Source organism: Aeromonas rivuli, assembly GCF_020149575.1.
In the GTDB taxonomy this organism is placed as follows: Bacteria; Pseudomonadota; Gammaproteobacteria; order Enterobacterales; family Aeromonadaceae; genus Aeromonas; species Aeromonas rivuli.
Window position 1 is genome coordinate 1,432,432 of the sequence record NZ_CP079742.1, and the last position, 227,479, is coordinate 1,659,910.

A 227,479-nucleotide genomic window follows, 5' to 3' on the forward strand; every position below is an offset into this window, starting at 1 on the left:
CCGGCCGCGCTGCTGCGCATGATGGCGTTGGAGGGCGACAGGTGATCCGTGGTGATGTTGTCCGGCAACACCGCCAGCGGCCTCATGCCCTTGAGGGTTCGTTCCCCCGCCAGCGCCCCTTCCCCCTCTTTGTCCCAATAAGGCGGGCGACGGATATAGGTGCTCATGGGACGCCAGTCATACAGGGGCGCCACCTTGGGGCCATGCTCTTCCTCTATGGTGAACATGGGGATATAGACCTGACGGAACTGCTCCGGCTTCACCGAGGCCCTGACCACGGCATCTATCTCTTCATCGCTTGGCCAGATGTCTTTCAGGCGAATTTCCTTACCGTTCACCACTCCCAGCACATCCTTCTCTATGTCGAAGCGGATGGTGCCCGCGATGGCGTAGGCCACCACCAGCGGCGGCGAGGCGAGGAAGGCCTGCTTGGCGTAGGGGTGGATGCGACCGTCGAAGTTGCGGTTGCCCGACAGCACGGCGGTGGCATAGAGATCGCGATCGATGATCTCCTGCTGGATGGCGGGATCCAGCGCACCTGACATGCCGTTGCAGGTGGTGCAGGCGAAGGCCACTATGCCAAAGCCCAGCCGCTCCAGCTCGCTGCCCAGCCCCGCCTCTTTCAAGTAAAGCGCGACTGTCTTGGAGCCCGGCGCCAGGGACGACTTGACCCAGGGTTTGCGGGTCAGGCCGAGCTGGTTGGCGTTGCGCGCCAAGAGTCCCGCCGCAATCACGTTGCGCGGGTTGCTGGTGTTGGTGCAGCTGGTGATGGCGGCGATGATGACGGCCCCATCCGGCAGCAGGCCGTCGGCCTCCTGGGCGCGGGCCTTGTCCAGATCCACCGCTATGCCGCGGGCGGCGAGATCGGCCACCGGCAGGCGGCGGTGGGGGTTGGAGGGGCCCGCCAGGGTGCGCACCACGGTCGATAAATCAAAGTGCAGCACGCGCTCGTACTGGGCACTCGCCAGGCAGTCGGCCCAGAGACCCGCCTCCTTGGCATAGGTCTCCACCAGCTTGACCTGCTCACTATCACGGCCGGTGAGGCGCAGGTAGTCGAGGGTCTGCTGGTCGATGAAGAACATGGCCGCGGTGGCGCCGTATTCCGGTGCCATGTTGGAGATGGTGGCGCGATCGCCGAGGGTCAGGGCGCCAGCACCCTCACCACGGAACTCCAGGTAGGCGCCGACCACTTTCTCCTTGCGCAGGAACTCGGTCAGGGAGAGCACCAGGTCGGTGGCGGTGATACCGGGTTGCGGCTTGCCACTGAGCTCGACGCCGACGATCGAAGGCAGGCGCATCCAGGAGGCGCGCCCCAGCATCACGTTCTCGGCTTCCAGGCCGCCCACCCCCACCGCGATCACCCCGAGGGCGTCGACGTGGGGGGTGTGGCTGTCGGTGCCGACACAGGTGTCCGGGTAGGCGAGGCCCCTGTCGTTGTGAATGACAGGCGACATCTTCTCCAGGTTGATCTGGTGCATGATGCCGTTGCCCGGCTGGATCACCTCTATGTTCTTGAACGCCTGCTTGGTCCAGTTGATGAAGTGGAAGCGATCCTCGTTGCGGCGATCCTCGATGGCGCGGTTCTTGGCAAAGGCATCCGGATCGAAGCCGCCGCACTCCACGGCCAGGGAGTGATCGACGATGAGCTGCACCGGCACCACAGGGTTGACCTGGGCAGGATCTCCCCCCTGATCGGCGATGGCATCGCGCAGACCGGCCAAGTCCACCAGGGCGGTCTGGCCCAGGATGTCGTGGCACACCACCCGGGCCGGGAACCAGGGGAAGTCGCGATCGCGTTTATTCAAGGCGATCTGGCCGAGGCACTCGCCGAGGATGGCCGGATCGCACTTGCGCACCAGATTCTCGGCGTGGACGCGGGCGGTATAAGAGAGTTTGTCCCAGGCGCCGGGCTGGATGGCTTCGACCGCCGCACGGGCGTCGAAGTAGTCCAGCGCCGTGCCGGGCAGGGGCTTGCGATATTGAGTGTTAATCATCACTTGCGCTCCTGATTCTGCTCGGCATGGACGCGGGCTGTGTAGGAGAGCCTGTCCCTGGCGCCGGGGGCGATGGCGTTCACCGCTTCCCGGGCGTCGAAGTAATCCAGTGCCGTACCGGGCAGCGGCTTGCGGTATTGTGCGTTGGTCATCACTTGCGCTCCTTGAGCGGCACGAAGGTCAGATCCTCCGGGCCCGTGTAGTTGGCGCTCGGGCGGATGATCTTGCCGTCGATGCGCTGCTCGATGACATGAGCCGACCAGCCGGAGGTGCGGGCGATCACGAACAGCGGGGTGAACATGGCGGTGGGCACCCCCACCATGTGGTAGCTGACGGCGCTGAACCAGTCGAGGTTCGGGAACATCTTCTTGGCCTCCCACATGGTGGACTCCAGCCGCTCGGCGATGTCGAACATCTTGCTGTTGTGCTGCTCCAGGCTGAGCTCGCGAGCCACCTCTTTAATCACCTTGTTGCGGGGATCCGAGACGGTATAGACCGGGTGGCCGAAGCCGATCACCACTTCTTTTTTCTCGACCCGGGCGCGGATGTCAGCCTCGGCCTCATCCGGATTCTCATAGCGCTTCTGGATCTCGAAGGCCACCTCGTTGGCGCCGCCGTGCTTGGGCCCGCGCAGGGCGCCGATGGCACCGGTGATGCAGGAGTACATGTCGGAGCCGGTGCCCGCGATCACCCGGCCTGCGAAGGTGGAGGCGTTGAACTCATGCTCTGCGTAGAGGATCAGCGAGGTGTGCATGGCGCGCACCCAGGAGGCACGTGGCTTCTCCCCGTGCAGCAGGTGCAGGAAGTGGCCGCCGATGGAGTCATCATCGGTCTCGACTTCGATGCGCTTGCCGTTGTGGCTGAAGTGGTACCAGTAGAGCAGCACCGAGCCTAAGCAGGCCATCAGCTTGTCGGCGATGTCCCGGGCGCCCGGGTGGTTGTGGTCGTCCTTCTCCGGCGACACGCAGCCCAGCACCGAGACGGCGCTGCGCATCACGTCCATGGGGTGGGCGGAGGGGGGCAGCTGCTCCAGGGCGGTCTTGACGCCGGAGGGCAGGCCACGCAGGGCCTTGAGCTTGGCCTTGTAGGCGGCCAGCTCGGCGATGTTGGGCAGATGGCCATGCACCAGCAGGTGGGCAATCTCCTCGAATTCACAGCTGGTGGCGACATCGAGGATGTCATAGCCACGGTAGTGCAGGTCGTTGCCGGAGAGGCCGACGGTGCACAGGGCGGTATTGCCGGCGGCGGTGCCGGAGAGGGCGACGGATTTCTTCGGTTTGAAGCCGGGGGTGGTCTCCACAAGTGCGCTCATCACAGGTTTCCTCATTCAGTCCGTTGAAGCGCCGGCCGCCAGCATGAGGCGGCCGGTCGGCGTGTTATTCCTTGGTAGACAGATCCTTGGTGAACAGCCTGTCCAGGGTCTGCTCGTAGTGGTGGTAGCCGAGGAAGTCATAGAGCGCTTCCCGGGTCTGCATGGTGTCGACCACGGCGCGCTGGTGACCATCCTGGCGAAGCTGCTGATAGACATTGAGGGCGGCCTGGTTGGCGGCGCGGGCGGCGCTCAGGGGGTAGAGCACCATGTCAACGCCATGGGCAGCGAGGGCCTCCTTGTCAAACAGCTCGGTCTGGCCGAATTCGGTCATGTTGGCGAGGATGGGGACGCCAGCCGCCTGCTTGAAGCGGTCGTACTGATCCAGCTCGGTGACCGCCTCGGCGAAGATCATGTCGGCCCCGGCGGCGGCGTAGGCCGCGGCGCGCTCCAGGGCCGAACCCAGCCCTTCCACCGCCAGGGCGTCGGTGCGGGCCATGATGACGAAGTGCTCATCGGTGCGGGCGTCGACCGCCGCCTTGATCCTGTCCACCATCTCGGCGATGGAGACCACGGCCTTGTTGGGTCTGTGACCGCAGCGCTTCTGGGCAACCTGATCCTCCATGTGGACGGCGGCGACACCACCGCGTTCGAAGGCGCGGACGGTGCGGGCGATGTTGAAGGCGCCGCCCCAGCCGGTGTCGATGTCGACCAGCAGTGGCACTTGAGTCGCGGCGGTGATGCGCTCGGCATCGATGAGCACGTCGTTCATGGAGGTCATGCCGAGATCCGGCAGGCCATAGGAGGCGTTGGCCACCCCGGCACCGGACAGATAAAGCGCCTTGAAACCGCTGCGCTCGGCCATCAGCGCCATGTAGGCGTTGATGGTACCGACGATCTGCAGGGGTTTTTCATTGGCCAGCGCGCTGCGAAAGCGGGCTCCGGCCGACGGGGACAAGGTAGACATACAGACTCCTTTCATGCTGTTCATGGTTTTCCGTGAATAGAACTATCTCACACTACGTTGACGTCAACGTCAACATTACTTAAGTCCAAGGGGCATCGCATCGGCGCGCCAGCCACCGGGTCTGGATGACGCCATATCCTCCAGTCAGATGGCGCTCATCCCATGGTGTAAGCGGCTTTTGGCGTGTTGCCGCCAGGCTGGACAGGACAGCTTCTGTCGTCTTCCCCGAGGGTAGGCAACGCATTCTAAGGGGGTCATGAGATGAAAAGTGGCTGTCGCCCGATGAGAAGGGTCATTCACCCAACCCCCTGGATTCAATCCGGACGATGCATTTCATTCACGAACGGATTGGAGGAGTGAGATGGCCAACGCCATAGGCTTTTATGAAACCGGGGCCCGGACGTGCGGCGCGACGAAGAGGTGGCGGTGGGGGTCTGCGTCGGCACCGCTTCCGGCCCCATCGAGGGCTTCAACCTGCGGCTGCTGGCCATGAAGGGCTCCCTCTATCTGGCCCGTCCGGCGCTCGCCGACTACATCGCCGATCCCGCCGAGAAGGAGGCCCTGGCGACGAGCTGTTCGGTCACGGGGCCAGCGGGCGGATCAAGAGAGAGCAACCAGGGTTACGCGTTGCAGGACGCAGCGCAGGTTCACCGCTCTCTCGAGTCGCGCCAGATCCGGGTCGTGCAAGGGATCCCGAAGACCTGCGTCGGCAAGGTCAACGAGACGCTGATCCGGGAGCAAGAAATGGGCGCCATGAGCAAATCCTGAGCACAGTGGCGCTCACCCGGCAGGCGCTTTGCCTTGCTCAGTGGGTGAGGGGTCAGGGGAAAAGGCACGGCCCTGGTTATCATCCCCCGGGGCGCAGTGCGGGCGGGGTGGGCATGGTCTCGCGCCCGGTGGCATCGCTGCCGCCCAGGGCGAGATAGAGACTGGCCATGGTGTTGAGCTGAGTCTGCTGCTGGCTGAGCAGGGCCAGCTCGGCATCCCAGCGTCGATTCTGTTCATCGAGCCAATCTTGCACCGGACTGCTACCCGCCTCGACGCGCACCCGGGCGAGCCGGTCCGCGTCGATGGCATAGTCTTGCTGTTCGGCGAGGCTGGCCAGCTGCTGCTCGCCAAAGCGGCGGGCGGCGAGGGCGTTTTCCACCTCGAACAGCGCATCGAACAGCTGCTGGCGAAACTCGGCCTGGGCTATCTGGTAGTCGTTCTGGCTGCCGGCGACGGCGAGTCGATTGCTGTTGTACTCGAGGAAGGGCAGGGTCAAGGCGGCCCCCAGGCTGCCCACCGGATTTTCCAGCACCTGCGCCAGGGTATCCGATGCGGTGCTGGCCCCCCCGGTCAGGGTGAGCGCCGGGTAGAAGCTGGTGCGCACCTCGTCACTGCGCGCCAGCGTCTTGCGCAGGCGCAGCTCGGCGGCTCTCACATCCGGGCGTCTGGCCAGCAGATCGGCCGGCAGGCCGGCGGCGATGTCAGGGATGGGGCTTTGGGTGAGGCTCTGCGGCTCGAAGGGGAGAGGTCCTCGACTGCGGCCGAGCAGTTGCAGCAGCGCATTGCTCGCCGCGACCCTCTGATTGCGCAGGTTAGCCTGGGCGGCACGCTTGCCGGCGAGCTGCCCGCTGGCTTGCACCAGATCGAGGCGAGGAATGGCCCCTGCCTCATATTTGACTCGGGTCAGGCTCTGGATCTCGCTGAGGTTGGCCAGTTGGCGCTCCCCCAGGGTGATGGCGCTGTTGAGATAGCCGAGTTGCCAATATTGCTGCAGGGTCTGGCTGATCAGGCTCTGGCGGGTGGCGGCGAGATCCTCGGCGCTGGCGGCGGCCTCCCAGCTTGCCTGATCCCGCACCGCCGCCAGTTTGCCCCACAGATCCACTTCATAACTGATGGCGAGGGTCGGTCCCAGACTGTGGGTGCTGGCGCCACTCTTGATGTCCTTGGTGCCGCTGGCCCCCAGGCTGGCATTGACCCCTGGGGTCAGGTTGGTGTCGGCCTGATCCGCTGCGATCCTCGCGCTCTTGAGCCGGAGTCCGGCCACATAAAGATTGGTATTGGCGGCGAGTACCGCCTCGACCAGGGCGTCGAGTCGGGGGTCATGAAAGCCCTGCCACCAGGAGCCGGTTTGCACGGACAGAGCAGGCACATCCCCCTCTTGCCACTGGTCTGGCAGCGCCAGGTCGGCTCTGTGATAACTGCTCTGTTGGGAGCAGGCGCCGAGGGCGAGGCAGAGCCCCAGCCAGGATATCTTCATGGGTTTCATCTTCACTCTCTGGCCAGCGCGACCACAGGGTCGAGCCGGGCGGCATTGCGGGCGGGCAGATAACCAAACAGCACCCCGATCAGGGTGGAACAGGCAAACGCCATCAGGATGGAGAAGAGGGAGAACTGCATCTGCATCGCATCGACCAGGGAGGAGAACAGCAGGCCGATCAGCAAGGCGATGCCGACCCCGAGTACGCCCCCGAGCAGGCTGACCATCACGGCTTCAATCAGGAACTGTTGCAAGATGTCGGACTGACGAGCGCCCACCGCGATGCGAATGCCAATCTCCCGGGTGCGCTCCACCACGGAGACCAGCATGATGTTCATGACGCCAACGCCGCCGACGATCAGCGAAATCACCGCGATAGCCGAGACCAGCAGGGTCAGGGTTGCTGTAGTTTTCTCGACGGATTTCAATATCTTGTCGCTACTGAAGGTGAAGAAATCCTTGCTGCCATGGCGTTGGCGCAGCAGGGCAATGACCTCTCGCTCTGCCAGGGCGGGCTGGATGCCATCCCTGACCCTCAGGGTTATCTGATTGAAATGGTTCTGGGAGATGAGGCGACTCATCACGGCGCGATAGGGCAACCAGACGCTCACCGACTGGCTCGGTTGGCGAAAGCCGGTCTCCTCCTTGATGAGACCGATGATCCGCACCGGCAGGGTACCGATGAGCAGCACCTTGCCGATGGGGTCTTCATCGCCGAGCAAGCCCTTGATGGTGTCGGCATCGACCACGGCCAGGGGCGCCCTGTCCAGGCTGTCGCGCTCGCTGAACAGGCGGCCACTGACGAGTGTCATGCCCTTGACCCGGAAGAAGTCGCTGCTGACGCCGTTGACGGTGCCGCTCTTGGTCTGATTGCGATAGCGCAGCTGCACCGAGGTGGAGAGCTGGGGGCTGGCCCCCTCCAGATAGGGTTGTCCCTGCAGTGCGCGCAAGTCGCCCTCGTTGAGGGTGCGTATGCTGGCAGCCTGCTCATCTCCCCAATCCTTGCCGGGGAAGACGTCTATGGTGTTGGTGCCCATGGCGTTGATCTCGCCTATCACCTTGGCGCGGGCGCCCTGACCCAGGGCCACCACGCTCACCACGGCGGCGATGCCGATGATGATGCCGAGCATGGTGAGAAAGGTGCGCATTCGGTGAGCCATCATGGCATGCAGGGCCATGCGGGCGGCTTCGCGGTAACGATCCAGCCCCTGATTGCCCAAGGACTGGGGCATGGTCTTCAGGGCAGAGGCCGTCTGCTGCGGGCTGCCGCTGTCGCTCTGCACCTGGCCATCCTTGAGGGTGATGATGCGATCCGCATGGTCCGCCACCGCCATGTCATGGGTCACCAGTATGATGGTGTGACCCAGGGCATGGAGCTCCTTGAGGATGGCCATCACCTCCTTGCCGCTCTGGCTGTCCAGTGCACCGGTCGGTTCGTCGGCCAGGATCACCTCGCCGCCATTGGCCAGGGCGCGGGCGATACTGACCCGCTGCTGCTGTCCGCCGGAGAGTTGGCCCGGAGTGTGATGGCTGCGATCGGCCAGCCCCAGCCGGGTGAGCAGCGCCTTGGAGCGAGCATGGCGATCCCCCTTGGCCATGCCGGCATAGACGGCGGGGATCTCGACGTTGGCGGCGGCGTCCAGATGTGGCAGCAGGTGATAGCGCTGGAAGATGAAGCCGAAGTGATGGCAGCGCAGCCGGGCCAGGGCCAGGGCGTCCAAGTCCGCGGTCTCCTGACCGCGAAACAGATAGCGCCCCTCGCTGGGTCTGTCGAGGCAGCCGAGCAGGTTCATCAGGGTGGATTTTCCCGACCCCGAGGCGCCGACAATGGCCACCATCTCCCCGGCGTGGATGGACAAGTCCAGCGGGTGCAGCACTGTCACCTCCTGCTCCCCGCTCAGGTAGCGGCGACTGACGCCTCGCAGTTCAATAAGCGGAGCGTCGCCGGGGGCCTCATTGCGGGAGGCCATCATGACATCTCATCCTCTTCCTCATGGCCCTCATCCCCGGTTGCCTTGGGGGCCTCGCCAATCACCACCTTGTCATGCTCGGCGAGTCCCTCCAGTACCTCGACCTTGATATCATCCTTGAGTCCGGTCTTGATGGTACGGGGCTCGGGGGTGTCACCGCTTAACAGCTGTACTTGATACTCGCCCGGCGCCAACTGTTTGCCGAGGGCGGTTCTGGGAATGGTCAACACGCCCTTGCGCTCGCCAAGCACTATGGTGACCTGGGTGGTCATGGCGACCCGCAGGGCATGGTCGGGGTTGGGCACATCGAACAGGGCATAGTAGTAGACGGCAACATTGGTGCTGCTGGTGCTGGTCGTTGCATCGTTGACATTGGTTGGTGCCAGTTCAACGGTGCGCAGCTTGGCCCGGTAGCGGGTATCGGGATCGCCAATCAGGGTGAAGTAGACCGGCATGCCGGCGCGCACCTTGCTGACATCGGCCTCGGAGATCTGCGCCTTGACCGTCATGATATCCAGATTGGCGAGCTTGAGCAGGGTGGGCACCGTCTGGGTGGCCGCCAGGGTCTGGCCCTGACGGGTGACGATGGAGACGACGGTGCCATCCATGGGGGCCTGGATCCGGGTATAGCCGAGCTGGGTGCGGGAGCGCTCGACCTTGATGGCGGCACTGTCGATGTTGGCCTGGGCGTTTTGCAGCTCGGCCCGGGTCACGGCGAGCTGGGCCTCGGCGTTTTCGAGGTCGGCCTTTGAACTCGCCTGCTGGCCAAACATCTGCTGCTGGCGGTGATAGGCGAGCTCGTACTGCTTGAGCTGTGCCTGCTTGATCCTGAGCTGCGCCTGGCTACTGGCGAGCTCGGCCTGGGCCGTCTTGAGATCGTTCTGGGCGATCAGCGGGTCTATCTCGGCCAACAGATCCCCCTGTTTGACCTGCTGACCATTCTCGACCAGCAGCCGGGTGACCTGACCCGAGACCTGGGCACCCACATCGACCTGTTCCACCGCCTCCAGGGCGCCACTGGCGAGCACGGCATCTTCGATGTCCTGGCGGGTGACCGATGCACTCAACAAGGGTTCGGCAGCCTTGCCCGGCCATAGCAGCCAGATGGAGAGAGCGACCAGCAGGGCGGCCATCAGCCAGCGCAGCGGGGGAGTGAGGGGCATCTTCATCGTGAATCTGGCATCCATGAACGCGGGGGGAGACAAAAGGAGACATCCTGCCGCAAAAGGCGGACAAAAGACAACTGGGATCCTGTAACAAAGCTTGTCAACTCAGGACGCAGGAGGAGAAGCCTCCCGCAGGGAGGCGCTCTGCATGGGGCAGGGATGGCGAAGCGCGCCAGCCTGATATGGCTGACCCGCTGGGTGCGGGCCAGCGCCGGGTAGCAGGGCACTTCGCCTGAAGAGTGGGGGCGTCAGCCGGGTTGGCTGAGGCTGGTCAATCAGCCTTGGCTGAGTTGGGCGGTGAGCCAGGGGAGCCCTTGCTTCTTGCGGCTCACCACCCCTGGCAGAGTCACGGTGTGTTGCGGCAGCTGCGGCAATGCCCTTTGCGGGTGAGGACAGGCGCTGATCCGGCTCGCCCCTTCGCCGAGATCCGTCACCATCAGCACATAGGCATCCAGGTCATCGGTGGTCACTCGTTGCGCCATCTCGGCCTCGAGCTCCGCCATCAGGGGGGTTATCTGGGCCTGGCTGCCGACCTCTATCTGGCTCATCACCAGATTGACCCCTGCCACCTGATAACCCTTCTCGTCCTGACGCAGCAACTGGGCGGCGCTGAGTCCGCTGAGATCCGTCTTGGCCACCAGCAACTGCTGACCAAACTCGGCCAGGCTCAACCCGGCAAGGGGAGCCAGTCGCTGACAGGCTGCCTCATCCTGAGGGGTGGTCGTCGGGGAGGTGAGGCAGAGGGTGTCGCTCATGATGGCACCAAGCAAGAGACGGGCCTGGGGGCGGGTCACCTGGTCGAGCAGGCTCAACACTATGGTGGCCGAGCAGCCTACGGCGCGGATCCAGGCATCGAAGGGGGCCTCGGTGCGCAGGGAGCCGAGTCTGTGGTGATCCACCAGACCGATGATGTTGGCGCGGGCCAGGCTCTCGGGCCCCTGCTCGAAGTCGCTGAAATCCACCAGCCAGACATCCAGACCGTCCAGCTCCTGGGTCAGCAGGGCAGGGCTCTTTATGCCGGCGCACTCCAGAATGAAGCGGGTCTCGGTGCGCAAGGAGCCCAGGCGCCAGGGAGTGGCGGGACGCCCCTGGCCGTTGAGCCAGTCTGCCAGTACCAGGGCACTGCAGATGCTGTCACTGTCGGGATTGCGATGGCCGAATACATGGATCATGAAAACCTCGGGCTGGATGCGCTTAAACAAGATAGGCCATCAGCATATCATCCCGGCGCTGTGAGGGGGATGGATCCTGATGCGGGATGATGCGCGCAGGAGGGGAGTCCGCTTGGAGACCTGGACTTTCCCTTGCAAAGAGGCAGCAGAGGATCCCGCGTCGCGCTGGCCATCAAAGGAGTTGGCTATCGAAGGGACCAGCAATCAAAGGAGCCAGCTGTCGAAGGAGAAAGAGGCATTGCGTTGCTTGCCGGAATGGCTGGCGCTGAACGCCAGCACGGAAAAGGGTGGGGCTGGCCTGATCCACCCCAGGGTGAAACAGGCCAGGCCATGGAGAGGTCCACTCTGCTTTCATCTTGGAGGGATAGATGGCTAGCCCCAGGCTAGCCGGTTGGCAGGTTGGCAGGTTGGCAGGTTGGCAGGTTGCAGGATCAGGCCTGCAGCAGCTCGCGGGCGTTGGCCAGGGTGTTGTCGGTGATCTGATCCCCCCCAAGCAGGCGGGCCAGTTCGTTGAGGCGGGCCTTGTTGTCGAGGGCGCTCATCCTGGTCTCAGTGGTTTTGCCGTCGGTGTGCTTGCTCACCACCATGTGCTGATGGCCATTGCCTGCCACCTGGGGCAAGTGAGTGACCACCATCACCTGGGTAGATTCGCCAAGCTGGCGCAGCAGGCGACCCACCACGGCGGCGGTAGGGCCGCTTATCCCCACGTCCACCTCATCAAAGATCAGGGTAGGGGTGGCGACCTTGCGGGCACTGATCACCACAATGGCGAGGCTGATGCGCGACAGTTCTCCCCCCGATGCGACCTTGCCGAGCGGCTGCATAGGCTGGCCCGGGTTGGTACTCACCACGAACTCGACCCTGTCTATCCCCAAGGGGGAGAGGCTGGCGTTGGCATCGGGCTTGATCTCGATGGCGAAACGGCCATCGGTCATGGAGAGCTCCTGCATGCTGGCCGTGACCTGGGTGGCCAGCTCGGCACCATAGCGCTGGCGGCTCTGGCTCAGGGCATCGGCAGCTTGCAAGAAGGCGAGGCGGGCCTCGGCCAGTTCAGCCTCCATCCCCTCGAGGCGCTGTTCATCCGAGTTGAGCCGTGCCAGATCACTGGCCAACTCCTGATGGTAATGGGCCAGCTCGGCGGGTTTGACATGATGTTTGCGGGCCAGATTGATCGCCTTGGAGAGGCGCGCTTCCAGTTCATTGAAGCGCTCGGGATCCAGCTCCAGCTTGTCCAGATAACCACGCAGCTCGCTATGACTCTCCTGTACGCCGATGAGCGCCTCATTGAGCATGCCGAGCACAGGGGCGAGTCGGGCATCCATGTTGACCAGACCCTCTGCTCTGTCTACCGCGATCTGCAGCAGGCCGGCGATGGTGGTCTCCTCGTTGTCATAGAGCAGATCCAGACAGAAGCCGCACTCCTGCATCAGCTCGGTGCCGTTGGCGAGGCGCTGGTGCTCCTCCTCGATCGCCTCGAACTCTCCGGATTGCAGGGCGAACTCGTCGAGCTCCTGCACCTGATACTCGATGAGCTGGCGACGAGCCTCCCGCTGTTGTTGCTCGGCCTTGAGGCGATTGAGCTCGTTTTGCAGTTGACGCCAATGCTGGTAGTGGTGGCGAACGTCCGCCAGCAGCAGATGGTGACCGGCATAGCCGTCGAGCAGGGCGAGCTGGTAGTCGGGTTTGACCAGCAACTGATGAGCATGCTGGCCGTGTACGTTGACCAACAGTTGCCCCAGGCTGCGCAGCTGGGTCAGGGGCACGGGCACACCATTGACATAGCTGCGTGAACGCCCCTCGGCCGAGACCACCCGTCGCACTATGCACTCACCCTCGCTCTCCAGCTCATTGCCAGCCAGCCAGGCACGGGCCTGGGGGTTACCCTCCAGCAGGAAGCGGGCGCTGACTTCGGTCTTGTCATTGCCGGGGCGCACCATGGCCGCCTCGGCACGCTCGCCGAGACAGAGCCCCAGGGCATCGATGGCGATGGATTTGCCCGCCCCCGTCTCCCCCGTGATGCAGGTCATGCCGGGTTGCAGATCGAGCTCGAGAAACTTGACGATGGCGAAGTTGTTGACGGTCAGTTGGGTCAGCATGGTCTCATCCTGTCTGGGCCAAGATTACTGTGTATGCATCCAGTATATACTGGTCTTATATACAGTAAAGAGGGGTGGCGGATTTTTCGTCCCCAGGGCTAATCCAGGCGGTGAGGCTGTCATGCCAAGAGGGGGGGATCGCCTCCTTTCCTCCATCCTTCATCACTTCTTGAAAAAGGCGCTTGTCGCGCCGGGGTCGCTCGGACACACTCATTGACATGCTTGGTCCCTGTGGGGGCTGGGGCGCCAGGACTGCTGACCAAGGATGGGCAGCGATCCTCATCAAGGATGACTCATGACAATCCACACCCCGACGCTACTGATCATCTCTCTGGCAATCAACCTGATGGCCGCTCTGCTCATGCTGTTCATCCATCGACTCAAGCCGGGGCGGGGCAACTTCCTGCTCTGGTCCCTGTCGGCGTTTCTGTTCTCCTTTTCGATACTGCTGCTCTGCCTGGGAAGCATGACGGGTTATGTGGCACTGGGGCTGTTCTGGGGCGGCTTTACGTCTCTGATCTGTGTGCTGCTGTTGCTTGCAGGCTTCTACGCCCTGTATGACAAACCCTTGGATACGAGGAGCGTCCGGGGTTTTGTTGCCCTCTTCCTGTTCAGTTATCTGGTGCTGGCGAGCCAGTTTGATGTGCGCCTGGTGCTGGCTCTTATCGAATCCGTGATCTATCTGTGGTGCGCCTGTCTCATCTTCTCCCTGAGTCAGACCCAGAAGCGGGTGCTGCATACCGTTTCCTTCATCTATTTGATCCATTTCGTGATCCTGTTGAGCCAGGGGATAGCCCTGCTCGCTCAGGCATTCGGCCCGGATCAGCACGCCAAACAGTGGCTGCTCGACACCATCTTCTTCATGCACATGGTCTTGACCATAGGGTCTGTGCTGCTGTTGCCCCTGGTGGCCTACGTCCAGACCGAACAGGAGCTGCTGGCACTCTCCGAACGGGACCCCCTGACCGGTGTGCTGAATCGACGGGGTCTGTTCAAGCTGGGAGAGCGCCATTGTGCGAGTCAGCCGGATGGGGTGCTCTGCGTGGCGGTGCTCGATATCGATCACTTCAAGCAGGTCAACGACAAGTTCGGCCATGGCTGTGGCGATCATGTGATCCGCTTCGTGGCTCAGACATTGATGGCCGAGATGCGCAAGGATGATCTGGTGGGGCGGATTGGCGGCGAGGAGTTTGCCATCATAATGCGGGGAGTGAACGGTCGAGACGCCTTTTCCATCTGCGATCGCATTCGTAGTCAGATAGCGCTTGGCGCCAGTCAGGGGCGCTGTCTGCCTTGCGACGCAGTGACCGTGAGCCTGGGCGGGGTATGCGCCCATGGTGAGGTGGATTTGGCGCAGTTATTGGACCGGGCCGATGAGGCCATGTACAGGGTCAAGCTGGCGGGACGCAATGGCGTATTTTTTCAGCCGGAGACAGAGCCGCTCAGGCTGGTCGAGTCTGGCGAGGGATAGTGCGGCTCAGGGCCATGGGGCCTTGAGCCAGCTTTCTCTCTAGAACAGCTTGCTGCCCCAGCCGAGTTTGTTGCGCAGCACGTGGAAATAGCTGTAATCCAGCGGATGGACCAGATGCAGCTTGTGGCTGCTCTTCTTGATGAGGATCTCGTCCCCCGGTTGCACCGCCAGGGTCACCTGGCCATCGCAGCTCACCTGCATGGCATCGTCCTGGTTGTCGGGGGAGACCAGCAGCCGTACCTCACTGTCCGCATCCAGCACTATGGGGCGGCTGCTCAGGGTATGGGGGAACATGGGGACGAGCGTGATGGCGTTGATCTTGGGAGTGAGAATAGGGCCCCCTGCCGAGAGGGAGTAAGCGGTGGAGCCGGTCGGGGTCGCGACTATGATGCCATCGGCGCGTTGGCTGTACATAAAGCTGCCATCGATATAGACCTCGAACTCTATCATGTGGGCTATCTTGCCCGGGTGCAGTACGGCCTCGTTGACCGCCAGATTGGCAGACTTGCGCTCCCCATGGCGATAGACGGCGGCTTCCAGCAAGAAGCGGTGCTCGCTCTTGAAGTGGCCCGAGAGTACCTGCTCCAGCGGCACCAGATAGTCCTGAGGCGAGAGATCGGTGAGAAAGCCGAGATTGCCCCGATTGACCCCAATCACCGCCACGTCGAAGCGCGACAATACCCGGGCCGCCCCCAGCATGTTGCCATCTCCGCCCACGACGATGGCGAGATCCGCCTGCTCGCCGAGCTGCACCAGATCCATGACGCTGTCATCCACTATGCCGAGGGTCTGGGCCACCCGGCTCTCTATCAGCACTCGAAAGCCGCGCATGCTGAGATACTGGTGCAGGCCGCTCAGGGTCTGGTTGGCGCCTTCGTGATGAGGCTTGCCGATGAGGGCGATGGTGTTGAAGGGGGAGTCCATCATAGGGTCGGGTGCTGAGTGGATTTGGCTGCAGTATACCTTGATTTGCTTCCCTTTTGTCTGCCCGCACGCAAGATGCCCCCGGCTCGTCATGGCCAAGCCAGTGGCCAGACAGCCGGTCAATAGCCCGTCTGTGGGCAGAGAGTCGCCCTGTTTGCCCGGGTCAAGTCCGGCTGGGGGCCATGCCGCCGGGCCTGGGAGCGAACCTGTCTCGCGCGCTTGCCGTATGGGCACCCTGCCAGAAAGAGGGATGATGCGCGCTGCCCGGTTCGGTCGATTTCGGCCACAGACAGGGTCTGTAAAGGTCAGATGATCGCGTTTACCCCTTGAAAGCGGGGGATGCATCCCCATAATAAGCGGCAATGAACGAAGTAACCCTTAATTGGAGATGTCATGAACCACGAAGAACAAAAGGTTGAAGCGATGGAGCAAGTCGACACCCAGCCAGTCGAGCCGACCGATGTAGACAGTGAAGTGACAGCCGAGCAGGTGCGTATCGCCGAGCTGGAGGCCCGACTGGCCACCCTCGAAGCGGCCGCAACCGACGAGCGTGAGCGCGCCATTCGTGCCGTTGCCGAGATGGAAAACCTGCGTCGCCGTGCCGCCCTGGACGTCGAGAAGGCCCACAAGTTTGCCCTGGAGAAATTCGCCACCGAGCTGCTGCCGGTGCTCGACAACCTGGAGCGTGCCATCGATCTTGCCGACAAAGAGAACGAGGCGCTGGCGCCGATGATCGAAGGGGTCGACCTGACCCTGAAGTCCATGCAGAGCTCGGTGGCCAAATTCGGCCTGGTGGCACTGGATCCCACCAACCAGCCGTTCGACCCCAATGCCCATCAGGCGATGAGCATGATCGAGAATGCCGAGCTGGCGCCAAACACAGTGATGGCCGTGATGCAGAAAGGCTACGAGCTCAATGGTCGCGTCATTCGTCCGGCCATGGTGATGGTCTCCAAGGCCCCTGCCTGATCCCCGCGCCATTGCCGAGCCCGCCGCGAGGCGGGCTTTTTGTTGGCTGGCTGCCAGCCAAGGGGGTCGGTTGCATGAGAAAAGCCGCTGGTTTTTTACATTCAGCCCTTGAAGCTGAACGACCAGACCCCATATAGGTGACAAGGTACGGCGGTAGCAAGAATTTGCTACCGGGAGCTTGAAAGCACATTGCTTAGCCCCCACCTAGCCGTTAACGCATTAAGGCGAGCGCTTCGCCTGTTTAATCTAAGTATTTGGAGATTCGTCAAATGGGTAAAATCATCGGTATTGACCTGGGTACTACCAACTCCTGCGTCGCCATTCTGGATGGCGACACTGCTCGCGTGATCGAGAACGCAGAGGGCGATCGTACTACTCCGTCCATCATTGCCTATGCCGATGATGGCGAGATCCTGGTTGGTCAGCCGGCCAAGCGTCAGGCCATCACCAACCCGAAGAACACCCTGTTCGCCATCAAGCGTCTGATCGGTCGCCGTTTCGAAGATGAAGAAGTGCAGCGTGACCTGAAGATCATGCCGTACGCCATCGCCAAGGCTGACAACGGTGACGCCTGGGTAGAAGTGAAAGGCAAGAAAATGGCACCGCCGCAGATCTCTGCCGAAGTGCTGAAGAAAATGAAGAAAACTGCCGAGGATTACCTGGGCGAGCCAGTGACCGAAGCCGTTATCACAGTACCGGCCTACTTCAACGACGCCCAGCGTCAGGCTACCAAGGATGCCGGTCGCATCGCCGGTCTGGACGTCAAGCGCATCATCAACGAGCCGACCGCTGCGGCCTTCGCCTACGGCGTGAACAAGGTCAAGGGTGAGCGCAAGGTTGCCGTCTATGACTTAGGGGGCGGTACCTTCGATATCTCCATCATCGAGATCGACGAAGTCGAAGGGGAAACCACCTTCGAAGTGCTGGCGACCAACGGTAACACCCACCTGGGTGGTGAAGATTTCGACAACCGTGTCATCAACTATCTGGTTGACGAGTTCAAGCGTGAGCAGGGCATCGACCTGCGCAACGACCAGCTGGCCCTGCAGCGTCTGAAAGATGCCGCCGAGAAAGCCAAGATTGAGCTCTCTTCCGCCCAGCAGACCGACGTGAATCTGCCGTACATCACCGCAGATGCCACAGGTCCGAAACACATGAACATCAAGGTGACCCGCGCCAAGCTGGAATCCCTGGTGGAAGACATGGTGAAAGACTCCCTGGAGCCGGTTCGCACCGCCCTGAAAGACTCCGGTCTGGCGGTTGGCGAGATCGACGACGTCATCCTGGTGGGTGGTCAGACTCGTATGCCTATGGTGCAGAAGACTGTGGCTGACTTCTTCGGCAAAGAGCCGCGCAAAGACGTCAACCCGGACGAAGCCGTGGCCATGGGTGCTGCCATTCAGGGCGCGGTACTGTCCGGTGAGAAGACCGACGTGCTGCTGCTGGACGTCACCCCGCTCTCTCTGGGTATCGAGACCATGGGTAGCGTGATGACGGCGCTGATCGAGAAGAACACCACCATTCCGACCAAGAAGTCCCAGGTGTTCTCCACTGCCGAAGACAATCAGTCTGCCGTGACCATTCACGTGCTGCAGGGTGAGCGCAAGCGCGCCAGCGACAACAAGTCTCTGGGCCAGTTCAACCTGGAAGGCATCCGTCCGGCGCAGCGCGGTCTGCCGCAGATCGAAGTGACCTTCGACATCGATGCCAACGGTATCCTGCACGTCTCTGCCAAGGACAAAGAGACCAACAAGGAGCAGAAGATCACCATCCAGGCTTCTTCCGGTCTGTCCGACGAAGAGATCGAACGCATGGTACGCGAGGCGGAAGCCAACGCGGCAGAAGACAAGAAGTTTGAAGAGCTGGTGCAGACTCGCAACCAGGCTGACGGTCTGGTCCACTCGGTCCGCAAGCAGGTCACCGAAGCCGGTGAGGCTCTGCCCGCCGACGACAAGACCAAGATCGAAACTGCACTCTCCGAACTGGAAGCCGTCATCAAGGGTGACGACAAAGCGGAAATCGAAGCCAAGCAACAGGCTCTGATGGAAGCCTCCCAGAAGCTGATGGAGATTGCCCAGCAGCAGGCTCAGGCGCAAGGCGCCGGTGCCGATGCCGGTCACTCCGCCTCTTCTGCCAAGGCCGACGACGACGTGGTCGATGCCGAGTTCGAAGAAGTGAAAGACGACAAGAAATAAGCCACACCCAGATGGGCAGAGCCCGCTCTGCCCATCGGCTTAATCATTGAATTTACGGGCGTTGGGTGACCAACGCCCGTCTGCATAACTGCTGACAACGCAATAGGATGAGTATGTCAAAGCGCGATTTCTATGAAGTGCTCGGGGTGGCCAAGGGTGCCGACGAGCGCGAGATCAAGAAGGCGTACAAGCGTCTGGCGATGAAGTTTCACCCGGATCGCAACCAGGGTGATGCCGCATCCGAAGAGAAGTTCAAAGAGGTCAAGGAAGCCTATGAGATCCTGACCGACGAAAATCTGCGGGCCCGCTATGACCAGTACGGTCATGCCGGTGTGGATCAGAGCCAGGGTGGCGGTGGCCACGGCGGCTTTGGCGGCGGTGCCGATTTCGGTGATGCTTTCGGCGATATCTTTGGCGACATCTTCGGTGGTCGCAGTGGCGGTGGCCGTCGTGGCCCGGCCCGGGGTTCTGACTTGCGTTACACCATGGAGCTGACCCTGGAAGAGGCGGTGCGTGGCGTCTCCAAGGAGATCAAGGTGCCGACTCAGGTGCACTGCGAGGTCTGTAACGGATCCGGTGCCCACACCGGCAGCCATGCCCAGACCTGTCCGACCTGTCACGGTGCAGGCCAGGTGCAGATGCGCCAGGGCTTCTTCGCGGTACAACAAGCCTGTCCGCACTGTCATGGCCGCGGCAAGATCATCAAGGATCCGTGCCGCAAGTGCCATGGGGAAGGGCGCTATCAGAAGACCAAGACCCTGTCGGTCAAGATCCCGGCTGGGGTCGATACCGGTGACCGCATCCGTCTCTCCGGCGAAGGGGAAGCGGGAGAGTCCGGCGCACCGGCCGGGGATCTCTACGTGCAGGTGCATGTCAAAGAGCACGGCATCTTCGTGCGCGATGGCAACGACCTCTACTGCGAAGTGCCCATCAGCTTCACCGCCGCCGCCCTGGGGGGTGAAATTGAAGTGCCGACCCTGGATGGCCGAGTCAAGCTGAAGGTGACCTCAGAGACCCAGACCGGCAAGATGTTCCGGCTGCGCGGCAAGGGCGTCAAGTCCGTGCGCTCCGGTCAGGTCGGCGATCTGATGTGCAAGGTGGTGGTCGAGACCCCGGTCAAGCTGACCGAGTCTCAGAAAGAGCTGCTGCGTCAGCTGGACGAGTCGTTCAGCGGCGCCGCCGCCAAGACCCACAAGCCGAGATCGGAAGGCTTCTTCGAAGGGGTGAAACGCTTCTTCGACGACCTGACCCGCTGAGTTCAGCCCCGTTGACAAAAAGAGCCGGCCCTTGTGCCGGCTCTTTTTTTGCCCGCGTTTCGCCTCGGATCCGCCCTATTGAGTGGATCCCGATGAGGGATCCTCCTCACAACTCCCGGCGGTTTTCCCTGTGCAAACGTTACTCTGATCACAAGTGGCTGAAACGGTTTAGCTGGCATATTGAGTTAGCTAAAGCGGTTTAGCTATGCTCTGCTCGTCCATAACAACAGCGCCCGGACGGGCGGCAGATGACAGGTGAGGAAGATGACGATGTTCAAGAGCAAGTTGGCGCTGGCGGTGGCGCTGGGATTGGGGATGAGCAGCCCGCTGTGGGCGGCCGAGGGCGGTATCGAGGCGCGTCTGGCGGCGCTGGAGGCACGGGTGCAGGCGGCTGAATCCCGCGCCGCCGCCGCCGAAGCGCGGGCCGACCAGGCCGAAAGCAAGGCGAGCGAAGCCCGGGAGACAGCCGTGGTGGCCAAGGCCCAGAGCGAGAAGGTGGACAAGCAGACCGCCGGTGCCCAGGGCTTCGAGTTTCACGGCTATGCCCGCTCGGGCCTCCTGGTCAACAGCAACGGCAACGGCGGGCGCGGCGGCCCTTATGTGACGCCGGCCGGCTCTGTGGGGGGGGCCGTGGGCCGGCTTGGCAACGAAGACGACACCTACATGGAAGCGAATCTGCTCAAGACCCAGACCTTTGATGACGGCAGCTGGGCCCGCTACAAGCTGATGCTGGCAGATGGCGTGGAGACCAGCAACGACTGGACCGCCAGCGATTCCAGCCTCAATACCCGCCAGGTATTTGCCGAAATAGGCAATCTGGCGAGCTTCGATGGCGCTTTCAAGAATGCGGTGCTGTGGGCGGGCAAGCGCTTCGATCGGGACAACTTCGACATCCACTGGCTCGACTCGGACGTGGTCTTCCTGGCCGGGACAGGGGGCGGCGTCTACGACGTGCAGCTGACCGATAGCTGGAAGGCGAACTTCTCCCTCTACGGCCGCGACTACGGCGACATCAGCGCCAGCGATCTCTCGGACATAGAGAGCTACATCCTCACCATGAACAACCGCGTCGGCAACTGGCAGTGGATGCTCAGCGGTCTCTCGGCCAATGACAACGAGGCGCGCATCAACGACGGTGGCAAGGGAAGCGAGGCGGCAGACAAGGGGGCTCACACCCTGGTGGCCTACCATGGCGACAGCTTCTTTGGCATCAATCCCGGCTTCTCCAAGGCCGCCGTGCTCTACGGCCATGGCCTGGGAGCCGAGCTCAAGGGACTGGGCTCCGACAGCGAGCTGCTGCCCGATGCCGACGCGGTGCGGGTCGCCCTGTTTGGTGCCACGGATCTCAACCCGAGCTGGCGGTTGGCCCCGGCCCTGCTGGCGGAGCAGAGCCAGGATCGCTACGTGAAGGGGGACGAGTATCAGTGGCTGACCCTCAATACCCGGGTGGCCCAGGTGCTGAGCCAGAACGTCGAGCTGGTCTACGAGGCCGCCTGGCAGTACATGGATCTCGATCCCAAGGGCTACAAGGGTCGTCAGGCGGTGAGTGGCGACTTCACCAAGCTCACCTTCGCCCCCACCTTCAAGGCCCAGACCGTCGGCTTCTTCGAGCGGCCCGAGCTGCGGGTATTCGCCACCTGGATGGACTGGTCCTCCGAGCTCGACAACTACGCCAGTGACGATGCCATGGGCCAGAGCGACTTCACCGCCGGTGGTGAGTGGAACTTCGGCATACAGATGGAAACCTGGTTCTAGTTCGTTATCCCGATCACAAAAATGGCAGACGGTGCCGGGATCTGTTGGTTAGCTAAAACGGTTTAGCTGATAATGCCGACCAAGAGAACAGAGCCCGGCTCTGGCAGTGGATCCGATGCAGCAGTGGAGTAGCAAGGTGGGGAATCGTGTGTGGGTAATGGGGGATGCGGTGGTGGATCTTATCCCGGAAGGGGAGCTGCACTACCTCAAGTGTCCGGGCGGTGCCCCCGCCAACGTGGCGGTGGGGGTGGCGCGGCTCGGCGGTGAATCGGCCTTTATCGGCCGGGTCGGCGCCGATCCCTTCGGCCGCTTTATGGCCGATACCCTGGTGGCCGAGGGCGTCGATATCCGTCATCTGACCCAGGATCCGGCCCACCGAACCTCCACGGTGCTGGTGGCGCTCGATGAAGAGGGGGAGCGCAGCTTCACCTTCATGGTGCGCCCCAGTGCCGACCAGTTCCTCGAACCGGCTGACTTGCCCCGCTTCGAGGCCGGTCAGTGGCTGCTCACCTGCTCCATCGCCCTCGCCAACGAGCCGGTGCGCAGCAGTTGCCTGCAGGCCATGGCGGCCATCAAGGCGGCGGGAGGACGGGTCTGCTTCGACCCCAACCTGCGCCCCGAGGTGTGGGGCAACCCGGCCGAGATGCTACCGCAGGTTAGCGCGGCTATGGCCCTGGCGGACGTGGTCAAGCTCTCGGTGGAGGAGCTGCAACTGCTGAGCGGCGAGGATGATCTGGCCGCGGGACTCGCCACCCTCTCGGGCCCGGCCCTGGTGCTGGTGACCCGGGGGGCGGCCGGTGTGGTGGCCCGCATAGGTGGCGATCTGCTGGAGTGGGTGGGGCAGAAAGTGACCCCGCTCGACACCACGGGGGCGGGAGATGCCTTCGTCGCGGGTCTCTTGGCCGCGCTGGCAGAGGGGGATCGGTTGCCTGCCTTGAGCGAGCTGCCCGCCATCCTGGCTCAGGCTCACGGCTGCGGGGCGCTCGCCACCACCGCCAAGGGGGCCATGACGGCGCTACCCACCCGCACCCAGCTAGATGAATTTTTGCGATCGAGCGCAAGCGGCCGTTGATCTGCGGCTAGAAGCCCGGCTCAACAGCCCCTACTCTCATGTGACAAGGGCCCGCCAGACGGTGGGTCATAAGAGGAAGATTATGAATATCAGTGCGATAGCCAAGGATCTGGTGCCCCTGCTCGGGGGCAAGGAGAACATCGTCAGCGCCGCTCACTGCGCCACCCGGCTGCGGCTGGTGCTGGCGGACGACAGCAAGGTCAACAAGGCCGCCATCGACAAGCTGGACGGGGTCAAGGGGTGCTTCAGCAACGCGGGTCAAATTCAGGTGATCTTCGGTACCGGTCTGGTCAACAAGGTCTACGCCGAGTTTGTCACCCTGACTGGGACCGGCACCGCCAGCAAGGCGGAGCTGACCGACCTGGCGACGGCCAAGCTCAATGTGGCCCAACGGCTGGCGCGGACCCTCTCCAACATCTTCGTGCCGATCATTCCGGCCATCGTCGCCTCCGGCCTGCTGATGGGGCTGCTCGGCATGGTGCGCACCTACGGCTGGGTCAATGCCGACAGCGCCCTGTTCGTCATGCTGGACATGTTCAGCTCGGCAGCCTTCATCATACTGCCGATCCTGATCGGCTTTACCGCGGCGCGCGAATTTGGCGGCAACCCCTATCTGGGGGCGACTCTTGGCGGCATCCTCACCCACCCGGCACTGACCAACGCCTGGGGCGTGGCGGGGGGCTTCAAGACCATGGACTTCTTCGGGCTGGATGTGGCCATGATCGGCTACCAGGGCACCGTCTTCCCGGTGCTGTTGGCGGTCTGGTTCATGTCGCACCTGGAGAAACAGCTGCGCAAGCGCATCCCGGATGCGCTGGATCTCATCCTCACCCCGTTTCTCACCGTCATCATCACAGGTTTCGTGGCGCTGCTCTTTATCGGCCCGGCGGGGCGGGTGCTGGGGGATGGCATCTCCTTTGGTCTGAGCGCCCTCTATGAGCAGGCTGGCTGGCTGGCGGGTCTGGTATTCGGCGGGACTTATTCCCTTATCGTCATCACCGGCATCCATCACAGCTTCCACGCCATCGAGGCGGGGCTGCTCACCAACCCGGCCATAGGCGTCAACTTCCTGCTGCCCATCTGGGCCATGGCCAACGTGGCCCAGGGCGGCGCTTGCCTCGCGGTCTACTTCAAGACCCGGGATGTGAAGATCAAGGCCATTGCCGTGCCGGCCGCCATGTCCTGCCTGCTCGGCATCACCGAGGCGGCCATCTTCGGCGTCAACCTGCGCTACATCAAACCCTTCCTGGCCGGTCTGTTCGGCGGTGCCTGCGGCGGCGCCTACGTGGTGGCGGCCAAGGTGGGGATGACGGCGGTGGGCCTGACCGGCATTCCGGGCATGGCAATCGTCCAGCCCATGAGCCTCATCCACTACATCATCGGACTGGTGATCGCCTTCGGTGCCGCCTTCGCCGCCTCCTACCTGCTCAAGTACAAGGTGGAGTGATGAAGGACGCTTATCTCCTCAACCAGATTGTCCGGTCCCTGCTGGCCGGACAGCTCAAGGCGGCGGCCGATCCCCATAGGCCCCGCTGGCATCTGGCAGCCCCGGTGGGGCTGCTCAATGACCCCAACGGTTTCATCGAGCACGACGGGCGCTACCACCTCTTCTACCAGTGGAATCCGCTCGGCTGCGAGCACAGCAACAAGGGCTGGGGTTACGTCACCTCGACCGATCTGCTGCACTGGCAGCACGAGCCGGTGGCGCTCCTGCCCACCGAGGCCTATGAGAGCCACGGCTGTTATTCCGGCTCGGCGGTGAGCGACGAGCAGGGGCGCCTGACCCTCGTCTACACCGGCAACGTCAAATACCCGGATGGCAGCCGCACCGCCTTCCAGTGTCTGGCCCGCGCCGACGGTGAGGGCGGTTTTGCCAAGCTGGGCCCCGTGCTCGATCTGCCCCAAGGCTACAGCGGCCATGTGCGCGACCCCAAGGTGTGGCACGACGGCCAGCAGTGGCTCATGGTGCTGGGGGCCCGCACCCTGGACGACAAGGGTGAGGTGCTGCTCTATCGCGGCGACGCACTTGATGCCTGGACGCTGGTGGGCCCCATCGCCGGCAGCGGGCGCGGTGGTCTCGGGGACTTTGGCTATATGTGGGAGTGCCCGGATCTCTTCCCCCTGGGGGATCGCCATCTGCTGATCTGCTGCCCTCAGGGCATAGCCCCGCAAGGGGAGTATTACCGCAACCTCTATCAGTGCGGCTGGCTGGCGGGGGATTTCGACGGCGAGCAGTTCGAGCACGGGGCCTTCCACGAGCTGGACAGGGGCTTCGAGTTTTATGCCCCTCAGACAACACTGGATAGCCAGGGCCGGCGCCTGCTGTTCGGCTGGCTGGGGCTGCCGGAGGAGAACGAGATGAGCCAGCCCACCATCCCCTATGGTTGGATCCATCAGATGAGCTGCCCACGGGAGCTGTTCTGGCAGGATGAATGGCTCTGCCAGCGGCCGGTAGGAGAGCTCGCGGCATTGAAGGGAGAGCAGACCCGCTTCGAGGGGACGCTTGGCGAATTTCCGGGGCTGGCCATCGACACGGCCTGGCTCGATCTGGCGCTTGGCGGTGAGGGCAGCCTCTGGTTCGGCGCCGTGGCCGAGCTGGTGTGGCAGCCGGGGCGCATCACCCTGCGGCGCCAGAACTGGCAGAGCGGGGTCTGGGAAGAGAGGGCCGCCCCCTGGCTTGGAGGCAAGATCACCGTGCTGTGCGACAGCTCCAGTCTGGAGTGCTTCGTGGATCAGGGGCGCCAGAGCCTGTCGGCGCGCTACTTCCCCGGTGAAAAGCCGCAGCTATCGGCAGGGAATGCGGGCGGGGGCTGCAAAATTTGCCTCGATCACTGGCCGCTGGCGGCTTGCCTAGTACAATAGCCCGGTGCGAGTCAGCCGGGAGGCCAGGTGGAGAAGAAGAAACGGATCACGATTGCCCAGATAGCCGAACTGGCGGGGGTCTCCAAGGCGACCGCCAGTCTGGTGCTCAACGGGAAGAGTGCGGAGTACAGGATTGCCGACGATACCCGCAAGCGGATCCAGGCGGTGGCGGATGAGTGTCACTACCAGCCGAGCTTTCATGCCCGCTCCCTGCGCGAGACCCGCAGCTACACCTGGGGGCTGGTGATCCCCGATCTCACCAACTTCGGATTCGCCAGCATAGCGCGTGCCCTCGAGGCCCACTGCCGGGAGGCGGGGATCCAGCTGCTCATTGCCTGCTCCGAGGATGATCCCACCCTGGAGCAGCGGGTGGTGGACAACCTCATCAGCCGTCAGGTGGATGGCCTCATCGTCGCCTCCAGCGGCCACAGCGACGACATCTATGCCCGCATTCACGACCGCCTGCCGGTGGTGCAGCTCGACCGCCATATCGGCCAGTCGCGTCTGCCCATGGTCATTTCGGACGCCTGCAAGGCGACCGCCGAGCTGGTGCAGGACATGGCCCGCGAATGCGGGGAGGAGATCTACTACTTCGGCGGCCTGCTGGATCTCTCCCCCAGCCGCCACCGGCTGGCGGGCTATGAGCTGGGCCTGCACCGCGCCGGGCTGGAGGCGCCACAGAGCCAGGTGCGCCATCGCGACTATCAGCCGCGCTCCGGTTATCAGCTGATGGCCGAGCTGGTGGCCGAGCTGGGGGCGCCCCCCCGCGGGCTCTTTACCGCCTCTTTTACTCTGCTGGAAGGGGTGCTGCGCTACCTCAACGAGGCAGGGCTGATGGAGACGGGGATGCGGCTCTGTACCTTCGACGATCACGATCTGCTCGACTGCATTCCCATGCGCATCGACTCCGTGGCCCAGGATTGTCCAGCCCTGGCCCGGGCCGCCTTCGAGCTGATGCAGCAGCTGATCGCGGGCAATCCCCCCCCACAGACCGCCCAGGTGATCCCCCCCAGAGTGCGCTGGCGCAGCCGCCGATAACACGTCCTGGGTTTCAAGCCTGATGGTTCTCAACGTCCCCTGCGCTGCCGTGCAGGGGACGTTCTATTTTGAGCATCCTCCCTTCAGTGCCAATTGATCTCGTATGAGACTTTTCAGCCTGTCCGGCATGGATGGGCCGCCTCCCTGGCTCCGTCATGCGTGGATCTTCTCCTTTGCACATCAACCAAATGCGCCATTAAATCAGGTATTGCTAATTTAATGGCTGACGCTAAAATGCCTTTAACATTAGTGAATTCTAATTTAACGACCAAGCATTGCATGCAGGATGAGCGCGGCAAGGCGTTAATTGAGGCGAGCAAGATTCATTGGGTTGTGTGGCCACGCTAGACAGTGGGGCCGTGAGGAGAGAGCAGGCCGGTGGACGCTATGCTTCGCGTCATCGGTTCAGGATGAGGAGTTGAAATGATGGCAAACCCGTGGTGGTTATCCCTGGCCGGAGGCATGCTGATTGGCCTCTCCGCTCTGCTGTTGCTGCTGTTCAATGGCCGTATCGCGGGGATCAGCGGCATCTTCGCCACCGCCCTGCAGAGCCGGCAAGCCTGGCGCTGGCTGTTCTTGCTGGGGCTCATGCTGGGAGGGCCTCTCGCCACCATGTTGGGGCTGGCCCGCTTGCCCGATTTTGCCGCCTTGCCAGCCTGGCCTCTGGTGCTGTTGGCGGGTCTGCTGGTGGGGGTGGGCACCCGGCTCGGCAATGGCTGCACCAGCGGTCATGGGATCTGCGGTCTGGGGCGGTTATCGATGCGCTCCCTGGTCGCGACCCTCACCTTCATGGCGAGCGGCATTGCTACCCTGTTCGTCACCCTGCATCTGTTGTGAGGAGTCGATGAGATGAGCAATCTGATCAGTCTGTTATCCGGTCTGCTGTTTGGGCTGGGGCTCGTTGTCTCCGGCATGGTGGATCCGGCCAGGGTCATGGGTTTCCTCGACCTGTTCGGTCAGTGGGATCCCAGCCTTGCCTTCGTGATGGGGGGCGCCTTGCTGGTGTTTGCGCCCGGTTATGCCTGGCTTGTCAAACCCCGCCGCCAGAGCCTCTCTGGCACGCCATTGCCCGCGCCTCCCACGGGACGAGTCGATGCCCGCCTGGTTGGAGGGGCGGCGTTGTTCGGGGTTGGCTGGGGTCTGCTCGGCATCTGTCCAGGCCCCGGCCTTGCCTTGCTCGGCGTGACAATGCTGGGCACGGAACAGCCACTCATCGCCCTGTTCGTGCTGGCCATGGCCGTGGGCTTGCTCGGCGTCGATCGTCTCCTGGCTGCTGGTGCCTGATCCCTGTCGCAACCAGCTCCTTCATCACTTGCTGAGCCCGGTCGCCCCAGACGGCACCGGGCTGTTATCATGACTCCTCGACTGACAGAGAGGATACCCTCATGCCCCTTCGCTTGCTTATTTCTGACTCTTTCGATCCCTGGTTCAACCTCGCGGTGGAGGAGTGCATCTTTCGCCAGATGGATGCGGGCCAGCGGGTGCTCTTCCTGTGGCGCAACCAGGATACCGTGGTGATCGGCCGTGGCCAGAATCCCTGGAAGGAGTGCAACACCCGCCACATGGCGCGAGACGGCATCAAGCTGGCCAGGCGCAGCAGCGGAGGCGGTGCCGTCTTCCATGATCTTGGCAACAGCTGTTTCACCTTCATGGCGGGCAAGCCCGAGTACGATAAGAGCATCTCCACCGCCATCGTGCTGGCGGGGTTGGCGTCTCTGGGCATAGAGGCATTCGCCTCGGGGCGCAATGACCTGCTGGTCTCGACCCCGGAGGGAGATCGCAAGATATCGGGCTCGGCCTACAGAGAGACTCAGGATCGCGGCTTTCACCACGGCACTGTGCTGCGCAGCGCCGATCTGGGCCGCCTTGCCGACTACCTCAACCCCGACCCCAAGAAGCTGGCTGCCAAGGGGATAAGCTCGGTGCGAGGCCGGGTTGCCAACCTGAGTGAACTCGGCGCAGAGATCACTCATGAGCAGTTGGTGGAGGCGCTGAGCGAGGCCTTTTTTGACCACTATGGCACTCGGGTGTTGCCGGAATTTATCTCCCCGACCCAGCTGCCGGATCTGCCCGGTTTCCCGTCGCAATTTGCCCATCAGGGGAGCTGGGAGTGGAATTTTGGCAAGGCGCCAGCCTTCAGCCATACCCTGAGCGAGCGCTTTGTCTGGGGCGGGGTCGAGTTGCATTTCGATGTGGCGCAGGGGCAGATCAGCGGAGTGCAACTGTTCAGCGACAGCCTGGATCTGGCGCCTCTGGAAGCCCTGGCGCAGGGCCTGCAAGGGAGCGCTTATCGGCCAGAGGCCTTGGATCTTCTCGGGCAGAGGCTAGTGGCCGAGTATCCTCATGCAGAGCCGATGCTCAGGGAGCTGATGGCCTGGCTGGTGCAACAAGTCCGTTAATCTGGTAGATACGAGCGACGCACCGGTTTTACTCGATGGCCTAGCAGGCCTGCCAAGGCCTGTCCGGCAGGATAAACCGGCAAGTTTAGCGAAACCCGCTGGGCACTAGCCCCGGTTGATGAAACAAGACGGCGGGCACATGGCCCGCCGTCTTGGTCTCTGTTCGCCGGTTTATTGTTTGCGTAGCCGAGTCAGGATCAGTTTGCCCCCTTGTTGTTCTGCGTGAAAGCTGACCGCATCGCCGACGGTGAGCCCCTGGAGCTGTGCGGGATCGGCCAGGGTAAACACCATGGTCATGGGCGGCATCTTGAGGTTGGTGATGGCCTCATGTTTGATCCCCACCTTGTGATTGGCCGCATCGATGCGGCTGATGACCCCCTTGGTCATCACCCTCTCCGTCATCTCGTTCATGTCCTGCATGTCGCTCATCTGGCTCATGTCATGACCCTCATGGCTCATCATCTCTTCGGCTTGCAGACCGGTGTGGGTGGCAAGGCCGAGCAGCAATGTCAGGGTCAGCGTCTGGTAGTTCATGATCTTGTCCTCGTCGTTTATTCGCGAAAGTCTGAATTGATCGGTGCGGAGGGTGGCAGCCGGTCAAGGCTGTGGCTGCGCCACAGGTAATAGGCGGCGGGCAGTACCAGCAGGGTCAGCACCAGTGCGCTCACCATGCCGCCTATCATGGGGGCGGCGATGCGCTGCATCACCTCCGAGCCGGTACCCTGGCTCCACATGATGGGCAGGAGGCCGGCGATGATGGTGACCACCGTCATCATCTTGGGACGCAGGCGCAGGGCCGCGCCCTGGATGACGGCCCTGTGCAGCCCGGCTCTGTCCGGCTTGCCTTGGGCAACCAGCTCATCCCAGGCGTGGTTGAGGTAGACCAGCATCAGCACCCCGGTCTCCACCGCCACCCCGGCCAGGGCAATAAAGCCCACCCCCACCGCCACCGAGAGGTTGAAGTCGAGCAGCCAGAGGGTCCAGATACCGCCGACCACGGCGAGTGGCAGGGTGATGAGAATGAGCAACACCTCCTGGATGCGGCGAAATGCCAGATAGAGCAGCAGCACTATGATGGCGACCGTGAGCGGCACCACATAGGCGAGGCGTGCCTTGGCCCGCTCCATGTACTCATATTGCCCGGACCAGTTGAGGGAGTAGCCGGGGGGTAACACCAGTGCCTCGGCGACTTGCGCCTTGGCATCGGCCACGAAGGAGCCGATGTCCCGGTTTCTGATGTCGATATAGACCCAGCCACCGAGTCGCGCGTTTTCGCTTCTGAGCATCGGGGCCTCGTCACTGATGTAGATCCGGGCCAGGTCCGCCAGGGCGATGCGCTCCCCCTTGGGGGTCACCAGGGGCAGCAGCGACAGACTGGCCACCGAATCGCGATAGCTCTGGGGATAGCGCAGGTTGATGGGGTAGCGCTCGCGCCCCTCAATGGTTTCACCCACCTCCATGCCGCCGACCGCGGTGGCGAGCACCCCCTGCACCTCGGCGATACTGAGGCCATAACGAGCGGCCTTCTGCCGGTCGATGTCGACCTTGACGTAGCGGCCCCCCGCCACCCGCTCGGCGTAGACGGAGGCGGCCCCTTCTACCTTGCCGACTATCTGCTCAAGCTGCTGGCCGAGTCGCTGGATCACCTTGAGATCGGGCCCGGCTATCTTGATGCCGACCGGGGTCTTGATACCGGTGGCCAGCATGTCGATGCGAGTCTTGATGGGCGGTACCCAGGCGTTGGTGAGACCGGGGAAGCGGATCAGCGCGTCGAGCTCCTCTTTCAGCTTTTCCGGGGTCATGCCGGGGCGCCACTGATCCCGGGGCTTGAGCTGGACGCTGGTCTCCATCATCACCAGATCGGCGGGATCGGTGGCGGTGTCGGCGCGTCCCGCTTTGCCAAACACATTCTGTACTTCGGGCACGGTGCGAATGAGCTTGTCGGTCTGCTGCAAAATCTCCCGCGCCTTGCCCACCGAGATATTGGCCGCGGTGGTGGGCATATACATGATGTCCCCCTCATCCAGGGGCGGTATGAATTCCGAGCCGAGATAGTTGAGCGGCCAGAAGCCCGCCACCGTCACCGCTGCCGCTACCATCAGGGTGGTTTTCGGGCGCGCCAGCACGGCACCCAGCAGCGGAATATAGCCCCGGGTCAGGGCGCGGTTGAGGGGGTTGGCCTGCTCCGGCAGCACCTTGCCGCGAATGAAGTAACCCATCATCACGGGAACGAGGGTGATGGCCAGCGCCGCCGCCGCCGCCATGGCATAGGTCTTGGTGTAGGCCAGCGGATGGAACATGCGCCCTTCCTGGGCCTCCAGGGCAAACACCGGCAAGAAGCTCATGGTGATGATCAGCAGGGAGAAGAAGATGGCTGGCCCCACCTCTATGCTCGCCTGGGCTATCACCTGCCAGCGGTTCTGGTCGGTGAGCCGGGTCTTCTCCAGGTGCTTGTGGACGTTCTCTATCATGACGATGGCGCCATCCACCATGGCGCCGATGGCGATGGCGATGCCCCCGAGCGACATGATATTGGCGTTGATCCCCTGCAGGTGCATGATGATGAAGGCCACCAGTATGGCGATGGGCAGGGTGATCACCACCACCAGCGAGGATCTCAGGTGGAACAGGAAAGCGAGACAGACCAGCACCACCACGGCAAACTCTTCCAGCAGCTTGCCGGAGAGGTTGTCGATGGCCCGCGCGATAAGATCGGATCTGTCATAGACGGTGACCACTTCCACCCCGGCGGGCAGGCTCTTCTTCAGCTCGGCGAGCCTCGCCTTGACCCCGTCGATGGTGTGCTGGGCATTCTCGCCGTAGCGCATCACCACTATGCCCCCCACCACTTCTCCTTCGCCATTGAGTTCGGCAATGCCGCGTCGCATCTGCGGACCGATGACCACATCCGCCACGTCCCCCAGCAGCAGCGGGGCGCCACGCACCAGGGTGCCGAGCGGGATCTGCTTGAGATCGGCCACGCCCTGGATGTAACCACTGGCGCGCACCATGTATTCGGCCTCGGCCATCTCGATGACGGAGGCCCCCGTCTCCTGGTTGCCCTGCTCGATGGCGGTCTTGATGAGGGAGAGGGGAATGCCGTAGGCCCGCAGCTTGTCCGGGTCGACCCGCACCTGATACTGGCGCACCATGCCGCCGACCGTGGCTATCTCGGCGACGCCGGGCACGGTTTGCAACTCGTACTTGAGAAACCAGTTCTGCAAGGAGGTGAGCTGGGCCAGGTCATGCTGGCCGCTCTTGTCTTGCAGGGCGTACTGATAGACCCAACCCACCCCGGTGGCATCCGGGCCTAGCTGTGGTTTGGCCGAGGGGGGCAGCGTGGCCGTCACCTGACTCAAATACTCCAGTACCCGGGCGCGGGCCCAGTAGAGATCCGTCTTGTCATCGAACAGCACATAGACAAAGGAGTCGCCGAAGAAGGAGTAGCCGCGCACCGTGGTGGCCCCCGGTACCGAGAGCAGGGCCGTGGTGAGCGGATAGGTGACCTGATCCTCCACCACCTGGGGCGCCTGACCCGGGTAGGGGGTCTTGATGATCACCTGGACGTCGGAGAGATCCGGCAAGGCATCGACCGGGGTCTGCTTGACCGACCAAAGCCCCCAGGCGGTGAGCATGGCGGTGAGCAGCAGCACCAGGAAGCGGTTGCCGATGGACCAGCGAATAATGGAAGGGATCATGGCCTGGCTCCTCCCTCTTGGCGTGGCGTGAACGGCAGGGCATGGTGGCTAGTAAAGCGGCAAGGGATCGACGGGATCATGGCTTGGCCCCCATATCATGCTGGCTGTGATCCATCCCTTCCATCCCATCCTTGGGGGCACTGCTGACCTTTGGCGCTGGCTGGTCGGTCGAGGGTGCTGTGGTGGATTTCTCCGGATCTATGGTGGTGATGCGGTACTGGTCCCCCTCCTGCTCCACTTGCAGATGCAGGGTCTGACCCTGGCCAAGCTGGCTGATGTCGACCCCCTCCGCCACGGCGAAATCCATCTCCATGGCGGGCCACTGCCACTCGGGGATAGGCTGGTGGGCGACCCCCAGGGTGCGGTTGGCAAGATCGATGCTCTGCACCTCACCCTGAGTCCAGACCTGGCTGGGACGCAGCGCCGTCATGCGCTGGAAGTCCGAATCTATGCTCGATTCCGAGTCGAGCAGGAACTGCGCCGAGCGGACTATGCTGTCCCCGGCCTCGACCCCGTCGATGATGGCCAACTGGTCGCCAAACTGGGCCCCCAGGGTGACCGCCACCGACTTGAAGCGCCCTTCGCCCAGCGCCAGGACCAGTCGGTCCTGGCTGCCGGTGCGGATCACCGCTTCGCTTGGCACCAATAGACGGGGCCGACCATGGCCGCTGCGAATGCTCACCTTGGCAAACATGTTCGGTTTCAAGAACTCGTCTTTATTGTCAAAGCGCAGTCGCGCCTTGAGGGTGCGGCTGCCCGCGTCCAGGGTGGGGTAGAGGTAATCCACCCGGCCCTGCCAGCGGCGGCCCGGGGCGTAATCCAGGCTCATGGTGACGGGATCGCCCACCTTGAGCTGGCCCGCCTGACGCTCGAACACCTCGGCACTGACCCAGACCTGGCTCAGGGTACCGAGGCTGAACAGGGCGGCGGCGGGCTCCACGTATTGACCCTCGCGCACCTTGAGATCCGAGACATAACCGCTGCTCGGGGCATAGATGCGGATGGTCTCGCTCACCTTGCGGCTGCGCCTGAGCTGCTCAATCTGCTCGAGGGGGACCTGCAGGGCCTTGAGTTTGCCGGTGGCGGCGCGCAGCAGCAGAGGGTTGTTGCTGCCCATGGCCAGCAGGTACTCATGCTGGGCATTGACCAGATCCGGGGCATAGATCTCGTAGAGCAGACTGCCCTTGGCCACTTTCTGCCCCTCGCTCTTGATGGTCAGGGTGCGGATCCAGCCTGCCATGCGGGCGTTGATGGCCTCTAGCTTCTCCTCGTCATATCCCACATAGCCCACGGTCTCTATCTGCTGATAGGCGGGGGCCAACTCGACCTTGGCCAGCCTGACCCCCAGATTTTGCTGGATCTCCGGGCTGATGGTGAGGGTGCCGGGAGAGCCATCTTGGCGCTCCTCATAGACCGGCAGGAAGTCCATGCCCATGTTGTCCTTGGCGGGGCCATCGCGCTTGTCACGGGGATCCATGGGATTGACCCAGTAGAGCGGTGCCTTCTCTTTGGCCCCACTGTCCGTGCTCTGTTTGGCGGCCCAGTAACCCCCACCGGCGCCGAGGGCGAGCAGCAGCAGGGATAGCGGCAGTGTCTTGGTCATGACAAGCCTCCGGCACAGGAGGCGGGGGCGCAGGGACGCAGGGCAATATTGGTTGCTGACATGATACTTCTTCTCTCTGGTCAAGCCGCGCGGCCAAGGCGCATCCGGGTCGGCAACCCCCAGGGCGGGTTGCTTGTGTCAGGAGTGCAGCGATAGCGTTGGGCGGCAAAGGGGCGTCAGAGACCGGGGTCCTTGACGCACAGCACGTCGTGCAAGGTCGGCCGAGGGCACCTCTTGCACAAAACAGGCAGGGAGAAAGTGTGGCTAGTGGCGCAGCACCGACAGCATCAGGTGGCGGCGAGGCCAGGAGGGAGGGTGGCAGCGTTGTTCCCAGAGGAAGGGATTGCGCAGCCAGAGACCGAGGCGCTGGGGCAGCGCTCGTTGGCCAAACCAGAGCAGCAAGGGCAGGGCCAGCAGGGGCAACAGAGCCAGCAACAGCGAGAGGGTGGCACCCACCACGGACTGCAACTGGCACTCATCATGGGGGCTCTGATCGCCGCTGACGGCATGGCAGCCGAGGGGGGGAGCAGGGTGGTCGGCATCGGCCATCAGGGTACTTGAATGGGGAGGGGCGCCATGGTCGGCCCCCGTAAATCCATGGTTCATGGCGTCATGGCTCATCTGAAGTGCGACCGGCTGCGCGATGGGGGCTGCGTGCCAGCTGATGCAGAGAGTCAGATTGCAGACGAGCAAGAGCCCCAGCAACAGCCGGGCAATGCGCTCTGTGGGCAATCTCGATGACAGCATGGGACTTTCCTGACGAGGGATGGCTTCACTATAAAGCTTGCCGTCAGAGTAAGGTCAAGGCGAAGCCTGGGGTTTGATGACAAGCATCAACAATGCAAGCAAGAGGGGCAGGGCACAGGCGGGGGAGGCATGAGCCCCAGGTCGAACCTGGGGCCAGGCAAGAGGCCGGGAAGGGGTCTCCTTATCAGGCGAAGCAGGCCCAGATGGGGGCGTGATCGGAGGGCTTCTCGATGCCGCGCAGCTCGTAGTCGATACCGGTCTCGGTCACTGTGTCCTTGAGGGCATTGGACGCCATGATGAGGTCGATGCGCAGACCGCGGTTTTCGTCAAAGCCCTTGGAGCGGTAGTCAAACCAGGAGAAGCGTTCGCACTCGGTGGGGTTGGCGGCGCGGAAGGTGTCGGTCAGGCCGAAGCCTTTGAGGCGTTCCATCCACTCGCGCTCCACCGGCAGGAAGGAGCACTTGCCGTCCCGCAGCCAGCGCTTGCGATTGGCCTCGCCGATGCCGATGTCGAGATCCGTGGGGGAGATGTTCACATCGCCGATCAGCACCAGCTGATCATCCGGGCTGTGGTGGGTCTCCAGGTAGTGTTGCAAGTCCTCGTAGAACTTCTGCTTGGCCGGGAACTTGGTCTCGTGATCCTGGCTCTCGCCCTGGGGGAAGTAGCCGTTCATGACGGTGATGATGGAGCCGTCTTCGCGCTGGAAGTTCGCCATGATCATCCTGCGCTGGGCATCTTCGGCGTCGGTCGGAAAGCCCTTTTGCACGGAGAGAGGCTTCTGCTTGCTCATCATGGCCACCCCGTAGTGGCCCTTCTGGCCATGGAATGCCACGTGATAGCCCATGGCTTCCACGTCGGCCACCGGGAAGGCGTCGTCGTGGACCTTGATCTCCTGCAGGCCGATCACGTCCGGCTGGTGCTTGTCGATGATGGCTTGCAACTGATGAAGACGGGCGCGAAGGCCATTGATATTGAAAGAGATGATCTTCATGTCGATGTGCTCATGTCGTTTTTATAGGTGACTATTGGACTAGGAATCCCGGGCCGATGCAAGCCCGAAGCCTGGCCCCTCATTGGCTCTGGCTGAACTCCTGACGCAGCTTGCGGAATCTCTCCTGCTGGGCGGGATTGAGGGGGATGCCATCCAGCATGGCCAGGGTCTCCTTGCATTCGCTCGGAAATTCAGGGCTCTTGCGGTGCTTCTCGATGAGCTTGAGCAGCACCTGTATCTTGTTGAGCGCGGCCCCGGTATTGGCGGGAGCGCGGCGCAGCGCCTCACGAAAGTGGGTCAGGGCCTGCTCGAACTCTCCCCCTTGATAGGCCTTGATGCCGAGCTCATTGAGCTGTTGGTAACGTTGACGCCGCTCCTGCACCGTCTTGTCATTGCGAGTGGCCTGGATGCAGATGGTGAGCAGCCGGTCCTCGTCTTCGGCCAGGAGCTCTTGCAGGCTCTCGGCGTACTCGAACTCGCCGAGTTGATAGAGTGCAAGCACCGTCTCGCCGAGCAGGGCGACCGGCATGCTGGCCGGTTGATCCAGCCAATGCTGGTTGGCGCGATAGAGCATCTTCTTGCCCTTGATGAGCTGGCCGAGGGCCACCTGCACCCGGGCCTGGCAGATCTGCTCGAACACCGGGTAGTTGAATTCGCTCACCATCAGGGAGTCGCGGATGCGTGACAGCGCCGAGTTGACCTGCTTTTGCAGATTGGCGATGTGATAGCCGTCATTGCTGTTGAGGGCATAGAGGGTCAGGCACTGGATGTAGGCCCCCAGATAGTGAGGGGTTCTGTGGATGGAGTTGCGGGACAGGTCGATGAGGGTGAGCAGCACATCCCGGGCCTGGGCGTAGTCGTGACGCTGCAGGCAGATTTCGGCCAGGCGGCGCGACAGCAGCACGGAGTGGGGGGATATCTCCACCGCCCGCTTGAGCTCGCGCTGGGCACTCTCCTCCTCCCCCAGAGCAAGCTGCGCCTCGGCCAGCCAGCGATAGGCTTCCACCATCAGGGGATGGTGTTTGAGGGTCGCCTGCAGATGGCTCACCGCCTCCTCATTGAGCCCCAGGGTATGGCATGCCTTGCCGAGGGTGAGCCGGGCCCAGCCATTCTCCTGACCCGCCAGCAGTTGGCGCATCAGGCTGCGCGCCTCCTTGGCCTGGCCAAGCCTGAGCTGGGTATCGGCCTGCAGACAGCGGCAGAAGTTGGCAAATCGTGGGAGGGCATCGGCCCGCTCGGCGCAGGCTCGGATCAACTGTTCGGGTTTGTCCTCGGCCAGCGCCCGGAACACGCTCTCCAGTGCCTGACGGCGCGCCAGTGCCCGGCGCAGCCGAAACTTGAACTGCTCCTGGGAGAAGGGTTTCATCAGGTAGTCATCGGGCTCGACCTCGAGGGCGCTCAGCACCATGGCCCTGGAGTTGTCGCTGCTGACCATGATCACCACGCTCTGGGGCGGGATCAGCCCCTTGTCGCGCAGACTCTCCAGCAGCTGGCGGCCATTCTCCCCACCCCCGAGATCGTAATCGAACAGATAGACATCGAAGCTCTCTTTCTGGCAGCGGCGCCGCGCCTCCTCGGCACTGTTGGCAAAGTTGATGCGATTGATGCCGATGTTCTGCAGCATGGCCTTCATCATCACCTGGAAGGCGCGCTGATCGTCGACCAACAGCAGCCGCAGGGGCTTGACGGGGGCAGGCTTGGGCGGCGCATCGCCAGCGGAGAGGTCGGGGTCCTGGGTCGGCATGGCTCTGGGTCTTGAGGCTGGGATAGGTCAGTGTGCCACCAAAGTTCGGGATCAGGCAATTGGCAAAGGTGGGGGAGTTGCCAGGCCCGTGACGGGCCCGGCATCTTGCTTGGTCGGCAGGGCTACTTGACCAGATAGGGCGCAAACTGCGGGCTGTAATCGGCCTTGAAGCCCTCATCCGTCTTGATGATGAGATAGACCGCCAGCTGGTGCGTCTTGGCAAAGGCCATGGCTTGCTCCGGGCCCATCACCACCAGGGCGGTATCCAGGGCGTCCGCCTCGAGGGCATCTTGGGTGATGACGCTGGCCGACACCAATCGATGGGTCACGGGGCGGCCGGTGGCGGGATCGATGATGTGGGAGTAGCGCACGCCGTCTTGCTCGTAGTAGTTGCGATAGCTGCCTGCCGTACTCACCGCCATCCCCTGGGGCATGACGATGTCAGAGAAGGCCCCTGGCTTGTCCGAGGGCTCGACGATGGCTATGCGCCAGGGTTGGCCCTTGTCATTGACCCCCTTGCTGCGCACCGCGCCCGCCACCTCGATGAGATAATCCTCGATGCCCTTGTCATCGAACAGCCGGGCGATGGCATCGGCGGCGGCCCCTTCTCCCAGGGTGGAGAGATCCAGATAGAGATCCGGGATCGACTTGCGAAGCAGGTACTTCTCCCCTTGCCGGGTCAGGCTCAGCTTGTCGATACCGACCCGCTGGCGGGCGGCGGCAATCTGGGCCTCGCTCGGCGTCTTGACTGGTCGCTTGTCCGGGCCAAAGCCCCACAGATTGACCAGGGGCCCTATGGTGACATCCAGTTTGCCCTGGGTGAGCTGGCCTGCGTCTATGCCTTGCTGGACGATGCGCGCCATCTCGGCCGGTATCTCAGTGGCAGGTTCCACCGGCCCTCGATTGAAACGGGAGATGAGGGCGTCCGGATCGTAGGTGGAGATCTCCTTGTTCATGCGGCCCAGCAGGGTTTCGATATCCTGCTTGAGGGCGGGATCGCCGCCTGGGTAGCCTCCGGGCAGCGTCAGGCCGTAGTAGGTCCCCATGGTTTGGCCTTGCAGGCGGGTTGCCGTTGGGGGCTTGGGCTGGCAAGCGGTCAGCAGCATACCGAGTAACGAGACCAATAGCAGGCCGAAACCGGGCCGCAAGGCAGGAACTAGCATCAACACCTCTCTCATCCGGGGCCCGGCAGAGGAGCCGGGGCATGAAGGGGCAGAGCTTAAGGCAAGGCAAGGGGGGATGCGAGCCCGGCACCTGGTTCGGGGGCAGTAAAATTAAGCATTGCTGAGCTTGGGGGAAAAGGGCGAGGCGTCAGGCGGTGATCTGGCCCGCAGCTTTGGGACTAAACCCTGGTTGATTGGAACCCAATGAGTACAATAAGGTCGATTCAGACAGCATCTTTGTCTGCCAAGGCCCGAGCTAGCCAGGCAATACTGTGGCTATCGTCTGCCAACCAAAGGAGAGGATGATGAAAAAGGTAATTCCCCTGTTGTTGCTGAGTGCCCTGGCGGCGCCCGCTTTTGCCGATGAGTGTACCCTGGCGGTGGAAGCCAACGACGCCATGCAGTTCAACGCCAAGGCCTTGAGCGTACCGGCAACCTGTAAAGAGGTGACCATCAACCTGACGCACACCGGCAAGCTGCCGATCACGGCCATGGGACACAACTGGGCGCTGACCACCACGGCGGACTTCCAGGACGTGGCGACCGCCGGCATGAGCGCGGGCCCGGACAATCACTACCTGCCCAAGGATGATGCCCGTGTGCTGGCGCACACCAAGCTGATTGGTGGCGGTGAAACCACCAGCGTCACCTTCCCGACCGAGGGGATGGCGGGCAAGGATCTCACCTTCTTCTGCTCCTTCCCCGGCCACTGGGCCATGATGAAAGGCAGTTTCAAGGTCGGTTGATTGCGAGGCTCAAGATGAGAGAAGCCGGGCTTGCCCGGCTTTTTTATGCTGCTGATGTTGCAAGCGAACGGATTGCATAAACGGCCCTGTATCGTGACCCCGCGAGCAGTTCCCGCCGCACTGGCGGGATAGAATAAGTGGCAAACGGGGCCATGTCCCCAGTGGCGAGACAGGTAAATAGCGGTAATGAGAGCAGTAAAATGGGTGATCAGCGGTTGTCTGATGTTGCTATGCACCATAGCGTTGGCCGCAGAGCCCCCGGTCAAGAAGAGCCGCAATGGCATCTGCCATCCCAAGGGCGGTACCTACTACAGCCGCACCAAGCACTACCAACCCTATGACACCATGCAGGCCTGCCTCGACAGCGGAGGACGCGCGCCAAAACGCTGAGCTTGGGATGAGGAGTTATTGCCGTTGCCGCAGGGTAAAGAAGGCAATGGTGGCCTTCTTGCTGCACTCGAGCATGATGCTCTCTTGCGCGCTGACCAGCAGGGTATCCCCCTTGGCGAGGTCATGCTCCGCCACCTTGAGGCTTCCCTCCAGCAGGGTGACCAGATAGGTGTGGGCAGACTCCAGGGTCAGGGGCACGGAGAAGGGCAGGGTCAGCACCCGCACATTGGCATCCAACTTGGTTGCGTCATAGATGAGCCCGAGATCCGTCACCTCTTTTTTCAGCAAGGCGCAATGGGTCTCATCGTCGCCGCTAAAATGGGCCGCCTCGAAGGTGGCATAGGGGTGGCCGTTGAGCACGAAACCGGCGCCGCTGATGGGCAGCAGGATGCGGGCATAACCGGGGAAGGGGGAGAAGGGGCCGGCTTCCTTGATGGGGGCCGTGCTCAGCCGGTAATCGAAATCGAGTTTGGCCAGGGAGCTGCCCGCCGGGGCTATCACTATTTCGGCAGTGCTGCCCTTGCCATTTTTCCAGGGCATCTTGCGCTGCTGGGCCACTGTGATCAGTTGGTACAAGGTTTTCCCCTCATCATGAGTCTGGCCCCAGAGATACCATCCCGACACGGGTGCAGACAAGCCTGCCCGGTGCGAGTGCGGTTTTTTCCAGCGTTTGTCAGGATGCCGCCATCGGCACTCACGTAGCGGCAGCCCGAGATGAACATCTGTCTGAGCGGGATCGCTCCCCCTTCCCTGGCGACCAAGAGCCGTAGGGGCCGCGCAAGGTAGCGTGGTCATGGTCACCGTTGTCCGCAACGTCATGCGTTGAGGGTTTATCTGCGGGCGATATAAGGATTATGCTGAGTCAAGTTCATGAAGCTTAAGGAGAGGCAAGATGGCTTGGATATCCTTGATAGTGGGCTTGGCCCTCATCTGGTGGCTGCTCAAACTGGGCCGCGGCCCCCTGTTCGACCTCAGGTTGGCTCATGGCAAGTTGACGATGCAAAAGGGCAAGGTGCCGCCTGCCTTCATCACGCAACTCGAGCAGATCCTGAAACGAGAGTCGCTGCGGGGTCGCATTCGGGGGGTGCGCGATGGCGACGGGGTGCGCCTCGTCTTCTCCCGCTCCATCCCCGAGCCCATCGCACAGCGGGTGCGCAATGTGTTCCCCTACGGGGATTACCGCAGCCCGTTGCCCAAGCAGCCTTCGGGTCACAAGCGCCACTGAGCGAAGTCGCCTATTTCACAGGGCGCTCGACGTGATATGAGAGAGGCCCCACTGCCAGCAGTGGGGCCTTCGTTGTTATGTGGCTGAGCCACAGAGATGGCCGCGCGGCGTGGGTGCAGGCGAACCCTCATCATCGGCCGACAAGGGCCATGCCGCATCAGCGCTCCAGCAGGGGCGCCGAGCGATAGCTCCACATGCCATAGGTGCGCAAGGCGTCGCGGTAGATGCCAAGCAGCTCGCTCTCTTCCACCTTGGCGAGGCTGGAGATGGGCTTGTCCGGGTAGCTGACGCTGTCGATGCGGATCTTGGCCGGGCCGGTTTGCCAGCAGGCTATCTCGAGCAGGGTCTGGCCACGACGCACATGGCTGGCGGAGCTGACCAGGGTCGCGCTGTCTATCTGATGGCGGGCCAGCACCCAGGCGCTGTAGAGGGCATTTTCCACCGTGCTGGTGGCATAATTCTCCTCGATGATGCGCGAGCGACTGATCCCCTTGCTCACCAGCCAGTCGGCCATCTGCTTGCCCTCGGTCTGACGATTCTGGGGCACGCCGCCGCTCACTATGATGAGGGCCTGGGGGTCGGCCTTGGCCAGGGCGCGGGTGGTGTCGAGGCGGCCGAGCAGTATGTCGTTCATGCTGCCATCGGGGTTGAGGGCATAGCCCAGGGTGACGATGGCGCGCCGTCCACTCTTGTCCTGATCCCGCGCGGCCCGCTCCTTGAGGGGGGTCTTGACCACCTTGTCTATGGTGGCAAAGATGCGCTGCAAGTCGGCCTCGCGCCCCGGGTTGCGTGCCGTCAGCTGGCCGAGGTAGGTATTGGCGCGCTCGGTATTGCCCTTGAAGCGCTGCCAGACCGCGAGGTAGGAGAGCAAGTCCACATCATCCGGGGCCGCGACCAGGGCCTGCTCAAACAGGGAGATGGCGCGGTCAATCTTGCCGTTGTAAATCTGGGCGTTGGCCGCCGAGATGAGCAGGTCGGTGCGATAGGGTTCGAGTTGGTAGGCTTCGAGCAGCCGGTTGGTGATGAGCTCCATGTTGCTCGGCATCTTGGCGGTGAAGCCCGCATCCGAGACCCGGGCCGGGGAGTCGAAGATCTGTTTGGCCTCGCCGAGCAGTTGATCAACCACCTGACGCTTGCTGATGATCTGGCCGTAATCCTGATCGGATTGCAGGCTGCGTACCGGCACGGCCCAGGCCGCCGTCGGGGTGAGCAGACTGAGCGTGAGCAGGGCGGCGAGGGAGAGTCGGTTGTCCATAAGCTGTCCACCTGGTTGGGAGAGGAGAGACCGGCCAGGAGCCGGACAGGGCGCATCAGCATGGCGAGACGCCGTACCCGGACGACTATAACAGGCCGGGCGCCATAAAAACGGGGCAGGGCCGTCAAATCGGCCAGACACGGCTTTTCAGAAGGACAAGTGTGAGCGGGCCCCGGACAGAATGGAAGGGACTCGCTACACTGGGATCCTTTTCCAGCTGGAGCCTATCATGACCACCAAGATCATCCTGGACACGGATCCCGGCATCGACGATGCCATGGCCATCCTCTTTGCCGAGGCCCATCCCGCCATCGAGCTGGTGGGGATCACCACCGTCTTTGGCAATGCCACCATCGCCGATGGCACCCGCAACGCCCTCTGGCTCAAGGAGCAATTCGCCATGACGGCCGATGTGGCCCAAGGCGCCGCCGCGCCGCTGGTGCGCCCCCCGGTGGGGGCGACCACAGTGGTGCACGGGCTCCATGGTTTCGGTGATGTCGAGGCGGGTGAGCCGAGCCTGAGCGCGGATCCCCGTCCCGCCTGGCAGTACATCGTCGAACAGCTCAAGGCCGCCCCTGGCGAAATCACCCTGGTGACCATAGGCCCGCTCACCAATCTGGCCCTGGCCCTTGAAAAGGCCCCCGAGATAGTGAGCCTGGTCAAGCAGGTGGTGGTGATGGGGGGCGCCTTCGGCGTCAACGGTCACCGCGGCAACGTGACCCCCTATGCCGAGGCCAATATCCACGACGATCCCGAGGCGGCCGACCTTGTCTTCACCGCCGACTGGCCCCTGGTCATCATAGGGCTGGACGTCACTCAGCAGAGCCTGTTCAGTGGGGCTTATCTGGATGCCCTGCGCGATGAGGCCGGGATGGCGGGCCGCTTCATCTGGGACGTCAGTCGCTTCTACCTGCGTTTCTATGCCGAGCGGATCGGCATGGATGGCTGTCATGTGCACGATCCCTCGGCCATCGCCTATGTCATCAATCCGGCGCTCTTTACCCTGCGCCGGGGGCCGGTGCGGGTCATCACTTCGGGGCCAGCCATCGGTCACACCCTGCAGAAGTTTGATGACAGGCGTCATCCCCATGACGACTGGGCGCGCTTCCGGGCTCAGGACGTCGGGGTGGCCGTCGATGCGAAGGCGCTGCTCGCCCTCTATCGCAAGACGCTGATCGACTGGAGCAAGCAGTGGGACTAGGCTAGGGAAGCCAAGTGTAAACCGTTCATTTTGTTCATCATCTGGAGGTGTTATGGCGTGGTATCTGACCGTCATGAAGAAATACGCCGTCTTTAGTGGACGGGCGAGGCGCAAGGAGTACTGGATGTTTGTGCTCTGCAACCTGGGGATAGCCCTGGTGTTGAGTCTGCTCGGCCAGTTGATTGGCCTCAAGGAGCAGATTGCCAACCTCTACTCCCTGGTGGTATTGCTGCCGAGTCTGGCGGTCGGGGTGCGTCGCTTGCATGACACGGACCGCTGTGGCTGGTGGCTGCTTATCAACCTGATCCCGGTGGTGGGCACCCTCGTCTTCCTCTATTTCATGGTCTGTGAGGGAGAGGCTGGCCCCAACCGTTTCGGTGAAGACCCCAAGGCCGGGTTATCGGCCGCCGCCACCTTTTGATCTCTCCAGAGCGCGCAGGCCATCTGCGCGCTCTGCTTCCCCAGTTGTTCTCCCTCATTGTCCGCTCGCCAAGATTGACGTTTCATGCCGCTCGCCATGTGGTTATGAGGGGCCGTCCTGCAAGGCAGGGATCCGCTCGGCCAGAAAATCGATGAAGGCACGGGCCTGGGGTCTGAGGAAACGACCACCGCGAAACACCGCATGGATCTCGTCGTTGCGGCTCTCATAGGGGGAAGCCTGCCAGCCCGGCAGCACCCGCTGCAGGCTCCCCTCATTGATCCCGCGCTGCACCATCCAGCTCGACAACAACAAGAGCCCGCAGCCGGCCCGGGCTGCATCGAGCAGCGGGGTGCCGCCAATGGAGGTGAGGTTGCCTTGCACGGCGACCCGACACTGCTGTGAGCCCTGGCTGAAATACCAGTGCTGACGCTGGCGGCCATGGCCGCGGATCAGGCAGTTGTGTCCGGCTATCTCGTGTGGCGTGGCGGGTTCGCCATGACGGGCAAGATAGGCGGGGGAGGCGACCAGCAGGGAGTGATTGGTGAGCAAATGGCGGGCATGCAGGCTGCTGTCGGCCGGGCGACCAATACGGATTGCCACATCCACGTTTTCGGCATCCAGATCCACCAGGCGGTTATCGAGTTCGACTTCGAGACGCACCTGGGGGTAGCGAGCCAGAAATTCGGGCAGCAGCGGCGAGAGGCAAGCCGCGCCGAAACTCTCGAATACCGAGACTCGCAGCGGCCCGCTGGGCGCTTCGTGCAAAGGCTGGAGGGATTGCACCAGCTGATCGGCCTCCTCCAGCAGTCGCACCGAGCGGGCCAGGAAATACTCCCCCTGTTCGGTCAGCAGCAGCTGGCGGGTGCTGCGCTTGAAGAGGGGAACCCCAAGCTGGGCTTCCAGGCTGTCTATGGTACGGGTTACCGAGGAGGGGGCCAGATTGAGGGCCCGGGCGGCGCGGGAGAAGCTGCCTGACTCAACCACCTGGGCCAGGATACGGACACGATCCAGCACTGTGACTCCTTTGCGATAAACGCAAAACTATTGCAGTTTGTAGCTCTATTCTATTTGCGAGTGAGTGGATGGACAATGACGTTGTCGCCCAACATCGGGCATCTCTCCCACAGGAGCACCACAATGTCAGACCGTATCCAGTTGGCCAGCCAGGCCCCCGCCGCCATCCAAGCCATGATGGGCCTCGAATCCTATCTCGGCAGCACGGACATTCCCCTCAACCTCAAGGAGCTCATCAAGCTGCGCGCCTCCATGATCAATGGTTGCGCCTATTGCATCGAGATGCATGCCGAGGTGGCGATGAAGATGCAAGAGAGCCCCCAGCGGCTGCTGGCGCTGGCGGCCTGGCGCGAGTCTCCGCTGTTCGATGGGCGTGAACGCGCCGTCCTGGCGCTGACCGATGAGGTGACCCTGATTGCCGGGCAGGGCGTCACCGAACACACCTATCGACAAGCACAGCAACTGCTCGGGGATGCCCTGCTGGCCCAGTGTCTGATGCAGATCATCACCATCAATGCCTGGAACCGGGTGGCGGTTGCCACTCAAATGGAACATGAACATCGTTGATCCCGGCCTCCCATGCCAGGCGCCCATTGCCAGTCAGAGTGGGGGGATGGAATGGGACATATTGATATGGCGCAGCAGCCATAACATGTATTGCAATGGGGTGTTTAGCTCGGGAAAATGTTTCTTAAATGGTTTTGTTTGTTTTAAATATGTTAATTGCAAGGGAGGGTAAACCCTCCCCCAGGGCCTTATTCGTGGTCAACATAGGGCGAAAATATAATTAATCTAACCTTGGGGGCCGGCTGTTTGCCCGCCTGATGCGGCCTCCCTGCATTTATGAAAATCCCGCGGGTCATCCATTGACCCCACTCTTCACAATGGCAACTGTTCAGGGATTGTTCATTTTGCGTCATGATGGCTTTTTTGGGTCTCGGATGGGGCATTTATTTGTTCCTGACGACCTTGCGATTAGTTAATGGAACGCTGACATCTGGTTTCCAAAAAGTAACCATTTGCTTCGATTAATTTTTCATGTTGTTCACATGGGTGTGTCTTGCTCAAAATAATGCGTTTTATTTATAGCTTTACGTCTTGCAAGATAGATAAAGGAAGTAGCATGAGACCTTTGGAATATAAGAAGGGCTTGGGGACTTTGTTATTAATCATCGCCGCCAGCTTGCTGAGTGGTTGTGATATGGCATTAATGAATCCCAAGGGCCAAGTTGGCCTGGAAGAAAAGTCACTGATATTAACAGCATTGTATTTGATGTTAATTGTGGTTATTCCAGTCATCGTCATGGCAGTGGTATTTGCCCGCAAATATCGCGCTTCCAATACCAGTGCCACTTACGCACCGGATTGGGCCCACTCGACCAAGATAGAAGTGGTCGTCTGGACAGTCCCCGTCATCATCATCGCCATCCTGGCCGTGATCACCTGGAAAACCTCCCACGAGCTTGACCCCTACAAGCCGCTGGTCTCTGACGTCAAACCTGTCCAGGTTGATGTGATCTCATTGGATTGGAAATGGCTGTTCGTGTATCCGGAATTGGGCATAGCCTCTGTCAATGAATTGGCTTTCCCGGCCAATACGCCGGTCAATTTCCGTATCACATCCGATTCGGTCATGAACTCCTTCTTTATTCCTAGCCTGGGCGGTCAGATTTACGCCATGGCGGGCATGCAGACCAAATTACACCTTATCGCCAACGAGGCTGGTCAATACGACGGTATCTCCAGCAGCTATAGCGGTGCCGGTTTCTCCGGCATGAAATTCAAGGCCATCGCCACGCCGGATCAGGCAGGTTTCGATGCCTGGGTTGCCAAGGTGAAGCAGTCGTCCAAGCCACTCATGACCATGGGTGAATTTGATGTGCTTGCCAAACCGAGCCAATACCATCCGGTCGAGTATTTCTCCAGTGCAGATCCAGCTCTGTTCACCAAGGTGATCAATAAGTTCATGGGTCACGGCATGAAGATGAAAGAGGGCGAAAAAATGGATATGAGTCATGACCAGAGCATGGATCACAGTGCACACCAGCAACAGGGTGAGCAGCAGGATCATGCCGGTCAGATGAATATGCCGATGGCTAGCCAGTCAGTACAAGCGGTATCCGGGGAATAATAGATGTTTGGAAAATTAACACTCGAGGCCATCCCTTACCATGAGCCCATTATCGTGGTCACGGTTGCCTGCATATTGCTGGGCGGGATGGCCATTGCCGGGCTGATAACCTATTACGGCAAGTGGCAATATTTGTGGCAGGAGTGGTTCACCTCGGTGGATCACAAGAAACTGGGGATCATGTATCTCATTCTGGGCATGGTCATGCTGCTGCGCGGCTTCGCCGATGCGGTGATGATGCGTACCCAGCAGGTGATGGCGTCGGCCGGGGGGGAGGGCATATTGCCGCCTCACCACTACGACCAGATCTTCACCGCCCATGGCGTCATCATGATCTTCTTCGTGGCCATGCCGCTGGTGATCGGTCTGATGAACATTGTGGTGCCGCTGCAGATCGGTGCCCGTGATGTGGCCTTCCCCTTCCTCAACAACCTGAGCTTCTGGTTCACCGCCGCGGCCGTGGTGCTGATCAACATCTCCCTCGGGGTCGGCGAGTTTGCCCAGACCGGCTGGTTGGCCTATCCGCCCTTGTCGGGCAAGGAGTACAGCCCGGGCGTCGGGGTCGATTACTGGATCTGGAGTCTGCAGATCTCGGGTCTTGGCACTCTGCTGACCGGGGTCAACTTCTTCGCGACCATCATCAGGATGCGGGCTCCGGGCATGACCATGATGCGTCTGCCGGTGTTCACCTGGACCGCCCTGTGCGCCAACATCCTGATCATCGCTTCTTTCCCGATCCTGACCGTCACCATCGCCCTGCTCACCGCAGACCGTTACCTGGGTACCCATTTCTTTACCAATGACATGGGTGGCAACATGATGATGTACATCAACCTGATCTGGGCCTGGGGTCATCCCGAGGTCTACATCCTGGTGCTGCCGGTGTTCGGTATCTTCTCGGAAGTGGTGGCGACCTTCAGCAAGAAGAAGTTGTTCGGTTACACCTCCCTGGTGTGGGCGACCATCGCCATTACCGTGCTCTCCTTCGTGGTCTGGCTGCACCACTTCTTCACCATGGGGTCGGGTGCCAACGTCAACGCCTTCTTCGGCATCTCCACCATGATCATCTCGATCCCGACCGGGGTGAAGATCTTCAACTGGCTGTTCACCATGTACCGGGGTCGCATCGCGTTCACCTCGCCCATGTTGTGGACCGTCGGCTTCATCATCACCTTCACCATTGGGGGGATGACCGGGGTGCTGCTGTCGGTACCGGCTGCCAACTTCGTGTTGCACAACAGCCTATTCCTGATCGCGCACTTCCATAACGTCATCATCGGCGGCGTGGTGTTTGGCTGCTTCGCCGGTATCACTTACTGGTTCCCGAAGGCGTTCGGCTTCACCCTGGACGAGACCTGGGGCAAGCGCTCCTTCTGGTTCTGGATCACCGGCTTCTTCGTGGCCTTCATGCCGCTCTACGTGCTGGGCTTCATGGGCATGACCCGTCGGGTCAGCCAGCAGATCGATCCCGCCTTCCATGGTTGGCTGGTGGTGGCCGCGTGCGGCGCTGGCCTGATTGCCATCGGCGTTCTGTGTCAGGTGATTCAAGTGGTGGTCAGTATTCGTGACCGCGAGAAGAACCGCGATCTGACCGGTGATCCCTGGGGTGGCCGTACCCTGGAGTGGGCAACCTCTTCCCCGCCGCCCTTCTACAACTTCGCCATCGAGCCGAAGATTGCCGGACTGGATGCGTTCTGGGAAGCCAAGCAGGACGGTTCTGCCTACCAGCAGCCCCAGCGCTACGCCCCGATCCACATGCCGAAGAACTCCGGTGCGGGCGTCATCATCGCCGCCTTCAGCGTGGTGTTTGGTTTCGCCATGATCTGGGACATCTGGTGGATGGCCATCGCCGGCTTCGTCGGCATGATAGCCACCTGGATCATTCACAGCTTCAACGATGATGTGGACTACTACGTGCAGGTCGACGAGATCGAACGCATCGAAGGTCAGCATCATGACAACATCAGCAAGGTGGCATGAGAACCGATATGGCTACTGATATTCTGCAACACAATCATCATCAGGGTGCCCATGACGGGCACCATGATGCCGGCGCCACCAAGGTGTTCGGCTTCTGGATCTACCTGATGAGTGACTGCATCCTGTTTGCCACTCTGTTTGCAACCTACGCGGTGCTGGTCAATGGCACCGCCGGGGGCCCGAGCGGCAAGGACATCTTCGAACTGCCGTTCGTGTTTGGCGAGACCATGCTGCTGCTGTTTAGCAGCATCACCTTCGGTTTTGGCATGCTGGCCATGAACAAGAACAAGGTGGCCGCCGTCAACGGCTGGCTGCTGGTGACCTTCTTGCTCGGTGCCGGCTTCATCGCCATGGAGATCTACGAGTTCCACCACCTGATCGCCGAAGGCTATGGCCCCCAGCGCAGTGGTTTCCTCTCCGCCTTCTTCACCCTGGTCGGTACCCACGGTATCCACGTCACCAGCGGTCTTATCTGGATCATCGTGATGATGGTACTGATCTCCAAGAAGGGGCTGACCGAGCGCAACCGCACCCGCCTGATGTGCCTGAGCCTGTTCTGGCACTTCCTGGACGTGGTGTGGATCTGTGTGTTTACCGTGGTCTATCTGATGGGGGCAATGTAAAAATGAGCAATCATGTCGTTGACAATCACGGCGCCAGCCACGGCAGCGCCAAGACGTACCTGATAGGCTTCGTGCTCTCGGTGATACTGACCGCCATCCCGTTCTGGATGGTGATGGACGGCTCCGCCTCCCATCACCTCATCCTGGGCACTGTGGTCGCCACTGCCGTCATCCAGATCTTCGTGCATCTGGCTTACTTCCTGCACATGAACACCTCCTCCGAGGAGCGCTGGAACCTGGTGGCCCTGGTGTTTACCGTGCTCATCATCGCCATCGTGGTGGGGGGGTCCTTGTGGATCATGTACAACCTCAACATCAACATGATGCCAAGTTGAGTGGTGTGATGATGAAGCAATACCTGCAAGTGACCAAGCCGGGCATCATCTTCGGTAACCTCATCTCGGTTATCGGCGGTTTCCTGCTGGCCTCGAAGGGGAGCCTGGATCTGCCCCTGTTCATCATGACCATGGTGGGGGTCTCCCTGGTGGTCGCCTCCGGTTGTGTGTTCAACAACTACATCGACCGGGACATCGACTGCATCATGGAGCGCACCAAGAACCGCGCCCTGGTGAGGGGGCTCATCGCCCCCGGCGTCTCGCTCTGGTACGCAACTGCCCTCGGCATCGCCGGGGTCGGGTTGCTCTACTGGGCGGCCAATCCGTTGGCGGCGCTGTTGGCCGTGTTTGGCTTCATTGTCTATGTGGGGGTCTACAGCCTCTATATGAAGCGTCATTCGGTCTATGGCACCCTGATTGGCAGCCTGTCTGGCGCCGCGCCCCCCGTCATCGGTTATTGCGCGGTGAGCGGCCAGTTTGACTCGGGCGCCCTGATCCTGCTGGCTATCTTCAGCCTGTGGCAGATGCCGCACTCCTATGCGATTGCCATCTTCCGCTTCAAGGATTATCAGGCGGCGGGCATCCCGGTGTTGCCGGTGGTGAAGGGCATCTCTGTGGCCAAGCACCACATTACCCTCTACATCCTGGCCTTCATGGTACCGACCCTGATGCTGTTCCTCGGCGGTTACGCCGGTTACAAGTACCTGATCGTGGCGACGGCGGTGAGCGTCTGGTGGTTGGGCATGGCCCTGTCGGGTTACAAGCAGGCGGTCGATGACTCCCTGTGGGCCCGCAAGCTGTTCATGTTCTCGATTGTCACTATCACCTGTCTGAGCGTAATGATGTCGGTGGACTTCCAGCCGGATGCGGCGCCGATATTGGTAGGCATGTTGCCTTGAACCTTGCGGTCGCCCTCAGAGTAGAGATCGGCTTGTTCATCTTGCCCTGAAAATGAGTAGAATCCAGAGCCGGGAACTTTCCCGGCTCTGTTGTTATATGGGGATGGCCAAGGGCCAGGTCTGTTTTCTCCCAGGCGGCGGCGTCAGCGCCATCGTCGGTATTTGCTACCCATGACCACCGGTTCCTCGGCCACTATCCCGACCACACACCTCCAATCACACTGAGGCCGTCATGCATGATTTCAAGATGACCCGGGGTGAACTGCGTGCCACCTGGGCACTCGGTTCCCTCTTCTCCCTGCGAATGCTCGGCATGTTTATGGTACTGCCGGTACTGACTACCTACGGCATGTCTCTGGCTGGCGCCACCGAAACCCTGATCGGCATCGCCATCGGTATCTATGGCCTGACTCAGGCCCTGCTGCAGATCCCCTGCGGCCTGCTCTCGGATCGCATCGGTCGCAAACCGCTCATCGTCGGCGGCCTGCTGATGTTTGCCCTGGGCAGCGTGATTGCCGCGCTGACCCACAGCATCTGGGGAGTGATCCTCGGCCGCGCCCTGCAAGGCAGCGGTGCCATCTCCGCCGCCGTCATGGCCCTGCTCTCGGATCTGACCCGCGAGCAGAATCGCACCAAGGCGATGGCCTTCATCGGCATCAGCTTTGGCATCACCTTCGCCATCGCCATGGTGACGGGGCCGCTCATCACCCATGCCATCGGCCTCTCGGGGCTGTTCTGGCTGATAGCCCTGCTCGCCTTTGGCGGCATCGCCATCACCCTCTGGTGGGTGCCGGCCCCGAAGGCGCATCTGCTCAACCGCGAGTCCAGTCTGGTCAAGGGCGGGCTCAAGAGGGTGCTTGCCAACCCCCGGCTGCTCAAGCTCAACCTGGGCATCCTCTGCGTGCATACCCTGCTGATGTCGAGCTTCGTGGCGCTGCCGCCCCTGCTCGAGCAGGCGGGGCTGCCCCGTGACCAGCAGTGGAAGGCATTCCTGTGCACCATGCTGATTGCGTTTGTGAGCGTGGTGCCCTTCATCATCTACGCCGAGAAGCGCAGGCAGATGAAGCGGGTATTCCAGATCTGCGTGCTGCTGATGCTGGGGGCGGAAGTGGTGCTCTGGCAGTCGGGTCTGCAATTGTGGGGCATATTGGCCGGCTTGCAGCTGTTCTTCATCGGTTTCAACCTGATGGAGGCACTGTTGCCGTCGCTGATCAGCAAGGAGTCGCCGCCGGGTTACAAGGGCACCGCCATGGGGGTCTACTCCACCAGTCAGTTCCTCGGGGTGGCCATCGGCGGCAGCCTGGGGGGCCTGCTCTACAGCCAGGGGGGCGCCGCCCTGGTGTTTGGCAGCTGCGCCGTGCTGGCACTGATCTGGTTCGGGGTCAGCCTCACCATGCAGGAGCCGCCCTATGTCAGCAGCTTGCGCATCGTGCTGCCAGAGGGCGTGGAGGCCACCGAGGCGTTGGAGCAGAAGGTGCGCGCCCGTGAAGGGGTGAAGGATGTGCTGCTCGACAGCGCCGAGCGCTCCCTCTACGTCAAGGTGGATTCACGGCGCATCAAGCGCAGCGATCTGGAGCAGCTGGTCGCCGGTTGATGGGCGGGGTGAGCGGTACACCGCACCCATTGCTATGCTGAGATCCTCAACAAGGAGGCTCTATGTCATATGTCGATGGATTCGTGATTGCCGTGCCCACGGCCAACAAGCAGGCCATGATTGACCATGCCAAGCACTTTGATCCCCTCTTCCTCGAGTTCGGTGCGACCCGGGTGCTGGAGTGCTGGGGGGACGATGTGCCCCACGGCAAGCAGACCGACTTTTACCGCGCCGTGGCGGCCAAGGAGGATGAAACTGTGGTCTTCTCCTGGGTCGAGTGGCCGAGCAAGGCCATCCGGGATGAGGCCATGACCAGGATGATGCAGGACCCCAGGATGGATCCGGCCAGCCCCATGCACCAGACCATGCCCTTCGATGGCGCCCGCATGATCTTCGGCGGGTTCAGTACGGTGCTTGAACTCAACGCATGAGCTGCTTTCCCTAACATAAAGAAGAGGCCCGCCTGATGGTGGGCCTCTTCTTTATCGGGGCCCGCATCAGGTCACTGTGTTGCCATCCCCTTGGCCCCTGTTCCCTATCCCAGTGGCGCCATGGCCTCTGCCAGCACGGCGTTCAGGCCGGAACGGGCAGATAAGGGGGCAAGATCGCTACCCCGGCCATGCACAAAGTCGATGAAGTTGCCGCCTTCCTGAGCCTGGCGCCAAGCGCCCAAAACAAAACACCGGCGCGAGGCCGGTGTTTTGGGATAACAAGGTCGCCCCCCTGTTCGGGGCGCCCTGGCAGATGCACCTTAGGCGTAGAAGGCCTCGACGGTACCCTTGACGGTGATCAGCATGGGGTTGCCGTAGCGATCCTTGGCCTTGGGGGAGGGGATCTTCACCCAACCTTCGCTGATGCAGTACTCCTCGACATTGGTGCGTACCTTGCCATTGAGGCGGATGCCGATCTCGTGCTCGAAGCACTCCGCCACATGGTGTGGGCTGCGCGGGTTGGCGGCAAGGTGGTCGGGCAGTGCTGGTTTGGTGTCGCTCATTTTATAGACCTGAGTTTGATAAAAAGTGGGTCATTGTAGGCAATGCCCGCCATGGGCTCAAGGCTGGGTTGCGTCCCATGGGGGTGGACAAGGCCCGGCTACAGTTGCAGCTCGGGCAACAGCGCTGCCTGCGCCTGAAAATGGTGGCAACGGCGCTCAACGTCGTCTCGGTAGCGCGCCAGATAAGCCAGCTCGGCGGGATTGTCTGTCTCAACCATGGCGATGGCGGCATCCAGATGGTGAAGGATGTCGTTGGCCACCTTGTGCAAGGTCTGTTGCAACAGGCGTTTGGGCAGCTCACATGCTTCAGCCATCTCCAGCAACTGCCATGGGTTGACCGCCTCGGGAGCAAACTCGTCGCCGATGGCCATGGCCAGATGCTGGTTGAACTCGGGGTAAAGCCCCACATTGACCAGATCGTACCAGGGGGTGGGCGTCAGCCCTGCCCGCGAGACGAAGAAGCTGTAGTTCTTGCCGTGGGCATCGTGATTGTTGACGCAGAGGTTGAAGAGCAGCCATTGCAGCATGTCCAGTCTGGCCTGCGCCGGATTGACACAGAGGGCGCTAAGACTGAGCAGCCGTGGCAGGCTGACTCCTTCTCGAATATGGGCCACATCCCGCCCGTCACCGAAGTTGCGTTCATATTTTCGGGCGACGGGAAACCCCAGCCCCTGACAGGCATCGATCATGTGACGACGACGTACCCTCACGCCATCCTCATCGAGGCGCCGATCGAAGCGTTCCACCAGCAAACCTCGGTGGGACTTATCGCCTTGGCCGACCCGGTGCAGTTCGACCTGTGCCACCTGCATGCCCAGCAGTGCGGCCAGTCGCATGGTCACAAATTCATTGATCACCAGATGAGGGTGATGCTCGAACTTGAGGAGGTGGGTGGAACAGAGCTCGCCCTCGCCAAATCCCAGCGTCCCCTCGAGTCGCAGCAGGTTGAGCTTGGCCTGCACGCCCGCAACCGAGAGGCGGGGGCGACCATCCCAGACTTCCAGCGGCCAGATCTCGGGCTGATCGAGGCGCAGCAACAGCTCTTCCGGGGTGATGGGGCGAAAATGGGTGGGGACGCCTTGCTCTGCGGGCAGGGTAAAGGTGACCGCCCCGGAGACATCGCGGCCGATGCTGTGGATCAGGGCAAAGAGATTGCTGCGCGAAACGCAGAGCGCCTCAATCAGGTGCTCCAGCCCGCGATTTTCTGGCAGCAAGTTGCCGAGATATGCCCGGACTTGGGCGCTGCTGGCCGAGCCATCCAGCGCCAGCGGTGGGGAGAGCGGGAATCCGCGCGCCTGCCACTCAGCTGTATAGCCGAGCTGAAACGCATCCCGGCTGGAGTCATACTCGAGATGGCCGATCAGCTGATTACCCAGCCGAAGTTCCAGCCGATGGCGCTCAGTACCATTCATCATCACCGACCTCGGGTTGGCTGTTGCCGTTCGCTACCTGTGAGCCCGTTTCTTGCACCAGTTGCAACCTCAGCCCCAGCGCCTTCATCACCTGCAGCAGGGTCGAGAGGTAGACATCACCCCCCTTTTCAATCTTGATCAGGGTCTTCTTGGAGATGCCACACAGTGAGGCCGTCACCTCCTGGGTCATCCTGGCGGCCTTGCGTCTCTCGCGGATCGCCAGCCCCAGCGAGGCGGGATCCAGTTCTTTCGGGCCGGTTTGCAACGATGCGTCTGCCATCATGATCACGGAAAAAGTGTAGGTTGTTACACCTTAACCCATGGTAAGAGCAAACAGCAATCAAAAGTGTACGATGGTGCACTTTTTAAGATCTTGGTGCGGGTTGTGAGATAAAAGTGTAGAGAGGTTCACTTTTTAGGGCGAAAAAGTTAGTGAAGGATGGTCCGGGGGATGGCCGAGGGGCCGGGAGGGGCTCGCTTGCAGAGATGCATTGCACTTCAAGTTCACTTTACTGAGCGGGGGAGTAAAACAGGAACTCCCACCTTTTTTGTATGCTGACTGTACAGCGCCTTGCTCAGATAGATGGGGGTCCTGATTTGTTGGGAACCCCACATTTTTGTGGCTTGGCTATGCAGCTATGAGCTCAGAAAGTTGGATGTCCTAATGTTTTTCACATAGCCTCCTGAAAATATAACGTCTGGTTAAGGGACGGGCTTTAGTCCGTCCCAGTGAGCGCAGCGAACTGTTTGAACCAATTCTTAAGCGGTAATTACAGCATTTCAATAATGCCTTTGGGATATACCGGCGTTGCGCTGTTTTTGATAGTGCTCAAGTCATACCAACGTGCTTCAAATGTATGACCATTTGTCTCAATGCCTTGAAGTACATTTTTTTGATAAATGCTGTGATCTTTGAATTCTGCCTCATAGATGAAAACGATCTCGTGGCCTTCTTGGTTGTTGAAGTTGAATAAATTTTCAATGACTCCAAGCAGTTTTAATTTTCTTGCTTCTGCACCAAATTCTTCTTGTACTTCTCTAATAGCTGCATCTGCGGATCTTTCACCGAAATAAATGCCTCCCCCGACAGGAGATAGATATTTCTCATTCTTTGCAGGGTCGAAGCTTTTAGCTAGAAGTACCTTTCCATCCTTACGAAATACGCATACTGACTTGACTCTTATATTCTTCATTTGTAAATAGACACTTCTTAGATTTTGACGTTTAACGATTAAGCTAAGGGGCTGGCTTTAGCCAGTCCAAGTGAGCGAAGCGAACGATTTGAGCGCATTGTTAGACGTTATTTACTAGGACATTAGCTTCGCTTTCAGGTGCGTGACAAGCAATACAGATTTTGTTGCCATCAGGATCTCTGAAGTATGCACCGTAATAGTTTTCATGATATTCAGGGCGCAAGCCTGGTTTACCCTCGCAAATACCACCGTTGATTAGTGCTGTTTTATGGGCGGCATCAACTATTGCACGGTTATTTGCTTGAAAAGCCACCATACAGCCGTTGCCACAACTATGCGGCTGTTCATTGTATGGTTTTCCTATGAGGAAGAGGGGTTGAGTGCCGCCAGCGCTATGCCAGCCGGCCCAAGGCCTATTTCGATCACAGAAACGAGTTTCTAGGCCCAAGCAAGACATCAATGAGTTATAGAAAACTAAAGCCCGCTCAAAGTCAGTGACACCAAAAAAAACATGCGAATACATGAGGGCTCCCTGCGGTGGCTGTGCAGCGTCTAACGCCCACATTTGCGGCTGGTTTGTAGCGAAGCAGAGAACCAGTCCGACAACATGCGCTTGTTAGTACTTGACGTTGCCGGATTAGCTAAAATCCAAATCATCTAATAAGTTGTCTCTTTTAATACGTTCGGCTTCTTTACGCTCCGCTTCAATTTTCTCTCTAGCGTTATGCAGTTCTATTGCCCGAGCCAAGTTCTCATTGGCATTCGCCACGTCTTGCTTAAGATCTTTAAGGTGATAGCGTTGCAATTCATCAGTCGCACATTTTACAACTACGCAATCACTTTCAATCCAGGCTCGTCTCCACATTGAATGCCGTGGGAAGCGCCTTGATTCATCGAAGAAGTGAATCCAATCTCTCGACGGTCTTTTTGAAAGCTGGAAATAGTAATCCTGTAGTCCTGAGTATTCTCTATCTTGTCGAGTACGATCTTTTAGAATACCAATTATTTTTATTTCAGGTTCTTGAGGTACTTCATTTGCAGCTATTGGTTTGCTTTCTGTTTTAATAGGTGCAGATTTCTTCTGCTCTTGTATTGATTTATCAGACCTCTTTATTCCTATAGCCCTAAGCAATTTTTCATATGAAGCTTCGAAATTGTCAGGGTTTGTGAAATCTGCATATAGCTTGTCAGATAGTGAAGGAGGCAGTTCACAATCATCGATCACCAAAGGAAGCACAGTTACTTTACGCCCAGCCACTTCCTTTGACATAGCAATACTTATTTCTTTCTGAACCCAGCTGGACTCCACAGAATTTTTGGAAATGATTGCTGCTACAAATTTCATCTCCTTAATCCCTTCAGCAATTTTATCGATTAAAGAATCACCAATGTTAATTTCAGCTTCATCCAGCCAAACCACTACATCATCAACCATTAACCGTTCGGCCAATGCTCTTACCCATGGCTTATCTTTCGAGTTATGGCTTAAAAAAACGGATGACATTCGTACTAACTCCTAATTAGGTGCTAACAGTGATTAGATAGAAGGCAGCACTAATACGATAGCAGAGCCTTCCATATAACTTCGCTCTGTCCTGATAGTTGCCATGAAAAAATCAAATTAAATAAAAATATCACCAGTCTGCCTCTGATACTTGAATATATTCGCTTGGCTTCCTCGTTTAACGCTTTCATGTCCCCCGTATAAAGAAACAGTTCAGGAGCCAGCTACGGCAAATCCCAGCAAGGCTACCGCCCCTGAGTTACAGCCCCCAGTTCGCTGCCTTTAACCTGCGAGATTGCAACCATCGCTACCATGACGCTCTCCCCAGAGGTTGATTGTCGTTTGGCTATCATAAGGGGCCTGATCGAGGCATGGGAAGAGGCCGTTGATAAAAATCTGAGCTGGTTCAATCAATTAGTGAGCAACTGCCGTTTTAAGTGGGCTGTTGGGTTAGCAGAGATGCGGAAATCCCCTCACCCCAGCCCTCTCCCAAGGGGAGAGGTGGCTTGTTCACTGTTTCACGGTAGCTTCAGGTTGGCACGGTTTTGATCCCCCTCTTATTCGCTGAGGCGAGCCCTCTTGTCCAGGCCGCGAGGCAGGATGTCGAGCGAGCGGCGCTGGGCCATGGACGGCCCATCGGCGCGTGCCGTTGGACAAGAGGGTGAGCCGAAGGAACCCGACGTCAGTCGGGCGAATAAGCGGGGGAGAAGACCTTTGGTGACTTTGGGTCTTTCCAAAGTCACTCGCCCCAGTCCGAAGGGCGGGCGAAACCCCGTCGAGGGCAGAGCCCTCGCGTCCCATGCGGCGCAGCCGCATCAAGGGGTTAACCGCTGGTTCGGGGTTCCGGCGAGCGTCCGTGGCCGTGGAAAGGGAATTTGCTGCGGTGCAATGCGCTGCGCTTATTGCACCCTACGGTGTTCCACTGCGTGGCGAAGCCGCGCCACCATATCAACTCCGCGAACGTCTGATTACGCTTCGCTAATCAGACCTACAGAGAAGCCAACCGCTGACGCCAGGTAACAAAAGGGAGCCTATCAGGCTCCCTTTTCTGCGGACACGGCCAATGGCATTTGGCTAATGCCATTCCCTATCGATTGGTCGCCGCCTTCATCCCTTGCACAAACTCCTTCAGGCGAATGAGCATGTGATCCGGATCCTGCTGGTGGGTCTCGATGATCTTGACCACAGCGGAGCCGGAGATAGCGCCAGCGGCGCCCGCCTTGATGGCCTCCTTCACCTGCTGGGGATCGCTGATGCCAAAGCCGAGCAGGGCAGGGGGGGCCTTGAACTCGTTGAGGGTGTTGATCAATCCCTCCACCGGCATGCCGGCCTTGGTCTCGGCACCGGTCACACCGGCGCGGCTCACCAGATAGGTGTAGCCACTGCCCAGCTCCGCCACGGCTTTGAGGGTCTCGTTGTCGCCGTTGGGCGGCGCGATGAAGATACTGTCGATGCCGAACTTGTCAGCGGCGGCCTTGTAGGGCTCGCACATCTGCACCGGCACGTCCGCCACCAGCACCGAATCCACCCCGGCCTGCTGGCATTTTCCATAAAAACCGTCGATGTGGCGCACATAAACGAGATTCGCGTACACCAGCAGGCCAATGGGCATCTGGGGGTACTTGGCGCGGATGCGGGTCAGCAGCTGGAAGCAGCCATCCGGGGTGGTGCCGCTGGCAAAGGCGCGCAGGGCGGCGCCCTGAATGGTGGGGCCGTCCGCTACCGGGTCGGAGAAGGGGATGCCCAATTCGAGCGCATCGGCGCCCCCTTCGACCAGGGCATCGACGATGGCCAAGGAGAGTTCAGGGGTGGGATCCCCCAGCATCACGAAGGGGACGAAGGCGCCTTGCTTGGCCTGTTCCAGACGGGAGAAGAGTTGTGCGTAGCGGTTCATTTGCGGCTTCCTTCTTTGTCAAAGCTCTCGGTTTCCAAAATATCGGCAACGGTGAAGATGTCCTTGTCGCCACGGCCCGAGAGGTTGACGATCAGCACCTGCTCCTTCTCTGGTTCGCTGCGCGCCATCTTGAGGGCGTGGGCCAGGGCGTGGGAGGATTCCAGCGCCGGTATGATGCCCTCGCTTCTGGCCAGTTCCTGGAATGCATCCAGGGCTTCTTTGTCGGTGATGGAGACATATTCGGCGCGGCCGATGGCGGCCAGATGGGCGTGCTGGGGGCCGACCGAGGGGAAGTCCAGCCCCGCCGAGACCGAGTAGGACTCCTGAATTTGCCCCTGCTTGTCCTGCATCAGGTAGGAGTGCATGCCAAAGAAGACCCCCTTGCTGCCGTGACCGAGCGGCGCGCCATGCTCGCCAGATTCGATACCGTGGCCGCCGGGCTCGACGCCGATGAGGCGCACCCCCTCTTCCGGGATGAAGTCGGCAAAGATGCCGATGGCATTCGATCCGCCGCCGACGCAGGCGATCACCGCATCGGGCAAGCGCTCTTCCTTCTCGAAGCACTGCACCTTGGCCTCTTCGCCGATCATCTTCTGGAATTCACGGACTATGGTCGGGAAGGGGTGGGGACCGGCGGCGGTGCCGAGCAGATAGTGGGCGGTCTCGTAGTTGGCAGCCCAGTCACGCAGCGCCTCGTTGCAGGCATCCTTGAGGGTACTTGAGCCCGAATGCACCGGTATCACCTCGGCGCCCATCAACTTCATGCGAAACACGTTCGGCTTCTGGCGCTCGCAATCCTTGGCACCCATGTAGACCCGGCACTTGAGGCCGAGCAGGGCGCAGGCAAGGGCAGTGGCGACCCCGTGCTGACCGGCACCGGTCTCGGCGATGATCTCGCTCTTGCCCATGCGCTTGGCGAGCAGGGCCTGGCCCAACACCTGGTTGGTCTTGTGGGCGCCGCCGTGCAGCAAGTCTTCACGCTTGAGGTAGAGGCGGGTCTGGGTGCCACGGGTCAGGTTGCGCGCCAGGGTGAGCGGGGTGGGGCGGCCAGCATACTCAGTCAAGAGAGTCTGAAACTCTTCGACGAAGGCGGCATCTTCCCTGGCATCCACGAAGGCTTTCTCCAGCTGGAGCAGGGCGGGCATCAGGATCTGGGGTACATACATACCGCCAAATTCACCAAAAAACGGATTGAGCAGAGTCATGGTCTATTCCTTGTCCTATTCATAAAATGCGAATCGATAGAAGCGAGAGCTTAGAGCTGCCTGAGGGCGGCAAAGGCGGCCTCAAGCTTGCTGGCATCTTTCTGGCCGGGGGCGCTTTCGACCCCGGAGTTGAAATCGAGGCCCAGGCAACCGACCTGGGCTGCGCTCAGGGCATTGTCCGGATTGAGCCCACCGGCCAGCATCAGCCGGGACTTGTCTAGCCCGTCGAGCACTGTCCAGTCGAAGGCCTGGCCGGTGCCACCGCTCTGGCTGCCGACTGCCGTTTTCACGACGGTGTCGAGCAGCAGGCGATCCGCCGGGAAGTCGAGGGGCAGCGGCTCGCCACTTGCCTTATCGAGAGTGATGCCGACCGCCTTCCAGATCTCGCAGTGGACGGGCAACAGGGGGCGCAGCGCCTCGATATAGGCGGCGTCCTCCTCCCCGTGCAACTGCACGGCGACGAGCCCGAGGGCCTCGACCGTCTTGGCGATGGTCTGGGGCTGGGCATTGCGAAATACCCCCACGTAGCTGAGCGGTGCGCCAGCCATCACGGTGCGGGCGCTCGGGATATCCACATAGCGCGGGCTCTTGGCCACGAAGATGAGGCCGCCAAACACGGCGCCGGCCTGGTGGGCGGCGGCGGCATCCTCGGCGCGGGTCAGGCCGCACACCTTGTTCTGGCCCAGGGTGAGCCTTCGCACCGCCCCTTCCAGGTCGGATTCGCTCATCAGGGAGGAGCCCACCAGGAAGCCCTTGGCATGGTGACGCAGGTCGGCGACCTGGCTGCGATCCTGGATGCCGGACTCGCTGATGACCACCCGATCCCCTGGGATCCGCGCCGCCAGCTGGCGGGTACGATCCAGGCTCACGCTCATGTCCCGCAGGTCTCTGTTGTTGATGCCGATCACTGGCGAGCCCAGCGCGATGGCGCGATCCAGCTCCTCTTCGTTGCTCACCTCGGTCAAGACCCCGAGGCCCAGCTCCCTGGCGACGGCGAACAGGCTGCGATACCCCTCATCGGTCAGCACCGAGAGCATCAAGAGGATGGCGTCCGCCTGATAGTGGCGGGCCAGATAGACCTGATAGGGATCTATCATGAAGTCCTTGCAGAGCACGGGTTGCTTGACCCTGGCCCTGACTCTGGGCAGGAAGGCGAAATCCCCCTGAAAGAATTTCTCGTCGGTCAGTACCGAGATGGCGGTGGCGTATTTGCCATAAATATCGGCGATGGCTTCGGGGCTGAAGTCGTCGCGGATTAAGCCTTTGGAGGGAGAGGCCTTCTTGCATTCGAGAATAAAGCGAGTGCCGCCTGCCCGCAGTTCCCCCTCAAAATCGCGGTCACTGGGCAGCAGCGCACCCTGGAAGCTTGCGAGGGGCTGGGCCAGTTTGCGGGCCGCCACCCACTCCTGCTTGGCAGCCACAATGTTGCCGAGAATGGTCTGGCTCAGGGAGGGGTGGTTAAGCATTTCGATATCCTTGCTGCGATTAGTTGTGTTGAGTCCCGCTGACATCATGCCTCCTGATGGCTCAGGGTGGCCAGCGCCTGGGCGAGGGCGCTGGTTTCGCCGCTGGCGAGCTTGGCCAGTACCTGGGCGGCGGCACGCTTGAGGTCCGGGGCCTTGCCTGCCATCACCAGCAGCGGGGCCACGTTGGCGGCGATGGCGGCATTGTGGGCCTGGGTGCCTTCTCCTGCCAGGATGGCGGCGGTGATGGCCCGGTTCTCTTCCGGCTCGCCCCCCTGAATAGCGCTGACCGGGTAGGTATCGAGCCCGAAATCGGCCGGGGTGAGCAAGTACTCACGAATCTCGCCATCGCGGATCTCGGCGACCTGGGTCGGGCCGTGAATGGCTACTTCGTCCAGGCCCGCGCCGTGCACCACCATACCGGTTTTCAATCCCAAGGCCAGCAGGGTTTCGGCGATGGGGCGCACCAGCTCGGGGGCATAGACCCCTATCAGCTGATAGGTGGGGCGGGCGGGGTTGATGAGGGGGCCCAGCACATTGAACAGGGTGCGGGTCTTGAGCGCCTGGCGCACCGGCATGGCATGGCGTACCCCGGCGTGGTACTGGGGGGCGAACAGGAAGCAGATACCGAGCTCATCGAGGCAGCGGCGGGCCTGGGCCGGGCTCATGTCGAGCCTGATGCCCATCTTGTCGAGCAGATCGCTCGAGCCTGACTTGCTTGAGACCGAGCGGTTGCCATGCTTGGCCACTTTCAGGCCGCAGGCGGCGGCCACCAGGGCCGAGGTGGTGGAGACATTGATGGTATTGAGGCCATCACCGCCGGTGCCGACGATGTCGCAAAAGGGGTAATCGGGGCGCGGAAAATCCCGGGCCTCGGCCAGCAGCGCCTCGGCGGCGCCGGCTATCTCTTCGGGGGTCTCGCCCTTGAGCTTGAGGGCAGTCAAGAGGCTTGCGAGCACTATGGGGTCCACTTCGCCGCGCACCACCTGACCGAAGGCGTCACGGGCTTCGTCGCGGGAGAGAGACTGTCCCTGATAGAGGGTGTTGAGATGATGCTGCATGAGGGTCTCCTTACCGCACACTACTAACTGGACGGGTGATATGGGCGAGGGCCTGGGTGAGCAGGCGGGCCCCTTCGCACGTCAATATGGACTCGGGATGGAACTGGAAACCGAGCACTCGCTCGTCCCGTTGCTCGATGGCCATGGGCATGCCCTGATAGTGGGCAATCACCTGCAGCTCTTCCGGCACATAGGTGGCGACCAGGGAGTGGTAGCGCGCCACCGGCAGGGGGCTCGGCAGACCGGCGAAGGCGCCGTGGCCGTTGTGCTCTATCAGGGAACGCTTGCCGTGGACAATTTCACCGGCGGCGCCGACGGTGCCGCCATAGGCTTCGCACAGGGCCTGATGGCCGAGGCAGATGCCGAGGATGGGCACACGGCCACGGGCCAGCTTGATGAGATCAATCAGGCAGCCCGCCTCATGGGGGGCGCCAGGGCCCGGGGAGAGCACCAGCACGGCGTCGCCACCACAGGACTCTATCTCCGCCATGATGCGGGTCGCCGGCAGGCTGTTGCGATAGATGCGCACCGGATAGCCGAGGGTGCGGAACTGATCCACCAGGTTGTAGGTAAAGGAGTCGAAGTTATCGAGCAGGAAGATGTTAGTCATGGGACTGCTCCTTCGAAGTACGGAACTGATCGGCCAAGGTGTTGTAGATAAACGAATCGAAGTTATCGAGCAGGAAGATGTTAGTGGCTGTTGATCCGGTACTCATTGGCTCACGTCCTTATGTTGCTCCTGCTGGGCGCTCAGGGCTTGCAGTGAGGTGCCATGGCTGGCGGCGATGGCGGCCAGCACGGCGGCAGCCTTGACGCGGGTCTCGTCCGCCTCCATCTGGGGCTTGGAGTCATAGACCACACCGGCACCGGCCTGGACATGGGCGATGCCATTCTTGACGAAGGCAGAGCGGATCACGATGCAGGTATCCATCTCCCCTGCGCCGTTGAGGTAGCCGACGGCGCCGCCGTAGCTGCCGCGTCTGCGCCCTTCCACCTCACGGATCAGCTCACTGGCCCGCAGCTTGGGGGCGCCGGTCAGGGTGCCCATGTTCATGCAGGCCTGATAGGCGTGCAGGGCATCCAGATCGGATCTCAGGGTGCCGACCACCCGGGAGACCAGGTGCATCACATGGCTGTAGCGATCCACCTTGAGCAAGTCCTTCACGTAGCGGGTGCCGGGCTCGGAGATGCGGGCGATGTCGTTGCGGCCCAAGTCGACCAGCATCAGGTGCTCGGCGACCTCCTTCTCGTCCTGGCGCAGTTCTAGCTCGATGCGGCCATCGAGATCCAGATTGATGCTGCCATCGGGGTTGAGGCCACGGCGGCGGGTACCGGCGATGGGGTACATCTCCACCTCGCGGCTCTTGGCGCAGAACTTGACCGCGCTCTCCGGCGAGGCGCCAAACAGGGTGAAGCCCTCATCCTGCACATAGAACATGTAGGGGCTGGGGTTGGTCTGCTTGAGGCGGCGATAGGCGGCGAGCGGGTCGGGGCAGGGCAGGGAGAAACTGCGCGACGGCACCACCTGGAAGATGTCGCCCCGACGGATGAAGCCCTTGAGCCGCTCGACTTCGGCGCAGAACTGCTTGTCGTTCTTGTCCACGCTCATGCCCGTCGTCAGCACGGGGGCGGTCCGCGTGACGGCGAGGTCCTGCTGGCAGGCCAGCTTGAGGGCCGCCAAGCGGTCGGTCAGCCGGGCACAACGCTCGTCCAGATCCCCTTCGCCACCAAACAGGCAGGCGCTGAGCTGAGTGCTCTGCTTGATGTGATCGATGGTGATCAGGGTCTCGGCCACATAGAAGCAGTAGTCGGGGCAGTCGTTGCTGCCCTCCGGCACCTGGGGCAAATCTTCGAAGGAGGCAATCAGGTCATAGGCAAAAGTGCCCGCCAGGAAGAGCGCCTCTTTGCCGAGTTGGCAGTGCAGCTCGCGCTGCAGGGTGCGCAACACGTCCAGCACGCCATAGCCCTTGAGGCGGCTATCTTCATCCAGCTCCCGATCCGAGGCGGGAAAATCCAGCACCAGTTCGCCATCGGCATCAGCCTGGCTGATGAAGGTCGGCAGGTGAGCGCGCAACAAGGCTTGCAGCGCAGGGCCGTTGTCATTGAGGGGGCGCACTTGCACTCTGCGGCCCCGGCACTCGATGCGCAGGCAGGCATCGACCAGCAGCAGGCTCTGGGTGCCCGCCTTGGAGTCTATCTCCACCGATTCGAGCAGCAGGGTGTTGGGGCTCTCCTGACAGAGCCGGGTGAACAGGGCCAACGGGTCGGCCACATAAGGGGCGTTGAGCTTGAGGGCGTCAAATTCGCCCAGGGATAAACGAGTCATAAGGCCTTCCCTTGCGATGGTACTTGGCGTGTGCCTATGGATTGAAAACAGCGAGTCATGACGTTCTATTCCTTGAAATTGAGTGGGTTTTGTCCGCTTCAGTCGGGTTGCCATCGCCATGTCTGTTTAATCGGTTTCATCACGCGTCCATTTACCGGATAATAAAAAAGCCCGCTGGGGTCAGCGGGCTTTTTCTTTGTGTTCTTTATTTGCTGTCAGATTACAGGTACAGCAACGACCACACGCCCGCATGTCAGGGAATGTGCCACCACCAGTTTGCGTTCAGGGTGATTGTCGTTTGCATGATAGAGTCCTGTGACTGTCATTCGAGTGGATGCCCTTGGCATCGAAGTGCCTACAGAAAACGATAAAGCGGCGACCAAGTCAAGTCGCTTTTGCCAATTCGCCCTGAACCATGTGAGCGAGATAGCCGATGCGATTCGATCTGCACTGCCATACCACAGCCTCCGACGGTGTGCTGGCGCCCAGGGACCTGGTGCGCCGCGCCGCCGAGAAGGGCGTAGAGGTGTTGGCGGTCACTGACCACGATACCCTCGCCGGACTTGACGAAGTGCGCGCCACCATCGCCGCCGAGCAGCTGCCGCTGCGGCTGGTGAGCGGGGTCGAGATCTCCACCGCCTGGGAGCATAACGAGATCCATATAGTGGCGTTGGGGGTGGATGAAAAAAATCCACTGTTGATGGATTTTCTTGCGGCCCAGCTCGCCCGGCGCGAGGCCAGAGCCCAGGAGATTGGACGGCGCCTGGAGAAGTGCCAGATCCCCGGCACCTATGAAGAGGCAAAGCAGCTGGCCGGCGACGCCGCCGTCACTCGCGCCCATTTTGCCCGGGTGCTGGTGGCCCGCGGCATTGCCGACAACATGCAGAAGGTGTTCAAGAAATACCTGAGCCGGGGTAACAAGGGTTATGCCCCGGCCGATTGGCCCGAGATGGCGGCGGCGATCGCCGTGATCCACAGTGCCGGTGGCCTGGCGGTGCTGGCCCATCCCAGCCGTTATGATCTTACCGCCAAGTGGATCAAGCGGCTGCTGGTGGTGTTCAAGGCCGCAGGGGGGGATGCCATGGAGGTCTCCTTGCCCCAGCAGAGCCCGGGGGAGCGCGCCAACCTGGGCCAGTGGGCCAAGGATCACGATCTCTATGTGTCGGTCGGCTCTGATTTTCACTTCCCGTCCAACTGGACCGAGCTGGGCCGCCATCTCTGGCTGCCCAAGGAGGGCACGCCGCTCTGGCTCGCCTATCCGGGCCATTTCGGACTCAGCAGCGATGAGCACCAGCGCTTGTTGGCGAGCCGTGCGACCTGAGTGGCGCCAGCCGATAGGCAGCGTGCTAAAGTGGCTATTGTATTGAAGGCAGGATGAGCCTGCCCTATTCCGGGAGGAATATATGACTCAGCATTTCTATGTACATCCAGACAATCCCCAGGCCCGTCTCATCAGCCAGGCGGTGCAGATCATTCAAAATGGTGGCGTCATCGCTTATCCCACCGACTCGGGCTATGCCCTCGGCTGCCACATGGGCGACAAGGGTGCTCTCGAGCGGATCTGCCGCATTCGCCGCATCGATCCCACTCATGATTTCACCCTGGTGTGCCGGGATCTCTCCGAGATAGCCACCTATGCCAAGGTGGACAACAGCGCGTTTCGTCTGCTCAAGAGCAATACCCCGGGTGCCTATACCTTCATCTTCAAGGCGACCAAGGAAGTGCCGCGCCGCCTGATGAACGAGAAGAAGAAGACCATCGGTATCCGGGTGCCCGCCAACAACATTGCCCTGGCACTGCTCGAGGCCCTCGGTGAGCCGCTGCTCTCCACCAGCCTGATCCTGGCAGGATCCGAGATGGCGGAGTTTGACCCGGAAGAGATCGCCGACAAGCTCGGCAAGCAGCTGGACCTGGTGCTCAATGGCGGTTACCTCGGCGAGCAGCCGACCACTGTGGTCGACTTCTCCGACGAAGACCCCGTGGTGCGCCGCCGTGGCGCCGGAGATCCCACTCCGTTTGAATGAGGCCAGCGCACCATCCCATGAGAGGGAGAAGATGACGCCGATGGTGGCCACACCCATCGCGACCGTACTGGGGCAGCCCTATCATGAGCTGCCCCAGGATCTCTTCATCCCCCCGGATGCGCTGGAGGTGTTTCTCGAAACCTTCGAGGGGCCGCTGGATCTGCTGCTCTACCTGATCCGTCGCCAGCAACTCGATATTCTCAACCTGCCGATCCTGCAGATCACCACCCAGTACATGCGCTATGTGGAGCTGATGCAGGGGCTCAATCTGGAGCTGGCAGCCGAATATCTGCTGATGGCGGCCTGGCTTGCGGAGATAAAATCCCGGCTGCTGTTGCCCAAGGCGCCCGAGCTGGAAGACGAAGACGAGGGGGAGGATCCCAGGGTCACTCTCATTCGCCGCCTGCAAGAGTATGAGCGCTTCAAGCATGGTGCCGAGCGGCTCGATGGCTTGCCCAGGGTGGAGCGGGAGATTTTTATTGCCGCCGCCCTGCCACCGGACTTTGGCGCCCTCAAGCCGCTGTCACCCGATGTCTCCCTGGTCGAGCTCGCACTCTACATGCAAAGTGTGGTAAAACGCGCGACGCATTTTGAGCATCACCAGATCCGCCGCGAGCAGATCCCGACCCGGGTACGCATGGCCGAAATTCTCGCCTTGCTCTCCCTGGGACAGACGCTGCAGCTGGCCGATGTGCTGCGCGCCGAAGAGGGGCGCATGGGAGTGCTGGTCAGTTTTCTGGCCCTGCTTGAGCTGTGCAAGGAGCAGCTTATCTGGATCTTGCAGGCCGAGCCGCTGGGCCCTATCCATTTCGCCCTGGCGAGCCAGATAGAAGAGGCGAGCGGACATGAGCAATGAGTCAATGTGGCTGGCCCTGCCCGTCGCGATGGCGGCAGGGGCGGCCATGGCCCTCCCGTCGGAAGGGGAGCCGGGGGCCATCGTCATCATTCACGCGCGAGAGTTCATTAATTCGCCAGCCGACTTGTGGTATGCTGCGCCCCGCGATTTTTGCGCTGCGGCCATCTTTGGCGAGCGCGGTCTGACAAGCCTGGAGGAGAGTGGTCATGGCCCTGCCTGCTGAACGGCTCAAGACCCTGCTCGAGGCGGCGCTGTTCGTGGCGGGTCGGCCCTTGACGGTGAGCGAACTCAAGGGCAGCGTGCTGGCGGATTATCCGGTGACCAGCCGTTACGTGCAGCTGCTGCTGGCTGAGCTCAAGCAGGATTACAGCGAGCGGGGGGTGGAGCTCAAGGAGGTCGCCTCCGGTTGGCGTTTTCAGGCGCGCCAGGAGTATGCCGAAGAGCTCTCCCGGCTGTGGAGCGAGCGGGCGCCGCGTTACTCGCGGGCCGTGCTGGAGACGTTGACGCTGATTGCCTATCGTCAGCCGATAACCCGGGCCGAGATCGAAGCTATCCGTGGGGTGGCGGTCTCTAGCCAGATAGTGAATACCCTGAAAGAGCGTGGCTGGGTGCGCAGCATAGGCCACAAAGAGGTGGTGGGTCGGCCCGAGCTGCTCGCCACCACCCGAGAATTTCTCGATTATTTTAATCTGCAGAGCCTGGAACAGCTCCCCGAGCTGGATCCTGAACTGCAACAACCCTTGTCCGCCATGCTGGGCGAGGAGAGCGCTCCCCATTGAGCAAGCCGGTCGAATGAGCGGTGCGATCTGGTGAGTGCGGTATCTTAATCATTGAAGCGGTGGCGGATCCCCGTCTGGGATCCACCACAGTCATTACCCTTGCCCGGCATGCCGGACAGGGAACAACAATCAGGTAACCCCGATGAGTGAAAAACTGCAAAAAGTGTTGGCCCGCGCGGGTCACGGCTCCCGTCGTGAGATGGAGGCCCTGATCACCGCAGGTCGGGTCAGTGTGGATGGCAAGGCTGCCACACTGGGAGATCGCGTCGAAGTGAACGCCGTGATCCGGGTGGATGGTCATCAGATCAAGACCCGTGCTGCCGAAGAGCAGATCTGCCGTGTGCTGGCGTATCACAAGCCAGAAGGGGAGATGTGTACCCGCCACGATCCGGAAGGTCGTCCGACCGTGTTCGATCGTCTGCCCAAGATGGATGGTGCCCGCTGGATAGCGGTCGGTCGTCTGGACGTCAACACCTCGGGTCTGCTGCTGTTCACCACTGACGGTGAACTGGCCAACCGCCTGATGCACCCGAGCCACCAGGTGGAGCGTGAATACGCGGTGCGGGTGTTTGGCGAGATCACCGAGGCCATGCTGCAGCGTCTGCGCAAGGGCGTGCAGCTCGAAGATGGTCTGGCCAAGTTCAACAAGATCAAGGCAGCCGGTGGCGAAGGCCTGAACCAGTGGTTCAACGTCACCCTGACCGAGGGTCGCAACCGTGAAGTGCGCCGCCTGTGGGAATCCCAGGAAGTGCAGGTGAGCCGCCTGATGCGGGTGCGTTACGGCGACGTCACCCTGGATCGCGGCATCCCCCGTGGTGGCTGGAAAGAGCTCAAGCTGCAGGAAGTGAACTACCTGCGCGGCTTGGTCCACATGAACTACGAGACCGAATCCAAGGTCGATCTGCAGCAAGAGGGCAAGAGCACCCGTCACAAGCAGGCCGCCCAGATCCGCCGCGCCGTCAAACGCCACAAAGAGATGCAAGGCCAGGAGCCCCGTGCCCGCACTGCGAGCGCCCGTCGCAAGCCGACCTCCTCGACCCGCAACTCGGGTACCGGCAGCAAGTAAGCCGCCAGTCATGCTGACTGACGCGAAAACAGGGCCCGCACTCCTCAGTGCGGGCCCTGTTCGTTATGGGGGCGCCACAGGGCCCGGGGCTGTGCGCCTCAACCCTGTCCGCGGGAAAGGGAGGTTGCCTCGGCCCTGGCTCCTTGTTAGCCTTTGGCTATCGGATACAGGAGAAACTAATGAGCAAGGTACTGGATGAGCTGCTGGCACTGCTGGCGCTGGAGAAGATCGAAGAGGGCCTGTTTCGGGGCCAGAGCCAGGATCTCGGCCTGAGAGCCGTGTTCGGCGGGCAGGTCATGGGGCAGGCGTTGTCCGCCGCCAAGCAGACGGTGGCCGCCGATCGTCAGGTACACAGCTTCCACTCCTATTTTCTGCGCCCAGGGGATGCCAATAGACCCATCGTCTACGACGTGGAGAACATCCGCGACGGTCAGACCGTCTCCACCCGCCGGGTCAAGGCCATTCAGGGCGGCAAGCCCATCTTCTACCTCAACGCCTCCTTTCAAGTCGAGGCCGAGGGCTTCGAGCATCAGATCAGCATGCCGGAGGGGATCACGCCTCCCGAGTTGCTCAAGAGCGAGCTGGAGCTGGTGCGTCCCTATGAGCATCAGATCCCGCCCGCTCTGCGTGACAAGATCCTGTGCGAGAAGCCCCTCGAAATTCGCCCGGTGACCCTGGTCGATCCGATCCGGCCGGATGTCCACGAGCCGCTGCGCCACGTCTGGTTCAAGGCCAATGGCCAGATGCCGGATGATCCCAGGGTGCACAAGTACCTACTGGCCTACGCCTCGGATTTCCATTTCCTGTTTGCCGCCCTGCAACCTCACGGCGTCTCTTACTGGGAACCAGACATACAGGTGGCCACCATCGATCACTCCATGTGGTTCCATCGGGACTTCCGCCTCGATGACTGGCTGCTCTATGTGGTGGACAGCCCGAGCGCCAGCGCCGGCCGTGGTCTGGTGCGCGGCCAGTTCTTTACCCGGGACGGGGTGCTGGTGGCGAGTACCGCCCAGGAGGGGGTGATCCGCCGCCGGGGGAGCAAGTGATGATGGGGACTATGGACGGAAACAAGCCATGACAATGCCCGCAATAGTCCCTGTGCTGCGCAGCTTCGATGAGGCCAAGATGCGTAGCTTCTACCTCGATTTCCTCGGTTTCAGCCTGGATTGGCAACACAGGTTCGCCCCTGAGCTGCCGCTCTATGTGCAGCTCTCCCGAGGAGACTGGGTCTTGCACCTATCAGAGCATCATGGAGATGCCTGCCCGGGGGCGACCCTGCGCCTGAGCACTCAGCGGCTCGATGAGCTGCATGGCGACTTGTTGGCGAAAGCATACGGCAATGCCAGACCTGGCATCGAAACCATGCCCTGGGGCAGCAGGGAGATGACCATCTGGGATCCTTTCGGCAACAGACTCATCTTTAACGAGCCTCTGAGTGAGTAAAGGTACCTGGGGAGCTGAGTCATAAAAAACGGGAGCCATTGGCTCCCGTTTTTTATGACCGTCAGAGTCAGGCTGCTTCAGACCGTGAGGTGCTATCACGCTGAGCGAAGCGATCGGCCCAGAGGGCGATGACGCCGTCTCCCGTCACGTTGCAGGCGGTGCCGAAGCTGTCCTGGGCCAGGTAGAGGGCGATCATCAGGGCGATGGAGGCCTCACCGAAGCCGAGCATGGAGGTGAGCAGGCCCAGGGCGGACATGACGCCGCCACCCGGGGCGCCGGGCGCCGCTATCATGATGACCCCAAGCATCATGATGAAGGGCAACATGGTGCCGTAGCCCGGGATGGCCAGGTGTTCGGAGAGGTACATGACGGCGGTGGCACAGGTCACCAGGGTAATGGTGGAGCCGCACAGATGGATGGTGGCGCACAGGGGCACGGTAAAGTTGGCAATCCCCTCGCTCACCCCGTTCTGACGGCTGGCGCGCAGGGCCACCGGGATGGTGGCGGCGCTGGACATGGTGCCCAGGGCCGTGAAGTAGGCGGGCAGCATGTTCTTGAGCAGCATGAGCGGCGAACGGCCAAGGGCCAGCCCGGTGCCGACGAACAGCACACAGAGCCAGATCCAGTGCATCAGGATCGCCATCACCAGCACCACCCCGAAGGTCTTGAGGGTGGTGAAGACGGTGCCCTCCACCGTCATCTCCACGAAGACACCGGCGATATAGATGGGCAGCAAGGGAATGATCACCCGGGCCAGCAGGCGGTCGATGATATCGCGGCCCTGATCGGCGATACGACGCAAGTCAGTGGCCTCATTGGCGCTGATGCCGATCCCGAAGATGAAGGCGGCGGCCAGGGCCGACATGACCCCGAACAACGGTGGTATCTCCATGCTGATATAGGAGACCAGCTTGCTGGCTGGATCCGCGCTGGTGGTGGCGGCCTCGGTCAGGGTCGGGATCAGCCGACTGGCCAGGGTGAAGGCGAAGGTGCCGGCCAAAATGGTGGAGCCATAAGCCAGGGCCACCGTCTTGCCGAGCAGCTTGCCCGAGTTCTTTGGCAAGCTGGCGATGCCGCTGGTGATAAAGAACAAGATGATGAGCGGAATGGTGAAGCCAATCAGCTGGCCGACCACCGTCTTGGCGGTGAACAGCAGACGGGCGACCCAGTCGGGGGCATAGAGGCCGAGCAGCAGACCGGCGAGGATGCCGGCGAGGAGTTTGAGCACGAGTTTCATGGGCAGATCCGGTATGAGTGTCTGACTTGTTATTGTCTTCTGAATTTAGTGCGGCTTTTTAACACATATGCAGTCTTATGTCTGTCTATGCCTTGTTATGGTGGTGTTAAGTATTGTTAAGGATGCATCTATCCGATAGATGTGGTTACGAGCCAGGTGCCGGATGGCCTGGGTTGGCCCGCCGGTGAAGACAAGGTAATACCAGGCCGGAGGCGCCACTCATCCGGGCCAGAGGAGTCGTCGGTAGCGGACTCTGATCGAGCCCATCCATCGATCAGAGTCAGCCCTTGCGCAGCAACAGATGGCGCCAGATTCGGGTCTCGGGATCCGGGGGCAGGGGAGCCTGCCACTGCCGGATCAGATGCAGCGAGCGGGAGCTCAGCAGTGCCAGCTCATCGGCATCCATCCTGGCCTCTGCCTCGGGGCGGTCACTCTCCGCTGGCAGGATCAGCCGTTCACCGAGAGGGATGTTGCAGTAGAGGATGCCCCCGGTCTTGAGCAAGGCGGCCAGCCTGGTCAGCATCAATGCCCGCTGGCAGGCTGGCAGATGAGGAAGCAGATCACAGGCCCAGATGCCATCAAAGGGCACCACTGTGTGCAGCGTACTGATGTCGCCGACTCGCACCGGTAACTCCGCATGACGCGAAGCGCGCCTGGCCAGGGTGATATCAACCTCGATGGCACTCACCACATAGCCCCTTTGCTGGAAATGGCGGGCATCCAGCCCCTCGCCACAACCCGCATCGAGCAGATGCGCGCCGGGGGCCAGCTCATGGCAGAAGCTGTGATGGAGGGAGGCACGGGGGAGGAGATCGAGAGCAGCTGGCATCGGGGGCTCGGGGCAATAGAGAGAGAAGGCCATGGTATCAAGGGGAGGGGGCAGAGGGCCAGATCCGCCCTGCGGCACCTCTCTTCAGGGTGTGGATTGCCGGAGCATCCTCTGGCGCTCAGTCACACCGGGCGGGCAGGTGGCGGAGTTGCAGGAAGAGGCTGTCGAGCAGGTAGTCGGCTTCCCGGGCCAGATCGATGCGCTCTGGGAAGTGCAGCCAGTTGAGGATATAGCCATCCAGGGTGCAGTGCAGCAGGGTGGCCGCCCGGGTCAGATCCAGCGTGGAGGGCAGCTGACCGTGCTTCACCCCATTGGCGAGAGATCGTTCTATGTCCTGGGCGAAACGGCGTGACTCCTTGTGGATGTGCTCGCGCAGGGTGAAGGCTTCCCCTTCTATCTCTATGGTCTCCAGGCTGTACATGATGGTGAACATCTGGCGGTGACCCGGATCGCGGGTGATCTTGAGCAGCGCGTTGTGCAGGAAGAATCGCAGCCGGCCGAGGGGATCCGGTTCATCGGGATTGAGGCTGGCATCGAGCTGATGGGAGAGGGGCTCGCACAGCTCCTGCCACAGAGAGATAAACAGCTCTTCCTTGTTTTTGAAGTGCCAGTAGATGGCGCCCCGCGTGAGATCCGCCGCCTTGGCGATATCGGTCAGACTGGTCTTGGCCAGGCCCCGATGGCAAAACAGATCCAGCGCCGTGTTCATGATGTGGCAACGGGTCTGCTGAGCTTCTTCTTTTGTGCGTCTGGCCATCGTGGTTCGCTTAGTCCAAAAAGGGTGGTGATAATAACAAAAACCAATATACATACATTCGTGGATGTATGTATATTGCCCCATCTCAACCGACTTTACCAATGGGGGCCTAATGCCCCCTGAATGGTTGTTCGTAAGCAGACAGAGGATCAGGTGCTCCATGCATAAAAATAAAATTGCCCGTTCGGTCGGGCTGGCCTTGTTGGCAGCCGGATGGCTGGCGGGCTGTGGTGATAAAGAGGCCGCTCAGGCCCAGGCCCCGATGCCGCCCACCGCCGTCGAAGTGACCACGCTACACACTGGCCCCTTGCAGCTCACCACCGAGCTGACCGGTCGTACCGCCGCCCTGCGCATCGCCGAAGTACGTCCCCAGGTGAGCGGTATCGTGCTCAAGCGTCTCTTTACCGAAGGCTCTGACGTCAAGGCTGGCCAGCTGCTCTATCAGATTGACCCCGCCGTCTATCAGGCCAATGTGGCCTCGGCCGCGGCCAATCTGGCCAAGGCCCAGGCCAACGAGCGCAGCGCCCGTCTCAAGGCCCAGCGCTACGGCGAGCTGGTCAAGGTCAAGGCCATCAGCCGCCAGGAATTTGATGATGCCGATGCCGCCTGGAAGCAGCAACTTGCCGAGATAGGCGCCGCCAGGGCCGCGCTACAGAGCGCCGAGATCAACCTCGACTACACCCGTATCACGGCCCCCATCAGCGGCCGTATCGGCCGCTCCGCCGTGACCGAAGGCGCCCTGGTCACCGCCCAGCAAGCCGCGGCCCTGACCACTATCCAGCAGCTCGATCCCATGTACGTGGACGTGAGCCAGTCCACCGCCGATCTGCTGCGTCTCAAGCGTCAGGTCGAGGCGGGCAAGCTGACCTCGGGTCAGGCCGATAATACCAAGGTAAGTTTCCTGCTTGAAGATGGCAGCGCCTACGGTGAATCCGGCGAGCTGCAGTTCTCCGATGTCAGCGTGGACGAGACCACCGGCATGGTGACTTTGAGGGTGATAGTGCCGAACCCGCAGCAGCTGCTGCTGCCCGGCATGTTCATGCGCGCCACCTTGAAAGAGGGTGAGCGCAGCCAGGGCCTGCTGGTGCCCCAGACCGCCGTGACTCGCACCCCCAATGGTGGCGCCACTGTCATGGTGGTCACCCCCGACAACAAGGTCGAGCTGCGAGATATTCACATCAGTCGCATCGTTGGCAGCAATTGGGTGGTGGAGTCCGGTCTCAAGGCCGGTGAGCGGGTCATCGTCGCCGGTCTGCAGAAGGTCAGGCCAGGTGCCGAGGTGGCGCCCAGTGAGCAGTCCGTGCAGGCGCAAGTCGCCCCGGCTAACAAGTAGGATGGAGTAGTCGCCTCATGGCACGATTTTTTATAGATAGACCCATATTCGCCTGGGTGATCGCCTTGGTGATCATGCTGGCGGGGGGCCTGGCCATCTTGACCTTGCCGGTCTCCCAGTACCCCACCATAGCGCCGCCGGCCGTGGGGATCTCGGCCAGCTACCCGGGCGCTTCCGCCAAGACGGTGGAAGATTCGGTGACCCAGATCATCGAGCAGAACATGACGGGGCTGGATCACCTGCTCTACATGTCTTCCCAGAGTGATTCGGCTGGCAACGTGTCGGTCACCCTGACCTTCAAGCCGGGCACGGATCCCGATATCGCCCAGGTGCAGGTGCAAAACAAGCTGCAACAGGCCATGTCACTGCTGCCCCAGGAGGTGCAACAGCAAGGCATCCGGGTGCAGAAGACCTCCAGCAGCTTCCTGATGGTGGCGGGCTTCATCTCCAGCGATGGCAAGATGAGCAACGATGATCTCTCCGATTATGTGGTGAGCAACATCAAGGAGCCCCTGAGCCGGCTGGACGGGGTGGGGGACATTACCCTGTTCGGCAGTCAGTACTCGATGCGTGTCTGGCTGGATCCGCATCGTCTCAATCGGGTGCAACTGACCCCGGCCGACATTCAGGCAGCCATCCAGAGCCAGAACGCCCAGGTGGCCTTCGGTAAACTGGGGGGCACCCCCTCGGTGAACGATCAGCAATTTACCGCCACCATCATGGGCCAGACCCGGCTCTCGACCGTGGAGGAGTTCAACGACATCTTGCTGCGGGTCAATCAGGATGGCTCCAAGGTGCGGCTCAAGGACGTGGCCCGGGTCGAGCTGGGCGGCGAGAACTATGACGCCGAGGCGCTCTACAACGGCCAACCCACCTCGGCCATCGCCATCAAGCTGGCAACCGGTGCCAACGCCCTGGATACCGCCGAGCATGTGAAGGCCAAGATAGACGAGCTCTCCCAGTACTTCCCGGCGAACATGAAGGTGGTCTATCCCTATGACACCACCCCCTTCGTGCAGATCTCCATCGAGGAGGTGGTGCAGACCCTGATTGAGGCCATCATCCTGGTGTTCTGCGTCATGTACCTCTTCTTGCAGAACTTCCGGGCCACCCTGATCCCGACCATCGCCGTGCCCGTGGTACTGCTGGGGACCTTCGGGGTCATGGCGGCGTTCGGCTTCTCCATCAACACCCTCACCATGTTCGGCATGGTGCTGGCCATCGGCTTGCTGGTCGATGACGCCATCGTGGTGGTGGAGAACGTGGAGCGCCTGATGAGCGAAGAGGGGCTATCCCCCCTGGAGGCGACCCGCAAGTCCATGGATCAGATCACCGGCGCCCTGGTAGGGATTGCCCTGGTGCTCTCCGCCGTGTTCGTGCCCATGGCTTTCTTTGGCGGCTCAACCGGCGCCATCTATCGCCAGTTCTCCCTGACCATCGTCTCGGCCATGGTGCTCTCCGTGCTGGTGGCCCTGATCCTGACCCCGGCCCTGTGCGCGACCCTGCTCAAGCCGATGAAGCATGGCGAACATGCCAGCCATCGCGGCCTGTTCGGCTGGTTCAACCGGGTGTTTGACGCCGGTGCCGATCGCTATCAGCGCGGTGTGGGCAAGGTCATCAAGCAAGGGGCGCGCTACAGCATCATCTATCTGGGGATGCTGGTGGTGCTGGCCGTGCTCTTCCTGCGCCTGCCGACCTCCTTCCTGCCCGAAGAGGATCAGGGGGTCATCATGTCCATGGTGCAGCTGCCGGTCGGGGCGACCAAACAGCGCACCGAGGCCGTGCTTGCCGAGATGCGTGACTACTTCCTCGAGACTGAAAAGGAGAATGTGGACTCCGTGCTGACGGTGGCGGGCTTCAGCTTCGCCGGTAGCGGCCAGAACAGCGGCATGGCGTTCATCAAGCTCAAAGACTGGAAAGAGCGTGACACCCCCGAGCGCAGCGCCAATGCCATCATAGGCCGCGCCATGGGCTATCTGTTCAGCATCAAGGAGGCTCAGGTCTTCGCCTTCAACTTGCCTCCCATCCCCGAACTCGGCACGGCCACCGGCTTCGACTTCTTCCTGCAAGACAGGGCGGGTCTGGGTCACGAGAAGTTGATGGCGGCGCGCAACCAGCTGCTCGGCATGGCGGCGCAGGATCCCAATCTGGTGCGGGTGCGCCCGAACGGGATGGAAGATACCCCCCAGCTCGACATCAAGATTGATTACGAGAAGGCCCTGGCTCAGGGGCTGACCGTGAGCGACATCAACAGCACGCTGTCGGCGGCCTGGGGCTCCTCCTATGTCAATGACTTCATGGATCGCAACCGGGTCAAGAAGGTCTACCTGCAGGCGGATGCGCCCTTCCGGATGAACCCGGAAGATCTCAAGCTGTGGTATGTGCGCAACAGCGAAGGGAAGATGGTGCCTTTCTCGGCCTTTGCCACCACCCAGTGGAGTTATGGTTCGCCTCGTCTGGAGCGTTACAACGGCGTCTCCGCCATGGAGATCGTCGGTGAGGCGGCCCCCGGCAAGAGTACGGGGGATGCCATGGCAGCCATCGAGCAGATGGTGAAACAACTGCCCGAGGGAATAGGTCTGGAGTGGACCGGACTCTCCTTCCAGGAGCGTCAGGCCGGCTCCCAGGCGCCAGCGCTTTATGCCATCTCGCTGCTGGTGGTCTTCCTCTGTCTGGCAGCCCTGTACGAGAGCTGGAGCATCCCCTTCTCGGTCATGCTGGTGGTGCCGCTCGGGGTATTGGGCGCCATTCTGGCGGCGACCATGCGCGGGCTGGAGAACGATGTCTACTTCCAGGTCGGCCTGCTCACCACCATAGGGCTGTCGGCCAAGAACGCCATCCTCATCGTCGAGTTCGCCAAGGAGCTCTATGACAAGGGGATGGGCTTGAGCGAGGCGGTGCTGGAGGCGGCGCGCCTGCGTCTGCGCCCAATCCTGATGACCTCGCTGGCCTTCATCTTGGGGGTCTTGCCGCTGGCCATCAGCACCGGGGCGGGGGCCAGCAGCCGCAACGCCATCGGCACCGGCGTCATGGGCGGTATGATCAGTGCCACTGTGCTTGCCATCTTCTTCGTGCCGCTCTTCTTCGTGCTGGTGATGCGTTACTTCACCAAGCAGAAAGATGCAGAGGCAGATGAGCAGATCAAAGCGAGCAAGCAGGCATAAGCCCATGGGACTCAGCAAGTGGCCATCACCTTGAGTGAGGGCATGACAGACAGAAGAGGGAGGCCTGTGCCTCCCTCTTTCTATTGGCGCCATGCCAACTTGCTGCCTTACCCCAGGCGTTGAGCATAGAAAAAGGGCCACTTCTTTCGAAGTGGCCCTTTCCAAACGTTTGGTGGAGCTGGGGGGATTTGAACCCCCGTCCAAAATTACTACATCCTCGGTACTACATGCTTAGTCACTCTTTACATTCGCCAACACGCTGCGGAGAGACACGCCACGTACTGACTAGCTCGATTGGTTTTAATGCTTCCGCCCCGAGCAGGACTTCCACACGATCCTGTGAAGGATGACCTTCCGATTCCCTAGGACACAGGCAAGCTAGGGTAGAAGGGCTCAGCGCAGGTTATTAAGCTGCGAGTGCGTAGTTTTCGTCGTTTGCGACTATTTTTTTGCGGTTTATTAACGAGGCCTACCGCACCTCGGCATGCACCTTGGGTTTCGTGAATCTTGTCGAATCCAGAATCAGCCCCAAGTTGTCCATTGGGATTGTACGCAAAAAACCAGCCATGGCAAGGCGTTGGCGGACAATGAACTGAATTGACGTTGTGTTTGCTGATTTAATGGTCGTTATTGCTAATCAGGGCTGGGGGGAGTTGAACCCCCGTCCAAAAAAGTGAGCCATACAAAGCAACACGCCGGACCCATGGGCCCGGCGTGACGGTGAGCTTGATTCTTGGCTTATTGCCTTGAGATCAGCCCAAGCGCTTGTTTTTCATGATGCGCGACTTCTCGCGATCCCACTCACGAGCCTTGGTGTCTTCGCGCTTGTCGTGCTCTTTCTTGCCTTTCACCAGGCCGATTTCCACCTTGACCCAGCACTCTTTCCAGTAGAGTGCCAAGGGCACTATGGTGTAACCCTGGCGAGCGGTCAGGCTCTCGAGCCGGTCGATCTCGCGGCGGCTGAGCAGCAGCTTGCGGGTGCGAGTCGGATCGCATACCACATGGCTGGAGGCGGCATTGAGCGGCAGGAAGCTTGCGCCAAACAAGAAGGCCTCTCCCTGCAAGAAGATAACATAGGCTTCGCTGATGTTGGCCTTGCCTGCCCGCAGGGATTTGACTTCCCACCCTTGCAGCGCCAGACCGGCTTCTACTTTTTCTTCGATGAAGTATTCGTGGCGCGCGGCTCTATTGAGGGCAATAGTGCTGGACCCGGCTTTGTTTTTACTGTTGTTTTTGCTCATGACGGGCGCCTTCGGCGATGACTTGGAAGCCGCATTATACGTGGGTGGCGGCGGCTGTAAAACGCGCAACCGCTCGAATGATGACTTTATGAGCAGTTCCGGGGTGATTTTGGCTGGCAAGGTGATTTAGAGGGGGGGGTGAGGGCGGCGCTAAAACGCATAATTGCTCGAGTGGCGGTTTTATGAGCAGTTTCGGCGGTGATTTTCGGCGATATGGTGATAAAATCCCGGGGATTGGATGAGGAAACCCCATGCCCCGTATTACCCGTAGTGCCCTGGTGATGTTCAGTGCCGAGCAGATGTTCCGGCTGGTCAATGATGTGGATGCGTATCCCGAATTTCTGCCGGGCTGTGTCGGCAGCCGCGTGCATGAGAGTGGCGAGGACTTTATGACCGCCTCCGTGGATGTGGCCAAGGCGGGTATCGCCAAGACCTTCACCACCCGCAACCAACTCGATGCCAATCGCCAGATCAAGATGGAGCTGGTCGATGGCCCTTTTCGCAAGCTGGCGGGCTGGTGGACCTTCACCCCGCTGGACGTGGATGCCTGCAAGGTGGAGTTCGATCTCGATTTTGAATTTACCTCCAGGCTGATTGAGCTGGCATTCGGACAGATCTTCCGCGATCTGGTGGGCTCCATGGTGCTGGCGTTTTCCCAGCGCGCCAAGGTGGTGTACGGTGTCTGAGCCACTGAATGTGATGCTGCGCCACCTCCTGTCGGGCCATGGGGCTTGGGCTCACACCGGGCTGCCGGTGCTCTCTCACCGCGACAGGGAGCCTCAAGATGCCTGATGCGCTCAATATTGAAGTGGTCTACGCCCTGCCGGACAGACAGACTGTGCTGGCGTTGCGGGTGGGGGCCGGTACAAGCGTGCAGGCCGCCATCGAGCAGTCGGGTATCCTGGCCAAGCACCCGGAGATAGACCTGGCGGTCAACAAGCTGGGCATCTATAGCCGCCTGGCCAAGGGCTCGGATCTGCTGCAGGACGGCGATCGCATCGAGATCTACCGACCGCTCACCGCCGATCCCAAAGAGATGCGCAAGAAGCGGGCCGAAAAGGCCAAAGAGGAGGGGCGAGCCGATGTGGTGACGGGGGGCCGTCCCGATGTGCACCGCAAGCAGGACGATGGTGAATCAAGCTGATCTGGGTGAATCAACCTGCATGTTAAAGGCGCCTCGGCGCTTTTTTGACGGCCATTTTACCGCGAACAGGCGGGATGGATGCACATCCGCGCGGGATTCATATTATCTGCAATCGCTCGTTTTCCACCGTCTCACACCCCGTCTCCTGGCTGGCGAGGGCTATCATGGCGTGGGCTACCTGACTTGCCTCGATGGCGCGCCAGCGTCTGAAGCGTCCTCGCAGCAGCGGCTTGATCAGCGGGTAGAGGCCCTGAATGATTTGTTCGGACTGGCGGGGCGGCTGGCGATCGCCGAGCAGCATGGCGGGGCGGACGATGACGAGCCGCTGCCACTCCTGAGCCAGCAAGGCCTGTTCCATCTCGCCTTTGGTGCGGGGATAGAGGGCAGGAGAGCGGGGATTGGCCCCCAGGCTCGAGACAACGATCAGCCGCTGGCAACCATGGCGGCGGGCGAGGGCGGCGAAGGCCAGCACATAGTCATGGTCGACCCGGCGAAATGCCGCATCGGAGCCAGCCTCCTTGCGGGTGGTGCCGAGACAGCAGAAGGCAGTGTCGATGGGGGTGGGCAGCGCGACCTCATCCAGTCCCTCGAAGTCTACCGGCAGCCAGTGCCGACCGGGCCGGGCCTCCCCCGCCTTGCGGCACAGCAGGGTCAGTGAATGGCTGGGGTCGAGTTGGCGCAGCAGTTCCCGTCCAATCAAACCGGTCGCGCCCGCTATCAGGATGTGACTCAGAATGACCTCCTCAGGGTACTGAACGTGAGCCCTTGCCGATCACTGCGCGGGTCGGCGGCTTCTGTCATCGGGAGAGGGCTCATGTTTTTCCTTCCTGGCAGATAAAACAAAACCGGCCTTGGCCGGTTTTGGTGGATATCAGAGCGGGGTGGTGAAGGCCGCAGGTAACGGGAAGTCACCGCTCGCCGTGGCCAGCCGGTCGCCGACAAACTTGACGGTCAGCTCCTTGCGCTCCTTGTCACCTCGGCCCGGTTGGAACTCATACAGGTAATACCAGGTGTCGGGATCGAAGCTGTCGCGCATCATGGGGGAGCCCAGCACGAACTCGACCTGCTCGCGGCTCATGCCTTGGCGCAGTTTGTCGACCTGCTTTTGTTCTACATAGTTGCCCTGCGGAATATCGATGCGATAAACCAGGCTGCAACCAGAGAGAGTGAGAGCGGTCAGTGCCGCGGCAATCAGGTGTTTCATCCGCATAACGAGTTCAGATCATCCATTCAAGTCTTTTTAAGCTCGGCAAATCATACCCACTCCCTTGGCGGAAGTAAAAAGCCATTGATCCATCAGCCAATAAAAAGGGTCGGTAGGCGCCCCTTTCTGCCAACTGATGTGTTGCATGGGGGCGACAGAGGGCGAGGCCACTCTGCGTGGCGCGCCTGTCGTGGGTTGGCACTGCCGCAGATCTCTTTCAAGGGGGCTAATTTCTACCTCGCGTTCTGGACCTGGATGCAGGGTTGCAGACAGGGGCGTGACAGGGATTGACAACGCCATGTTTCCAGATTGCAATGGAAAACGTTTTTCAAGTAATTCATTAAGTTAGCAAACGTTTTGCGCCAAAAATGTCACTGTCAATGCAAGGAAGTGTGAGTTGCTTCAAGGAATTGGAAAGCGCTTTCGACCATAGTTGGCGCCTCCCCTGTGAGGGGAGTGAAGGATGTGAAAGTCCCATTAAAGAATCATCTTAACGTGCGCCCTGACCATGTCGGCCGGGAGCAACCAGGAGTCCGCTATGTCTGATGTTTTCCACTTAGGGTTGAAGAAGGCCGATCTGCAAGGTGCCACCCTGGCGATTGTTCCTGGCGATCCCGAGCGCGTGAAGCGTATCGCTGAGCTGCTGGATAATCCTGTGTTCCTGGCAAGTCACCGTGAATTCACCACCTGGCGTGGCGAGATGGGCGGTACTGCCGTGATCATCTGCTCTACCGGTATCGGCGGCCCGTCCACCTCCATCGCGGTGGAAGAGCTGGCCCAGCTGGGTATCACTACCTTCCTGCGCATCGGCACCACAGGCGCCATACAGCCGCACCTGAACGTGGGCGACGTGATAGTGACTACAGGTTCCGTGCGCCTTGACGGTGCCAGCCTGCACTTCGCACCCATGGAGTTCCCGGCCGTGGCCGACTTCGACTGCACCACTGCACTGGTCAACACTGCCAAAGAGATGGGCTCCAAGCTGCATGTGGGGGTGACCGCCTCTTCCGACACCTTCTACCCGGGTCAGGAGCGTTACGACACCGTATCCGGCCGCGTAGTGAGTCGTTTCCAGGGTTCCATGAAAGAGTGGCAAGCCATGGGCGTGCTGAACTATGAGATGGAATCTGCAACGCTGCTGACCATGTGCGCCAGCCAGGGGCTGCGTGCCGGCATGGTTGCTGGCGTCATCGTCAACCGCACTCAGCAAGAGATCCCGAGTGCTGCCACCATGGCAAAAACCGAATCTGATGCCATCAAGATCGTGCTGGGCGCTGCCCGCAAGCTGATCTGATAGCACCTCTTGTTATCAAGAGGACCGAGTGGGGGTGGGGGCCGTTGCGAAAGCACGGCCCCTATCTTTTTATGGGAATTGATAGCCGAGCGCCTTGATGAAATATCGCGGCTTTGGCGAGAACAGGTTTAGAAAGGGCAGTCGCAGACCGCATTGATTCCGCTCACCGCTGAGAGGGTGCTTGAAGCTGGATAGATCGGTCGGTCGCTATATCGCACCAACCGCCATGCTCAACTAGAAAGGGCAGTCGCAGACCGCGTTTATGCGCTCATTGGTGAGGGGGTGATTGAAGCTGAGGCGATGGGCATGGAGCATCAGGCGCCCGGCAAGGGCATGTGCGGTGCCGCCGTAGAGATCGCAGCCCAGCATGGGATAACCCAGTTGCTGACTGTGAATGCGCAGCTGATGGGTGCGACCCGACTCCGGGTGCAAGGCAACCCGACTGATGGGGATCATGGCCCGCTCGCCATGGGGCCAATACTCTCGGGCCAGCACCCGATAGCGGGAGCGGGCCGGTTTCCCTTCCTGGGCGCAGATCTTCATCAAGGGAAACTGGGCCGGATCCTTGGCAATGGGAAAGTCCATCACCCCTTCATCCTCGACCAGATGACCCTGGAGCAGCGCCAGATAACCCTTCTCGACGGTGCGTTCACTGAACTGGCGGCAGAGTGCGGCATTGACGACCTTGTTGAGTGCAACCAGCATGAGCCCCGATGTCCCAAAATCGAGGCGATGAACCAGGGTGCAGCCGGGAAAATCCTGCACCAGTCGATAGTGAACCGAGTCGAGGTTTTGCGCATTCTTGCCGGAGAGACTGAGCAAGCCGGAGGGCTTGTCGATCAGCAGCAACGCCTGGTCCCGATAGAGGATGCGGATCTCTCCCTGACAGGGCGGGGCGATGAAGTTGTCGATGATGGCGGGGTTGGGCATAGGCTGGCGGGGCGGCTTGGTTCGAAAGGGATGGGCGGGCATGATACACCCAGGTGTCCGGCTTGGCACGGCTTGTGGTCGGGAGCCTGATAACAGGGATGCGTCTGATCCTGACCCAGAGGGGGGCTGCGACGAATGCTGCCATGGATTCTGTGACTGGAGCGCGGGATCCTGCGACCCTGAGTTGCTAAGGTAGGAAAGGAGTGGGCCCGGGTTGAGCCTATGGGGCTGACATTGGATTGAGGAGGGCAGTGATGGACAAGGTGCCAATGATATTACTGCTCTGCCTGCCGCTCGCTGGTTGCAGCAGCCCGTTTGAGCGATTGTGGGCCGGGGTGGCCGAGTGTCACCTCGATAGCCTCTATCTCGATGCCAATAGCCTCAAGCCGGGTAATGCCGAACTCGCTCATTTTACGCCCTACAAGGTGGCCAATGGCTTTGCCTGGTATCGCACGCGGGAGACCCTGGGGGAGGTGCCCATCAGCGGCTTTCTGATCCCGACCTCGACCTTTGAGGTGCATGCCCTCTTCATCGATGCGCCCATCGCCAATGCCCGCCATCTCATGGTGGCGCGCTATGGCAATGATTTTTCTGACGAGGCCAGACACAATGCTGGCGAGGCGCCTCTCTTGCTGCGCGACCCCAATAATCCCAAGCAATCCATTCTCGATTGCACGCGGGATGAGAGTGGGGAAACGACGCCAGATGAGCCTTTGACTGAGTAGGACCAGGATGAGCGGCACCCTTTAGCCAGGGAGGCCACACCGCAGGGAGGTGTCGCGGATCAGGGATAGCCCAGGATCTGCTTTATCTCGTCAATGTGGGCCGCGACCCAGACGGGATTGATGGGACCCCAGTCACTGATCCGGTAATGGCCCTGCTGATGACGGGCCCCCGGGGTTTGCTCGAACTCGCACAGCAGATCCAGTTCGGCCAGGGCGCAGAGGGTGTCCTGGGCGGTGCGTCTGGGCATGCCAGTGGCGGCCATGATGGCCACCACAGTGTCTGTGCCGGTCGCTATCAGATGAGCAAGATAGAGACGACGATAGAAGCTGGTGCGGGTCTTGCTGGCACCTGTGGCTCCCTCTTTACTCATATCTCATCCTCTACGCGCTCGAAGTAGCGCCACAGCGCGAGGGCGGATTTACCGATAGCCAGGGCCCAGATCCCGAACCAGAACCAGCGGAAGAAGCTCCAGCTGGAGGCGTTGGCGTCGGTGGTGGTCTTGATCTTGGTGACGTTCGGGAACATGGAGAACATGTTCACCCGCCAGCCGTAAGAGGTGATGATGGCCAGCTTCTTCTCGAACTCCATGGATTTGGCCTTGGCCTGAACATCGGCGGCATCAAACTTGAAGTAGAAGGGGAAGCCCCAGCCGGTATCTTCATTGCGAAACACCCGGATCTTCTCGCCGGGGCGCTCGGTATAGATGTAATACACATCCGTGGTCGGGCCATCAGCCGGGTTGTTTTTGCTGATGGGGCCATCCTTGTCGGTGCGCTTCACCTCGACCCCCGTGATGGTGGCGATGGTGTGCTCAGGCAAGTAGTAATCGAGCCAGGTGGCGGACAGCAGGGCGATGAGCCCCAGGATGATGAAGGCGGGCTTCCTGAACTTCAGATTCATAATGCTCTCATAAGCGGGGCGTTGGCGTGCCTCTACCATACCGATATTTGCCGGTCAGGCACAGCCCCCAATGAAGCCAATATGTAAAAAGGCCGTTTTAAACAATGACGAAAGGGGGCCTGGATCGGGCGAGAGGCCCGCAGGCGGGGCCTCAGTCTGGGCATGGAAAGCGGGTATCACAACTGGAACTGGGCCAGATGCTTGCGCTGCTGTTCGGCGAGCTGTGACAGCTCGTGACTGGCGGCTGCGCTCTGGCTGATACCGGCGGCACTCTGGTGCACTATCTCGTAGATGTTGGTGATGTTGCGATTGATGTCTGCGGTGACGCAGGACTGCTCTTCGGCGGCGGTGGCCACCTGGGCATTGGCGCCGTTGATCTGGGTGACCGCCTCTGTGATGCCCCCCAGCAGATCGTGCACTTCGGCGGAGAGGCGCTGATTGTGCTCAAGGATGGTGAGGGTCTCCTGAACGCCGTTGTTGGCGGACTGGGACTGGCTCTGCAACTGCTCGATGATCCCCTGGATCTCCTTGGTGGAGTCCTGGGTGCGGGCCGCCAGCAGGCGCACCTCGTCGGCGACCACCGCGAAGCCGCGACCGGTTTCCCCGGCGCGGGCGGCCTCGATGGCGGCGTTGAGCGCCAGCAGGTTGGTCTGCTCCGAGATGCTCTGAATCACCTCAGTCACCTTGCCTATCTGCTCGGACTGGGACTTGAGCCGCGCCACCACGCTGGCGGCGCTCTCCAGACTGCCCGCCATGCGGCTGTTGGCCTGGATGCTCTTGGCAAACAGGGCCAGCCCCTGTTCGACCCGGCGGTGGGCGTCCCGTGCCAGCTCGTCGGCCAGGGCGGCATTGTGGTTGACGTTGTCGGCGGTGCTGGCCAGTTCGGTGACGGCGGAGGCGACCTGTTCGGTCTCGCTGCGCTGCTGCTGGGCGTTGGCCTCGGACTGGGTCATGACGGCGGCCAGCTCGGTGGCGGCGGAGGCCACGTTGCCGCTGATGCCGGTCAGGGCATGGATAGTGCTGCCCAGCTGGCTCAGGGTCTGGTTGATATCCTTGGCCAGCTGGCCCAGCTCATTATTGCCCTCGGATCTGGCGCGCACGTTGAAGCGCCCCTGAGCGACGGCGTGCATCACCTCCTGCAACTGGCCGATGGGCTGGACGATACGACCGGAGAGCCACCAACCACCGCAGAGCGCTGCGAGTAGCGTGGCTGCCATCATCAGCAGGGTTTGCAGCAAGGTGGCGCGATAGTGGGCCTGCTCCAGGGCGATCTCCTGCTGAGTCAGCTGGTTGATGTGGGCCGACAGGGTGTCTATCTGCCTGATCAGCTGCTCCCCCAGCTCGCGAAAGCGCAGCCGGGCCTGCTCATCGGCGGCGGGATCGCCGCCCCCCTGGAATCGCTGGGACAGCAGCGGCAGCATGGTGCTGCGGGTGTGGGCCAAGTAGTCTTGCAGGGCGGCGGCCACCTGGCGGTTGTCCTGCTCGGTGCCGGGGATGACCAGTCGGGACAATATGGTCCCTAGCTCCTGCTCGGCGGCAGTGAGGATGGCGGGCAGCTCGGCGAAGCGGGCCTGATCGTAGAGGCCGTAGATGGCGTTGGTGCGTAGCCGGTAGCTGGTGTGGATCAGGGCGGCGATATCATCCTTGTGGCGGGTGACGCTGGTGGTCGTTTCGTTCATGTTCATGATGGCGCCGTCTATCGCCTGTTTGCTGACGACGGCCATCAGGATCATCAAGAGGCTGGCAAACAGGAGGGGGATGAGCACTTGCAGACGGATAGACAGGTTATTCAACGACATGAAACTTCCTAACCCTAAAGAGGTGTGAGGCGGCATCTTACACAGGCGCGACAACGCTTGTCACAAGGTTTTTAATGCTGAAATCTTGCTGAAGGAAATGATTTTCTTGTGTTAAAAGAGTGTGATAGGCAAGATCCTTTGCTTATTACCATGGAGGTGTAGTGTGTCTGACTGGTTCGATCCGGCCATCTTGGCCCTGTTTATTCCCACGTTTTTCTTCGTTTCCGTGACCCCCGGCATGTGCATGACCCTGGCGATGACCCTTGGCATGAGTCTGGGGGTACGCCGTACCCTGCACATGATGTGGGGTGAGCTGATTGGGGTCGGCCTGGTCTCGGTGTTGTCTGTGGTCGGGGTGGCGGCCGTGATGCTCAATTATCCGAGTCTCTTCTCCGCGTTCAAATACGTGGGGGGAGCCTATCTGATCTGGCTCGGCATCCAGATGTGGCAAGCCAAGGGCAAGATGGCCATCCCGGCCGATCTCTCCACCGTGCAGGAGACACGCCCGCTCACCCTGGCGATGCAGGGGTTTGTCACTGCCATTGCCAATCCCAAGGGGTGGGCCTTCATGGTCTCCCTGCTGCCTCCCTTCATCAATGCCGCCAAGCCAATGACACCGCAGATAGGCGCCCTGGTGGCGCTGATCCTGGTTATCGAGTTCTCCTGCCTGATGCTCTATGCGAGTGGCGGTCGCACCCTGCGTCACTTCCTCGCCAAGAGCGGCAACGTGGCGCTGATGAACCGCATCGCGGGCACCCTGATGATTGGGGTCGGGCTCTGGTTGGCCCTGGGCTGAGTCACTCAATTGCCAGCTAGCAAAATGCCCCCCTCTTTGGGAAAGAGGGGGGCATTTTTATGGGCGCTCACGGCTCAGGGAGTACGGCGCTTGAGGCGATTGACCCAGGGATTGGCGCTGATGCCGTGCAGTATCACGCTGAGCAATATGGTGCAGAGCACCGTCTTGATGATGGGGTCCTGGCCGAGCAGGGCGGGTTTGTTCTGCAGTACCATGACGGCAAAGACGATGCTGGCTAGACCGCGGGGGCCGAACCAGCCGACAAACAGCTTGAGCTCGAGTGTGAGGCCGGTGCCCAGCAAGCAGATCCACACTGGCAGCATGCGCAGCAAGGTGAGACTGGCCAGGGCATAGAGCCAGTATTGCCATTCGAGCAGGCTGCCCATGATGGGCAGCATGGTGGCGCCAAATACCATCCAGATCACCACGGAGAGCAAGTCACCATACCCCTCGCAGCTGTCGAGATACTCGTGCTTGTGTTCGCCAAACCGGTAGCCTATCAGCAGACCGGCGACGAAGGCGGCGATGAAGCCGCTGCCCCCCAGGGTCTGGGCCAGGGCGAAACTGAGCAGGGCCAGACCCGGCAGGGTAAGCTGGCGCCAGAGCGGCAACTGCCAGCCATTGAGGTAGGAGAGCTTGAGCAGCCAGAGGGTAAAATGGCTGAGCCCCAGCGCGACGGCTACGCCTATGCCAATCTCCTCGAGCATCAGGCTGAGCGCCAGGGCGCCGGTGCCCTGGTGCTGCTCGGTCGGGGCGATCAACGCCAATAGCAGCAGGATCACCGGAACACAGATGCCATCATTGAGTCCGCTCTCCTGATTGAGCCCCTCCCGTATCGGGGCGGGCACGGCAGGATTGCTGACCACGGCCTGGCCGAGGGCGGCATCGGTCGGGGTCAGTATGGTGGCGAGGATGGCAAGTTCGAGCAGGGGAAGGTCGGGAAAGAGCCAACGGCCGAACAGGGCGCCGCCGACCAGGGTCAGGGGCAGACCAATCAGCAGCAAGCGGATTGGCAGGCGACGGTTGGCTTTCAGCACCTGCCAATCGGTATTGGCGGCATCGCTGAACAGCACTATCACCAGGGTCAGTTCGGCCAGCAGCTTGATCCCCTCGTTGTCTATCTCCAGGGTGAACAGCTTGAGACCGCCAGGGCCAAGCAGGGCCCCCGCCAGCAGGAACAGCAAGGGGCCATTGATGAGTTTGGATTCGAAGCGGCCAGCTATCAGGCTGTAGACCAGCAAGAAAGCGGCGATGATGGTCAGATTCTGGTAGATGAGGCTCGCCTCCATGGGGTCAGTCGGTCAGGCAGTCTGGGTCGAACACGAACTCGCCGTCCAGCCAGCGCACTATCTCATCGACGCAGGCTTGATCTCGGAACGGCAGATAGCGGGCCCGTAGCCGGGTGATCTGTTCCGGGTCGAGCTGGGCCAGGCCTATGTCTTGAAACAGTGGCAAGTCGGCCTGGATCATGGCCGAGATCTGCGGGCCACAGGTGGCATTGAGGGAGGCGTGCAGCGCCTTGTCCGGATCATACTGCTTGCCGAGCCGATAGCTCATCGGCAGCGTCGCCAGCGGCAAGGCCGAGAGTGCCGCCTGCTTCATGGGGTTGACGCCGTGGCCGGAGGTGAGCTCCAGCAGGTCGGCTGGCCTGTTCTCGAAGGCGCGCAGATACAGGTAGCTGCTCGCCTTGCTGCCATCATTGACCGGGTAGTTATCCCACAGGAAAGGCTTGCGACCGAGCAGCTCGCTGACCTGCTTGAGGTGCGAGGCTGGGTATTCGCTTGAGCACACTTTCTGGCCTGTCCAGAAGATATCGAAACGCTGATCCAGCCCCTTGCCTATGTCTTCGAGATAGTTGGCCGGCATGGCGCCAAACACCTTCTCCAGCACGGGATCGGTCGAGTAGTAGCTGGGGCAGAACAGCAGGCGACGGGACTGGCTGTGGGCGGCGATGTCATGGGCAATCTTGATCTGCAAGGGGGCGAGCTCAGGGCTGTCACCCACCATGTCGTCAAACAGTACCGCCAGTATGTCCGGGGCCAGCACGTCGTCGATGACCCTGAGCTTCTCGAGCAGGGCTGGACGTTGACGCTCGTAGTCGTGATGGGCACCCATGGGACTTAAGCCCACACCAAAGGCCAGACCGTTGGCGCGACACTGCTCGGCAAACTGGCGCAGGGCGTTGAGGTGCGCCTCTGGCCAGGGCAGTGCCCAGTGCTTGCGCAGATAACCGTCATCCTTGGGGGCATACAGATAAAAACCATAGCCGTGGCGAGGTAGCCACTGGGCGTAGTGGGCGCGAGCGGCCCAGCTCCAGCCTTTGCCAAAGAAGCCCTCGATGAGACCGAGGTGGGGGTTAGGCGCGCCAGCGCCCGACATCAGGCTGTGCTCAGACATAGTGTTGCTCCATCAGGTGGCCGTCAGACCGGGTCTTCATCGAGGAAGCGCACGCCTATCTTGCGGGCCTCATCCCCATCCATTTCTGCTACGGTCCAGATCATGCCTTGCCATGGGTATTGGTCACCCACCACCAGATTATCGCCCAATCGGCCGGCAAGGAAGAGGCCAAGGCTCTGATTGGGATCCTCCAGTTCGGCGAGATCCAGCCCGTAGATAGGGGCCAGATCCACCAGGCGGGCCGACGCCTCCAGCAGGAAGTCACCGAAGAAGCGCGGTCCCAGATCCTGCTCCGGGGCCTGGCTGAACAGCTGACCCAGGGCGGTCAAGTCATGTTCATGGCCAATGACGCAGAGAACATCGTCGGCCTGCAGCCGGGTACTGCCCGAGGGGTGGAGCAGGTCCTGGCCGCGAAACAGGGCGCAGACCCGGGTACCGGTTGGCATCTTGAGGTCGCGCAGGGGCGAACCTATGCACCACTTATCCGAGCCGAGTCGGTAGACGAAGGTCTCCCACTGGCTGTCGACATCAATTTCCAGGCCGGAGCGATTGATGGGGGAGGGGGGCACCGGCACCTCTACCCGCGCCAGGCGCGAGGCCAGTGGCAGCGAGCTGCCCTGCAAGATGAGGGAGACCAGTACCACGAAGAAGGCGACATTGAAGTAGAGCTGGGCATTGGGCAGCCCCGCCATCATGGGGAACACCGCCAAGATGATGGGCACGGCGCCACGCAGTCCCACCCAGGAGATGAACCAGCGCTCCCGGGGGGCAAAGTTCTTGAACGGCAGCAGGCCAATCCAGACCGAGAGCGGGCGGGCAAACAGTATCATCCACATGGCCAGTGCCAGGCCCGGCAGGGCGATGGGCATCAGGTTGCTCGGGGTGGCGAGCAGGCCCAGCACCAGGAACATGCCTATCTGGCTGAGCCAGGTCAGGCCGTCCAGCACGGAGAGGGTGGTGCTGCGGCTGCGGATCACCCGGTTGCCGAGCAGCAGGCCGGTGAGATAGATGGCGAGAATGCCACTGCCCCCCACCGCCGTGGTGATGGCAAAGATCAGCAGGCCGCCGCTGACGGTCAGCAGCGGGTAGAGTCCGGGTGCCAGCTTGGCGCTGTTGATAAGCTTCCACAGCAGCCAACCAGCCCCCAGGCCAATGCCGGCGCCCAGGCCAAACTGTTGCAGCAGCTTGAACAGGAAGGACCAATCCAGTCCCTGCTGGCCGGTGGCCAGGATCTCGATCAGGGTGATGGTGAGAAACACCGCCATGGGATCGTTGCTGCCCGACTCGATCTCCAGGGTGGCGCCGACCCGCTCGTTGAGACTGCGCCCGCCAAGCAGAGAGAAAACGGCCGCCGCATCGGTGGAGCCGACGATGGCGCCGATCAGCATCCCCTGCAGCAAGCTGAGATCAAACAGCCAGGCGGCCATCAAGCCGGTCAGGCCTGTGGTGATGGCGACCCCGAATGTTGCAAGGGAGAGGGCGGGCCAGAGGGCAACCCGGAATGAAGAGACTCGGGTGCGCATGCCGCCGTCGAGTAAAATAATGGCGAGTGCCAGGTTGCCGACCAGGTAGGCGACCGAGTAGTCGGCAAAATGAATGCCCCCCGGGCCATCTTCTCCAGCCAGCATGCCGACCGCGAGGAATATTACCAAGATGGGGATGCCGAGCCGGGATGAGAGTGCGCTCAATAGGACACTGGCACCCACCAACAGGGCACCAATAAGAAAGAAACTGTTGATGCTGACTGCATCCAATGGCGTACTCCTTCTGTCAAAATGCAAATCAGGCACATTATATGCATTTAGCCCCCGCTTGTGTGGGCTATTTGTGCATTATTTTGCAATTTAGAGACATGTTGGCCATCTCTGGCTGGTGATGTCGTCCATTGAGGTCGGAGTCCTATGAGAACAGGCGGCAGGAGAGGGCGGAGTGCGCGAGGCTGTGCAGTGATAGAGGGGGAATCACCATGAAAAAGGACCCGGAGAGGGTCCCTTTTGGTCAGTAATCGTCGTCATCATCCTTGACGTCGCGGATCTTGTCCTTGTACTTGGGGAGCTGCTTCTCAAGTTGCTTCATGTCCTTGATGGCATTGAGAAACAGGCCAAGCAGAAAGAGTAGCGGCAAGCCTATTAACAGCCAGAGACTCATGGGGTACTCCTTTTAATGTCATGGCCGCCGTCATGGGGAACGACGTAACGGGCCAGGATCTCGTCGAGATGGGTCAGGATAGTCTGCTTGCCTTCAATATCCGCCTGTTGCAGGCAAAGCGCCAGTGCCTTGGCATCGAGCCGCTGTCCCCAGGCCTCTGGCGCGAAGCTGAGATGCCAGGGTTCGAAGGCGACCGCGCTGGGGATCTGCTGCGCATCCCCCTTGCCGTAGGGCAGAAAGAAGCCGAAATCCCCCATGTGCTCGACTAGCCAGTCTGACAACCCGGCGAACCAGCCCCCCGCCTGATACTCCCAGGGCTCAAGGGCCAAGCGTACCCCCTCTGGCAGGCAATCCGGATCATAGATATCGAGATCCGTGCCCCAGTGGTGGCGGCTGGTGCCGGGCAGGGCGCTCCAGCGCAAGATGGCATGGAGTCGCTCGACCTCATCGAGTTGCAGGGCATTCAGGGGTTGGCCATCTGCGTCTTGCAGTGGCCGCTCACCGCGCCACTTGCCGTTCCAGATGGCGAGCTGGCGTTCGAAGCCGCGCCAGCTGGAGGCCGGTTGCAGGTTGTGGCCTGCGGCGGCGGCGGCCACTTGCATCTCCTCGAAGGCTGTTGCGGCGGCGGCGGTGAGCCGGTGAGGCCCCGCCCCCAGCAAGACGAGGTGTCCCTCATCCTGGCCAAGCAGCTGATCCTGAGTCATTGCGGCTTCTCCTCCTGCAGGCTGGCTCATGCCAGCAGACGCTCCAGCACACCCTGATACATGTCGGCCAGCAGATCGAGATCCTCGGCCTTCACGCACTCGTTCACCTTGTGGATGGTGGCGTTGACCGGGCCCAGCTCGATCACCTCGGCCCCGGTGGGGGCGATGAAGCGGCCATCTGAGGTGCCGCCGGTGGTGAGCAGGGCAGGGCGCTGGCCATTGACGCGCTCTATGGCCCCGACGGCCGCTTCCAGCAAGGCACCGGTGCCGGTCAGGAAGGGCTGGCCGGAGAGGGTCCACTTCAATTCATAGTCAAGACCATGACTGTCGAGCAGGGTCTCGACCCGCTGGCGTATATCAAGGTCGGTGAGCTCGGTGCTGAAGCGGAAGTTGAACTGGACGTGCAATTCGCCGGGGATGACGTTGGAGGCGCCGGTACCGGCCTGGATGTTGGCAATCTGGAAGCTGGTGGGGGGGAAGAAGTCATTGCCCTGATCCCAGACGGTGCTGGCCAGCTCATCCAGGGCGGGGGCCGCCTTGTGGATGGGGTTGTCTGCCAGATGAGGGTAAGCCACGTGGCCCTGTACTCCGCGAACCAGCAGGTCGCCGGTGATGGAGCCGCGGCGACCGTTCTTCACCACATCGCCCACCTCCTTGGTGGAGGAGGGTTCGCCGACGATGCACCAGCGGATCTTCTCGTTGCGCGCCTCAAGGGCTTCGATGACGCGCACCGTACCGTTGATGAAGGGGCCCTCTTCATCGGAGGTGATGAGGAAGGCGATGGAGCCCTGGTGATCCGGGTGGGCGGCGACGAAGCGCTCGGTGGCGACCACCATGGCGGCCAGGGAGCCCTTCATGTCGGCGGCGCCGCGACCATAGAGGATGCCATCGATGATGGTTGGCTCGAAGGGGGGGGTGTGCCACTTGTCCAGGGGCCCGGCCGGCACCACGTCGGTGTGGCCGGCGAAGCAGAACAGCGGCCCCTCGCTGCCACGGCGGGCCCAGAGGTTGGTGGTGTCTTCAAACACCATGGGTTCGATGACGAAACCGAGCCGGGCGAGGCGCTCCGCCATCAGGGTCTGGCACCCTTCATCCAGGGGGGTCACTGAGGGGCGGCGGATCAGATCCTTGGCCAGTGTGATGACAGTCGACATCGGCATTCCTTACAGGAAAAGGTTAACGAGAGAAGAGGGATTGGTAGTGGTCGGCTTTGAAACCCAGGTGCAGCTCGCCGTCTTTGTCCAGCAGCGGGCGCTTGATCATGGCGGGCTGGGCCAGCAGCAGGGCACGGGCGCGGGCCAAGTCGAGCCCCTGCCTGTCTGCCTCTGGCAGGGCGCGGAACGTGGTGCCGCGGGTGTTGAGCAGGGCTTCCCAGCCGAGCTGGTCTAGCCAGGCGTCCAGCCGGGCAGGCTCCAGGCCATCGGCCCTGTGGTCGTGAAAGCGGTAATCGACACCTGCCTCATCCAGCCACTTGCGGGCCTTCTTGATGGTGTCGCAGTTTTTGATGCCATAGAGGGTGATGGCCATGGGGAGTCCTTCTCTGGGGGCGTGGCCCCGAAATCAATGAGAGGCCGATTCTGGCATTGTGGCCCGCCCAAGGCAACGACCTGGGGCACCCTTGTGCTGGAACCGGGTGCTGGCCATCGATGAGAGGCCGATGCTGGCAGGGTATACACACCAGGTTCAAGGCAACCAGCCAGGCTACCGTGCGTGCTGGAACAGGGGGGCTGTCATCCAAGGAGAGACCGGATGCTGGTAGGGTAGCCACATCCGGTTCAAGGCAACCAGCCAGGCCGCCGTGCGTGCTGGAACAGGGGTCTGTCATTCAAGGAGAGGCCGATGCTGGCAGGGCTGCGAGGCCTGGGTCTCAAGGTTTCGGCCTAGATGGCGTCGAGTTGGGCGGCCCAGCGCAGCAATACCCCTTCAAACCAGTTGAGCAGGGCGTGGTTGTCGTCCCGCCGGTGGCGGATCAGGCTGATCTCGAAGCGCGGCAGCGGGAAGCTGAGCGCGCATTCGGCCAGATCGAGCAGTGCCATCATGGGTTGCAGTATGCGGGCGGGCGCGGTCAGCAGCAGCGGGCTCTGGGCCAGGATGAAGGGGGCGGACAGAAAACTCTGTACCACCAGCGGGATCTCGCGCTGCAGGCCGTGGGCCGCCAGCAGCTCATCGACAATACCGTGTGGCTCGCCTCGGGGGCAAACCAGCAGGTGCTGGGCCCTGGCGAAGTCGGCGATGCTGAGCCTTTGGCCCAGCAGGGGATGGTGGCGGTGGGCGCAGCTCTGCAACCTATCCTCGAACAGGGGCTGGCGCCGAAAGCGACCGGGCAGATCATCCTGTTTGCTGATCACCAGATCGACCGCGCCCTGGTCGAGTTGATGCTCGAACGCCTGGGTCAGAGGGATCATCTGTACCCGCAGACGAGGGGCGAGCCGTTGCAGCTCGGTGAGCAGGCTGGGCAGGATCACGTATTCGGCATAGGTGTGGGCCCCGATGCGCAGTATCCCCTCGAAACAGCTGGGATCCAGCTCGGGTGACGGGCTCAGGGTCTGCTCTATGCCGGCGAGGATCTCGCGCAGGGGCAGCAAGAGTGCCTCGGCCCGCACTGTGGCTTCCATCCCTTGGGGGGTGCGGATCAGCAAGGGATCATCATAGAGCAGCCGCAAGCGGGACAGGGCCCGGCTGACGGCGGGTTGACTCATGGCGAGGCGCTCGGCCGCCTTGGTGGTGCTGCGCTCCTCGAGCAGGGCCTTGAGCACCACCAGCAGGTTGAGGTCTATGCCCCGTAAATTCACTCTATGCATAACGGGATACTAACAAATCATTTCCTTAATAAGTGCAGTCACTCTAATCTGCTTGCCGTCGACGCGCGGCATACCGGTCAGTTGCCTCTGTCATCTGGCCAGGTAGTGCCGAACAGTTGCCCCTTTTTGCGTGGTGCCTAGGGTGGCGATTCGACAAACCTGAACTCTTTTACTCTGCCAGGCAGCGTGTTGCTTGCTTGTATGCCCGCCGTCATGGCGGGTTTTTTTATGGGAGCCAGGCGCATCTCCAAGCCGACAAATAAAACGCGCCTCGGGGCGCGTCTTAAGCAAAATGGGGTGGGTCTGATCGTCAGGGGGCCACTGGCCACTGGTAATCAAATACCCTGGCCCGCTCCCAGGGGGCTTCCGGCAGGCCGGAGGTGAGGCCGGTGTACTTGCCGATGTCGTCCACCACTATGGCAGAGAGCACCGGCAACTGATGCTCGGTGCAATACATGCGAATGCGCTGCAGCAAGGTGCGCAGTTCGTCCTGGCAGGTCTCCAGCCCGGCCATCTTGGCCAGTTTGGAGTAACGGATGGTTGAGCGTTCCTTTGCCGACTCGACGAGAATATCCCACAGCTTGTAGTCGCAGGTTGTCATGCTTGCGGTGGCCTGGTTTGTCATAGCTCTCTCCGGTGCGAAGTGGTCGCAGGGTGTCGATGCCGATAGTGGCAGCTTGAGCGCGCCGGATCTTGATCCAGCGCAAAAAGCGGGTTATTAGCCCCGCCCTGGCAGTTGGAGGCATTCTAAAGCTTTGCCTTTAGAATAAAAGACTGAATTTATCACTTGTTGTGGAGCTAATGATTGCATGGTGCCCCTGGTGTGCTGTTTTTTGATAGGGATCAATGGGCAGAGACGAATGACCCTCTAGATTGCACAGTTCGAGAGACCCGTCGGCACTCTTGCCGTGACTCGCCTGGGCATCCAATGCCACTCGCTGATTGAGTCTCATATTGAACGGCGCTGCCGTTGACCCGAATCTCAGCTCCGGGCGCGCTGCCCAGGAAATCCTGAATGAATGGGGCCTGACCCCGCGTAGGAGAAGCTAATGTCGTTCTCTCTGGATGAATATCTGGCCGAACTGGCCCCGCTCATCAATCTCGATTGTGGCACCCGCACCCCGGCCGGGGTGGCCAAGGTGGCCGAGCTCATGGCCGAGAAGTACCTCTCCCTTGGTTGGCAGGTGCAGCGCCATCAATTCGCCGCCGAGTGCGGCCCCTGTCTCGAGATCACCAATGCGCCGGGGGCCAGTCATTATGACGTGATGTTGGTGGGGCACATGGATACCGTCTTCCCCGAGGGCACCGCCGCCAGGCGGCCACTGCGCATCGAGGGGGAGCAGGGGTTTGGCCCCGGTGTGTCTGACATGAAGAGCGGCCTGCTATCGACCTTCCATGCCCTCAAGGGGTTAACCCCCGATCTGCTGGCCCGGCTCCGGATCCTGGTGTGCTGCAACAGCGACGAGGAGCTGGGCTCGCCCTGGTCGAAGGAGTGGCTGATTGACAAGGCTCGGCAATCGGGCTGCGTGCTGGTGGCCGAGGCCGCGCGCCCGGATGGCTCCCTCATCAGCGCCCGCAAGGGCAACGCCAAGTACCGGTTGCGCTTTCATGGCCGCGCCGCCCATGCAGGCTCGGCGCTGGCGCAAGGGGTGTCAGCCATCACCGAATTCGCCCGTTGGGCATTGGCCATCAACGAGCTGGTCAATTTCGAGACGGGCACGACCCTCAACGTCGGCACTGTGCAGGGCGGTACCGGGGTCAATGTGGTGCCGGACTTTGTCGAGGCCATGGTGGATCTGCGCTTCTGGAGCAACGAGGAGGCTGAGCTCATCGATCATCGTTTCGCCTTTATGGCCAACAACCCCTTCCTGGCCGGGAGTCGAGTCGAGGTGGAGAGGCTTGGCTTCAAGCCAGCCATGGCACCGAATGAGGATACCAAGGCCTTGATGGCACTGGTGGAGCGGGCGGGGGTGGCCGAGGAGATCACATTCAACTGGCTGGCGGCGGGTGGCGGCTCCGATGCCAACTTCACCGCGGCGGCCGGTGTGCCTTCGCTGGATGGTTTTGGCCCCATGGGAGGCGGTTTTCACTCCGAGGATGAGTTTTTGCAACTGGACAGCATAGGCCCGCGCATTCGTCTGCTACGTCGGGTATTGAGGGAGCTGGCCGAGAGCCGGCCAGCATAGCCTGAGGGAAGGAGAGCGTGCTGGGTGCGACAACGGGAGGCCAAGGCCTCCCGTTGTCATGGTGCATCGGGCTTAGAGCAGTATGCTGGTCAGCACGTAGCCGAGGGAGCAGGAGGTTGCCACCCCGATCAGACCCGGAATGATGAAGCTGTGGTTGATGATGAATTTGCCGATGCGGGTGGTGCCGGAGCGGTCGAAACCGATACAGGCCAGATCGCTCGGGTAGGTTGGCAGCACGAAGTAGCCGTAGCTGGCGGGCAGGAAGGCGATCAGCAGCTTGGGTTCGACCCCCAGCGCCAACCCCATGGGGGCGATGGCGGTGAGGGCGGCGGCCTGGCTGTTGACCAGCTTGGAGATGAGGAACAGCACCAGGGCATAGGTCCAGGGCTGGGCCTGTACCACGTGGGCCAGGGTCTCTTTGAGCAGCGGCATGTGGGCCTGGAAGAAGGTCTCGCTCATCCAGGCGACCCCGAACACCGAGAAGATGGCGACCATGCCCGCCTTGAACACGGCGCCATTGGCAATGTCTCCGGGTTTGACCTTGCAGCGCATCAAGATGATGGCGCCGGCGATCAGCATCATCATCTGGATCACCAGGTTCATGGAGAGGGGGCCGGTCTTGTCCTTGATGGTAAAGATTGGGCGCAGCCCTTCGTTGGCACCGAGCAAGACCACGGCGGCGATGGCGGCGAAGAAGATCCAGGTCGACCAGTAGGCCTCTTTCGGGAACTTGGTGTTGAGCAGGGTTTCACCGCTGCCATAGATGAATTCGCGCTGCTGCGGATCCTGGATCCTGGCCTGGAACTCTTCGTCCTGGTCCAGATCCTTGCCACGGTGCAGGCTCCACAGGGCGGCCATCATCACCCCGCTCAATGAGGAGGGGATGGCGATCATCAGGATGTCGAGCAGGCCATAGGCCTGACCTATGCCATGACCGGCCGCCAGGATGGAGACCATGGAGACCACAGCCACCGAGACCGGGGAGGCGCAGATCGCCATCTGGGAGGCAACGGAGGCCACCGCCATCGGGCGCTCGGGGCGAATGTTCTTCTGCAGCGCTATGTCATTGATGATGGGAAACATGGTGTAGACCACGTGGCCGGTGCCGCACAGGAAGGTGAGGGTCCAGGTGGTGAGCGGTGCCAGCAGGGTGATGTATTGGGGATGACGGCGCAGCAGGCGCTCGGCGACCTGCATCATCAGGTTGAGGCCACCGGCGGTCTGCAGGGTGGCGGCGCAGCCTATCACCGCCAGTATGGTCAGCATCACCTGCACCGGCGGTTCGCCCGGCACCAGGCCAAACACGAAGGTCAGCAGGAACAGACCGATACCACTGATGAGACCCAGTCCCATGCCTCCGAAACGGGTACCCAGCAGCAAGCAGCCGAGTACCACCAAAAATTCCATCAAGATCATTCCATTACCTCGTGTGATTGAACCCATGTCCGCCCTGGATCAGGGCCCGGATCATCTGTGGTGATTAGCCACTAAATGGTTGGCAAGCACTTTATCACCCCTAAAGAGGTAGTAATTTGAGGCAGCGCAATAACCTGCCCATTTCCGATTCAAGTGCATAAAAACGATGGATATGCCCTTGAACAGAGGCGATTGGGGAATGGCAGGCGGGGGAAGATAGGGGATCTCTGCGAGGAGCAGGATGGCATGCAGGAGAACGACCCCTGTCAGGGGGCGACTGAGGGGAAAGAAGAGGAGTGATAGACCAGAGAGGGGCTGGTCTGCATACCTGGCAATGAGTTTGGCAATGAGCTTTGCAGATCAGCTGGTAGCTTAACCGTCCCGGCTTGGCTCGGCGGTGGCTGCCTCTTCGGATGAGGAGAGCCGGGACAAGAGAGCGGCGCTGCAGGCATCCAGGATCTCATCGGCCAGTGGCGATTCATCCGGACAGGCCCGTGACAGCATGATGGCCCCTATCATCTGTGCCATCAGCGCTATCCCCTTGGCGCGACGGGCCCGGGTGTCCTGTGCATCCGGCGTGTCGCTCAGGCCACAGGTGCGGGCCAGCATCGCTTCAATGCCGGCCTCGAAGGCGGTCTTGACCTGGGCCGGTTGGCGCGCCGCATCGGCGCACAGTGCGGCCATGATGCAGCCATCTCCCGGGGCATCGCGGTGCTCTCTGGAGAGGTAGTGCCTGACAAACTCGGGGCTAGCCAGGGCACTGGTTTTCTCCAGACTCTGTTCAAAGCCGCAGGTGGCGGCCTCCGCCATCAGATCCGCCTTGGCGGGGAAGTGCTTGTAGAAACCGCCGTGAGTGAAGCCGGCCGCCGCCATCAGATCCGCCACCCCCACGCCATCGTAACCCCGCTCGCGAAACAGCTTGGCTGCGGTGGCGACTATGTGTGCCCGGTTCGCCTGAGCCTGTGCCTTGGTGACCCTCATCCCGGTCGTCCTCTGAATCATGGAAGTGGTGATCACTATACATTGATGTTGGTCATCATCAAAATCCTTGACTGAAAAGATTATGATCGTCATCTTTGAAGCGTAGACCCCGGGAAGGGGTTGAGCGTCGCGACACTCGATTGACCCTTGCAGCCCCTGATCATGGCGGCGCTATGCCGGGTTACCGACTACCTTCCTCCCCAGACCCATGTTCCACACGACAGAGGCACGCCATGACAGACAAGAGACTCTTCGAGGCCTATTCCCTCGGCCCCATCCCCCTCGCCAATCGCATCGTGATGGCGCCGCTCACCCGCAACCGTGCCGGCCCCGGTCTGGTACCGAGCGAGCATGCCGCCACCTATTACAGCCAGCGGGCCACGGCGGGTCTGCTGATCGCCGAGGCGACCCAGGTCTCGGCCCAGGCGCAGGGCTATCAGGACACCCCCGGCCTCTACACGGCGGCGCAGATTGCGGGCTGGCGCAAGGTGACCGATGCGGTGCATGCCGGGGGAGGCCGGATCTTCGTGCAGCTGTGGCACGTTGGCCGCGTCTCCCATGTCGCGCTGCAACCCGATGGCGCGGCGCCGGTGGCCCCTTCGGCCCTTCGCGCCCAGACCAAGACATTCGTCAACAATGACTTCGTCGAGGTGTCTATGCCCCGGGCATTGGCACTGGAGGAGCTCCCCGGCATCATCGATGATTTTCGTCAGGCGGCTGCCAACGCCATGGCGGCGGGTTTCGACGGGGTCGAGATCCACGGTGCCAACGGCTATCTGCTGGAGCAGTTCCTCAAGGATGGGGCCAACCTGCGTAGCGACGGCTATGGCGGCTCCATCGAGAACCGCGCGCGGCTGCTGCTCGAGGTCGCCGCCGCCGTGATCGAGGAGATAGGGGCCGATCGCACCGGGGTCCGAGTCTCCCCCGTCTCACCGGCCAATGGCATCTCCTGCAGCGATCCCCAGCCGCAGTACGATTATCTGGTCGAGCGGCTTAGCGATCTGGGGGTCGTCTACCTGCACGTGATAGAGGGCGCCACCGGTGGCCCCCGGGATGTCGCCCCTTTCGACTTCACCTCCCTGCGTCGGCGCTTCAAGCAGACCTATCTGGCCAATAACGGCTATGACCTGGCGCTGGCCAGCAGTGCTCTGGCCCAGGGCAAGGCGGACCTGTTTGCCTTCGGCCGCCCCTTTATCAGCAATCCGGATCTGGTCGAGCGCCTGCAGCAGGGTGCCCCGCTCGCCGCATTGAAACCCGAGACCCTCTATGGCGGCGGCGCCGAGGGATACATCGACTACCCGGCCCTGGCGGGTGCCGGCGAGTAAGCGTGCATCGACGGGAAGCGTCATAGCACGCCCCCCGTCGACACAGCGCCATGGGGCCAGTGCCTTGCGCGACATCCATCCCGGTTCAACACGATCACAGAGAGAATGACATCATGGCCATTAAACCCAGAGTGCTTATCACCGGCGCCTCCAGCGGCATTGGCGCCACCTATGCGGACCGCTTCGCCCGGCGCGGCCACGATCTGGTGCTCGTCGCCCGTGACGAGGCGCGGCTGACGGACTTGGCCGGCCGCCTGCGCCAGGCGTACGGCGTCGCCGTCGACATCCTGCCCGCCGACCTCACCCAATCCCGGGAGCTGGCCGCCGTGGAGGCCCGATTACGGGATGATGCCAGCATCGGCATCCTGATCAACAACGCAGGGATGGGCCAGTCGGGTCACTTCCTCGCCCAGACCGCCAGCAGCGTCGAGCAACTGGTGACCCTGAACACCACGGCCCTGGCACGCCTGGCGGCCGCCATAGCCCCACGGCTGGTGCAAGCTGGGGAAGGGGCAATAGTCAACATCGGCTCCGTGGTCGGGCTCGCCCCCGAATTTGGCATGACGCTCTATGGCGCGACCAAGGCCTTCGTGCTGTTCCTCTCCCAGGGGATGAGCCTGGAGCTCGCTCCCGCCGGGGTCTATGTGCAGGCGGTGCTGCCCGCCGGCACGCGCACCGAGATCTGGGCGCGCTCCGGCATAGATCCCGACAGCTTGCCGGAGTTGATGGCGGTGGAGGAGCTGGTGGACGCGGCCCTGGTCGGTTTCGATCGCCGGGAAGTGGTCACCATACCGCCGCTGCATGAGGCCAGTCGCTGGGATGAGCTCGATGGCGCGCGCAAGGCGCTGCTCTCCGACCTTCGGCAGGCCCACGCCGCCGAACGTTATCAGGTTGCGCCTCAGGGCCGCTGATCCCGGCAACAAGACCGGCGGTCTGCTGGGGGGCGCCACGCCCAACCCGCAGTTTTCTCTCCAGACCGCCTCTTTTATTCTCGTGATGAGGCGTGCCTGACCTGTGTCACCGCACTGCATTGGACAGGGCGGTTTGCCCGGTTTCGGTCACCTCATGCTTTCTGGTAACAAGATGATGAAAGCCTTTGTGTTCAAACACTATGGTCGCTCGGCACGGCCCGAGTTCACCGACCTGCCGCAGCCGACCATGGGGCCGGACGAGATCCTGGTCAAGGTGCATGCCGTCGGCCTCAATCCCATCGACACCATGATCCCGAAAGGCACTTTCAAACCCCTGCTCAAGTTCGAGCTGCCCGCAGTGCTCGGCAGCGATCTGGCCGGTGTGGTGGTGGAGGTCGGCAGCCGGGTGACGCGGTTTAGGCCGGGGGATGCCATCTATGCCAGCCTCTTCGATCTGGGGCGTGGCGCCCTGGCGCAATGGGTGGTGGTGCCTGAACACGCGGCGGCCCTCAAACCGGCCAGCCTCGACTTCGTTCAGGCGGCGTCCATTCCCATGGTGGCGCTGACGGCCTGGCAGGCCTTCACCGAGCAGGCCTCACTCGCGCCGGGCCAGAGGGTGTTCATTCCCGCGGGTTCCGGCGGCATAGGCTCCTTTGCCATTCAGCTGGCCAGGCACCTGGGGGCCTTGGTCGCGACCTCCACCAGCACGGCGAACGTCGAGTGGGTAGGGCAGTTGGGGGCCGAGGTGGTGATCGACTACAGACGGCAGGAGTTCGATGCGCTATTGCAGGGATACGATCTGGTACTGGGTACCTTGCGGGGCGACGCGCTCGAGCAGGCGCTGTCGATCCTGGCGCCGGGGGGGCGGCTCCTGTCGCTGGTCGGCCCGCCGGATGCGGCCTTTGCGCGGGCGAGAAACATGAATGTCATCATGAGGGCCCTGTTTGGCCTGATGAGCTGGAGGATCCACCGCCTTGCCAGAAGACGGGGCGTCACCTACGCCATGATGTTCGTGCGCCCGGATGGCGCCCAGCTGACCCGGATTGCCGAACTGTTAGATGCGGGCAAGCTCAGGCCCGTGATCGACAAGGTCTTTCCATTTGAACAGACCGGCGAGGCGCTCGCCTATCTGGCGACCGGTCGGGCAAAGGGCAAGGTGGTCGTCAGCCTGGCGTGACAGACGCAGGGCGACGGCAGGAATAAAAAAGCCGACCCTGGGGTCGGCTCTTGCACGGTGCGAGTCTGGCTCGGCGCGATTAGAACTCGGCGGTGCGAGGGGTGCGCGGGAAGGGGATGACGTCGCGCACGTTGCCCATGCCGGTCACATAGACCACCAGACGCTCGAAGCCGAGGCCGAAACCGGAGTGGGGCACTGTGCCGTAGCGACGCAGGTCACGATACCACCAGTAATCTTCCTTGTTCAGACCCATTTCGGCCAGGCGGGCATCCAGCACGTCCAGACGCTCTTCACGCTGGGCACCGCCGATGATCTCGCCGATCCCCGGGGCCAGCACGTCCATGGCGGCGACGGTTTTGCCGTCGTCGTTGAGGCGCATGTAGAAGGCCTTGATGTCTTTCGGGTAGTTTTTCACCACCACCGGCGACTTGAAGTGCTCCTCGGCCAGGTAGCGCTCGTGCTCGGAGGAGAGATCGATGCCCCAGGAGACCGGGAACTCGAACTTCTTGCCGCAGTTCTTCAGCACTTCGATGGCGTCGGTGTAGTCAATCTGGGCGAAGTCGGAGGCGACGAAACGCTCCAGACGGTCGATGGCATCCTTGTCGACGTGCTGGGCGAAGAACTCCAGATCGTCGCGGCGCTCACTCAGCACGGCGTTGAAGACGTATTTGAGCATGGCTTCGGCCAGGGCGGCGTTGTCTTCCAGATCCGCGAAGGCGATTTCCGGCTCCACCATCCAGAACTCGGCCAGATGGCGGCTGGTGTTGGAGTTTTCGGCGCGGAAGGTCGGGCCGAAGGTGTAGACCTTGGAGAGGGCGCAGGCATAGGTCTCGACGTTGAGCTGACCGGAGACGGTCAGGAAGGTCTCCTTGCCGAAGAAGTCCTTGTCGTAATCGACCTTGCCTTCGGGCGTGCGCGGCAGGTTCTCCAGATCCAGGGTAGAGACCCGGAACATTTCGCCCGCGCCTTCGGTGTCGGAGGCGGTGATGAGCGGGGCGGCGATCCACAGATAGCCCTCTTCGTGGAAGAAGCGGTGAATGGCCTGGGCCAGGCAGTTGCGCACCCGGGTCACGGCGCCGACCACGTTGGTGCGCGGGCGCAGGTGAGCCTGCTCGCGCAGGTACTCGATGCTGTGGCGCTTGGCGGACATGGGGTAGGTGTCCGGATCTTCGACCCAACCCACCACTTTGACGTCGGTGGCTTGCAGTTCGAAGGCCTGGCCGCTGCCCTGGGAGGCGGCAACGATGCCGGTCACTTCCACTGAGCAGGCGGTGGTCAGACGCAGCACTTCATTCTCATAATTGGCCAGGGTATTGGGGACGACGGCCTGAACCGGGTGAAAACCGGAACCATCGGAAATGGCCAAAAATGAGATCCCCGCCTTGGAATCGCGGCGGGTCCGGATCCACCCTTTCACTGTCTGGGTGGTGCCAACCGCATATTTACCGGTCAGCACATCTACTACGGATGCGTGCGTCATCGAAATATTGTCTCCAGCTTGTTCTTGCAGCGCTATGGGTCCGCTCGGGCACTGCTTGGCCCATGGTGGCAGACTGAGCCGTCAATCTTACCCGCGCAGGTTTGATAAACAAGCAAAAATGTCGGACTCTGAAGGGATTGAGGGCCAATCGGGCATAAGGAGCAGAATGTGGCGGAACGACGGCGGGGGCAGGACAGGCTGATCGTGTTGCTGCACTGGCTGGCCATCGTCTGCTGGGCCTGTGTCATGGTGCTGCTTACCCTGTATCACTATGCCCGCCCCGAGATAGCCTATGGCTTCTTGCGCTATGGCGGCATTGCCGTCAGGGAACATTGGGATCCGGCCTTGACCCCCTGGCTGGAATACAGCCTCTGGGGCTGCGTTGCCTTCACCCTGCTGGTGCTGACGCTGCAATACCGGCGCAGCCGCCGGGAGCAAGATGGGTATCAGCTCTCCCTGAGGGTCCTGCTGCTCATCCTCATCATCAGCTTGCTGCTGTTCTACTTCGGCTGACTCGGGCCAGAATGCCTGGTTCCAGGCTCATTGCCATCGGCGTTACCCTTATTTCTGCTCGGGGGCAGGGGCTCATGAGTGCTGGTCTGGCTTGCTGCGCAGTGGCGCTTGCCAAGCTGGCGCTCGACCCCGTCCAGCATCTGGTTATAGGCCAGAATGACGCGGCCAATCTCGTCTCCCTCATCCCCATCCAGTCGATGACCGAAATCGTGGCGATCGGTCGCCTCCTCGATGGCGCGGGTGAGCTGGTTGAGCGGGCGTACTATCCAGGTGCGGATCACCCAGAGGGTCAGCAAGAGCCCCAGGCCGAAGATCAGGGTCAGGCTGAGGGCCGAGGTGAGAATGTTCTGCTCGACCCGGGTAAAGAGGGTGTCGAGGGAGTAGTCGAAGCGCACCGCGCCAAGCACGGTGTTTTCCGCCACCTGATGGCAGCTGGTGCAGTCGGTGCCACGAAAATCGCGCTGGGCGAGCAGGGGGCGGGTCACCACTAACCGGCTGTGCTGGCCATTGTGCACCACTTCCATGCTGCCCTTGCCCGCCAACGCCAGGGTATCGAACTCGTCTCTGGCGCCCTCGTTGTCGAGCCCTGCGCCAAATTGTTTGCTGACCGCGTCGCCGCGCAATATGCGGGCATCTTCGACGTGGGCGTGGTTCAGGAACTTGTGACGCAGGGTTTCCCGTGCCGCCATCTTGTTGGTCAACATCAGCATGTTGAGGCCGTCGAAGTAGGCCTCTATCTGTTCGCGGCTCTGCTCTTTGATCATGGTCAGGATAAGGTCGCGCTCGCGCACCGCCTGATAGGCCGCGGAGAAGACCAGCACCATGGAGAAGATAAACAGCAGGAAGAAATTGAATTTGGCGGCAATGGAGAGGCGCATGAGAGCAGTACATCTGTTGCTAAAACCCGCCGCGCAGTCTACTCGCCCAGGCCGTGCGGGTCTGATGGTTCGCTCACATTCTGGCGAAAAAGCCCCTGCATTGCCATGCGAGGGCTATTTGTGGAGACTCAGTATTCGCCGCAGGAGATGGCCTCATGGATGGCATGGGTCAGCACCCTCAGCTCCTCGGGGGTGATGACGAAGGGGGGCATCAGGTAGATGAGCTTGCCAAACGGGCGGATCCAGGCACCTAGCTCGACGAACTTGCGCTGGATGCGCGCCACATCCACCCGCTCTTTCATCTCCACCACGCCGATGGCGCCGAGTACCCGCACGTCCGCCACCGCCGGGTTGAGGGTCAGTGCCACCAGCTCGGTGCGCAGTTGATGCTCGATGGCGGTTACCCGTTCCTGCCACGGGGAGGCCAGCAGCAGATCGATGGAGGCGTTGGCCACCGCGCAGGCGAGCGGATTGCCCATAAAGGTGGGCCCATGCATAAAGACCCCGGCCTTGCCGTCACAGATGGTGCGGGCGACCTGCTCGGTGGTGAGGGTGGCCGACAGCGTCAGGTAGCCGCCGGTGAGCGCCTTGCCCAGACACAGGATGTCGGGGCTGATCCCCGCCCAGTCGCAGGCAAACAGCTGGCCGGTGCGGCCAAAGCCGGTGGCAATCTCGTCGGCGATGAGCAGTATGCCGAACTCGTCACACAGGGCGCGTACCCATTGCAGATAGCGAGGGTGGTAGAAGCGCATGCCGCCCGCTCCCTGCACGATGGGCTCGAGGATGATGGCGGCTATCTCCTCGTGGCGATCGGCGACCAGCTCCGCCAGCTCTACCACGCAGCTCTCATCCCACTGGGCGTGGAAACGGCAATCGGGGGCCGGGGCGAACAGCTGCTCGGGCAGGAAGCCTTGATAGAGCTCGTGCATGCCGCCATCGGGATCGCAGACGCTCATGGCGCCAAAGGTATCGCCGTGATAACCACCCCGCAGGGAGACGAACCGGGATCGCGGGCTGCCCTTGCTGTGCCAGTACTGCTGGGCCATCTTGAGCGCCACCTCCACCGCCACTGAGCCCGAGTCGGCCAGAAACACCCGATCCAGCCCTTTTGGTGTGATCTCCACCAGTTTGCGGCACAGATTGATGGCGGGCTCATGGGTGAGGCCACCGAACATGACATGGGACATCTTGCCGAGCTGGGCGCTGGCTGCGGCATCGAGCGCTGGCACCTGGTAGCCGTGAATGCTGGCCCACCAGGAGCTCATGCCATCGATTAGCGCGCGGCCATCGCCGAGGGTCAGGGTTACCCCTTTGGCACTGGCTACTTCATAGCAGGGCAGGGGCTGAGTGAGGGAGGTATAGGGGTGCCAGATATGGTGCAGGTCGAACTCTTGATTGGTCAATTTATATCCAGTTGTAATCTTGTTTGATCTGGTCGGTGTTGACAGTCTACGCGCGCTCTTTACACTAGCCAACAATTTCAGCCACTTGCCACGCAGGGTGCCAGTGCCGCGGGCGCTAGTCTGTCAGGCGGGCAGAGGCATATCTATAAAAAACGGAAGCCATCCATGAGCGTTCTTGTCGATTCCCCCTCTCTTCACGTCACCCAGGCCAACCCGGCTCGCCAGGGCGCCGTTCGCCATGACTGGGCCCTGACCGAGGTTGAGGCCCTGTTTGCCCTGCCGTTCAACGATCTCTTGTTCCAGGCCCAGACGGTGCACCGTGCCCATTTCGATCCCAACGAGGTGCAGGTCAGCACCTTGCTCTCCATCAAGACCGGCGCCTGCCCGGAGGATTGCAAATATTGCCCCCAGAGCGCTCGCTATCACACCGGGCTCGAGACCGAGCGGCTGATGGAGGTGGAAAAAGTGCTGGAGCGGGCCCGGGAAGCCAGGGCCAACGGTTCGTCGCGTTTCTGCATGGGGGCCGCCTGGCGCAATCCCAAGGAGCGGGATATGCCCTACGTCTTGCGCATGGTCAAAGAGGTGCGAGAGCTGGGCATGGAGACCTGCATGACCCTCGGCATGTTGACTGCCGATCAGGCCGCGCGCCTGGGGGCGGCCGGTCTTGACTACTACAACCACAACCTCGACACCTCCCCCGAGTTCTACGGCGACATCATCACCACCCGCACCTACCAGGACCGACTCGATACCCTGGCCAATGTTCGTGGCGCCGGTATGAAGGTCTGCTCCGGTGGCATCGTCGGCATGGGCGAGCAGGGCAAGGACAGGGCCGGCCTCTTGATGGCACTCGCCAATCTGCCCCGCCACCCCGAGAGCGTGCCCATCAACATGCTGGTCAAGGTGAAGGGCACCCCCATGGAAAATCAGCAGGATCTGGACCCCTTCGAGTTTGTACGCACTATAGCGGTGGCCCGCATCATGATGCCCGCCTCCCATGTACGCCTCTCCGCCGGGCGGGAGAAGATGAACGAACAGATGCAGGCCATGTGCTTCATGGCCGGTGCCAACTCCATCTTCTACGGCTGCAAGCTGCTCACCACCCCCAATCCGGATGAGAGCACTGACATGCAGCTGTTCAAGCGGCTCGGCATACGCCCGGCCCAGCGAGCCCAGAAACCCGACGGGGTGCAGGAAGAAGAGCTGTTGACCCGAGTGGCCAGCCAGCCGGTGAGCGGCGATCTCTTCTATGACGCCAGTCATCCCAAGGGAAACCGTGCATGAGGGGCAACGCGCATGAGCTCGGCCGCAACCCTGTGAGCCGATCTGAGTCCGATGCAAAGAAGCCGGTTCCCCATGGCAGTTGCGCGCCAACGCCAGCAAGGAGCGGACCATGAATTCCCCCTTCGCCCTGGGGGAAGCCCTGGCCGCACGGGCGAGAGAGGGCTTGCTGCGTACCCGCCAGATCGGTAACGGTGGCGCCGGTACCCGGCTGCAGGTGGCGGGGCGCGACTATCTCAACTTCTCCTCCAACGACTATCTCGGGCTGGCCGGTCATCCGGCCGTGGCCCTCGCCTTCAAGGAGGGACTGGATCGCTATGGGGCGGGATCCGGGGCATCGCCGCTGGTGACCGGCTACAGCCACGCCCATCAGGCGCTGGAAGAGCAGCTTGCCGACTGGTTGGGTCTGGAGGCGGTGTTGCTGTTCAACTGCGGTTTTTCTGCCAACCAGGCGGTGCTCAAGGCGCTGCTTGGCAAGGAGCACTTGCTGTGGCAGGACCGGCTCAACCACGCCTCCTTGCAGGAGGCGGGCAGCCTGCTGCCCTGTACCATGAAGCGCTTTGGTCACAATGACATGACTCAGCTCGCCGCCCAGCTCGAGCCGGGTCGGGGCCTCATCGTCTCGGAAGGGGTATTCAGCATGGATGGGGATCAGGGCCCCTGGTCCGAGCTCGCCCGCCTGGCCGAGCAGAGCCGCAACTGGCTGATGATAGATGATGCCCATGGCCTGGGGGTCTTGGGCGCCGAGGGACGCGGCACCCTCAACGAGCAGGGGGTCGCGGCCCGACGAGTGCAGATACAGATGGGCACCTTTGGCAAGGCCCTCGGGGTGGCAGGCGCCTTTGTCGGCGGCAGTCGCGAGCTGGTGGACTATCTGGTCAACTTCGCGCGCCCCTATGTCTACAGCACCCATATGCCGGCGGCCCAGGCCCATGCGGTGCTGCGTGCCGTCGAGCTGGTGCGTGCGGGCAGCGAATCGCGGGAGCGGCTGCGCCAACTCATCGGCCGTTTTCGCGAGGGGGGGCGCCAACTGGGCTGGACCCTTGGCATGAGTGCGACCCCGATCCAGCCGCTGCTGGTGGGCACGAGCGAGGCTGCGACCCGGCTCTCGGCCCGCTTGCGTGAAGGGGGGCTCTGGGTGAGTGCCATCCGCCCGCCCACGGTGCCCGTGGGCGCGGCGCGGCTGCGCATCACCCTCTGCGCCGCCCACAGCGAGCAGCAGATAGATCGGCTGCTCGATACCCTGGGGGAGGCCAAGGCCCATGTTTGAGACGCATCGGGGCAACCTGGACCAGGCGTGCGAACCCTTCCAGCGGGTCGACAAGGGGGCGCTGGCCCGGCGTTTTGGTGCCGCCGCCGCCTCTTACGATGCCCATGCGCGCTTCCAGCAGGAGGTGGGGCAGGCCCTGCTGGCCAGGTTGCCTGAGGGGCACTGGACAGCAGGGCTGGATCTGGGCTGTGGCACAGGTTTCTTCCTGCCTGCCTTGCAACAGCGTTGCAGCAAGCTGTGCGGTTTGGATCTCTCCCCTGGCATGCTGGCCCAGGCCAGGCTGCGGACCAGCGATGCCCGTCTGCTGTGCGGCGATGCCGAGGCGCTGCCTCTGGCCGATGCCAGCCTTGACCTCATCTTTTCCAGCCTGGCGCTGCAGTGGTGCGAGCGACCGCAGCAGGCATTCAGTGAACTGAAACGGGTGCTCAGGCCTGGTGGCCAGATCCTCTTCTCGACCTTGCTGAGCGGCTCGCTCTGGCAGCTGGCCCAGGCCTGGCAGGCGGTGGATGACCGCTCCCACGTCAATCGCTTCCTCGGCGAAAACCAGCTCAGAGCCGCCCTTGAAAATGCGGGTTTTCAGTCCCCAGATATAGAGGTGCGCCCCTGGCATCTGGGTTACGGCCAGGTGCTGGCACTGCTGCGCGATCTCAAGGGCATAGGAGCGAGTCAGGTCAACGAGGGGAGCGAGGGCGGATTGGGCGGTCGTGCCCGGCTCGCCCGGCTCATCGAGGCCTATGAAGCTTTTCGCCGCCCCGACAAGTTGCTCGAGGCCAGCTACAGCGTGGCACTGGTGCGGCTTGGTTGACGGGACCTAGCTTCTTATTTTCACCCCATGTCAGGAGTGGTGATGACGACCTTTTTTATCACGGGTACTGATACCGATGTGGGCAAGACCCTGGTCAGTTGCGCCTTGTTGCAAGCTGCCAGTGCTCAGGGCAGATCCTGTGTCGGCTACAAACCCATCTCGGCAGGTTGTGAACCGACGCCACAAGGGCTGCGCAACAGGGATGCCTTGCAGTTGCAGCAGGCCGCCAGCCTGAGCCTGCCCTATGAGTGGGTCAATCCCTTCGCTTATGCGCCCCCCATAGCCCCGCACATAGCGGCGGCTCAGGTGGGACAACCCATAGTGGAAGCCGAGCTCACGGCCGGATTGCGCCGGCTCGAAAATAGCGGTGCCGAGCTGGTACTGGTGGAGGGGGCGGGGGGTTGGCATCTGCCGTTGAATGCGCAGCGGCTGCTCTCTGACTGGGTGAGCGATCTGCGCCTGCCCGTGGTGCTGGTGGTGGGCGCCAAGCTGGGCTGCCTCAACCATGCCCTGCTGACCCTGGCCGCCATCGAACAGGCGGGTCTGCCTCTGGCTGGCTGGGTGATGAATCGGCTGCCCTGTGGCATGAGCTGCTACGAAGAAAATCTGGCGACCCTGCGCCAACGTTTGCCCGCGCCTCTGCTTGGCGAAATTCCGATATTGAGCGAGCCAGATAGCGCTAACGTGCAGGAATATCTCGATATTTCCCTGTTGCGCTGAGGGCAGCATTCAGGGAGCATTCATAGAAAACCACTAATATGTGTGACAGGGAGCACAGTACGGTCTACCGCACTGTGCCCAACTCATTCTCACAAGGAGTCTATATGAAGCGAATTATGCTATTCCTGGTGACCAACCTGGCCGTCATGCTGGTGCTGGGGGTGGTACTCAATATCCTGTTCTCGGTGCTTGGCATCAGCAAATCCAGTATCTCTGGCTTGCTGATCTTCTGTGCCGTGTTCGGTTTTGGGGGTTCCTTTATCTCTTTGCTGATGTCCAAGTGGATGGCCAAGCGCAGCTATGGCGTCCAGGTCATCGAACAGCCCCGTAACGAGACAGAGCACTGGCTGGTCAGTACCGTGGCTCGCCAGGCCCGCGAGGCGGGGATCAAGATGCCGGAAGTGGGCATCTATGAGTCCGCCGACATGAACGCCTTCGCCACCGGTGCTCGCCGGGATGACTCGCTGGTAGCTGTTTCGTCCGGTCTGCTCTACAGCATGAGCCGCGACGAGGCGGAAGCCGTGCTGGCCCACGAGGTGAGTCACGTGGCCAACGGCGACATGGTGACCCTGACCCTGATCCAGGGGGTGGTGAACACCTTCGTGATGTTCTTCGCCCGCATCGTGGCCGGTGTCATCAGCAACTTCTTCAGCTCCAATAACAGCGAGGAGAGCAGCAGCTCCGGTGGCTTCGCCTACATGATCACCGTGTTCGTGCTGGAGATGATTTTCGGTGTGCTGGCCTCCATGATCGTCATGTGGTTCAGCCGTCAGCGTGAGTTCCGCGCCGATGCAGGTGCCGCCAAACTGGCGGGTCGTGACAAGATGATAGCGGCGCTGCAGCGCCTCTCCCGTGGCGCCGAGCCGCAGATGGAGGGCGCCATGATGGCCTTTGGCATCAACGGTAAGCGCTCGGTGAGTGAGTTCTTCATGAGCCACCCGCCCATCGAACAGCGTATCGCCGCCCTGCGTCAGGGGTGATCCCATACCATGCGAAACGGCTGCCTCGGCAGCCGTTTTTTTATGGGTTTTTTAATTGGCTGACCGATCACCCCAGTCTGGCACGTCCTGAATGGATGGCCAGACCGGGGCCCGCAATCAGGCAATCTCGATGTCGGTCAGGGGAATGGCGCAGCAGGTCAGGATCTTGCCCTCGGCACGTTCGGCCTCGGTGAGCGCGGGGGCACTCGCCTGCTCAACCTCGCCAGCCACCAAGGTCTGCTTGCAGCTGCCACAGATCCCGGCCCGGCAGCTCCAGGGCAGCTCCAGTCCCTGCTTGCTGGCCTGATCGAGTATGCTGCCCTGATTGTTGCCAGCAAAGGCCTTGCCGGCTATCTGCAGGGTCAATCCCTGATGAGGGCGCGCGCTGATGAGGGGCGCCCCACCGAAACTCTCCTGACGAATGCGGCTCACCCCGGCCCCTTGCAGCAGGGTGATGGCGTGTGCCATGAACCCTTGCGGGCCACAGAGCAAGACTTCCCGCTGGTGCAGGTGTTGCACCCGCGCGAGGTGGTCGGCCTCGAGTCGGCCATGCAGCCCCTGCCAGTGGCTATCGGCCTGGCTCAAAATAAGGGTAAGCTGCATGCCTTGGCGGGCCAGGGCGTACAGCTCCTCGGGGGCGGGAATGTCAGCCTCGCTGCGGCACTGATGCATGAAATGCACGTCGCCGAGCTCACCGCGCAGGGCCAGGGTGCGGGCGATGGCGAGCATGGGCGTGATGCCTGAGCCGGCAGAGAGCAGCAGCAACTTGCGTTCAACGGCAAGCTGGAAATCACCGTCAGGATCCTTGGCCAGTATGCGATCGCCGACCTTGAGGTGGCGGTGCAGCCACTGGGAGAGCCGCCCGTCGGCCTGACGCTTGACGGCAATGGCGTAGCGACCCGGCGCATCCGGTGTGGAGCAGAGGGTGTAGCGACGCTGCACCCGTTCCCCCTTGATATCGACAAAGATGGGCAGATGTTGACCGGCCTGGTAGTCGGCCAGGGGTTCGCCATCCTCGGCCTCGAACCAGAAGCTCTCCAGATCCCGGGCCAGTGACTCGCGTGCCACGCAGACTAACGCGCGTTTCCTGGGCGCGCCATTGCCGTAGACCTGGGGCCGCACCCGCTCCAGGACCTCTATCTCGCTGCCAGCCTCTATCCATCCCTCATTGAGGGCGACCAGGTTCTGGCCGAAATAGACGTCGCTATCCTCGCCGCGGCGATAGCGGCTGAGGGTCGCGAGCGGTTCTTTGAGCGCGTTGAAGCGGCTGGTTCCGGGCTCGACCGTGGTCATGATGCAGCGGCTGCATGGCTTGGCGACCAGAAATTCCACCTCGCCGATACGAATGCGGCGCCAGCCATCTTCCTCGAAGGGACGCAGACCACTGGCCACCAGATTGGTGCGAAACTGACTCATCTGATGCAGGGCATCGGATCTCAGGTTGAGATCCTCAAGGGAAGCCTGACCTATCAGCAGCAGGGGATAACCATCGGCGAAGCTGACCCGGGTGCCGGTTTTTTCACGAAAACGGGCAGACTGATCGCCTAGCCAGAGCAGGAATACCGACTCTCCCGCCACCCGGCTCAGCCAGTGATCCGCTCGCTCATGGGTACGTAGCGCGGTGAAGTTGTCGCCCCAGACCCCGGTGGATTGAGGGGTGAGCAGGAAATCCTGTTCCAGCAGCGTGAGCACCTCTTGGCCCGGGTAGCGCAGTTGCAAGCCGCCCTCGACGGGGCTGGCGACCACTTGCTGCAACTGGGGGTGGGTGCGGGCCGTGATGAAGGTGCCGTCCGGCTTGACCACCATGTAACGCCGGTCGCCATCCAGTCCCTCCTCGCCAACTCGGGCCCGGCTCAGGGCCATGCCAGCGGTGGATTTGATGGGATAGAGATGAATACTGTCCAGACGGGGCATGGTGCTCTCCTTGAGCGTGGCAGGGCGAGGGCACAAGATAGCGGTTTGCCCCCTAAAGCTCAATCGAGGCGCAGTCGGCGCCACGGGTCAGGCAGACGAAAAACCCGGCCTATGGGCCGGGTTGAGTGGATAAATTGCTTATCCGTGCTATCACGCGATCAATTTTCTAGGCATTCAATGAGACTGATGTTGTTTGAGGATGTCGTATATCTCCTCTTTGAGTTTAAGTTTCTGTTTTTTCAGATCTCTCAACTCAGGACTGAAGTCGCTGGCATGATGCTTTTCCAGTTTTCTGATGGTCCCGTCCAGCTCGTTGTGTAAGGCAAACTTCTCGTGGAAATGGTCATCACTGCTCTTCAGTTGCGAGATAAGGTCTCTGTACTCTGGGAACATGTAATGTCGCCTCCTTGTTGCGCTTGGGTGTGCCGACACCATTAAAACTACACCCCGGAGTGCGAGATAGATGTGATCGAGATCGCAGTTATGAGCTCTCTTTTTGCCCTTGTCATCACGACGTCACAAGGGACTGATGCAGGCTGGCGTCATCGCGCAGCACGGATGTGTTCGCCGAACACCCGGGAGCGCCACAGACAAGGCAGGGGAAGCGTGGCAATAAAGGGGGCAGAGGAAGGGATGCTCATAGAAGAGGTGCACAAGGGGACGGAAGGCGTGAACAAAGGGGCCCATAGGCCCCTTTGTTCATATTGCGAATAGCCGTGCGGGGCTATTCCTTCTTCTTTTTGGTCTTCTCGGGCAGCGCCTTGCCATCCCGGGCGATGACCTTGCCCGCTTCAAAACCAATCTGGGCCGCCAGCTCCTCGAGATCTCCGGCCTTGGCTTCGCTGCCGATGGCATAGCGATAGTTGGCGATGGTGATCTTCTCGGCCACAGGGGTACCCGGGACTATGGGTTCACGCCAGCCTTGTCCTATGTGCGCCACCAGGGTGCCATTCATGATGAGCTCGCCGACTATCTCCTGGCTGGGTTGACCCTTGCCGAAGGTCAGCCCCTGGGGATGCTTCTTGCCAACCAGAGGGGCGTCACTTGCCGGGAGCAGCTTGGTGCGGATCAACCACTTGGGATCCTGGGTCTTGCCGAGGGCCTTGCCGGTCTGATACTCGTTGATCTTGATGGTCTTTATCATCTGGGCGGTGAACGCTTTGGTCAGCGCCTTCTGAGCCTCGTTTGCTGCATCTATGACGATGGGCGCCACATACCAGGTTTGGGGCGCTGGTGCCTTGGGGGTCGTGGCGGCAGTTTGCGCCAGGGCCAGAGGGCTGAGCAGCAGAGTAGCCAACAAGAGTCCGATTTTCTTCATTCTGATCCCGCTTATGTTTCAACTAGGAGTTTGTTTTGCCAGCGACGACTGCGCCAGCGCCAGAACATGGCCAGTCCACGCACCCATTCATCACAGGCGAGTGCCAGCCAGATGCCGACCAGTCCATAGCCTTGCATGATACCAAGGTAATAGGAAAGGGGAACGGCGATGCCCCACATGGACAGCAGTGCCATGTAGAGCGGGAAACGGGCATCCCCGGTGGCGCGCAGGGCATTGATCACCACCAGATTGAAGGTGCGGCCAGGTTCGAGGATGAGGCTGATTAAAAATAGCTGGGCCACCATGTCGATGATGTCGCCATCGGCCGTGAACAGGCTGATGATCTGCCGTCCGCTGATGGCCACGGCAATGGCGATCAGGGTGGTGACGATCAACCCCAGCTTGAGACTGTGCAGCAGCTGGGCATAAGCCTGTTCGAAGCGACGCGCCCCCGCTAGATGGCCGATGATGATCTCGTTGCCAAGGCCGATGGAGAGGCCAAACAGCAGAATGAACAGGCAGATCTGGAAGAAGTAGGACTGGGTCGCCAGCGCCTTGTCACCGAGCAGGCCGACAAAAGCCGTCACCACCATGAACTGCAGCATCCAGGAGAGGTTCTCCCCCGCCGCCGGCAGGCCGATATGCAGCACCTTGCGCAACATGGGGCGGCTGGGTTTGAGGATTTCGGGCAGCCGCAGCCGTATCCCCGTCTTGCGAGCCACCAGCCAGACCAGCAGCACCACACCCACCAGGCGGCCCACGACGGTGCTGATGGCGACCCCGGCGACCCCGAGCTGAGGCAGACCAAACCAGCCATAGAGCAGCAGCAAGTTACCGACGAAGGTGATGAGGTTGACTATCAGGGTCACATACATGGCCTGACGGGTATGGCCGTGGGCGCGCAGGGTCGATGCCAGACAGAGGGCCGCGGCCTCGGGCAGCAGGCAGAGGCCGATGATCTGCAGGTAGAGCAGGGCATCCCCCATCAGGTGATCCGGCAGGTTCATCAAGGCCAGCATGGGCGCCGCCCCCAGCATGACCCCCACGGCGGCGACCAGCCCGACCAACAAGTTGAAGCCGATGGCGGTGTGGATGACGATCCGTGCCTTCTCCCGGTCGCCGGCGCCCAGATACTGGGTGATCACCACGCTGGTGCCGATGCTGACGAAGCTGAACAGGGTGATGGCCAGATCGAATACCTGATTGCCGACCGCCAGCGCCGCCACGCCCTGGTAGGAGACGTGGCCCACCATGAAGGTGTTGAGGGCCCCGGTCAGGAAGTGCAGGGCGAGATCGATAAACAGCGGCCAGGTCAGCGCGAACAGCGTGCCAGGTCCGGCTTGGGATTGAGTGTGCATGGGGAGTCCAAATACTGGGGATGGCCCTCGTCAGTGCCATCTGGACGGGCATTTAACACCAAGCGGGTGCGGGGTGCAATCTTGCACTGAGCAGCGCGCGCCAGACCTCCCTTCATCGGGAAGGCCTGGCGTCGGTTCAGGCTTGGTTGGTCGTCGCCTCTTGCTCGCAGGGGAGGGTGAGCCGCGCCGAGTCTGGCAGCGCATCATCTTTGGGCCACTGGGAGAGGATAGCGTCGGTGGTGCTCTCCACCACCTCGTCATCCTTGAACAGAGGCTCGCGGTAACAACGGGTCATGCGCAGCGCCTGATACATGTCGGGGCAGAGGATAATGCCTTCGTCGCCGACCCGGATCCCGGCCTGACGGAACCAGTGACTGAGCTGGCCGTGGCGGCCTGCCATCACCATATGGATACCACGGCGCTTCAACTCGCGGTGCAGCTCGCCGACCATGCTCATCACGCTGATGTCCTGATGGGTAAAGCAGGCAACGGCGTCCACCACCAGACACTGGGGGCTATGGGGATCTTGCACCAGCAGCGCCAGCACCCGCCGTTTGAAATAAGGGGCATTGAAGTAGGTGAGCGGCGAGTTGAAGCGGTAGACCAGCACCCCCGGGATCGCCTTGGCCTGCTCGTTGTCGCCCAGGGTGCGCACTACCCCCTCATCGTCCATGCCGAGCAGTTGATCCGTCGGACGCATCACGTTGCGCAGGAATTGGAACAACCCCAGCAGCACCGCCAGGGTGATGCCGGGGATGACCCCCATGGTCAGCACGCTGATGAAGGTGATCAGCGCCAGCCAGAAAGCGGCGCGGTCGGAATCTTTCAGCGCCCACAACCCCTTGAGATCGAGCAGGGAGAGTGATGCCATTACCAGCACCACCCCGAGGGCGGCGGTGGGGATGTATTGCAGCGGTGAGGTGAGGTAGAAGGCAATAAAGCCGATGATGATGGCGGCGATGATGGAGACCAGCTGGCTCTTGCCACCGTTGGCATCGTTGACCGCGGTGCGCGAGTCGGCGCCGCTGATGGCAAACCCCTGGGAGATGGCGGAGGCCAGATTGGCCATGCCCAGTGCCCTGAACTCCTTGTCCGCATCAATCTCATAGCCATTCTTGGCGGCAAAGCTGCGGGCGGTGAGCATCATGGAGACGAAGCTCACCATGGCAAGGTTCAACGCCGGCAATACCAGCTCACGGAGCAGTCCGGGGGGAAACTCCGGCATCTGGAAGGCGGGCAGGCCCGAGCCAATGGTACCGAGGGTATCAATCCCGAACTGCCCCAGATGACCGACCCACACCAGAGCGGCCGTGACCACCATGGCCACCATGGAGGAGGGCCATCCCGGTCGATAGCGTTTGCTGACCAGCAGTATGAGCAGGGTAAAGAGGCTCATGGCCAGGGTGGGCAGATGGGTTCGCGCCAGATAGTTGGTGCCGCTCATGATCCGCTCGATGAGGTAGCGCTCGTCGAAGGTGAAACCCAGGATCTTGGAGAGCTGGCCCACCATGATGGTGATGGCGACCCCGTTGAGCAGCCCCATCAAGATTGGCCGGGAGAGAAAATCGGCAAATACCCCCAGTTTGAAGCGGCTGGCGAGCAGGCACCAGAAGCCTGTCATGGCGGTCATCGTCATGACCAGCTGCCAATGACGGGTCGCATCGCCTGCGGCAAGGGGGGTGACCACGGCGGCGATGACGGCGCAGGTGGCGGCATCGGGACCGACAATGAGCTGGCGTGAGGTGCCAAACAGGGCATAAACCATCATTGGCAATATGCAGGAGTAGAGGCCGACGATGGCACCGACCCCGGTCAGCTCGGCATAGGCGATGGCCACAGGGAGGGCGACGGCGGCCACCGAGAAACCGGCCCGCATGTCGGGCAGCAACCAGGCCCGCTGGTATTGCAACAAGGCAACCAGTCCCGGCAGCCAGCGCTCGAGAGAGAAGAAATCGCGCATCATGAAACCCGTATTATAAAAGCCACTGTATATCAGTCACTTTAGTTAAGTTGTTGTGCCAAAGTGGCTTTTTTACTGAGTGTGGCCCCTTGCCCGCAGCCCGTCTCATCCTGATGCTACTGCGGTGCCGGGATCTGGAGCAGAGGCCAGAGTCGGCGCCACTCCTTGCTGGCGACCCGTTCATCAAACACAGACCGGGGTTGCCGACAACGGGGGTTGGGCAGGACCTCAAGGGACCAGCAGGATGCCAGGCCAAAGGGGGCCAGCCAGAGCAGCTGACCATCTGGCAGCAGACGAACCCCGACACAGGTGGGCAGCTCGACCCAGTGACCCAGAGCCTGCTCGCTGCTGTCAAAGGGGGCCACATGCTGACGCTGGTGCATGCGGGCCTGATTGCGTACCTGCCAGCGACCGGCCAGACGGGCGCTCAGCCAGGCTTCGTGGGCCGACTCTCGCGCCCCCTCCATATCCTGTGAGTCCAGATAGACAAGATCCAGATCGTTGAGCGGGGTTGGTTCGGCCTTGTGGTGGAGATGATCCCAGATGAGGTTGCGTACGAAGCCGGCCCCCAGCGCCCAGTCGGGCAGGGCCAGATCCCGCGCGGCCATCAGGCAGGCCATGCGATAGGGGTCGGCGCGCAGCAGCGCCTCGGTTTGCAGCCGCAAGCCGGACTCGAAAGAGGGCTCTGCTTGAGCCGCAGGCTCAACCGCCATGGCGCCGCAACCAGGTCTCGATATAACTGCAGCTTGGGACTATCTCGAGACCTTGGGCCTGGCACCAGTCGAACAGGGCCCGCGCCAGCTTGTCTGCCAGCCCCTGGCCACGCAGCTCGCCGGGCACGAAGGTGCTGTAGGCATCGACCTGATGCTGGTCGAGCAACCGGTAGCGCAGGCGGGCCTCATGGCCGTCAACCACGCAGAGGAAGGCTTGCTGCTGTTGATCATGAATGATGTCTGTCATGGGGACTCCTGTTCTTGCTATGGCCAGCCTGGCCGCACGGCGCTTTGCCGGGGAGGCGAGCTCGCTTACACTGCTCCCCTCATGATGCCACGTTAGCCGCGCCAACTCATCCGCGCATTTGCACAGGAAGCCACCATGGCCTTTGCCACCCTAGACGATTTGATAGGCGACACCCCGCTGGTGCGTCTGCAGCGCATCAATCCCCACCAGGGCGTCACCATCTTGGTCAAACTGGAGGGCAACAACCCGGCCGGTTCGGTCAAGGACAGGCCTGCGCTGAGCCTCATCCGCGCCGCCGAAGCGAGCGGTCGCTTACGGCCCGGCGCCAGGCTGATCGAGGCCACCTCGGGCAATACCGGCATCGCCCTGGCCATGGTGGCGGCCACCAGGGGCTACCGGATGCGGCTCATCATGCCAAGCAACATGAGCCAGGAGCGCCGTGCCGCCATGCAGGCCTATGGCGCCGAGTTGGTGTTGGTCGACAATGGTATGGAGGGGGCGCGGGATCTGGCGCTGGCCATGGCGGCCAGGGGGGAGGGTGTGGTGCTGGATCAGTTCAACAATCCTGCCAACCCGCAGGCTCACTATCAGAGCACGGGCCCTGAAATCTGGCGTCAGAGTGGCGAAGCCATCACTCACTTCGTCTCTGCCATGGGCACTACCGGCACCATCATGGGGGTCTCCCGTTACCTCAAGGAGCAGAACCCGGCGGTGCAGGTGATTGGCTTGCAACCGGCCGAAGGGAGCCACATTCCGGGGATCCGTCGTTGGCCCGCCGCCTACCAGCCCGCCATCTTCGAGCCAGAGCGGGTCGATCGGGTGCTGGACATCACTCAGGCAGAGGCGCTCACCACCATGCGTCGTCTGGCCCGGGAAGAGGGGATCTGTTGCGGCGTCAGTTCGGGCGGCGCCGTGGCGGGGGCCCTGCGCATCGCCGCCGAGCTGGAGCAAGGGATCATCGTCGCCATCATCTGCGACCGAGGGGATCGCTACCTCTCCACAGGGGTGTTCGATGAACCCGCCTGAACCCGATCCGGGATCAGTCAACCGCAGGGGCCCATGGGCCCCTGCTGTCATTTGATGGTGGCGCTTAGCGGGTCAGCCAGCTCAGCAGCAGCTTCTTGTACCAGCGATCATAGGGGGGCTGGAGCAGGGTACCTGGGCTCCACCTGCCCCGGCGCAGTACCGTCTTGGCCTTGGAGAAGGTGAGAAATCCCTCCCGCCCATGGTAGTGACCCATGCCGGAGGGGCCTATGCCCCCGAAAGGCGCATCGTCCGCCGCAACCTGTTGCAGGGTCTCATTGATGGCGACCCCCCCTGAGTGTGTCTCCCTGATCACCCTGGCTTGCAACGCGGGATCCAGACTCATCAGATAGAGGGCCAGGGGCCTGGGCCTGGCCTGGATATAGGCGATGGCCTCATCGAGGCTCTCATAGGGGATCAGGGGCAGCAGGGGACCGAAGATCTCCTCTCGCATCAGCTGGCAGTGGTCGGGCAGTTCGGTCAACAGATGGGGCAGCAGTCGGTGCCGTTCGTCATCCCGGGCCGGGGTGGCGCAGGGGTGAGCCTGGGCACCGGCGGCAACGGCCTCCTCCAGCCAGTCGATGAGCCGCTGATACTGGCGCGGGTTGATGATGGAGGCGTAGTCATCGCTCGCCAATCCCTGCGGGTAGAGGCGCTCGAAGCGTTCGCGATAGGCCTGGATAAAAGCGCCCTCCTCGCCTTTGGGGAGCAGTACATAGTCGGGGGCGACACAGACCTGGCCTGCGTTGAGGCTCTTGCCATAGAGTATTCGTTCCACCGCCAGGCTCATCGGCATCTCCGGCCCGATGAGGCAGGGGGATTTGCCGCCAAGCTCCAGGGTGAGCGGAGTGAGCTGGCGGGCGGCGCTGGCCATCACCTGCCGACCGATGCTGGTCGAGCCGGTAAAGATCAGATGATCGAAGGGGAGGGCGCAGAAGGCGGCCCCTTGTTGGGCGTCCCCCTCGCACACCACCACCTCGTCCGGTTCGAAGGCGTCGCTCAGCAGCTGGATGAGCACCGCATTGGTGGCCGGGGTGAACTCGGAGAGCTTGAGCATGGCTCTGTTGCCGGCCGCAATGACGCCGATGAGGGGCCCCAGGCTCAGCATCACCGGGAAGTTCCAGGGCACCACTATGCCCACGACGCCGAGGGGCTGATAGATGACATCGAGCCGGGCAGGAGTGAGCAGCAGCCCCGGGTGGCGCCGACTCGGAGCCATCCACTTCTTGAGGTGCCTGCGGACATGTTTGAGCTGGGTGAGACAGGGCAAGATATCGGCGAGCAGGCTATCGGCTCGGCTGCGTTTGCCATAATCCTGGGTCAGCGCCTGGCAGAGCGCCTCCTTGTGGGTGCGCAGGGCTTGCTCCAGTCGCGTTAGTCTGGCCAGTCGCTTGGCGAGTGACGGGGCAGGGGCGGCCTGATAGGCTGACTTGAGTCGATCCAGCTGGGTGGCAAAATGCATGGCCTGTTCCATAGGGGCTCCCGGACAATAAGGCCCAGAACGTTAACTCGTCCTCGCGTACTCTGTAAAGCCATGGGCCCCGGCGCGGCGGCGAAGCGTGCGCCGCCACCCATTTTCGGCAACCGTATCGTGTTGACCGCCCATGAGCCATCTTTGGTACTGGTCAAAACTAACCATTTTGGGGTAATTTGTGTTTCATCACAGCAGAGGGAGAGAGTGTCATGACAGAGGAATTGGAACGCTTGCTGACCAAGGTCGATGATGTGGTAGATCGCATGCCTGCCAGCTTCAATACCTATGAGTTCGTCCAGAAGTTGGCGCTGCATCATCAGGGTGCCTACTTTGCGGCGGGACACTCCCTGGCGAGCCAGCCCTTGCCTGCGCTCAAGCTGATCCATCGCCAGGTGGGGGAGGTGCTCGGGGAGAGCGACCGTCTCATCGAGGGGGCGCATCTGGCCTGTGTCACCCCCTGGGGGGAGACCGCGAGTTCACCGCGCTGGCACCGCAAGGCCTGACCCGTCCCACGCAACACTCAGGCCCCTCGGGGCCTGAGTGTTGTCAGCCGGCGGGCCCGGTGACGGAGGTCAGGCGGCGTGCCTGCCAGTAATGCTTGCGCCAGTAGACATTGTCGAGGCGTGAGCGGATCACGCCCTTGCTGGTGGAGGCATGGATAAATTCCCCGGCCCCGGTGTAGACGCCGACGTGATACTGATCCCAGCCGGTCTTGAAGAAGACCAGATCCCCATGACGCAGCTCGCTGCGAGGGATGGCCTCGCCGAGATCGGCCTGGGACTCGGTCGTGCGGGGCAGCTGGAAGCCCAGCACCTGCTGATAGGCGAGCTGGGTGAAGGCGGAGCAGTCTAGCCCGGCTCTGTTGCTGCCACCCATGCGATAGGGAACCCCGCGCCACTGTTGAAAGAAGCCATTGAAGGCTTTGTCAGGCGCTGAGGGGGGCACAGGCTCCGGTGTACTGGAACAGGCGGCCAGCAACAGGGCAAGCAGGGGCAGGATCAGCTTCATCGACATTTCACTCCCTCATCTCGAATTCAAACGTGAGCGCAGTGCCCGCATGCCAACCTGGAAGAGAGAAGCCCCTTCATTCATGTCGTGAGAGCCGACTCGGATTGGGGCTCGATCAGCGGCTTGACCAGCTCAGCCAGCTTGTAGAAGGTCTGGACCCGAGTGGTACTTGGGCGCCATACCAGGCCTATCTCCCGGTAGGCCTGCTCACCCGGCAGCGGGATGGCCACCAGATCAGTGTTATCCAGGATGCCGGCATCAATGGCCATCTGTGGCAAGAAGGTGGTGCCGAGCCCGGCGCCGACCATCTGCACCAGGGTGTGCAGGCTGGTGGCGGCAAAGGGGTTGATCTTGCTCTTGTCCCGCAGCCGACAGGCGCTCACCGCATGCTCGGTCAGGCAGTGCTCGCGCTCGAGCAGGAAGATGCTCTGGCTGGGCAGCTCTTTATAGTCGAACGGCATGTGCAGCCCCGCCGCCATGTCGCTGGGCATCACCATGTGGAAGGGATCCTGACCGACCGCCTTGCAATGGAAACCACCAATCTCGATGGGCAACGCCAGGATCAAGAGGTCGAGCTGACCCTGCTCCAGTTGCTTGAGCAGGTTGCTGGTGGTGTCTTCCCGCAGCAGCAGCTCCAGATCCGGGTAGGTTTTAGCGCAGCGTTGCACCAGCTTGCTGAGCAGGAAGGGGGCTATGGTCGGAATGCAGCCGAGCCGCACCGTACCCTGCATGACTCCCCCCTGCTGCTGGCCGAGCTCCATCAGATCCCGGGCGTCGGAGAGCAGGTTGCGGGCCCGCTCGACCACCTCCAGCCCGATGGGGGTCATGATGAAGCTCTTGTGGTCGCGCTCGACCAGTTGCAGGTTCATCATGTCTTCCAGGGTCTGGATGCCGGTGCTCAGGGTCGACTGGCTGACATGGCACGCCTTGGCGGCGCGGTTGAAGTTCTTGTGTTCGTCGAGCGCTATCAGATATTGGAGCTGTTTCAGGCTGGGCCAGCGTTGCATAGGAGTACCTGATCCGTTCTATCTATTTAATTTGATTTAACTAATCTAACATTGGCGCCGTTTCTTGTCGCTTTAATAAAGGGCGCTGACAGGCTGAAAGCCTCCCTGGGTTCAGCCTGTAGCAAGCTTTATCCCCGGGGGTGGCGGGCAGGGGGATTGGGGGCGCGAGTGGCGAGTCAGGGGTGTTCCCAATAAAAAAACGCGCCCGAAGGCGCGCTTGAGTCAATGTCTGCGACACCATCACTCGTCGAAGATGCCGAAGTGCTCCTTGGAGAAGGCGACGCGCTGCGCCACCGTCATCTTGGTCGACCCCAGCTTCTCTATGGTCTTGAGATTGGGCACCAGACCGCGGCCATTGGCTATCTGAATAGCGAGGCCGGGGCGGGCGTTGAGTTCGAGCAGCATGGGGCCACGGAACTTGTCGAGCACCATGTCGGTGCCGATATAACCCAGTCCCGACATCTCATAGCAAGATGCTGCGAGTGTCAGCAGGGTATCCCAGTGAGGCACCTTGAGCTCGTACAAGTCCAGGCCGGTGTCCGGGTGGTGGCGCAGGGGGTTGCCAAACTGCACCGCCCGCAGCGCCCGGCCGGTACGCAGGCACAGACCCACCCCCACGGCGCCCTGGTGCAGGTTCGCCTTGCCATCCGATGCCGCAGTCGAGAGACGCATCATGGCCATCACCGGGAAGCCCTTGAAGATGATCACCCGGGCATCGGGCACCCCTTCAAACGAATAGCCGTCGAACACATCATCGAAGTTGATAAGCCCTTCCACCAGCGCCACGTCGGGCTTGCCGCCCAGGGAATAGAGCCCAGCCAGTATGTTGGAGACATGACGCTCCAGATCCTGGCCATTGGAGGCGCTGCCGTTGGGCTTGTAGAAGAGGCCATCTTCCTGGCGCAGGATCACCAGTATCCCCTTGCCCCCCGAACCCCGGGCCGGCTTGATGCAAAAGCCCGGCCACTCCTTGACCAGCTCGGTGATGCGGGCCACATCATGCTGCTCGCGAATGGTCCCGATGAGATCAGGCACAGTCACGCCGGCATCCAGCGCTATCTTCTTGGTCTGCAACTTGTCATCCACCAGGGGATAGAGGTTGCGCGGATTATAGCGGCTGATGTAGCTGTGGTTGCGCTTGTTCATGCCGAGGATACCTGACTGGGCCAGGCTCCACGGGCTGGTGTATTTTTCCCAGAACCACATCTGTTACTTGTCCTTACCCGGCGTGACGCCCGACTTCATCTCATCCACCAGCGGTTTGAAACGCTTGAGCTCGCTCAGTTTGTAACCGGTGTAGTTACCCATCACCAGCACGGTTGCCATCAGCACCAGCTGCAGGCCGAGGAAGTTGAAGGTGAGGTGACGGATCAGCTCGTTATCCATGGCCAGGTAGGCGATGACGGCGACCAGCAAGGAACCGCCACCCTGACGGAACACCTCTTTGGAGCCCTCTTCTTCCCAGAGGATGGACATCCGCTCTATGGTCCAGGAGAGGATGATCATCGGGAAGAAGGTGATCTTCACGCCGCTGGTCAGCCCCAGCTTGAACGCCAGTGCGGAGAAGAGCCCTATCATCGAGATCACCATGATGATGATCGCCGATATGCGCGCCACCAGCAGCAAGTTGAGCCGCGACAGGTAGGAGCGGATCACCAGACCGGTACCGACGATGAGCAGGAAGCCGACCAGACCGGTGATGAGCTGAGTCTGGATGAAGGCGACCGCAATCAGCACCGGCATGAAGGTGCCCGAGGTCTTGATACCGACCAGGACTCGCAGGAAGACCACCATCAGCACCCCGATGGGGATCAGCAGCAGTCCCTTGAACAGCGCCTGCTCCTCCAGCGGCAAGCTGTGAATGGAGAAGTTCATCATCTCGGACTGCTCGAACTTCTGGGACAGCGCCACACTGACGGGCTGCTCCTGAGCGATCATCGAGAAGGTGACCTTGGAGTTATGACCGCCGGTCACATCCAGCAGGGCACCGGAGTTGTATTCCCACAGCAGCAGATTGGCAGGACGGCCCTGTTCGCCGGTCTGGGGGTTAAACAGCTGATAATCGGTCGGGCTGTTGAACACCTGCAAGTAGTCCACCAGCTCCTGGCGACGGCGACCGTCCTCCAGGCTCAGGGCGTGCACCACCCGAGTCGGCACGTCGGCGTTGTTGAGCAGCTCGGCAATCAGGTTGGCGCGGCTCTTGTGGGATTTGAGCAACTGGGCGTTCTGCTCCTGCTTCTCGATCTCCTTGATGATCTCGCGGGTCAGGGTGTAGCCATCGGCGGAACGCTCCTGGGCGCGCTCGAGGATCTGCTTCATGGCCGTGGCGTAAGGCTCACTCTCGATCTGCTTCTCGATGGAGGGCGGCTGGGCCAGGGCGGCGGGTTTGGCATGGGCATCGGCCATCATGTCGACCCGGTAGTAGAGCTCCTGGCGGCCGGTCGCGGTGCGGATGGACCACTCGGCACGGGCATCCCCGTTCTTCTCGACAAACGACAGGCCATAGCCCGGGCTCGCCGCATTCTCGTTCATCAGGGTGTAACCCGGCTGGGTACCCGGAATGGCCAGGGAGGCGATGACGGGTTCCCCGGTCGCATCGAACTCCAGTTTGGCCTCGATGGACCAGATCTGACGCTTCTCACCCGGGGTGAGCGGCACGTCCAGGGCAATATGGTGATAGATGGTCATCCCCATGCCGACGATGAACAGCAGGGCTACCAGCAAATAGAACGGCTTACGGGAAACCATGGATTATTTCACATCCTTGAGCTTGGGTTTGGGTTGGATATATTCGCGGGCCACGTCGACCACGGCGATGTCTTTGAGGAATTCGCGACCCAGCAGCACGGGGAAGGTCATGTCGCTGCGGTCTTTCAGGGTAAATTCGGCCTTCTCGGTCATGTCGCCGATGCGCACGGTGAGGCGTACCACCGGGCGGCGGTCGAGATCGTCGGCAGAGGCCTGGCGCACGCGCACATGGCGCACCAGCGGGGCTTCTATCTGGATCTTGTCATCGAGATCCTGATGGCTCAGGAAGAAGCGCACCCAGTTTTTGCCATTGCGCTCGAAGATGGTGATCTCCTGGGCGCTGATGGAGGAGGTGGTTGCCCCGGTATCGACCCGCGCCTGGAAGGCGTCATTGGCGGCATCAACCCAGATCCACTCCGCTTCCCCTACCAGCAGCTTGCCATCGACGGTGTGGCCCTGATCGGGGGCGGCGCACTGCTCGGTCGGGATCGCGGGTGGCTTGGGCGGCTGTGCGGGCAGGGTGGCCAGCTTGCTATCGACTTTGTTCACAGATTCTTTCATGTTGACGACATCAGTATTGAGCTGGGTCAGCAGTTGTTGTTGCTGGACGGTCTGGCGCGCTTGTTGGGCCATGGCGAGCTGGATCTTCTGTTCACTCAGGCTCAATTCTGTTCTGAGCTCGGCCAGGGTCAGCGGCGGCACTGTGGGTGCCTGTTCCAACTGAGCACACCCGCCGAGGCTGAGCAGAGAGAGCAGGGTCATTCCTTTCAATTTGCTTTTCATGTCATTCATTTAGCTGTGCTTCCTGGATTTGAATCAGTGTAACTTCCACAACTGCCCTCGGCTAGTCTTTGGCCTTGGTAGCGATTAATACGGCTCGTTTGGGAGCGGGTAGTCCCTCGACGGTGCGGGAGGGATCGGCGGGATCCAGATAATCAAGCAAAGATTCATTGAGCATCCATTCAGTGCGACGCTGTTCGTCGGTGCTGGTCATATTTTCATCGACAATCCGCACATCGCAGAAGCCACAGCGCTCGACCCAGCGCTTGAGCGCCAGGCTTGAGGGGATAAACCAGACGTTGCGCATCTTGCCGTAGCGATCCGATGGCACCAGTACCTGCTCCTCATCCCCGTCGATCACCAGGGTTTCCAGCACCAGCTCACCGCCATCACGGAGCTGATTACGCAGCTGTTCGATGTGTTCTATGGGGGACTTGCGATGATAGAGCACCCCCATGGAGAAGACGGTATCGAAGGCCCGCAGGGTCGGCAGCTCTTGGATGCCCAGCGGCAACATCTGGGCACGCTGGTCGTTGCCTGCAAAGTGGCGAATGGCCTCGAACTGGCAGAGGAACAGCGGGCTGGGATCGATGCCGACCGCGAGCTTGGCCCCTTCCCCGACCATGCGCCACAGGTGGTAACCGCTGCCGCAGCCCACGTCCAGCACATAGCGTCCGTCCAGGGGGCTGATGTGGGGCAGCACTCTGTCCCACTTCCAGTCGGAGCGCCACTCGGTATCGATGTGGATGCCGTGCAGGGTGAAGGGGCCCTTGCGCCAGGGCATAAACTGACGCAGCAGGCTCTCCACCTTCTTGCGCTCCCCCTCATTGAGGCTCTCGCTATGGCCTATCTCGACCCGATGTTTCAGTTCCACCTGGCCGGGAGCCACCACCGGCAGTTTGTTGAGGGCACGACTCCAGCGCGGCAGATCACCGTGCAGGTTGTCATGCTGCCAGGCATGGAGCTGAGCGGGCAGGGTATGCAGCCAGTGGCTGAGCCGGGTCTTGGCGATCAGTTGATAGAAATTGGCGAAGTCGATCATGGCTGGGTGTCGCTGGATTTGATGGCGATCATGGAACCGAAGTTGAAGCACTGGAACCAGAGATCCTGATGGACGAAACCCGCCTCGCGCAGGCGCGCCTGGTGTACCGCCAGGGTGTCGGTGCGCATCACGTTTTCCAGCGCGGTGCGCTTCTGGCTGATCTCCAGCTCGCTGTAACCATTGGCTCGCTTGAAATCCAGATGCAGGTCGATGAGCAGTTCGTTGACCGGCTCATCTTCGAAACGCAGCTTCTCGCTCAGGATCAGGATGCCGCCGGGACGCAGGCCATCAAAGATGCGCTGGATCAGCGCCGCCCGCTGCTTGGGGTCGACAAATTGCAGGGTGAAGTTGAGCACCACCACGGAGGCGTTCTCGATGGCGATGTCGCAGATATCCGCCTCGATGAGCTCGACCGGCACCTCGGATTTGAAGCCCAAGAGGTGGGCTCGGGCCCTATCTATCATGGGGCGGGAGAGATCGACCGCCGTGATGCGGCAACCGGGTTGCGCCAGGTTGCGACGCATGGCCTGGGTCGCGGCGCCCAGGGAGCAACCGAGATCGAACAGGCGGCTGTCTGGCTGGGCATAGCGAGCTGTCATCATGCCGATGGCGGAAATGATGTTGCTGTAACCCGGCACAGAGCGCTGGATCATGTCGGCAAAGACATCGACGACCTGCTCGTCAAAGCAAAAATCGCCCAGTTGGGCGATGGGGGCGGCAAAGATCTGATCATGCATAGTGGTGCAATCCGGCAGGGGATCTGTCTGTCCCCGGCTTTGTTCAATTTTGGTATTGGCTGACACCTGAATCGTACCGGGCATCAACGGCTGGCGAAGGGCCACAAGGATTCCTGTTTTGCTGGATGCCCCGGCCGCTCACACGGGCCATCTGCTGACCCGTCATAGGGGCGCTAGTCTAGAGGATTGCTGGCCATTTGTCTTGAACAGGGCGAAGCCGCCACCGTAAATAATCGACTTTTTCGTGCCGCAGACTAAAACATCAGCACCCCTTGACGGGCACTGTCAATTTCCCCCGGCCAGGGGGCCATTTCCTGACCGAGCAATTGCACTATCTGGCGCGCCAGCGCCGGGGCCTGGGCATTGTCTGCGGTATGGATAAACAGATAGAGATCCTTGCCATCCGCCAGCCATTGGCGCCAATGGGGCAACCAGCCCGGCAAGAAGGGGTGATTGGCGGCAGGATCCGGCAAGCCGATCAGGCGCACCACGGGGGCGTGGGCGGTGGCGAGCAGGTGCACGGGCAGCTGTGGCTTCTTGCCCTGGGCGTCAATCATGGCCGCCGTGGTGGCGGGCACCGAAAACAGGGGCCGGGAGTCGAGCATGATGCGGTTGATGCCCTTTTCCATCAGCATGCGATTGAGGGCCCGCTCCGCGTCCCCCTTGGCGAAGAAATCGGGGTGTCGTACCTCGAGCGCATAGGCAAAATCCTGGGGCAGGCGATTGAAAAACTCGGTCAGACGAGGCAAGCCGGCGGGCCCGAAGCGGGCGGGCAGTTGCAGCTTGAGCAACCCCAGCTTGGCGTGCAAGGGGGCAAGCAGGGCGATAAAGTCGCTCACCTGCTTGTCCACGCTGACCAAATCGCTCTGGTGACTGATGGTTTGCGGAAACTTGAAGGCAAACCGGAAGGTATCCGGCACCGCCTCGCTCCAGCGCAGCACCGTCTCCGGGGTCGGCAAGGCGTAGAAGGTGGTATTGCCTTCTACGGTGTTGAACACCTTGGCGTAATCGGCCAGGTGTTCGGCGGGCTTGGCGCCCTGGCCGAGTAATTGACCTGGCCAGGCGGGGTGGGACCATTGTGGCAGTCCCAAAAAGAGGCTCATTGCGGATCCTGTTGGCGGTTTTGTCGCGTTTCCCCTCAAAAATTTGCCAACTGAGCTAAAAAACAGGGCAAAGGAGGGGGCAGGTCATTTTACCCGTATAGGGGTTTTCCTCTATAATGCCACCCCTTTGTTTATCAATTTTTGATGGTGGCGCCGGATGATGCGTCCCGCGCTGGTGACATGCGGTCATGAATTGTTAATACAACAACGGCTCTCCGATGCTTCGCCGACGGCCTCACTGTCGCAAGCCGGTATCGGCGGCAAGCTGCCGGCTCAAAGGGGCCGGCTGGTACGAGACTGATTTCAAACCGGGTAGCACAAGCATCTGGCCAGTGGCGAGACAGACGGTGCTGACCTGTCGTGCCCGGCGACTCAGGGTTAACCGTCTCTCTTACAATTTCGAAGGAAGAAGTCCATGCGCTCTATCTATTGCGGACAGGTCAATGAAGCCCATGCAGGGCAGACCATTACATTGTGCGGTTGGGTCCATCGTCGTCGCGACCTTGGCGGTCTGATCTTTATCGATATGCGTGACCGGGAAGGCATAGTGCAAGTCTTCTTCGATCCGGACAAACCGGATGCCTTCGCCCTGGCCTCCGAACTGCGCGGTGAGTTCTGCATCCAGGTGACCGGTGTGGTACGCAGCCGCCCCGACTCCCAGCGCAACAGCGACATGGCCACCGGCGCCATCGAGGTGTTCGGCCACGAGTTGACCATCATCAACCGCGCCGAGCCCTTGCCGCTCGACTTCAACCAGGTCAACAGCGAAGAGCAGCGTCTCAAGTTCCGCTATCTGGACCTGCGTCGCCCCGAGATGGCCAAATACCTGAAGACCCGTGCCAAGGCCAGTGCCTTCGTGCGCCGCTTCATGGACGAGCAGGGCTTCCTCGACATCGAGACCCCGATGCTGACCAAGGCGACCCCGGAAGGGGCCCGTGACTATCTGGTGCCGAGCCGGGTGCACAAGGGCAAGTTCTACGCCCTGCCGCAGTCCCCGCAGCTGTTCAAGCAGTTGCTGATGATGTCCGGCTTCGATCGCTACTACCAGATCGTCAAGTGCTTCCGCGATGAAGACCTGCGTGCCGACCGTCAGCCGGAATTCACCCAGATAGACGTGGAGACCTCCTTCATGACCGCACCCCAGGTGCGCGAGCTGATGGAAGAGATGATCCGCCAGCTGTGGCAGCACGTGCTGGCCGTGGATCTGGGCAACTTCCCGGTGATGACCTTCGACGAAGCCATGCGCCGCTTCGGCTCCGACAAGCCGGATCTGCGTCTGCCGATGGAGCTGGTCGATGTCGCCGATCTGCTGACTGCGGTTGAGTTTGCGGTGTTTGCCGGTCCGGCGAACGATCCGAAAGGCCGTGTGGCAGCCCTGAAAGTGCCGGGCGGCGCCGAGCTGTCTCGCAAGCAGATCGACGAGTACACCAAGTTTGTCGGTATCTATGGCGCCAAGGGGCTGGCCTGGATGAAGGTCAACGACGCCGCTAATGGCCTCGAAGGCGTGCAGTCGCCGGTGGCCAAGTTCCTCTCCGACGAGATAGTGCGCGAGATCCTGGCCCGTACCGGTGCCGCCGCTGGCGACATTATCTTCTTTGGCGCCGACTCCAAGAAAGTGGTCTGCGACGCCATGGGCGCCCTGCGCCTGAAAGTGGGCCGCGATCTGGGCCTGGTCGAGAACGTCTGGAAGCCGCTGTGGGTCATCGACTTCCCCATGTTCGAAGAAGATGGCGAGGGTGGGCTGGCCGCCATGCACCACCCCTTCACCGCCCCGAGCGATCTGAGCCCGAGCGAGCTGAAAGCGAACCCGCTCGGTGCCTATGCCAATGCCTATGACATGGTGATCAACGGTTACGAAGTGGGTGGTGGCTCTGTGCGTATTCACAGCAGCGACATGCAGTCCTGCGTGTTCGACATCCTGGGGATCACCCCGGACGAGCAGCGCCTGAAGTTCGGCTTCCTGCTCGATGCCCTGAAATATGGCACTCCGCCCCACGCCGGTCTGGCCTTTGGCCTGGATCGCCTGAGCATGCTGCTGACCGGCACCGACAACATCAAGGATGTCATCGCCTTCCCGAAAACCACCACGGCGTCTTGCCTGATGACGGATGCCCCCAGCTTCGCCAATCCGGCCCAGCTCGGCGAGCTGGCGATTGCGACCGTTGCCAAGGTCGATACCAAGGCTGACGTTGAAGGCGCTGAGTAAATCAAAAGGGCCGCACTTGCGGCCCATATCAGCAGACTTATCTCATTGATTTGAAATCATAACGGAGCGTTTTTATGGCAGGTCACAGTAAATGGGCCAACATCAAACACCGCAAGGCGGCGCAAGACGCCAAGCGCGGTAAAATCTTCACCAAGCTGATCCGTGAAATCACCACCTCGGCGCGCATCGGCGATCCCGATCCCGCCAACAACCCGCGCCTGCGTGCCGCCGTGACTGCGGCCCTGACCAGCAACATGACCCGGGAAACCATCAACCGCGCCATCGCGCGTGGGGCCGGTGGTGGCGACGGCGAGCAGCTCGAGACCATCGTCTATGAAGGCTACGGCCCGGCGGGCTCCGCGGTCATGGTGGAGTGCCTGACCGACAACCGCAACCGTACCGTCGCCGAAGTGCGTCATGCCTTCAACAAGTGTGGCGGCAACCTGGGTACTGACGGCTCAGTCTCTTACCTGTTCAGCAAGAAAGGGCTGTTGACCTTCGTCGGTGCCGATGAAGATGCCCTGATGGATGCGGCGCTCGAAGCCGGTGCCGATGATGTGGTCACCGAAGAGGATGGCTCCATTGAGGTCTACACCACTCCGAATGACTTCGGTACCGTGCTGGATGCCCTGGAAGCGGCTGGCTTCAAGCCCGAGAACGCCGAAGTGACCATGATCCCCTCCACCGAAGCCGAGCTGGATGCCGAGACTGCCCCCAAGCTGATGCGTCTCATCGACATGCTCGAAGACCTGGACGACGTGCAGGAGGTGTACCACAACGGCTCCATCTCCGACGAAGTGGCCGCGACCCTCTGATCGTCAGGTGCACCTTAGAAGAAGTGGCATCACAACGGTGCCACACTCCTCCGACGACGTGGCCGCGACCCTCTGAGCGTCAGGTTGCACCTTAGAGGAAGTGGCATCACAACGGTGCCACACTCCTCCGACGACGTGGCTGCGACCCTCTGATCGAAGGCCCGCACAGACAGCAAACGGCAGCCCACGGGCTGCCGTTTTTTATGATGTTGCCAAAGGGAGATGCAGCCCGGTGCGTCATCATGGCTTGCCTGCCACCCCAGCCCGGTTTGTATGTCTCTTTGCCTCCATGGGCTTTCATCTTAATTTTCACTTAAGTCTCGACTCCTATGATGCCTGCCAAGTCTGGCTCCCGGTGAGCCTGTCATCTGGTTAGCGGAGTCTGTCTATGCGTATCACTATGAGTGCCATCAAGGTGAATGTCCTGCTGGTGCTGTTGTTTACTCTGGTATTCAACTGGCCTATCTTCCTGCACTTCTATCACGCCCTCTCTCGCCTCGATCACGTCAAGGTCGGCTTCGTGCTCTCCATTCCGCTGCTATTGTTGGCGGCGCTCAATCTGGTGTTCCTGCCGTTTAGCATTCGATACCTGCTCAAGCCCTTCTTCAGTGTGCTGATCCTCATTGGCTCCCTGGCCAGTTACGCCATGCTCAAATACGGGATCATCTTCGATCAGAACATGGTGCAGAACGTGGTGGAAACCAATGTCGGGGAGGCGGGCTCTTATCTCAATGGCTCCGTCTTGACCTGGTTCATGCTGACGGGGGTGCTGCCAACCCTCTGTCTGCTGCTGCTCAAGATTGAATATCCCACGCGCTGGTACCAGGGGCTGGGCCTGCGGCTGGGGGGCATGGGGCTCTCCGCCTTGCTCATCTTCGCCGTGGGTGCCCTCTATTATCAGGATTACGCCTCGGTGGGCCGCAACAATCACACCATGGCCAAGGAGATAGTGCCCGCCAACTATGTGGCCGGCATCTTCAAGTATGTGAAAACCAGCTTCTTCACCCCGGCCATGCCCTTCCTGGCGCTGGGAAGCGACGCCGTGGTCGCGGCCGAAGGCCACAGCAAACCGACCCTGATGTTCCTGGTGGTGGGGGAGACGGCGCGCAGCAAGAACTACTCCCTGAACGGCTATGAGAAGCACACCAACGCCTTCACCGACCAGGAGCCGGGTCTGGTGTCGTTCCGCCATGTACGCTCCTGCGGCACCGCCACGGCGGTTTCCGTGCCTTGCATGTTCTCCAACATGACCCGGCGCGAGTATGACGAGAACCGGGCCCGTCATCAGGATGGCCTGCTGGATGTGTTGCAGCACGCCGGGGTGCAGGTACTGTGGAAGGAGAACGATGGCGGCTGCAAAGGGGTGTGCGATCGGGTGCCGACCCAGGTGGTCGATCCCAAGGAGCATCCCGAGCTCTGTAAAGGCGAGTCCTGCTATGACGGTGTGCTGCTCAAGGGGCTGGATCAGCAGATTGCCGGGATGAAATCAGGCAACAAGCTGGTGGCCTTCCACCTGATGGGCAGTCATGGCCCCACCTATTACCGGCGCTACCCGGCCACGGAGCGCGCCTTCGTGCCAGATTGCCCGCGCAGCGACATCGAAAATTGCACCAACGAGGAGCTGGTCAATACCTATGACAACACCATTCGCTACACCGACAAGGTGATAGGGCAGCTGATCGACACCCTCAAGGGGCTGGAGTCGGAGTACAATGTGGGGCTCATCTATCTGTCGGATCACGGGGAGTCCCTGGGCGCCATGGGACTCTATCTGCACGGCACCCCCTACAAGTTCGCGCCGGACGATCAGACGGTGGTGCCCATGCTAACCTGGATGGCGCCGCGCACCGCCCAGGAGGATGGCTTGAGTCTCGATTGCCTCAAGCAGGAGGCACAGGCCAAGCGCTTCTCCCAGGACAACCTGTTCCACTCGGTACTGGGCATCATGAACGTCAAGACCAGTGCCTACGATGGCGAGTTGGACTTGTTCAAGCCCTGCCGGGCGGGGTGAGTGGGTTTATTCTCAGCTGTTCCCCCATGCAGCACTGGGCATTATGAACGTCAAGACCAGTGCCTATGATGATGCCTTGGACTTGTTCAAGCCCTGCCGGGCAGGGTGAGTGGGTTTATTCTCAGCTGTTCCCCTCATGCAGCACTGGGCATCATGAACGTCAAGACCAGTGCTTACGATGGTGATCTGGACTTGTTCAAGCCCTGCCGGGCAGGGTGAGTGGGTTTATTCTCAGCTGTTCCCCTCATGCAGCACTGGGCATCATGAACGTCAAAACCAGTGCCTATGATGATGCCTTGGACTTGTTCAAGCCCTGCCGGGCAGGATAGCGGCGAAGGGGTGTGACAACGCACAAATGACAACGGCAGCCATTGGCTGCCGTTGTGGTATCTGACCTGCCGCCTCAGCGGCGCGCCGTCACTTCTGTTCCATGATGATCTGCAGCAGATCCCCTTCCAGCAGACCGCGCTTGACCAGGGCGAAGCCGCCGATGGTGGGCTGGTTCTGGAAGCGGGCTTTCACGATGGGCAGGCCACGGTGGAAGCTTGGCAGGGACTGATGCTCGACGCAGCGACGGATGGCCGGGAACAGGATCTCCTCGGCTTCGGTGATCTCGCCTGCGATCAGCACCTTCTGCGGGTTGAACAGGTTGACCGTGATGGCCACGGCCCGGCCCAGATGCTCGCCCACATTCTCAATCACGCTGCGCGCCAGTTCATCGCCAGCCAGGGCAGCCTTGCAGACCTCATGGATGCTGATGTACTTGTCCTGCAGGCTGCTCTGGTGGCCGCGGCTGATCAGCTCCTTGACCTTGTCGACGATGGCCTCGTTGGAGGCGATGGTCTCAAGGCAACCGAAGTTGCCGCAGTGGCAGCGCTTGCCGAGGGGCTCGACCTGAATGTGGCCTATCTCGCCGACGTTGCGGTTCTGGCCGAGGAACACCTTGCCCTTGGTGATGATGCCCGACCCCGCACCCTGGTGAACACTGACCAGGATGGAGTCCATGCAGTCGCGGGACTCGCCGAAGAAGTGTTCGGCCAGTGCCAGGGAGCGTGTGTCGTTGCCGACGTAGCAGGGCAGGTTGAAGTGGTTCTCCAGCAACTTGGCCAGGGCCAGGTTGCGGATCTGGTATTTGGGGGTATAGATGACCATACCCGATTCCGGATTGACCAGGCCCGGCATAGTGAGCGCGATGCTGATGAGATTGCGGCTGCGCTCCTGATGGGCGTCGATGAAGGCGCCAATTTCGCGCAGCAGCATGTCGACCACGGGTTGCTGGTCTATCTCGGTCACTTCGGTGATGTGCTGGTCGAGCTCCTTGCCATCGAGATCATAGAGACTCAGTTGCAGGTAGCCTCGACCCAACTTGGCGGACACAAACTGGAACCGATTCTTGATGGTGGTGAGGGAGATGGCACGCCGCCCGCCGGTTGAGGCTTGCGGTGAGGTCTCCTTGATCAGACCATGCTCGATCAGTTGCCGGGTTATTTTGGTCACGCTGGCCGGGGCCAGGTGACTCAACTCGGCAATCTTGACCCGGGAGATGGGGCCTTGCAGGTCGATGAGCCGATACACGGCTGCACAATTGACCTGCTTGATAAGGTCTACGTTTGCTATTTGTCCGCCAGTCATGATGTCACTGTTGTGTGTAGTGTCCGTTAACCACGGTCCCGAGGACCTTGAAGGCCTGATCGAAGACGGTGAGGTTGGCTATCTTGCCGACCTGGATACTACCGAGACGTGAGTCCCATCCAATGGCGCGTGCAGGGTATAGGGTGGCCATTCTCAGCGCTTCGGCGAGGGGTAACCCCACCTGTTTGACCAGATTTTCCACCCCTTCAATCATGGTGAGGGCAGAGCCGCCGAGTGTACCATTCTCATCGACGCACTGACCATCACGGAAATAGACGGTGGCGCCACAAAAATCAAATTTCTCAAAGCCTTCCGGCGCACCGGCCGGGGCGGTTGCATCGGTGACCAGCACCAGTCGCTCCCCCAGCACCTTGTGGGCGAGACGCACGTTGGCCCAGTGCACATGATGGCCATCGACGATGACACCCGTGTAGACATCATCCCTGTCGTAGATGGCACCGACTACACCTGGCTCGCGGCCGTTCACGGTCGGGGTCATGGCGTTATAGAGGTGAGTGGCAAAGCGCATGCCGCTCTCAAAACCGGCCATGGCCTGTTCGTAACTGGCCGCGGTGTGACCCGCTGAGACCAGAATGCCGGCCTCGACCAGGCGACGAATGTGCTCAGGGCTGTTGCGCTCCGGGGCCAGGGTAATCTTGGCGATGGCATCCGCGTTGGCGCAGAAGAAGTCGATCATCTCGTCCGCGGGCTGGCGGATCTGATCCGCCGGGTGTATGCCCTTGCGCTTGAGGTTGGTATAGGGCCCTTCCAGATGGACGCCCAGCACCTCATTGGCGCGCGCCTGCATGTAACTGCGGGTGACCGCGACCGCCTGCTTCATGTCCGCATCCGGACTGGTGATCAGGGTCGGCAGGTAGCTGGTGGTGCCGGATTTGAGGTTGGCCGCCTGCATGGTGGCCAGGGTCTCGGCGGTGATATCGGTGTTGAACATGACACCGCCGCAGCCATTGAGCTGCAAGTCGATAAAGCCGGCGCTCAGGTTGGCGCCGTCCAGATCGTGGCGAGCCACGTCCGCAGGCAGCGCCGCCAGGGGCTTGATGGCGACTATCTGGTTGCCATCGATGATCACCCCATGGCCGGTCAGCACTTCGCTGCCGGTGTAGAGGGTGCAGTTGGTCAATGCGTACATGGCGTTACCCTCACAGACGACCGATGTTGTCCGCTTCCAGCTGCTGGAAATAGCGGACAGTCTTGACTTTCAACTCCATGGTGGAGGGCTCGTCGCACACCATCATGCCCTTGGGATGCAGTTGCAGGGTGGAGATGGTCCACATGTGGTTGACGCAACCTTCGACGGCCGCTTGCAGGGCCAGGGCCTTGCCGTGACCTATCACCAGGATCAGGATCTCCTCGGCATCCATCAGGGTACCCACGCCCACGGTCAGGGCCAGTTTGGGCACCTGCTCCATGTCGCCACCGAAGAAGCGGGAGTTGGCGATGCGGGTATCTTCGGTCAGGGTCTTGACCCGGGTGCGGGACGCCAGAGAAGAAGCCGGTTCGTTGAAGGCGATGTGACCATCGTTGCCGACCCCCCCCATGAACAGATGAATGCGGCCGTAGGACTTGATTTTGTCTTCGTAGCGTTTGCACTCGGCCACCAGATCCGCGGCATTGCCATTGAGGATGTTGATGTTTTCCGGGCGAATGTTGACGTGACTGAAGAAGTTGTTGTGCATGAAGCTGTGGTAGGACTCGGGATGCTCCTCGGCCAGGCCAACGTACTCGTCCATGTTGAAGGTCACCACGTGCTCGAAGCTGACCTCACCCGCTTTATGCAACTCAATCAGGCGCTTGTAGGTATTGAGCGGCGTGCCGCCCGTGGGCAGACCCAACACGAAGGGGCGCTCGGCGGTCGGCTGGAAAGCGTTGATGCGATCGACAATGTAACGGGCAGACCACAGACCGACTTGGCTGGCTGACTTGAGTGGGATCAGACGCATTTCGAGTACCTCTAGTTTGTTGTCACCGGCATGGGCACGATGGTAAGACGTAATGGCAAATCTTAGTTGTTTCATAGCGTAAATAAAGATTGGAAACTAAGCCACATCTATCCGCTAACTTTATGTCGTTTGGGTGATAATGATCACGATTATGGCTTTATTAATTTGCGAAGCGAAATAAAAGACCTAGACTGCCAATCAAGCCTTGATGGCTTATGCGTTGAACGTAATAAGCACTTAATTTATAGAAAAACATTAACTCATAGAAAAACACTTACTAAGGAGAGGAGCCGTGAACATTCTCGGTTATTTACAGAAGATCGGCCGTGCCCTGATGGTGCCGGTAGCGGTATTGCCTGCCGCAGCGATCCTGATGGGCATAGGTTACTGGATTGACCCGAATGGTTGGGGTGGCGGCAGCCCTCTGGCCGCGTTCCTGATCAAGGCCGGTGCCGCCATCATCGACAGCATGCCGATCCTGTTCGCGGTCGGTGTCGCTTACGGTATGTCCAAGGATAAAGATGGTTCCGCCGCCCTGGCCGGCCTGGTCGGTTTCCTGGTGGTCACCACCTTGCTGAGCCCGGGCGCCGTTGCCCAGCTGCAAGGTATCCCGCTCGAGCAGGTTCCTGCTGCCTTTGGCAAGATCAGCAACCAGTTCATCGGTATCCTGACCGGTGTCATCGCGGCTGAGCTGTACAACCGCTTCAGCAGCGTCGAGCTGCACAAGGCGCTGGCCTTCTTCTCCGGCCGTCGCCTGGTTCCCATCATCACCTCCGTGGTCATGATGGCGGTCTCCTTCGTGCTGATGGCTGTCTGGCCTGTCATCTACGGTGGTCTGGTTCACTTCGGCGAGTCCATCGTCGGCATGGGCTCTACCGGTGCCGGTATCTACGCCTTCTTCAACCGTCTGCTGATCCCGATCGGTCTGCACCACGCCCTGAACTCCGTATTCTGGTTCGACGTGGCTGGCATCAACGACATCCCGAACTTCCTGGGCGGTCAGAGCTCCATCGATGCCGGTAAAGCGGTCGCCGGTGTGACTGGTATGTACCAGGCTGGCTTCTTCCCCATCATGATGTTCGGTCTGCCGGGCGCCGCCTTGGCCATCTACCACACCGCCAAGAAAGAGAACAAAGAGAAGGTCGCCTCCATCATGATCGCAGCCGCCTTCGCTGCCTTCTTCACCGGTGTGACCGAGCCCCTCGAATTCTCCTTCATGTTCGTGGCCCCCGTGCTCTACGTGATCCACGCCGTACTGACCGGTATCTCCGTGTTCATCGCGGCCAGCATGCACTGGATTGCCGGTTTCGGTTTCAGTGCCGGTCTGGTGGACATGGTGCTCTCCAGCCGCAACCCGCTGGCCGTCAACTGGTACATGTTGCTGCTGCAAGGTCTGGTGTTCTTCGGCATCTACTACAGCGTGTTCCGTCTGGTCATCGTCAAGCTGAACCTGAAGACCCCGGGCCGTGAAGACGACGAAGCCATCCCGGCCAGAGCCGAGATAACTGACCGTACCGAGCTGGCCAAGCAGTATCTGGAAGTGCTGGGTGGTCATGACAACCTGGTCACTATCGATGCCTGCATCACCCGTCTGCGTCTGACCCTGAAAGACCGCAGCATCGTCGATGAGCGTCAGCTCAAGGCCCTCGGCGCCGCCGGTGTGGTCAAGCTGGGTGAACAGAACCTGCAAGTGATTCTGGGCCCCTTGGCCGAGATCATTGCCGGTGAGATGAAGTCCCTGCGTTAAGTGTTACCCGGACGGGCGCCTCCTCCTGCCCGTCCGCTCAAGCCTAAGTCCATTGTTGACATAAATAGGGCCCCGCCTATGGGGCCCACCATAAAAAAAGCCAAGCAATTCCAATCTTTACTTCAACCAAGAGCAGCAGTTATGACACTCAAGATCTCTCTCTTAGCCCTCGCTATGTCTGGCGTTTTTGCCGCGCCTGCCATGGCCGCCGATGCCGCCAACCAGGCCCTGGTCGATTCCCTCGCAAGCAACCTCGTCGTCAAGTACGAAGTCGTCACCAATGATGGTGCCGGAGCCGGTCTGGATTGCCAGGCGCTAGGTTCTGAATGGGCCAGCTGTGGCGTGGCCAAACTGCACCTGACCAATCAGGGCGCAGACGTTAATTCCAAGGATTGGGAGATCTACGTCTCCTCCATCCGTCGCATTCAACGGGTCGACAACGATCAGTTTGCCATCGAGCATCTGACCGGCGACCTATATCGCCTGACCCCCACCGACAAGTTCCAGGGTTTTGCCAAGGATGTCACTGTCGAAGTGCCTTTGGTGGTGGAGTATTGGGTACTGTTCGAATCTGACATCATGCCGAGCTGGTATGTCTCCGCCGAGGGTGCCGAACCCAAGGTGATCGCCAGCATGCGCAACATCGATGATGCCACCAGCTATGAGACGCCGATGCCGGCCGATGGCTGGAAGCGCACCAAGGATGACAACAACGTTCTGATGAATGCGCAGACCCGTTATGAGGCCAACCGCACCAGCACGCTGCTCTCCGCACAGCAGATCGATAACCAGATACTGCCGACCCCGGCAAAACAGCTCATCAAGGTGGGTCCGCAGGTGGATCTCGCCAGCATCAAGCTCGATGCCCTGGACCTGCCGACCGATCGCGCTGAGGCCATCAAGGCGTCACTGACCAAGCTGGGTGTTACCCTCTCCGACACCGGCTATCCCGTGACCATCAAGCTCGGCAGCCAGGTCAAACAGGCCGAAGGCTATCAGCTCGACATCGGCAAGGATGGCGCCATCATCCGTGGTCACGATGTCAATGGCGCCTTCTGGGGGGCCCAGTCCCTCATCTCCCTGATAGGGGTCGATGACAAGCGGGTCAGCCAGATGAGCGTCGAGGATGCACCGCGCTTCGAATACCGCGGCATGCAGACCGACGTGGCCCGCCACTTCAGAACCCCGCAGACCCTGCACAAGCTGATCGACCAGATGTCGGCCACCAAGCTCAACGTGCTGCATCTGGGATTGACCAACGATGAGGGCTGGCGCCTGGAGATCCCCGGTCTGCCGGAGCTGACCGAGGTCGGTGCCGAGCGTTGCCACGACTTGTCCGAAACCAAGTGTCTGCTGCCGCAGCTGGGCTCGGGTCCGGCTGCGGACAACCAGGGTTCCGGCTTCTACAGCAAGGCGGATTACATCGAACTGGTACGCTACGCCAAGGCGCGCGGCGTGACCGTGGTGCCGGAGATCAACATGCCGGCCCATGCCCGTGCGGCGGTGGTTTCCATGGAGGCGCGTTACCAGCGGCTGATGGCCGAGGGTAAAGAAACCGAAGCGAACCAGTATCGCCTGACCGATCCGGCCGATAGCTCCAACATCACCTCGGTGCAGTTCTACGACAAGATGTCCTTTATCAACCCCTGCCAGCCAGGTGCCGCCACCTTCGTGGCCAAGGTGATGGATGAAGTGGCCCAGATGCACCAGGCCGCCGGCCAGCCGCTGACCGCCTGGCACTATGGCGGTGACGAGGCGAAAAACATCATGCTGGGCGGGGGCTATCAGGATCCGGCCACCACCAAGCCCGCCGATCTGGTGGCCTGGAAGGGCAATATCGACTGGAGCAAGCAGGACAAGCCGTTTGGCAAGTCCCCCCTGTGCCAGAAGATGATCGCCGACGGCAAGATTGCCGATGTGCAGGAGCTGCCTGTCTATTTCGCCAAGGAAGTGAGCGAGATGGTCAAGGGCCACGGCTTCTCCACCCTGCAGGCGTGGGAAGATGGTCTGAAGTACGCGAACAGCGCCAAGGATTTCGCCACCGAGAAGACCCGGGTCAACTTCTGGGAAACCCTCTACTGGGGCGGCTTCAACGAGGCGATGAAGTGGGCGCACAAGGGCTATGAGGTGGTGCTCTCCAACCCGGACTACCTCTACTTCGACTTCCCGAACGAGGTGCATCCGGCCGAGCGCGGCTACTACTGGGCGACCCGCTTCAATGACACCCGCAAGGTGTTCGCCTTCGCCCCGGAAAACTTGCCGCAGAACGCCGAGACCTCGGTCGACCGGGATGGCAATGCCTTCGTCGCCAAGGGCGATCAGGATGCGGTCAAGTTCAAGGGCATGTCCGGCCAGCTGTGGAGCGAAACGGTCCGCACCGATGCCCAGTATGAGTACATGGTCTATCCGCGTATCTTCTCGGTGGCCGAGCGTGCTTGGCACAAAGGTGGTTTCGAGCTGCCCTACGTGAAGGGCCGCGAGTTCTCCGGTGAGACCCAGTTCGTCAACAAGGCGACCCTGGCCAAGGAGTGGAACCGCTTTGCCAACCTGCTGGGCCAGCGCCAGTTGCCGAAACTGGATCTCCAGGGCGTCGAATATCGTCTCTCTGTGCCGGGCGCCAAGGTGGTGAACGGCAAGCTGGAAGCGAACGTGGATCTGCCGGGTCTGCCCATCCAGTACAGCCTGGATGGCAAGCACTGGAACGCCTATGACGCGGCGGCCAAGCCGACCGTGACAGGCAAGGTATACCTGCGTACCACCAGTTTCGATGGCAAGCGCACTGGCCGCGTCACCGAACTGAACTGATGGTTGCTGACCGTTGACACCGGGTGGGTCGCAAGACCCACCTTTCCCAAGGCCGATCTGCCATCGGCTTTGGGAAAGGTTGACTGTGCGTGTGAACCTTTGTTGTGTGTGAGTCTGTTTTGATTTTTCATCTTGAAACCCCGCCTGGTGCGGGGTCTTTTTTTATCTGTCGTGCAGGGGGGCGCCGGACGGAGTCTGGCGGGGATGGAGTGAAAGGTGCGGGAAAATGTTGCCCCAGAGGATTGGCCGGTCAGAGCGGGTCGTCTGGCCAGTCGATATCCTGCACGCAGCCGGGATCGTTGAGTGTCAGACAGATCAGCCGGTCGATGTGGCGATCCAGCACCTGCTTGGCGCCTCGATCGCCAGAGAGGCGGGCCAGTTCGGCCAGCAGATCGGCGGGGAAGCTGACGGGGTGGCCCTGCTCCCCCAGGTAAACGGGGCGAACCAGCGAGCAGCCATCCTGGGCGACCTGCAAGGCCTGGAGGCTAGCGGGGGAGAGGTGTGGCATGTCGGCCAGTACCACCAGCAGGCTGTGGATGGGCCCATCTTGGCTGAGCAGGGTACGGACACCATGGGCCAGGCTGTCCCCCAGGCCGCCGTCGATCGGTACCTGGGTCAACGCTGCCCCGGAGTCCGCCAGCAGGCGGCGCAGCACCTCGTCTTCGCGGCGCAGCACCACCAGTACGCGATCATGGTTGGGGAGCAGGGTCGCCAGGGTGCGCAGGATCAGCGGAGGCGAACCCGCCAGACGTTTGTCACTGCCGTAGCGACGGGAGAAGCCGGCGGCCAGCAGCAGGGCGACCCGTTCAGGTTGCATCTTGCTTGAGTCTCATGCGGATGCCATGGCGGACGGCGATCACCTCGGCCAGGGTGGCAATGGCGATTTCGATCGGGGACTTGCTGCCGATGGGCAGTCCGATGGGGGCATGGATCCGCGCCAGCTGCGCCTGGCTGCTATCCCCTATCCGTTGCAATCGCTCCAGTCGGCGCTCGCTGGTGCGTACCGAGCCCATGGCGCCCAGGTAGAAGGCGTCGGATTCGAGCCCCGCCATCAACCCGGCGTCATCGATGCGGGGGTCGTGGGCCAGGGCGAGCACGGCGCTCTGGGCTGTGGCGTGACGCTCGACGAAACGTTCGGGATCGCACCACTGCACCGCTATGCCCCCCTGCTCGGGTCCCCAGTGCCAGTCGGATCGGTAAGCTTCGCGGGTATCGCAGAGCAAGACCTCGAAGCCGGCGGCCTGTCCGAGCCTGGCCACCTGTTCGCTCACCTGGCTGATCCCCAGCAGCAGCAGGCGCCAGCGCTGGGCATAGGCGAGGCGGACGACCCCTGGCTCGTCCCCGCAAAGGCGTTCGCCGCTCAGGTAGGTCCTCTCCCTTTGCGCAATGCGAACCTCTCGCACGAAGGAGGTGGTGCCTTGCAGCAAGGCCAGCCACCTATTCAAGTCTTGGGTGGCCTCATCCCCCGGCATCAGGTGTTCGACCAGTAGCTGGATGCTGCCCCCGCAGGGCAGTTCGAACTGGCTGCCATCCGGGGTCAGGTGGGAGCCATAGTCGAGCAGGCTCAGGGGGGCGTCATGCTCCCCTCTGGCCAGCTTCTCGACGAAGGCATCCTCGATGCAGCCACCGGAGATGGAGCCGCTGCGACAGAGACCATCGGTGGCAAACAGTGCCCCCCTGGGACGAGGGGCCGAGCCATAGGTGGCCACTATGCTGCACAGCCAGACGCTTTTGCCCTGGGCCAGCCACGTCAAGCTCTGGCGCAGTACTTCGACGTGATGGTCACTCATGATGCTCGGCCAGCTCCTGCTTAAGCGTCCTGACCTCGTCGGCACTCACTTTGACGGATTGACTAGACCAGGTCTGGCGCAGGAAGTTGGTCAGATCCGCGAGATCCTGATCACTCATCTCATTGATGTACCCGGGCATGGGGGCAAAGCGCTCGGTCTGGCTGTAGTTCTGGGCCGGGATCCCATGGAGCAGTATGGCCAGGGTATTGACTGGACTCGGCTGATCCAGGGTTCCATTGCTGGAGAGGGCCGGAGTCACGTTCGGCTTGCCCTGACCGTCTTGGCCATGACAGCCGGTGCAGTAGTTGCGATAGAGGGCATAACCGGGATGCCGGGTATCCAGGGTAGCCGGTTTGGGCTCAGGGGATGAGAGGGGCGTGTCGCTGTCGAGCAGGTAGCTGGTCACCGCATGCATGTCTTCCTCTGTTAGATAGGCAAAGCTCTTCTCCACCACCGGATACATGCCTGCGAAGACGCCCCCTTTGATCGAGTAGCCTTTTTGCAGCAGCTTGCTCAGGGAGTCCTGGGTCCAGCCTTGACGCCTGAGCTCGGTGGCGGTGATGTTGGGGGCCATCACCCCTTCGATCCTGGCCCCTTGCAGATAGTGGGATGAATCCATTGCCATGAAGAAGTTGCGTGGCGTATGGCACTCGCCACAATGCCCCAGGCCATCTACCAGATAGCGACCCCTATTCCAATTGGCGCTTTTTGTTGCGTCGGGGGCGAAGGCGGTGTCGTCATGAGCCACCAGATTCCAGCCCAATAGCCCGGTGCGCACATTGAAGGGGAAGCCGACCTCGTTGTCACGGTTCGGGGTGGCGGCTGGCTTGGTCTGCATGAAGTAGGCATAGAGCGCCTTCATGTCTGCATCCGTGACCAGGTGATAGGAGGTGTAAGGCATGGCGGGATAGAGACGCCCTGTTGGCGCCTTGCCGTTGTGCATCACCTCATAGAAGTCTTGATAGCTGTAGTTGCCGATACCCTGTTTCTTGTCAGCGCTGATGTTGGTGGAGTAGATGACGCCAAAAGGGGTTTTAAAGGCCAGGCCACCCGCGTAGGTCTGACCGCTTTCGGTCGTGTGGCAGGCGGCACAGTCGCCGACCTTGGCCAGATAACGCCCTTGCTCAACCAAGGGATCCTGGGCCTTGGCGCCGGTAACGACCCCGATGCCTAGCAGCAGTGCTAATGCCAGTCTGGAGAGGTTCATAATTTGACCACTCCCTCTTTGATGAGCATGGTCTTGACCCCCTCGTAGTATTTCTTGTAGCCGGTGCAGCGACAGACGTGATCGTTCAGTGCCGCCGAGATAGTCTGCTCCAGATCGGCCACCCCCACCGGCTGTTTGCGCAGCCGTTCCAGCAGCACAGTGGTCTCGTTGACGAAACCCGAGGTGCACCAGCCGCACTGGAAGGAGAAGTGATCCAGGAAGGTTTGCTGCACCGGACTCAGTGCGATGATCTTGCCCATGCTGTTGCGCATTGCATGTCCTTCCACGGTGCGAACTCGCTTGCCGTTGAAGCGGCCCACCCCGTTGATACAGGTGCGCACGCTCTCGCTGCTGCCATCCTCCTTGTCGACGACTATGGTGCAGGCATGACAGACGCCGACGCCGCAGCCGAATTTGGTGCCGGTCAGGTTCACATACTCGTGCAGGAAGTCGATCATCATGGTGTTGTCATCCACCTCGAGCGGGCCGACGAGACGGTCATTGATGGTCATGGTTACTGTGGTCATTGGATGGCCTTCTGAATGTCGGTTGCTGTGACGGGAAGATGGTAAAAGCGGGTGCCGGTCGCCTGATAGATGGCTTCGACCAGGGCGGCGACCACGGGGATCATCACCACTTCGCCTATGCCCTTGGTGGCATCGGTCGGCGAGAGGGGCTCCAGCAGGGTGTGGGTCAGGTTCCAGACTGGCAGCTGATCTGCGGTGGGCACGCGATAGCGGTTCAGGTTCCAGGTGCCGTTGCCCGGCCCGTCCTGCCCGGCGGGCAGGTACTCATACAGCGCATGACCGACCCCCATGGCCAGGCCGCCCTGGATCTGGCCTTCCACCAGTTCGGGGACTATGACCCGACCGGCGTCCAGCCAGCTGTGGGCGGACAGGATATGTACCTTGCCCGAGCCTTTCTCCAGTGCTATCTCCACCAGGGTGGCGCAGGGGGCGTAGTAGGTCACCATTGCGTTGTTCAGGCTGGTGCTGGGATAGTGGGCCTGGGTGCGATCGAGCAGCTGGTAGCCGTTGGCGTCGGCCTGCGCCCGCTTCTCGCTGCTGGCCCCGTCGCCGTAGCGCAGCGCCAGCGCATCGATGGGCAGACGTTGGCTCTGTCCCTCTATGGTGAAGTCGCACTCGGCCCAGGCCCAGCGGTTGAAACTGTGCACCATGGCGCCGGTGATGAGGCCATTGGCGTGAGCGTGGGCCGCCAGCAGGGCGAGCGGCAGCGGCGGCATGCCACGGGTGGTCAGCCCCGCAGCTGTCCAGCTCGCCTCGCTGGCGGGGCCCAGATCCAGGTTCGCCTGGCCGACAAAGTACTGCTTGCGCCAGATGGCGGTTGCCGCCGGCCAGAGCGTCTGCTCGAACAGGATGCGGGCCGCGGTGACGGTGGCGTGGCTCTGGAAATAGGAGGAGATGGAGGCCGATGAGGCCTGTGGAATGGCCAGGGTCCAGCGCGGGTTCTTCTGCATCTCGTCCTGGCGTTCCTGGGAGATGGTGTAGGGGTTGTCGGTCTCTTCCAGCTTGAAGCTCTCCCAGAGCGCGATTTCGGCGAGCGCTATGGTGTCGGCCGGTTGGCCCAGGTAGCGACTGACGATCTCGGCCTGGGAGGTCTGGATCCCGGTCCCCATCTCCATGCCACTGATCTTGAGCAGGATCTCTCCCTTGCTGGTCAGCTCGACACAGGCGGAGGGGGCCACGGCGCCGGTGCCATAGTCCTTGGTGGTGATGCTGAAACCCGTGCCGTGCAGGCGATCCGGATGCTGGGCCTCATAAGCCTGCTTTCTGGCCAGGCGCTGGGCCCAGATCTCGTGCTGTTCGGCCATCGCCAGGATCTCGGGGTAACGGTTGTTGCCCTCGGGAATGGCCCCCTGGGTATTGGGCTGACCGGGCTTGATCAGGTTGCGGCGCCGCAACTCCAGCGGATCCATGTTCAGCAGTGCGGCGGCCTCGTTGACCATCATCTCCATGGCCGCCATGGACTGCAAGGATCCATAGCCTCGCATGGAGCCGCAGTCCGGGTTCTCGGAGGGCAGGGCGACCGCGGTGATGTCATTCTTGGGCAGGTAGTAGACCCCCTGGATGGCGCTGGCACCTACGCTGGTCACCGAACCGGTGAAGTTCAGTCGGCCGCCGCCGTCCACTGTCATGGCGCTGATCAGTGCACGGAACTGGCCGCTCTGTTTGTCGAGCACCAGCTTGTTGTGCATGTTGAACGGATGACGCTTGAGGCCGCCCTGGAACTGCTCGAAACGATCGTTGGCCAGGCGCACCGGGCCGTCGGCATAGAGGGTGGCGAGCAGGCCGTAGAAGGGGAATATGGTGTGATCCTTGGCCCCGAAACCACCGCCGATGAAGGGGGAGTGCACCACCAGCTTGTCGACCTTGCCGGCCAGCGGCCCCTTGGCCAGCATCTCGGCGGCTTCGTAATAGAAGTCGTGGGGGGACTGGGTGCTCACCACTAGGTGCATGGTGCGCGCCTTGGCGTCGAACCAGCCGTTGAAGTTTTCCGGCTCCATCATCATGGGTTCGATGAACTGGGTCTGATAGGTGCGATCCAGTACCAGGGCGTCCTCGGCCTCCAGCTCCTTGTGGACCAGCTCGGCCTGATGCATCCCCTGCTCACCCGCATTGCCATCGGCCCTGGCCGTCGGCCATACCGGTTGGTGGCTGGCGATGGCCGGGAAGAAGAGTCCATTCTGCAAGGCACTGTACTGATCGGCCATGCCGAGCTTGCCCTCGATCCGGATGATGCGCCAGCAGGCCCAGGGATCGCGGGAGGCGGCGACCAGTGGCGTCACCTCGCCGTAGCGCACCACCTTGTTGTTGAATTGCAGAGTGTGTTTGGCTCTGTTGAAGGTGGCGAAATCCGGGAAGAACAGCATGGCGGCCGCATGGCCCAGGTAGTCCGGGGTAGTGCCCTCGCTCACCATCATGTTGATGCCGTAGAAGGCGGGCAGCTCGATGCCATCGCGCAGCAGATCGGCGGCGGTGATCACCCGGCTGGGCTGGGCATTGGCGGGCAGCATGGAGAGATCCAGCCCCAGATAGAGGCGATCCGCCTTGTCGACCCGGATCAGCAGCGCATGTTGCTGCTGGGGCGGCCAGCCAGCCAGATCCTGGGCGCGATAGTCCCGGCTGTAGATCTTCTGGCCGGTGACCTTGGCCAGGCCATCGCTGCGGAACTTGACCTTGCCCCCCTGCTTCCATTGGCCGAGCAAGGCGGGATCGAAGACCTCGTCTTCCATGCCGGACAGGGAGAGGTTGGCGAGGAGGGGGGCGCTGTAGACGGCGATGCCGGCTATGACGCACTGCTTGATGAAATCACGTCTTGATACGGAGTAGGACATGGCTCAGCTACCTGTTTGAGGATGAGGCGAGTGGCTCGGGGGAAAGGGTGGGGACAGGTGTTGTCGACCATCTTCCCTGATGTCGCAGAAAAATGACAAAGTTGTAAATAGGATACTAGGATGATGCCGTTTGGAAAATGCCTGGTTTCTGTTGGTTCCAACTCTGTTCAGCTTCACGGTGTGATTTGCTAAATGTTACAAGCTTGTTTCAAAACATTGAAGTGTGATCTCGCCGCAATATCAAGCAGCCATGTGTTTGTGCTCACAGGACACCTTTATGCCCTGGTGCATCCCACTCTTCTCCGTGGGGAAGGAGCTTGCCCGAGAGCCGATGGCGGCGGAATAAAGGAAGTCTGTGGCCGGGAAGCGACCCCGCGTCGAGGTAAATGGCGTCTGGCGTGATGTCAGCCAGGGCGCTGCGGCAAATTCCTGTTGAGCCTCATGGATGAATAGTGGATCATTGTCGGTTTCTAAGCGGGGGCGCGCGGTTGCCCCATGAGCTGAGACATTCGAGGTGAATTCATGAGCGAGGCGAGCAGCCCAACCAACTTTATCCGTCAGATCATCGATGAAGATCTGGCCAGTGGTAAGCACAAGAGTGTGCATACCCGTTTCCCGCCGGAGCCGAACGGTTATCTCCATATCGGCCATGCCAAGTCCATTTGCCTGAACTTCGGCATCGCCAAGGATTACCAGGGCCAATGCAACCTGCGCTTCGATGACACCAACCCGGTCAAGGAAGACATAGAGTACGTCGAATCCATCAAGCAGGACGTGCAGTGGCTCGGCTTCGAGTGGAGCGGCGAGATCTGCTACTCCTCCGACTATTTCGACAAGCTGCACGGCTATGCCATCGAGCTCATCGAGAAGGGGCTGGCCTATGTGGACGAGCTCTCCCCCGAGCAGATGCGCGAGTATCGCGGCACCCTGACCGAGGCGGGCAAGAACAGCCCGTTCCGCGATCGCAGTGTGGAAGAGAACCTGGCGCTGTTTGCCAAGATGAAGAACGGTGAGTTCGCAGAGGGCTCTGCCTGCCTGCGCGCCAAGATCGACATGGCATCTCCCTTCATGGTGATGCGCGATCCCGTCATCTACCGCATCAAGTTTGCCCACCACCACCAGACCGGTGACAAGTGGTGCATCTATCCGATGTACGACTTCACCCACTGCATCTCGGACGCCCTGGAGGGGATCACCCACTCCCTGTGCACCCTGGAGTTCCAGGACAACCGCCGCCTGTATGACTGGGTGCTGGACAACATCAGCATCGACTGCCACCCCCGTCAGTACGAGTTCTCCCGCCTGAACCTCGAATACACCGTCATGTCCAAGCGCAAGCTGAACCTGCTGGTGACCGAGGGGCACGTCAGCGGTTGGGACGATCCGCGCATGCTGACCGTCTCCGGTCTGCGTCGTCGTGGTTACACGCCGGCGGCCATCCGCGAGTTCTGCAAGCGCATCGGCGTGACCAAGCAGGACAATATCGTCGAGATGAGCATGCTGGAAGCCTGCATTCGCGAGGATCTCAACGAGAACGCTCCCCGTGCCATGGCGGTGCTGCACCCGGTGAAGGTGGTCATCGAGAACCTGGCCGCCGACGAGGTGCTGACCGCACCGGCTCACCCGAACAAGCCGGAGATGGGCACGCGTGAACTGCCCTTCAGCCGCGAGATCTTCATCGACGAGGCGGACTTCAAAGAGGAGGCGAACAAGCAGTTCAAGCGTCTGGTGCTGGGCAAGGAAGTACGCTTGCGCAATGCCTACGTCATCAAGGCCGAGCGGGTCGAGAAGGATGCAGAGGGCAAGGTCACTTGCATCTACTGCTCCTATGACCCCGAGACCCTGGGCAAGGATCCGGCCGATGGCCGCAAGGTGAAGGGGGTGATCCACTGGGTCAGCGCCACTCACTCCCTGCCGGCGGAGATCCGCCTGTACGATCGTCTGTTCAAGATGCCGAACCCCGCAGCCGAAGACGACTTTGAAGGGGCGCTCAACCCGGATTCCCTGATGATCATCAAGGGTGCCCGGGTCGAGGCTTCCCTCAAGGACGCCAAGCCGGAGTTTGCCTACCAGTTCGAGCGTGAAGGGTATTTTTGCGCCGACAACAAGCTCTCCAGCCCGGAGCAGCTGGTGTTCAACCGCACCGTGGCCCTGCGCGACGTCTGGGGCAAAGCCGAGGCCTGATCGCTACGGTCTGACAAGAAGAGGGCAGGGGAGACCCTGCCACTCTGGTCCGGATTGCGGACACAAAAAAAGCCAGCGTGATGCTGGCTTTTTCATGGCTGCTCGCGGCCGACGGCGTTATTCGTCGTGCTTGCAGTCGCCGTTCGCGCAGTGACCATACAGATAGAGGCTGTGGTTGGTCAGGCGGATGTTGTGGTGTTTGGCGATGTCGCGCTGACGCTGCTCGATCACCTCGTCGGAGAACTCGATCACCTTGCCACAGTCGAGGCAGACCAGGTGGTCGTGGTGTTCCTGGGTCGACAGCTCAAACACCGACTTGCCGCCTTCGAAGTGGTGACGGGTCACGATGCCGGCATCATCAAACTGGTTCAGAACGCGATAGACGGTCGCCAGACCAATCTCTTCACCATGATCGATCAGTCGTTTATAGAGGTCTTCGGCACTGGTGTGCTGGCATTCCGGCTGCTGCAGGATCTCGAGGATCTTGACACGCGGCAGTGTGATCTTGAGCCCGGCCTTTTTTAACGCTTGATTATTGTCTGGCATATTCACTTATTCGCATTCTCGAAGGTGGGGTTATTCTGAGTGACTGGCGCGGGAATGGCAACCTTCAACTCAGGTCAGATGTCATTATAGGTCTTGTGGTCACCAGAAATAAACCCAGTGATTAAAGGGGTTTAGCCGAGATGTTCTCGCAAGACACCCGCATTAGATTATTTTCGCCCCCTTGTCTGGTGGCCGATTGTTGTTAAGATGTAACACCTGTTTGTCTGGTCGGATGAGATCCATGGATTGGCTTTTTGACAATGCGGCCTGGGTGCGCCGCGCCCTCAATGCCTGGCCTCCTTTCTGGGGGGCTGGCATCAAGATAGAGCTGCTCAGCGATGATTTTCGCACTTGCCGGGTCAGCCTCAAGTCGCGGTGGTGGAACAAGAACGCCAATCGCACCCAGTTTGGCGGCAGCATGTTCGCCATGACGGATCCCATCTATCCCCTGATGCTGATGGGTTACTTCAAGAATCACTACTATGTGTGGGACAAGGCGGGCAGCATCAACTACATCAAGCCAGGCAAGGGCAAGCTGGTGGCCGAGTTCAACCTGACCGAAGCCAAGTTGGCTTCGATCCAGGCTGCGACCCGTCAGGGGGACAAACACTTCCCCGAGTTTGATGTATTGGTAAAAGATCAGAAGGGGGAGCTGGTCGCCGAGGTCAAGCGCACGCTCTATGTGCGCCAGCGCAAGGAGCGTAGGGGGGATGGCGTGAGTGGCGGGTGACAGCCAAGGTCAATGCCCCGCAACATCCCATAAAAAAACGGCCTCGAGGGCCGTTTTTTTATCAGAAATGACTCACTCGAGTTCGGCGAGGCACATCTCTTCATGGATTTGCTTGCTCCAGCCCTTGACGCGCTCTGCGGTCAGTTCTGGTTGGCGATCCTCATCGATACCCAGACCGACGAAGTGCTTGTCATCGACCAGGGCCTTGGAGGCCTCGAAGTCGTAGCCCGCAGTCGGCCAGTGGCCAATGATGATGGCGCCCTTGGCCTCGACGATGTCACGCAGGGTGCCCATGGCATCGAGGAAGTACTCGGAATAGTCTTCCTGGTCACCGCACCCGAAGATGGCGACCAGTTTATCGGTGAAGTCGATCTCTTCGAGTTCCGGGAAGAAGTCATCCCAGTCGGCTTGGGCTTCGCCGTAGTACCAAGTCGGGATACCGAACATCAGCAGGCTGAAGCTGTCGATGTCGGCCTTGCTGCTCTTGGCGATGTCACGGACTTCAATCAGTTGTTTGCCCAGTTCTTTCTGGATCATCTTGGCGACAGCTTCGGTATTACCGGTATCGCTGCCGAAAAACAGACCTACACTTGCCATAGTGTTTAGTTACCCGTATTTGGTGTTGATGCTTAACGGTCAGATCAGCTGACCCGCCACGAGAGCAGAGTCGATCTGTTGCTTCAGGATAGATTGGATCAGCTCGGCGCGGCTGACGTTCTGTTGCAGCGCAAGTTGGTTCAGGCGCTCCAGCATTTCGGCTTCCACCTTTAACTCTACCCGCTTCAGTCCATTCTCCCGATCGCGCTTGAGCTGGTTGCGCTTGTTGATCTTGAGCTGGGTCTCGCGGGGGAGTGGATTGGTTTTCGGCCTGCCGGGGCGCTTCTCATTTGCGAACAGATCCAATGTTGTTCGATCAGTTTGCTGTTTGGCCATACTTCATCTATGAGCAGTTAGCCGAGACCCGAGCCTTCCCAGCTCAGTTCGATCAGCCCCTTGGCGACAAAACCCGCGCAACCTAAAAACAGTACCAGCCAGACAATGAAGCGACCGAAACGGGGCACATTGCCGCGTTTGAGTACGTCCTGGATAGCCAGGCCAATCAATAGAAAGACAGCCACGAAGAATAGTTTCAGGCCCAGACTCTCGATCAGTTCAATGTGTTGGCTCAGCATGGATTGCGCACACTCCTTATGACGGGCCGCACTATATCACAAAGGATTTGAAACTGTTAACCGCCTATCGACAGGAAATCCACAACCAACTTGTTGAACAAAACCGGCTTCTCGGCGTGTAACCAGTGGCCGGTTCCGGCGATGACCCGAGCCTTGGCCGCGGGGAATTGGGCCATCACCGTCTCGGTATAGGCGGGCAGCATATAGTCCGACTCACCGCCCTTGATAAACAGGGTCGGCCCCTCGAAACGGCTCAGACTATCTGGCCAGCCCATGATGTTGGCGTAGTTGTGCTCAAGGGCCCGCACATTGAAGCGCCAACCCCAACCAGATTCCCCCTTGGCGAAGGATTTGAGCAGGAATTGCCGTACTCCCGGGATCTCGATGTGTTGCGCCAGCAGCGCCTCGGCATCGCTGCGGCTCTGAGGCGGAGTGGCCAGGGTGGCATTGAGCCCTGCAAACACATTTTGATGACGGGCATGGGGATAGGCGACCGGTGCCATGTCCGCCACTATCAGCCGCTCGACCCGTGTGGGCGCCTGTTTGGCCAGCTGCATGGCGACTTTGCCTCCCATGGAGTGACCAATCAGGCTCGCCTTCTCGATGTGCAAACTATCGAGCAGCGCCAGCAGATCGGCCGCCATCAGGGGATAGCTCATCTCATCCGAGTGAAAGGAGGCGCCGTGGTTGCGCAAGTCGAGGCTGATGACGCGATACTGGTCCGTCAGCGCACGGGCCAGCAGGCCCAGGTTGTCCAGGCTGCCAAAGAGGCCATGGATCAATACCACGGCCGGGCCCTGACCTTGATCCTTGTAATTAAGCAGCGGCAGGGTTGATGAAGGGGCTGACAATGATGGTTCTCCTGTGCGGTCAATCCGGGATCCTGGCGTCTGGTTCAGGTTTCTCGCTCCTGTGGGCCAGAAATGCGCCATGGGTGGTCTGGATCACTATCTGATGCGCCATTATGCCGTATTCTCGAGGAGATTCATGCACATCTGACGGGCCGCTTGGGCCGCCGGGTCTGGCTATGTATAATCGCACCATCCCACTTTCTGTGAGCCCAGCGCCAACCCTATGAAAACCATCGAACTTGATGACGATCTCTACTTCTATATTGCCAGTCAGACCCGTCACATTGGCGAGAGTGCTTCCGATATATTGCGCCGCCTGCTGGAGCAGTCCGCTCACGCCAAGCTGAACGCGGCGCCGCGCCAGGCTGAGCCGTTGACGCCGGCGACCGTGCAGACCATGGCCCCTGTCACTCAGGACAAGTCTGGGATACAGGCCTTGCTGGCGTCGGGGGCCCTGCAGCAGGAGGAGAAATCCATCAACCGTTTCATGCTGCTGTTGGGGGCGCTCTATCGGGATGATCCGGCGAAATTTACCCAGGCAACCGAGATAAAAGGGCGCAAGCGCGTCTATTTCTCCCAGGATCCCGAGGCCCTGCGCGCCAGTGGCAGCACCACCAAGCCCAAGCCGGTACCGGATACCCCTTTCTGGGTGATCACCAATACCAACACCAGTCGCAAGCAGAATATGGTTGCCCAGCTGATGGCCAGCATGGGCTATGACGAAGCCCTGATTGCCGAGGCATGCGGCACCGTATGATCCTGAGCCTCGGCTCACAGGGTTCTTGTTTTTGAATGTGCGGGGCCTTCGCAAGGGCCTGTTTCGTTAAGCAGCAAATGCGTATAGCAGCAAGGATAACGCCATGGCACAGCATCCTCATGCCGGTCAACCGGCCCGTTTAAGCGACCTGACCAACATTCCCCGTCTGGTCAGCGCTTACTACCTCAACAAGCCGGACATGAGCCGCCCCGAACAGCGGGTGGCCTTCGGTACCTCCGGCCATCGCGGCAGCGCCCTGCACAATGCCTTCACCGAATCCCACATCCTGGCGGTGACCCAGGCGCTGGTGGAATACCGCCAGCAGGCCGGCATCACGGGGCCGCTGTTTGTCGGCATGGATACCCATGCCCTGTCCGAATCGGCCTTTGCCAGTGCGGTTGAGGTGTTGGCGGGCAACGGCGTCGAGACCCGCATCGAGGCGGATCTGGGTTTTACGCCGACCCCGGTCATCTCCCACGCCATCTTGCATCACAACGCTGGCAAGCCTGCGGCGCTGGCGGACGGCGTGGTGATCACCCCCTCCCATAATCCGCCGGAAGACGGTGGCTTCAAGTACAACCCTCCCCACGGCGGCCCCGCCGAAGGGGAGATCACCAAGTGGGTGGAAGAGCGGGCCAACGCCATTCTGGAAGCCGGTTTGGTCGGGGTGAAACGCATGCCCTTTGCCGATGCCCTCAACAGCCCGCTGGTGGTGCGGCATGACTACGTCACTCCCTATGTGGACGACCTTGGCAACGTGCTGGATCTGGATGCCATCAAGCGGGCTGGCATCAAGATAGGGGTCGATCCCCTTGGCGGCTCCGGCGTGGCTTATTGGGACGTGATCGCCAAGCGCTATGATCTGGACATCGAAGTGGTCAACTACAAGGTGGACCCCACCTTCTCCTTTATGACCCTGGATAAAGACGGCAAGATCCGCATGGACTGCTCCAGCCCGTTCGCCATGGCGGGGCTGATTGCCCTCAAAGACAAGTTCGACATCGCCCTTGGCAACGATCCCGACTACGACAGGCACGGCATCGTCACCCCCGCCGGGCTGATGAACCCGAACCACTACCTGGCGGTTGCCATCCAATATCTGTTCACCCACAGAACCGGCTGGCCCAAGGCGGCAGCGGTCGGCAAGACCCTGGTATCTTCTTCGATGATTGACCGGGTCGCCGGCGAGATTGGTCGGACTCTGAAAGAGGTGCCGGTCGGCTTCAAGTGGTTCGTGGATGGCCTCTACAGCGGCGAGTTTGGCTTTGGCGGCGAAGAGAGCGCCGGCGCCTCCTTCCTGCGCAAGGATGGCAGCGTCTGGACCACCGACAAGGATGGTTTCATCCTGGCGCTGTTGGCCGCTGAAATTCTGGCTGTGACCGGCAAGGATCCCCAGGCCCACTATGATGCCCTGGAAGCGAAATTCGGCCGCTCCAGCTACCGCCGTATCGATGCGCCAGCCAACAGCGCCCAAAAAGCGGTGCTCGCCAAGCTGGATCCCGCCCTGGTGGAGGCTTCCATGCTGGCGGGTGATCCCATCATCGCCAAGTTGACCCGGGCACCGGGCAACGATGCCGCCATCGGTGGCCTCAAGGTGACCACAGAGCACGGCTGGTTCGCGGCGCGCCCCTCGGGCACCGAGTCCATCTACAAGATCTACATGGAGAGCTTCAAAGGAGAGGCGCACCTGGATCTGATCCAGCAAGAGGCCCAGCAGATTGTCTCCGCGGCCCTGGCCAAGGCTGGCGTCTGAGTCAGCGCGCTCGCGTTGCAAGCAATCGAAAAAGAGGAGCCATGGTGGCTCCTCTTTTTTATGGCTGATGGCCAGGGGCCTCATCGCGGCTCGGTTCTGGTCACTCCCTCTGCGACGGAGGGCCGACGGCGCTTAAACGGATTGTTCAGGGGCAGTTTCATCAGCAGCAGGGAGAGAAGTATCACCCCAATGCCCAGCCACTGAAGCCCACCCAGGGTCTCGCCCACCATCAGCACCCCGAGGGAGACCGCCACCATGGGATTGGTGAGGGCCAGCATACCCATCACCTCGGGGCCGTGGCGCTTGAGCCCCCACAGCCAGGCCCAGTAGGCCAGTGCGGTGTTGAACAGGATCAACCAGACCAGCCCTGGCGCACTGGATGGCTGCGGCATCGGCATGGGGCCTGCCAGAGTCCATGCCAGCGGGATCAGCATCAGCCCCCCGAGCAGCAGTTGCCAGGCGGTCAGCGCCAGCAGATCGCTCACCGGCCAGCGCTGCATCCAGCGGCTCGACTGGCCGATGAGCAGGGTGGCCAAGAGGGCGCAACCTACTCCTATGGGATCCAGCCTGGCGGAAGGGTTGAGCAGCAGCAACACCCCAGCGAGACCCATCAGTCCGAGCAGCAACCACTTCAAGGTCGGGCGTTGACCATCTTGCAACCAGGCGAGCCCCATCAGGATCAGCGGCAGGGTCGCCCCCAGGGTGCCCGCCACCGCCCCCGGCAGGCGGAAGGCCGCCACGAACAGCAAGGCGAAGAAGGCGGTGATGTTGCAAAACGCCAGCAGGAACTGCTTGCCCCAGGGCAGTGGTGGCCAGCGGGGATGGAGCAACAGCAGCAGGATGCCAGCGGGCAATGCTCGCCATACCGCAACCCAGTAAGGGGAGTAGTCGGTCAGGGAGAGGGTGACCACGGCATAGGTGCTGCCCCACAGCAGGGGGGCGAGCAGGGCAATCAGGATGGGCATGACATATCTCTTCGATAAGTATCTTTAAGTGAAGATACATTAGTGGTGATTTGTTTTATTATCAAGTATCTCGATATAAAGATAAGTGGCAGCGCTATGGCAGAGGATCATGTAGACCAGTTGTTGGCTCAATGGGCACGGCAGAGACCCGATCTCGATTGCAGCCCCATGGGAGTGCTGGGTCGGGTGGCGCGCATGGCGGCCATCGCCGGGCGGGAGGTGAGCGACGAGCTCAAGGAGTGCGGCCTGCTCGGCAGCGATTTCGACATATTGGCGACCCTGCGCCGGGCCGGCGAGCCGCTCACCCCGACCGCGCTCTATCAGTCTGCCATGTTGAGCTCGGGGGCCATGACGGCCAGACTCGACAAGCTGGAGCAGCGCGGGCTTATCGAGCGTCAGGCGGCGCCTGATGATCGGCGCAGCCTGCTGGTCAACCTGACCGAAGCGGGTCTGGCGCTGGTTGATCAGGCGGTCGAACGCCATGTGGCCAACGAGCGGCGCCTGCTCGCCCCCCTCAATCAGGAGGAGCAGGCCCAGCTTGCGGCCCTGCTCAAACGCTGGTTGCTGGAAAACGAGTGATGACACACAGATAAAAAAGGCCCCTTTCGGGGCCTTTTTGTGCATTTTGAGTCGGACTCAGTAGCCGCGGGCGGCCTTGACCGCCAGACCCAGTTGCCAGACCGCCATGGCGTAGTGGGTGCTGTGGTTGTAGCGGGTGATGGCGTAGAAGTTCGGCAGACCGTACCAGTACTGGTAGCTGCTACCGACATCCAGTCGCAGCAGGCTGGCCTTGCTGTGAGCGCCGAGTGGCGCTATGGGGGAGAGGCCGGCCCGGCGCAGGGTGTCCAGGCTATAGCTCGTCTGGAAGCCGGTTTCGAACCCGGGCGCCTGGCCCTGGGCTCTGACCGCCACCTGATCGCCCTTGCGCCAGCCGTGGGCCTGGAAGTAGTGGGCCACGCTGCCGATGGCATCCACCGGATCCCAGAGGTTGGTGTGGCCGTTGCCGTCAAAGTCCACCGCATAGCCGTGGAAACTCGACGGCATGAACTGACCATACCCCATGGCGCCAGCGTAGGAGCCGGTCGGCTCGCTCGGATTGATGCCTTCGTTGCGGGCCATGATCAGGAACTGCTCCAGCTCGCCGCGGAAGAAGGTGGCGCGGCGGGGATAGTCAAAGGCCAGGGTGGCCAGGGCATCCAGGATCGGGGTCTTGCCCATCACCCGGCCCCAGCGGGTCTCGACCCCTATGATGCCGACGATGATCTCGGGGGGCACGCCGTACTGGGCAGAGGCACGATTGAGCTCGGTCTCGTAGTCGCGCCAGAAGTTGACACCATTTTGCACATTGTCCTGGGTGATGAACTTGGCGCGGTAGCGATTCCAGGCGCCGTTGGGACCGCTTGGACCCGTTGCTACCGGGGCCTGGCGATCCATCAGGTTGATGATCCACTGCTCGCGAGAGGCCTGGGAGAGGGTGTTGTGCAGCTCGGCGCGATCGAAGCCGTGCTTGCTGACCATCATGGCAATGAAGCTATTGACCGCGGGGTTGTTGGCAAAGTCTCCCGCCAGTACCCCGGATGATGGTTGCTTGGGGGGGGGCGTGAGCAGGAAGCTGCTGTTTGTCTGTACCTTGGGCACGGCGACAGGCTCGTTGGCAGCGCTGCTGCAGCCGATGAGCAGGGGAAAGAGAACGGCGAGGGGTATGAAACGATGCATAAGGCTTCCAACAGCACAGAAAACAGGATGTCGCCATGGTAGTGGATCCATGGCGATGCGCAAGCGTCCCATCATAGGGGCAGAAGCCAGGGTTCAGGATTTGAGGCTGTGGTAGCCACTCCAGATCCGGGTCGCCACCGTGATGAGGCAGAGGGTGGCAAAGCCGTAGGCCAGGGGAGCAAACCAGTGAGGGAACAGGCACATGAGCACGAACAGGGCGATGGTCTCGCTCCCCTCGGTCAGGCCTCCCAGGTAGTAGAGCGACTTGTGATGGTAAACGGGATTTTCGATGCCGCGTTTGCCCGCCATGATGGCAAAGGCCAGAAAGCTGGAGCCGGTGCCCATGAAGGCGAACAGCAGGGTGGCGGCGGGCAGGGCATTGGCCGGGGTCGCCAGGGCAAACCCCAGCACCACGGCGGCATAGAAAATAAAGTCGAGGGTGATGTCGAGAAAGCCCCCGCAGTCGGTGATGCCGCATATCCGGGCGATGGCACCATCGAGCCCGTCCATGATGCGATTGAGCAAGATGCAGACGAGGGCCAGTTCGAACTGGCCGACGGCGAGCAGGGGCAGGCTCAGCATGCCGATGAGAAAGCCGGTGATGCTGACCTGGTTGGCGCTGATACCCAGGCGGGCCAGGGGGCGGGCGAGCAGGCTGAGCGGACGGCGGATCAGCACGATGGCGTGGCGGTCAAACAAGGGATCTTTCCTCTGGCAGATGGGGGGCTGGTTGCCTCATGGAGGCCAGATCCAGGATGGCGGCGGGGGCATCTTCCTCATCGTGGCTGACCAGAATGGCCGGCATGGCGCGGCTGGCTATCTCCTCGAATACCAGGGCGCGAAACGCGGCCCGTAGCGGCTTGTCGAGGCGTGCGAAAGGCTCATCCAGCAAGATGGCATCCGGCTCGGCGAGCAGGGTGCGCAGCAGGCTGACCCGGGCCTTCTGGCCGCCGGAGAGGGCACCAGTGTGACGGTCGGCCAGCTCTGCCAACCCGACCCGGGCCAGCGCCTGCTGGGCTTGCTCACGCCGCGCCCCCCCTGCTATCTCGGCGGGCATGCCAAACATCAGGTTCTCCACGACGCTCAGGTGCGCAAACAGCAGATCGTCCTGGAACAACATGCCGATGCGGCGTCGATAGGCGGGCAGGTCGCTGAGGAGGCGATCCCCGAGCCATATCTCCCCGGCAAGCTGCAGGGGGCCTCCCCGGGGCAACACCCCGGCCAGGCCAGCCAGCAGTGAACTCTTGCCGCAGCCGCTTGGCCCCATCAGGGTCAATACCTCCCCGGGGGCTACGCGGCGCTCGGGCAGGTGCAACAGCGTCTGCTGGCCCAGGGTCAGAGTCAGGGGGCCCAGGTGCAGGGGTTGGGTCATGGGGTGGTCTCCATCGGATTGGACCTGCGCGGCAGACGCAGCGCCAGGGCGTAGATCAGCAGCGGCAATGTCAATTGCAACAAACCATAGAGGCTGGCGAGGCGGCGGTTGAGGCCAGAGCCGATGGCCACGGCTTCGGTGGTGATGGTGGTGATGCGCCCGGCGCCAAACAGCAGGGTCGGCAGATATTGCGCCAGGCTGACGGCGGCGCCCACGGCGCAGGCAAAGGCCAGGGGGCGCAGTAACAGCGGGCCCTTGACCCGCCACCAGACTTGCCAGGGGTTGGCCCCCAGGGTGGCGGCCGCCTGGGCCAGACGATCGTCAAATTGACGGTAGGGCCCATACAGACAGAGATAGAGATAGGGATAGACAAACAGCAGCTGACTCCAGAATACCAGGGCGCTGCCGACCGGCAGACCGAGCCAGTCGGCGCCAAGGCGGGCACCCAGCAACAGGCTGGCCTGGGGCAGCAGCAGCGGCAGGCAGACCAGCCAGAGTGGCCAGGGCCTGCGCCCGCGCTGGGCCTCCAGGGCAAACACCACCAGGATGAGGGCCACGATGGCGGTCGACAAGGCAAGCCAGGCGCTGTGAGCCAGGGGCTGGGCGATGTCACCGATCGCCTGTTGCCAATGGTGCCCGCTCCACTGGCTGGGCCAGGGGGCGGGGAAGGACCAGCGGCGGGTGAATGACCAGAGGAGCAGGGCGGCCAGCACCAGCAGGTTGAGTGCCAGCAGCAGGGCGGTCAGGGTGGCGCCCAGGGCCGGGGCAAACCGGGCAGCGGCGCGTTGGCGCTGGCCATTGAGCATCCAGCCCTTGCCCCCGTGCAGATGCAACCCCTCGAGGGCGCGCAAGGCGCCGAGCAGCAGCAGGTTGAGGCCAAACAGCAGCAAGGCGCCATTGTTGGCCAGGGCGCGCCAGCCCAGATCGGCGTCCTGATACCAGCGCCAGAGTCGCACCGCCAGGGGCGCCGGTTGAGTGGGGCCGAGCAGCAATCCAAGATCGACCACTGCCAGACCATAGGCTGCCACCGCATAGAGCGGCAGACGCAGACTGGGCCAGAGGCTTGGCAGGATCAAGCGCCACCAGATCTGGGCCGGGCGAAACCCCAGGCTCTGCCCCAGCCACTGCTGGCGGGCAAGCAGACGAGGCTCCAGGGCACCGAGCGCCATCAGCAGCAGGAAGGGGGTCTCTTTCAGAACCAGCATGGCGATGAGACCCAGACCCCAGGGATCATGCAGTGTCTGCCAGTCCGGTGGCAGGCTCAGCCCGGTGAGTCCGGGGGAGACCAGTCGCAACAACCAGCCAGACGGGGCGATAAGAAAACCAAAGCCGATGGCAAAGGCCACATGGGGCATGGCCAGCAGGGGGGCGAGCAGGCGGCGCAGCAGGGCGAAGCTGCGATTTTCACTGTGGGCCAGCAAGAGGGCGACCAGCAGCAGGCTGAGCAGGCTGGAGGCTGAGGCTATCCAGAGGCTGAGCCAGATGGACTCCCCCAGACCAGGCTGGGCCCAGAGCCGCAGCCAGGGTTCGGGATCCCTGGCTTGAACAAGCAGGACAAGCAGACCCGCGATCAGAGGGAGCCAGAGCAGGGCCGCCGTCAGCGGCAGGATCAGGTGTCGCATCTCAGTGCCCGTAGCGCTCGGTCCAGGCACTCTCCAGCATCAGCTGCCAGCTCGGATGGGGTTCGGCCACCGCCTTGAAGCGCAAGGCGGGCACGGCATTGGCGGGCAGGGCATCCTGGCGCAGCACGCTGGGGTCACCCCAGATGGCGGGGTCGGCCTTGCGCGCCTGGGCGGCGGGGCTGAGCAGGAAGTTGGCCACCACCTTGGCCCCGGCCCGGGCCTTGGCGTTGAAGGGAATGGCCAGGAAGTGGCTGTTGGTCAGAGCCCCCTTCGCCATGGCGACCGCCCTGACAGCGGGAGGCAGGGTGCCCGTCTCCACCGAGCTCAGAGCCTCCTGGGGATTGAAGCTGATGGCCATGGCCAGCTCGCCATCATCGAGCAGCTGTTTGGTCTCGGCGGCGCTGGCCGGGAAGGCCTTCCCCTGACGCCACAGGTTGGGATGCAGGGCATCGAGGAAGTGCCAGAGCGGCGCCGCGATGGGGGCAAATGCGGCTTCGGTCGCCGGGCGATAGAGGGGCGCCGGATCGGGCGCCAGCTCCAGCAACATCTGTTTGAGGAAGCTGGCGCCGTGGAACTGGGGCGGCTTGGGGTAGCTGAACCGGCCCGGATTGGCCTTGGCCCAGGCAAGCAGCGACGCGGCCGAGCGCGGCGGTTCAGGCACCTGGTCGGTGTCGACCATGAGGTTGAGCTGGCCCAGCCCCCAGGGCGCTTCCAACCCCTCGACGGGCACAGTAAAGTCTTCATCGACCGGCAAACTGGCGTCGACCAGCGCCATATTCGGCAGCTCCTGACTGAAGGGGGCGCCGAGCAGGCCGTTGTCTTTCAGGGCCTTGAAGTTCTCGCCATTGACCCAGAGCAGGTCGATAGGGCCGTCTTGGGTCTTGCCTGCCTGCTTGCCCGCGAGCAGCTGACTGACGCTGGGCGCGATGTCATCGACTTTCACCTGCACCAGGGTGAGCCGGTAGTCGCGCTCCAGCTCCTTGGCCGCCCAGGCGAGGTAGCTGTTGATCTCCGGGCTGCCGCCCCAGGCATTGAAGTAGACGGTCTGTCCACGGGCCTCGGCCAGGGTCTGTTGCCAGTCGGGATCGGCAGAGGCCTGGGCCTGCCACCCCCAGTTCAGGGCCAACGCGGCCAGGGCGTAACGCAGCGTGCCAGAGGTCATCATGGCTCCTTGTGGTGAGTGGAGGGTTGGGCCGGATCCCGCAGGGGAGCCGGGCCTGTCTGCAACGGATGTTGCCTGGCATCGAGTTTGCCACGGCGGCGCCAGTGGTGGTAGCGGGCCAGCCAGGGCAGCAGCGCCTCGGGTTTGTGGGCCTGCTTCCACTGGCCAGCCACATACTTGTTGCCCTCCATCAGGGTGGGATAGGCGTGTATGGTGCCGAGCACCTTGCCAAGGCCCAGCTTGTGTCTCATGGCCAGGGTGAATTCGGCGATGCGTTCGCCTGCGTGGGGGCCGACGATGGTGGCGCCGAGGATCTTGTCTTTGCCAGGGACGGTCAGCACCTCGATGAAGCCCTGGGTCTCGCCATCGGCGATGGCCCTGTCCAGCTCCTTGAGCTCGAAGCGGCTGCTTTCAAAGGCAATTCCCTGCTCTTGCGCCTCCTTGCGGTTGAGGCCGACCCGGGCCACCTCAGGGCTGGTGTAGGTGGCAGCCGGGATGACGCGATAGTCCGCCTTGAAGCGCTTGAACTGGCCAAAGAGGGCGTTGACAGCGGCGTACCAGGCTTGATGCGCGGCGAAATGGGTGAACTGGTAGGGGCCGGCCACATCGCCCACCGCCGAGATGCTGGGGTAGTTGGTGGCGAGAAACGCGTCCACGGCTATGGTGCCGCGCGGGGTCAGCTCGACCCCCAGCTCCTCCAGGCCAAAGCCGGTGACATTGGCCACCCGGCCCAGGGCCAGCAGCAGTTGATCTCCCTCAACCTCCAGGTGCTGATCCCCCCGGCGCAGGTGCAGGCGGATCTGGCTCTGGGCCAGGGACTCGACCCGTTCGGCGCGCCAGCCAATCAAGAGTTCGACCCCATCCTCCTTCATTTGGGCTTGCAACAGCTCGGCCACCTCGCGCTCTTCCCGGGGCAGGAGTTGATCCGCCAGCTCGATCAGAGAGACCTTGATGCCGAGTTGGGCAAAACTCTGGGCCAGCTCGCAGCCGATGGGCCCCCCGCCGAGCACCAGCAGGTGACGGGGGGGCTCGCGCAGCTGCCAGAGGTTGTCCGAGGTGAGATAGTTGACCTCAGTCAGCCCCGGGATAGGCGGTACCAGGGGCCTGGCGCCGGTGGCGATGACGATGTGGCGGCTGGAGAGGCGCTGGCCATTGACTTCCAGCTCCCAGGGAGAGAGGAGGCGTGCCTCGCCCTGGATACACTCGACCCCCAATGCCTCATAGCGTGCCACCGAATCATGGGGTTCCACCTCGCGCACCACCTGGGCGACCCTGGTCATCACGGCCTCGAAGTCGGCGCGGGCGGTTTGCGGGGCGAAGCCAAGCTCGGCGGCCCGGCGCTGCTCAACGGCGAAGCGGGCGCTGCGGATCAGCGCCTTGGAGGGCACACAGCCAGTATTGAGGCAGTCGCCGCCCATCTTGTGCTTCTCGATGAGGGCCACCCGGGCCTTGACGGCGGCGGCAATGTAGCTGGTGACCAGGCCGCCGGCCCCGGCCCCTATCACCAGCAGGTTGTAATCGAAGTGGGCTGGTCGCGGGAAGCGGGTGAGGCGGCGGCGCAGGGCGAGCTGGTGCTGACCGGCCCTCGCCAGCCAGGGCAGTAGGCCAAGCAGGCAGAGCGCCGTGATGAGACCGGGGGAGAGGACATTGCCGGTACTGGTGAGCTGGGCCAGCTGGCTGCCCGCCAGCACATAGACGAAGGTGCCGGGCAACATGCCGAGCTGGCTGACCCAGTAGAAGGTGCGCAGCGGCAGGGCGGTCAGCCCCATCAACAAGTTGATGAGGAAGAAGGGAAAGACGGGGATGAGGCGCAGACTGAGCAGATAGAAGGGGCCATCCTTGGTGATGCCCCCATCGATGGCTGCCAACTTGTCCCCGAAGCGGGCACTCACCCAGTCGCGCAGCAGGAAGCGGGCGCTGAGGAAGGCCAGGCTGGCGCCCAGGGTGCTGGCGAAGGAGACGAGCAGCAGCCCCCAACCGATCCCGAAGATGGCGCTGCCCAGCAGGGTCAGCAGGCTGGCCCCCGGCAGGGAGAGGGCGGTGCTGAGCACGTAGACGATGAAGAAGAGGGCGCTGGCCTGCCAAAAGTGAGTGTCCACCCAGGCTGCAAGCGCCGCCTGGCGGGCTTGCAGGGCATCCAGGGTCAGATATTGGCCCAGCCCCAGGGCGAAGAAGGTACCGATCAGCAGCGCGATCAGCAGCAGCAATCCCAGTTTGCTTCCTCTCATGATGGTTTCTCCTCTTGAGACTGGGGCTCCTGCTGCTCCTCGGCATCAGGTTGCACCGGTAACTGGCAAAAACCCTGGGCCGGGATGTCCAGGGCGGCATTGAACTTGGCAGACATGTTCTGAAAGGCGACCAGGCCGGTCAACTCGACCAGGGCATCATCGTCAAACCAGGGACGCAGTGCCTCAAACTGGGCCTCGCTCACCCCGTCCAGACCCGTCATGGCCTCGGCATAGTCGAGCACGGCGCGCTCCCGTTCATCAAACAGGGAACTGGTGCGCCACTGGGCCAAGGCTTCGACCTTGGCGCTGGATCCGGCGCGCTTGACCAGGGTCATGGCATTGATATCGACGCAGAATCGGCACCAGTTGAGCTGGGAGACCCGCACCGTCACCAATGATCGCAATACGGGATCGATGGGAGAGTGCTTGCGGTTGATCACCCCATACAGGGTGGCGACGGCGGCAAACAGGCGCGGCGAGCGCCCCCAGCACTTGCCCGGGATCAGCACCTGACCGTAGTTGCGTTGCTGCAACCAGAAGAAGGGCTTGATGAACCAGGCATAGTCCCGATCCGCTTTTAGCTTGATGCGCATGTGATTCCTCTACTGCTCTGTGCTTGCTCGATGGGGCCGAATGCTGGTCAGGGCTCAGATGTCGTGCCCTGGGCCTTGGCCAGACGCCCGTGCAGTCGGGTCAGAAAATCCTGGATGCGGGCACGATTTGCGCCCAGATCGGAGCGCCCCTGGCGGGATGCCGAGCGCATATCGATGCGCAGCTCCTTGGGCCCCTCGAACAGACGCAGGGCCACATCGTCACGAAAACCGAACCAAGGGCTGACTACCACGGCCTCCAGACCCTGCCCACTGACACTGTGCTGCCAGCCTAACTCCGTCATCAGGCCGCGGGCCTCGGCCAGCACCTGGGAGCGGTTGGTCCTGGTATAGAGAGGAGCGGGGTTATCTGGGAAAAATTTCAACGGCGCGGGATTAATGGGTAAATCTGCCGCGCTACGGGCTTGGCTAGCCCAACGCAATGTTGGGGGATCCAGGGGGTCAGTGCTGACGTCATTGATCGGGTGGGCTTGCAACGCCTTGACCAAAAACCAGGCCGGTAGCACTAGCGGCAGGGCACCGAGCAGCGCCACGGCGCGGCGCGGATGCCAGGGCAGGCGCAGCAACAGCCAGAGGGAGCAGAGGGCACCGCCCAGGCAGATGGCAAAGCCGATCCACCAGGGCCAGATCGCAACACGGCTGCCCAAGGCGCCGCACAGGGGCAACAACCAGGCGAGCAGAGGCAGAACAGGCATGGGCAGCATGGCAGCACCTTTGGGGAAATGGCCAAAGGATAAACCTAATGGACTGATAAGGTTAATTTATTTAAGCGGAGTGGCTCAAAAGAGCGGGGCGAGGGAGCTTGGCATGGGCCGCGCTGAATGGGCGGCCCATCGGGCTATCAGTTGCGATACAGCACCTTGATCAGGTGAAAGCCGAACTTGGTGCGAATGGGGCCCAGTACCTTGAGCAGTTCACCTTTGAACACGGCGTCGTCGAAGGCCTTGACCATGTCACCCTTGCTGAACTCACCGAGATCGCCACTGCGTTTGCCGGAGGGGCAGGTGGAGAAGCGTTTTGCCATCTGGCCAAAATCGGCGCCCTTGTCGATTTTACTCTTTATCTCGAGACACTCTTTCTCCGTCTTGACCAGGATGTGTTGGGCGCAGGCCTTGTTCATGGGTTCTCCTCTTCGCGTGCATGGGCTGACGGATCCGGCCCTCGTCATGAGACAGGCCGGATCGGGGGGCAAGATTAGCGCAATTGTTGCCCCTCGTCAGCCCGGATAGCAGGCTTGTGGTGGCGAGCCTGCCAGAGTAGCTCCAGACCGAGCAAGCCATAGAGACCCCAGAGTGCGATGGGCTCCAGCCATTCACCGCCGAGACTGAGGCTGGCAAGGGCGCAGGCCAGCAGCAGCGCCGCCATGAGAGGGAGGCGCCAGTGAGGGGCCAAGGGGGCCAGCAGGGCCGAGCCGAGCAAGATGGCGAGGCCAAAGGGCAGATTCAAGGCGGTGAAGGCGAGCGCCTGCTGACCGTTCATGCCGCATAACAGCGCCAGCAGGGCGCTGCTGCAGGCGAGAAAGGTGATGAATTCGAGCCGCTCGGCAATGTGGTCGGCCAGTTGTTCGCTGCGTGGTGCCATGGGAGTGCTCCTCTGAATGATGAACCCAGTGTGGATCAGGGGGGGCGCACAGGGGAGCGAGATAAATCGATTAAGGCGAGCGAAGGAGTAGGGTATTGCACTTAACATCATGATAATCAATGAATAAGTGGCGTTGTCCGTGACATTTCCCAAGGCTGGATTCTGATGGGGTGGGCCACGAGCTTGCTTGCTCAGCGGGAGAGAGGGAGAGGATCCCGGCTTCTCTGCCGACAATATTTGTCGCGCCATCCGCCGTGCTCATCCCGTGCGAGCCATTCGGGGGGCGGCTGCATTGACCACTATTTAGCCTGATGGGGCGCCAATTCCACCCCCTTGGATTAACTTATAGCCAACTGGTTAAATTTTATGACAAATCCAGGTTGCTGATGGGTCTGAAACCGCCATGGGACTATGGTAGGATGCCAGTCATTGAATGCAAGCCGCTTCGCCCTGGGCGGGAGCCGCCACCCTTACCACGATGTGACCTGCATCGTTCGCTTGAGCATGAGACTTGGGGAAGTTGACGTTTGACAGGATGCTATCTGCCCATACCTGCGGGTAAATCGCAGCCGCGCCGCCGGGTGCGTGCCTGGCTCTGGCTGACATTCTGCCTCAGTTGCCTGACGTCTCCCGTCATGGCCGCCAAGCTGACCTATGAGGTCAAGGGTATCAAGGGCGCCAACAAAGAGAACGTCGAGGCTTATCTCAATGCCTTGCCCGTCTTCCAGGAGCGGCAATACCGCCCTGCTCGCGCCAAGATCATTGAGGGCACCGAGCAGGCCCTGCAGGTGTTCGGCTATTACCAGCCCAAGGTCAAACTGAGCCGGGACAAGAAAAAGCCCTCCAGGGTGATCGTCGACGTCAAGGCGGGGGATCCGGTGCTGATTTCCCGGCTGGATGTGCTGCTCGAGGGGGATGCGGGCAGCGACGAGATCTATAGCGAGCTGCTCGACAAGCTGCCCCTCAAGGAGGGGGAACCGCTCAATCACGGCAAGTACGAATCCATCAAGGCCGATCTTGGCAGCCTGGGGCTGGCGCGGGGTTACTTCAATGCCCGCATCAGCAAGAGCCAGGTGAAGGTATACCCGGAGAAGGGCACCGCCGAGATCTACATAGTGTTTCGTTCAGGTACTCGCTATCACTTTGGCGAGGTGCGCTATACCGCGACCCCGGAGGCGCTGCGCCTCATCAAGCCGCTGGTCAGCATCAAACGCGGCGATCCCTATCTCGCCATCAAGATGGCGGAGACCTCCCAGGACATCTCTTCGACCAAGCTATTCAAGCAGGTCGATCTCAAACCCCTCATCAGCGAGGCCCAGGGAGATCAGGTGCCTATCCAGGTCACCCTGGCACCGCGCACCCAGCACGAGATAGAAACGGGTATCGGCTATGCGACCGACGTGGGCCCCCGAGTGAGTGCCACCTGGGAGAAACCCTGGATAAACCGTTATGGTCACCGCCTCAATGCTACCGCCAATGTGTCGGCGCCTCAGGCTGATCTCAGTTTCGACTACCAGATCCCCATCATTGGCAAGAATCCGCTGCAGGATTACTACTCGCTGCAGGCCGGTTATCGCTACACCAACAACAATGACACCCGCTCCGACTTGACCACAGTCGGTGTCCATCGCTGGAAACGGCGACCGGATGCCTGGGACAGGGACGTCTTCGTGCGGCTGGAAAACGAGCGTTATGAGCAGGGCTCGGATGCGGGTAACAGCCTGCTGCTGATCCCCGGCGTCGCCTGGTCCAGGCTGCGGCTGCGTGGCGGCCTGGTGCCGGATTGGGGCGACAGACAGCAATTGACCCTGGAATTTTCCGACCCTACCTGGGGCTCGGATATTCGCTTCATGCGCGCCTGGGGCCGCACCAAATGGCTGCGCACCTTAGGGGACAACAACCGTTTTCTGCTGCGAGCGGAGCAGGGAGCCATCATCGGTGATGACTTCTCTCTGGTGCCGCCCTCCCTGCGCTTCTTTACCGGTGGCGATCAGACGGTACGGGGTTATGGCTATGAGGACATAGGGCCAAGGGATGCGGATGGTCAACTCCTGGGTGGCCGCTACACCACGGCGCTCAGCGCCGAATACAACTACAGATTCAGCGAGAAGTGGCTGGGGGCCCTGTTTGTGGATGGCGGCACCGCCACCGATGACTATCAGGAGCCCTGGAAGATAGGCACCGGGGTCGGGGTGCGCTGGGTCACGCCAATCGGTCAGGTCAGGCTGGATCTGGCGGTTGGCATCTCGGAGGAGGATAAACCCCTGCGCCTGCACTTCGCCCTGGGGCCTGAATTATGATCTGGCTAAAACGCATTTTCCTCTGGCTGATGGGCCTTGTCTTCCTGCTGCTGATTGGCATCAGCCTGCTCTGTTTTACTCACCAGGGTAATAAATGGCTCTGGGAGCAGGCCAAGTCGGCCCTGCCCGCCCTCAAGGGGGAGCTGGTGGCCGGTCAGCTTGGCTATGGCTGGACCCTGGAAGGGGTCGGCTGGCAGGATGAGCTGGTGGATGCCAGGGTCGAGCGCGCCGTGCTCGACTGGGATCTGGGCAAGTTGCTGCAAGGCCAGCTCTGGATCCGATCCCTGAGCCTGACCCATCCGGTGGTCAAGGTGGCCGAGTCGGCGCCGAGCGAAGCGACCCCCAGCGAACCCTTCGTCTGGCGCCCTCTGCCGATCCGCATCCAGATTGATGCCCTCAAGCTCAGCGATCTGGACGTCGATGTTCCCGGTCTGGCGCTGGTGCTCAAGTCTCTCGACATCGGCGCCAAGCTGGACAGGCATGGCCTGACGGTCCGTGGCCCCGTGCTCGATGGATTGACGGTCAAGCTGGCGGAGGCCGCGCCCGCTGCGGCGGCTGAGCCCAAAGAGAGCAAAGGGTCCAAACATGAGCCCGTCGCCAAGGCTGCGAAATCGACGACCCTGGTGGCGAGTTCTGAGCAGGGCGCCATCGCCATCGAACTGCCCAAGATAGAGCTGCCTTTCCCGCTGCGCCTCGAGGGGGTCATGCTGACCCGACTCAGCTACCAGCAAGGGGATCTCAAGGAGGGCATCGACAAGCTGCTGCTCTCGGTCCGGGGGGAGGGGGATCGCATCGACATCGATCAGCTGTTCCTGCGCCACGCCATGGCCGACCTGGATCTCAAGGGTCACATCAGTCTGCTGGATGATTATCCCCTCGACCTGACCCTGACCGCCAAGGCGCGCAAGGCCCTGCTCGATAATCAGCTCAAGGGCGAACAGGCGACCCTGACCCTGGGGGGCTCGGTCGGCAAGCTGGCCCTGGCTCTGGATGCCAAGGGACCGGTGGCGGCCAACCTCAAGGGGTCACTGGCAGCCCTGGATCCCGATCTGCCCTTCGATCTGAAACTGAGCTGGCCCGGTCTCAACTGGCCGCTGCACAAGCCGGCAGAAGATGAGCCCAGTTATCAGTTGAAGAAAGGGAGCCTGACCGCCAAGGGGGCACTGTCGGGCTACCAGTTCGCCTTGAATACCTCGGGGCAGGGCACGGATGTGCCCCCCTTCAAGCTGGCCCTCAAGGGCAAGGGCGATCTGGGTCAGCTCAGCAACATCGACCTGCTGCTCAATGCCCTGCAAGGAGAGCTGAAGCTCGATGGCAAGCTGGCCTGGCAAAAGGGCGTGCAGTGGCAGGGGGTCACCAGCTTCAAGGGGATAGATCCCGCCGAGCTGGTGCCCGAGATCAAGGGCACCCTGGCTGGCCGGGTCGAGAGTGAGTTTCAGCTAAGCGACACCGGACATTGGCAGCTCAAGGTGCCGGCCCTCAAGGTCGACGGCAAGCTCAACAAATATCCCCTCGCCATCACCGGCCAGCTCAGCGGTGATGATGCCATGAATTGGCAGATCCCCGCCTTCGCGCTGCAAACCGGCCCCAACAAGTTGCAGGCCAAGGGCAAGCTCACCGAAAAGCTGTGGCAGCTCGATGCCCAGTTGGCCGCCCCGGATCTCTCCGGGCTCTATCCCGGTTTGCGTGGCGACTTGAGCGGTACCCTGGCGCTGGGCGGCAACCAGCAGGCGCCGCGGGTCAATGCGGCCCTGAGCTCGACCCGTCTCTTCTACGCCGGTACTGACCTCAAGGGCATAGTGCTCAAGGGCAATGGTGTGATCGGGGAGGTGCCCGCCGGCAAGCTGGCCTTGACGGTGGCCAATCTGACCCAGGGCAGCACAGTCCTCAAACAGATCAAGCTGGATGCCGATGGCGATCTTGGCCGTCACCAGTTGTCTCTGGACATGAAAGGAGATCCCCTGGCCGCCAATCTGCGTCTCAATGGCGGCGTGCAGCAGAGTCACTGGCGCGGGGCGTTGACGGAGCTCAGCATCAAGACCCCGATGAAGCGCTGGAAACTCAAGGCGCCCTGGAATCTGGACGTCGATCTCGACAAGCAGCGGTTGGCGATGAGCGATCTCTGCCTCGGCTCCCAGCAGTCGAGCCTGTGTGTCAAAGGAAGCCAGATCTCGGCGGCCCAGGGGGAGCTGGCCTTTGCCCTGAACGAGTTCGACCTGAAACGGTTGCGACCCTGGCTGCCGGATAACTTCCAGTGGCAGGCAGTGTTGTCGGCCGATGGTCGCGCCAGCTGGAAGGGGGGGCAGCCCAGGGTGCATGCCACCTTGCGCACCACCCCGGGCACCTTCATCGCCGATGAGCTCAAGACCAGCTACCAGCAACTCGCCATCGGTTTCGATCTCGAACCTCAACAGGCGAATTTGCGCCTCGATTTCGTCTCGGGTGACATTGGCAGCATAGACACTGACCTCATCATCAAGGATCCGAGCGGACGTGGTCTTCTGTCCGGTCAGCTCAAGTTCACCGGCCTGAAACTCAGTCCGTTTGCCCCTCTGATCCCAGAGGTGCGCTCCCTGCAAGGGGTGATCAGTGCCGACACTCGCTTCGATGGCACCCTGAAGGCACCGCTGCTGTTTGGCCAGCTCAATCTGGTCGAGGGCGAGGTGCAGACCCACACCGACATGGTGACCCTCAAGCAGCTCAAGACCCGCCTCAAGATTGAGGGCAACCGGGCCGAGCTCGATGGCAGCATGCTGGTCGGCAAGGGCCCCCTCGCTCTGGGGGGCTGGCTGAGCTGGGCCAAGACGCCCATCGAAGGCAGCCTGACCATACAGGGCAAGGATCTGGAGGCGCAATATCCGGGCATGGGCCGGGTGCGGGTCTCGCCGGATCTCGCTATTTCCCTTGGGGGCAAGACCGAAATAACCGGCAAGATAGTGATCCCCTGGGCGCGGATCCTGGTCAAGAACTTGCCGGAGAGTGCGGTGGCGCGCTCCGACGATGTCACCATTATCTATGACGAGCTGGCACCGCCGGTGGAGCAGACCGCACTGCCCCTGGAGATGAAGGTGGCCGTGGTGCTGGGGGATGACATCCGTCTCGAGGCCATGGGGCTCAAGACCAAGGTAAGCGGCGGGATCAACCTCAATCAGGAGCCGGAGAAGCCCCTGTCCGGCACCGGTCAGCTGGAGCTGAAAGATGGTCGCTTCAAGGCCTATGGCCAGAACCTGATCATCAAGGAGGGACGCATCATCTTCTCCGGTCCCCTGGACAAACCCTATCTCAACATCGAGACCTATCGGGATCCAGATACCATAGAGGACAACGTGACGGTCGGGGTCAGGGTGACGGGACCGGCGGCCAAGCCGAAGATAGCCGTCTATTCGGAACCGCAGATGGCGCAGTCCGAACAGCTCTCCTACCTGTTGCGCGGCAAGGGCCTGCAGACAGGGGGTGAGGATGGCGGCTTCAATGGCCTCTTGGTGGCGGGGGCGGTCGGTCAGGTCGGCGGCGTGGTGTCCGATATTGGCGAGTCCCTTGGCATGAGCGATGTCTCCCTGGATACCGAGGGTAGCGGGGATGATACCCAGGTCACGCTCTCTGCCTATCTGCTGCCCGGTCTGCAGTTCCAGTACGGGGTAGGGGTATTTAGCCCCATCGCCGAGTTCAAGCTGCGCTACGAAGTGCTGCCGCGACTCTATCTGCAGGCCATGAGCGGGGTGGCCCAGGCGGTGGATATCTTCTACCGCTTTACCCTCTGACGCAGTGGCAATGAACAAGAGGGGAGCTCAGGCTCCCCTCTTGTTGTTCAGGGCGCCCCATCTGGCATCGAGTGGCGCCAGGCAGGCTCTGTTGAGGGGGAGTGTAGCAGGGGCGACATCGCCGAGAGCCGGGTGTTTTGCTGCGATTGACACCCAGAATCCTCGCCGATGACCTGGCGCGCTAGCGCCGCCGCGGAACATGAGCTCGACCCCTAAACCTTGACCCGGCGCGGCCGATAACAGCGTACCTTTCATATCGCAGAGTCATCATGCTACCCAACACCCTCCGCGAACATCTGCTGGTCGATGAGAGCCAGCTCGGCCAGCGCCTCAATCAGGATCTGCTGCGCGGCGATCGCGCCGATTTTCGCCTGCACCTGGCCCTGCTCACCGAGGCGGTGGAGGAGCAACCCTGGTTCGATGAGGCGATATCCTCCCCTGAGGCGAAGATTGACTGGCGCGCGCGGTTTGGACTGGCTCCTGCGACCCCCTTGCAGGCCGATGAGACAGCGGACAGTGCCCATCTGACCGAGCGGTTGCAGCAGGGGGGCAGCATGGTGGATGCCAGGCTCTGGCTGGCGCTCAATCCTCCCCCTCTGGTGGGGCGACAGCCGGTGCTGGACGAAGGGGTGTTTGACAACCTGAGCGCCCTGGGCCGGGCACGGGTAGAGGCTCGCTGGCAGTTGGCCAACAAGGGGCGCGAGAGTGCACCCCTGGTTATGTTGCCGCTGCTGGACAGCTTGGCTCAAGGGGTGGATGCGAGCCTGCATTGGCGCAGTTGAGGGATTGGGGGTGGCTGGCAGAGTACGCAACATCGTCGGATCCGCAGGCAGCCTTGGCAGATATGATCATAGAAAAAGGCGGCTAGGCCGCCTTTTTCTCTCCAACTGATGATTTTGTCACATTAAGCATCGACTTCCGCGTCGGCTTCTTCCGGCTGGGCTTGCTCCTTGAGAGGAGACTGGCCACGGCGCGCCAGGGGTTTCTCGGTATAACGGTTGAGCTGACGCTCCAGCTTCTGTCCCAGGTCGTTGATGGCAGCGTAGAGATCCTCGTGTTCTGCCTGGGCAAAGAGTTTGCCGTTGGGAATACCGGCGGTGGCTTCAATGTTGAACATCAGTCGTTCCTTGGAGACGATCACATGGGGTGTGATAAGCGGCACCTGAAGACGCTCGAGCTTGTTGAAGCGAGATTCAATACGCTCGCGAATTGCCGGGGTGATCTCGATGATTTTACTGGTGATTTCAATTTTCATATTGGCCCCCTTCGGGTCGTCTTGCTTGTGTCTTCACCTTCAGAATACCCATGGAGGAGGGAGATAATGTGATCCAGATCACATTATCTGTTCTTTGTTATTCATCAAATTGTAAATTGTGATCTTTTCGGCTTCTGGACCAAAAAGCACTTGAGCTGCATGAAATGGGCAGGCAGTATGGGGAAATTGGATCCTATCTGTCCCTTCCCGGCAGCACAGTCTGTCGACTTTTAATCAGGTTTCACCCGCACTGCCCCCACCCATTTTTTCTTTCCCCACTATATTCGGGAAGGCGAGGGCGATCTCGGTATCCTGCGCATTCTGGGGCAGAGACAATAGTTGGAGTCGTACATGAAGCAGCAGGCCACTCAGATGATGTGGTTTTATGATCCGGCCCAGAGCCAATGGCGAGTCTCGGATCATGCCTCTAACCAGCTTTGGCAAGGGGAGGGGTCTCACCCCTGGAGCGATGACCTGGATCCTGCCGACGAGGTCGGCTTTGCCCAATTCCTTTCCCGCCTGCAGCAAGGGGACAAGCCTGGCCAGTTTATTGGCCACCTGCAGGGGGAGGATGGCCAGCTCCATCATTACCTCTGGTGCGGCCAGTATCTCCCCGATCAGGCGCTCTGTTGTGGCTGGATCAGTCCGATAGAGGTCAACGATCGCTCCTTGCTGTCAGCCCAGGCCAGCCACGAGCGTGCTGTGTTGCGGGTGCAAGATCCCTTGCTGGCCCAATTGGCTCAGGCGCTCTCCGCCAAGACGGGGCTGGAGTTCTTCAGCACCCTGGTCGATGAACTGGCGCTTATCCTCAATGCCGATGCTGTCTGGTTGGCCGAGCGAGGGGATGCGGCGTCGCTGCGGGTCCTGGCCAGCCATGGCGTCGAACTGGATCACTACCGGCTGGAGGGCATGCCCTGTCAGACCCTGTATGAAGGAGGCCAGGCCCGGACTCTGATGCTGGAGGCCCCAGTACAGGGTCAAACTTGGCTTGCCCCGGGCCAGACCTATCATGGGCATCCCCTGCGCGATCGCCATGGTCAGGTGCTTGGCCACCTGGCACTGCTTTTTTCCGGCTCGGTGGCGCTGCCTGACTTGGCCAGTGCACTCACCATCTTCTCGGTGCGCATGGTGGCCGAGCTGGAACGGTTGCAGAGTGAGGCTCAGTTACGGCTCTCTGCCGTGGCATTCGAGACCCATGAAGGCATCATCATCACGGATCCCGATTACAAGGTGCTGCGGGTGAACCATGCCTTCAGCCAGATCACCGGCTTTGACAGCCAGGCGGTGCTTGGCAAGCGGCTGAGCTGCGATCTCTGGCCCAGTGAAGGGGGCCTGGGGTATGAGCTCGACCATCTGAGTCGCTGGCAGGGGGAGACGATGCGCCGCCACGCCCGTGGTCATGGTTACCCCCAGTGGGAAATCGTGACCCCGGTGCAGGATGACAAGGGGCGGATCAGTCACTTTGTCATCTGTTTCGAAGATATTTCGGAGCGCAAGGCTGCCGAACGCCGCATTCAGGATCTCGCCTATTACGACGAGCTGACCGGTCTGCCAAACCGGCGCCAGCTCCATGAAACCCTGGAACAGACTTTCGTGGCGGCGAGCCGGGATCATCTGGTCGGTGCCCTGCTGTTTATCGATCTCGATCACTTCAAGACCATCAATGACTCCCTCGGCCATGCCACCGGTGACTGGCTGCTCAAGGAGGTGGCCACTCGCCTCAAGCGCTTGGTGCGCCAGGGGGATTGTCTGGCTCGTCTGGGCGGTGACGAGTTCGTGCTGCTGTTGCCCTCTCTCTCCAGCAGCCCGCCTCAGGCGGAGATGCAGGCCGATCTCATTGCCGAGCGATTGATTGGCGAGATTGCGGCGCCCTATCGTCAGGGGGCACAGGTGCTGCACATTGGTGCCAGTGTGGGGATCACCCTGTTTCCGGGACGTGATCAGGGGGTGGACGATCTGCTCAAGCAGGCGGACACCGCCATGTATCAGGCCAAATCCGCGGGCCGCAAGACCCGTCGCTTCTTCGATGCCGCCATGCAGCATCAAGCGGACAGGCGGCTGCTCATTCACAACGAATTGCGCAGTGCCCTGAGCGGGGGCGAGCTGATGTTGCATTATCAGCCCCAGCACCTGGTGGAAGGCGGGGATCTTATCGGGGTCGAGGCACTGATCCGCTGGCAGCCGCCGGGGCGCGCGCTGGTCTCCCCCGCCGAATTTATTCCCATCGCCGAGGAGACGGATCTTATCGTCGACATTGGCAACTGGGTGCTGCATGAGGCGTGCAGCCAGTATGTGAGCTGGGAGGAGAACGGGATCCATATTCCCCAGTTGTCGGTCAATGTCAGCGCCAAGCAGTTTCATGCCCAGGATTTTGTCGAATGTATCCATGACGTACTGGCGCAGACCGGCATGGATCCGGCCTGCCTGAACCTGGAGATCACCGAGTCCGTGGTCCTGGGCCATGCGGAGGACACCATCAGCAAGATGACCGAGCTCAAGCAGCTCGGTATCAGCTTTGCCATCGATGACTTTGGCGCCGGTTACTCCTCCCTGAGCTACCTCAAGCGCTTGCCTGCCGACGAGCTGAAGATAGACAGATCCTTTATCCAGGATATTCCCCGGGATGGCGACAACATGGCCATCGTCGAGGCGGTGATCGCCATGGCGCGCCACATGGGGTTCAACGTGACGGCAGAAGGGGTGGAGTCGCGCCAGCAGCTGGAATTTCTGCGGGCCCAGGGCTGCCATTTCTATCAGGGATACCTGGCTTCCAAGCCGCTGCCCGTGCCTTATCTGGAACGCTACGTCAAACGGATGGGGGGCAAGTTGGAGGCGAGAAATTCCGTCGCAGCAAAGCTGTAGCCCGGGCCGTTTACGGGTAGAATGGGGAGACAGAACAGGGCGCCATTGGGCGCCCAATTTTAGGGAGAAGTCGAGTGAAAGCCGTCTGGGGAATCATCTTATCCGCCCTCCTGGTGCCGGGGGCCATGGCGCAGACCATGGATCAGTTGCGCTATCGCCAGGCCTATGATGCGGTGCGCGCCAACGACATGGCTCGCTTCCAGACGCTCAGAAGCCAGCTCAACCATTACCCGCTGCTGCCTTATCTGGACTATTACCGGCTCGCGTTTCGTCCGGGGGGCGCCGAATATGGCGAGGTCACCCGCTTCATCAAGGAGCATGCCGATACCCCTCAGTCCAATCGTCTGGAACGCAGCTATCTCATTCATCTGGCTCAAAGCAACCAGTGGTCCCAGTTCCTGCGGCTCTATCCCGACGTCCCCAACTCCACCGAGCTGCGCTGCATGCACTATGAGGCGCGCTACCATACCGGCCATCGCGAGGAGGGGCTGCGCGAGGCGGGCAAGCTCTGGCTGAGCGGCGAGTCGCGCCCGGATGCCTGCGACTCTCTGTTTAGCCTCTGGCAAGGTGCCGGGTTACGTACCCAGGAGGCTGTCTGGTCGCGGATGATGCTCGCCTTCGAAGGGGGCAACAGTAACCTGGTGAATCATTTGACCAATCAGCTTGGCGCCGGGCTCAAGGGCAGTGGCACCTTGATGGCCAGCTTGCTGAGTCAGCCGGCCAAGGTGATGAATCCCGTCTATTTCAGTCAGGAGCGGCACTCGCGCCAGCTGCTGCTGCAGGGGTTGGTGCGTTATGCCAACAGCGAGCCGGATCGGGTGCTGGGGGCATTGGCCAGCTATCGCAGTCGTTTCGCGTTCAGCGCCCAGGAGCTCAAACCGGTTGAATACGCCATTGCCCGGCGTTACCTGTTGGATAGATCCCCGGCTCAGCGAGCCTGGGTCGATGGCCAGGTGCGGGCGCAACCCGAGTTGGTGGAGCTGCGGGCACGGCTTGCGATTTGGGAGGAGGATTGGCGCGGGCTCGAAGGCTGGATCAAACAGCTGCCACAGGCGCGGCAGAAAGAGGATCGTTGGCGCTATTGGCAGGCTCGCGCCCTGGAAGTGCAGGGTCAGCAGAAGCCAGCCAAGGCGCTCTATATTGAGACCGCCGGCCTGCGCGGCTTCTATGGCTTTATGGCCGCTCAGCGCAGCGGCGTGCCTTATCGCCTCAAGAATGAGCCGCAGGTCAGGGCCCCGGACTGGCGCAGTGCCGCCGGACGCTGGCCCTTCCTGGCCCGGGTCAAGGAGCTGCTCGCCATGAACGAAATCGCCGCGGCTCGCTCGGAGTGGATCCACAACATGGATCGCAACTCGGTGGCCCAGCGCATCGAATTTGGCCATGTCGCCCTCAATCAGGGTTGGCATGAGCTGGCAATCCTCGCCAGCATTCGCGCCGAGGCCTGGGATGCCCTGGACTTGCGCTTCCCGCTGCCGCTGCAACGCACCTTCTCCCAGATGGCCCGTGAGCGGGTCATGGATACCAGCCTGCTCTATGCCATCTCCCGTCAGGAGAGTGCCCTCTATCCGCTGGCGCAGTCACCGGTAGGCGCGCGGGGGCTGATGCAGCTGATGCCGGCTACCGCCAAGGAGACCGCCGGCAAGCTGGGAGTCCCTTACCGGGATCCTCAACAGCTGTTTGATCCCATGATGAACATTCGCCTCGGCAGTGCCTACCTCAAGCGACTGCTGGATGTGTATGACGGCAATCGCATTCTGGCCGCCGCCGCTTACAACGCGGGACCGGGCCGGGTGAAACGCTGGCGTGATGCCCACACCGACAAGCCGATGGATGTCTGGGTCGAGAGCATCCCTTATCAGGAGACCCGCAACTATGTGCAGAATGTGCTGTCGTTCGACCTCATCTATCGGCACAGGCTCAAGCAACCCCTGCGTTTCATGTCCGAACGAGAACTGCGCCACCAATACTGAAGCGGTGCGGCGTGGCCCCGGCTCCCTCTCCAGGGTGGATGGGGGTATCATGGGGCAAGATTTTGTTACAAAAAGAAACCTGTCAGGTGATCGGGCGCCGCGTTCAGGATTGAGCGAGTCGCTATAATGGCGAGCCAAGCGCGGCGAACCCCTAATGAAAGGAATTGAGAGTGGCAACGATTAAAGACGTTTCCCGCATGGCCAATGTCTCCATCTCGACGGTGTCCCGTGTCATCAACAGCACGGCCCAGGTCGCCCCGGAGAAGAAGGTGGCGGTGCTGGCGGCCATGAAGGAGCTGAATTTTCGTCCTAACAGCTTTGCCCAGGCGCTGGTCAGTAAACGTTCCAACTGCGTCGGCGTACTGGTGGGGGATCTGTGTGGTGGCCCCTTCTTTGCCCAGATGATGCGCGGCATCGAAACCGTGGTCGATCGCGCCGACAAGTTCACCATTGTGATGTCAGGCAACCATGATGAGGTGCGTGAGCGCCATGCCATACAGGCCCTGCTGCAACGCCAGTGTGATGCCCTGATCCTGCACAGCAAGGCGCTGCCGGACGACGAGTTGAGCGAGCTGGCGGCAGGCTCTACCCCTGTGGTCTTCATCAACCGTCAGGTACCGGGGGCGGAGGATCGCTGTGTCTGGCTGGATAATCAGGCGGGTATCACCACGGCTTGTCAGCATCTGCTCGATGCGGGGCATCGCCAGATAGCCTTTGTCACCTCGGATGACGAGGAGTTCGTCGACGGTCAGCAGCGTATGGCCGGTTATACCCACGCCTTGCAACGGGCCGGAATAGCCGTCAATCCCGCTCTGATAGGCCGCGCCTTTGCCGACGAGAACGGCGGTTATGTGGCCATGACGGCACTGCTGGCGCGCGGCGTGCCGTTCAGCGCCGTGCTGGGCTTCAATGATGCCATGGTGGCGGGTGCCATCTCCTGCCTGCTGGAGCGGGGTTACAAGATCCCGCAACAGGTCTCAGTGGTGGGGTTCGACGATATTCCCTACGCCCGTTACATCTATCCCAAGCTCACCACGGTGCGCTACCCCATCGAAGCCATGGGTGGGCGGGCCGCCGAGTTGGCGCTGCGCCTGCTGGATCATAAACCGGCGGAGGGGCTGACTCTCAAGTTCGAGGCTGAACTGGTCGCACGGGAGTCCGTTACCGAGATGGCATGAGAAAATGGCCCCAAGCGGGCCATTTTTAAGCCGGAAACTGAAAGCGTTTTCAGAAATCCCTTTCAACTGTGATCTGCTTCATAGCTTTTTGGCCGGGAGAACACTAGCATGAGCCCCACGAATTAGGAGCTCAGGCTCCCGATTTTCCCGCTGTGGGAGATGACTGGTCATCCAGCTATTTCCTTCGTTACTTTCGACGGTCATCATGGATGGCCGTTTTTTTTTTGGTTTTTTGCCCGGCAGGGTCGCCGAGCCTGGCCGTCCCCTCCACAGTCATCACGGTTTTATCAACAGCAGAGGTGAGCATGCAAGACGCCGTCTTACGACAAGCACCACAAGAGCGCGCAGCAGACGCGGTTGCCAGCGTAGGGATAGTGGGGGCCGGCTGGCTGGGGCTTCCCCTGGCTCACGCGCTGAGCGATGAGGGATGGGCGGTGACGGTGACGGTGACCCGTCAGGAGAAGGTCAGAGTGCTGCGGGCCGAGGGCCTCAATGCCTGCCAGTTGCATCTCTCGGCGCAGATGGGCTCTGTCTGGCCCCTGGTCGTCGACAACCTGGTCGTCTGTGTGCCGCCAGGCAAGATGGATGACTACCCTGGCGCCATTACACAGTTGTGCACCATGGCCCGGGCCGCTGGGGTGCGCAATCTCCTGTTCGTCAGTGCCACCTCGGTGTGGGGCCCCGGGCAGGGCGAAGAGGAGCAGGCCGCGCCTCACACCGAGCGGGGGTTGCGCATGCTGGCGGCTGAGCGCGCCGTGCTGGCTGCCGGTTTCGATCGCGCCATAGTGGTGCGCCCGGCTGGCCTCTATGGCCCAGGCCGTCATCCCGGACGATTCTTGGCGGGCAAGAGTGTCAGCGGCGGTGCTCAGGCGGTCAATCTGGTCCATCAGCAGGATCTGGTTGCCGCGTGCTGCCTGCTGCTCGAACAAGGCGAGTCAGGTGCCTGCTACACCCTGAGCGCCCCCGGTCACCCCAGTCGCCAGGAGTTTTACCGCGCCGCCGCCGTGCGTATTGGCCTGGTGGCCCCTGATTTCATTGAACCGGCTGGCGATTTTTCACCTGTGACAGGAGCGCGGATCTGCCGCGAGCTCGGTTTTGAGTATTGGGTAGCGGATCCTCTGGCCTGGTTGGCGAGCGAGGCGGGCGCGCGACTGTGAGGCGGCGTGCAAGGTGGCAGACTGGCTGGTGACTGAGCAGGCATGAGCCCGGGCCATTGGCATGGCGGCGAGGAGGCTTACCAAGCGGCCGGGCGCTGGCACACCCTGGCCCGGCATAGCATTTGCCAAGGGAGGAGCCTGTCCCTATCATGCCGCCATCCCAATCATAGAGAGTAGTAATGATGGTCGACACGAATACAGCTACCCCGGCCCGTGAGCCCGAAGGGGATCTGCTGCTGCGCACCCTGGCGATGCCGGCAGACACCAATCCCAATGGCGACATCTTCGGTGGCTGGATCATGTCCCAGATGGATATAGGGGGCGGTATCATGGCCAAGGAGCTGGCAAAGGGGCGGATCTGTACCGTCTCGGTAGAAGGCATGACCTTCCACAGCCCGGTCAAAGTGGGGGATGTGGTCTGCTGTTATGGCACTTGCCTGCAGGTGGGACGGAGCTCGATGCGCCTGAAATTGGAAGTCTGGGTCAAGCCGGTGCTGCGGGCGAACGATGCCCAGCGCTACTGCGTGACCGAGGGGGTCTTCACCTACGTGGCCATAGACGATCAGGGTAAACCGCGCTCGGTACCCCTGTAAGCGGGATTCAGATAAGCCGGGCGTTGATGATGGATATTTCCTGCTCAAACCCGGTTTTTTGCCGTATCATGCTCTCCAGCATCTCCTCAGACCCCACGCACTGGTTCGTATCGAACACACAGAGATCGCATTGGGGGTCGCGCCTGATCTGGTATCGGGTGGATAACTCAACCTGATGGCAATTGCCCTGCTGATCGTAAAAGGTCACACGGTATTGTTGCTGTCTGGGCATGGGGATCCTCCACAGTGGCTTGACGTTGGGCGCGAATGTTCAGCCTAGTCGGCTTGGATGATATTTTGTTGAACGAGCACGCAAAGATAGCCAGGTGGTTGTTAGCCAATGAAAAATAGTTATCGCATTCTGGGTACCTCCCTGCTGACCCTGGGGCTGGTCGGCTGCTTCGAGGTGCCGTCCAGAGATCATCTGGTCACGGCACAAGGCATAGTGCCCAACCTCAGTTGTCATCAGCCGCCCCTGGTGGCCCTGGCTGCCGAGGCATTGCCGCGGGAGTTCGGCATCACCGTCTGGAATCTGTACAAGGGACAGCGCAAGAACTGGCGCGAGGGCATGACTGCGTTTGCCCAGGATCAGGATCTGCTGCTGCTGCAGGAGTCGGCGACCACGCCCGACATGCTGGCCTGGCTGCAGGCGGGTCGTTTCCAGTGGCAACAGCTGCAAGCTTTCACCCAAGGTGGCGTCTCCTTCGGCGTCATGACAGTGGCCAAGACGCACCAGGCGTTCGTCTGCGGCGTTCGCTCCCCCGAGCCACTGCTGCGCATCCCCAAATCGGGTCTGGTGAGCCTGTACCCTTTACAGGGCGATCCTGATGGTGTGTTGGTGGTGAACCTCCATGCGGTCAACTTCGAACTTGGCATGGCCACCTTCCGCGAGCAGCTCAACGATTTGACCGCCCTGATCCACCGTCACCAGGGGCCGGTGATCCTGGGAGGGGATTTCAACACCTGGAGTGAAAAGCGGGAGTATTGGCTTGATAAGCTGGTGGAGGAGCTGGGACTGCAAGAAGCGATCCCTTCGCCGGACCTGCGTCGCCGTGCCTTTGGCCGCCCGCTGGATCATCTCTACTACCGGAGTCTGGATCTGGTCGAGGTGAAGAGCCCGGCGACAGATGCCTCCGATCACAATCCGATCATGGCCCGTTTCGCGGCCCAGGCCGTGACGCCTTAAGCCTCATCCTCAGGCTTGGCACGATCAGAAACCACCTGCGGGTGGTTTTTTACTGCCTGATCAACCAGGACAGCGGATTGCCTGACAGGGTTGCAGAAGGCGGGGTGGCGCGCCAGAGGACGGCAATGGGTGTCGAAGCTGTCAACCAGCCAACGGCAGATATAAAAAAACCAGCCGAATGAAGTGAACCCCGAAAGTTGGACACCCAACGAGTAGGGGTTCTTCGTTTCTATGGCAAAGCAAAAATACTCGACCGACTTCAAGCGTCAGGTCGTTCTTCACTATCTCAACGGTCATGACGGTGCCAAAAAGACGGCCGCCCTGTTTGGTGTCGATCATGGCGCCGTTCGCCGCTGGACTGAGCACTGGAAAGTCAGTGGTGAAGATGGCTTGACCATCACGACCAAAGCTTATTCTGCTGAGTTCAAAGAGGAGGTACTGCACTGGATGCAGGAAAATAATGCATCTTCTCGCAAGGCGGCCGCAGCATTCAAGATCGCCGCGGCCTGCACCGTCAGTCGGTGGGCGCGGCTTTATCGTGAAGGCGGTATCATGGCCCTTAGTGACAAACGCACAGAGCGCATCATGGCTTCAGGAAAAAAACCACCGAACAAACCGCTCACCGCCCCCTATCCCACTTTCCACAGTGCCCAGGAAGAGCTCGAATACCTGCGGGCGGAGAACGCCTATCTAAAAAAGCTGCATGCCTTGGCTCGGGAAAAGCAGCAGAGAAAGCAAAAATAGTTTCCGAGCTAAGGCAGGACCATCAGCTGGCAACGCTGCTGCATATCGCTTGGTTGCCACGCAGCACCTTCTACTGGCAGGTGAAGTCAGGTACCAGCGCAGGGACCTATGAGCATGAAGCGCAACGGATCAAGGCGCTGTTTCATCACCACAAGGGGCGTTATGGTTATCGGCGGATCACCCTGGCGCTGCGCAACGAAGGGTGCCTAATTAACCACAAGACAGTGCGAAAACTCATGCGAGAACAGGACCTTGCCTCTAACCTGCGCCGCAAGAAATATCGGTCGTACAAGGGGACATACGGCCATATCGCCCCGAACCTCTTGCAGCGTGATTTTCACGCCGATGCCCCGAACCAAAAATGGGTCACCGATGTGACGGAGTTCAATCTCAAAGGGCAGAAGTTGTACTTGTCGCCGGTGCTGGACCTCTATAACAGCGAGATCATCGCCTGGCAGATGGCAACGCACCAGGGGATGCGGTTGGTGGACAAGATGCTGGATGACGCCTTGGCGACATTAGGGCCCACAGACGCGCCGGTGCTGCACTCGGATCAAGGCTGGCAATATCAGATGGCCAGCTATCAGACGCGATTATCGTCAAGGGACGTGAAGCAAAGCATGTCACGCAAAGGGAACTGCCTGGACAATGCGGTGGTAGAGAACTTCTTTGGACTGCTGAAAAGCGAATGCTGGTTCAACGAAGAATACGAAGATACAGAGCAGTTGAAACGTGTGGTGGATGAATACATCCATTACTACAACCATGAGCGGATCAAAGTGAAACTAAACGGCCTGAGCCCGGTACAGTACCGAACTCAGGCCATGTTATCCGCCAACTAACGTGTCCAATAAATGGGGTTCACTTCACGAAGGTGGTTTTTCTTGGCTATGGGCTGTCAGCTGTTGTTGTCGACAAACAGGGTCAGCTCCTGACCTGGCTTGAGATAACCGCTCTTGTCGAGCTGGTTCCAACGCATCACGTCCACGACGGCGACCTGGAAGCGGGCGGCAATGGCGGAGAGCGAATCACCGCGACGCACCTGATAGACCATGGATTTATCACCGCCCTTGGCACCCTTGGGCCAGATCACCAACCGCATACCGGGTTTGAGCGCGGACTTGGCGTTGAGGCCATTCCATTTCGCCAGGTCGTTATGGGTCACCCCATGGGCACGGCTGATGTTCCAGAGGGTATCGCCGGAGCGCACCTTGTACTGCAGCTTGTTGCCAGCGGTGTTGGCGGCGAGCCGGGTTGGCTTGCTGGCCGCGGCCTTTTGCACCGTGGCGGTGGCCACGGGTTTGCCGTCGGTCGGAATATAGAGGGTCTGTCCACGACGCAGGCTATTGCCGCGCAGGTTATTGGCCATCTTGAGCTGATTGACGCTCACTCCGTTTTGCATGGCGATCCGGGACAGCGTGTCACCGGAGGTGACCTGATAGGAGCGCGTAGGTACCCGCTCACGCTGCGGCAAGTCTGCCAGGGCCAGCTCCAGGCTGTCGGCATACTCCACCGGCACCAGCAGGCGGTAGGAGCCCCTGGGAGAGGTGGTCCAGCGGGTCAGGGCCGGGTTGACCTCTTTCAGATCCGCCGGACGAACTCCTGCGAGCTGAGCGGCCACGTGCAAATCGATCTGACCTTCGGTTTTGACCACCCGCAGCTTGGGCTCGTTGGCGAGCATGGGCAGAGTGATGTTGTACTTGTCGGGATTGCTGATCACATCCGCCATGGCCAGGACCTTGGGCACATACATGCGGGTCTCGCGCGGCAGATCCAAGGACCAGAAGTCGGTGGGGCGACCCCGTTTCTGGTTGCGCAATATGGCGTTGCGCACCCGGCCTTCTCCGGCGTTATAGGCGGCGATGGTTTGCAGCCAGTCACCGTCGAAGAAGCGATTCAGGTATTCAAAGTAGTCAAGGGCGGCATTGGTCGAGGCGATCACATCGCGGCGCCCGTCATACCAGTTGTCATGACGCAGGCCGAAGTTACGGCCTGTCTGGGGCACGAACTGCCACAGGCCGACGGCATTGCTGCTCGAGCGGGCATGGGGATCGAACATGCTCTCTATCATGGGGATGGTCACCAGCTCCATTGGCAGCCCGCGCCGTTCGATCTCCTCAACGATAAGGTAGAGGTAGGGTTCAGCACGACTGGCAATGGTGGCCATGTGATTGTCACTGCGCAGGATAGCCGCACGTTGTTGACCAATGCGCTGGTTATCCTGGAAATCCAACTGCATGTCATCGCTGATACGGGCCCAAAGGTTATCCGTATCTTGCACCTCGTCTAGCTGATCGTCGCTAAAGAAGGATCCTGATGCATGTTTCTTATGCAGTTTTTTGCTGACTTGTGGGGACTTGATCGGCTCATTTGCCGTTAGCGCCCGGTCATCCTGATGATTCAGGTTTTGGCATCCGCTGAGTAACAGCGTCGCCAATAAGGCCGTTCGTAACTTCATCTCACGCAGGTCATCTTGGTAGAAAATCAGCGCGCATCATAAGCGGCAAACCTGGCCTGATCAAGGTTTGTTCAAAAAGTGTCCTTCCAGCGTCTGAGCACGGCAAAGGTATCTACTGGATTTTCCAAGTATTTCATCCCCTGTTTCTCAGCAGAAAATTTTACGCCCGGTTCATTACAGCGCAGAAAAACGTTGAATTCCCGCTCGTCACCCAAGCGGGTGGGCAGACTCGGAAGGCCCTGCTGGCGCAGCTTGCTGATCTGACCGATGCGCTTTTGCAGTGCCAGATTGTCGGGCTCGACGGCGAGGCAAAAACGCAGATTGGAGAGGGTATATTCATGGGCACAATAGACCAGAGTGTCATCTGGCAGCGCGGCCAGCCGCATCAGTGAATCATGCATCTGATCCGGGGTGCCTTCGAACATGCGGCCGCACCCGGCAGAGAAGAGGGCATCGCCGCAAAACAGCATGCCGTTGCCATGGTAGGCGATGTGGCCAAGGGTATGACCGGGGACATGCATGACGGTGAGACTGAGGTCGTGCCAGCCAATCGTGTCCCCCTCATCGAGCCACTGGCCGTGCTGATCGGGAAGCGGGTTCAGCTTGGGGCCATACAGCCGGGCCTTGGGGTAGCGTTTGAGCAGCGCATCGACCCCGCCAACATGGTCGTGGTGATGATGGGTGAGCAGTATGGCATCGAGCTCAAGGCCGAGACTGTCGAGCCGGTCCTGGACCGGAGCCGCGTCGCCCGGATCGACAACCAGGCAATGATTCTCGTGTCTGATCAACCAGATATAGTTGTCATTAAAAGCGGGTATCGTGATGACTGGATACATGGTGTTGGCCTCTTTATGTTCTCTTAATGAAGGGGATCTTATATAACTGGATGGCGTGTTAACCCATGTTCCCGAGGTTGAATCCTATTATGCAGCTGGCCCGCACCGAACAACAGCTCGAGATCCCGACCAGCTGGGCCGAGATCCCGCTGGGGGATTGGGTCGCCGCAGAGATCCAGGAGCGGCTCGACAGCTGGTGCCCGCAACTCTTTGGTTATCACCTGCTCAAAGTCGGCAGCCTGAGTGCCGAGCTATCCTGTGGCCATTCCAGCATTCGTCATCAGATTGGCATGGCCGGGCAGGGGCGCTTGCTCGATTGCCGAGGGGATCCTCTGGCACTGCCAGTCAGGGGGGGCAGCGTGGATGCCTGTCTGCTGGCCCACGTGCTCGATTTCAGTGTGGATCCCCATCAGGTGCTGCGTGAGGCCGAACGGGTACTGACCGATGATGGCTGGCTCATCCTTAGCGGCTACAACCCTCTGAGCCTGGCCGGCCTTGGCCATCTGCTGCCTGGGTTGAGTCGCCGACTGCCCTGGTCGGCGCGCATGTTCAGTCCGGCCAGAGTCACCGACTGGTTGCAGTTGTTGGGATTCGAGGTGATGTTCGATGACAGATTCGGCTACGCCATGATGGGGCCGCGCAGTCGTATCGGCTGGTGGCGCGAGAGCCTGGGCCGTGACTATCTGCGCCCCTTCGCCTCTGTCTATGTGATAGCGGCGCGCAAGCGGCGCTATCCGTTGATCCCGGTGCGTCGCCCCTGGCAATTGGCCAAGCAGGTGACGGCGCCGGGCATGGCACGTCAGGGCTGGTAGCTGGTCGCGTCAATCACCGGGGATATCAGGGCTGGTAGCCGACATCGTCGGCCAGCTCTTTGCCACTGGCGGCATCCCGGGCCAGCTCATCACAGCGTTCATTCTCGGGGTGCCCCGAGTGACCCTTGACCCAGAGCCATTCGATCTGATGGCGGGCGGCTTCTGCATCGAGTTGCTTCCACAAGTCGACATTCTTGACCGGCTGGCGGCCAGCGGTCATCCAGCCTTTCTTCTTCCAGCCAATGATCCACTGGGTGATGCCCTGGCGCACGTACTGGCTGTCGGTGGTGAGTCGTACCTGGCAGGGTTCGCTCAAGGTGCGCAGGCCGACGATGGCGGCCATCAGTTCCATGCGGTTGTTGGTCGTCAGGCGATAGCCCCCCGCCAACTCTTTGCGATGCTGACCGAAGACCATGACAGCGCCGTAGCCGCCCGGGCCCGGATTGCCGAGGCAGGAACCATCCGTATATAAATCAATCTGTTTTAACATGAGCCTTGGGGTAAACTAGCGAGTAAAACCGAAGTTTGACATAGATTGGAACATGAACACAGCCCAAGCCAACCGCCAAATCATTCTGGATACTGAAACCACAGGCATGAACTTTAGTGGGGGTCCGCACTATCTGGGCCACCGCATCATAGAGATCGGCTGCGTGGAGGTGATCAATCGTCGCCTGACCGGTAACCACTATCATGTCTACCTCAAGCCGGATCGGCTGGTGGATCCCGAGGCCATCCGGGTACACGGCATCACGGATGCGTTCCTGGTCGACAAGCCCCCCTTCAGCAAGGTAGCGAATGAGTTCATTGACTTCATTCGTGGCGCTGAGCTGATCGCCCACAATGCCCCCTTTGACGTGGGCTTCATGGATTATGAGTTCAGCAAGCTGGGTCTCTCCCTCAAGACCACCGATATCTGTACCGTTACCGATACCCTGGCGATGGCGCGGGATCTCTTTCCGGGCAAACGTAACAACCTGGATACCCTGTGCGATCGTTACGGCATAGACAACTCTCACCGTACCTTGCACGGCGCCTTGCTCGATGCGGAGATACTGGCAGACGTCTATCTGTTGATGACTGGTGGCCAGACCAAACTCAATCTGGCCGCCGAGGGGGGGGATGATGCCAACAAGGACACCGGCATACGCCGTCTGGATGCCACCAGATCGCCACTCAAGGTGATCCGCGCCAGTGCTGAGGCGCAGGCCGACCATGAAAGCAGGCTGGATCTGGTCCAGAAGAAGGGAGGTAGTTGCCTGTGGCGTCAATGAAATCTGGGGTCGTGCAAGGCAGTGGCCGGCGCCGCAGTCAGCAGAGGCAATCATGGCTCTGGCTGCTTGGCAGTTTGCTGCTTGGCACACTGCCCGGCATGGCACAGGCCAATGAGGTGTTCGGTCCCTCCGATGTGCCGCTGCTCGACAACAGATTTCGCATCGATTACGGGATAAAGGAGGTCTCCTTTATCATCAAGCGCCAGCCGGGCAGCCCCTCGGTGATCCTGGTGCGCCCCGATGGCAGCAAGCTGTATGCAGGCCGGGTGCAGGCTCCCGAGGTGGGTTGGCTGGCCCTGGGGGATCAGGATGTGATCACCATACGTCATCCGATGGCAGGCCCCTGGCAGGCGATAGGGGCCGTCGATCCCAGCAACCGAGTTCGGCTGCTCAGCGATGTGACCCTGGATATGCAGCCCTTGCCCCAGCGTCTCTATCAGGGGGAGTACCTCAAGCTGGGGGCTCGCCTGCTCATCGATGGCAACACCCCGGATCGCAGCTACTATCTGACCGACTTGGGGATGACCGCTCGCCTGCAAGGCTTCAGCACCCCGGAACAGCAGGGGGAGCCGGTGTTTGAGAAGGCGCTCGGCCATTATCTGGACGATGGCAAGGGGCTCGATGAGGCGCCAGTCGATGGCATCCTGACCGCCGAGGTGTTGCTCGATGCACCGGCTGGCAAGTATCGGGCCCTGATCAGCACCGGCAATCAGGTGTTCGTGCGGGCCCGTGGGCAGGAGGTGCTGCTCTACCCGCTACCGGTGAATTATCAGCTGCGCAGCAGCGGGGATCAGCAAGGGCCCGAGCTGGTGCTGCAGATAGATGGGGATGAGCTGGACCCGGCCACGGTCGCCATCAAGGGGGAGACCACCAGCAATACCGGTGCCCACACCGGCTTCAGTGCCCAGGGCAGCACGGGGGATCTCAAGGTGGATCTCGCCAAGTTGACTCAGGTGGGCAAGTATCGCGTCAGCGCCGAGCTGTTTGCCACCAGCCGCAGTGGCCGGGAGCTGCGTATCGCCCTGCCGGACAAGTCGTTTGACATCTATCCGGCGCTGGCGCCCGTGGCGCCGGCTCCGCTCGCCAGTGAGGCGGTGCCCGCACCCGCGCCTGGGTTTGAGGAGGAGCAAGGCACGCCCTGGTGGCTATGGCTGACGATCGGGCTGGGTGTGCTGGCGCTGCTGGGGGCAGGGGTGGGCTTCATGCTGTGGCAGAAACGGCGCGCCTTCCAGCGGGCCATGGCGGCCCAGCAGGCGGCCGAGGCCGAGCCGGGCCCGGTACTGGATCTCAATCTGCCCGGGCAGTGAGGCCCTGAGGCAAAAAACCGAACGAGCCACGTAGCACGAGGCCGCCGTCCCCAGGGACGGCGGCCTCGTTGTTTAGACCCTCTGCTCAGCCACGCTAAGCTGAGTCGCCGCTTAGCTCTCGCCGATAAATTTATCGCGATAGGCGGCGCGAATGGCGAGAAAGTCATCGAGATTGCTCATCATCAGATCGACCAGCTGGGGATCGAAATGCTGACCCCGCTCCTCATTGATGAGATCGATCACCTGCTCCAGTGGCCAGGCCTGCTTGTAGCAGCGATCCGACCCCAGGGCATCGAATACATCCGCCAGGGCAACGATGCGCCCGACCAGGGGGATGGCTTCCCCCGCCAGCCCTTGGGGATAACCGCTGCCATTCCACTTCTCGTGGTGGTTAGCTGCTATGGTGGCGCCAATCTGGAACAGAGCCAGCTTGCTGCCGCACAGCATGTCATGCCCGAGCTGGGCATGGGTCTTCATGATCTCCCACTCCTCCGGGGTGAGCTTGCCCGGCTTGTGCAAGATGGCATCCGGGATGCCGACCTTACCGATGTCATGGAGGGGGGAGGCGCGCTTGATAAGCTCGCTCTGCTGCTCATCCATGCCGAGCAGTTGGCAGAACAGCTCGGTATAGAGAGCCACCCGCTTGACGTGCAGACCGGACTCTTTGGAGCGTGATTCAACCAGCTCGCCGATGCGGTAGATGATTTCGCGCTCGTTGTCGGCAATCAGCTCGTTGAGCCGGATGTTCTCCAGCGCCACTATGATGTTTTCGGTGAACAGGCTGAGCAGGCTGGTGTCTATCTGACTCAGGGGGCGATGGGTTTCGATGTGAAACAGCAGGTGATGGCTGCGGTTCTGGCAGTAGAGCACCATCTCGTGGCCGTGGTAGACGTTGGCCGAACGAGCCATGGCCTCGCGAAAGATGGTGGGCGCATCGTGCAAGCGCATGGGCTCTTTGTCGGACAGGAGCGGTACCAGCATCTGATCTTTCAGCTCATAGGTCGCTTGTCTGACGTTGTAGATCTGCGACTCTTCCAGGCTGAGCAGGGTACAGAGTTGGGTCTGGGCACCTTCGACGAATTGGCGCAGAGCCAACTTGTCGAAGATGCCCTTGGAAGCCTGGATGACCTTCTCCAGCCCATGGCGATGATTCTCCAGGGCACAGATATCACGATAGGAACGCAAACTGGCGCGCAGCAGGGTACGCAACTTCTGGGAGGTGAGTTCCGTCTTGTCCTTGTAGTCGTTGATGTCGTAGTTGTTGACCACGTCATCTTCCGGAGCCTGGCCGGGTTGACCGGTGCGAAGCACGATGCGTACCAGCTTGTTGTGGCACTCCTCGCGAGTGAAACGTACCACCTCCAGACCGGCATCGTCGGTCTCCATCACCACATCCAGCAGCAAGAGCGCCACGTCGGGATGTGCGAGGAGCTGCACCTTGGCCTCGGTGGCCGAATAGGCATCGAGAAAGGCCAGGGGTCTGCCATCGAATTCAAATTTGTTCAGGGTGAGTTTGGTGATGCGATGAACTTCCGGTTCATCATCCACTATCATCACCTTCCAGCCTTCCTGCTGCTTATCCTGAGGAGGCACGACCTCGTCATCGATAATCAGGATATTATCATCCATATCGGGATCCTGTGTTTCACCTTCGCCTACCTTAACTGCTTCGCCGAGGTTAGCAAACTCATTGAAATATAAATAGCGAACTGGATCGGCTTCAGATTGTCGGGGGAGAGGATATGGCAGGAAATACCCCATGTTCTTTGCCATGACCCCCCCCCTTTGGCAGGGAGATGGCGGAGGGGAAGATAAAAAACGCCTCCCGATGGGAGGCGTGTGTTGCAAGCGGGAGTTCAGGCTGCCCTGTGGTAGGCGGATGCCTCGAACAGGGCCTTGTTGGCCACCAGATCGATGGGGTCGAAGTCATCGACGTTGATGGTACGCAGCCGGCTTATTTCGGCGCGGCGCAGCAGTTCGGCCTCCGCCTCATTCAGGGTGCCAGCGGCCAGACCCGCTTCGGCTACCTTGTCCAGCTGGGTGAAGGGGCGACGGACGCCATCAGCCTTGCACACCTTGTCAAACAGCGGCTCGGCAGCCAGTACTTCGTCCAGTGCCTGTTCCAGCAGGCCGAAGGGGTTACCCTCCTCGCGAGTGAGATACTGACCTTCGGCCAGACGACTGCGGGTTGCACTCGGCGTTTGCAGCAGACGGGCAACCTGACTATCCAATTTGTCGCTCGGGCGCTTCAGATCACGGCCCAGCGGCAGCACTATGATGCGCAGAGCCAAGCCAATCCAGCGATTCGGGAAGTTGCGCAGCAACTCGTCGATCGCCTCTTGCGCCTTGAACAGGGCATCTTGCAGTGCCCAGTGCAGCAGCGGCAGATCCGCCTGCTGACGACCTTCGTCCTGGAAGCGCTTGAGGGCGCTCGAGGCCAGATAGAGCTGGCTCAACACATCGCCGAGGCGGGCGGAGACCCGCTCCTTGCGTTTGAGCTCGCCGCCCAGGGTCGCCATCGCCATGTCCGACAGGAAAGCCAGGTTGGCAGAGAGCCGGGTCAGCTGCTGATAGTAGCCGCGGGTGCCGTCCTTGAAGGGGGCGCCGGCGATACGGGCGCCGGTGATCCCCAGGCTGAAGCTGCGCACCAGGTTGCTGATGGCGAAACCGACGTGGCTGAACATCGCCTTGTCGAAATCTTTGAGCGCCTGCTCCTTGTCCGGGTGGCTGGCGGCCAGCATCTCGGGCAACACATAGGGGTGGCAGCGAATGGCGCCCTGACCATAGATGATCATGCTGCGGGTCAGGATATTGGCCCCTTCGACCGTGACGGCGATGGGCGCACCCTGGTAGCCACGGGCCAGGTAGTTGTTCGGGCCCATGCAGATCGCCTTGCCGCCGTGGATGTCCATGGCATCGATGACGCACTTCTGGGCGCGGTCGGTGAGGTGATACTTGACGATGGCGGAGATGACCGAGGGCTTTTCCCCCAGATCGATGCCGGTCACCGTCATCTTGGCGGCGGCGCCCATGATGTAGGCGTTACCGCCCAGGCGTGCCAGCGGCTCTTCGATGCCTTCCATCTTGCCGATGGGCAGCTTGAACTGGCGGCGGATGCGGCTGTAGGCGCCGCTCGCCAGGGCCAGCATCTTGACGCCCCCTGTGCTGTTGGAGGGCAGGGTGATGCCACGGCCGACCGACAGACATTCGACCAGCATGCGCCAGCCCTGACCGGCCATGGCCGGGCCGCCGATGATGAAGTCGAGCGGTACGAACACCTCTTCGCCGCGGGTCGGACCGTTCTGGAACGGCACGTTGAGGGGGAAGTGACGGCGGCCAATCTCGACGCCCTTGATGTCGGTGGGGATCAGGGCGCAGGTGATGCCAAGCTCCTCCTCCTCACCCAGCAGGTGATCCGGGTCGCGCAGCTTGAACGCCAGCCCCAGCACGGTGGCGATGGGGGCGAGGGTTATGTAGCGCTTGTTCCAGGTCAGGCGCATGCCGAGCACCTCTTCTCCTTCCCATTCACCCTTGCAGACAACGCCGAAGTCGGGGATGGAGCCCGCATCCGAGCCCGCTTCCGGGCTGGTCAGGGCGAAGCAGGGGATCTCCTTGCCGATGGCCAGGCGGGGCAGGTAGTGGTCTTTCTGCTCTTCGGTGCCATAGTGCTGCAGCAGCTCACCCGGCCCTAAGGAGTTGGGCACGCCGACGGTGGAGGCGAGCACGGCGCTGGCGCCGCACAGTTTCTGCAACACGCAGGATTGGGCATAGGCGGAGAATTCCAGGCCACCGTATTTTTTCTTGATGATCATGGCGAAGAACTTGTGGTCCTTCAGGTACTGCCATACCTCGGGGGAGAGGTCGGCCCGTTCGTGGGTCACTTCCCAGTCATTGACCATGCGGCACACCTCTTCGACCGGGCCGTCCATGAAGGCCTGCTCGGCGGCAGAGAGGGTACTGACCGGGATGGCGTGCAGCTTCTTCCAGTCCGGGTTGCCGGCAAAGAGATCCGCTTCCCACCAGGTGGTGCCCGCATCGATGGCCTCTTTTTCGGTACGGGACATCTCCGGCATGATGGACTTGTAGAGCTTGAACAGCGGCTTGGTCAGCTGGTTGCGGCGAAACTCCACCAGGTTGAGAGGTATGGCGATCAGGGCGAACAGGGCCCAGGCCAGCAGAGGCACATGACCCACCAGAGTGCCCAGCACCAGGGCGGCCAAGGTGATCAGGGTAGAGATAAACAGGGACACCCGGCGATAAGCCAGGGCGCCGATAACCAGGATCACCCCGAGCAGAGTGAGGGTCGTCGTCATTGCTTGCTCCTTGCGTGATAGGATGCCAAATTGGCTCAACTCATCCAGAGGTCTGACCTGTTGGATATGGCCCTGTTGTAATTCATACGCAGAAACTTATCAAGTTGTTTACAAGCCTGTTACCGGCGTAATGTGAGCGCCCTAACGCAATTTGACGCAGCCAGTGCCCGCCCGGGGGCGACTCCTTCTCCGGCTTGTGCGAGAATGGCCGCGACGACATTTTGGAAGAGATATCATGTACCAAGACTTGATCCGCAATGAACTGACCGAAGCGGCTGGCGTGCTGCAGGCATTCCTGGCCGATGAGCAGAATCTGAACAACATCGAGGCCGCTGCCAAGTTGCTGGCCGACTCCTTCAAGCAAGAGGGCAAGGTGCTCTCCTGTGGCAACGGTGGCTCCCACTGTGATGCCATGCACTTTGCCGAAGAGTTGACCGGCCGTTATCGCGAGAACCGCCCCGGTTATGCCGGTATCGCCATCTCGGACCCCAGCCATCTCTCCTGCGTCTCCAACGATTTTGGCTACGACTATGTCTTCTCCCGTTATGTGGAGGCGGTTGGCCGTCGCGGCGACGTGCTGCTCGGCATCTCCACCAGCGGCAACTCAGGCAACATCCTCAAGGCCATCGAAGCCGCTCATGCCAAGGGCATGAAGGTGATCGCCCTGACCGGCAAGGATGGCGGCAAGATGGCTGGCCTGGCCGATGTCGAGATCCGGGTGCCGCACTTCGGTTATGCCGACCGCATTCAGGAGATACACATCAAGGTGATCCATATCCTGATCCAGCTGGTCGAAAAAGAGATGGCCGAGTAAGGCCGCGGTCGATATGCACGAACCGCTGTGCCTCAGTTCGTGCGGGCAGGGGGAGAATGATCATGTGTGAACTGCTCGGCATGAGTGCCAATGTACCGACCGATATCTGCTTCAGTTTTACCGGACTGATGCTGCGCGGCGGCAAGACGGGCCCCCACAAGGATGGCTGGGGCATCACCTTCTATGAAGGAAAGGGGTGCCGCACCTTCAAGGATCCCGAGCCCAGTGCCGAATCCCCCATCGCCAGGCTGGTGCAGGCGCTGCCCATCAAGAGCCGCGCCGTGGTGAGTCACATCCGTCAGGCGAACCGGGGTTGCGTCTCGCTGGAGAATACCCACCCCTTCACCCGTGAGCTGTGGGGCCGTAACTGGACCTTCGCCCACAACGGCCAGCTGACCGGTTACAAGAAGCTGGCGACAGGGCGGCACAGGCCCATCGGCGATACCGACAGCGAACACGCTTTCTGCTGGTTGCTGAGTCGGCTCGAGCAGAAATATCCCCGTCGTCCCGCCAACTTCCCGGCCATGTTCCGCCATCTGGCGAACCTGTGCGACGAGCTGCGCGCCCTGGGGGTATTCAACATGCTGCTCTCCGATGGCGAGTACGTGATGACCTATTGCAGCAACAACCTGCACTGGCTCACCCGCCGGGCACCCTTTGGCGAGGCCCGTCTGCTCGATGAGGACGTAGCCATCGATTTTCAGAGTGAGACCACCCCCAACGACGTGGTGACCCTGATAGCGACCCGGCCGCTGACCGGCAATGAATCCTGGCAACAGATGACGGCGGGGGAGCATTGCCTGTTTCGACTCGGCGAGCTGGTGTCACGCCAGGGCGGCAAGGGGGCTGCCTGAATCAGGCAGGTATTGACGACCGACTGGTCAGAGGGATCGCAGGATAAAGAAGAGGGAGGCCCATGGGCCTCCCTCTTTACGTTTCTGCTACTGGTCGGTGCCGGACCCAAATTCAGTCGTTGGCATAACCGGCCTGACCAAGAGGCTGCCCATCGAGGTGGGCTCCGCTGGCATCACAGCGCAATCTGCCCTGACAGAACCACTGCACCACCAGGGGGTAGAGGCTGTGTTCCTGCACCTGCACCCGGGCCGCCACATCGCTCGCCTCATCTTCCGGGAAGATGGGGACCCGCGCCTGCAGCACCACGGGGCCGCCATCGAGCTCCTCGGTGACGAAGTGGACGCTGGCGCCATGTTCCTTGTCACCGGCCTCGATGGCGCGTTGGTGGGTGTGCAGTCCCTGATACTTGGGCAGCAGGGAGGGGTGGATGTTGAGCATGCGTCCCTGATAGTGACGCACCAGGTCCCCGGTCAGGATCCGCATAAAGCCGGCCAGCACGATGAGGTCCGGCTGGTGGCTGTCGATGCGGGCCATCAGGGCGGCATCGTAAGCCTCGCGGCTCTCAAAGCCCTGATGGGCGAGCACCTCGGCGGCAACCCCCGCTTGCTGGGCCCGCACCAGACCATAGGCATCGGCTTTGTTGCTGATGACCGCCACGACCTGGCCGTCAATCCGCCCCTGGCCGCAGCCATCCAGTATGGCCTGCAGGTTGCTACCGCTGCCGGAGATAAGCACGAGGATGCGGGTCATTTGATGATGACCTGCTCCTCGCCATCGGCGGCCTTGGCGATATGACCAATGTGCCAGGCGTTCTCACCCTCTGCCTTGAGCAGCGCCAGCGCCTTGTCCAGCTCGCTGGCGGGCAGGGCGACTATCATGCCGACGCCGCAGTTGAAGGTGCGATACATCTCGAAGCGGGTGACGTTACCCGCTTGCTGCAGCCAGCTGAACACCGCCGGCCACTGCCAGCTCTGCTCGTTGATCACCGCCTGGGTATTGGCGGGCAACACGCGGGGGATGTTCTCCCAGAAGCCGCCGCCGGTGATGTGGGACAGGGCGTGGATCTCGCACTCTTTGATGAGCTTGAGCACGGGTTTGACATAGATGCGGGTCGGTTCCAGCAGGGCATTGGCCAGGGTGGTCTCACCCAGTGGCTGCTGCACATCGGCGCCGGACACTTCCAGGATCTTGCGGATGAGGGAGAAGCCATTGGAGTGGGGGCCGCTGGCGGCCAGGGCGATCAGGGCATCGCCCTCACCGACCTTGCTGCCGTCGATGATCTCGCTCTTCTCGACCACACCGACACAGAAGCCGGCGATGTCGTAATCATCCCCCTCATACATGCCAGGCATCTCGGCGGTTTCGCCGCCGACCAGGGAGCAGCCGGACTGCTCGCAGCCCAGGCCAATGCCGGTGACCACGCTGGCGGCGGTGTCCACATTCAGCTTGCCCGTCGCATAGTAGTCGAGGAAGAACAGCGGCTCGGCGCCTTGCACGATCAGGTCATTGACGCACATGGCCACCAGATCGATGCCAACGGTATCGTGTTTCTTCAGATCGATGGCCAGACGCAGCTTGGTCCCCACACCATCGGTACCGGAGACCAATACTGGCTCCTTGTAGCCCGCCGGGATTTGACACAGGGCCCCAAAGCCGCCAAGACCACCAAGGACTTCAGGACGACGAGTGCGCTTCGATACGCCCTTGATACGTTCAACCAGTGCGTTGCCGGCATCGATATCAACGCCAGCATCCTTGTAGCTCAGTGAGGTTTTGTCAGTCACGCGAGTAGTCCCCGTCATGTATAGAAGTGGAGGGTAAAATTCGGGGCACATTCTACCAGCCAGGGCCGAAAACCAGAAAGGAAATCGTTTGCGCGTTTTTCCCCGGAAAAGCTCTACAGCCAAGGGTTTTTATTGTATGATTCCGCGATTTTTCTTGCGGCAGTTAGAGGAGATAATAATGAAGGTCATCGAAGCCAAACACCCCCTGGTCAAGCACAAGATTGGCCTGATGCGCGAAGGCGACATCAGCACCAAACGCTTTCGTGAACTGGCCAAAGAGGTTGGCAGCCTGCTGACTTACGAAGCCACCTCTGACTTCGAAACTGAGAAGGTCACCATCAATGGCTGGAACGGCCCGGTAGAAGTTGACCAGATCAAGGGCAAGAAGGTGACGGTCGTGCCTATCCTGCGCGCCGGTCTTGGCATGATGGATGGCGTGCTCGAGCACATGCCGAGCGCCCGGGTCAGCGTGGTGGGCATCTATCGCGATGAAGAGACCCTGCAACCGGTCCCTTATTTCGAGAAGATCGTCAGCAACATCGAAGAGCGTCTGGCCCTGGTCATTGACCCCATGCTGGCCACCGGCGGCTCCATGATCGCCACCATAGACCTGCTCAAGAAGAAGGGTTGCCACTCCATCAAGGTGCTGGTGCTGGTTGCCGCCCCGGAAGGACTCAAGGCCCTGGAAGCCGCGCATCCTGACGTGGAAGTCTACTGCGCCGCCATCGATGACGGCCTGAACGAGAAGGGCTACATAGTCCCGGGTCTGGGGGATGCTGGCGACAAGATCTTCGGCACCAAGTAAGCCCGATTAGTCAGCTCAAGAGACGCCTGACAGATATCGGGGGCGCAGATAGCCCTCACAAAAGCCGACCCCAGGGTCGGCTTTGTCATGTCTGGCTGTTTGCTCATTCGGGCAAGGGGTAGCGGGCATAGACCCCTTGTGAGTTGTGGCGTCGGCAGCGAACCCGGCTTGCTGGCGGATAGGGCTTGCCGCTACCATATCACCACATCCTGTTCGCCAGAGAGCTGTTTCCCATGCATAAATGTCTGTTCGCCCTCTGTGGCGCCCTGTTTGCCTGCACCCTGTCAGCCGCTCAGGTCAACGATCTCTACCAAGGTATGGCGCCAACCAGCGGCGATATGACGGCGGCCCAGGGCCAGGCGCTGTCTCAGGTGCTGGTCAAGGTGAGCGGCAAGCGCGATATTCTGGCGCAGCCTGAGGTGGTCAAGGCGCTGGCTGCCCCCAAGGAGTATGTGCAGCAGTACGGCTATCAGGATGAGGGCCAGGTGCAGATGCTCAAGGCGCAGTTCGTGCCCGCCAAGGTCAATGCCCTGATCGCGGCCAGCAAGTATGCGCTGCTTGGCCCCGCCCGTCCGCAGCTTGCGTTCTGGTTGGTTCAGGACGACGGGGAGCGCCGTATCATTTCGGATCAGTCCGGTGATGGCTGGTCTCCTGTGCTGCGCAGCCAGGCCCAGGCCCTGGGGCTGCCGGTCAGCATCCCTCTGATGGATTTGGATGACAGCATGGCGGTCAGTGCCACCGATGTCTGGGGTCGTTTCGCCGGCCCCATCCTCAAGGCCAGCCAGCGCTACGGTGCCGAGATGGTGGTGTTGGGCCAATTAGTGGCCAAAGGGGAAGAGTGGACCCTGGATTGGGCCCTCTATGGCCCCAAGTCAGGGGCAACCGAGCAGCTGACCAAGGGGGAGGTGCAAGGTAGCCAGCAGGAGATCGCCACCGGTTTGGCCGATGCCCTGGCCGGTTGGCTGGTGGAGAACTATGGCGCCCGTCTTGGCGGTGCCAGTTCGAGCCAAGCCTTGCAGATTGAAGGGGTGCAGGGCATCGATGACATGATCAGCCTGCAAAAACTGCTGCAAGGCATGGCGAGTGTCACCCAGGTCACCATAGGCCAGCTCAATGGCGACAAGGTCAACTTCTCCCTCACTCTGCAGGGGGACAGAGCCGAACTCATTCGCGGCCTGGAGCTCGAGCCCAGGTTGCAGCGTCTACCCGATGAGGGCAATCTGCGTTACCAATGGTCGCAGCCTTAGCGCCTGCCACCGCCGGGCTCCGGTCCGGCGGTTCTCTATCTGGCCGAGCGATGTTACACTAGCGCACAAATGTCACAGTCAAAGCCCACCGAGTGAAGCAACCGGCCCAACTGTCTTTAGCCGTACAACTTCCGGATGATGAAACCTTCGTCAGTTTCTATCCCGGCAACAACGCCCATCTGATCACGGCTCTGAAGAATGCCGCCATTGGTCAGGGCGCACCTTTCCTCTATTTCTGGGGTGCCAAGGGCTCAGGCCGCTCCCATCTGCTGCATGCCACCTGCGCCGAGGTCAACGCCCGCGACGCCGCCGCCGCCTATCTCTCCCTCGATCAGTTTGAAAAGCTGGATCCCAGCATGCTCGATGCCATGGAGAGTCTGCCCCTGGTCTGCCTCGACAGTCTGGAGGCCATTGCTGGCAACAGCCTCTGGGAGCGGGCCCTGTTCGATTTTTACAATCGCTGGCAGGAGAAGGGAGAGGGAACGCTCGTTGTGACCGGTTGCAGTGCGCCGCGCAAGCTGGGGCTGCAACTGCCGGATCTGGCCTCACGCCTCGACTGGGGGGTCTCCTTCCAATTGCAGGAGCTCGATGATGAGGGCAAGCTCAGTGCCCTGCAACTGAGGGCCGAACTGCGTGGTTTCAAGTTGCCCATCGATGTGGGCCGCTTCCTGCTCAATCGCCTCTCCCGTGACATGCGCACTCTGCTCAGCACCCTCAATCAACTCGATAACGCCTCCTTCAGCGCCAAGCGCAAGCTCACCATTCCCTTTGTGAAAGAGATCCTCGCGCTCTGATCCTGTCGGGCACCGGCGACATCAAGCCGGGCGTGCGAGGCGAGCGAAACAGAAACCCCGGCACCAGGCCGGGGTTTTTTATCAGTGCGACTCAAGTACTCAGATCAATGGAACTGATCTTCTTCGGTGGAACCGGTCAGTGCCGTGACCGAGGATTGACCGCCCTGGATGACGGTGGTGACCTTGTCAAAATACCCGGTACCCACCTCCTGCTGGTGTGCCACGAAGGTGTAACCACGGCTTGCCGCGGCAAACTCCGGCTCCTGCACCATCTCGACATAGTGCTTCATCCCCTCACCACGGGCGTACTGGTAGGCCAGCTCGTACATGTGGAACCACATGTTATGAATGCCGGCGAGGGTGATGAACTGGTACTTGTAGCCCATGTCGGACAGCTCCTGCTGGAAGCGGGCGATGGTGGCATCGTCCAGGTTCTTCTTCCAGTTGAAGCTCGGCGAGCAGTTGTAGGCCAGTATGGTGTCCGGGTACTGGGCCTTGATGGCCTCGGCGAACTGGCGAGCCTCGTCCAAGTCCGGCTTGGCGGTTTCGCACCACACCATGTCGGCGTAGGGGGCATAGGCCAGGCCGCGGGAGATGGCCTGCTCGATACCGGCCTGCACCTTGTAGAAGCCTTCGGCGGTACGCTCACCGGTCAGGAAGCCGGCATCGTAGGGATCGGCGTCCGTGGTCAGCAAGTCGGCCGCGTTGGCGTCGGTGCGGGCGATCACCAAGGTGGTGGTGCCACAGACGTCGGCCGCCAAACGTGCTGCGACCAGCTTCTGCACCGCTTCCTGGGTCGGGACCAGCACCTTGCCGCCCATGTGGCCGCACTTCTTGACCGAGGCGAGCTGATCTTCGAAGTGCACGCCGGCGGCGCCCGCTTCAATCATGCCCTTCATCAGCTCAAACGCGTTCAGCACCCCACCGAAACCGGCTTCGGCATCCGCCACTATCGGCAGGAAGTAGTCGATGAAACCGGCATCCTGCGGGCCCACCTTGTTGGCCCACTGGATCTGATCGGCGCGGGCGAAGGAGTTGTTGATGCGCTCCACCACGGACGGCACCGAGTTGGCCGGGTAGAGGGACTGATCCGGGTACATGGTGGAGGAGAGGTTGTTGTCCGCCGCTACCTGCCAGCCGGAGAGGTAGATCGCCTCGATACCGGCCTTGGCCTGCTGCACCGCCTGGCCGCCGGTCAGGGCGCCGAGGCAGTTGACGTAGCCCTTCCTGGCGCTACCGTGGATCAGCTCCCACAATTTGTCGGCGCCGCGTTGGGCCAGGGTATGGGCGGGGACCAGGCTGCCACGCAGGTTCACCACGTCTTCGGCGCTGTAGCCGCGTTTGATCCCTTTCCAGCGGGGGTTTTCTGCCCAGTCTTTCTCGATAGCCTGGATCTGTTGCTCACGGGTCAGTGCCATATCAGTTCCCTCTTTCATTGATTTCACGTGTCCATTGTTTTGTTATTGGCGAGCCCCGCCCGGGGCCCGGATTCAGAGCCGCTCGTAACCGGGCAGCGTCAGAAAATCGATCAGGGTGTCGGCACAGGTGATCTGCTCCATCAGCTCGCTCGCCTCGGCAAAGCGACCTGCCTGCCAGCGGGCCTCGCCCAGCTCGGCTTTGACCACCTGCTGCTCCTCGGCCAGCATCTGGCGGAACAGCGCCTTGGTCACCACCTGGCCGTTCGACAGGCTCTTGCCGTGGCGGATCCACTGCCAGATGGAGGTGCGGGAGATCTCGGCGGTGGCCGCGTCTTCCATCAGGCCGTAGATGGGCACGCAGCCGTTGCCGCCTATCCAGGCTTCCAGGTATTGCAGAGCGATGCGGATGTTGGTGCGCATGCCCGCCTCGGTGCGCTCGCCCTCGCAGGGGGCCAGCAGCTCGGCGGCCGTGATGGGGGCATCTTGCTCGCGCAGTACGCCTATCTGATTCTTTTCACCGGCGGGAATGGCGGCGTTGAACACCGCCATGGCGGTATCGGCGAGGCCGGGGTGGGCGACCCAGGTGCCGTCGTGACCGTTGTGGGCCTCCCGCTCTTTGTCGGCCTTGACCTTGGCAAACACCTGCTCATTGACGGCAGGGTCCTTGGCCGGGATGAAGGCGGCCATGCCGCCCATGGCCAGGGCGCCGCGTTGGTGGCAAGTCTTGATCAGCAGCCGTGAATAGGCGGAGAGGAAGGGCTTGTCCATGGTGACCACCTGGCGGTCGGGCAGCACGCGGTCGGGATGGTTCTTCAGGGTCTTGATGTAGCTGAAGATGTAGTCCCAGCGGCCGCAGTTCAGCGCCACTATGTGATCCTTCATCTGATAGAGCAGTTCATCCATCTCGAACACCGCCGGCAGGGTCTCGATAAGCACGGTGGCCTTGATGGTGCCGCGGGGCAGACCGAACTTGTCTTCGGTCCAGGCGAACACCTCGCTCCACCAGCGTCCTTCCAGGTGGCTCTGCAGCTTGGGCAGGTAGAAGTAGGGGCCCGAGCCCTTGGCCAGCAGCGCCTTGTGGTTGTGCAGGAAATAGAGCGCGAAGTCGAACAGGCCGCCGGGGATGGGGGCGCCATCGAAGGTGACGTGTTTCTCCGGCAGATGCAGGCCGCGCACCCGGCAGATCAGTACCGCCGGATCGGCCTTGAGGCTATATGACTTACCTTCCGGGCTCTGGTAGGAGACGGTGCCATTGACCGCATCGCGCAGGTTGATCTGACCCTCGATCACCTTATTCCAGGCCGGTGCCAGTGAGTCTTCGAAGTCGGCCATGAACACCTTGACGTTGGCGTTGAGGGCATTGATCACCATCTTGCGCTCGACCGGGCCGGTGATCTCCACCCGCCTGTCCTGCAAGTCGGCGGGGATGCCGCGCACCGTCCAGTTGCCCTCGCGGATATGGGCCGTCTCGGGCAGGAAGTCCGGCAGCTCGCCACCGTCGATACGGGCCTGACGGGCGATGCGCTGCTTGAGCAACTCTTTGCGCTGGGGAGCGAAATGTTCCACCAGTTCGGACACCAGCGCCACCGCTTCCGGTGTCAGTATTTGTGAATACTCGGGTTGCATGGGGCCTTCAATGCGAAGGCGATCACTGCAAAGGGCCTGGGCCGGTGCCGACATGGGGGTCACTCCTGTGAAAATTACATTTTGAACTAAATAACTACGACTAAAGTCGATCCCTGTTCACTGTCACCCTCAGTCATGCCAGGTAACATGATTGTTAAGGTGCTGAAAATAATGAGTGTCGTCAACCTATATTTTAAAACGCCCGTTTTCATATAATAGATAAGTGTATGTTTTATATTGATTTGATTGTGTTGAGTAAAAGCTCCATCCAGATGGAAATACTCTTGTTGGGCAGAGTCACCTCGACGGTCTCTCGGGGGAAGGTGGTGCACAGTATTATGTTGCTTATTACGTAATTTAATTACGGATGCAAGGGGGGATCCCGACCTCACTCCAGGCCTGGAATAATGGCGTGTATGAGTGCGCTTTATTGAGCCCATAGGCAGCAGGGCCCTTGTCGGGAAAGGGAAAAGTCGATTTGTTTAAAACTGGGCTCCCTTGGGGGGCAGGGGGTGGCGATCCGGGGGGCTGGGTATTAGATTGAAGCGCAATAACGTAGGTTTGTATCGGATGCCAGCGAGGGCGCTCTCGACCCAGGCACAACGGCATCAGTACAATATGCTGACTTATTTGTTTTTTATGAAATATGAGACTTTTTTATCTCGGCGGCTCATTCTGTTGCTGAGGGCGGGGTAAAAGGCCCCATGGCCATGAAGAAGGGTCAGTACTCTTCGTCCGGTTCGGCAAGATCGATGATGTCGAGCCGAACAACCTGTTCGTCATCGGGTTCTTGGGAGGGGATATGGGACTGAAGCTGGGTGGTCATGTCTGCTTGCCTCTGGGTAGATTGCAAGCCGGTGGGTCGGATCCTTACCCTGTGAGTGTGCATTCCTAGCGAGTGCCGGCACGAAGGCGCACATCCTAGCGGCTTTATGAAAAAGGCTCAAGCGGTTCTGTATATAAATCATCCCGACTCTGAGAGGACTATTCATTAAGGGGTGGAAGGCGCGTTGCTATGAGGGGTTATAGGGGCTCTGTGTGTCTGGGGATGGCGGGCCGTGAGCCGACGAAGAGGTGAGATGGGTAGCCAGGGGGCAGATGGCAGCCAAAAAAATAGCCCAGTCGTGAGACTGGGCTATTTTCGGGGAATGATGGTCGGCGTGAGAGGATTCGAACCTCCGACCCCTGACACCCCATGACAGTGCGCTACCTGGCTGCGCTACACGCCGACTGCGTCAGCTTGGCTGACGGATGGGAAGTCTAATGAGATGGTCTTTGCGGCGCAAGTCCTTTTTTATCAGGGAGATGCCGATTGCTTCTTTATTGTGCAGGCGAGATGTTTCTTGGGCTCTTCGGGAGGATTTGGCATAATCGCCCCCCATTTTAATCGCCTGTTTACCCGTGTCACCGCCAAGGGGGAGAGTTTGGAAACCGAGATGTCCGCGCAGGATGAAATCTGGATGAGGCACGCCATGGCCCTGGCCGCCAAAGCCGAGGGGATGGGCGAGATCCCGGTCGGTGCTGTGCTGGTGCTGGGGGATCAGATAGTGGGGGAGGGGTGGAATAACGCCATCACGGGTCATGACGCCTGCGCCCACGCCGAGATCATGGCGATCCGCGCCGCCGGAGCGCATCTGCAAAACTACCGTCTGCTCGACACCACCCTTTATGTGACCCTGGAGCCTTGCTGCATGTGCGCAGGCGCCCTCATTCACAGCCGGGTCAAACGGGTGGTCTATGGCGCGACGGATCCTAAAACGGGGGCGGCGGGTTCTGTGTTCAACATATTGCAGGATGAGCGTCACAACCACAGGATAGCGCTGCAGGCAGGGGTGCTGGCCGAGGCATGTTCCGCCCAGCTCTCTGCTTTCTTCAAGCGACGCCGCGCCGAGCAGAAGGCGGCCAAGGCGCAACAGCCAAGCCACTTGGCGCCCTGAGCGAGGGCGGTTCCGCATCCATTCCAGGATGCTGTCATGGCCCGCTCCACTGAGCCGGCCATGGCGCGCAGGCCTGCCGCCGTTTCCCTTGGCCATGTGCGGGACTGGTTCCCATTTCGCCTCGCTATTCAACACCTTGGCAGAAGGCATCCCCTCGAATATCGGCCTCGCACAAACTCCCTCCCTCATGTAACAAAACTGTCATGCAACCGCCATATAATGCCGCCAAGCCTAGCTCACATTGAGGTTTTGCATGTCATCGGAATCGATTCACCTGATCATGGCGGGCAGCAGAAAGCGCCGGATCAAGGACAAACTAGCCAAGTATGGCGTCACCGCAGGGGGAACCCTGGTGTTGGTGGCGCTCTTGCTCATCTTCTTCTATCTGCTCTATGTGGTGAAACCCATCTTCGACGGTGCCTCCATGGCTCCGCTCTCCAGTTTCTCCTTGCCGGTCAAGGACAAGACGGCCCTGATCGGGGTCGAGGAGCAAAACGAGATAGGGTATCGCTTCAGTGACAAGGGGGAGGTCAATTTCTTCGCACTGCAAGATGACGCTCGCTTCAAGGCTGGCGAGGCCATCGGCCAGGCTCAGGTACCAGGGGAGATAAGCGCGGTCGCGATCCCGACCCCGGGCAGATCCTACCTGACCTATGGCTTCCAGGATGGCAAGGCGCTGGTGGTGGAGCCTAAATTCAAGGTGAGCTACCCCAAGGATGTGCGACTGATTGAACCCGTGCTGGGTTACCCCTTCGGCGAAGAGCCGATCGTGGTGGATCCCCAGGGCAAGCCCCTCAGCCAGCTGGTGTTTGAGGCAGGCAAAGACAAGATGGTGGCGGCGGCATTGACCCAGGATGGCCGCGGCGTCATGGCGGTGATGAGCGGCGAGGAGAACTTCATTTCTGGTGAGGTGGAGTGGACCAACAAGAGCTACCCCATTCCGGCCCTGCCCCGCCAGGTCGATCAGATGCTGTTGACCCCTAATCTGCGCATCTTGCTGGTGCGTTCTGGCAACCGTCTCTCCGTTTATGACATCCAGAGCCTCGACGACATCCAGCTGCGCGATGTGCTCGACATCAATGCGCCCAATGCCAATGTCACCCAGCTGGCACTGCTGGCCGGGGCCTCTTCCATCCTGGTGGGCAATGATAACGGCGTTATCTCCCAGTGGTTTGAAGTCGCCAAGAACGGCAAGCGCGAGTTTACCTATATCCGCGATTTCAAGAGCGATGGCCCCGTGGCGCAGCTCGCGCCGGAACAGTTCCGCAAAGGCTTCGTCTCGGCGAGCCAGGATGGCACCATCAACTTCTTCCATGCCACCGGTGAGTCCAAGCTGCTGGGCGAGAAGATAGACGGCGGCGGCTTCAACGGGGTGGCCATCTCTCCGCGTCACAACTTGCTGCTGCTGCAACAGGGCAACGAGATCAAGAGCTACTCGGTGAAGAACGAGCATCCCGAGGTGACCTGGTCCGCGCTCTGGCAGGAGGTGTGGTACGAAGGTTATCCCGAGCCCATGTATGTCTGGCAGTCTACCTCCGCCAGCAATGACTTCGAGCCCAAGCTGAGCCTGATCCCCATCTCGTTCGGGACCCTCAAGGCGGCCTTCTACGCCATGCTGTTCGCCGTGCCGATTGGGGTGGCCGGTGCCATCTACACCGCTTACTTCATGTCGGCCGGGATGCGTAAATTCGTCAAACCGACGGTGGAGATCATGGAGGCGCTGCCGACCGTGATCCTGGGCTTCCTGGCCGGCCTCTGGCTCGCCCCCATCGTCGAGGATTATCTGCCCGGCATCTTTATGATGCTGGTGATGCTGCCCTTAGGCATGCTGCTCACGGCCCTGGCCTGGCATGGCTTGCCGGGCAAGCTCAAGCAGCTGGTGCCCGATGGTTCACAAGCCATACTGCTCATCCCAGTGGTGCTCTTCATCGGCTGGCTGGCCCTGCACCTGAGCCCCATGGTGGAACACACCTTCTTTGGCGGCGACACCCGCAGCTGGCTCACCAACGAGATGGGCATCAAGTTTGACCAGCGCAACTCGCTGGTGGTAGGCATCGCCATGGGCTTTGCGGTGATCCCGACCATCTTCTCCATCGCCGAAGACGCGGTCTTCTCGGTACCCAAGCACCTCACCCAAGGTTCGCTCGCCCTGGGGGCGACCCCCTGGCAGACCCTGAGCCGGGTGGTGATCCTGACTGCGAGTCCGGGCATCTTCTCGGCGGTGATGATGGGCCTTGGCCGCGCGGTGGGCGAGACCATGATAGTGCTGATGGCCACGGGCAATACCCCCATCATGGACTTCTCCATGTTCCAGGGGCTGCGTACCCTGGCGGCCAACATCGCGGTAGAGATGCCGGAGTCCGAGGTGGGCAGCTCCCACTATCGGGTACTCTTCCTCGCCGCCTTCGTGCTGTTTGTGTTCACCTTTCTCGTCAACACCCTGGCCGAATTCGTTCGCCAGCGTCTGCGTGAAAAATACAGTTCCCTGTAGTGAAGGAATCGACAATGGGTAAGTGGTTTAAATCAGGGGCCCCCTGGATCTGGATGACGGGCGGCGCTGTCAGTCTGAGTCTGGTCGCCGTGCTGGGTCTGTTGTTGCTCATCGGTTGGCGTGGTCTCACCTACTTCTGGCCGCACCCCATCTATGAGTGGCAGGTACAGGATGCCAACGGCGCCAAGAGCACCCTCATCGGCGAGATCAATGACAGGGAGCTGGTACCGGTCGAGCAGTTGCGGGCTTCCGGTCTGGCCCTGGCGGGGGAGGAGCGCAAAGACTTGACCCGCTATCTGGTCAAGACAGGCAACCGTGAATTCGTGGGACTGGATTTTCGCTGGGTGCTGGAGACCGACATCCTGTCTCGCAGCCAACCCAAGGAGCTGGCGGTACTCGAGCGCAGCACCAATGGCAACTTCTACGGCTACCTGAGTTCGGCGCGGGAGGATGGCAAGCTCATCACCACTGACTTGCACACCGTGCTCGCGCGGATGCTGGCACGCAGCAATCGCCTCTCCGAAGAGGCCAATGCCCTGCAAAAAGGCGACATAGGCAGCATCAACTATGAGCTCGAAAAATTGCGTCTCAAGGAGCGCAAGGCCGAGCTGGACGGGGAGCTGACCGATAGCCTCAAGGCTGACTTGGCCAAGCGGCGCGCGACCCTCAACGCCGATTACCTGGTGCTTGAGAAGCAGCTGTTTGACCTGCGCCGCCAGGCCGATCGCGATGCCATCAAGGTGCGCGACATGCGTGGGGTCGAGGTCGAGATGCCCATGTCCAAGGTCTTGGACATCACCTGGCCCAATGAGATGAACCTGTTGGGCAAGGTGGGGCACTGGTTCCATCAGATAGGCAAGTTTGTCAGCGGCGAACCCCGCGAGGCCAATACCGAAGGGGGCGTCTTCCCAGCCATCTTCGGCACCGTCTTCATGGTGATACTGATGGCCATCATAGTGACCCCGCTCGGCGTCGTGGCGGCTGTTTACCTGCACGAATATGCGGGCAAGAATGGCCTGACCAAGCTTATCCGGATTGCGGTCATCAACCTGGCGGGTGTTCCTTCCATCGTCTATGGCGTATTTGGTCTGGGTTTCTTCGTCTACACGCTCGGTGGGTCGCTGGATCAGCTGTTCTATCCGGAGGCGCTGCCGAGTCCGACCTTTGGCTCCCCCGGGGTCATCTGGTCGGCGCTGACCCTGGCCATCCTGACCCTGCCGGTGGTGATCGTTTCCACCGAAGAGGGGCTGGCGCGGATCCCGAGCACGGTACGTCAGGGCTCCCTTGCCCTGGGGGCGACCCAGGCCGAGACCCTGTGGCGCATCGTGCTGCCCATGGCGAGTCCGGCCATCATGACCGGCCTTATCCTGGCCATTGCTCGCGCGGCGGGTGAGGTGGCTCCGCTGATGCTGGTCGGTGTGGTCAAGCTGGCACCGACCCTGCCGGTGGATGGCAACTTCCCCTACCTGCATGTGGAGCGCAAGTTCATGCACCTGGGCTTCCACATCTATGACGTGGGCTTCCAGAGTCCGAACGTGGAAGCGGCCAGGCCGCTGGTCTATGCGACCTCGTTCCTGCTGGTGACCGTCATCGTCGGGCTCAATCTGACGGCTATCGGTATTCGTAACCACTTGCGCGAGAAATTCCGCTCTTTGGAACATTGATGCGGCTGTCCGGACTGATGTTGAGACAAGGTATGAACAGCATGAACCTGACCGATATCACCGGCATTCGTAACCACTTGCGCGAGAAATTCCGCTCTTTGGAACATTGATGCGGCTGTCCGGACTGATGTTGAGGCAAGGGATGAACAGTATGAACCTGACCGATATCACCGGCATTCGTAACCACTTGCGTGCAAAATTCCGGTCGCTGGAGCATTAATCTGGCGTTCCGAACCGAGACAGGGGTAACCGATGTGCGGCTTGACAGCGAGCCGCCATCCTCGCTACCCACGCATTCCGGCCGCTGACACATCAGGTTTCAGCCGTCCAGACAAGAATTTGAGACTTTTGAGGTAAACAGATGATCAACGTGACGCCGACTTCGACCCTGCACAAGGCCCTGGATCTGGGCAAGCTGACCCCGGAGCAGACTGCCCTTGAGGTCAAGGACCTCAATCTGTACTACGGCAGCAAGCAGGCGCTGTTCAATGTGAATATGAAGATCCCCAAGGGGCAGGTGACGGCCTTTATCGGCCCGTCCGGCTGCGGCAAGTCAACCCTGCTGCGCTGTATCAACCGGATGAACGATCTGGTGGAGATCTGCCGCATCGAGGGCGAGATCCAGCTGCACGGTCACAACATCTATGACAAGAACGTGGATGTGTCTGCCCTGCGCCGCCGCGTCGGCATGGTGTTCCAGCGCCCCAATCCGTTCCCCAAGTCCATCTATGAGAACGTGGTCTATGGCCTGCGCCTGCAAGGCATCAGTGACCGGCGCCAGCTCGATGAAGCCGCCGAGCGTTCCCTGCGCGGTGCGGCGCTCTGGGAGGAGGTGAAGGATCGGCTGCATGACAACGCCTTCGGTCTGTCCGGTGGTCAGCAGCAGCGTCTGGTGATCGCCCGTGCTATCGCCATCGAGCCGGAAGTGCTGCTGCTCGATGAACCCACCTCGGCGCTCGATCCCATCTCGACCCTGACCATCGAGGAGCTGATCAACGAGCTCAAGACCCAGTTCACCGTGGTCATCGTCACCCACAACATGCAGCAGGCGGCGCGGGTCTCGGATCAGACCGCCTTCATGTACATGGGCGAGCTGATTGAGTACGCGGACACCAATACCATCTTCACCACCCCGACCAAGAAGAAGACCGAAGACTATATCACCGGCCGTTATGGCTAAGCGCGAGGGACAAGGATGAGGGCCCATGGCCATCCTGGGATATAATCGGACCGACAAGGATTATTTGTATGGACAATATGAATCTCAATAAACATATCTCCGGCCAGTTCAATGCCGAACTGGAGGGCATCCGCAATCAGGTGCTGGTGATGGGGGGGCTGGTCGAGCAGCAGCTCATCGATGCCATCGCGGCCATCCATGGTCAGGACCTGGAGGCGGCGCGCAAGATCGTCATCAACGACCACAAGGTCAACGCCATGGAAGTGGCCATCGACGAGGAGTGCACCCGCATCATCGCCAAGCGACAGCCTGCGGCTTCTGACTTGCGTCTGGTGATGGCCATCATCAAGACCATCTCCGAGCTCGAGCGCATTGGTGACGTGGCGGACAAGATAGCCCGCATGCTGACCAACAACGCCAACAAGCCGCAACCGCCGCTGGTATCCCTCGAGAACATGGGCCGCCGTACCATCAAGATGCTGCACGATGTGCTCGATGCCTTTGCCCGCATGGATCTGGACGCGGCCATCACCGTCTACAAGGAAGATGACAAGGTAGACCGGGAGTACGAGTCCATCATCCGCGAGCTGATGACTTACATGATGGAAGATCCGCGCACCATACCTCAGGTGTTGAACGTGCTCTGGGCGGCGCGTGCCATCGAGCGGGTCGGCGATCGTTGCCAGCATATCTGCGAATACATCATCTATTTCGTCAAGGGCAAAGACGTGCGTCACACCAAGGTGGACGAGATCAACGAGCTGCTCGGCAAATCCTGATGGCTTAAACGCCGCGCAACATCGCAACGACGGGGCCCAAGCCCCGTCTTTGCGTCTGGGCACGGCGCTGTTAGCATGAGCTCTTCCCTTGGCCTTGATGGAGCCTGCCGGATGGAATCGTTAAGCCTGCGCCGCTACAGCGCGCAGACCACCAGTCACCGCCATGACCATGCCCAGCTGGTATTGCCCCTCGATGGCCCCCTCGAGATTGAGGTGGCGGGAGCGGCCCGGCGACTCCAGCCTGGCTGGGTGTGCGTGATTGCTCCCGGGGAGCGTCACGATTTTTCCGCCGATCCCGCCCTGCCTTTCCTCACCCAGGATGCCCACTGGCTGCCGCCAGCCCTGCTTGAATGCTCTTTCCAGCCCTTGAATGGGGATCAGCGGCGTTACCTTGCCTTTATGCGCCCCCTGCTCGAGCGTGGCCAGGCCCCCCTTGGCATGGGTGAACTCTGGCTGCGCTTGCTGGGGCAGGGGCGGGGGATAAGCCCGCGTCTCAACCGGGTGCTGGTTCATATGGATGCCCATCTGGATCAGCCCCTGCCGACCGCGGAGTTGGCTGCCAAGGCCTGTCTGGGCATCAGCCGCTTCAATCAGTTATTCGTCAGCGAGATGGGCACCAGTCCGGCCCTCTACTTGCAGCGCCGCCGCCTTGAGCGAGCGCAAGATCTGCTGCGGCTCACCGACCTGGCCATCGGTGAGGTGGCGGCCCGCGTCGGATACCAGAGCCAGGCGGCATTCAGTCAACGTTTTATCAAGGTGCTTGGGCAGACCCCTTCCGCATGGCGCAGGCTCCATGGCGGTGCAGGCTTGCCAAGCGAGAGCGGGGAACAACCCGGAGCATGAGCCGTTACCTGTAAAAGTGATGGTTCACGACAACAGTTCGGCGTTTGGCAACAGCAGTCTGTCCCGGCTCATGGCATGCTTGCCTGACATAAATGGCCAAGAGGCAGGATGAACAAGATGGAAGAGATAAGCTGGGATGACTTTGCCAAGGTGGCATTGATGGTGGGCACTGTGGTGCGGGTTGAGCCCTTTCCCGAGGCGCGCCGTCCCGCCTACAAGGTCTGGGTCGATTTTGGTCCAGAGATGGGTGAGCGCAAGAGCAGTGCCCAGATAACGGCTCTCTATCGCCCCGATGAGCTGGTCGGACGCCAGATAGTCGGGGTGGTCAACTTTGCGAGCAAACAGATCGGGCCCTTTCGCTCCGAGTTCCTGCTCACCGGCTTTTATCAGGCGGATGGCGCCGTGGTGATGGCCGTGCCGGAGCGAGCGGTGCCCAACGGGGCCCGTTTGGGCTAACTATCACACTCATCGGCAGAAATCTGGTAAAATGGGACACCGATGTGGCGGCTATCATGCCACATCCGGCCCCAGAGGGGCCCAGTTAGCGTCTTGTGCCAAGACGGGTGTTGAAATAGGTTAACCATGAGTTTTGCCGATAGTTTATTTTTACTCTTGCTGCTGATTGCCGGTAGCGTGTTTTTCTCCCTTTCTGAAATTTCCCTCGCCGCCTCCCGCAAGATCAAGCTGCAGGTGATGGCCGATGAGGGGAACCGCCAGGCCGCCAAGGTACTGGCCCTGCAGGCCCAGCCGGGCAACTTCTTTACCGTGGTGCAAATTGGCCTCAATACCGTCGCCATCCTCGGCGGTATCCTGGGCGAGTCGGCCCTGAACCCTGCCATCAAGACGCTGATCGCCGGCCTCTATCAGGGACCCTGGCTTGGCCAGATAAGCTCGGCCGCTTCCTTCGTGTTCGTCACCAGCATGTTTATCCTGCTGGCGGATCTGATGCCCAAGCGTCTGGCCATGACCATGCCCGAGCGGATCGCCGTGGTGGTGGTGCGGCCCATGATGTTGTTCGTGGTGCTATGGATGCCCCTGGTCTGGTTCTTCAACGGCCTGGCCAACCTGCTGTTTCGTCTGCTGCGCGTCTCCATGGTGCGCAACGACGAGATCACCTCGGATGACATCTATGCGGTCATGGATGCGGGCGCCGCCGCCGGTGTGCTGCAGCGCGAAGAGCACCAACTGATCGAGAACGTGTTCGAGCTGCAATCCCTTGGGGTGACCTCGGCCATGACGGCCCGGGAGAGCCTCATCTACTTCACCCTGCAAGAGAGTGAAGAGAGCATCAAGGCCAAGATCGCCGAACACCCCCACAACAAGTTTTTGGTGTGCGATCACAACCTCGACAGCATCAAGGGCTTCGTCGATGCCAAGGAGCTGCTGATCCGCGTCATCAGTGGCCAGAGCATCGATCTTATCGGCGGCAATCTGGTGCAGAACGTCATCATCATCCCCGATACCCTCAACCTCTACGAGGCGATGGAGTACTTCAAGAATCACAGGGGCGACTTCGCGGTGGTGATGAACGAGTACGCCCTGGTGGTCGGCATCGTCACCATGAACGATCTGATGAGTACCGTCATGGGGGAGTGGGCTACCCACGTGGTGGAGGAGCAGATAGTCCAGCGGGATGACAACTCCTGGCTGGTGGATGGGGTTACCCCCATCACGGACGTGATGCGCTGGTTCGACATCGAAGCCTTCCCCGAGATGCAGAACTACGAAACCATCGCCGGTTTCATCATGTTCATGCTGCGCAAGATCCCCAAGCGTACCGACTCGGTCAAGTACGCGGGTTACAAGTTTGAAGTGGTGGACATAGACAGCTACAAGATCGATCAGCTGCTGGTCACCCGGATAGAGGCCACCCCGACCGAGAAGGTCACTCTGGAGTCATGATGATGCGTGCTGTTTTGCGGCCCCTGGCCGTTCTCTCACTGGTGGCCCTGCTTGGCGCTTGTACGTCCCCCGCGCCCAAGCCGGCGGTAGTTGCCCCCAAACCGGTTCAGGCGAGCCAGCCGGTGGTGGCTGCGCCGGACCCGGATGCGGTGGTACAGAGTGACGCCGCCTCGCCGACCCCTGTCTTCGACGAGCAGTATCATGGCCCGGATCAGGGCTCCCTGGAATCGGTCACTGCGCTGTTCGCCCGTGGCTACCTGGAGTCGGCCCTGCGTGAAACCATGCTGGCGGCGGTGCAGACCGATTATCCGCTGCTCGGCATGCGCGATGTGCGCATGAGCGATCCCGTGAGCAAGTTCCTCGGCTCAGCCAAGGCCAGTGGGCTCGCGAATGACTATCTGCGCGCCGGAGTCGAGCGCCGTCTGGGCCATCCCTTGAGCGCCGGCCAGTGGCAGCAGATTTGGCAGGGGCTGCCCAAGCAGGGGCGGGTGTCCGACTGGTCCTTGCAACTCAAGCGGGTGTTGGCGGGGCGCTAAGCCGCCATGGTTGTCGGCGAGATCCACTTCGCCAGCATCCATCTCAAGAGGCCACCCCAGGGTGGCCTCTTGCCGTTCAGGCCGCGGGTGTCAGTGATGTTTGGGTCTGTCATGGCGCCCTCCCTATTTTCCAGACTCGACCCCTCATCCATCACCATTGCTTCGATGCGGCTCTGTGCTGTTCGATCGTTCGCAGATCCCGATTGCGTCCTCTTTTGCTTTCCGTCATGATGCTTTGGCATTCTAGCCATCTAGATGTTTTGATGGCTTAATTGTTGATTCACACAATAATCACCCGCCATGACGGGGAGACGCAGAGAGACAGAGATGGAAAATAACGATGTGGTGGTGCTCGATGGTGGCATGGGTCGTGAACTGGCCAGGCGAGGGGCACCCTTCCGCCAACCGGAGTGGTCGGCGCTGGCCCTGATGGAGGCGCCCGAGACGGTGCGCGAGGTGCATCAAGCCTATGTGGCGAGCGGGGCCAGGGTGATCACCACCAACAGCTATGCCCTGGTGCCGTTTCATATCGGGGACGAGGGGTTCGCGGCCCACGGGCAGGCGCTGGCCGCACTGGCGGGCCAGCTGGCCCGGAGTGTGGCCGATGAGGCGCATGCCGGGGTGCGAGTGGCAGGCTCGCTGCCACCGCTGTTTGGCTCTTATCGCCCTGACCTGTTCGAGCCGGCGCGGGTGCACGAACTGGCCGGGCCTTTGATCTGCGGGCTGGCTCCCCATGTGGATATCTGGCTGGCCGAAACCATGAGCCTGATCGCCGAGCCCCTGGCGCTCAAGGCCTTGCTGCCCGAGGATGGCAAGCCCTTCTGGGTCTCCTTTACCCTGGAAGATGAGACGCCAGGGAGTGAGCCGACCCTGCGCTCCGGGGAGCGGGTGGCCGATGCCGTCACTGCGCTGGCCGCAGCCGGTGCGGAGGCCATCTTGTTCAACTGCTGTCAGCCCGAGGTGATCGAGGCTGCACTGCGGGTTGCGGCAGACAGGTTGCAGGCTAAGGGCCTGACCCATATCCGACTGGGGGCGTATGCCAACGCCTTCCCACCCCAGCCGAAAGAGGCAACCGCCAACGATGGACTGGATGAGATCCGCGCCGACCTGGGGCCGCTCGATTACCTCGGCTGGGCAGAGCGTTGGCGCGAACAGGGGGCGACCCTCATCGGGGGTTGCTGTGGCATAGGTCCTGAACATATTCAGGCCCTGACCAGCCGCCTGTGCTAAGGAGCCCATGATGAAAGAGAACCGGATAGGACTCTGGTCCCTCACCGCCCTGGTGTTCAGCTCCATGGTGGGGGCGGGCATCTTCAGTCTGCCCCAGAACATGGCCGAGGTAGCCGGTGCCCGCGCCGTGTTGATAGGCTGGGCCATCACCGGAGTGGGGATCCTGGCGCTGGCCACCTGCTTCTTGTATTTGTCACGGCTGAGGCCGGATCTGGATGGGGGCATTTACAGCTATGCCAGAGCCGGTTTTGGGGATCTGGTGGGCTTCTTCTCCGCCTGGGGTTACTGGCTATGCGCCACCATCGGCGTGGTGGGTTACCTGGTGATCGCCTTCGCGGCCCTTGGCAGCGTCGTCGATACCCCCGAACGGGTCTGGTTCGGTGAGGGCAATACCCTGTGGGCCTTCCTTGGCGAGTCCTGCATCCTCTGGGCCGTTCACCTGCTGGTGGCCCGCGGCGTGCAGCAAGCCGCCCTGTTCAACCTGGTGGCGACCCTGGCCAAGAGCCTGCCGCTGCTGCTGTTCGTGCTGTTTGCCTGCTACTACTTTGACCCGCTGACCTTCGCTCAGGATCCGGCGGGCAGCACCTTGGCGGTGCCGGTCTCCGAGCAGGTACGCAACACCATGCTCATCACCCTCTGGGTCTTTACCGGTATCGAAGGGGCGGCCGTGCTGTCGGCCCGGGCGAGAAACAAACGGGACGTGGGCACGGCCACCGTGCTGGGCGTGGTGCTGGCACTGCTGCTCTATGTGCTGATCTCCGTGCTTTCCCTCGGTATCTTGAGCCGCCCCGAGCTGGCGGCCCTGCCCAATCCCTCCATGGCGGGGCTGATGGCAAACATGACGGGATCCTGGGGAAAAGGGTTGCTCAGCCTGGGGCTCATCGTCTCGGTGCTCGCCTCCTACGTGAGCTGGACCCTGTTCTCGGCCGAGGTGCCGTTCAGCGCCGCCCGCCATGGGGCCTTCCCGGCCATCTTTCGCCGTCAGAATAAGAGGGGGACACCCATCGCCTCCCTCTGGCTCACCAGTGTGACGGTACAGGGCTGCCTGCTGCTGGTCTGGCTACTTGGCAAGGGGTACACCAGCCTGCTGCTCATCTCCACCTCCATGATACTGGTGCCCTACCTGTTGATTGGCCTCTTCCTGCTCAAGCTCTGTCTGAGGGGAGAGGGCAGGTTGCAGATGATCGCCGTGGCGGTGTTGGCGAGTGGTTATGGCTTCTGGCTGCTCTATGCCGCCGGGGTGGAATACCTGCTGCTCTCGCTGTTGCTCTATGGCCCCGGCCTGCTGCTGTTTCTATACAGTCGGCGCCAGCTTGGGGGCGATCAGCGACTCAGTGGCCGCGAACGCTGGCTGGCCGGGATCACCCTGCTCGCCCTGCTGCCGGCCCTCTGGTCGTTCACGCATCCGCTCTGATGGGCAAGGGGCGCCCCCCATGTTCATGACATCGTCTGTGAAAAGGGGAGCCATAGTGGCTCCCCTCATTGTTTATCCCGCGAATGGACTGTTGGTCTAGAGCACCTGGCTCAGGAACTGGCGCAGGCGGGAGGAGGCGGAGTTATCGAAGAAGTCATCGGGCTTCTCGTCAACCAGCAGTTCACCCCGCTCCATGAAGAGCACCCGATCTGCCACCTCACGGGCAAAGCCCATCTCGTGAGTGACCACCACCATGGTCATGCCCTCGCGAGCCAGCCCCTTCATCACATCCAGCACCTCGCCGACCATCTCGGGATCCAGGGCGCTGGTGGGCTCATCAAACAGCATGATGCGCGGCTGCATGGCGAGCGCCCGGGCGATGGCGACCCGCTGTTGCTGACCGCCGGAGAGCTGGGAGGGGTAGCTGGCCGCCTTGTCGGCGAGCCCCACCTTGAGCAGCAGTGCCTTGGCCCTGTCTTGTGCCTCGGTTTTTGACAGGCCGCGCACCTTCTGGGGGGCCAGGGAGATGTTGTCCAGCACCGACAGATGGGGGAAGAGGTTGAAGGACTGGAACACCATGCCCACCTCTTCGCGCAGCTTGTTGACATTGCCAGGCTCGGTCAGGCTGATGCCGTCGACGATGATGTCACCATCATTGATGGTTTCGAGCTGGTTGAGGGTGCGCAGGAAGGTGGATTTACCCGAGCCGCTCGGGCCCACGATCACCACCACTTCCCCTTCGGCCACCTGAGTGCTGACGTTCTTGAGGGCGTGCACCTCGGTGCCGTAAAACTTCTCGACCCCGGTCGCCTTGATGATGGGGTCCGCTTTGTTACGCATCTTCATGGCTGGTCTCTCCTGGCGTCGTTCTTGTTTGCGCTCCCGTACGCCTGGATGATCTGAATTATGGGATCAGTTGCTGCGTGCATAGTTCACCTCCAGGTGATGGACCAGGAAGGCGTGGAGATTGTCGAGCACAGCCGCACTGCTCGGCTCTGGTTGGGCCTTGATGATGGGATCAGTTGCTGCGCGCATATTTCACCTCCAGACGGCGCACCAGGAAAGAGAGGGTGCCGGTGAGCACCAGATAGAGCAGCGCCACGGTGAACCACACCTCGAACGGGCTGAAGGTGGAGCTGACCACCTCCCGACCCGCCTTGGTAAGATCCGTGATCGAAATGACGGAGACCAGGGAGGAGTCCTTGATGAGATTGATGAACTGACCCGCCAGGGGAGGCAGTACCCGTTTGAAGGCCTGGGGCAATATGATGTAACGCATGGTCTGGGCCGAGGTGAGCCCCAGGCTGCGACCCGCCTCCATCTGCCCCTTGTGGATGGAGTCGATGCCTGCCCGTACTATTTCGGCCACATAGGCGCCGGTAAACACCGCCAGCGCCGCCACCCCGGCGGTGAACCTGTCCAGGTTGAGCACTGTGCCGATGAAGAAGTAGACGATGAAGATCTGCACCAGCAGCGGCGTGCCGCGGATGAGTTCTACATAGCAACCGGCGAGATTGCGCAGCGCCGGGTTGGGGGAGAGGCGGGCGAGGCCGGCCAGGGTGCCGAGTAGTATGGCGAAGATGCCGGCGACCAGGGAAAGTTTGATGGTGACCCAGATGCCAAAGGCGATGGGCCCCGGGGTCCATTTCAGCTGAGTATCGAGCACATCACCGCGAAAGACGGTATCCCCTTCCGACAGGTTGGAGCCGGTGGCGGCAATGGTTTGGCGGTGGCTTGCGTCCAGATCGTCTTGCAGCACCAGGGCGCCATTTTCGGCCACTACTGTGCCGTCAAAGTCGGCATAGCTGTTTTGCTGGGCCTGATAGACGATGTATTGGGGGATGCGCTCCCAGCGCCAGGTGTAATCGACCGATTGCACGGCCTTGTAGATGCCGAAGACGGCGAGCAGCATCATCAGCACGAAAACGCCGTGCCAAAGTAGTGAGCTGGGCTGTTTTTCCATCTGTTTGATGGGTCTCGGATTGAGCACAGTCGACAACCTCTTTCTTTATTGTGTGGGTCTGCGTGAGGGGCGCGGCCCGGGCCGCGCCCTCGAGAGGCTTACTTGAGCTGTTTCAACCAGTCGTTGGATTCGAACCATTTCTGATAGAGACGGTCGTAGCTGCCGTCACCCTTGATCTGGCGCAGGTAGTTGTTCATCCAGTTGAGGGTGTCCTGATCGCCTTTGCGAATGGCCCAGGCCAGGGGTTCGAAGGTGAAGGGGGTCGCCAGGTGCACCACGGCACCCTTGTTCTCTGAGGCGAAGATGGCGTTGTAGGGCAGGTCATAGATGAAGGCATCGACCTTGCCGTTGATTACTTCCAGCTTGGCGTCATCCTGGGTTTCATACTGCAGCAGGGTGGCCTTGGGGATCATGCGTTTCACCGCTTGCTCACCCGTGGTGCCGAGCTTGACCGCAATCTTGTATTTGGGATCGTTCAAGTCCTGATAGGACTTGATGCTGCCCGCCAGATCCTTGCGCAGCACTATGGTCTGGCCCACGACTATGTAGGGGTCGGCGAAGTTGACCCGCAGGTTGCGCTGGGGGGTGACCGTCATGCCACCCATGATGACGTCGAACTTGTCGGTCAGCAGGGCGGGGATGATGCCGTCCCAGGCGGTGTTGACGAACTCCACTTTGACGCCCATCTCCTTGGCGACCATTTTGGCGAGATCCACATCGAAGCCGATGTATTTGCCCTGCTTGTTGGTCATCTCGAAGGGTTGGTAACCGGCATCGAAACCGACGCGCAGCACACCGCGCTCCAGCACGGCGTCAAGGGTGGAGCTGGGGGCCGCGTTGGCGAGCCCGCACAGCAGCAGGGTAGAGAGAATGAGTTTTTTGATCATGAGTGACGTCTCTGTCGTAAGTGTGTTCGGCCTTGAACCTGCTCCGTGCGACTCCATGGCACAAGAGACTGCTGCATCCGGCAGCAGGCAAGACAGGATTATTGTCTTGGTCGGGGCAAAAGCCCCATATGAGATTCTATTTCCCAGCCAGTGAGTGAAAAATGTACCAAAATCCGATTGTGTCAGACGACTCAATAGGTTAGTTGCACTTTTTCATCGCGGCACGGCTCATAAAACCACATGAAAACAACATATCTATCTAATGGCGTGGGTTCAAGCGTAAAAATAGTTGGCAGGCATTTTGCTGTGTGATCGGCGGGGATCTGGGCCCGAACGAACCTTGAGCGCCAGGCATCAGGCCAGCTGGCTGAGTGACGGGGCGCCAGGTGGGTGTCCTGAAAATATTTCATCGCGCCAGAAGGCTCCCTCTGTGTCTTGTCATGGGCTTCCCATATACTCAGCCATCCCCAATGGAAGGCTCGGGAATGGACACCTCAATTCTGCTCAATCTGGATGTATTCACCCTGATGCTGATGGCTCTTGGGGGCTACAGCCTGGGCTTCATCACCCTCTCCATCATCTGGTTGACCCACAGGGAGATCCCCGGTCTCGGGTTCTGGTGGTGGTCCAGCTTGTGTGCCCTGGCGGCCCAGTCGCTGTTCTTTATGCAGGCGTTCTCCCCCCATATCGCGGGGATCTGGCTGGCCAACCTGCTCATCACCCTTTGTATCGCGCTGATGCCGCTGGCCTTGCAGCGTTTCTTCGGCGAGTCGCCGAACTGGCGGGCCTTCGCGCTCTTCATGCTGATCTATCTGTTGCTGCTCTGCTGGAGTGTGCTGGCCAACGACGAGATGGCGCCCCGGGTGCTGCTGGCCTGTCTGAGCTACATGGTGCTGGGGGCCGTGATCGTCTTCCTGGTCTGGCGGCACGGTTATCCGGCCTACCTGCCCGCCGTGCTGGTGTTTACCGTTGTCAACATACTGCTCTACGGCTTCAACCTGGTGCGGATGGGGGCCCTGCTGGGTGGGGAGGTGCGGGTGCTGATGGATCAGCATGTGGTCAATGTGCTGCCTTTTCTCTCCATGTTGATGGGCAACTACCTCTCCACCTTCGGGGTGCTGCTGCTCTGTACCCAGTACCGGGCTCTGGCCCTGCGCCAGCTGGCCACCCAGGATCCTCTGACCGGGGTCTACAATCGGCGTGGGCTGCATCACCACCTGCCCCCCTTGCTCGGCAAGGGGCCAGTCTTGCTGGCCATGGTTGACCTCGACGACTTCAAGCAGATCAATGACAGCTTCGGCCATGAGATGGGGGATAGGGTGCTCAGGGAGGTGGGTTGCTACCTGAAGGGTCAGCCGGATCTGCTGGTGGGGCGCTTTGGCGGCGAGGAGTTCGTGTTGCTGGCCAACTGGCAGCAGGGGCAGGCTCATGAGCGGTGCGAACAGTTGCGCCGGGAGATAGCGGCCCTGGAGGTGGAGGGGATCCGCATCACCATCAGCATGGGGCTGGACTGGCTCTGG

General features: G+C 61.2%; 203 protein-coding genes, 1 tRNA gene, 1 other RNA gene and 1 pseudogene (2 of these 206 running past the window's edge). 92 read left to right on the top strand and 114 right to left on the bottom strand.

Annotation, left to right across the window (positions count from 1 at the left end; all coding sequences use genetic code 11):
• The 4 genes from acnD to prpB all read right to left on the bottom strand — a co-directional run.
• Positions 1-1,994 carry the 5' portion of a Fe/S-dependent 2-methylisocitrate dehydratase AcnD gene (gene acnD, locus KYK33_RS06805; protein ID WP_224432964.1) on the bottom strand. It extends 637 nt beyond the left edge of the window, so 1,994 of the gene's 2,631 nt are visible here — the first part of the coding sequence; its start codon is at positions 1,992-1,994; its stop codon lies off the left edge, out of view.
• Entirely contained in the window at positions 1,994-2,146 is a 153-nt protein-coding gene (locus KYK33_RS06810; protein WP_224432482.1) for a hypothetical protein, read from the bottom strand. Before KYK33_RS06810 ends, acnD begins: the two co-directional genes overlap by 1 nt.
• Positions 2,146-3,306, bottom strand: coding sequence for a bifunctional 2-methylcitrate synthase/citrate synthase (prpC, locus tag KYK33_RS06815; RefSeq protein ID WP_224432483.1), 1,161 nt, complete (start codon positions 3,304-3,306; stop codon positions 2,146-2,148). Before prpC ends, KYK33_RS06810 begins: the two co-directional genes overlap by 1 nt.
• 64 nt (positions 3,307-3,370) lie before the next feature.
• Positions 3,371-4,270, bottom strand: a complete 900-nt coding sequence (gene prpB / locus KYK33_RS06820; RefSeq protein ID WP_224432484.1) for a methylisocitrate lyase — start codon at positions 4,268-4,270, stop codon at positions 3,371-3,373.
• Positions 4,271-4,672: 402 nt separating this feature from the next.
• Here prpB and KYK33_RS06825 point away from each other — a divergent pair, with 402 nt between their 5' ends.
• The gene (locus KYK33_RS06825) at positions 4,673-5,038 is read left to right on the top strand and encodes an MDR/zinc-dependent alcohol dehydrogenase-like family protein (protein WP_224432485.1); all 366 of its coding nucleotides are present in this window, start codon (positions 4,673-4,675) and stop codon (positions 5,036-5,038) included.
• A gap of 79 nt (positions 5,039-5,117) precedes the next feature.
• Here the strand turns inward: KYK33_RS06825 and KYK33_RS06830 are convergent, their stop codons facing one another.
• The 5 genes from KYK33_RS06830 to recN all read right to left on the bottom strand — a co-directional run bounded on the left by KYK33_RS06830 (position 5,118) and on the right by recN (position 12,919).
• Positions 5,118-6,515, bottom strand: coding sequence for an efflux transporter outer membrane subunit (locus tag KYK33_RS06830; RefSeq protein ID WP_224432486.1), 1,398 nt, complete (start codon positions 6,513-6,515; stop codon positions 5,118-5,120).
• Between the two features lie 11 nt (positions 6,516-6,526).
• Positions 6,527-8,485, bottom strand: coding sequence for a MacB family efflux pump subunit (locus KYK33_RS06835; protein ID WP_224432965.1), 1,959 nt, complete (start codon positions 8,483-8,485; stop codon positions 6,527-6,529).
• Complete coding sequence (locus KYK33_RS06840) at positions 8,485-9,648, bottom strand: efflux RND transporter periplasmic adaptor subunit (protein ID WP_224432966.1); 1,164 nt, start codon at positions 9,646-9,648, stop codon at positions 8,485-8,487. Before KYK33_RS06840 ends, KYK33_RS06835 begins: the two co-directional genes overlap by 1 nt.
• A gap of 278 nt (positions 9,649-9,926) precedes the next feature.
• Positions 9,927-10,823 (bottom strand): DHH family phosphoesterase, encoded by an 897-nt coding sequence (locus tag KYK33_RS06845; protein ID WP_224432487.1) that lies wholly within the window; start codon positions 10,821-10,823, stop codon positions 9,927-9,929.
• A gap of 431 nt (positions 10,824-11,254) precedes the next feature.
• Complete coding sequence (gene recN, locus KYK33_RS06850; protein WP_042042687.1) at positions 11,255-12,919, bottom strand: DNA repair protein RecN; 1,665 nt, start codon at positions 12,917-12,919, stop codon at positions 11,255-11,257.
• A gap of 295 nt (positions 12,920-13,214) precedes the next feature.
• Here recN and KYK33_RS06855 point away from each other — a divergent pair, with 295 nt between their 5' ends.
• Positions 13,215-14,390 carry a GGDEF domain-containing protein gene (locus KYK33_RS06855; RefSeq protein WP_224432488.1) on the top strand — a complete coding sequence of 392 codons (1,176 nt, stop codon included), beginning with the start codon at positions 13,215-13,217 and terminating at the stop codon, positions 14,388-14,390.
• 39 nt (positions 14,391-14,429) lie between these two features.
• Here KYK33_RS06855 and nadK read toward each other — a convergent pair whose 3' ends face one another.
• On the bottom strand, positions 14,430-15,314 hold the full coding sequence (nadK, locus tag KYK33_RS06860; protein WP_042042704.1) for an NAD(+) kinase: 885 nt from the start codon (positions 15,312-15,314) through the stop codon (positions 14,430-14,432).
• A gap of 393 nt (positions 15,315-15,707) precedes the next feature.
• Between nadK and grpE the strand changes: the two genes are divergently transcribed.
• The 11 genes from grpE to KYK33_RS06915 all read left to right on the top strand — a co-directional run bounded on the left by grpE (position 15,708) and on the right by KYK33_RS06915 (position 28,860).
• Positions 15,708-16,283, top strand: coding sequence for a nucleotide exchange factor GrpE (gene grpE, locus KYK33_RS06865; protein WP_042042685.1), 576 nt, complete (start codon positions 15,708-15,710; stop codon positions 16,281-16,283).
• 269 nt (positions 16,284-16,552) lie between these two features.
• On the top strand, positions 16,553-18,478 hold the full coding sequence (gene dnaK, locus KYK33_RS06870; protein WP_042042684.1) for a molecular chaperone DnaK: 1,926 nt from the start codon (positions 16,553-16,555) through the stop codon (positions 18,476-18,478).
• Positions 18,479-18,591: 113 nt separating this feature from the next.
• Positions 18,592-19,734 (top strand): molecular chaperone DnaJ, encoded by a 1,143-nt coding sequence (gene dnaJ, locus KYK33_RS06875; protein ID WP_042042683.1) that lies wholly within the window; start codon positions 18,592-18,594, stop codon positions 19,732-19,734.
• Positions 19,735-19,998: 264 nt separating this feature from the next.
• On the top strand, positions 19,999-21,489 hold the full coding sequence (locus KYK33_RS06880; protein WP_224432489.1) for a carbohydrate porin: 1,491 nt from the start codon (positions 19,999-20,001) through the stop codon (positions 21,487-21,489).
• A 115-nt stretch (positions 21,490-21,604) separates the two neighbouring features.
• The gene (locus KYK33_RS06885; protein WP_224432490.1) at positions 21,605-22,561 is read left to right on the top strand and encodes an aminoimidazole riboside kinase; all 957 of its coding nucleotides are present in this window, start codon (positions 21,605-21,607) and stop codon (positions 22,559-22,561) included.
• 82 nt (positions 22,562-22,643) lie between these two features.
• On the top strand, positions 22,644-24,008 hold the full coding sequence (locus KYK33_RS06890) for a sucrose-specific PTS transporter subunit IIBC (RefSeq protein WP_224432491.1): 1,365 nt from the start codon (positions 22,644-22,646) through the stop codon (positions 24,006-24,008).
• A complete protein-coding gene (locus KYK33_RS06895) occupies positions 24,008-25,423 on the top strand; it encodes a glycoside hydrolase family 32 protein (protein WP_224432492.1) in 1,416 nt (471 codons plus the stop codon). Before KYK33_RS06890 ends, KYK33_RS06895 begins: the two co-directional genes overlap by 1 nt.
• Before the next feature lie 27 nt (positions 25,424-25,450).
• Positions 25,451-26,461, top strand: a complete 1,011-nt coding sequence (locus KYK33_RS06900) for a substrate-binding domain-containing protein (RefSeq protein ID WP_224432493.1) — start codon at positions 25,451-25,453, stop codon at positions 26,459-26,461.
• Between the two features lie 423 nt (positions 26,462-26,884).
• The gene (locus KYK33_RS06905) at positions 26,885-27,298 is read left to right on the top strand and encodes a YeeE/YedE family protein (RefSeq protein ID WP_224432494.1); all 414 of its coding nucleotides are present in this window, start codon (positions 26,885-26,887) and stop codon (positions 27,296-27,298) included.
• A gap of 12 nt (positions 27,299-27,310) precedes the next feature.
• The gene (locus KYK33_RS06910) at positions 27,311-27,745 is read left to right on the top strand and encodes a DUF6691 family protein (RefSeq protein ID WP_042040259.1); all 435 of its coding nucleotides are present in this window, start codon (positions 27,311-27,313) and stop codon (positions 27,743-27,745) included.
• A gap of 101 nt (positions 27,746-27,846) precedes the next feature.
• Positions 27,847-28,860 carry a lipoate--protein ligase gene (locus KYK33_RS06915; RefSeq protein ID WP_224432495.1) on the top strand — a complete coding sequence of 338 codons (1,014 nt, stop codon included), beginning with the start codon at positions 27,847-27,849 and terminating at the stop codon, positions 28,858-28,860.
• Between the two features lie 171 nt (positions 28,861-29,031).
• On the opposite strand, the gene KYK33_RS06920 is transcribed toward KYK33_RS06915, so the two are convergent.
• The 7 genes from KYK33_RS06920 to KYK33_RS06950 form a co-directional block, all read right to left on the bottom strand.
• Positions 29,032-29,394, bottom strand: coding sequence for a copper-binding protein (locus tag KYK33_RS06920; protein ID WP_224432496.1), 363 nt, complete (start codon positions 29,392-29,394; stop codon positions 29,032-29,034).
• Between the two features lie 17 nt (positions 29,395-29,411).
• On the bottom strand, positions 29,412-32,558 hold the full coding sequence (locus tag KYK33_RS06925; RefSeq protein WP_224432497.1) for an efflux RND transporter permease subunit: 3,147 nt from the start codon (positions 32,556-32,558) through the stop codon (positions 29,412-29,414).
• 76 nt (positions 32,559-32,634) lie between these two features.
• Positions 32,635-34,161 carry an efflux RND transporter periplasmic adaptor subunit gene (locus KYK33_RS06930; RefSeq protein WP_224432498.1) on the bottom strand — a complete coding sequence of 509 codons (1,527 nt, stop codon included), beginning with the start codon at positions 34,159-34,161 and terminating at the stop codon, positions 32,635-32,637.
• Between the two features lie 264 nt (positions 34,162-34,425).
• Complete coding sequence (locus KYK33_RS06935; protein ID WP_224432499.1) at positions 34,426-34,908, bottom strand: hypothetical protein; 483 nt, start codon at positions 34,906-34,908, stop codon at positions 34,426-34,428.
• 184 nt (positions 34,909-35,092) lie between these two features.
• On the bottom strand, positions 35,093-35,899 hold the full coding sequence (xthA, locus tag KYK33_RS06940) for an exodeoxyribonuclease III (protein ID WP_224432500.1): 807 nt from the start codon (positions 35,897-35,899) through the stop codon (positions 35,093-35,095).
• Between the two features lie 79 nt (positions 35,900-35,978).
• The gene (locus KYK33_RS06945; RefSeq protein WP_224432501.1) at positions 35,979-37,643 is read right to left on the bottom strand and encodes a tetratricopeptide repeat-containing response regulator; all 1,665 of its coding nucleotides are present in this window, start codon (positions 37,641-37,643) and stop codon (positions 35,979-35,981) included.
• A 122-nt stretch (positions 37,644-37,765) separates the two neighbouring features.
• Positions 37,766-38,806: an FAD:protein FMN transferase gene (locus tag KYK33_RS06950; RefSeq protein WP_224432502.1), complete on the bottom strand. Its 1,041-nt coding sequence runs from the start codon at positions 38,804-38,806 to the stop codon at positions 37,766-37,768.
• 305 nt (positions 38,807-39,111) lie between these two features.
• Between KYK33_RS06950 and azu the strand changes: the two genes are divergently transcribed.
• Together azu and KYK33_RS06960 are read left to right on the top strand one after the other, a co-directional pair.
• Entirely contained in the window at positions 39,112-39,552 is a 441-nt protein-coding gene (azu, locus tag KYK33_RS06955; RefSeq protein WP_042040269.1) for an azurin, read from the top strand.
• A gap of 186 nt (positions 39,553-39,738) precedes the next feature.
• A complete protein-coding gene (locus KYK33_RS06960; protein ID WP_224432503.1) occupies positions 39,739-39,942 on the top strand; it encodes a hypothetical protein in 204 nt (67 codons plus the stop codon).
• Positions 39,943-39,957: 15 nt separating this feature from the next.
• Here KYK33_RS06960 and KYK33_RS06965 read toward each other — a convergent pair whose 3' ends face one another.
• Positions 39,958-40,482, bottom strand: a complete 525-nt coding sequence (locus KYK33_RS06965) for a HutD family protein (protein ID WP_396021395.1) — start codon at positions 40,480-40,482, stop codon at positions 39,958-39,960.
• A gap of 352 nt (positions 40,483-40,834) precedes the next feature.
• Here KYK33_RS06965 and KYK33_RS06970 point away from each other — a divergent pair, with 352 nt between their 5' ends.
• A complete protein-coding gene (locus KYK33_RS06970; protein ID WP_224432505.1) occupies positions 40,835-41,167 on the top strand; it encodes a DUF3634 family protein in 333 nt (110 codons plus the stop codon).
• Positions 41,168-41,324: 157 nt separating this feature from the next.
• Here the strand turns inward: KYK33_RS06970 and KYK33_RS06975 are convergent, their stop codons facing one another.
• A complete protein-coding gene (locus KYK33_RS06975; RefSeq protein ID WP_224432506.1) occupies positions 41,325-42,422 on the bottom strand; it encodes a YdcF family protein in 1,098 nt (365 codons plus the stop codon).
• A gap of 229 nt (positions 42,423-42,651) precedes the next feature.
• Here KYK33_RS06975 and KYK33_RS06980 point away from each other — a divergent pair, with 229 nt between their 5' ends.
• Both KYK33_RS06980 and KYK33_RS06985 read left to right on the top strand, forming a co-directional pair.
• Positions 42,652-43,623, top strand: a complete 972-nt coding sequence (locus tag KYK33_RS06980; protein WP_224432507.1) for a nucleoside hydrolase — start codon at positions 42,652-42,654, stop codon at positions 43,621-43,623.
• Positions 43,624-43,675: 52 nt separating this feature from the next.
• Entirely contained in the window at positions 43,676-44,044 is a 369-nt protein-coding gene (locus KYK33_RS06985) for a DUF805 domain-containing protein (protein WP_224432508.1), read from the top strand.
• Between the two features lie 102 nt (positions 44,045-44,146).
• Here the strand turns inward: KYK33_RS06985 and KYK33_RS06990 are convergent, their stop codons facing one another.
• A complete protein-coding gene (locus KYK33_RS06990) occupies positions 44,147-45,058 on the bottom strand; it encodes a LysR family transcriptional regulator (RefSeq protein WP_224432509.1) in 912 nt (303 codons plus the stop codon).
• 123 nt (positions 45,059-45,181) lie between these two features.
• Between KYK33_RS06990 and KYK33_RS06995 the strand changes: the two genes are divergently transcribed.
• The 8 genes from KYK33_RS06995 to KYK33_RS07030 all read left to right on the top strand — a co-directional run bounded on the left by KYK33_RS06995 (position 45,182) and on the right by KYK33_RS07030 (position 53,051).
• Complete coding sequence (locus KYK33_RS06995) at positions 45,182-45,625, top strand: carboxymuconolactone decarboxylase family protein (protein WP_042040278.1); 444 nt, start codon at positions 45,182-45,184, stop codon at positions 45,623-45,625.
• A 556-nt stretch (positions 45,626-46,181) separates the two neighbouring features.
• A complete protein-coding gene (cyoA, locus tag KYK33_RS07000) occupies positions 46,182-47,189 on the top strand; it encodes a cytochrome o ubiquinol oxidase subunit II (protein ID WP_224432510.1) in 1,008 nt (335 codons plus the stop codon).
• Positions 47,190-47,192: 3 nt separating this feature from the next.
• A complete protein-coding gene (cyoB, locus tag KYK33_RS07005; RefSeq protein WP_224432511.1) occupies positions 47,193-49,169 on the top strand; it encodes a cytochrome o ubiquinol oxidase subunit I in 1,977 nt (658 codons plus the stop codon).
• 8 nt (positions 49,170-49,177) lie between these two features.
• Entirely contained in the window at positions 49,178-49,792 is a 615-nt protein-coding gene (locus KYK33_RS07010; protein WP_224432512.1) for a cytochrome o ubiquinol oxidase subunit III, read from the top strand.
• Positions 49,793-49,794: 2 nt separating this feature from the next.
• On the top strand, positions 49,795-50,127 hold the full coding sequence (locus tag KYK33_RS07015) for a cytochrome o ubiquinol oxidase subunit IV (protein WP_224432513.1): 333 nt from the start codon (positions 49,795-49,797) through the stop codon (positions 50,125-50,127).
• Positions 50,128-50,132: 5 nt separating this feature from the next.
• Entirely contained in the window at positions 50,133-51,026 is an 894-nt protein-coding gene (gene cyoE / locus KYK33_RS07020) for a heme o synthase (RefSeq protein WP_224432967.1), read from the top strand.
• Positions 51,027-51,258: 232 nt separating this feature from the next.
• Positions 51,259-52,620 (top strand): MFS transporter, encoded by a 1,362-nt coding sequence (locus KYK33_RS07025; protein WP_224432514.1) that lies wholly within the window; start codon positions 51,259-51,261, stop codon positions 52,618-52,620.
• A 62-nt stretch (positions 52,621-52,682) separates the two neighbouring features.
• The gene (locus KYK33_RS07030) at positions 52,683-53,051 is read left to right on the top strand and encodes a DUF1428 domain-containing protein (RefSeq protein WP_224432515.1); all 369 of its coding nucleotides are present in this window, start codon (positions 52,683-52,685) and stop codon (positions 53,049-53,051) included.
• Positions 53,052-53,155: 104 nt separating this feature from the next.
• On the opposite strand, the gene KYK33_RS07035 is transcribed toward KYK33_RS07030, so the two are convergent.
• The 13 genes from KYK33_RS07035 to KYK33_RS07095 all read right to left on the bottom strand — a co-directional run bounded on the left by KYK33_RS07035 (position 53,156) and on the right by KYK33_RS07095 (position 65,672).
• Positions 53,156-53,293 carry a hypothetical protein gene (locus KYK33_RS07035; RefSeq protein WP_224432516.1) on the bottom strand — a complete coding sequence of 46 codons (138 nt, stop codon included), beginning with the start codon at positions 53,291-53,293 and terminating at the stop codon, positions 53,156-53,158.
• 78 nt (positions 53,294-53,371) lie between these two features.
• The gene (locus tag KYK33_RS07040) at positions 53,372-53,614 is read right to left on the bottom strand and encodes a DUF3297 family protein (RefSeq protein ID WP_224432517.1); all 243 of its coding nucleotides are present in this window, start codon (positions 53,612-53,614) and stop codon (positions 53,372-53,374) included.
• Positions 53,615-53,712: 98 nt separating this feature from the next.
• Positions 53,713-55,029 carry a HipA domain-containing protein gene (locus KYK33_RS07045; RefSeq protein WP_224432518.1) on the bottom strand — a complete coding sequence of 439 codons (1,317 nt, stop codon included), beginning with the start codon at positions 55,027-55,029 and terminating at the stop codon, positions 53,713-53,715.
• Positions 55,013-55,306: a helix-turn-helix domain-containing protein gene (locus KYK33_RS07050; protein ID WP_224432519.1), complete on the bottom strand. Its 294-nt coding sequence runs from the start codon at positions 55,304-55,306 to the stop codon at positions 55,013-55,015. Before KYK33_RS07050 ends, KYK33_RS07045 begins: the two co-directional genes overlap by 17 nt.
• Positions 55,307-55,796: 490 nt before the next feature.
• The gene (locus tag KYK33_RS07055; protein ID WP_224432520.1) at positions 55,797-56,219 is read right to left on the bottom strand and encodes an NUDIX hydrolase; all 423 of its coding nucleotides are present in this window, start codon (positions 56,217-56,219) and stop codon (positions 55,797-55,799) included.
• Positions 56,220-56,319: 100 nt separating this feature from the next.
• The gene (locus tag KYK33_RS07060; protein ID WP_224432521.1) at positions 56,320-56,742 is read right to left on the bottom strand and encodes a VOC family protein; all 423 of its coding nucleotides are present in this window, start codon (positions 56,740-56,742) and stop codon (positions 56,320-56,322) included.
• A 114-nt stretch (positions 56,743-56,856) separates the two neighbouring features.
• Positions 56,857-57,723: a toll/interleukin-1 receptor domain-containing protein gene (locus tag KYK33_RS07065; RefSeq protein WP_224432522.1), complete on the bottom strand. Its 867-nt coding sequence runs from the start codon at positions 57,721-57,723 to the stop codon at positions 56,857-56,859.
• 1,087 nt (positions 57,724-58,810) lie between these two features.
• On the bottom strand, positions 58,811-59,617 hold the full coding sequence (trpA, locus tag KYK33_RS07070) for a tryptophan synthase subunit alpha (RefSeq protein ID WP_224432523.1): 807 nt from the start codon (positions 59,615-59,617) through the stop codon (positions 58,811-58,813).
• Positions 59,614-60,822, bottom strand: coding sequence for a tryptophan synthase subunit beta (trpB, locus tag KYK33_RS07075; RefSeq protein WP_224432524.1), 1,209 nt, complete (start codon positions 60,820-60,822; stop codon positions 59,614-59,616). The genes trpA and trpB overlap by 4 nt, the downstream gene beginning before the upstream one ends.
• A gap of 50 nt (positions 60,823-60,872) precedes the next feature.
• Entirely contained in the window at positions 60,873-62,288 is a 1,416-nt protein-coding gene (trpCF, locus tag KYK33_RS07080) for a bifunctional indole-3-glycerol-phosphate synthase TrpC/phosphoribosylanthranilate isomerase TrpF (protein WP_396021382.1), read from the bottom strand.
• A gap of 44 nt (positions 62,289-62,332) precedes the next feature.
• Complete coding sequence (trpD, locus tag KYK33_RS07085) at positions 62,333-63,346, bottom strand: anthranilate phosphoribosyltransferase (protein ID WP_224432526.1); 1,014 nt, start codon at positions 63,344-63,346, stop codon at positions 62,333-62,335.
• 10 nt (positions 63,347-63,356) lie between these two features.
• Positions 63,357-63,956, bottom strand: a complete 600-nt coding sequence (locus KYK33_RS07090; RefSeq protein WP_224432527.1) for an aminodeoxychorismate/anthranilate synthase component II — start codon at positions 63,954-63,956, stop codon at positions 63,357-63,359.
• A 102-nt stretch (positions 63,957-64,058) separates the two neighbouring features.
• Positions 64,059-65,672, bottom strand: coding sequence for an anthranilate synthase component 1 (locus KYK33_RS07095; protein ID WP_224432528.1), 1,614 nt, complete (start codon positions 65,670-65,672; stop codon positions 64,059-64,061).
• Positions 65,673-66,105: 433 nt separating this feature from the next.
• On the opposite strand from KYK33_RS07095, the gene rnm reads away from it, so the two are divergent.
• The 7 genes from rnm (at position 66,106) to KYK33_RS07130 (ending at position 71,843) form a co-directional block, all read left to right on the top strand.
• Positions 66,106-66,993, top strand: a complete 888-nt coding sequence (gene rnm, locus KYK33_RS07100) for an RNase RNM (protein WP_042040299.1) — start codon at positions 66,106-66,108, stop codon at positions 66,991-66,993.
• An 82-nt stretch (positions 66,994-67,075) separates the two neighbouring features.
• Positions 67,076-67,696, top strand: a complete 621-nt coding sequence (locus KYK33_RS07105; protein ID WP_042040300.1) for an L-threonylcarbamoyladenylate synthase — start codon at positions 67,076-67,078, stop codon at positions 67,694-67,696.
• 31 nt (positions 67,697-67,727) lie between these two features.
• Positions 67,728-68,552: a segregation and condensation protein A gene (locus tag KYK33_RS07110; RefSeq protein ID WP_042040301.1), complete on the top strand. Its 825-nt coding sequence runs from the start codon at positions 67,728-67,730 to the stop codon at positions 68,550-68,552.
• Positions 68,553-68,758: 206 nt separating this feature from the next.
• A complete protein-coding gene (gene scpB / locus KYK33_RS07115; protein WP_042040304.1) occupies positions 68,759-69,331 on the top strand; it encodes an SMC-Scp complex subunit ScpB in 573 nt (190 codons plus the stop codon).
• 142 nt (positions 69,332-69,473) lie between these two features.
• Positions 69,474-70,397: a 23S rRNA pseudouridine(2605) synthase RluB gene (gene rluB / locus KYK33_RS07120; RefSeq protein WP_042040305.1), complete on the top strand. Its 924-nt coding sequence runs from the start codon at positions 69,474-69,476 to the stop codon at positions 70,395-70,397.
• Positions 70,398-70,576: 179 nt separating this feature from the next.
• The gene (gene tesB, locus KYK33_RS07125) at positions 70,577-71,446 is read left to right on the top strand and encodes an acyl-CoA thioesterase II (RefSeq protein ID WP_224432529.1); all 870 of its coding nucleotides are present in this window, start codon (positions 70,577-70,579) and stop codon (positions 71,444-71,446) included.
• Between the two features lie 28 nt (positions 71,447-71,474).
• The gene (locus KYK33_RS07130; RefSeq protein WP_224432530.1) at positions 71,475-71,843 is read left to right on the top strand and encodes a glyoxalase superfamily protein; all 369 of its coding nucleotides are present in this window, start codon (positions 71,475-71,477) and stop codon (positions 71,841-71,843) included.
• Between the two features lie 67 nt (positions 71,844-71,910).
• On the opposite strand, the gene KYK33_RS07135 is transcribed toward KYK33_RS07130, so the two are convergent.
• The 3 genes from KYK33_RS07135 to KYK33_RS07145 form a co-directional block, all read right to left on the bottom strand.
• Positions 71,911-73,080, bottom strand: a complete 1,170-nt coding sequence (locus tag KYK33_RS07135; RefSeq protein WP_224432531.1) for a dicarboxylate/amino acid:cation symporter — start codon at positions 73,078-73,080, stop codon at positions 71,911-71,913.
• A gap of 280 nt (positions 73,081-73,360) precedes the next feature.
• A complete protein-coding gene (locus KYK33_RS07140; RefSeq protein WP_224432532.1) occupies positions 73,361-73,909 on the bottom strand; it encodes a class I SAM-dependent methyltransferase in 549 nt (182 codons plus the stop codon).
• Positions 73,910-74,027: 118 nt separating this feature from the next.
• A complete protein-coding gene (locus tag KYK33_RS07145) occupies positions 74,028-74,666 on the bottom strand; it encodes a TetR family transcriptional regulator (RefSeq protein ID WP_224432533.1) in 639 nt (212 codons plus the stop codon).
• A 160-nt stretch (positions 74,667-74,826) separates the two neighbouring features.
• On the opposite strand from KYK33_RS07145, the gene KYK33_RS07150 reads away from it, so the two are divergent.
• Both KYK33_RS07150 and KYK33_RS07155 read left to right on the top strand, forming a co-directional pair.
• Positions 74,827-75,999 (top strand): efflux RND transporter periplasmic adaptor subunit, encoded by a 1,173-nt coding sequence (locus KYK33_RS07150; protein WP_042043904.1) that lies wholly within the window; start codon positions 74,827-74,829, stop codon positions 75,997-75,999.
• A 17-nt stretch (positions 76,000-76,016) separates the two neighbouring features.
• On the top strand, positions 76,017-79,163 hold the full coding sequence (locus KYK33_RS07155) for an efflux RND transporter permease subunit (protein WP_224432534.1): 3,147 nt from the start codon (positions 76,017-76,019) through the stop codon (positions 79,161-79,163).
• 170 nt (positions 79,164-79,333) lie between these two features.
• On the opposite strand, the gene ssrA is transcribed toward KYK33_RS07155, so the two are convergent.
• Positions 79,334-79,693: a transfer-messenger RNA gene (gene ssrA / locus KYK33_RS07160) on the bottom strand.
• Between the two features lie 222 nt (positions 79,694-79,915).
• On the bottom strand, positions 79,916-80,404 hold the full coding sequence (gene smpB, locus KYK33_RS07165) for an SsrA-binding protein SmpB (RefSeq protein WP_042043909.1): 489 nt from the start codon (positions 80,402-80,404) through the stop codon (positions 79,916-79,918).
• Positions 80,405-80,655: 251 nt separating this feature from the next.
• On the opposite strand from smpB, the gene KYK33_RS07170 reads away from it, so the two are divergent.
• Positions 80,656-81,090: an SRPBCC family protein gene (locus KYK33_RS07170; protein WP_224432535.1), complete on the top strand. Its 435-nt coding sequence runs from the start codon at positions 80,656-80,658 to the stop codon at positions 81,088-81,090.
• Between the two features lie 98 nt (positions 81,091-81,188).
• Positions 81,189-81,548 carry an RnfH family protein gene (locus KYK33_RS07175; protein ID WP_224432536.1) on the top strand — a complete coding sequence of 120 codons (360 nt, stop codon included), beginning with the start codon at positions 81,189-81,191 and terminating at the stop codon, positions 81,546-81,548.
• A gap of 97 nt (positions 81,549-81,645) precedes the next feature.
• Here the strand turns inward: KYK33_RS07175 and KYK33_RS07180 are convergent, their stop codons facing one another.
• Together KYK33_RS07180 and KYK33_RS07185 are read right to left on the bottom strand one after the other, a co-directional pair.
• The gene (locus KYK33_RS07180) at positions 81,646-82,281 is read right to left on the bottom strand and encodes an NAD(P)H-binding protein (RefSeq protein WP_224432968.1); all 636 of its coding nucleotides are present in this window, start codon (positions 82,279-82,281) and stop codon (positions 81,646-81,648) included.
• A 138-nt stretch (positions 82,282-82,419) separates the two neighbouring features.
• A complete protein-coding gene (locus KYK33_RS07185) occupies positions 82,420-82,758 on the bottom strand; it encodes an outer membrane protein assembly factor BamE (protein ID WP_042043914.1) in 339 nt (112 codons plus the stop codon).
• Between the two features lie 532 nt (positions 82,759-83,290).
• Between KYK33_RS07185 and udp the strand changes: the two genes are divergently transcribed.
• Positions 83,291-84,046 carry a uridine phosphorylase gene (udp, locus tag KYK33_RS07190; protein WP_042043915.1) on the top strand — a complete coding sequence of 252 codons (756 nt, stop codon included), beginning with the start codon at positions 83,291-83,293 and terminating at the stop codon, positions 84,044-84,046.
• Between the two features lie 234 nt (positions 84,047-84,280).
• Here udp and KYK33_RS07195 read toward each other — a convergent pair whose 3' ends face one another.
• Positions 84,281-85,018 (bottom strand): RluA family pseudouridine synthase, encoded by a 738-nt coding sequence (locus tag KYK33_RS07195; RefSeq protein ID WP_224432537.1) that lies wholly within the window; start codon positions 85,016-85,018, stop codon positions 84,281-84,283.
• Positions 85,019-85,230: 212 nt separating this feature from the next.
• Here KYK33_RS07195 and KYK33_RS07200 point away from each other — a divergent pair, with 212 nt between their 5' ends.
• On the top strand, positions 85,231-85,701 hold the full coding sequence (locus KYK33_RS07200) for a hypothetical protein (protein ID WP_224432538.1): 471 nt from the start codon (positions 85,231-85,233) through the stop codon (positions 85,699-85,701).
• A 59-nt stretch (positions 85,702-85,760) separates the two neighbouring features.
• On the opposite strand, the gene KYK33_RS07205 is transcribed toward KYK33_RS07200, so the two are convergent.
• From KYK33_RS07205 to KYK33_RS07215, 3 genes are all read right to left on the bottom strand, one after another.
• A complete protein-coding gene (locus KYK33_RS07205; RefSeq protein WP_042043919.1) occupies positions 85,761-86,072 on the bottom strand; it encodes a winged helix-turn-helix domain-containing protein in 312 nt (103 codons plus the stop codon).
• Positions 86,069-86,602 (bottom strand): DUF1523 family protein, encoded by a 534-nt coding sequence (locus KYK33_RS07210; protein WP_042043920.1) that lies wholly within the window; start codon positions 86,600-86,602, stop codon positions 86,069-86,071. Before KYK33_RS07210 ends, KYK33_RS07205 begins: the two co-directional genes overlap by 4 nt.
• A 176-nt stretch (positions 86,603-86,778) precedes the next feature.
• Positions 86,779-88,401 carry a methyl-accepting chemotaxis protein gene (locus KYK33_RS07215; protein WP_224432539.1) on the bottom strand — a complete coding sequence of 541 codons (1,623 nt, stop codon included), beginning with the start codon at positions 88,399-88,401 and terminating at the stop codon, positions 86,779-86,781.
• A gap of 163 nt (positions 88,402-88,564) precedes the next feature.
• Between KYK33_RS07215 and KYK33_RS07220 the strand changes: the two genes are divergently transcribed.
• Positions 88,565-89,197: a LysE family translocator gene (locus tag KYK33_RS07220; protein WP_042043922.1), complete on the top strand. Its 633-nt coding sequence runs from the start codon at positions 88,565-88,567 to the stop codon at positions 89,195-89,197.
• Between the two features lie 74 nt (positions 89,198-89,271).
• Here the strand turns inward: KYK33_RS07220 and KYK33_RS07225 are convergent, their stop codons facing one another.
• From KYK33_RS07225 to KYK33_RS07265, 9 genes are all read right to left on the bottom strand, one after another.
• Positions 89,272-90,486: a cation:proton antiporter gene (locus KYK33_RS07225; protein WP_224432540.1), complete on the bottom strand. Its 1,215-nt coding sequence runs from the start codon at positions 90,484-90,486 to the stop codon at positions 89,272-89,274.
• Between the two features lie 4 nt (positions 90,487-90,490).
• Entirely contained in the window at positions 90,491-91,594 is a 1,104-nt protein-coding gene (locus tag KYK33_RS07230) for a beta-N-acetylglucosaminidase domain-containing protein (RefSeq protein ID WP_224432541.1), read from the bottom strand.
• 23 nt (positions 91,595-91,617) lie between these two features.
• The gene (locus tag KYK33_RS07235) at positions 91,618-93,348 is read right to left on the bottom strand and encodes a potassium/proton antiporter (RefSeq protein ID WP_042043925.1); all 1,731 of its coding nucleotides are present in this window, start codon (positions 93,346-93,348) and stop codon (positions 91,618-91,620) included.
• 244 nt (positions 93,349-93,592) lie between these two features.
• Positions 93,593-93,742: a hypothetical protein gene (locus tag KYK33_RS07240; RefSeq protein ID WP_157014099.1), complete on the bottom strand. Its 150-nt coding sequence runs from the start codon at positions 93,740-93,742 to the stop codon at positions 93,593-93,595.
• Positions 93,739-94,446 carry a M15 family metallopeptidase gene (locus KYK33_RS07245; RefSeq protein WP_224432542.1) on the bottom strand — a complete coding sequence of 236 codons (708 nt, stop codon included), beginning with the start codon at positions 94,444-94,446 and terminating at the stop codon, positions 93,739-93,741. Before KYK33_RS07245 ends, KYK33_RS07240 begins: the two co-directional genes overlap by 4 nt.
• Positions 94,447-94,472: 26 nt before the next feature.
• The gene (gene dapE / locus KYK33_RS07250) at positions 94,473-95,600 is read right to left on the bottom strand and encodes a succinyl-diaminopimelate desuccinylase (RefSeq protein ID WP_224432543.1); all 1,128 of its coding nucleotides are present in this window, start codon (positions 95,598-95,600) and stop codon (positions 94,473-94,475) included.
• A gap of 22 nt (positions 95,601-95,622) precedes the next feature.
• A complete protein-coding gene (locus KYK33_RS07255) occupies positions 95,623-95,973 on the bottom strand; it encodes an ArsC family reductase (RefSeq protein ID WP_224432544.1) in 351 nt (116 codons plus the stop codon).
• Positions 95,974-96,326: 353 nt separating this feature from the next.
• Positions 96,327-97,238 carry a LysR family transcriptional regulator gene (locus tag KYK33_RS07260; protein ID WP_224432969.1) on the bottom strand — a complete coding sequence of 304 codons (912 nt, stop codon included), beginning with the start codon at positions 97,236-97,238 and terminating at the stop codon, positions 96,327-96,329.
• A 319-nt stretch (positions 97,239-97,557) separates the two neighbouring features.
• On the bottom strand, positions 97,558-97,872 hold the full coding sequence (locus KYK33_RS07265) for a hypothetical protein (RefSeq protein WP_042042947.1): 315 nt from the start codon (positions 97,870-97,872) through the stop codon (positions 97,558-97,560).
• Positions 97,873-98,296: 424 nt separating this feature from the next.
• On the opposite strand from KYK33_RS07265, the gene KYK33_RS07270 reads away from it, so the two are divergent.
• The gene (locus KYK33_RS07270; RefSeq protein WP_224432545.1) at positions 98,297-99,433 is read left to right on the top strand and encodes a M20 family metallopeptidase; all 1,137 of its coding nucleotides are present in this window, start codon (positions 98,297-98,299) and stop codon (positions 99,431-99,433) included.
• 72 nt (positions 99,434-99,505) lie between these two features.
• On the opposite strand, the gene KYK33_RS07275 is transcribed toward KYK33_RS07270, so the two are convergent.
• Together KYK33_RS07275 and KYK33_RS07280 are read right to left on the bottom strand one after the other, a co-directional pair.
• Complete coding sequence (locus tag KYK33_RS07275) at positions 99,506-100,849, bottom strand: anaerobic C4-dicarboxylate transporter (RefSeq protein ID WP_224432546.1); 1,344 nt, start codon at positions 100,847-100,849, stop codon at positions 99,506-99,508.
• A gap of 372 nt (positions 100,850-101,221) precedes the next feature.
• Positions 101,222-101,830: a TetR/AcrR family transcriptional regulator gene (locus tag KYK33_RS07280; protein WP_224432547.1), complete on the bottom strand. Its 609-nt coding sequence runs from the start codon at positions 101,828-101,830 to the stop codon at positions 101,222-101,224.
• 233 nt (positions 101,831-102,063) lie between these two features.
• Here KYK33_RS07280 and KYK33_RS07285 point away from each other — a divergent pair, with 233 nt between their 5' ends.
• The 3 genes from KYK33_RS07285 to KYK33_RS07295 all read left to right on the top strand — a co-directional run bounded on the left by KYK33_RS07285 (position 102,064) and on the right by KYK33_RS07295 (position 105,243).
• Complete coding sequence (locus tag KYK33_RS07285) at positions 102,064-103,155, top strand: alkene reductase (protein ID WP_224432548.1); 1,092 nt, start codon at positions 102,064-102,066, stop codon at positions 103,153-103,155.
• Positions 103,156-103,268: 113 nt separating this feature from the next.
• Complete coding sequence (locus KYK33_RS07290) at positions 103,269-104,066, top strand: SDR family NAD(P)-dependent oxidoreductase (protein ID WP_224432549.1); 798 nt, start codon at positions 103,269-103,271, stop codon at positions 104,064-104,066.
• Between the two features lie 172 nt (positions 104,067-104,238).
• Positions 104,239-105,243, top strand: coding sequence for an NADP-dependent oxidoreductase (locus KYK33_RS07295; RefSeq protein ID WP_224432550.1), 1,005 nt, complete (start codon positions 104,239-104,241; stop codon positions 105,241-105,243).
• Between the two features lie 79 nt (positions 105,244-105,322).
• Here the strand turns inward: KYK33_RS07295 and asnS are convergent, their stop codons facing one another.
• Positions 105,323-106,723 carry an asparagine--tRNA ligase gene (gene asnS / locus KYK33_RS07300; protein ID WP_224432551.1) on the bottom strand — a complete coding sequence of 467 codons (1,401 nt, stop codon included), beginning with the start codon at positions 106,721-106,723 and terminating at the stop codon, positions 105,323-105,325.
• Positions 106,724-106,891: 168 nt separating this feature from the next.
• Here asnS and KYK33_RS07305 point away from each other — a divergent pair, with 168 nt between their 5' ends.
• Positions 106,892-107,236, top strand: a complete 345-nt coding sequence (locus KYK33_RS07305) for a hypothetical protein (protein ID WP_042042943.1) — start codon at positions 106,892-106,894, stop codon at positions 107,234-107,236.
• Here KYK33_RS07305 and KYK33_RS07310 read toward each other — a convergent pair.
• Complete coding sequence (locus tag KYK33_RS07310; RefSeq protein WP_042042942.1) at positions 107,224-108,114, bottom strand: HAMP domain-containing protein; 891 nt, start codon at positions 108,112-108,114, stop codon at positions 107,224-107,226. The two genes, KYK33_RS07305 and KYK33_RS07310, sit on opposite strands and share 13 nt — an antisense overlap.
• A 128-nt stretch (positions 108,115-108,242) precedes the next feature.
• On the bottom strand, positions 108,243-109,517 hold the full coding sequence (gene bioA, locus KYK33_RS07315) for an adenosylmethionine--8-amino-7-oxononanoate transaminase (RefSeq protein ID WP_224432552.1): 1,275 nt from the start codon (positions 109,515-109,517) through the stop codon (positions 108,243-108,245).
• A gap of 165 nt (positions 109,518-109,682) precedes the next feature.
• Here bioA and bioB point away from each other — a divergent pair, with 165 nt between their 5' ends.
• From bioB to htpX, 5 genes are all read left to right on the top strand, one after another.
• Positions 109,683-110,801: a biotin synthase BioB gene (gene bioB, locus KYK33_RS07320; protein WP_224432553.1), complete on the top strand. Its 1,119-nt coding sequence runs from the start codon at positions 109,683-109,685 to the stop codon at positions 110,799-110,801.
• A gap of 109 nt (positions 110,802-110,910) precedes the next feature.
• Positions 110,911-112,068 carry an 8-amino-7-oxononanoate synthase gene (bioF, locus tag KYK33_RS07325; RefSeq protein WP_224432554.1) on the top strand — a complete coding sequence of 386 codons (1,158 nt, stop codon included), beginning with the start codon at positions 110,911-110,913 and terminating at the stop codon, positions 112,066-112,068.
• On the top strand, positions 112,061-112,873 hold the full coding sequence (gene bioC / locus KYK33_RS07330) for a malonyl-ACP O-methyltransferase BioC (RefSeq protein WP_224432555.1): 813 nt from the start codon (positions 112,061-112,063) through the stop codon (positions 112,871-112,873). The genes bioF and bioC overlap by 8 nt, the downstream gene beginning before the upstream one ends.
• 42 nt (positions 112,874-112,915) lie before the next feature.
• Complete coding sequence (bioD, locus tag KYK33_RS07335) at positions 112,916-113,593, top strand: dethiobiotin synthase (RefSeq protein WP_396021383.1); 678 nt, start codon at positions 112,916-112,918, stop codon at positions 113,591-113,593.
• A gap of 104 nt (positions 113,594-113,697) precedes the next feature.
• Positions 113,698-114,573, top strand: a complete 876-nt coding sequence (htpX, locus tag KYK33_RS07340) for a protease HtpX (RefSeq protein ID WP_224432557.1) — start codon at positions 113,698-113,700, stop codon at positions 114,571-114,573.
• A gap of 117 nt (positions 114,574-114,690) precedes the next feature.
• Here the strand turns inward: htpX and KYK33_RS07345 are convergent, their stop codons facing one another.
• The 7 genes from KYK33_RS07345 to KYK33_RS07375 all read right to left on the bottom strand — a co-directional run bounded on the left by KYK33_RS07345 (position 114,691) and on the right by KYK33_RS07375 (position 122,083).
• Positions 114,691-116,487, bottom strand: a complete 1,797-nt coding sequence (locus KYK33_RS07345; RefSeq protein ID WP_224432558.1) for an MOSC N-terminal beta barrel domain-containing protein — start codon at positions 116,485-116,487, stop codon at positions 114,691-114,693.
• Positions 116,488-116,661: 174 nt separating this feature from the next.
• Entirely contained in the window at positions 116,662-116,880 is a 219-nt protein-coding gene (locus KYK33_RS07350; protein WP_042042935.1) for a YdcH family protein, read from the bottom strand.
• Between the two features lie 331 nt (positions 116,881-117,211).
• Positions 117,212-117,805: a hypothetical protein gene (locus KYK33_RS07355; protein WP_224432559.1), complete on the bottom strand. Its 594-nt coding sequence runs from the start codon at positions 117,803-117,805 to the stop codon at positions 117,212-117,214.
• Positions 117,806-117,816: 11 nt separating this feature from the next.
• Positions 117,817-119,163: an MATE family efflux transporter gene (locus KYK33_RS07360; RefSeq protein ID WP_005894375.1), complete on the bottom strand. Its 1,347-nt coding sequence runs from the start codon at positions 119,161-119,163 to the stop codon at positions 117,817-117,819.
• Positions 119,164-119,299: 136 nt separating this feature from the next.
• Positions 119,300-121,123 (bottom strand): SulP family inorganic anion transporter, encoded by a 1,824-nt coding sequence (locus KYK33_RS07365; RefSeq protein WP_224432970.1) that lies wholly within the window; start codon positions 121,121-121,123, stop codon positions 119,300-119,302.
• Between the two features lie 116 nt (positions 121,124-121,239).
• On the bottom strand, positions 121,240-121,836 hold the full coding sequence (locus KYK33_RS07370; protein WP_224432560.1) for a nucleotidyltransferase family protein: 597 nt from the start codon (positions 121,834-121,836) through the stop codon (positions 121,240-121,242).
• Positions 121,826-122,083: a GNAT family N-acetyltransferase gene (locus KYK33_RS07375; RefSeq protein WP_042042931.1), complete on the bottom strand. Its 258-nt coding sequence runs from the start codon at positions 122,081-122,083 to the stop codon at positions 121,826-121,828. Before KYK33_RS07375 ends, KYK33_RS07370 begins: the two co-directional genes overlap by 11 nt.
• A 135-nt stretch (positions 122,084-122,218) precedes the next feature.
• On the opposite strand from KYK33_RS07375, the gene cysM reads away from it, so the two are divergent.
• The gene (gene cysM / locus KYK33_RS07380; protein ID WP_224432561.1) at positions 122,219-123,109 is read left to right on the top strand and encodes a cysteine synthase CysM; all 891 of its coding nucleotides are present in this window, start codon (positions 122,219-122,221) and stop codon (positions 123,107-123,109) included.
• Positions 123,110-123,173: 64 nt separating this feature from the next.
• Here the strand turns inward: cysM and KYK33_RS07385 are convergent, their stop codons facing one another.
• Positions 123,174-124,580 (bottom strand): coniferyl aldehyde dehydrogenase, encoded by a 1,407-nt coding sequence (locus KYK33_RS07385; protein WP_224432562.1) that lies wholly within the window; start codon positions 124,578-124,580, stop codon positions 123,174-123,176.
• Between the two features lie 209 nt (positions 124,581-124,789).
• Between KYK33_RS07385 and KYK33_RS07390 the strand changes: the two genes are divergently transcribed.
• Positions 124,790-125,083, top strand: a complete 294-nt coding sequence (locus KYK33_RS07390; RefSeq protein ID WP_042044099.1) for a hypothetical protein — start codon at positions 124,790-124,792, stop codon at positions 125,081-125,083.
• 43 nt (positions 125,084-125,126) lie between these two features.
• Here the strand turns inward: KYK33_RS07390 and KYK33_RS07395 are convergent, their stop codons facing one another.
• From KYK33_RS07395 to KYK33_RS07430, 8 genes are all read right to left on the bottom strand, one after another.
• Positions 125,127-125,594 (bottom strand): C40 family peptidase, encoded by a 468-nt coding sequence (locus tag KYK33_RS07395; protein WP_224432563.1) that lies wholly within the window; start codon positions 125,592-125,594, stop codon positions 125,127-125,129.
• Positions 125,595-125,668: 74 nt separating this feature from the next.
• Positions 125,669-126,595, bottom strand: coding sequence for a hydrogen peroxide-inducible genes activator (locus KYK33_RS07400; RefSeq protein ID WP_042044096.1), 927 nt, complete (start codon positions 126,593-126,595; stop codon positions 125,669-125,671).
• A 240-nt stretch (positions 126,596-126,835) separates the two neighbouring features.
• A complete protein-coding gene (locus KYK33_RS07405) occupies positions 126,836-127,801 on the bottom strand; it encodes an alpha-L-glutamate ligase-like protein (protein WP_042039740.1) in 966 nt (321 codons plus the stop codon).
• 3 nt (positions 127,802-127,804) lie between these two features.
• Entirely contained in the window at positions 127,805-129,343 is a 1,539-nt protein-coding gene (locus tag KYK33_RS07410; protein ID WP_042039738.1) for an inactive transglutaminase family protein, read from the bottom strand.
• A gap of 3 nt (positions 129,344-129,346) precedes the next feature.
• Positions 129,347-130,135, bottom strand: coding sequence for an ATP-dependent zinc protease family protein (locus KYK33_RS07415; RefSeq protein ID WP_449500922.1), 789 nt, complete (start codon positions 130,133-130,135; stop codon positions 129,347-129,349).
• Positions 130,136-130,187: 52 nt separating this feature from the next.
• Entirely contained in the window at positions 130,188-131,165 is a 978-nt protein-coding gene (cmoB, locus tag KYK33_RS07420) for a tRNA 5-methoxyuridine(34)/uridine 5-oxyacetic acid(34) synthase CmoB (RefSeq protein ID WP_224432564.1), read from the bottom strand.
• A complete protein-coding gene (gene cmoA, locus KYK33_RS07425) occupies positions 131,162-131,902 on the bottom strand; it encodes a carboxy-S-adenosyl-L-methionine synthase CmoA (RefSeq protein ID WP_224432565.1) in 741 nt (246 codons plus the stop codon). The genes cmoB and cmoA overlap by 4 nt, the downstream gene beginning before the upstream one ends.
• Positions 131,903-132,156: 254 nt before the next feature.
• Positions 132,157-133,005 carry a DUF72 domain-containing protein gene (locus KYK33_RS07430; RefSeq protein ID WP_224432566.1) on the bottom strand — a complete coding sequence of 283 codons (849 nt, stop codon included), beginning with the start codon at positions 133,003-133,005 and terminating at the stop codon, positions 132,157-132,159.
• A gap of 415 nt (positions 133,006-133,420) precedes the next feature.
• On the opposite strand from KYK33_RS07430, the gene aspS reads away from it, so the two are divergent.
• The 3 genes from aspS (at position 133,421) to KYK33_RS07445 (ending at position 138,037) form a co-directional block, all read left to right on the top strand.
• On the top strand, positions 133,421-135,211 hold the full coding sequence (aspS, locus tag KYK33_RS07435) for an aspartate--tRNA ligase (RefSeq protein ID WP_224432567.1): 1,791 nt from the start codon (positions 133,421-133,423) through the stop codon (positions 135,209-135,211).
• 74 nt (positions 135,212-135,285) lie between these two features.
• Positions 135,286-136,026: a YebC/PmpR family DNA-binding transcriptional regulator gene (locus tag KYK33_RS07440; RefSeq protein WP_224432568.1), complete on the top strand. Its 741-nt coding sequence runs from the start codon at positions 135,286-135,288 to the stop codon at positions 136,024-136,026.
• A gap of 388 nt (positions 136,027-136,414) precedes the next feature.
• Complete coding sequence (locus tag KYK33_RS07445) at positions 136,415-138,037, top strand: phosphoethanolamine transferase (protein ID WP_224432569.1); 1,623 nt, start codon at positions 136,415-136,417, stop codon at positions 138,035-138,037.
• Positions 138,038-138,454: 417 nt separating this feature from the next.
• Here KYK33_RS07445 and nagC read toward each other — a convergent pair whose 3' ends face one another.
• From nagC to nagB, 3 genes are read right to left on the bottom strand one after another with little or no spacing between them, the layout of a single operon-like run.
• Positions 138,455-139,669: a DNA-binding transcriptional regulator NagC gene (gene nagC / locus KYK33_RS07450; protein ID WP_224432570.1), complete on the bottom strand. Its 1,215-nt coding sequence runs from the start codon at positions 139,667-139,669 to the stop codon at positions 138,455-138,457.
• Positions 139,670-139,673: 4 nt separating this feature from the next.
• Positions 139,674-140,819 (bottom strand): N-acetylglucosamine-6-phosphate deacetylase, encoded by a 1,146-nt coding sequence (gene nagA / locus KYK33_RS07455; protein ID WP_042039726.1) that lies wholly within the window; start codon positions 140,817-140,819, stop codon positions 139,674-139,676.
• Between the two features lie 10 nt (positions 140,820-140,829).
• Positions 140,830-141,630 carry a glucosamine-6-phosphate deaminase gene (gene nagB / locus KYK33_RS07460; RefSeq protein WP_042039725.1) on the bottom strand — a complete coding sequence of 267 codons (801 nt, stop codon included), beginning with the start codon at positions 141,628-141,630 and terminating at the stop codon, positions 140,830-140,832.
• 292 nt (positions 141,631-141,922) lie between these two features.
• Here nagB and nagE point away from each other — a divergent pair, with 292 nt between their 5' ends.
• Together nagE and KYK33_RS07470 are read left to right on the top strand one after the other, a co-directional pair.
• Positions 141,923-143,377, top strand: a complete 1,455-nt coding sequence (nagE, locus tag KYK33_RS07465; protein ID WP_042039724.1) for an N-acetylglucosamine-specific PTS transporter subunit IIBC — start codon at positions 141,923-141,925, stop codon at positions 143,375-143,377.
• A gap of 141 nt (positions 143,378-143,518) precedes the next feature.
• Positions 143,519-146,182, top strand: a complete 2,664-nt coding sequence (locus KYK33_RS07470; RefSeq protein WP_224432571.1) for a beta-N-acetylhexosaminidase — start codon at positions 143,519-143,521, stop codon at positions 146,180-146,182.
• 250 nt (positions 146,183-146,432) lie between these two features.
• Here KYK33_RS07470 and KYK33_RS07475 read toward each other — a convergent pair whose 3' ends face one another.
• From KYK33_RS07475 to KYK33_RS07495, 5 genes are read right to left on the bottom strand one after another with little or no spacing between them, the layout of a single operon-like run.
• Positions 146,433-146,999, bottom strand: a complete 567-nt coding sequence (locus tag KYK33_RS07475) for a nucleotidyltransferase family protein (protein ID WP_224432572.1) — start codon at positions 146,997-146,999, stop codon at positions 146,433-146,435.
• Entirely contained in the window at positions 146,989-147,972 is a 984-nt protein-coding gene (locus tag KYK33_RS07480) for an XdhC family protein (protein WP_224432573.1), read from the bottom strand. Before KYK33_RS07480 ends, KYK33_RS07475 begins: the two co-directional genes overlap by 11 nt.
• The gene (locus KYK33_RS07485) at positions 147,965-149,179 is read right to left on the bottom strand and encodes a cytochrome c (protein WP_224432574.1); all 1,215 of its coding nucleotides are present in this window, start codon (positions 149,177-149,179) and stop codon (positions 147,965-147,967) included. The genes KYK33_RS07480 and KYK33_RS07485 overlap by 8 nt, the downstream gene beginning before the upstream one ends.
• Positions 149,176-149,706 carry a (2Fe-2S)-binding protein gene (locus KYK33_RS07490; RefSeq protein ID WP_224432575.1) on the bottom strand — a complete coding sequence of 177 codons (531 nt, stop codon included), beginning with the start codon at positions 149,704-149,706 and terminating at the stop codon, positions 149,176-149,178. The genes KYK33_RS07485 and KYK33_RS07490 overlap by 4 nt, the downstream gene beginning before the upstream one ends.
• Positions 149,703-152,534: a xanthine dehydrogenase family protein molybdopterin-binding subunit gene (locus KYK33_RS07495; RefSeq protein WP_224432576.1), complete on the bottom strand. Its 2,832-nt coding sequence runs from the start codon at positions 152,532-152,534 to the stop codon at positions 149,703-149,705. Before KYK33_RS07495 ends, KYK33_RS07490 begins: the two co-directional genes overlap by 4 nt.
• Positions 152,535-153,056: 522 nt before the next feature.
• Between KYK33_RS07495 and glnS the strand changes: the two genes are divergently transcribed.
• Positions 153,057-154,718, top strand: coding sequence for a glutamine--tRNA ligase (gene glnS, locus KYK33_RS07500; protein WP_224432577.1), 1,662 nt, complete (start codon positions 153,057-153,059; stop codon positions 154,716-154,718).
• 117 nt (positions 154,719-154,835) lie between these two features.
• Here glnS and fur read toward each other — a convergent pair whose 3' ends face one another.
• Positions 154,836-155,264 (bottom strand): ferric iron uptake transcriptional regulator, encoded by a 429-nt coding sequence (gene fur, locus KYK33_RS07505; protein ID WP_005894855.1) that lies wholly within the window; start codon positions 155,262-155,264, stop codon positions 154,836-154,838.
• Positions 155,265-155,505: 241 nt separating this feature from the next.
• Here fur and KYK33_RS07510 point away from each other — a divergent pair, with 241 nt between their 5' ends.
• Positions 155,506-155,994, top strand: coding sequence for a DUF4442 domain-containing protein (locus KYK33_RS07510; RefSeq protein WP_224432578.1), 489 nt, complete (start codon positions 155,506-155,508; stop codon positions 155,992-155,994).
• Positions 155,995-156,066: 72 nt separating this feature from the next.
• On the opposite strand, the gene fldA is transcribed toward KYK33_RS07510, so the two are convergent.
• From fldA to KYK33_RS07530, 4 genes are read right to left on the bottom strand one after another with little or no spacing between them, the layout of a single operon-like run.
• On the bottom strand, positions 156,067-156,591 hold the full coding sequence (gene fldA / locus KYK33_RS07515) for a flavodoxin FldA (protein WP_005894859.1): 525 nt from the start codon (positions 156,589-156,591) through the stop codon (positions 156,067-156,069).
• Between the two features lie 39 nt (positions 156,592-156,630).
• Positions 156,631-156,927, bottom strand: a complete 297-nt coding sequence (gene ybfE, locus KYK33_RS07520; protein WP_005894861.1) for a LexA regulated protein — start codon at positions 156,925-156,927, stop codon at positions 156,631-156,633.
• 17 nt (positions 156,928-156,944) lie between these two features.
• On the bottom strand, positions 156,945-157,166 hold the full coding sequence (locus tag KYK33_RS07525; protein WP_005894863.1) for a DUF2788 domain-containing protein: 222 nt from the start codon (positions 157,164-157,166) through the stop codon (positions 156,945-156,947).
• A gap of 56 nt (positions 157,167-157,222) precedes the next feature.
• Complete coding sequence (locus KYK33_RS07530; protein WP_224432579.1) at positions 157,223-158,017, bottom strand: alpha/beta fold hydrolase; 795 nt, start codon at positions 158,015-158,017, stop codon at positions 157,223-157,225.
• 223 nt (positions 158,018-158,240) lie between these two features.
• Between KYK33_RS07530 and seqA the strand changes: the two genes are divergently transcribed.
• The gene (seqA, locus tag KYK33_RS07535; RefSeq protein ID WP_042039711.1) at positions 158,241-158,774 is read left to right on the top strand and encodes a replication initiation negative regulator SeqA; all 534 of its coding nucleotides are present in this window, start codon (positions 158,241-158,243) and stop codon (positions 158,772-158,774) included.
• A 103-nt stretch (positions 158,775-158,877) separates the two neighbouring features.
• Positions 158,878-160,527: a phosphoglucomutase (alpha-D-glucose-1,6-bisphosphate-dependent) gene (pgm, locus tag KYK33_RS07540; protein WP_224432580.1), complete on the top strand. Its 1,650-nt coding sequence runs from the start codon at positions 158,878-158,880 to the stop codon at positions 160,525-160,527.
• An 80-nt stretch (positions 160,528-160,607) separates the two neighbouring features.
• Here the strand turns inward: pgm and KYK33_RS07545 are convergent, their stop codons facing one another.
• Positions 160,608-161,492, bottom strand: coding sequence for a DMT family transporter (locus KYK33_RS07545; RefSeq protein ID WP_224432581.1), 885 nt, complete (start codon positions 161,490-161,492; stop codon positions 160,608-160,610).
• Positions 161,493-161,588: 96 nt separating this feature from the next.
• Between KYK33_RS07545 and KYK33_RS07550 the strand changes: the two genes are divergently transcribed.
• Positions 161,589-162,071 (top strand): MarR family winged helix-turn-helix transcriptional regulator, encoded by a 483-nt coding sequence (locus KYK33_RS07550; protein WP_224432582.1) that lies wholly within the window; start codon positions 161,589-161,591, stop codon positions 162,069-162,071.
• Positions 162,072-162,128: 57 nt separating this feature from the next.
• Here the strand turns inward: KYK33_RS07550 and mltB are convergent, their stop codons facing one another.
• From mltB to KYK33_RS07600, 10 genes and pseudogenes are all read right to left on the bottom strand, one after another.
• Positions 162,129-163,208, bottom strand: coding sequence for a lytic murein transglycosylase B (gene mltB / locus KYK33_RS07555; protein ID WP_224432583.1), 1,080 nt, complete (start codon positions 163,206-163,208; stop codon positions 162,129-162,131).
• A 93-nt stretch (positions 163,209-163,301) separates the two neighbouring features.
• Positions 163,302-163,907: a CDP-alcohol phosphatidyltransferase family protein gene (locus tag KYK33_RS07560; RefSeq protein WP_224432584.1), complete on the bottom strand. Its 606-nt coding sequence runs from the start codon at positions 163,905-163,907 to the stop codon at positions 163,302-163,304.
• The gene (locus tag KYK33_RS07565) at positions 163,900-164,580 is read right to left on the bottom strand and encodes an ATP-binding cassette domain-containing protein (RefSeq protein WP_224432585.1); all 681 of its coding nucleotides are present in this window, start codon (positions 164,578-164,580) and stop codon (positions 163,900-163,902) included. Before KYK33_RS07565 ends, KYK33_RS07560 begins: the two co-directional genes overlap by 8 nt.
• Positions 164,577-166,202, bottom strand: coding sequence for an ABC transporter permease (locus KYK33_RS07570; RefSeq protein ID WP_224432586.1), 1,626 nt, complete (start codon positions 166,200-166,202; stop codon positions 164,577-164,579). Before KYK33_RS07570 ends, KYK33_RS07565 begins: the two co-directional genes overlap by 4 nt.
• A 1-nt stretch (position 166,203) precedes the next feature.
• Entirely contained in the window at positions 166,204-167,364 is a 1,161-nt protein-coding gene (locus tag KYK33_RS07575; RefSeq protein ID WP_224432587.1) for an ABC transporter substrate-binding protein, read from the bottom strand.
• 95 nt (positions 167,365-167,459) lie between these two features.
• Positions 167,460-169,592: pseudogene (locus KYK33_RS07580) on the bottom strand (FAD-dependent oxidoreductase); the annotation flags it as partial.
• Positions 169,589-170,185, bottom strand: coding sequence for a carboxymuconolactone decarboxylase family protein (locus tag KYK33_RS07585; RefSeq protein WP_042039701.1), 597 nt, complete (start codon positions 170,183-170,185; stop codon positions 169,589-169,591). The gene KYK33_RS07585 and the pseudogene KYK33_RS07580, both read right to left, overlap by 4 nt.
• 47 nt (positions 170,186-170,232) lie before the next feature.
• On the bottom strand, positions 170,233-170,907 hold the full coding sequence (locus KYK33_RS07590; protein WP_224432589.1) for a DUF1499 domain-containing protein: 675 nt from the start codon (positions 170,905-170,907) through the stop codon (positions 170,233-170,235).
• Between the two features lie 137 nt (positions 170,908-171,044).
• Complete coding sequence (locus KYK33_RS07595) at positions 171,045-171,323, bottom strand: peptidylprolyl isomerase (RefSeq protein WP_005907794.1); 279 nt, start codon at positions 171,321-171,323, stop codon at positions 171,045-171,047.
• A gap of 74 nt (positions 171,324-171,397) precedes the next feature.
• Complete coding sequence (locus KYK33_RS07600; RefSeq protein WP_224432590.1) at positions 171,398-171,784, bottom strand: hypothetical protein; 387 nt, start codon at positions 171,782-171,784, stop codon at positions 171,398-171,400.
• A 527-nt stretch (positions 171,785-172,311) separates the two neighbouring features.
• On the opposite strand from KYK33_RS07600, the gene tamA reads away from it, so the two are divergent.
• The 3 genes from tamA to KYK33_RS07615 all read left to right on the top strand — a co-directional run bounded on the left by tamA (position 172,312) and on the right by KYK33_RS07615 (position 178,627).
• Entirely contained in the window at positions 172,312-174,084 is a 1,773-nt protein-coding gene (gene tamA / locus KYK33_RS07605) for an autotransporter assembly complex protein TamA (RefSeq protein WP_396021384.1), read from the top strand.
• Positions 174,081-177,845 (top strand): autotransporter assembly complex protein TamB, encoded by a 3,765-nt coding sequence (tamB, locus tag KYK33_RS07610; RefSeq protein WP_224432591.1) that lies wholly within the window; start codon positions 174,081-174,083, stop codon positions 177,843-177,845. Before tamA ends, tamB begins: the two co-directional genes overlap by 4 nt.
• 269 nt (positions 177,846-178,114) lie before the next feature.
• Entirely contained in the window at positions 178,115-178,627 is a 513-nt protein-coding gene (locus tag KYK33_RS07615; RefSeq protein ID WP_224432592.1) for a VC2046/SO_2500 family protein, read from the top strand.
• Between the two features lie 122 nt (positions 178,628-178,749).
• Here the strand turns inward: KYK33_RS07615 and hpf are convergent, their stop codons facing one another.
• Complete coding sequence (gene hpf, locus KYK33_RS07620) at positions 178,750-179,100, bottom strand: ribosome hibernation-promoting factor, HPF/YfiA family (RefSeq protein ID WP_042039693.1); 351 nt, start codon at positions 179,098-179,100, stop codon at positions 178,750-178,752.
• Between the two features lie 351 nt (positions 179,101-179,451).
• On the opposite strand from hpf, the gene KYK33_RS07625 reads away from it, so the two are divergent.
• From KYK33_RS07625 to yciA, 5 genes are all read left to right on the top strand, one after another.
• Positions 179,452-181,962, top strand: coding sequence for a putative bifunctional diguanylate cyclase/phosphodiesterase (locus tag KYK33_RS07625; RefSeq protein WP_224432593.1), 2,511 nt, complete (start codon positions 179,452-179,454; stop codon positions 181,960-181,962).
• Between the two features lie 74 nt (positions 181,963-182,036).
• Positions 182,037-183,932, top strand: coding sequence for a transglycosylase SLT domain-containing protein (locus tag KYK33_RS07630; protein ID WP_224432594.1), 1,896 nt, complete (start codon positions 182,037-182,039; stop codon positions 183,930-183,932).
• Between the two features lie 170 nt (positions 183,933-184,102).
• Positions 184,103-185,110 carry a LacI family DNA-binding transcriptional regulator gene (locus KYK33_RS07635; RefSeq protein WP_042039688.1) on the top strand — a complete coding sequence of 336 codons (1,008 nt, stop codon included), beginning with the start codon at positions 184,103-184,105 and terminating at the stop codon, positions 185,108-185,110.
• Positions 185,111-185,415: 305 nt separating this feature from the next.
• Entirely contained in the window at positions 185,416-186,267 is an 852-nt protein-coding gene (locus tag KYK33_RS07640) for an NAD-dependent epimerase/dehydratase family protein (protein ID WP_224432595.1), read from the top strand.
• Between the two features lie 179 nt (positions 186,268-186,446).
• Positions 186,447-186,860, top strand: coding sequence for an acyl-CoA thioester hydrolase YciA (gene yciA / locus KYK33_RS07645; RefSeq protein WP_042039684.1), 414 nt, complete (start codon positions 186,447-186,449; stop codon positions 186,858-186,860).
• Between the two features lie 7 nt (positions 186,861-186,867).
• Here yciA and KYK33_RS07650 read toward each other — a convergent pair whose 3' ends face one another.
• Positions 186,868-187,092: a hypothetical protein gene (locus KYK33_RS07650; protein ID WP_005893866.1), complete on the bottom strand. Its 225-nt coding sequence runs from the start codon at positions 187,090-187,092 to the stop codon at positions 186,868-186,870.
• Between the two features lie 108 nt (positions 187,093-187,200).
• Here KYK33_RS07650 and KYK33_RS07655 point away from each other — a divergent pair, with 108 nt between their 5' ends.
• Together KYK33_RS07655 and KYK33_RS07660 are read left to right on the top strand one after the other, a co-directional pair.
• Positions 187,201-188,046 carry an endonuclease/exonuclease/phosphatase family protein gene (locus KYK33_RS07655; RefSeq protein WP_224432596.1) on the top strand — a complete coding sequence of 282 codons (846 nt, stop codon included), beginning with the start codon at positions 187,201-187,203 and terminating at the stop codon, positions 188,044-188,046.
• A 231-nt stretch (positions 188,047-188,277) separates the two neighbouring features.
• Positions 188,278-189,632 (top strand): IS3 family transposase gene (locus KYK33_RS07660; RefSeq protein WP_396021360.1). Its coding sequence is split into 2 segments (ribosomal slippage): positions 188,278-188,775 and positions 188,778-189,632, totalling 1,353 coding nucleotides; the frame shifts between segments, so codons are not numbered across the junction.
• Between the two features lie 56 nt (positions 189,633-189,688).
• Here KYK33_RS07660 and KYK33_RS07665 read toward each other — a convergent pair.
• Complete coding sequence (locus KYK33_RS07665; protein ID WP_224432597.1) at positions 189,689-191,248, bottom strand: lytic transglycosylase; 1,560 nt, start codon at positions 191,246-191,248, stop codon at positions 189,689-189,691.
• A gap of 71 nt (positions 191,249-191,319) precedes the next feature.
• Complete coding sequence (gene gloB / locus KYK33_RS07670; protein WP_224432598.1) at positions 191,320-192,084, bottom strand: hydroxyacylglutathione hydrolase; 765 nt, start codon at positions 192,082-192,084, stop codon at positions 191,320-191,322.
• A gap of 89 nt (positions 192,085-192,173) precedes the next feature.
• On the opposite strand from gloB, the gene KYK33_RS07675 reads away from it, so the two are divergent.
• Positions 192,174-192,896, top strand: a complete 723-nt coding sequence (locus KYK33_RS07675; protein WP_042039676.1) for a class I SAM-dependent methyltransferase — start codon at positions 192,174-192,176, stop codon at positions 192,894-192,896.
• A 25-nt stretch (positions 192,897-192,921) separates the two neighbouring features.
• Here the strand turns inward: KYK33_RS07675 and rnhA are convergent, their stop codons facing one another.
• Positions 192,922-193,386 (bottom strand): ribonuclease HI, encoded by a 465-nt coding sequence (rnhA, locus tag KYK33_RS07680; RefSeq protein WP_042039675.1) that lies wholly within the window; start codon positions 193,384-193,386, stop codon positions 192,922-192,924.
• A 52-nt stretch (positions 193,387-193,438) separates the two neighbouring features.
• Between rnhA and dnaQ the strand changes: the two genes are divergently transcribed.
• The gene (gene dnaQ, locus KYK33_RS07685) at positions 193,439-194,170 is read left to right on the top strand and encodes a DNA polymerase III subunit epsilon (protein WP_042039674.1); all 732 of its coding nucleotides are present in this window, start codon (positions 193,439-193,441) and stop codon (positions 194,168-194,170) included.
• On the top strand, positions 194,167-195,477 hold the full coding sequence (locus KYK33_RS07690) for a TIGR03503 family protein (RefSeq protein WP_224432599.1): 1,311 nt from the start codon (positions 194,167-194,169) through the stop codon (positions 195,475-195,477). The genes dnaQ and KYK33_RS07690 overlap by 4 nt, the downstream gene beginning before the upstream one ends.
• Positions 195,478-195,588: 111 nt before the next feature.
• On the opposite strand, the gene KYK33_RS07695 is transcribed toward KYK33_RS07690, so the two are convergent.
• The gene (locus tag KYK33_RS07695; protein ID WP_224432600.1) at positions 195,589-197,106 is read right to left on the bottom strand and encodes an HD domain-containing phosphohydrolase; all 1,518 of its coding nucleotides are present in this window, start codon (positions 197,104-197,106) and stop codon (positions 195,589-195,591) included.
• Positions 197,107-197,333: 227 nt separating this feature from the next.
• Positions 197,334-199,790 (bottom strand): acyl-CoA dehydrogenase FadE, encoded by a 2,457-nt coding sequence (fadE, locus tag KYK33_RS07700; RefSeq protein WP_224432601.1) that lies wholly within the window; start codon positions 199,788-199,790, stop codon positions 197,334-197,336.
• Between the two features lie 235 nt (positions 199,791-200,025).
• On the opposite strand from fadE, the gene lpcA reads away from it, so the two are divergent.
• Complete coding sequence (gene lpcA / locus KYK33_RS07705; protein WP_042039670.1) at positions 200,026-200,604, top strand: D-sedoheptulose 7-phosphate isomerase; 579 nt, start codon at positions 200,026-200,028, stop codon at positions 200,602-200,604.
• Between the two features lie 62 nt (positions 200,605-200,666).
• Positions 200,667-201,458: a class II glutamine amidotransferase gene (locus KYK33_RS07710; RefSeq protein WP_224432602.1), complete on the top strand. Its 792-nt coding sequence runs from the start codon at positions 200,667-200,669 to the stop codon at positions 201,456-201,458.
• A gap of 112 nt (positions 201,459-201,570) precedes the next feature.
• Here KYK33_RS07710 and purN read toward each other — a convergent pair whose 3' ends face one another.
• Positions 201,571-202,209, bottom strand: a complete 639-nt coding sequence (gene purN / locus KYK33_RS07715; RefSeq protein WP_224432603.1) for a phosphoribosylglycinamide formyltransferase — start codon at positions 202,207-202,209, stop codon at positions 201,571-201,573.
• Positions 202,206-203,243, bottom strand: coding sequence for a phosphoribosylformylglycinamidine cyclo-ligase (gene purM / locus KYK33_RS07720; protein WP_084218089.1), 1,038 nt, complete (start codon positions 203,241-203,243; stop codon positions 202,206-202,208). Before purM ends, purN begins: the two co-directional genes overlap by 4 nt.
• 178 nt (positions 203,244-203,421) lie before the next feature.
• On the opposite strand from purM, the gene upp reads away from it, so the two are divergent.
• From upp to hda, 3 genes are all read left to right on the top strand, one after another.
• Positions 203,422-204,048 carry a uracil phosphoribosyltransferase gene (gene upp, locus KYK33_RS07725; protein ID WP_005893847.1) on the top strand — a complete coding sequence of 209 codons (627 nt, stop codon included), beginning with the start codon at positions 203,422-203,424 and terminating at the stop codon, positions 204,046-204,048.
• Between the two features lie 233 nt (positions 204,049-204,281).
• A complete protein-coding gene (locus tag KYK33_RS07730; RefSeq protein WP_224432604.1) occupies positions 204,282-205,295 on the top strand; it encodes a DUF2066 domain-containing protein in 1,014 nt (337 codons plus the stop codon).
• Positions 205,296-205,387: 92 nt separating this feature from the next.
• Positions 205,388-206,089 carry a DnaA inactivator Hda gene (gene hda / locus KYK33_RS07735; protein ID WP_042039664.1) on the top strand — a complete coding sequence of 234 codons (702 nt, stop codon included), beginning with the start codon at positions 205,388-205,390 and terminating at the stop codon, positions 206,087-206,089.
• A gap of 104 nt (positions 206,090-206,193) precedes the next feature.
• On the opposite strand, the gene aceA is transcribed toward hda, so the two are convergent.
• From aceA to KYK33_RS07750, 3 genes are all read right to left on the bottom strand, one after another.
• On the bottom strand, positions 206,194-207,507 hold the full coding sequence (gene aceA, locus KYK33_RS07740) for an isocitrate lyase (protein ID WP_224432605.1): 1,314 nt from the start codon (positions 207,505-207,507) through the stop codon (positions 206,194-206,196).
• 72 nt (positions 207,508-207,579) lie between these two features.
• Positions 207,580-209,187 carry a malate synthase A gene (aceB, locus tag KYK33_RS07745; protein ID WP_224432606.1) on the bottom strand — a complete coding sequence of 536 codons (1,608 nt, stop codon included), beginning with the start codon at positions 209,185-209,187 and terminating at the stop codon, positions 207,580-207,582.
• A gap of 1,098 nt (positions 209,188-210,285) precedes the next feature.
• Positions 210,286-210,362: transfer RNA gene (locus tag KYK33_RS07750), tRNA-Pro, on the bottom strand.
• A 207-nt stretch (positions 210,363-210,569) separates the two neighbouring features.
• Between KYK33_RS07750 and tadA the strand changes: the two genes are divergently transcribed.
• The 11 genes from tadA to KYK33_RS07805 all read left to right on the top strand — a co-directional run bounded on the left by tadA (position 210,570) and on the right by KYK33_RS07805 (position 223,109).
• Positions 210,570-211,070, top strand: a complete 501-nt coding sequence (gene tadA / locus KYK33_RS07755) for a tRNA adenosine(34) deaminase TadA (RefSeq protein WP_224432607.1) — start codon at positions 210,570-210,572, stop codon at positions 211,068-211,070.
• A gap of 253 nt (positions 211,071-211,323) precedes the next feature.
• On the top strand, positions 211,324-213,561 hold the full coding sequence (locus KYK33_RS07760; protein WP_224432608.1) for an ABC transporter permease subunit: 2,238 nt from the start codon (positions 211,324-211,326) through the stop codon (positions 213,559-213,561).
• 14 nt (positions 213,562-213,575) lie between these two features.
• Positions 213,576-215,225, top strand: coding sequence for a phosphate ABC transporter permease PstA (pstA, locus tag KYK33_RS07765; RefSeq protein WP_224432609.1), 1,650 nt, complete (start codon positions 213,576-213,578; stop codon positions 215,223-215,225).
• Positions 215,226-215,586: 361 nt separating this feature from the next.
• Entirely contained in the window at positions 215,587-216,405 is an 819-nt protein-coding gene (gene pstB / locus KYK33_RS07770; protein ID WP_042039658.1) for a phosphate ABC transporter ATP-binding protein PstB, read from the top strand.
• A 68-nt stretch (positions 216,406-216,473) separates the two neighbouring features.
• Positions 216,474-217,184: a phosphate signaling complex protein PhoU gene (gene phoU, locus KYK33_RS07775; protein WP_042039656.1), complete on the top strand. Its 711-nt coding sequence runs from the start codon at positions 216,474-216,476 to the stop codon at positions 217,182-217,184.
• Positions 217,185-217,295: 111 nt separating this feature from the next.
• Positions 217,296-218,027, top strand: coding sequence for an AraC family transcriptional regulator (locus KYK33_RS07780; RefSeq protein ID WP_224432610.1), 732 nt, complete (start codon positions 217,296-217,298; stop codon positions 218,025-218,027).
• Between the two features lie 117 nt (positions 218,028-218,144).
• Entirely contained in the window at positions 218,145-218,483 is a 339-nt protein-coding gene (locus tag KYK33_RS07785) for a tRNA-binding protein (RefSeq protein WP_224432972.1), read from the top strand.
• A 126-nt stretch (positions 218,484-218,609) separates the two neighbouring features.
• Complete coding sequence (locus tag KYK33_RS07790) at positions 218,610-219,929, top strand: hemolysin family protein (RefSeq protein ID WP_042039654.1); 1,320 nt, start codon at positions 218,610-218,612, stop codon at positions 219,927-219,929.
• Entirely contained in the window at positions 219,926-220,465 is a 540-nt protein-coding gene (locus tag KYK33_RS07795; RefSeq protein ID WP_318010414.1) for a hypothetical protein, read from the top strand. Before KYK33_RS07790 ends, KYK33_RS07795 begins: the two co-directional genes overlap by 4 nt.
• A 327-nt stretch (positions 220,466-220,792) precedes the next feature.
• Positions 220,793-221,695 carry a homocysteine S-methyltransferase family protein gene (locus KYK33_RS07800; protein ID WP_224432612.1) on the top strand — a complete coding sequence of 301 codons (903 nt, stop codon included), beginning with the start codon at positions 220,793-220,795 and terminating at the stop codon, positions 221,693-221,695.
• A gap of 10 nt (positions 221,696-221,705) precedes the next feature.
• Positions 221,706-223,109, top strand: coding sequence for a basic amino acid/polyamine antiporter (locus KYK33_RS07805; protein WP_224432973.1), 1,404 nt, complete (start codon positions 221,706-221,708; stop codon positions 223,107-223,109).
• 96 nt (positions 223,110-223,205) lie between these two features.
• Here the strand turns inward: KYK33_RS07805 and KYK33_RS07810 are convergent, their stop codons facing one another.
• The 4 genes from KYK33_RS07810 to KYK33_RS07820 all read right to left on the bottom strand — a co-directional run bounded on the left by KYK33_RS07810 (position 223,206) and on the right by KYK33_RS07820 (position 225,959).
• Entirely contained in the window at positions 223,206-223,949 is a 744-nt protein-coding gene (locus KYK33_RS07810) for an amino acid ABC transporter ATP-binding protein (protein ID WP_157014120.1), read from the bottom strand.
• A gap of 72 nt (positions 223,950-224,021) precedes the next feature.
• The gene (locus tag KYK33_RS20135; protein WP_259236266.1) at positions 224,022-224,144 is read right to left on the bottom strand and encodes a hypothetical protein; all 123 of its coding nucleotides are present in this window, start codon (positions 224,142-224,144) and stop codon (positions 224,022-224,024) included.
• Entirely contained in the window at positions 224,128-225,099 is a 972-nt protein-coding gene (locus tag KYK33_RS07815) for an amino acid ABC transporter permease (protein ID WP_306382105.1), read from the bottom strand. Before KYK33_RS07815 ends, KYK33_RS20135 begins: the two co-directional genes overlap by 17 nt.
• A gap of 71 nt (positions 225,100-225,170) precedes the next feature.
• Positions 225,171-225,959 carry a transporter substrate-binding domain-containing protein gene (locus KYK33_RS07820; protein ID WP_224432613.1) on the bottom strand — a complete coding sequence of 263 codons (789 nt, stop codon included), beginning with the start codon at positions 225,957-225,959 and terminating at the stop codon, positions 225,171-225,173.
• 485 nt (positions 225,960-226,444) lie between these two features.
• Between KYK33_RS07820 and KYK33_RS07825 the strand changes: the two genes are divergently transcribed.
• Positions 226,445-227,479, top strand: the 5' portion of a protein-coding gene (locus tag KYK33_RS07825; protein ID WP_224432614.1) for a GGDEF domain-containing protein. It continues 138 nt past the right edge of the window; the window shows 1,035 of its 1,173 coding nt (coding positions 1-1,035); it begins with the start codon at positions 226,445-226,447; the stop codon falls past the right edge of the window.

Excerpts from the sequence above, each read along its gene's own strand:
- KYK33_RS06810 (WP_224432482.1), bottom strand. The coding sequence starts at position 2,146 with ATGACCAACGCACAATACCGCAAGCCGCTGCCCGGTACGGCACTGGAT.
- prpC (WP_224432483.1), bottom strand. The coding sequence starts at position 3,306 with ATGAGCGCACTTGTGGAGACCACCCCCGGCTTCAAACCGAAGAAATCC.
- prpB (WP_224432484.1), bottom strand. The coding sequence starts at position 4,270 with ATGTCTACCTTGTCCCCGTCGGCCGGAGCCCGCTTTCGCAGCGCGCTG.
- KYK33_RS06830 (WP_224432486.1), bottom strand. The coding sequence starts at position 6,515 with ATGAAGATATCCTGGCTGGGGCTCTGCCTCGCCCTCGGCGCCTGCTCC.
- KYK33_RS06835 (WP_224432965.1), bottom strand. The coding sequence starts at position 8,485 with ATGGCCTCCCGCAATGAGGCCCCCGGCGACGCTCCGCTTATTGAACTG.
- KYK33_RS06840 (WP_224432966.1), bottom strand. The coding sequence starts at position 9,648 with ATGCCCCTCACTCCCCCGCTGCGCTGGCTGATGGCCGCCCTGCTGGTC.
- KYK33_RS06845 (WP_224432487.1), bottom strand. The coding sequence starts at position 10,823 with ATGATCCATGTATTCGGCCATCGCAATCCCGACAGTGACAGCATCTGC.
- recN (WP_042042687.1), bottom strand. The coding sequence starts at position 12,919 with ATGCTGACCCAACTGACCGTCAACAACTTCGCCATCGTCAAGTTTCTC.
- KYK33_RS06855 (WP_224432488.1), top strand. The coding sequence starts at position 13,215 with ATGACAATCCACACCCCGACGCTACTGATCATCTCTCTGGCAATCAAC.
- nadK (WP_042042704.1), bottom strand. The coding sequence starts at position 15,314 with ATGGACTCCCCCTTCAACACCATCGCCCTCATCGGCAAGCCTCATCAC.
- grpE (WP_042042685.1), top strand. The coding sequence starts at position 15,708 with ATGAACCACGAAGAACAAAAGGTTGAAGCGATGGAGCAAGTCGACACC.
- dnaK (WP_042042684.1), top strand. The coding sequence starts at position 16,553 with ATGGGTAAAATCATCGGTATTGACCTGGGTACTACCAACTCCTGCGTC.
- dnaJ (WP_042042683.1), top strand. The coding sequence starts at position 18,592 with ATGTCAAAGCGCGATTTCTATGAAGTGCTCGGGGTGGCCAAGGGTGCC.
- KYK33_RS06880 (WP_224432489.1), top strand. The coding sequence starts at position 19,999 with ATGACGATGTTCAAGAGCAAGTTGGCGCTGGCGGTGGCGCTGGGATTG.
- KYK33_RS06885 (WP_224432490.1), top strand. The coding sequence starts at position 21,605 with ATGCAGCAGTGGAGTAGCAAGGTGGGGAATCGTGTGTGGGTAATGGGG.
- KYK33_RS06890 (WP_224432491.1), top strand. The coding sequence starts at position 22,644 with ATGAATATCAGTGCGATAGCCAAGGATCTGGTGCCCCTGCTCGGGGGC.
- KYK33_RS06895 (WP_224432492.1), top strand. The coding sequence starts at position 24,008 with ATGAAGGACGCTTATCTCCTCAACCAGATTGTCCGGTCCCTGCTGGCC.
- KYK33_RS06905 (WP_224432494.1), top strand. The coding sequence starts at position 26,885 with ATGATGGCAAACCCGTGGTGGTTATCCCTGGCCGGAGGCATGCTGATT.
- KYK33_RS06910 (WP_042040259.1), top strand. The coding sequence starts at position 27,311 with ATGAGCAATCTGATCAGTCTGTTATCCGGTCTGCTGTTTGGGCTGGGG.
- KYK33_RS06915 (WP_224432495.1), top strand. The coding sequence starts at position 27,847 with ATGCCCCTTCGCTTGCTTATTTCTGACTCTTTCGATCCCTGGTTCAAC.
- KYK33_RS06920 (WP_224432496.1), bottom strand. The coding sequence starts at position 29,394 with ATGAACTACCAGACGCTGACCCTGACATTGCTGCTCGGCCTTGCCACC.
- KYK33_RS06925 (WP_224432497.1), bottom strand. The coding sequence starts at position 32,558 with ATGATCCCTTCCATTATTCGCTGGTCCATCGGCAACCGCTTCCTGGTG.
- KYK33_RS06930 (WP_224432498.1), bottom strand. The coding sequence starts at position 34,161 with ATGACCAAGACACTGCCGCTATCCCTGCTGCTGCTCGCCCTCGGCGCC.
- KYK33_RS06935 (WP_224432499.1), bottom strand. The coding sequence starts at position 34,908 with ATGCTGTCATCGAGATTGCCCACAGAGCGCATTGCCCGGCTGTTGCTG.
- xthA (WP_224432500.1), bottom strand. The coding sequence starts at position 35,899 with ATGAAGATCATCTCTTTCAATATCAATGGCCTTCGCGCCCGTCTTCAT.
- KYK33_RS06945 (WP_224432501.1), bottom strand. The coding sequence starts at position 37,643 with ATGCCGACCCAGGACCCCGACCTCTCCGCTGGCGATGCGCCGCCCAAG.
- KYK33_RS06950 (WP_224432502.1), bottom strand. The coding sequence starts at position 38,806 with ATGCTAGTTCCTGCCTTGCGGCCCGGTTTCGGCCTGCTATTGGTCTCG.
- azu (WP_042040269.1), top strand. The coding sequence starts at position 39,112 with ATGAAAAAGGTAATTCCCCTGTTGTTGCTGAGTGCCCTGGCGGCGCCC.
- KYK33_RS06960 (WP_224432503.1), top strand. The coding sequence starts at position 39,739 with ATGAGAGCAGTAAAATGGGTGATCAGCGGTTGTCTGATGTTGCTATGC.
- KYK33_RS06965 (WP_396021395.1), bottom strand. The coding sequence starts at position 40,482 with ATGCCCTGGAAAAATGGCAAGGGCAGCACTGCCGAAATAGTGATAGCC.
- KYK33_RS06970 (WP_224432505.1), top strand. The coding sequence starts at position 40,835 with ATGGCTTGGATATCCTTGATAGTGGGCTTGGCCCTCATCTGGTGGCTG.
- KYK33_RS06975 (WP_224432506.1), bottom strand. The coding sequence starts at position 42,422 with ATGGACAACCGACTCTCCCTCGCCGCCCTGCTCACGCTCAGTCTGCTC.
- KYK33_RS06980 (WP_224432507.1), top strand. The coding sequence starts at position 42,652 with ATGACCACCAAGATCATCCTGGACACGGATCCCGGCATCGACGATGCC.
- KYK33_RS06985 (WP_224432508.1), top strand. The coding sequence starts at position 43,676 with ATGGCGTGGTATCTGACCGTCATGAAGAAATACGCCGTCTTTAGTGGA.
- KYK33_RS06995 (WP_042040278.1), top strand. The coding sequence starts at position 45,182 with ATGTCAGACCGTATCCAGTTGGCCAGCCAGGCCCCCGCCGCCATCCAA.
- cyoA (WP_224432510.1), top strand. The coding sequence starts at position 46,182 with ATGAGACCTTTGGAATATAAGAAGGGCTTGGGGACTTTGTTATTAATC.
- cyoB (WP_224432511.1), top strand. The coding sequence starts at position 47,193 with ATGTTTGGAAAATTAACACTCGAGGCCATCCCTTACCATGAGCCCATT.
- KYK33_RS07010 (WP_224432512.1), top strand. The coding sequence starts at position 49,178 with ATGGCTACTGATATTCTGCAACACAATCATCATCAGGGTGCCCATGAC.
- KYK33_RS07015 (WP_224432513.1), top strand. The coding sequence starts at position 49,795 with ATGAGCAATCATGTCGTTGACAATCACGGCGCCAGCCACGGCAGCGCC.
- KYK33_RS07025 (WP_224432514.1), top strand. The coding sequence starts at position 51,259 with ATGCATGATTTCAAGATGACCCGGGGTGAACTGCGTGCCACCTGGGCA.
- KYK33_RS07030 (WP_224432515.1), top strand. The coding sequence starts at position 52,683 with ATGTCATATGTCGATGGATTCGTGATTGCCGTGCCCACGGCCAACAAG.
- KYK33_RS07040 (WP_224432517.1), bottom strand. The coding sequence starts at position 53,614 with ATGAGCGACACCAAACCAGCACTGCCCGACCACCTTGCCGCCAACCCG.
- KYK33_RS07045 (WP_224432518.1), bottom strand. The coding sequence starts at position 55,029 with ATGATGAATGGTACTGAGCGCCATCGGCTGGAACTTCGGCTGGGTAAT.
- KYK33_RS07050 (WP_224432519.1), bottom strand. The coding sequence starts at position 55,306 with ATGGCAGACGCATCGTTGCAAACCGGCCCGAAAGAACTGGATCCCGCC.
- KYK33_RS07055 (WP_224432520.1), bottom strand. The coding sequence starts at position 56,219 with ATGAAGAATATAAGAGTCAAGTCAGTATGCGTATTTCGTAAGGATGGA.
- KYK33_RS07060 (WP_224432521.1), bottom strand. The coding sequence starts at position 56,742 with ATGTATTCGCATGTTTTTTTTGGTGTCACTGACTTTGAGCGGGCTTTA.
- KYK33_RS07065 (WP_224432522.1), bottom strand. The coding sequence starts at position 57,723 with ATGTCATCCGTTTTTTTAAGCCATAACTCGAAAGATAAGCCATGGGTA.
- trpA (WP_224432523.1), bottom strand. The coding sequence starts at position 59,617 with ATGAACCGCTACGCACAACTCTTCTCCCGTCTGGAACAGGCCAAGCAA.
- trpB (WP_224432524.1), bottom strand. The coding sequence starts at position 60,822 with ATGACTCTGCTCAATCCGTTTTTTGGTGAATTTGGCGGTATGTATGTA.
- trpCF (WP_396021382.1), bottom strand. The coding sequence starts at position 62,288 with ATGCTTAACCACCCCTCCCTGAGCCAGACCATTCTCGGCAACATTGTG.
- trpD (WP_224432526.1), bottom strand. The coding sequence starts at position 63,346 with ATGCAGCATCATCTCAACACCCTCTATCAGGGACAGTCTCTCTCCCGC.
- KYK33_RS07090 (WP_224432527.1), bottom strand. The coding sequence starts at position 63,956 with ATGACTAACATCTTCCTGCTCGATAACTTCGACTCCTTTACCTACAAC.
- KYK33_RS07095 (WP_224432528.1), bottom strand. The coding sequence starts at position 65,672 with ATGACTCGTTTATCCCTGGGCGAATTTGACGCCCTCAAGCTCAACGCC.
- rnm (WP_042040299.1), top strand. The coding sequence starts at position 66,106 with ATGCGATTCGATCTGCACTGCCATACCACAGCCTCCGACGGTGTGCTG.
- KYK33_RS07105 (WP_042040300.1), top strand. The coding sequence starts at position 67,076 with ATGACTCAGCATTTCTATGTACATCCAGACAATCCCCAGGCCCGTCTC.
- KYK33_RS07110 (WP_042040301.1), top strand. The coding sequence starts at position 67,728 with ATGACGCCGATGGTGGCCACACCCATCGCGACCGTACTGGGGCAGCCC.
- scpB (WP_042040304.1), top strand. The coding sequence starts at position 68,759 with ATGGCCCTGCCTGCTGAACGGCTCAAGACCCTGCTCGAGGCGGCGCTG.
- rluB (WP_042040305.1), top strand. The coding sequence starts at position 69,474 with ATGAGTGAAAAACTGCAAAAAGTGTTGGCCCGCGCGGGTCACGGCTCC.
- tesB (WP_224432529.1), top strand. The coding sequence starts at position 70,577 with ATGAGCAAGGTACTGGATGAGCTGCTGGCACTGCTGGCGCTGGAGAAG.
- KYK33_RS07130 (WP_224432530.1), top strand. The coding sequence starts at position 71,475 with ATGACAATGCCCGCAATAGTCCCTGTGCTGCGCAGCTTCGATGAGGCC.
- KYK33_RS07135 (WP_224432531.1), bottom strand. The coding sequence starts at position 73,080 with ATGAAACTCGTGCTCAAACTCCTCGCCGGCATCCTCGCCGGTCTGCTG.
- KYK33_RS07140 (WP_224432532.1), bottom strand. The coding sequence starts at position 73,909 with ATGCCAGCTGCTCTCGATCTCCTCCCCCGTGCCTCCCTCCATCACAGC.
- KYK33_RS07145 (WP_224432533.1), bottom strand. The coding sequence starts at position 74,666 with ATGGCCAGACGCACAAAAGAAGAAGCTCAGCAGACCCGTTGCCACATC.
- KYK33_RS07150 (WP_042043904.1), top strand. The coding sequence starts at position 74,827 with ATGCATAAAAATAAAATTGCCCGTTCGGTCGGGCTGGCCTTGTTGGCA.
- KYK33_RS07155 (WP_224432534.1), top strand. The coding sequence starts at position 76,017 with ATGGCACGATTTTTTATAGATAGACCCATATTCGCCTGGGTGATCGCC.
- smpB (WP_042043909.1), bottom strand. The coding sequence starts at position 80,404 with ATGAGCAAAAACAACAGTAAAAACAAAGCCGGGTCCAGCACTATTGCC.
- KYK33_RS07170 (WP_224432535.1), top strand. The coding sequence starts at position 80,656 with ATGCCCCGTATTACCCGTAGTGCCCTGGTGATGTTCAGTGCCGAGCAG.
- KYK33_RS07175 (WP_224432536.1), top strand. The coding sequence starts at position 81,189 with ATGCCTGATGCGCTCAATATTGAAGTGGTCTACGCCCTGCCGGACAGA.
- KYK33_RS07185 (WP_042043914.1), bottom strand. The coding sequence starts at position 82,758 with ATGCGGATGAAACACCTGATTGCCGCGGCACTGACCGCTCTCACTCTC.
- udp (WP_042043915.1), top strand. The coding sequence starts at position 83,291 with ATGTCTGATGTTTTCCACTTAGGGTTGAAGAAGGCCGATCTGCAAGGT.
- KYK33_RS07195 (WP_224432537.1), bottom strand. The coding sequence starts at position 85,018 with ATGCCCGCCCATCCCTTTCGAACCAAGCCGCCCCGCCAGCCTATGCCC.
- KYK33_RS07200 (WP_224432538.1), top strand. The coding sequence starts at position 85,231 with ATGGACAAGGTGCCAATGATATTACTGCTCTGCCTGCCGCTCGCTGGT.
- KYK33_RS07205 (WP_042043919.1), bottom strand. The coding sequence starts at position 86,072 with ATGAGTAAAGAGGGAGCCACAGGTGCCAGCAAGACCCGCACCAGCTTC.
- KYK33_RS07210 (WP_042043920.1), bottom strand. The coding sequence starts at position 86,602 with ATGAATCTGAAGTTCAGGAAGCCCGCCTTCATCATCCTGGGGCTCATC.
- KYK33_RS07215 (WP_224432539.1), bottom strand. The coding sequence starts at position 88,401 with ATGTCGTTGAATAACCTGTCTATCCGTCTGCAAGTGCTCATCCCCCTC.
- KYK33_RS07225 (WP_224432540.1), bottom strand. The coding sequence starts at position 90,486 with ATGGAGGCGAGCCTCATCTACCAGAATCTGACCATCATCGCCGCTTTC.
- KYK33_RS07230 (WP_224432541.1), bottom strand. The coding sequence starts at position 91,594 with ATGTCTGAGCACAGCCTGATGTCGGGCGCTGGCGCGCCTAACCCCCAC.
- KYK33_RS07240 (WP_157014099.1), bottom strand. The coding sequence starts at position 93,742 with ATGAGTCTCTGGCTGTTAATAGGCTTGCCGCTACTCTTTCTGCTTGGC.
- KYK33_RS07245 (WP_224432542.1), bottom strand. The coding sequence starts at position 94,446 with ATGACTCAGGATCAGCTGCTTGGCCAGGATGAGGGACACCTCGTCTTG.
- dapE (WP_224432543.1), bottom strand. The coding sequence starts at position 95,600 with ATGTCGACTGTCATCACACTGGCCAAGGATCTGATCCGCCGCCCCTCA.
- KYK33_RS07255 (WP_224432544.1), bottom strand. The coding sequence starts at position 95,973 with ATGGCCATCACCCTCTATGGCATCAAAAACTGCGACACCATCAAGAAG.
- KYK33_RS07265 (WP_042042947.1), bottom strand. The coding sequence starts at position 97,872 with ATGACAAACCAGGCCACCGCAAGCATGACAACCTGCGACTACAAGCTG.
- KYK33_RS07270 (WP_224432545.1), top strand. The coding sequence starts at position 98,297 with ATGTCGTTCTCTCTGGATGAATATCTGGCCGAACTGGCCCCGCTCATC.
- KYK33_RS07275 (WP_224432546.1), bottom strand. The coding sequence starts at position 100,849 with ATGATCTTGATGGAATTTTTGGTGGTACTCGGCTGCTTGCTGCTGGGT.
- KYK33_RS07280 (WP_224432547.1), bottom strand. The coding sequence starts at position 101,830 with ATGAGGGTCACCAAGGCACAGGCTCAGGCGAACCGGGCACACATAGTC.
- KYK33_RS07285 (WP_224432548.1), top strand. The coding sequence starts at position 102,064 with ATGACAGACAAGAGACTCTTCGAGGCCTATTCCCTCGGCCCCATCCCC.
- KYK33_RS07290 (WP_224432549.1), top strand. The coding sequence starts at position 103,269 with ATGGCCATTAAACCCAGAGTGCTTATCACCGGCGCCTCCAGCGGCATT.
- KYK33_RS07295 (WP_224432550.1), top strand. The coding sequence starts at position 104,239 with ATGATGAAAGCCTTTGTGTTCAAACACTATGGTCGCTCGGCACGGCCC.
- asnS (WP_224432551.1), bottom strand. The coding sequence starts at position 106,723 with ATGACGCACGCATCCGTAGTAGATGTGCTGACCGGTAAATATGCGGTT.
- KYK33_RS07310 (WP_042042942.1), bottom strand. The coding sequence starts at position 108,114 with ATGCGCCTCTCCATTGCCGCCAAATTCAATTTCTTCCTGCTGTTTATC.
- bioB (WP_224432553.1), top strand. The coding sequence starts at position 109,683 with ATGAGCGTTCTTGTCGATTCCCCCTCTCTTCACGTCACCCAGGCCAAC.
- bioF (WP_224432554.1), top strand. The coding sequence starts at position 110,911 with ATGAATTCCCCCTTCGCCCTGGGGGAAGCCCTGGCCGCACGGGCGAGA.
- bioC (WP_224432555.1), top strand. The coding sequence starts at position 112,061 with ATGTTTGAGACGCATCGGGGCAACCTGGACCAGGCGTGCGAACCCTTC.
- bioD (WP_396021383.1), top strand. The coding sequence starts at position 112,916 with ATGACGACCTTTTTTATCACGGGTACTGATACCGATGTGGGCAAGACC.
- htpX (WP_224432557.1), top strand. The coding sequence starts at position 113,698 with ATGAAGCGAATTATGCTATTCCTGGTGACCAACCTGGCCGTCATGCTG.
- KYK33_RS07345 (WP_224432558.1), bottom strand. The coding sequence starts at position 116,487 with ATGCCCCGTCTGGACAGTATTCATCTCTATCCCATCAAATCCACCGCT.
- KYK33_RS07350 (WP_042042935.1), bottom strand. The coding sequence starts at position 116,880 with ATGTTCCCAGAGTACAGAGACCTTATCTCGCAACTGAAGAGCAGTGAT.
- KYK33_RS07355 (WP_224432559.1), bottom strand. The coding sequence starts at position 117,805 with ATGAAGAAAATCGGACTCTTGTTGGCTACTCTGCTGCTCAGCCCTCTG.
- KYK33_RS07360 (WP_005894375.1), bottom strand. The coding sequence starts at position 119,163 with ATGCACACTCAATCCCAAGCCGGACCTGGCACGCTGTTCGCGCTGACC.
- KYK33_RS07365 (WP_224432970.1), bottom strand. The coding sequence starts at position 121,123 with ATGCGCGATTTCTTCTCTCTCGAGCGCTGGCTGCCGGGACTGGTTGCC.
- KYK33_RS07370 (WP_224432560.1), bottom strand. The coding sequence starts at position 121,836 with ATGGCGGTTGAGCCTGCGGCTCAAGCAGAGCCCTCTTTCGAGTCCGGC.
- KYK33_RS07375 (WP_042042931.1), bottom strand. The coding sequence starts at position 122,083 with ATGACAGACATCATTCATGATCAACAGCAGCAAGCCTTCCTCTGCGTG.
- cysM (WP_224432561.1), top strand. The coding sequence starts at position 122,219 with ATGGCCTTTGCCACCCTAGACGATTTGATAGGCGACACCCCGCTGGTG.
- KYK33_RS07385 (WP_224432562.1), bottom strand. The coding sequence starts at position 124,580 with ATGGAACAGGCCATGCATTTTGCCACCCAGCTGGATCGACTCAAGTCA.
- KYK33_RS07390 (WP_042044099.1), top strand. The coding sequence starts at position 124,790 with ATGACAGAGGAATTGGAACGCTTGCTGACCAAGGTCGATGATGTGGTA.
- KYK33_RS07395 (WP_224432563.1), bottom strand. The coding sequence starts at position 125,594 with ATGTCGATGAAGCTGATCCTGCCCCTGCTTGCCCTGTTGCTGGCCGCC.
- KYK33_RS07400 (WP_042044096.1), bottom strand. The coding sequence starts at position 126,595 with ATGCAACGCTGGCCCAGCCTGAAACAGCTCCAATATCTGATAGCGCTC.
- KYK33_RS07405 (WP_042039740.1), bottom strand. The coding sequence starts at position 127,801 with ATGTGGTTCTGGGAAAAATACACCAGCCCGTGGAGCCTGGCCCAGTCA.
- KYK33_RS07410 (WP_042039738.1), bottom strand. The coding sequence starts at position 129,343 with ATGGTTTCCCGTAAGCCGTTCTATTTGCTGGTAGCCCTGCTGTTCATC.
- KYK33_RS07415 (WP_449500922.1), bottom strand. The coding sequence starts at position 130,135 with ATGAATGACATGAAAAGCAAATTGAAAGGAATGACCCTGCTCTCTCTG.
- cmoB (WP_224432564.1), bottom strand. The coding sequence starts at position 131,165 with ATGATCGACTTCGCCAATTTCTATCAACTGATCGCCAAGACCCGGCTC.
- cmoA (WP_224432565.1), bottom strand. The coding sequence starts at position 131,902 with ATGCATGATCAGATCTTTGCCGCCCCCATCGCCCAACTGGGCGATTTT.
- KYK33_RS07430 (WP_224432566.1), bottom strand. The coding sequence starts at position 133,005 with ATGAGCCTCTTTTTGGGACTGCCACAATGGTCCCACCCCGCCTGGCCA.
- aspS (WP_224432567.1), top strand. The coding sequence starts at position 133,421 with ATGCGCTCTATCTATTGCGGACAGGTCAATGAAGCCCATGCAGGGCAG.
- KYK33_RS07440 (WP_224432568.1), top strand. The coding sequence starts at position 135,286 with ATGGCAGGTCACAGTAAATGGGCCAACATCAAACACCGCAAGGCGGCG.
- KYK33_RS07445 (WP_224432569.1), top strand. The coding sequence starts at position 136,415 with ATGCGTATCACTATGAGTGCCATCAAGGTGAATGTCCTGCTGGTGCTG.
- nagC (WP_224432570.1), bottom strand. The coding sequence starts at position 139,669 with ATGACTGGCGGACAAATAGCAAACGTAGACCTTATCAAGCAGGTCAAT.
- nagA (WP_042039726.1), bottom strand. The coding sequence starts at position 140,819 with ATGTACGCATTGACCAACTGCACCCTCTACACCGGCAGCGAAGTGCTG.
- nagB (WP_042039725.1), bottom strand. The coding sequence starts at position 141,630 with ATGCGTCTGATCCCACTCAAGTCAGCCAGCCAAGTCGGTCTGTGGTCT.
- KYK33_RS07470 (WP_224432571.1), top strand. The coding sequence starts at position 143,519 with ATGACACTCAAGATCTCTCTCTTAGCCCTCGCTATGTCTGGCGTTTTT.
- KYK33_RS07475 (WP_224432572.1), bottom strand. The coding sequence starts at position 146,999 with ATGCAACCTGAACGGGTCGCCCTGCTGCTGGCCGCCGGCTTCTCCCGT.
- KYK33_RS07480 (WP_224432573.1), bottom strand. The coding sequence starts at position 147,972 with ATGAGTGACCATCACGTCGAAGTACTGCGCCAGAGCTTGACGTGGCTG.
- KYK33_RS07485 (WP_224432574.1), bottom strand. The coding sequence starts at position 149,179 with ATGAACCTCTCCAGACTGGCATTAGCACTGCTGCTAGGCATCGGGGTC.
- KYK33_RS07490 (WP_224432575.1), bottom strand. The coding sequence starts at position 149,706 with ATGACCACAGTAACCATGACCATCAATGACCGTCTCGTCGGCCCGCTC.
- KYK33_RS07495 (WP_224432576.1), bottom strand. The coding sequence starts at position 152,534 with ATGTCCTACTCCGTATCAAGACGTGATTTCATCAAGCAGTGCGTCATA.
- glnS (WP_224432577.1), top strand. The coding sequence starts at position 153,057 with ATGAGCGAGGCGAGCAGCCCAACCAACTTTATCCGTCAGATCATCGAT.
- fur (WP_005894855.1), bottom strand. The coding sequence starts at position 155,264 with ATGCCAGACAATAATCAAGCGTTAAAAAAGGCCGGGCTCAAGATCACA.
- KYK33_RS07510 (WP_224432578.1), top strand. The coding sequence starts at position 155,506 with ATGGATTGGCTTTTTGACAATGCGGCCTGGGTGCGCCGCGCCCTCAAT.
- fldA (WP_005894859.1), bottom strand. The coding sequence starts at position 156,591 with ATGGCAAGTGTAGGTCTGTTTTTCGGCAGCGATACCGGTAATACCGAA.
- ybfE (WP_005894861.1), bottom strand. The coding sequence starts at position 156,927 with ATGGCCAAACAGCAAACTGATCGAACAACATTGGATCTGTTCGCAAAT.
- KYK33_RS07525 (WP_005894863.1), bottom strand. The coding sequence starts at position 157,166 with ATGCTGAGCCAACACATTGAACTGATCGAGAGTCTGGGCCTGAAACTA.
- seqA (WP_042039711.1), top strand. The coding sequence starts at position 158,241 with ATGAAAACCATCGAACTTGATGACGATCTCTACTTCTATATTGCCAGT.
- pgm (WP_224432580.1), top strand. The coding sequence starts at position 158,878 with ATGGCACAGCATCCTCATGCCGGTCAACCGGCCCGTTTAAGCGACCTG.
- KYK33_RS07545 (WP_224432581.1), bottom strand. The coding sequence starts at position 161,492 with ATGCCCATCCTGATTGCCCTGCTCGCCCCCCTGCTGTGGGGCAGCACC.
- KYK33_RS07550 (WP_224432582.1), top strand. The coding sequence starts at position 161,589 with ATGGCAGAGGATCATGTAGACCAGTTGTTGGCTCAATGGGCACGGCAG.
- mltB (WP_224432583.1), bottom strand. The coding sequence starts at position 163,208 with ATGCATCGTTTCATACCCCTCGCCGTTCTCTTTCCCCTGCTCATCGGC.
- KYK33_RS07565 (WP_224432585.1), bottom strand. The coding sequence starts at position 164,580 with ATGACCCAACCCCTGCACCTGGGCCCCCTGACTCTGACCCTGGGCCAG.
- KYK33_RS07570 (WP_224432586.1), bottom strand. The coding sequence starts at position 166,202 with ATGCGACACCTGATCCTGCCGCTGACGGCGGCCCTGCTCTGGCTCCCT.
- KYK33_RS07575 (WP_224432587.1), bottom strand. The coding sequence starts at position 167,364 with ATGACCTCTGGCACGCTGCGTTACGCCCTGGCCGCGTTGGCCCTGAAC.
- KYK33_RS07585 (WP_042039701.1), bottom strand. The coding sequence starts at position 170,185 with ATGCGCATCAAGCTAAAAGCGGATCGGGACTATGCCTGGTTCATCAAG.
- KYK33_RS07590 (WP_224432589.1), bottom strand. The coding sequence starts at position 170,907 with ATGCTGCCCATGCCTGTTCTGCCTCTGCTCGCCTGGTTGTTGCCCCTG.
- KYK33_RS07595 (WP_005907794.1), bottom strand. The coding sequence starts at position 171,323 with ATGAACAAGGCCTGCGCCCAACACATCCTGGTCAAGACGGAGAAAGAG.
- KYK33_RS07600 (WP_224432590.1), bottom strand. The coding sequence starts at position 171,784 with ATGGCACCACGCAGCGAACAACTGGCCGACCACATTGCCGAGCGGCTC.
- tamB (WP_224432591.1), top strand. The coding sequence starts at position 174,081 with ATGATCTGGCTAAAACGCATTTTCCTCTGGCTGATGGGCCTTGTCTTC.
- KYK33_RS07615 (WP_224432592.1), top strand. The coding sequence starts at position 178,115 with ATGCTACCCAACACCCTCCGCGAACATCTGCTGGTCGATGAGAGCCAG.
- hpf (WP_042039693.1), bottom strand. The coding sequence starts at position 179,100 with ATGAAAATTGAAATCACCAGTAAAATCATCGAGATCACCCCGGCAATT.
- KYK33_RS07625 (WP_224432593.1), top strand. The coding sequence starts at position 179,452 with ATGAAGCAGCAGGCCACTCAGATGATGTGGTTTTATGATCCGGCCCAG.
- KYK33_RS07640 (WP_224432595.1), top strand. The coding sequence starts at position 185,416 with ATGCAAGACGCCGTCTTACGACAAGCACCACAAGAGCGCGCAGCAGAC.
- yciA (WP_042039684.1), top strand. The coding sequence starts at position 186,447 with ATGATGGTCGACACGAATACAGCTACCCCGGCCCGTGAGCCCGAAGGG.
- KYK33_RS07650 (WP_005893866.1), bottom strand. The coding sequence starts at position 187,092 with ATGCCCAGACAGCAACAATACCGTGTGACCTTTTACGATCAGCAGGGC.
- KYK33_RS07655 (WP_224432596.1), top strand. The coding sequence starts at position 187,201 with ATGAAAAATAGTTATCGCATTCTGGGTACCTCCCTGCTGACCCTGGGG.
- KYK33_RS07665 (WP_224432597.1), bottom strand. The coding sequence starts at position 191,248 with ATGAAGTTACGAACGGCCTTATTGGCGACGCTGTTACTCAGCGGATGC.
- gloB (WP_224432598.1), bottom strand. The coding sequence starts at position 192,084 with ATGTATCCAGTCATCACGATACCCGCTTTTAATGACAACTATATCTGG.
- KYK33_RS07675 (WP_042039676.1), top strand. The coding sequence starts at position 192,174 with ATGCAGCTGGCCCGCACCGAACAACAGCTCGAGATCCCGACCAGCTGG.
- rnhA (WP_042039675.1), bottom strand. The coding sequence starts at position 193,386 with ATGTTAAAACAGATTGATTTATATACGGATGGTTCCTGCCTCGGCAAT.
- dnaQ (WP_042039674.1), top strand. The coding sequence starts at position 193,439 with ATGAACACAGCCCAAGCCAACCGCCAAATCATTCTGGATACTGAAACC.
- KYK33_RS07690 (WP_224432599.1), top strand. The coding sequence starts at position 194,167 with ATGAAATCTGGGGTCGTGCAAGGCAGTGGCCGGCGCCGCAGTCAGCAG.
- KYK33_RS07695 (WP_224432600.1), bottom strand. The coding sequence starts at position 197,106 with ATGGATGATAATATCCTGATTATCGATGACGAGGTCGTGCCTCCTCAG.
- fadE (WP_224432601.1), bottom strand. The coding sequence starts at position 199,790 with ATGACGACGACCCTCACTCTGCTCGGGGTGATCCTGGTTATCGGCGCC.
- lpcA (WP_042039670.1), top strand. The coding sequence starts at position 200,026 with ATGTACCAAGACTTGATCCGCAATGAACTGACCGAAGCGGCTGGCGTG.
- KYK33_RS07710 (WP_224432602.1), top strand. The coding sequence starts at position 200,667 with ATGTGTGAACTGCTCGGCATGAGTGCCAATGTACCGACCGATATCTGC.
- purN (WP_224432603.1), bottom strand. The coding sequence starts at position 202,209 with ATGACCCGCATCCTCGTGCTTATCTCCGGCAGCGGTAGCAACCTGCAG.
- upp (WP_005893847.1), top strand. The coding sequence starts at position 203,422 with ATGAAGGTCATCGAAGCCAAACACCCCCTGGTCAAGCACAAGATTGGC.
- KYK33_RS07730 (WP_224432604.1), top strand. The coding sequence starts at position 204,282 with ATGCATAAATGTCTGTTCGCCCTCTGTGGCGCCCTGTTTGCCTGCACC.
- aceA (WP_224432605.1), bottom strand. The coding sequence starts at position 207,507 with ATGGCACTGACCCGTGAGCAACAGATCCAGGCTATCGAGAAAGACTGG.
- aceB (WP_224432606.1), bottom strand. The coding sequence starts at position 209,187 with ATGTCGGCACCGGCCCAGGCCCTTTGCAGTGATCGCCTTCGCATTGAA.
- tadA (WP_224432607.1), top strand. The coding sequence starts at position 210,570 with ATGTCCGCGCAGGATGAAATCTGGATGAGGCACGCCATGGCCCTGGCC.
- KYK33_RS07760 (WP_224432608.1), top strand. The coding sequence starts at position 211,324 with ATGTCATCGGAATCGATTCACCTGATCATGGCGGGCAGCAGAAAGCGC.
- pstA (WP_224432609.1), top strand. The coding sequence starts at position 213,576 with ATGGGTAAGTGGTTTAAATCAGGGGCCCCCTGGATCTGGATGACGGGC.
- pstB (WP_042039658.1), top strand. The coding sequence starts at position 215,587 with ATGATCAACGTGACGCCGACTTCGACCCTGCACAAGGCCCTGGATCTG.
- phoU (WP_042039656.1), top strand. The coding sequence starts at position 216,474 with ATGGACAATATGAATCTCAATAAACATATCTCCGGCCAGTTCAATGCC.
- KYK33_RS07780 (WP_224432610.1), top strand. The coding sequence starts at position 217,296 with ATGGAATCGTTAAGCCTGCGCCGCTACAGCGCGCAGACCACCAGTCAC.
- KYK33_RS07785 (WP_224432972.1), top strand. The coding sequence starts at position 218,145 with ATGGAAGAGATAAGCTGGGATGACTTTGCCAAGGTGGCATTGATGGTG.
- KYK33_RS07790 (WP_042039654.1), top strand. The coding sequence starts at position 218,610 with ATGAGTTTTGCCGATAGTTTATTTTTACTCTTGCTGCTGATTGCCGGT.
- KYK33_RS07795 (WP_318010414.1), top strand. The coding sequence starts at position 219,926 with ATGATGATGCGTGCTGTTTTGCGGCCCCTGGCCGTTCTCTCACTGGTG.
- KYK33_RS07800 (WP_224432612.1), top strand. The coding sequence starts at position 220,793 with ATGGAAAATAACGATGTGGTGGTGCTCGATGGTGGCATGGGTCGTGAA.
- KYK33_RS07805 (WP_224432973.1), top strand. The coding sequence starts at position 221,706 with ATGAAAGAGAACCGGATAGGACTCTGGTCCCTCACCGCCCTGGTGTTC.
- KYK33_RS07810 (WP_157014120.1), bottom strand. The coding sequence starts at position 223,949 with ATGCGTAACAAAGCGGACCCCATCATCAAGGCGACCGGGGTCGAGAAG.
- KYK33_RS20135 (WP_259236266.1), bottom strand. The coding sequence starts at position 224,144 with ATGCGCGCAGCAACTGATCCCATCATCAAGGCCCAACCAGAGCCGAGC.
- KYK33_RS07820 (WP_224432613.1), bottom strand. The coding sequence starts at position 225,959 with ATGATCAAAAAACTCATTCTCTCTACCCTGCTGCTGTGCGGGCTCGCC.